Below are 230,686 nucleotides of genomic sequence, written 5' to 3'. Positions count from 1 at the left end.
TATCAATTTATTGCCGAACATATAAAGCCTTTTATAGAAAGATTCTTATAAGAAGTTTATGATATAAAAAAGACTGTTTCTAATACTTTGGAAACAGTCTTTTTTGTTTTGTTGTAATTTTTTATACTCTATACAATTCTTCACAGATCAAAAAAATAATGTCTTATATCTGTTGATTAGATATTAAATTATAAATTTGGTAATCAGTTGTTTAGCTCGGTTGTCTTTATGTGGAAAGATGATGTAAGCATAAAAAAATAAGTAATATTAGTATGAAAAAGACTCTTTTCTTGTTGATATTTCTCTCCGGAGTATATACCAATAGCCTTGTTGCACAGTCAAAAACTGATAGTGAGAAGTTGGACGAATATTTCACGGCTTTAACAGCAATAAAAAACTTTAACGGCAATGTCATTATTGCCAGAAAGGCTAATATCCTTCTGGATAAATCTTATAATATTACTGAGAATGTAAATGGGCTGAAAGTAGATAAGAACAGTAAATTTATTATAGCCTCTGTTTCTAAAATATTTGTGAAATATGCTATACTGAAGCTTGTAGAACTAAATAAATTAAAGTTATCGGATAAGCTTAGTAAGTTTATTCCCGGGTTTGAATATGGAGATAAAATTACCATTGAGCAGCTTATGTATCATCAATCTGGTTTGCCAAGGGAATTACAAGACTATGATAAATATGAAAATATTTCAATGGCACAAACTATAGAGCTTGCCCGAAAAGAAAAATTACAATTTGTACCAGGTACTCAAACTCTTTACTCCAATATAGGCTACTTATTGCTTCATTATATCATTAATAAAGTATCTGGCAATTATTGGGATTTTATGAATAAAGAAGTTTTGCAGAAATATCAAATGGAGCATACCGGAGAATTTAATGCTATAAACAAGGTTGATAATTTTGCGTATGGCTATAATTTGGAGAATGGAAAAATAATCCCCGTTTCTAAAGAAAGTATTAACCGTTTTGAGACAGGTAATTATTTTTCAACTGTTACCGATCTATATAATTTTAGCAAACTGCTGCTTTCAGGTAAATTTCTGAAGAAAGAATTAGCACTGAAAATGTTTGAAAAAGAAAATACTCTGATTCAGGCAGGAGGGAGACCTGGATACAGAGCATATTATTATCAAAATCTATCCTCAGATATAACCTTTATTTTTACATCAAATTATACAGATATCCCTTTTCAGCAAGTCACAACTGATATTGTGAATCTGATGGAAAATAAGCCTTATCAGATTCCTAAAAAGACAGAACGTAAAGCTATTACATTGCCGGATGATGTTTTACAGTGTTATATAGGCAAATATGCTTTAGAGGCAGATCTCTCGCAGATTTTTATTATCTCTGTAGTAAACCATCAGTTAGTAATCACTGATAAGGACAATGAAAAGACAATTTTATATCCTGATACAGAGACTACTTTTTTTGACAATCCCTCGTCACAGGATAGTTATAATTTTTCCTTAGATAGTCAGACTCAGAAATATAATCTTACTATTATTTCTACAGGTGTTAAGTTGAAAACCAAAAGATTGGAATAGATTAAAAGAGAAATGTAGCTTATGTTTTTTCAGACTATACAATTGTTTTAATGATCTCCTTTATTTCACTTATGGCTTGTTAATTATACCTCATAGGTTCCAAAAATCTATAAGGTGTGTAAATTATATTTTGCAAAATTGTTCATACTTCCTGTTTGTAGATAAGGAAAGAGAGTTTTGTTTTTTTATTCGGACTGAAAATTGGGTAATTTCCAAAACATTGATTTACCTTCCAAAATCTTGTTAAGGTTTGGTTATTAAATTCTTTATTGAGCTTTTGCTCTGTTTGAGAGCAATACTTATTCTTCTTTCGTTTCTTTTGCGGTTTATAAAAATAATATAATAAACTGCTTGAATAAACCATCCTGCCAATCTCTATTCTTTTACAATCCTTTTATTTTAGGATAAAACTCCTTATTTTCGTGCTTCATCCGTCAATTATGAAGCGTATTTACTTGTTAATGACATTGGGATTGATGTCAAAAGGGTTTGGACAGGAGACTACAAGAAGTCTTTCCGGAGAAAGCTGGAAGTTCAAAAATGCAAAAGAAGCTAACTGGCTCAGCGCCTCGGTGCCCGGAACTGTGCACACCGATCTTATGGCAAATAACAAAATTCCGGATCCGTATCTGGATGAAAATGAAAAGAATGTACAGTGGGTAGAAACCGAAGATTGGGACTATCAGACGACTTTTAAAATTTCCGATGCTGAACTTAAAAATGATCAGGCAGAATTAATCTTCGATGGCCTGGATACTTTTGCGGAAATCTACCTGAACGGAAAACCACTTCAGCAAACCAATAATATGTTCCGTCAGTGGATTGTTCCTGTAAAAAACATATTGGTGAAGGGGGACAATATTTTACAGATAAAATTTAAATCCAGTGTAAATGTAGGAAATGAACTGGCTAAAAAAGTACCATTTAAACTGCCCGAGAGCCCGAGAAGTATGGTTCGTAAGGCTCAGTATCAATTCGGATGGGACTGGGGACCACGTCTGGTAACAGCAGGTATATGGAAGGATGTAAAGCTTAATTTCTGGAACAATGCCAAAATAAGTAACATCCAGCTGGAACAAAAATCTTTAACCACAGCCAAGGGGCAATTGTCCTTTAATATAGAAGTTGTAGCAGATAAATCCGGAAACTATCAGGTAGCTGTAAACAATTTAGCTTCGAAAGCTTTTACATTACAGAAAGGAATAAATAAAATTTCTATACCCTATGAAGTTAAGAATCCAAAATTATGGCAGCCAAATGGTTGGGGAAAACCAGAGTTGTATGATTTTAAGGTTACACTGACACAGCAATCTAAAAAACTGGATGAAGAAAGCCTGAGGCATGGATTCCGTACAGTGAAACTTGTTCAGGAAAAAGATGCTAAGGGAAAATCCTTCTATTTTTTGGTGAACGGAAAGCCGCTTTATGCTAAAGGAACCAACTGGATTCCGTCGGATAGCTTCCTGCCGAGAATAACCAAACAGAAGTACTATAAACTGATACAGGATGCTAAGGATGCAAACATGAATATGATACGCATCTGGGGTGGAGGAACCTATGAAGATGAAGCGTTCTATAAAGCCTGTGACGAAAACGGAATACTGGTATGGCAGGATTTTATGTTTGCCGGAAGTTTCTATCCTTCGGATGATGCCTTTGTGGAAAATGTAAAAGAGGAAGTGAAGTACCAGGTAAGACGACTGCAAAACCATCCATCGATTGCATTATGGTGCGGGAATAATGAAGTTGATGAAGCTATAGTAAACTGGGGATATCAGAAGCAGTTTAAATACACCAAGGAAGATTCTTTGCAGGTGTGGAAAGATTACCGTAAAGTTTTTCATGAAGCCATTCCACAGACGCTGAAAGAAACATTAACTCCCGATAACAATATCTATTGGCCGAGTTCCCCATCTATAGGCTGGGGACATAAAGAAAGCCTTACTGAGGGAGATTCTCATTACTGGGGTGTATGGTGGGGTGAACAGCCTTTTGAAATGTATGAAGAGAAGGTGCCACGTTTTGCTTCTGAGTATGGTGTACAGGGAATGCCAAGCATGGAGACTGTAAAGTCCATGTTTTCGGGTAAAGCAGATCTCAATTTACAAAATCCGGTAATTAAAGCACATGAAAAACACGCAAGAGGCTGGCAGATTATTGATGGGTATATGACAAGATACTATACATTGCAAACGGATCTTGTAAAATACAACTATCTGTCGCAGCTGCTACAGGCACGTGCTATGCAGGTAGCTATAGAGGCTCACCGTCGTGCTATGCCCTACAATATGGGATCGTTATACTGGCAGATTAATGACTGTTGGCCGGTGGTATCATGGTCGTCAATCGATTATCTTGGAAATTGGAAAGCGGCACATTATCAGGCGAAGAGAAGTTTTGAGCAACAGTTAATTGCTGTAGAGAATAAAGACGGAATACTGAAAACCCGTGTAATTAATGACGGACTTAAAGATTTTAAATCTGTAAGACTATCTGTTTCTATTCAGAAATTAAATGGTGAAGTTGTTGAGCAATTTGATGAAACAGATCAAAAGCTTAATGCAAATTCGATTGTAGAATATAACCCTCTGAAAATTGCAGATATAGTAGCTAAAGAACTTCAGGATCGGGTGGTAATACATTACACGTTGAAAGATGAAAAGAATAATGTATTGGCAGAGAGCAATTTCTACTTGGTATACCCTAAAGATCTGAAACTGACAAAACCTAATTTACTAGTTAAAAAGATTTCGGCCACAGAAATAGAAGTTTCTACAGATATTCTGGCGAAAGATATTTACCTGATGGGAGATACTCAGTTTAGTGATAATTTCTTTGATCTGATGCCAAATACTAAGAAAAGAATTAGCCTTAGTAAGCCATTAGAAAAAATAGACATAATGAGCCTCTGGGATACTAAAAAATAAAGTATAGATTCTGATAAAAAGCCTCACATATCGATACGATATGTGAGGCTTTTTCTTCGGGTGTTGTTCGACCCTTGTTCGAGAGTTGTTCGGGAAAAGTGCCTGTTTTCCGAAGCGCTCCCGAAGGATCCCCGAACAAGCCTCGAAGAAAACTCTGGTAATGCCTATGAAACCTTATGTTTCAGGAGGTTGAAAAATGAAGCGAAAAAATGATTGAAATAGGTAATGTGTTTTTTATAAAAAATCGATACTGTTTTTGGGAATGATACAATTGACTGAAGTACCTTTGCACTTTAAAAATACGTGATGATTAATTTTGTGCTGATTGTGGTTTGTATTGTAGCGGGGATGATTTTTAAAGCCACCAAGTCCATTCATCCCGATGCACATAAAGGAATCAATACCTGGATTCTTTATATTGCCCTGCCGGCAGTTTCTTTTAAATACCTGCCAAAAGTTCAGTGGTCACAGGAAATGTTATTTCCCATTATTTCTACTTTTCTTATCGCTATAGGCAGTTGGTTTTTCATGTTGTTGTACAGTAAGAAAAAAGGCTATTCTGCCAGATCAAGAAGTACACTGGAATTGGCAAGCGGGTATAGCAATACTTCTTTTATTGGTTTTCCATTAATCAGTGCTTTGTACGGTGACGGTTTACTGAGTATCGCCATTATCTGTGACCAGACCATGTTTCTGGCTCTTTCTACATTAGGAATTATAGCAGCCTTAAGAGGGGGAAGTTCATCCGGAACCATCAGTGCTAAATTTATACTCAAACGTTTGTTTACTTTCCCACCATTTTTAGGTTGTATCAGCGCTTTGGTTCTCTCGCAGGTAGTAGACCTTGCACCTGTGGAACCTTTCTTTGATAAACTGGCGGCAACTGTAGGTCCGTTAGCTTTATTTTCAGTAGGTCTGCAGCTGAAGTTTAACGGTTGGAAAAAACTTATTCCACAAATTTCTACCTCAATGTTTTATAAATTGTTATTAGCTCCGGCTGTGGTGCTTGGATTGGCTTTACTTTTCGGAATAAAGGGGAATGTAGCAAAAGTAAGTATTCTGGAATCTGCAATGCCTACACTCATTTCGTCCAGTATTATTGCTGAACAATTTAAGCTGAACACAAAACTCACCAACCTTATTATCGGGATTAGTATTGTAGTCGGTTTCTTCTCTATACTCCTGTGGTTTGGAGCTGTGGAATACCTTTTCTAAGTACGAAGTTAGAAGTTAGAAGTTAGAAGCACGAGGTGCAAATATCACCGGATAAGTAAAAAATAACGAAGTTACATAGTTTAGAACCTGCTGTCACTCTGAGCGTAGTCGAAGAGTCTGGTATTAGAATAAACCTCATAATTTATTAGTACAACTAAGGTTTGAGCTTTATATAAATAACCCTGTCAAGGTTCTAAACCTTGACAGGGTTTCTCCAAAATCTATGAAGTTTGGATATGATTTCTAATTTATTCCATTTTGAAAACTACAGCATGAGGCAATTGTCCGATACCTGTAATTTGTAGATTAATCTTATTTTCTTTTTGCTCAAATTTTACAGCTTTGTTACTTCCCAAAACAGATACTTTTTTAAACTTCTTAGGAAAAGAGAATTGTAAATTCTGAGGTAGCTGCGTATTATTTTCCGAAACAAGATAGAAAGCATAAACAGTATTTCCTTTCTGAGTAAAGCGGAAGTTGCCATCGGCATAAGGTGCAACAGGTTTCGTACCATAAACAGCTTCACCATTAATTTTCATCCAGTCACCAATTTCTTTTAATGTTTTGGTTACTCTTGGATCAAATTCACCATTTCCGTCCGGACCAATTCCTAAAAGGTAATTACCACCTTTGGAAATAATCTCGGCTAATGTATGGATAACTTTGTTGGTAGATTTCATAGGATCATTGGGTACATATCCCCAGTTATCTCCCAAAGGATCACAGGCCTCCCATGGATAGTTCAATGGTTTTTCCGGAATTTCTCTTTCGGGTGTTGTGTAATTTTCGTAGATGCCATGTACCGAACGGTCAACAATAATAAGGTCTTTTTGATATCCACGCAGCATACCTGCAATTTTATCCATATCGATATCCTGACTGCCTTTATAAATTTTGTCACCTTTATACTTCTCAGGATTAGAAGGTCTTACCCAGCCGCCATCCAGCCAGAATAAATCGAGCTTGCCATACTGAGAGGCTAATTCTTCTAACTGATTATACGTATATTTTTTAAAGGCATTCCATCGTTCGGGATTTTTGTCTATACTGTAGTTATTATTCCTGTTAGAAGTAGCGTAGTATGGCCACCAATAGTTTTCTGAATGCCAGTCGGGCTTAGAGAAATAAGCACCAACCCATAATCCTTCTTTTCGGAAAGCATTAAATACTTCTTTGGCAATATTGCTTTTCGGGTTTTTAGAAAATGGAACTTCCGGATTTGTTATTTTAAAGTCAGTTTGCCTGGTGTCGAACATATTGAAGCCATCATGATGCTTGGTGGAAAATACGACATATTGCATACCAGCGTTTTTAGCCATTTTAGCCCATGCTTCCGGATTGAACTTTATTGGGTTAAACTGTTTGCTGAGTCCCCAGTACCATTTTTTGTAATCGTCATAGTTGATATTTTTTGGGCGGGGAATCCAATCTTCTTCTTCAGAGCAAAGATTCCAGGATTCCACAATTCCGGGAATGCTGTAAAGTCCCCAATGAATAATAATGCCGAATTTTTTGTCCTGCCATTGCTTTAGTTTCTGCTGTACTTCCTGCTCCTTGGGCGGGATATAGCCCTGAGCAGAGGCTCCCAGTGAAGAGCACAGGAAAAGGGATAGGAAAATTTTTTTCATGGTTAGTCAAGTCTTTACTTACAAATATATTTTTTTGTTAAAGACAAAACAATTATTCTTGTCATATTCTGTGATTATAATAATGCTGAAAAGCGTTTTATTCAGTGTTTTAGCATATTTACTAAAAAGCTTATATTTACGGACTTTTAGTTAAAAAAATCAATAAATAATATGAAGAAGAAGTTTTTTGGTTTGCTAAGTATTGCGGTTGTTGCCTTTCATGGGGTGTCGGCGCAGGAAATCACTCTGGACAAAATCTATTCCGGATATTACCGTGCAAAAGGTATTACAGGAATAGCGTCACTAAACGACGGAGAGAATTATGCAACAATTGAACCTACAGGAATTGCCAAATATTCTTATAAAACCTCTCAGAAGGAGAAGAATATTGTAGACGGGCGTTTTGAAGGTTATACTTTCTCTAATGATGAATCTAAAATATTATTGCAAAAAAGCAGTGAACCTATTTACAGACATTCATTCCTTGGGAAATTCGATGTTAAAGATCTGAAATCCGATAAGGTTGTAAGCCTTAATAACGGAAACTGGGTACAGGAACCAAAGTTTTCTCCGGACGGAAGTAAAGTAGCTTTTATTGCGGATAATAACCTTTACTATCAGGATCTGAATAGTGGTAAAATTACTCAGATTACTACTGATGGTAAGAAAAATGAAATTATTAACGGATTAGGAGATTGGGTATATGAAGAGGAATTCGGACATCCGGATTACTATCAGTGGAATAAAGCCGGAGATGCTATAATCTTTGTAAGATTCGATGAGCGTAAAGTACCGGAAATTAATATTCCGATTTATTATCAGAATCTGTATCCAAAGATGATGACTTATAAATACCCGAAAGCAGGAGAGGAGAACTCTGCTGTAACGGCTCATTTATATCAGTTATCTGCCGGGAAAACTTCACAGCTGAACTTAGGAAGCTTCGAGAACTATTATATTCCGCAGATATTCCAAACGAATGCTAATGATGAAATCGTTGTAGCAACCTCTAACAGACACCAAAATAAGGTAGATCTGCTGAAAGTAAATACAAAGACAGCTTCTGTAAATAAGTTGTTTACTGAAACTGATGCTGCCTGGATAGAAACAGATAATCTTACTATGGAGTTCCTGGAAGACAATTCATTCCTTTGGGCTTCTGAGAGAGACGGACACAGACATCTTTATTGGTATGATACCAATGGTAAGCTAAAAAAGCAGGTGTCTAAGGGAGATTGGGAAATTATAAACTATTATGGTTATAACCCAAAAACAAAAGAGGCTTACATTCAGACAACTGAAAAAGGAAGTACAAACAAGGTGGTTTCCAAATTGAATATTAATACAGGGAAAACACAATTACTTTCTAATGCTGAAGGTAATAACAGTGCTGCGTTCAGCAAGACATTTAATTATTTCATCAATACTTCTTCTACAGCGAAAGTTCCAACCAGCTATGTACTAAAAGATGCTAACGGGAAAGATGTAAAAGAATTACAAAACAACAACGACTTACTAGGTAAGTTAAAAGCAGATAACTTCCTGAATAAGGAATTTATATCAATACCAAATACAGCAGGAGATCAGATGAATGCTTGGGTAATTAAGCCTAAAGATTTTAACCCTGCTAAAAAATATCCTGTATTTATGTTCCAATATTCAGGACCTGGCTCTCAGCAGGTATCCAACAGTTGGGATGGCGGAAATGGTATCTGGTTCGATATGCTGGCACAAAAAGGCTATATTGTAGTTTGTGTGGATGGTAGAGGAACTGGTTTCCGCGGAACCAAATACAAAAAAGTTACTTATAAAAATCTTGGTAAATACGAAATAGAAGATCAGATTACTGCTGCAAAATGGCTGGGCAATCAGTCTTATGTAGACAAATCCAGAATCGGAATCTTTGGATGGAGCTTTGGAGGCTATATGGCTTCTTTGGCAATGACAAAAGGTGCTGATGTTTTCAAAATGGGAATTGCTGTAGCACCGGTAACCAACTGGAGATTCTATGACAGTGTTTATACCGAGAGATTCTTACAGACACCACAGGAGAATAAAGATGGTTATGACCTGAATTCTCCTACAACATATGCAAAACTATTAAAAGGTAAGTTCTTATTAATTCATGGTACAGCTGATGATAATGTACACTTCCAGAATTCTATGGAGTTTTCTGAGGCATTGATTCAGAATAAGAAGCAATTCGATTTCATGGCTTATCCGGATAAGAACCATGGAATTTACGGAGGTAATACACGTCCGCAATTGTATGAAAAGATGACCAATTATATTCTGGAAAATCTTTAAAAGTACAAAATAGGTATACTGTAAGGTATAGAATATATTCTACATGATCTTACAGTATACTATGATTTGGAAGCAATACATTGCCGGCTGTATACTGTACACTATTCAATGTAAATATTTACTGTAAACTAAAAATTAAAAGAATGAAGAGCAAGCATCCTAAAGGCTTACCCTACTTATTTTTTACCGAAATGTGGGAACGTTTTGGTTATTACCTGATCCTTGGAATTTTCGTATTGTATATGATTGATCCGGAAGGAGCAAAAGGAGGATTGGGATTCCCTGATAAAATGGCTGATGACATTTTCGGGACTTATATTGCATTAACTTATCTTACACCGTTTCTGGGAGGTTTCCTTGCAGACCGTGTTTTAGGATATATTAAATCTATCTATCTCGGCGGGATTTTAATGGCTGCCGGATACATCGGTCTGGGACTTTTCAAAGAACCAGGACTTTTCTATACTTCCCTGGCGTTAATTATTGTCGGGAACGGTTTCTTTAAGCCAACAATTTCTACTGTATTGGGGAACCTTTACAGTGAAGAACCTTACAAAGCCAATAAAGACTCGGGTTATAATATCTTCTATATGGGGATTAATATCGGGGCATTTATCTGTAATATTATTGCTGCCTTTATGCGTAACAAATTCGGATGGGGAGAAGCCTTCATTACGGCTGGTGTAGGAATGTTACTAGGTTTGGTAATCTTTAGTCTGGGCAGAAGACATATCCGCCATGCAACTGAAATGAAGCCTGCAGAAAAAGGAGATACCAAAATATCCGATGTACTGATCAAAGTATTTGTTCCTGCAATTGTTGCCGGAGTTATTGGATGGGTTATTCCGGGGAATATTTTCGGGAGTGATAATACAGATGCCTTTATCTTTGCATGTATCCCCGTAATCTATTTCTATATTTCATTATACCTTAAAGCGAAGTCTGATGAAAAGAGACCAATTGGAGCGTTGTTATTAATATTTATGGTCTCTATGTTCTTCTGGGCAATTTTTAAACAGAATGGAACAGCCCTTACCCGTTGGGCTAATTATTATACTGACAGAACGGTTCCGGCGGCAGTTGAAAAACCATTGGAAAATATCTATCTTGTTGAAACTAAAAGCTATGAGACTAAAGAGGTTACAGCATACGATGATCAGTTCCGTGCACAGAAAGATGCAGACGGTAAGACTGTAAAAGAGCAAGGAAAGGATGTTTATTTCAAAAATATCACTCCAGAAAAACGCGCAGAGCTGGAATCGGGAGAAAATAAGAATGTCTATCTCTACAATACAGAGCTTTTCCAGTCTATTAATCCTTTCTGGGTAATTGTGCTCACACCTGTTGTCGTAGGGTTCTGGACTTTATTACGAAGGAAAAAGAAAGAGCCTTCTACACCAACCAAGATTGTGCTGGGGCTGTTTATAACAGCATTGTCCTGTCTGGTAATGGTAGGAGCAGCCTATATCGCAAGTAATGGTGCCGTGAAAGTTTCTGCTTTATGGCTTGTTGCCAGCTACGGAGTCGTAACGGTAGGAGAATTGTGTCTCTCACCAATGGGATTATCCATAGTATCCAAGCTTTCTCCACCAAGGATTACAGCGTTAATGATGGGAGGATTCTTCCTGGCTAACTCCGTAGGGAATAAGCTTTCCGGTATTTTGGCAAGTACATGGTACAACTACGAGAATAAAGAATACTATTTCTTAGTGAATTTCGGATTGTTAATTTTTGCCTTCTTCATAGGCTTATTAATGCTGAAATTCTTAAATAAAGTAATGAAAGAGAAAGGACTAAACTAAAAGTTGTCCGGATAAAAACCATCCGATATATAGGATGGTTTTTCTTTTTTATAGTTTTTTTCGGAATATAATTAACTGAAAATATGTTACAACAAAGTGTAATATTGAATATTATTCCGGCTTACATACTAAAAAAAACTATATTTGCTCATCTTAACAAAAGTTAACATTAAATAAAATATGGAGACAGTTCAATCTCAGTCGAGACATCCAAAAGGTTTATGGGTATTGTTCGGCACAGAAATGTGGGAGCGTTTTAACTTCTACGGAATGCGTGCTATTCTTACGCTTTTCATGGTTCATGCCCTTATGCTTGGTGAATCGAATGCCTCGATCATTTATGGAGGTTTCTTGGCACTTTGCTATTTAACACCACTTTTAGGTGGATTTATTTCAGATAAGTATTTAGGTAACAGGAATTGTATCATCTTAGGAGGATCTTTAATGGCTATAGGGCAGTTACTCCTGTTCTATAGTGCTTGTATTTTCGATACAGGGCTGGAATCTTCCAAGAGTGTATTCTGGCTAGGATTACTTGTCATTATATTCGGGAACGGATTCTTTAAACCGAATATTTCTTCTATGGTAGGAAGTTTATATCCGCCACAAGAGAAAACTAAACTAGACTCAGCATTTACTATTTTCTACATGGGTATCAACATCGGGGCACTTTTAAGCCAGTATTTTGTACCAATGTTTGCAGATGTTGTTGTAGACGGAAAACAGGATGTATTTGCATTCAAGTGGGGATATTTAATGGCAGGTATTGCTATGGTCTTAGGAACTGTATTGTTCTTCATCCTTAAAAATAAATATGTAGTTACACCAGAAGGTAAGCCAATTGGTGGTGTACCCTCTAAAAATACTGCAGAAGGAGAGGTTATAGAGCAGGCTAAATTTACTGGTTCATCTTTGGCTGTATTCCTTGTACTTTTGGTTGCGTTGTTCTTTGGATTCAGATACCTTTTGGTAGATGAAATTTTCTTTAGCAGCTTCGAGATCGGAACATTAGTAAAAGGTATTATTTATCCTATTATTTATGCATCGGGGATATCGCTTGCTGTTCTTATTTTATTAGATAAAACACTTACAAAAGTAGAAACACAGAGAATCTTAGTAATCTATATTATTTCGTTCTTTATTATTTTCTTCTGGGCTGCATTCGAACAGGCAGGTTCATCACTAACCTTTATAGCTTCTAACCAGACAGACAGAACATTCTTATTCGGATGGCAGATGCCTGCATCTATGGTGCAGATCTTTAACGGAATATTTGTAGTTCTTTTAGCGGTACCTTTCAGTTTATTATGGGATAAGTTAAGAGCTGCAGGTAAAGAGCCGGTTTCTCCATTGAAACAAGCATTTGGACTTGCACTGATTGCATTGTCTTACTTTATTATTGCACACAATGTAAAAGATCTTGGTAGTTCAGGATTACTGGCTATTAAGTGGTTAATATTACTATACTTTATCCAGACTTGCGGTGAGCTTTGCTTATCTCCTATCGGACTTTCATTGGTAGGTAAATTAGCTCCTAAGAGATTTGCTTCATTGTTATACGGGGTATTCTTTATCTCTAACGCTGCTGGTTATGCTTTAGCAGGTATTTTAGGGTCTATCCTTCCTGCTACGGGAGATAAATTCAAAAAAGCCCAGGAATTGGGGGTTAATCTTCAGGATGTTTTAGACAAGAAGGTTACGCTTACAGCAGAGCAGACAGATTTGTTAACGAAGAATCAGATCCCGTTAGAGAATCATACTTTTGCCGGATTTGAGATTCATAACTTATTTGAATTCTTTATGGTATTTGTTGTACTATGTGGTATTGCATCTGTAGTATTAGCTTTAATATCACCTCTTTTAAAGAAAATGATGAATGGTATAAAATAAAATTAGACCTATTCACTAGAAGATAATTATAAAAACCTCTGAGCAATCAGAGGTTTTTTTGTAATTTGGTCGGATTGTTTTTTATTAAAAAACAACTTCACGGAGATTAATTAAATATGTAATGATTAATGAGTTTAACATTAGAACAAATTCAGGATTTTAAAGGAAAATATCCAAGACAGATCTGGAGCCTTTTCTTTTCTGAAATGTGGGAGCGTTTTTGTTTCTACGGAATGAGGGGGATGTTGGTGTTTTTTATGATACACCAGCTAAATTTTGCAGAAGTGCAGGCAAATTTACAATATGGTGCCACGCAGGCATTTGTATATGCGTTTACATTTGTAGGCGGACTTTTTGCGGACAAAATATTAGGTTTCCGTAAATCTTTATTCTGGGGAGGTTCTTTAATGATTGTTGGAAGTATACTTCTGGCAATAGATCCCCACAAATTTTTCTTTTTCGGATTAGCCTTCATCATTATCGGAACTGGTTTTTTCAAACCAAATATTTCTACAATGGTAGGAGAGCTTTATAAAGATGGAGACCACCGTACAGATGCTGGTTTCTCTTTATTTTATGCCGGAATTAATCTGGGCGCTTTTCTGGGAGGTTATGTTTGTGTAGCTATAGGGAAAGGTTATATGCTTTCTTCCGTAATCGAGGAACCGCACCGTTGGAATGTAGCTTTTGGTTTGGCAGCTATAGGAATGTTAGCCAGTCTTATCAATTTTAATTTTACAAAGCGTCGCTTAGGACCAATTGGATTACAACCAGGGCATCCTGATGCTATTGTAAAAACAAAACCGTTGCCTAAATGGGCAGAATATGCTGTATATGGAGGAACATTATTATTCATTCCTCTTATTCAGATTATGGTTTCCAAAACCGAGTATACCGATTATTTTATGTACACAATCGGGCCACTAACTTTAATCTACTTGTTTTATGAGATGACCAAAGTTACGGTTGCTGAAAGAAAGAAATTAATTGCAGCTTTAGTATTTATTATCTTCTCCATTATTTTCTGGGGAATTTATGAGCAGAGCGGAGGCTCTATGAGTATTTTCGCAGCTAAAAACCTGAATGATTCTTTGCTGGGTATTACAGCAGATCCCAACGGAGTAAATAATTCGGGAGGAGCTTTCTTTATTATTTTATTGGCACCTTTATTCGGGTTATTATGGCTGTGGTTAGGTAAAAAAAGAGTTGAACCCAATACGATTATCAAATTTGGACTAGGTTTTATATTTTTAGGATTAGGGTATTATGTATTATTTGCGACAAGATTCTTTTCTGTTAATGGAGTTTCTTCTCTTAATATATTTACTCTGGCATTATTGGTTATTACATTTGGTGAGCTTTGTTTGTCACCAATAGGATTATCGATTATGACAAAATTATCCCCGGCAAGGCTGCAAGGGATTATGATGGGGATGTGGTTCCTGGCTTCTGCATATGGTCAGTATGTTGCGGGACTTATTGGTGCAGGAATGGCTCAGGCTAAAGAAAATGCAGGACCGGCAGAATCATTAATGACTTATACAGAAGGATATAAAATGTTGGGAGTCTATGCATTAATTGCAGGTGTGGTACTGATTTTGATATCGCCATTGGTGAAAAAATTAATGCAGGAAGTGCGTTAATATATTCACAACAATGCCTAAATTTGAATAAGATGAAGAGAATAATTTTATTTTTCAGTATACTTTTTATAAGCTTTGGATATAGTCAGGTTAAATGGATGACGATGACTGATGCTATGGATGCTATGAAGAAAAAGCCTAAGAAGATTTTAATTGACTTTTATGCAGACTGGTGCGGGCCTTGTAAAATGATGGACAATCAGACTTATACAAACCCAATTATTTCTAAATTTATCAATGATAACTTTTATCCGGTAAAATTTAATGCTGAAGGGAAAGAAAAATTGTTTTTTAACGGAAGAGATTTTGACAATCCTAATTTTAAAAAAACACCGGGCAGAGGAGTGCAGCATGAGTTTGCAAGATTCATGAATATATACTCTTACCCATCTACGGTTTTTATGGACGAAGATTATATGCAGATTACAAATCTTATGGGGTTCTTTACCCCGAAAGAAATGGAACCCTATCTGAGCCTTATTTCTACAGAAGCTTATAAAACGATAAAGACAAGAGATGAATGGGATAGATTTCAGTCAAAGTTTAAGTCAAAAATAAAAGAATAAAATAACTCCTATCAGATTTGTAGTATTTTAGATTTTTTATATCTTTGTACCGAAATTATTTCACAGAATTAATAGCTTATTAAGAAAGACGGAGGGAACTGAACCTATGAAGTCTTGACAACCTGCCGAAAGGTAAGGTGTTACATTCAGCCGAAAGGGAAAATAAGTAAAGATATAATGCAATGCCTCATTAGCTTTACTAATGAGGTTTTTTAATCGAAAAATATTAGAATATGATAAAGAAAAACATTTTGACTGAAAAAAAATCCAGAGTTGTACTTACAGCTTCTGTTCTGTTTTTTGTCGGTTTTGGACAGGTATATGGGCAGGAAACAAAAAAGGACAGCCTTAAAGATAAAAATATTGATGAGGTTGTTATTGTAGGTTCACGTTCCGGAGGGCGCTCCAAAGCAGATAGCCCGGTTCCGGTGGATGTTTTCAATCTTAAAGAAACATCTTTAGTATTACCACAAACCAATATTAACCAAATTCTTAATGCTGTAGCACCATCTTTTACATCTACAGTACAAACCAATGCAGATGGTACTGACCATTTGGATCCGGCACAATTAAGAGGCCTGGGACCAGACCAGGTTTTGGTGTTGGTTAATGGTAAAAGACGACATACTTCAGCTTTAATCAATGTAAATGGTTCTCCCGGAAGAGGTACTGTAGGAACAGACCTTAATGCTATCCCTTCTTTTGCTTTAAGCAGAATCGAGGTATTGCGTGATGGTGCTTCTGCACAATACGGATCCGATGCTATTGCCGGGGTTATGAATTTACAGTTAAAAAGAGATACAGGGAAACTTACAGGACAGATTAGTTATGGCGGTTACTTAACAGATGCAGCCAAGAATCATACAGGCAACTGGGATGGTGATCAGATTCAGGTGGATTTAAACTATGGTGCTAAAGTGGGTAAAAAAGGAGGATTTGTTAATGTGACTTTTTCTTCCCAGTATCGTAATCCAACTTTCAGAGCAGGTGCTGAAAGCGGAAATATATACAATGCCTATAATGCTATTGAAAAGAGAGCTGCTGAAGGAGGTGTAAACCTTTCATCATATTTTACACGTATGGATCAGCTTAACAGCCAGCAACAGCAACAATTGATTGGAGTTATAAAACAGTATGCACAAAAAGTAAATTATTTTGATAATGCCTACCAGCAACAAATTCAGAATGCTGGTAATATTTCGACACTTCAGGGGCTTTTAGGAAATAATTATACAGATCAGGAATTAGCCTACAGAGGACAAGACAGACGTGACTTTAATATGTGGGTTGGGCAGTCCAAGCTGAACAACAATCAGATTTTTGTAAATGCTGAAATCCCGTTAAGTGATACCTGGAAAGTATATACATTCGGTGGCTATGGATACAGATACGGAACTTCGGGAGGTTTCTTTAGAAAGCCAAATCAGTCCAGAACATTTACAGGGCTTTATTTAGATGGTTATTTACCTAAGATTAATACAGATATACAGGATGTATCGCTTTCTGCAGGTGTAAAGGGAACATGGGATGGCTGGAATGTAGATTTTAGTAATACTTTTGGGCAAAACTCTTTTGATTATACAATTAGTAATACAGGAAATACCAGTTTAAGATTTAATTCTCCGAGTAAATTTAAAGCAGGGGGACTTAGATTTTTACAAAATACAATAAACCTGGACTTTAGTAAGAAGTTTGATGTTTTTGAGGGATTAAACTTTGCTTTTGGTGGTGAGCAAAGACATGAGAATTTTAAAATAAATGAAGGGGAGCCGGCTTCTTATCTAACCTATGATATTAATGGAAATCCGGTTACAGACTATGTAAATCAACTAAGACCAACAGACTTTTTTGGTAATGCATTGCCTGGAGGATCACAGGTATTTAGCGGATACAGAAGTGTGAATGCAGTAAGTAAAAATCGTAATTCTTATGCTGCCTATGCAGATGCAGAAGTTAACTTTACCAACTGGTTATTGGTAGACGGAGCTGTACGTTATGAAAATTATTCAGATTTTGGGAATACGGTAAATTTCAAGCTAGCTTCACGTATAAAGTTGACGAAGGATCTTAACTTTAGATTTGCTGGATCTACAGGATTCAGAGCGCCATCTATTCACCAGATTTATTATAATACAACATCCAGCTTATATGTTACAATACCTGGAAATCCAATAGGAGAAATTCAGGAAGTAGGAACATTTAGTAATGACTCTCAAATTGCAAGAGGTTTTGGCATACCGAAACTAAAGCAGGAAACCTCTCAATCTGTAAGTGCAGGATTTACCTATAAAATCCCGGCCTTAAACCTGAATATTACAGCTGATGGCTATTGGATTAAAGTAAAGAACAGAATTGTACTTACAGACTTATTTTCTAAGTTTAAAGGAACAAATCTTACTCCTGAACAACAAGAAGTAAACAACACTATGAATGCTTTAGGTGTTGATGGAGCTCAGTTTTTTGCTAATGCTATAGATACTGAGACCCGTGGAGTAGATATTGTAATCAGTCATAACTATAAAACACCTGGATTCTCTTTGAAAAATGATTTTGCGATTAACCTGAATAAAACGAAAAGAGTAGGAGATATTCATTCATCAGATTTATTGCATAATGCAGGTTTGGATAATGTATATTTTTCTGAAAAATCCAGAGTTTACTTGGAGGAGGCTGTACCGAGAGTGAAGGCGAGTCTTGCACATACTTTACAATTTGGTAAGTTAGATGTGTATGTAAGAAACACTTACTATGGTAAAGTTACAGGTGCAGATATAATTGTACAACCAGATACTCACCAGATTATGTCCGACAGAGTAATTACAGATCTTTCTGTAGCTTATGGATTTACAAAAAATATCAGTTTAACACTCGGAGCCAATAATGTATTCGATGTGTATCCTTCCAGAAACCTTCCGGTATCTTCTAATAACGATCAGTTTGTATATACCAGATCTACATCGCAGTTCGGAATGAACGGACGCTATGTCTTTACAAGGCTTAATTTTAATTTCTAATTGATACATTAAAAACCCGCATCAGATTCTGATGCGGGTTTTATTTTCTGTTTATTTAGTTTAGAGCTTTTCTGCTTTCCAGGAAAGTACTTTTACTCCGGGTGAGTAGTGGCTGGCAATAACTTTTTCAGCATTTAAATTAATTGCCTCAAAACCATAATTTAAAGATAAATCTGAATGATTAACAGAATGCAATGGCCATTCTGCGTGATGTATCTCATATCTTAAGGTTTTCTGATCTTTGATAAGATATAAACAATATCTCTCAGTTAACCATAAATCGAAAGCTGTTTTGTTCTCTATTCTTTCACGAGGCTCAAAGTTCGCTATGAGAGAGAATCTCTTTTTTGTATTTCTATTGCTATAACTTTCAGTACTGCGTTTGATCTCAGATTTTTCATAAGGCAATCCTGATAATGTTCTTGCTACAAAAGCAGAAAGTTGTTTTTCGGCTTCAATATTAAGAAAATACACGCCCTGCTTATCGTCATTGTTGATATAAGTACGGACATTTATCTCGTAGAAATCTGAAATAAATCCTACTGAAGGAAGATTTCTCGGACGTATTTTTTCCATTTTAAAGGCCACAACAGAGATGTAATATTTTCCTTCGAAGCTATCAATATTTAAATTTTCAGGGACAAGCTTTCTAAGCAAATTGAAATCTACTTCAAAATGCAGGAATAAAGCATCATTCCACTCCTGATAATATTGCCATTTTCCTTTTGGCAGTTCCCAGGGTCTGTGGCGGGTATCCTTGATTAGATTTTGAGTGTGATTCATTTCAGGGTTTCTTTTAATTAGGATAATCCATGTATGATAATTAGCCTTCCTAAAATATCTACAAAATAAAGCGTTTCAATTTTCTGAAACGCTTTATCTATTTACTTTTTTATTTCAACGCCTATCAATGAGGCTTGTTCTATAACAAAAATTCTGGCAGCTTCTTTTTCGTTTGGAATTTCTCCTTCCAGAATAGCTTCTTTCACTTTTTCTTTCAGAATACCAATTTCCTTACCGGGCTTTAAAGAAAACATTTCCATAATTTCTTCTCCCGAGATAGGAGGCTGGAAATTGCGTACATGATCTTTCTCTTCTACTTCCTTTATTTTTTGTTCTACATACTCGAAATTTTTCTTGAAACGTTTCTGTTTGCTCGAATTTTTAGTCGTAATATCAGCTTTACATAAGGTGAAAAGATCTTCAAGGTCCTTTCCTGCGTCAAAGAGAAGTCTTCTTAATGCACTATCTGATGTATCATCCGTAATAAGGGCAATAGGACGGGAAGATAGCTTTACCATTTTTTGTACATACTTCATTTCAGTGCCTAAAGGAAGTTTCAGTCTTTGGAATAGTGTTTTTACCATTTTAGAGCCCAGAAACTCATGACCGTGGAAAGACCATCCCTGTTCAGGTGTGAATTTCTTGGTAGGCGCTTTTCCTACATCATGGAGCAATGCAGCCCAACGCAGCCATAGATTGTCTGTATTTACAGAAATATTGTCTACAACTTCCAGTGTATGATAGAAATTGTCTTTGTGGGTTTGTCCTTCTTTTTCTTCTATCCCCTTAAGAGCTGTGATTTCAGGAAGAATAATATCGAAAAGTCCTGTTTTCTCCAAAAGACTCAATCCTATAGAGGGCTTTTCGGAAAGCATTATTTTGTTGAACTCTGTCATAATGCGTTCCATAGATACAATTTCTATACGCTTAGCTTCCTGCTTAATAGCCTTTAATGAATTGTCTTCAATTCTGAAATTAAGAGTAGACGCAAATCTTATAGCGCGCATCATACGCAAAGGATCATCAGAATAGGTTTGTGATGGTTCCAAAGGGGTGCGAAGAATTTTATCGCTTAAATCCTGCATTCCGTTGAAAGGATCAATCAGTTCTCCGAAATTTTCCTTCCCCAGAGATATTGCCATTGCATTAATAGTAAAATCCCGACGCTTCTGGTCATCTTCCAATGTGCCGACTTCTACCTCCGGATTGCGGCTGTTTTCATTATAACTCTCTTTACGTGCTCCAACAAATTCCAGATCGAGATTCTGATATTTAATCATAGCTGTACCATAGGTTTTGAAAACAGAAACCTTAGGTTTGGGATTGATATTTTCTGCTACGGTTTCTGCAAGTTTGATTCCGCTGCTCTCCGTTACAAAATCGATATCTGTTGGATCCTTCCGTTGCATAAGCAAATCACGAACATATCCGCCTACTATATAAGCAGATTGCGCATTTTTTTCTGCAGCCTCAGAGACCAGTTTGAATATTTTTAAGTGTTTATTTTGGTTAAGATTGATCTTCAAAATATATCTTTTCGTTATTCTCTAATGATTTTTATTTTACCATCCTGACCGATTTTAATCACGGATGATCCAGGGTATTCAGAAACAACATCGTGAAACTCTTCTACAACATAGTCAACCTTTTTCAGAATATCAGAATCTATGTCTGCAAATTTCAGCGGACTTTTGTTGCCACTAAGATTAGCAGAGGTAGATACTAATGGCTTGTTGAGTTTGGAGATAAGTTTCTTACAAAAATCATTTTTTACCAGACGAATTCCTATACTGCCATCCTCTGCTAAAAGCTCTTTTGGTAGGCCTTTAGGATTGTCATAGATAAAGGTAATAGGTTTTTCGCTAAGATCCATCATTTCCCATGCCAGTTCAGGTACTTCTACCAGTTCCTGAAGGCGGCGTTCATTTTCTACAAGGATGATCATAGATTTATTAGCATCACGGTGCTTTATATCGTAGATTTTTTTTATCGCTTCGATATTAGTAGCATCACAGCCAATTCCCCATATCGTATCGGTAGGGTATACAATAGTGCCTCCGGATTTTAGTATGTTGATTATCTGTTCCATTTATTTTTATAGTAGAGACGGGTTTTTGCCCGCCTCTAATGATATTTAATTATAATTTTTTGCCAACGGGCTTATATAGCATTCAGAGCCTGCTCCAAGTCTCGTAAAAGATCTTCGATATCTTCGATACCAGCGCTCAGACGTACAAGATCATCAGTAATACCTAGTTCTGCACGTTTTTCAGCAGGAATAGACGCGTGTGTCATCATTGCAGGGTGATTTGCTAAAGACTCTACACCTCCAAGAGATTCCGCTAATGTGAAAACACGAAGATTTTCCAGGAACTTAACAGAGTCTTCTTTTTTACCGGACTTGAAGGTAAAAGAAACCATTCCGCCAAAGTCTTTCATTTGTTTTTTAGCTAAATCATGTTGTGAATGACTTTCTAATCCTGGATAAAATACTTGTTCAATAGCTGGGTGTTTTTCAAGGAATTGAGCAACTTTGATTCCGTTTTCAGAATGTCTTTGCATTCTCAATGCTAAAGTTTTAATACCTCTTAGTACTAAGTAAGAATCATGTGGACCTAAAATACCTCCGGATGCAAACTGGATGAAGTGTAGTTTTTCTCCTAATTCTTCCGTTTTAGCAACCAACGCTCCTGCAACAACATCAGAGTGACCTCCAAGATATTTAGTAGCAGAATGCATAATGATATCTGCACCTAAATCTAAAGGCTGCTGAAGGTATGGTGATGCAAAAGTATTGTCTACAGCTAAAAGAATATCTTTCCCCTGGATAAGATCTGCAACCGCTTTAATGTCTACCAACTTCATTAAAGGATTAGTTGGTGTTTCCAACCAGATTAGTTTTGTTTTATCATTGATAAGACCAGCTATTTTTGAAACATCATCAAAATTAACGAACGTAAACTTTAACTGATATTTTTCAAAAAGGCGGGTAAACATTCTGTAAGTACCACCATAAAGATCGTCTACAGCAATAACTTCATCACCAGGATTTAATAACTTCAGTACACAGTCGATAGCAGCAAGACCTGAACCGAAAGCTAAACCTCTGGCTCCGTTTTCTATACTTGCCAGGGCATCTTCTAATGCCTGACGTGTTGGGTTTGCACCACGGGAATATTCATATCCTGCACGTAATTGTCCGGGGCTTTTTTGTGCGAAAGTTGAAGTAAGGAATACCGGTACATTTACAGAACCTGTATGTGGTTCAGCATGTTGGTTTCCATGAATTACTTTAGTATTGAATTTCATTTTTTATTTGTATTTAAAGACCTGCGGCAAAATAGTCTCTTACTACTGTACTTTGGTCAGAATTTCTGATAATTGTTATTTTTCCTTCGTAAGCATACGTTACAACCTCTATTTCCTGAGGTAGTTTTTCAGGAGTTTTAGATGTAAAAGACAGTTTATACTCGTTATTGGCATACTGATCTTCTCCGGTTTCCTTAAGAGTAACAATCTTACCATCTGCTTTTATAAAAGCTTTTTTCAGAGAAAGATCAATATAAACAACATTTAAAGGAGTCCCTTTGATAAAATCTTTCATACTTGGTACCAACTCCATAATAGATTCTCCTTCCATATCATATGGATGTGTACTGCCCTTTAGCATTTCAGCAGGAATCTCATCCGGTTTAAAATCCACGACGTTTAATTGTGCAGCCGGAATAGTTGTTTTATCAGCCTTTACAGTATCTTTTTTTATAGTGATACTATCTTTAGCGTTTATTTCTTTAGTTTCTGTCTTTTTCTGACAGGCAAATAAAGAGAGTATGCTTAGTACTAAAAATGTTTTTTTCATATTAATATTTGGTGTTGGTTTGTGTTTGTTATCCTTTGATTTTTGCAAGAGCAGCAAACTCCTCAGCAAATTCCATTACTTTTTCAGCAACATCTTCTTCGCCGGTAGCTCTTTCATAAGTATGGCCTAATGAAACAAGAATCTGATGGAAAAACATCTTCATCTGGTCAACAGGCATTTCTTTTGTCCATAAGTCTATACGTAGCGCTTCATGTTTCTTTTCATCCCATACAGAGATCATGACAGCTTTAGTTTCCTGGTTGTCGATACCTCCGTCCTGAGCATTCCATGTTAGTTTTTCCGGTACGTGATTTTCGTCTAGTTCTACATTGATAGATATCTGTGTTTGTCTCATAATTTCTACAGTCTGTTTAATCCGATTAGTTTCCGAAATTGAATCTGTTATCTGTTTATATTACTGATAAGGAAAATAAAACCTTACCAAAAGGAAAAACAGATATAAAAGTTTTCGAAAAACTTCTTTACTTTTACATTATATTTTAATGTGCAAAAATAATAAATTCTAAGGACAAAGTGCAGTTAGAAACCAACCGATTAATAATGAGACCATTTGAAGAAACAGATACAGAAGGTCTCTTTCTTTTAGACTCTAATCCCGAAGTGATGAAGTACGTCGGTGGTGTAGTCTCTACAGAAATTGGACATAGCCGTAAAATGATTGAATTTATACAAAAACAGTATAAAGAAAATGGTGTAGGAAGACTTGCGGTAATCGAGAAAAGCAGCAATCTCTTTATTGGATGGAGTGGGCTAAAATATCTGACGAGTGAGATAAACGGTATGAAGAATGTTTATGAACTAGGATATCGTTTTTTGCCGGAATACTGGGGAAAAGGTTATGCCACAGAGACGGCGATAGCAGCCTTGAATTATGCATTTGATAGCATAAAAACAGACATCGTATATGCAATGGCAGTTACCGAAAATACAGGATCTAATCGTGTTCTGCGGAAGTTAGGCTTTGAGGAGCTGGGAACTTTCTTGGACAACGGTGATCTGTGTTACTGGTATAAGCTAGAGAGAGAAAATTACAAACAGAACTAAATAAAATATGCAATCAGAAAAAGTTATAGAACATATTGTAGCATGGCTGAAGAACTATGCGGAAAAAGCAGGCATGAAAGGTTTCGTAGTCGGAGTATCCGGCGGAATTGATTCGGCAGTAGTTTCTACGCTAGCAGCGATGACAGGTATGAAAACTTTGGTTTTAGAAATGCCTATCCGTCAGAAAGAAGATCAGGTGAACCGAGCTCAGGAGCATATTGATTTTCTGAAAAACAAATTTCCTAATGTAGATGGTTTTAGAGTAGATCTTACCCCTACATTCGATACTTTTCAGAGTCAGATAGATGTAAATGATGCAGATTTTCCAAATGAGCAGCTGGCTTTAGCCAATTCCCGTTCCCGTTTGCGTATGATTACTTTATACTATTACGGGCAGATTCATAATCTTTTAGTTACCGGTACAGGAAATAAAATAGAAGATTTTGGTGTAGGCTTTTTCACTAAGTACGGTGATGGCGGGGTGGATATCAGTCCGATTGCAGATCTGGTAAAAACACAGGTATATGAAGTAGCAAGACATCTGGATATTGTAGAAAGTATACAAAAAGCAATTCCTACAGATGGATTATGGGATGAAGAAAGAACTGATGAACAACAAATGGGAGCTTCTTATCCTGAATTGGAATGGGCAATGAGTGTTTATAATACCCATAAAGCTGATGATTTTTCGGGGAGAGAAAAAGAAGTTTTTCAGATTTATGATAAATTGCACAGAGCAACTCTGCATAAAATAAATCCGATACCAGTCTGTGAAATTCCGGAAACATTATTGAATTAATAAATAGAGATTGAGAGTCAGTATTCGGAGAAAACAAATGCTGATAATCAACAACTATAAACTATAAAAGAATGAACTCTAAGTTTTTAAAGATTATGCTTCTTTTCGTTGTTGCTTTTACAGCAGGAATAGGAGTGATGTCTCTGATTAACAAAAATACAGGAAAGAGAATGCCTACTACCGATGAGGTGGTAAATTACGATCCTGCAACTTCTAAAAATACCCAGACAGATATAGCTACACTAACAAATGAGAAGGTTGTAGCAGATTATGTGAAAAAAAATAAAAAACTGCCTGATTACTATATCACTAAAAGAGAAGCCAGAGAAAAAGGCTGGGAACCATCTAAAGGAAATCTTTGTGATGTTTTACCAGGCAAGGCAATTGGTGGGGATTACTTTGGAAACAGAGAGGGAAAGCTGCCCAAAGAAAATGGCAGAAAATACTTTGAAGCCGATGTAAACTACGATTGCGGAAGAAGAGATGCTGAGCGTATGGTATTTAGTAACGACGGATTGGTATTTATAAGTAAAGATCATTATAAAAGTTTTGAACAGAAATAACGAATAGAAACAAATGAAAGAAGTATTCATAGATTTTAGTCAGATAGGTGACTATGAAGAATTTTACGAACAACTAAAGGAAAAACTTCCGTTACCTGATTATTTCGGAGACAATCTGGATGGTCTGTATGATGTATTAACAGGTGATTTGGAAATGCCTTTGCATATAGAGTTCGTTAATCTTAGTGTAGACCAGCTGGAGACTTTTGAAGATTTGTTGGAGACGATGGAAGATGCAGAAGAAAATGTTGAGGGCTTCACTTTCTCCTATTTTCTGGAACAGTTTGAAGATGAAGATTAAATACAGATTCAAAAAAATCTTTAAATAGATAATATAAAATCCCGAAGTCATATAACTTCGGGATTTTTTGAATTTGAACTTATGAATAAAAATTGATTATTTTTTTAATGGCGCTAATAAATCTACACCGTCTACAATTGCCCATGCTCCTGATACAAATTGAGATTTTTGAATCTTAGTATCTGCTGTGAATTTTATTGGGTTTGCAACATCTGTATAAGCGTAACCCCAAACACCTAAATTATCAGAATTTAGATAATTAATAGGAGAGACTTCAATTTTTTTCTTAGCAAACTGATCAGTTTCAGTGGCTTTATCCTGAATTAACACTGCAAAAGCTTGTTGTTTATCCAAATCTTTATAACCTTCAGCATAAACATTAGTGAAGATTCCCGAACCTTGCTTTTTAAATTGTATAGCTGAAATTTCTGCAGATCCTGCAACTTCAGGTTTTGTTCCTGCAGCTCTTATTAAAGTAATACCATTAATTTTTGGTGCAGTATTATCTATATTAGAAGAAGCTTCGATCTCCATACCGAAATTTCCTACTTCTGTTTGATAAGCATACCAATTAGAATTATTCTGGCCTGACCATGCATCCTGCCAGTCGAAAGAATCATCGTAGTTACCGTAAGAGATAAGGTTCTTAGCACTTGCAGTACCTCCAAAGAATTCGAAACCATCATCAGTTCCTTTGTATGCAACAAGATTTTCTAGAACAGTCCCTGCCCCTGTAGAATAGAATGTAAAAGAGTTAGTCTCAGATTTACCATCGCCAATTTTACGACCTCCATATTCAACTCTTACGAAACGCATTACTCCTGAATTATCATTAGCATCATCTCCTCCATAATATTGATTGTTTCCGTCTTCAGAAAGAGCAGTTGCTCCGCCTCCTAAAGCTTTGATAGGAGCATTACCATAGATTGTAATACCACCCCAGTCACCTGGCTTTTTAGTATCGGTTGTAAATACGATAGGCTGGTCTGCTGTACCTTCAGCTTTTATTTTAGCTCCCTTTAGAACTACCAAGCTACTTCCAGCACTGCTTACTGCCGTAAAGTTAGCTCCGGCTTCAATCGTAAGTGTTGCACCATTAGCTATTGTAACAATACCTTCAAGTTTGTAATTGCCCTTTTTTACTAATAAATCTTTTGTAATAGTACCACTAAGTGTACCAGTTCCATTTAGTACATTTCCCGGGATTTCAGTTCCACCTCCTCCATTAGGATTGTTTCCGTTATCCTCATTAATTTCCACTGTACATGAATTAATTGAAAATAAAACGCCTATTGCTAATAGAGATAAAATGTTCTTTTTCATATTGTTAAATCTTTTTTTAGTTATTAAAATGTATATCCGATAGTTAAATTAAATGTTGTTCCTCTTTTGTAATCAGTCATTCTCAATGAAGCTGCATCTACCGGAATCAAACTATCCGGCCCCAAATCTAGTTTATAGGTAGAGTCCAGAATGTTCTGAATTCCTAATTTTAAATTCCAGTTTTTAGTTAATTGAGCTGCATAAATGACGTCTAACTGATGAAATGGTAATTCGTATATATTATCCAACTTCTGGAATCCGACACCATAAATTTTCTTTCCGGATACGTTGTACACTAAAGACACGGTATGAGTTAAATTGCTTCTGTTTTTGAACTCATATTTTAAATCAGCATTTACGGTCCATGGAGCAGCACCTTGTAAAGTTCTGTTTCTATTTGCAATAGCATCAGTTTCTTCAGTTTGATCTGCACCTCTAGTTACTTTGGAATACATAAATGTTGCATTAGCACCAAGGCTCCACTTATTCAGATTTTCGTTTATTCTACTTAAGTTCATTAAACCCTCGATTTCAATCCCCGCCAATGTTGCCTTTTTAGCATTATAAAAAGTTATAGTTTGCCCGTTAGAGTTTCCGGATGTAATGAAAGATCTTTCAATAGCATTATCAATTCTTTTAGCAAAAAGATTTACAGCAAACATTTCTTTTGAGGTAGGGAAAATCTCATATTTTAAGTCCAAATTGTAGTTTTCACTATTCTTTAGATCCTTATTACCAAAAATATTCTCATTATCAGGATTGATATATACAATTGGCATATATTCTATAAGAATAGGACGGGTAATAGTTTTGCTGGCTGCAAATCTTAAATTAGATTTGTCGTTTACAGCCATTTTTACAGCTAAGGATGGGAGAACAAAATATTGGTTTTTCGTTAGATTTCTGAATGGATCAGTTGCTCTGTCTCCGGCTTGCTTGTAACGTGTAATGTTCATGTTGTTCTCAACACGTCCGCCTACTAGTATATCCCATTTCTCGGACGGTTTGAAATTCACATTTAGATAACCAGCATTTACAAACTGATAAATATTACTTTTGAATGCATATGAATAAGCATCTTCTCTGTAGTATAATGCATTGTTTCTGATTGACTGGTTGAAGACTTCCTGTGGTCTGTCTATATTCACACGTACTGTACTCTGTGAAAGGTCGTTTGGATATCCGTAGATAAACCTGTACGAATTACTCCTTCTGTCGAAGAACCCATTATATCCCACAGCAAGGGTCCAAGGAAACTCCTTTTTATCACCTTTTTCACCTAACCCTACTGAGTATTCTGCAAAGGCAGACAAATAATCTTTACCATTTACATCAAGATACTGACGGATAAGATTATTTCCACCATAGTTTAGCATAACTTCATTCGGATTCCCAGTTGGTTTAGAGTTATCAATAATCTTTCTGTCTGGTTGACTAAATGTATTGATTACCCAACTGGCTCCTGCCTTTAGTAAGTGCCTTTCTCCAATTTTCTGAGAAGCGGTTAATTGCAAGTCCAAAAATCTTGAAATATCTTGTTGATTTACTCTGAAAAACTGAGTGTTCTGGACTTCATTATTTCTATAACCTAAATAATCCTGAATAAGATTTGCAGAGTTTTGTAAGAATATCCCGTTAAAGTTAATATTAGTACCTTTATTCTTATAACCAAGTCCTAATAACACAGAAGATTCTAATTCATAGCTATATTCTTTTCTGTTGAGGTCATTGTTTAGAATAATACTTGACCCAAGTGGTATAAACTGGTTTTTAACACCATTTTGATATCTGTATTTGCTTCCATGATTCAAAGAGAATAATAAACCTAAAGTTCCGGATTCTCCCGCTTTAAATTTTTGTGCAGTTGTAAACCCAAAGCTGGTATTAGGCATAGACTTTACATTGTCTACATTCCAGTTGTCTTTAAAAGAATTAATGGACTGGTCTTTGGAGAAACGGTATCCGCTCGGAATATCATTTCTGACTTCTGAAGGGAGGCGTTTGTCATGAGAATTAAGGCCAATATATCCTTTCATGGTATTGGCATTCTCACTTATTTTAAAATCATTTCTGAAAGTGCTTAATGTATTTACTCCGATTCCAAATTCTACTTTTGTAAAAGCTTTCTCAAAACTCAACGTTTCAATTTCAAATGTAGCTCCTGCAAAGTCTGCATAAAGATTAGAGTTGAATGTTTTGTAGATATTAAGCTTACCAACAACATCAGTTGGAAACTGCTTTAATGCAATAATCTTCTGGAAAGGGTTATTAGAAGGAGAACCAAGTCCATTAATCAAAAGATAGTTATAACGTTCTTCCAATCCCCGTACGAAAAGCCCTCTTCCCTCAACGGTATTTATCCCTGTTATTTTGGTTAAGCCCTGTTCTATATTAGAAATTCCTTTTCTGGAAATCTCCTCAGCCCCCATGGCTTGTTTTTGGATAACAGCTTTTTTCTGCTCTTGTAAAATAGCCGTTTCGGTTTTTTTGTTCCTTTGGCCCTGTAATTTTACACCTTCAATATTTTTAGCCTCATTCTTTTTAATGGTATCTTGCGTTGCCTGAGCCATTAAAGATGTGGTAGAAATAAAAGCGAAGAAAACACCAATTGAGAGTTTAGTTATTCTCATTTTACTTTTCATTTATTTTATTGGGGCAAAGAAACCAAGAATTGTTTAAGTTTTTTTTAAGCCATATTTAAGTATTTTTTAAGTTTGTGTTAACAGAATGTTGTTAATATTAAATTATCGTTAATGAGAGGTTGATGTATTAAAATTTGTTAATTTTGGGTTTTAAAAAAGTAAACATGAGCACTAAAAAAATCCTTTTAATAGATGATGAACCGGATATTTTAGAATTATTATCCTATAATCTAACCAAAGAAGGATATTTGGTTGAAACCGCTAAAAACGGAGTAGAAGGAATTGAGAAAGCAAAAGAGCTTATTCCGGATATGATACTTCTGGATGTAATGATGCCTGAGAAAGACGGAATAGAAACTTGCCAGGATCTGCGTAACATTAAAGAGCTAGAAAAAACGCTAATTATTTTCCTTTCTGCGCGTGGTGAAGAATTCTCTCAACTAGCAGGTTTCCAGGCAGGTGCTAATGATTATATTACGAAGGTAATAAAGCCAAAAGTACTTATTTCGAAAGTTAATGCACTGATGGAACTTACAACACGTGTAGCAACACAGGCACAACAATTGAAAATCGGAAGTCTTACGATAGACAAGGATAACTTCAGAGTAACAAAAGGGACTCAACAGTTTTTATTACCAAAGAAAGAGTTCGATTTACTTTATTTACTAGCTTCTAATACTCAGAAAGTCTTTAAAAGAGACGAGATATTAGAAAAAGTTTGGGGTAATGATGTTATTGTTGGAGAAAGAACCATCGACGTACATATTCGTAGACTCAGAGAAAAATTAGGGATAGATACCATTCAGACTCTTAAAGGTATCGGGTATAAATTGGTAGTGTAATTTTTCACTATGAATGTAAGCCCTGTTAAAATTATTTCTGCAATATTTCTTACGCTTTGTATGGCGGCAATAGCCATGATTTATGAGAAATTTCACCACCTTTACGACAGCAGAAATATCACATTATTACTTGTAATAATAGCCTTACTTATAATTACCGGAATCAATTATGTGGTTCTGGTTTTCCTTTTCAGAAATTACGATCAGCGGCAGATACGTAAAATCTCTCAGACATTTCCGGAGTATTTTATTCAGGAAGAAAATCCTACCACCTTTACCGAACTCGGAGAAAAAATTACCGGGATGCGGGAAGAAGCAGATGCCAGAATGGTAACCATGAAGGAAATGGAAAACTACCGTAAAGAATACCTGGGTAATGTTGCCCACGAATTGAAAACACCACTGTTTTCTATCCAGGGATATGTAGAAACATTAATGGATGGCGGAGTGGACGATATGAATATCCGTGATAAATATTTAGAAAGGATTGATAAATCGGTTGAGAGAATACTGAATATTGTTCAGGATCTGGATATGATCAGTCGATTAGAATCAGGGCAGATAAGCCTTTCCTTATCCAAATTTGATATTAATATCCTTGTCCGCGATATCTTCGATCTTCTGGATCTGGAAGCCCACAAAACGGGAGCTAAGTTTTTGCTTACGACTTCACAAAGCGCAGTAATGGTAAATGCAGACCGTAATAAGATCTCTCAGGTACTTATAAACCTTTTGGCCAATGCTATCCATTATGCCAATCGGGAAAAAGCACAGATTGTTGTAAATACAATTATCACAGGTAATGAAGTGCTTGTTGAGGTAAAGGATAACGGAATGGGGATAAAACCTGAAAGCCTTCCCCGTATTTTTGAACGTTTTTACCGTGTAGAATCCAGCCGTAGCCGTAAAGATGGCGGATCAGGACTAGGACTTGCCATTGTAAAGCATATTCTGGAAGCCCATAAGAAGAATATAGATGTTAAAAGTGTCTATTTGGAGGGAACCAGCTTTAGTTTTAGACTCGATTTAGTGAAATAATCGGGCCGGAAAATAGGAAAAATTATTTTTGAAAAAAAGTCTTCTTTTATACAAACGCTGTTTTATATTTGTAGCTGAATTTAGACCTTAATTTAAACAGTAAAGTAAAATAGACAAGTAATCCAAAATGATTTACAAAGTAAGAGTAATTTTAGATGCTAAAGACAGTGTTTTCCGTGATATAGAAATCAAGGACAAACAAACTCTATGGAATTTGCACTTAGGAATTAAAAGTGCTTTCAGCCTGCAGGGAGAAGAGCTTTCTTCTTTTTATTTTTCAGATGAAGAATGGACAGAAGGAAATGCAATCCCATTAGAAGATATGTCAGATGAAGGAGATGGGGAAACCATGTCGGATATTTATTTAAATGAAGCATTTGCCGAGAAAGGAGCAAAAATGCTTTTCAAGTATGGCCTTCTGGACCTATGGGAATTCTTCTGCGAATTGCAGGAGATAATCGAAGAAAAGCCAGCAGTTAACTATCCTATCACAGCTTTTAGATTTGGAAATATGCCATTAAAGGCACCATCTAAATCTGGTAACGGAGGTGGTAAAATGGCAATGCCTATGGCAGATGATGAGTTTGGAGACATCTCTTCTGATTTTAAAGGAGACGATTTCGATGACTTTGACGATGACGAGGAAGAAGAAGAAGGAGGATATGGAGACGATCTTTATGATGAAGAAGATCTCGATAAAATCTAAAAAATATTAAACCGGTTTTTAACCGGTTTTTTTATTATCTTGAAGTTTCAACTAGGCACCTGAATGATGACAAGAATTGTTTTGTTGATATCGGTGCAATTTCATGTAAATACAATTCCTGAAAAACTATGATTGGACAATTATCAACGGATTGGAAGCATACAGCTAATATTTATGAAGTTAATGTAAGGCAATATACAGAAGAAGGAACTTTCAAAGCTTTTGAAAAGGAATTGCCCCGACTAAAGGATATGGGAATAAAAGTATTGTGGTTTATGCCCATTACTCCTATTGCTCAGGAGCAGAAGAAAGGGAGCATGGGGAGCCCATATGCTGCACAGGATTATACATCTGTCAACCCGGAATTCGGAACCTTACAGAATTTTAAAGATCTTGTGAATACCGCGCATGAGCAAGGCTTTAAAGTAATTATAGACTGGGTAGCCAATCATACGGGGTGGGACCATATATGGACCAAAACGCATCCTGAATATTATCTGCATGATGCTGATGGAAGCTTTCACAAAGCTTCAGGTATGGACGATATTATAGAGCTTGATTATACAAATCAGGAAATGCGTCGGGAAATGATTGAAGCAATGAAATTCTGGGTAAGGGAAGCAGATATAGACGGATTCAGATGTGATTTGGCGTCCTGGGTAGAAGCTGATTTCTGGGAGCAGGCACGCCCTGAAACAGAGAAAATAAAACCTTTATTTTTTATTGGTGAATACGACGAACTGGAAAATCCTGAGTACGGAAAGACATTTGATGCCAGTTATTCATGGAAATGGATGCACCTTACGGAAGACTTTTATAAAAACAATCTGCCGCTTTCGAATCTTATAAATCTGTTAAAACAATATTCAAATATTCAGTATTCCAGTATGCGGGCTTGGTTTACATCCAATCACGATGAAAACAGCTGGAATGGTACCGAGTATGAGAAATATGGTGAAATGGCCAAAGCTTTAGCCGTGTTCAGTATTACATGGGACGGAATTCCTTTAATTTATAGTGGTCAGGAATTACCTTTGAGAACTAAAAGACTGGAGTTTTTTGAGAAAGATCCTATTCCTTGGAACGGAACTTATGAAATGGCAGCATTTTATAAAAAACTGCTGACTTTAAAGTCTAATAATCCGGCTTTGAGAGGTGCTGATAGCAATGTTGTAACTATTCTGCTTCAGAATACATCTCCGGGTAAAGTGTTTTCTTATTTGCGTAAAAATGGAGATGATGAGGTTCTGGTAATTCTTAACATGTCCAGAGAAGCGGAGCTTAATTTCAGCCTTACAGATTCGTATGTTTTAGGTATCTTCAGAAGTCTGTTTTCTGATACGGAGCATGATTTTACCAGTCAAACAGCATTTACATTGCAGCCTTTTGAATATATGGTTTTTGAAAAATAATGTATAATAGTATAGAATGATTAAACAAATTTTACTTTTTGGATTTTTATTTTCTTTAAATACAATATGGTCACAAACTAAGTATCAGAAAGATTTTAACGAATTTTGGAATGATATAGATCAGAAATATGCTTATCTGGATGAACAACAAATTAATTGGCAGAAGGTAAAAGAAATTTACAGTCCGAAAGTGGCGGAAATCAATAATACTTATGCATTTGTTCAGTTGCTGGAAAAGATTCTTAATGAACTTCACAATGGTCATTCGTCTCTGAATACTAATCTTGATATTTCAAATAGGCTGGTTCCTTCCGGACAAGATATATACGTTGAAAAAGAACAGGATAAATATATTATTGCTGATGTGAGAAAAGGCTACGGTGCAGAGAAATCCGGATTAAAAGCAGGAATGGAAGTAAGCTTATTTAATGGAAAGAATATAGAAGACCAGCTAAAACAATTCCTTCCCAAGTATACAGATCAGTATACACCCGCAATGTATCAATATGCATTGGATATGCTTTTTGCAGGTACCCATAATGTGAAAAGAGAAATTGCTATAGCTGAGAAGGGTAAATCTGTAAACTTTTATCCTGATAATTTCATTACACTGTCTGGTAATAAACAACTTTTAGAAAGCAAAATATTAAATAAAAAAACAGCATATTTAAAAGTAAACAACTCATTAGGAGATAATAATTTAATATCAACCTTTGATAAAGCGCTCGATTCATTATTGAATTACAAAAACGTAATAATTGATTTAACAGAAACCCCGAGTGGCGGAAATACAACTGTTGCAAGAGCTATTATGGGAAGGTTTACAGATAAGATGCTTCCATATCAGGTGCACGAATTTGATGAGGTAAGATATCAAACTAAAAGACATTGGGTAGAATACGTTGTACCGAGAGGCAAAACTTACAAAGGAAAACTTTATATTTTAGTAGGACACTGGACCGGAAGTATGGGAGAGGGCCTGGCTATTGGCTTTGACGGAATGAAACGAGCTAAAGTAATTGGGACAAAAATGGCAGGATTAATAGGTGCAATATCGGGCTTTCAGATGACTGAAACTAAGATTGGATATCAATTCCCTACAGAAAGGTTGTATCATGTGAATGGAACGCCGAGGGAAGATTTTGTTCCAGGAATACATACTAAAAATATAGAAGAAACTCTTCATAAAGCTTTTGAGATAAAGTAATCTTTATTTTTTGTGTTGCAGATACTTCCGTACAATGTTTAAAATTGCTGTATGATACCGGAAGCTTTCTTTAAATCCTCCGGAATTATAGTCAACATTACTCAGAACAGTAACGCCAACATGGTTTTTCGGGAAGTAATAATTCTCTGTAACAAATCCGGGAACAAATCCGGTTTGGCCAGCCATTAGAAGATTGTCACTGGTATCAATAGTAATTCCCAGTCCATATTCTGTTAATCCAAAAACAGGATGGTTTCTTACCGAATTCTTTTGCTTGGTAAACAATTGTTCCATTGTTTTCTTTTTAAGTAATTTCCCTTCAAAATAAAGCTGATTCCACTTACCCAAGTCTAATGCTGTTGTTATAAAGCTTCCTCCTGCAGGAGCATGAGAATACATGAAGCTATTTGTTTCAATATCTAATTGTCCGTTTTTATTTTCAGTATAAGGAGTTGTTAGTTTCGTGTACTTTTTGATATCCGGATGATAGGTGTCTTTCATTCCGCACTTTTGGAATAACGCAGCTGTGATTTCTGCAAAAGATTTATGATATAGCTTCTCCAGTATCTTAGCCAGAAGATCATAAGTAACAGTAGAGTGGGAGTAGTCGAACTGAGTTCCCGGTACAAATAATGTAGGCTTATCCAAAGCTTCTATACCGCTGGTATGATTTAGAAGCAGTTTTATTGTGATCGTATCTTTCCAGGATTGTGATAATTCTGGCAGATATTTTCGAATGGGAACATCCATAGCCAACAAATTATTTTCATAGGCTTGTAATACTAAAGCAGAAGTAAACTGTTTGCCTATAGATCCACTAATAAACTGGTCATCTGTTTTTAAAGGCGTTTTGTATTTCAGATTAGAATACCCTTTTGTATTTAAATACAGATTTTTTCCGTTTAGAGAAACCAGAATAACACCATTAAAGGGCTTGATAGTTTCAGTGTCAAGCAACGAATCTATTTTGTTTTTTATAATGTTTTGCCCTTGCTGAGCACTGATATAAGAATATGAAAAAATTGAAAGTAATGTAATTAATACTTTTCTGTTTAAATACTTCATCAGAAAAATCTTATTTGTTTTTTGGTGTTTATAAATACTTTGAAACTTTTCGGGTTCCAATTTTCTGAATTCTAATTTCTAAATTTAGAACACTCCTCTTCTGAAGTATCCAATCACGGCCCCCAGATTAAGATTCAGCATGTATCGGATTCGGCTTCCGTATCCTTTGAATGCAGGTTCGAATCCCAGAGAAGACTGAACCGGGAAATAAATTTCCAGAAAATCAGGAATTACTTTTAGTTTGATACCACTATCCCAGATAAACTTCATGTTCTGGCCTTTGTTTTTGTACAAGCCAGCATCTGCATAAACGTTGAACATTTTCCATAAGTGGGCATCCACATTGGTGGAAACAACCCAACTGTTCACAAAGTTTTTAAAATCGGATTTAAATCCGCCTTCTGCAAGAATAAACTGCTGAGAAAGTACCCCGTCCGTAGCTGACTGGCCCAAAAGACCATAGCTAAATGAATAGTTAGAAACTCTGGAAAGACCAAAGTTGAAAAGGTTATTTCGGGTTTTGTTCTCTATAAACAAACCTCCGAAAGCCCTTAGCATTACTTTTTTATCTTTAGCATATTCCCAACGGTAATAATATTCAGCAGATAGCTTCTGGAAGTCTTCCATCCATTGAAGATTAGTCATCAGGTAATTTTCATGAATAGCTTTGTTGTCAGAATATGAATAAGAGATATTCCACAAGTTATACTTATCATAATCATTTTTTGCAATCAGAGCAGGAGAAAGTGTTCTTTCGAAGTAGCTGTAAGAGAACCCTAAGTTTCGGCTTACCTGGCTTCTTGGATCTTTTGCAAAATTGATGCTGGTAAGAAGGTTTACCTTTTTATACGGAAGGTTATAATCGTAATGGAAATAAGAGCCATTAGCTGCAAATAGCCAGCTTCTAAAGAAAGAATCTGCCGGCATAAATTGATAACTAGCTCCCGCAGAACCTGTCAGCTGACTGGTCCCGGTACTGTAATATGGAACAAGCGAGTATACAAATTTACGGTCTATAAGACTTTTGTTTGTAAACTTCATTCCGAGAAGGAATTTGTCATAGTTATTCCATGATAATATCGGAGCAACGTAGACTTCATTATACTCCGGATTAGGAATGTCAGTAAATAACTTGAATCTAATTTTTTTCATATTAGAAAACATTCCTTTTGTATAAAGATAGTTATCTCTGAAGTTGGCTTCAGGGAAGGTGTAATCGTTATTTATAGAAATCTTTTTAGTACTGTCATTTGGTATTCTGTAAACCTGTTTGTCGATACTTTCAGTAGTGTTGAACCAATAGGATTTTATTTTCCCGTTAAAATCTTCAGCTTCTACTTTGAAAGGGATTTTTAGTGGTGTATTCTTAGATACTCTTAACTCCAGCTGATTGTCGTCTGTCTTTTTAAAAGATCTGAGATTAAAGTTTACCCTGTTTTTATGCTGAACAAATTTTTCTAAAAATTCACTCGTATGATTAGTATAAGAATCCAACTGGGTCATGAAGTCCTTACTGTCAATTTTCTTACTACGGTTTTTTGCTAAATACTCCTGAACAAAACTATCGAAGCTTTGCGTCTTATCATTCAGCATACTGAATATAAGCCCGGTTTCGAAGCTGCTTACAGCCGTTATATTAAACTTACTAAGATCTTGTAAATGGGTATTTATGCTTTGGTCCAAATTCTGATTGAGAATATAATCATAAGCAAGCCCATAACGATCTGTCAATTTTATTTTTGAAACTTCGAACCATTTCAGAGGTTTTATTTTCCATAATCTAATCTGATCTGGAAGATTTCCGGCTAGTTTTTTATCACTATAGTTTTTATTCAGGTATTCTATTTCCAGATAGGTTCTTAATCCGTTGTACAACCAGTGATCTGTATTCTTGTCAGCTAAGAAAGATTGATTAACAACATTCTGGGAGATGACACTAAAGTAATTGAAATCGGATTTTTCAGGATCAGAAAATAATTTGAATTTCCATTTGCGGAACTTTATATCATCACTTCCAATAAATCCGTTTCGGTCTCTCGCCCGATCGGAAATAAAAATCTTACCCGGTAAAAAACCGATTTTATCTTTAATGAATTTTAATTGTAAAGGAACCAAAAAAGCAAGGTTTGCCTGCTCTTCCGAGGATATTGTGTAGCCTAAATCCAGTGTGACTTTTTGCTTGTCTACATCAAAATCCATTTTGGTATTTTCTGTATGCGAAACCATAAATTCCGGATCTTCATACAGGGAGCCTTCAAAGGTATAGCTGTCTTTCTGATGCAGGTTGGACTGAATAATATATGGGCCTTTTTCAAAATTAATATTCCAATAGCTGCCGTTATTTTGGTTTTCATCCAAATCCAGATATGATTTTTCTGATAGTTTAGAATCTTCAAAACTATCCGGAACAATGAAGAAATATTTCAGAAGCATCTGGTTGTCTCCATAACCGTAACCTGTAAAATCGGATGCAGGAATATGGATATCATACTCCAGATTTAATGTTATTTTTCCGTTTTGTGGAAGAGGTTGTTTTAATCCAAGATATATATTTTCACCCCTTTCATCAGAATAAGACTTCACATCTTTCGAAAAATCTACTCTCAGATTCTCTATATACCCCAGTTTTTCTTTGTTACTGAAGTATAATGCAGTTTTTCTTTCCTGCAATTTTCGCTTGCCTAATGGTGTTCTTCTGTTTCGGTAGGCGTTTGCCCACGATAATAATTTTATAGAATCTACAGGACGCGAAAGTCTGTTCTGATAGACAATTTTCTGCTGTATGTGTGCAACATATCTGTTTTCGTCCAGCTTTATCTGTAGGCTTATACTATCTTTCTGAGCCTTTACACAGAAAGAAGAGAATAGGAAAAAACAGGCAATAATTTTCGGGACAGGATGTATTCCTGACTGCATACGGATTTCCCGAGTTGAAATATTTTGATAGATGTCCCGAATTTTCATTTTAAGAAAGAAACGCCATTAAGTCCATGTAGTTTTTCTGATTGATATTGTGCCCGCTTACATATTCCCGGAATGAGAAAAAACATCCGAGATCATACAGCATATCTGCCGCCGCTCTCCCCATATCCAAAGGAATTACAGCATCTTCCATTCCGTGGGAAATAAAGAAACGCATTTCTGTAAATGCTTTTTTATCCTTGCTGATATTCTGAAGAATCTTAGTCTCCGGATAAGCACTAAGTATCGCAATTTTATTAAAGAGTTCAGGATACGTTAATGCCATAGAATAGGATAAAATACCACCCTGACTGAATCCCATTAAATGAGTTCTTTCAGTAAGCTGATATTCCTCTTTTATATCTCTTATCAGGTTCAGAATGCTTTTCATAGCATCAGTGGCCTCTTCTATATCGATAAATCTGTCTGCAGAAGAAAAATCTATATCGTACCAAGAATAACCTCCGTAAGGTGAATCCTTAGGGGCTCTTAGGCTAACGATTAACCAGTCTTCCGGCAGAGTAGGTACAAAGCTAAAAAGGTCTTCTTCATTACTTCCATAACCGTGAAGCATAACCAAAAGTTGTGTTTTTGGAGTGATAACTTCAGGTTTTCTCACCAAATAATTTATGTTCATACCACAAATATAATTAAGTTAAGCAATATTTCGATTAAAGATAGGTTAAGATCGTGTTTTTTAGCTAAAAGCTGCATCTGTGCTTTATATACAAGGTATTTTAGTTTATTAAATGATAACTTCAATAACTGCTTCAGTAATTATTTCATTTATATTAAAAAAATGTAAATTTACAGCACGAAAATTTCTAAATATAAAATGGATAAAATCCCAAGTGTAGACCTGCGTGATTTCCTTTCGGATAACCCGGAACGCAAACAGAAATTTGTAAATGAAATCGGAAAAGCTTACGAAGAAATTGGATTTGTTGCCCTTAAAGGACACTTTTTGGACGACAATCTGGTAGACAATCTCTACGGAGAAGTAAGAAATTTCTTCGAACTGCCACTAGAAACTAAACAGAAGTACGAAATCCAGGGAATTGGAGGACAACGTGGTTATGTTGGTTTTGGAAAAGAAACGGCAAAAGGTTTTAAAAAGGGAGACCTTAAAGAATTTTGGCATTTTGGACAATACCTTCAGGAAGGTTCCAAATATGCAACTGAGTACCCAGACAATGTAATTGTAGATGAGCTACCTAAATTCAACGAAGTTGGAAAAGAAACTTATCAAATGTTGGAGAAAACAGGACAGTATGTATTGAGAGCTTTGGCTCTTCACCTTGGACTGGACGAGTTTTATTTTGACAAGTATATTGCAGAAGGTAATTCAATCCTTAGACCAATTCATTATCCGCCAATCACTCACGAACCAGATGATGCGGTACGTGCTGCTGCACATGGAGACATTAACCTTATTACACTTCTTATGGGAGCACAAGGGAAAGGTCTTCAGGTTCAGAATCACAATGGTGATTGGATTGATGCTATTGCTGAACCGGATGAATTAATGATTAATGTTGGAGATATGTTATCCAGACATACCAACAACAAACTGAAATCTACAATTCACAGAGTTGTTAATCCGCCAAGAGAATTATGGAGTACTTCCAGATTTTCTATTCCTTTCTTTATGCACCCGGTGAGCGAAATGCCACTAAATGCATTAGAAAAAACGATTGACGAAAACAATCCTAAATTGTATCCTGATACAACTGCCGGAGAATTCTTACATGAAAGACTTGTAGAGTTAGGATTGATTAAGAAGTAAATTTAATTACTTAATAATAGCAGAGCCTCCCGGAAAAGGGAGGCTTTTGTGTTTTAAAACTGTACCTATTTAAAATGGTAAAACTGGTACTGTGTTTATCGATTGCTCTCTCTTAAATTTGCTTTATCAAATACAAACTGAATTATGAAATTAGCATTTGTAGGTAATAAGTTACAGGAAAAGTTTTCCACGGGAACAACTAATGATGAAGATACAGATTTATTGAATTTTCTGAAAGAAAAAGGACTGGATATTAGTTTAGTCATATGGAATGACAACAATATAAATTGGACAGATTATGATGTAGTTATTATAAAATCCCCATGGGATTATCATGAGCATGTTACTGAATTTTCGGATTGGCTGGATTCTCTTCACAAGTTGCAGATTAAAGTTTTGAACCCTGTAGATACTATTAAATGGAATAGTAATAAACATTATCTTAAAGATATTAATGGCAAAGGACTTCCAGTGATTCGGACGGAGTATATTTCTAAAGGAAACGAATTCCGGGATGAGTTTTTTGAAATGTTTGATACGGATAATCTTGTTGTAAAACCTTGTGTAAGTGCTGGAGCCAAGAATACAATAACAGTAAGTAAAGAGACTATTTCCGATAAAAGAGCTGAAATAAATACTTTGATTTCGGAAGAAGATTATATGGTTCAGCCTTTTGTAAATGAAATAAAAGAAGGAGAGTGGTCATTTCTGTTTTTTAATGGTAAGTACAGTCATTGTGCATTGAAAAAGCCAAAGCAGGGAGATTTCAGAGTGCAGCATTATCACGGTGGAAGCATCAGTTATCCTGAGGCGGATCCGAAACATATAGCTCAGGCAGAAGAGTATCTGAAAGTAGTTCCTCAACAAACACTCTATGCCCGTGTAGATGGAGTACTTATAAATAATACATTTCAGCTAATGGAGTTAGAACTTATAGAACCTTATTTATTCTTAAACTCGGATGCCGCATTATTCGAAAACTATTATCAGGCTTTGTTGCAGCATATTTAATTTGATAAGTAAATAGTAGTAATAAGTGGAAAGGGGTTGCTTTTTTTAGAGGCAGCCTCTTTATTTTTATTTCAGTTTTACTTTTACAACCTCTCCATCAGCCTTTACTTCAACAAAAGTTTCTAAAAATTCATTATAGTCTTTACTGTAAGAACTCGGGGAGTAGTAGTCTATTCTGCCATAATTGTCATAGCCACTTCCTGTATATTTATTATAGTTGTAATTCAGGCTATAATCCATACTTCCGTAAAGATAATATTTCCCGGGCTTCATATTGGGAAATGTGAATTCTCCATCGCTATTGGTAATAGCTTCTATACGATATCTCATCGCATTTCTGTCCATATAAACGTACCTGTTTTTCTTAGGGTTATTCTTGCTTTTATCACTCCAAAGCTTGTAATATTCTTCAAAGTAAGGTGTAACAGGGAACAGAATTACTTTTATTTTATTGGCTTTTACTTTTCCTAATATTTTCATTCCGTATCCATTCTTTTGTCTGGTAAAAGCTTCACCTACAATTGTTCCCTTTCCTAATGCAAGCATACTTTTGGCTTGTAGCGAATCAAATTTCTGAGTAGGCATTGTAATTACTTCGGAAGCTTTTCTCTTGGCAGCTTCTTTGTCTGCTTTTTCAGGTTCTACATATTGAGCCTTGATAATAAGCCCAAAGAATAATAAAGATATTAAAGGAAGTATTTTTTTCATTTTATCATATTTTTTGAGTGTTATGAATGTGAAATTAGAAAAAAGATATAATACCACAAAAACATTTTTATATAAAAAAGCCACCTCAAAAGAGATGGCTCATTGTTATTAATATAATTTATAAATTATACAGTCTTTACAATAAAGTAACTTTTCTTTCCTTTTTGTAATAAAAGGAATTTTCCGTCAATAAGATCTTTTTCTGAAACTTCAAAAGTATCATTCACTTTCTCTTTATTTACAGAAATAGCATTTCCGGTAAGTTCTCTTTTAGCTTCACCTTTAGATTTAAGGAATCCTGACTTATCTGAAATAAGATCTACAATATTGCTTCCGATAACTTCAGATTTTGCAACTTCTTTTTGTGGAACACCATCAAAAATCTGAAGGAATAGTTCTTCATCAAGGCTAACCAAGTCCTCAGCAGTAGAACGTCCAAATAATATTTCAGAAGCTTTAAGAGCTCTTTCATATTCATTGCGGCCATGTACCCATACCGTAACTTCTTCAGCTAATTTCTTCTGAAGTTTACGTTCATGCGGAGCTGTTCTGTGCTCTTCTATTAGTTTTTCTATTTCTTCTTTTTCAAGGAAAGTATAGAACCTGATGAATCTTTCACCATCTTCATCTGTAGCATTTAACCAGAATTGGTAGAATCTGTATGGAGAAGTTCTTTTAGCATCCAACCAGTAATTTTCTCCGCTTTCAGATTTTCCAAACTTGGATCCGTCTGCTTTAGTGATTAATTTAGTGGTAAGTGCAAAAGCTTCACCCTGTGCTTTTCTACGGATAAGCTCAGTTCCTGTGGTGATATTTCCCCACTGGTCAGAACCTCCCATTTGTAGTTTTACACCTTTCTCTTTATATAGATGCAGGTAATCATAACCTTGCAATAACTGATAAGTAAACTCTGTAAAGCTCATTCCATCGGCACCATCTTCTCCCGAAAAACGTTTTTTCACAGAGTCTTTTGCCATCATGTAGTTTACAGTAATGTGCTTTCCGATATTTTTTGCAAAATCAAGGAAAGTAACATTTTTCATCCAGTCGTAGTTGTTTACCAGCTCAGCTCTGTTAGGGCCGTCACCTTCAAAATCTAAAAATCTTGACAGCTGATTTTTTAAACAGTCTACGTAATACAATAGGGTCTCCTCATCTAACAGATTACGTTCTGCGGACTTGCCGGATGGGTCACCTATCATTCCTGTTGCACCGCCTACCAAAGCAATTGGTTTGTGGCCGTGACGTTGAAAATGAGCCAAAATCTTAATCGGAATAAGGCTCCCAATGTGTAACGAATCTGCTGTTGGATCGAAACCGATATAGGCTGTAGTCATCTCTTTGTTGAGTTGATCTTCAGTCCCCGGCGTCATGTCAGCCCATAGCCCGCGCCATTTCAGTTCTTCAATAAAAGCATTCATTATATAAAAATTTTAAGATGCAAAGGTACAAAAATGCTTTTGCACAGGCTTATAAAAATATTTGATTTTTTCAGGAACTTTAGATTGCTGTAGTTTGTATACTAAAGGAAGTAAGTATATTCTAACCAAACCGTGTTTTTCCTGTTATTATCGTACCTCTGATAAGACTCCAATAATCCTTTATCGTTCAGGTGATATGTCGCTTTTCTTACATTATTGTCTCTTGTATATTGACTTTCATATATTACTGGTGATTTTTTCTCAATTCTGTATTTTGTTTCCTGCATTAGTTTTCCGTCCTGATAAACAGTGCTGGTATGGGTAAACGGAAAATCATTGGCATTACCACTGCAATTAGACGTTTGTATAATATTGTCTATATAGAAATTGGTACAAGATTTCTCTATTTTTTCATCAGTAGCAGCATTCATATTATCACTGTTATCGTCTTTCATTATAATATAGCTTTTACGTAATAGCTCATTTTTTTCCAGGTGGTAAATTTCAGTTTCCATGCCTCCACCCAAATCGCTGGAAGTAATCATTCTGTCATTATCATAGCTTATATTTGTAGTATTTACAGGTGTCTGGATGTTTGTAAGAATACCATCTTTATAGGTGAACTTCTGAACAGTTTTTTCATCAGATCTGTATTCTGTAATGGTAATGGGCTGACCTAATTCATTAAGCTCTGTAACCAGATATTTTTGCTTTTTGCCATTATCTCCTGTAATATAGGTGGTAATTGTTTTTACTTTGGATTGGTCCCTATTGAAAAGCATTTTATTTTCAATAAAGCAAATTTTGGGTACAGCGAGATGTTGTAAGTATGACTGCATTACTTCTGCTGATTTTTTTGTGAAATTATTTTTACCCTGTAAAGATTTAACTTCCTCCTTATATTTTTTGCTGTTCGTGATATAGGAAGATTCTTTTTTCTGTCCCAGCTGAGTTGCAACAAATTCTGTCGCCATTTTTTTTCCCTCCCTTGCTACAATATTGTCATTCATCTTTCCACTCCAGTAGGCAACGGCCTGATAAGTATTGCCATCACCCGTAAGATCAATATATTGCCCATTTTCAGCAAGTACATAGGTATAGCTGTATAACTGAATAATTTCCGGAGTGTTTTTACTGAAATTCTTTATCAGTTCATTCTTCTCCTGATCGTCACCTCCTACTGATACCCCCTTCATATTGGGAGCAACATCTATTAATAAAACATAAGCTTTGCCTGCTTTTAGTTTTAAAGTATCGGCTTCAGATTTATCAGAAGCAGTATCAGTAACTCCTGCAATATCCACCATTGTAGCTTTTCCGGAAGATTTTTTAGGTTGTTTTTTTGTGGTTTTTCTCTGTGCGGAAATGCCTATTGTTATAGCGCAGATTAAAAATATACTTAAAGTTTTTTTCATACTATGGTTGTTCTTAATTTGTATTACAGCTGTTTTTTCAGGCTGTTATTCTGTGTTAAATTAAAGAAAAAAAATAAAAGAATCAGATGACTATCGTTATCATCACTTATGGCGATATGGAAAAACGAAAAATACTGACTTTTTTTTCAGCAAACTCTTCAGTATCTTTGTATTGTTTTTTAGAAAAAAGTTTTGAACGAGGAATCCTTAATCCATCTTATCCGGAAAGCACAAAGTAAAGATCAGAAGGCACAAACCCAATTGATCAATATGTTCTGGGTGGATGTTTTTTCTTTTATAATGAAGAAAGTTCAGGATGATATCCTTGCAGATGAAATTACAGTAAATGTATTTTCCAAGGTTTTAACGAAGCTGGATTTATTCGATCCGAGTTTTCAGTTTAAAACGTGGATTCTGACGATTGCCCAGAATACTGTGATCGATTACTGGAGAAAGAAAAGCCGTGAAGCAGAAGATGCAACCGGAGATCTGGAAGAAGTGAAAAATGTTTTTGTAAAATCACCGGAAGAACTATTGATTTCTGAAGAAGAAAATGATGAGATCCTACAAATTGTTGCCTCTATGGATGCAAATTATCAGGATATTATCAGACTTAGATTCTTTGAAGAAAAGAGTATAAAAGAAATTGCTGAAGAGCTGAATCTCTCAGTTGCTAATACTAAAGTCAGAATTATGCGGGCGAAAAAGGTATTGGCAGAATTATTAAAAAATAACGAGTTATACAATGAGTAACGAGACATTAACTAACGATACTACAACTCAAAAACCTAAATGGATTAGGGTAAAGCTACCAACAGGGAAAAATTACCGCGAGTTAAGAACACTTGTAGATAAGTACAAACTAAATACAATTTGTCAGAGTGGAAGTTGCCCTAATATGGGGGAATGTTGGGGAGAAGGAACAGCAACTTTTATGATTCTGGGGAATATCTGTACCAGAAGCTGTGGATTTTGCGGGGTGAAAACCGGAAAGCCGCTAGATGTTAACTGGGATGAACCTGAAAAAGTAGCCCGTTCCATCAAGTTAATGAAAATCAAACATGCTGTATTAACTTCTGTAGACAGAGATGACCTGAAAGATATGGGATCTATCCTGTGGGCAGAAACAGTAAATGCAGTACGAAGAATATCTCCGGGAACAACAATGGAAACATTAATTCCGGATTTCCAGGGAATAACAAAACATATTGACAGGCTTATAGAGGTAGCTCCGGAGGTAATTTCCCATAATATGGAAACCGTGAAAAGGCTTACCCGTGAGGTGCGTATTCAGGCAAAATATGAAAGAAGTCTGGAAGTACTTAGATATATGAAAGAGGCAGGACAGCGTCGTACCAAAACCGGAGTAATGCTGGGATTGGGTGAAGAAAAAGATGAAGTATTCCAGACTATTGAAGATATCAGAAATGCAAATGTTGATGTTATTACACTAGGGCAATACTTACAACCTACTAAGAAACACTTACCGGTAAAAAGATTTATTACACCGGAAGAGTTCGATGAATATGGAGCTTTTGCGAGAAGCCTAGGCTTCAGACATGTGGAAAGCTCTCCATTGGTGCGTTCTTCTTATCATGCAGAAAAACACATCCACTAAAATTTAATTTGTGAAATGATACCCTTCGGAATTCCGAAGGGTATTTTTTTAACCTGTGATTTTATAGGGTATACAAGCTATAACTTATGGTAATAACCTCATTTATAAAATCTTATTGCTATTTTTATTTGGTATACCAAGGTATTATATTTTATATTTTTTTAATATAAGCATGTGCTTTTTTACACTTATATTTATTTAAATAACAGGTGTAAGTTATTTTTATTCAATATGTTTTTGTTATAAATACATTGTTTGTATACATTTGCAGTCTGAATTGACTATTGTGTACAGATAAATGTATATTGTAATTTTCTTTTAGGGAAATTAAGATGGATTGCTGAGCAAAATCTGAGATCATAAGTTAATCTTGCTAAAGTTGTACAAACTCGTTAGGTTAAAAATACTTTATGTTGAAGATAAAAATTTGCTTTCTTGGTCTGTTTCTTACGCTAATAGTGAAAGGCCAGGATGCTGAAGCTTTTAATAAAATATATGTAAAAACATATCTTGAAACTTCTCAGAAAGATTTCAAAAAAGCCTTGGCTGTTTCAGACTCTCTCTTTAATATATCACAAACCCCTTTGTTACAGACAAAGAGCCTTATGCTTTCTGCTACTTTATATCAACAGACTCATGATCTTAAAAGATCCGTAGATTATGCCTTGAAAGCAGAAAAAATTATAGAACAGACAAGTGATGCATCTTGGAATACACGGGTTTTGGGTTTTCTTTCCACTCAGTATCGTCTTTTGGGCCTGTTCAATAAATCCAGAACTTATTCGGAAAAAGCATTGGAGTATGCCGGAAAAATAGAAAATAAAGAAGCAGCTAGTAGTGCCAAAGGTCTTGTGTCGCAGGAATTGGCTTATTATAATATAGCAGTTCAGAAATACCAAAAGGCTATCGAAAATATAGAATCTTCTCAAAAGTATTTTGATAACATCAGTCAGAATAAAGATTTTATGACAGCTGGTAATAAGCAACTTTTAGGCTTGTGTTATTATAATCTAGGGGATACAGGGCGTTCCCTCAAATATTATAATGAAGCCTTAACGTTACTGAAAGACGGACCGGAAAATTATCTTACCGGAATTGTTTATTCCGGAATTGCCGAGGTATATATGAAGACAGATGAATTGGATAAAGCTAAGGAGTATCTGGATAAAGCTGTGAAAATAGCAGATAAATCAGAATATCTGCAGCTGAAAAAAGAAGTTTATAAAAGAACCCAAGAGTATTACAGCAAAGTACAGGATATTGAGAACCTTCGTAAAATAAATGATAAAAAAGATGTTGTAGAAGAGAAAATTTCCAAAAAAACAGATGCTTTTATCAATAATGCTTATGTTCAGTTAGAAAATAATAATATTAAAACAAAAGAAACCGGCTCTCTGAGAAATATTGCTATCCTTATGGTTGGTTTAGGTATTTTGTGCGGGATATTAATTTTTACATTCTACCGGAGGAGACAAAAGCAGCAATTGGTCAGAATGCAGTATATTCTGGATCAGCATAAAAAAAGGCAAAAAGAATCTTATGCATCTTTAAATTCATCTGCACCAGAACATAGCGCTGCAAAAGAAAAAAGCACACAGATGATGCCTCCGGAAACGGAGAGTGCTTTGCTGGAAGCTTTGCACAAGTTTGAAAAACAGCAGCTTTATAAAGATAAAAATGCTTCACTATCCTATGTAGCCTCTTATATGGAAACCAATACAAAATATCTTTCTTATATCATTAAAAAACACAGGCAAAAAGATTTCACAAGCTATATCAATGAACTCAGAGTTGATTATATCATAGAAAAACTAACGACAGATCCCATATACAGACAATACAAGATAAGTGTGCTTGCAGATGAAGCCGGCTTTTCTTCGCACAGTAAGTTTGCAACAATTTTTAAAAATATAACAGATGTATCTCCGTCACATTTTATTAATTACATAAACCAGAAGAAGGTCTGAAGCTTCTGCAAACTTTAGATTTATAAAATGCTAATAATACAAATGATGCTTCGGAAAATTTATACATGTACGACAGTTCTTTTTTTATTGTCATTGCAAGCACAAAATGCTAAAAGCTATGATAAAGTATATTCTAAAATACTGCATGAAACCTATCATAAGAACTTTGATAAAGCTATAATTGCTGGTGACTCACTATATAGAAGTTCAGCTAAACCTGCATTTCAGGTTAAAAGTCTTATGCTATTAGCGCAATTATACCAACGAAAAGGAGAGGTAGAGAAGGCTGTTAGTTATGCGGAGAAGTCGGAAGATATTATAGAGAAGTACCAAATTTATGATTATAGTGCAAGGGTATTTGGCTTCCTGGCGTCACAATACAGAATTATCAGTCTGTATGATAAATCAAAATCTTATACTGAGAAAGCACTTAGTGCTGTAAAGTATATCAAAGATCCTGCTGAATCGGATAATGTAACGGGGTTGATGCTGCAGGAATTGGCCCATTATGATATTAAAACGAAACAATATAAAAAAGCAATTTTTAAATTAGAAAAAGCTCAGGAAAAATTCAGTCTTCTTCGTGAAAAAGATTTCTTTACGGCTACAAATAACCAACTGATGGGTGTCTGCTATATTGGTGCAGGAATGTATGATAAAGCAATTACTTATTATAAAGAAGCTTTGGTATATGCAAACAAAAACATTCCTAAAAGTACTTTGGCAGGAAAAGTGTTTCAGGGCTTAGCACTGGCTTATGTTCGGAATGGAGAGTTGGACGAAGCAAAAGAATATCTGGATAAAGCTGAAGATTATGTGAAAGATTCCAAGTATTTGGGACTTAATCAGGAAATTTACAGTACTTCACAGGAATATTATGCTAAGAAAAATGATGCACAAAATTTTACATTAGCAACGGAAAAAAAGGATTCTTTATCGGAACTGATTTCTTCTCTTAATACGAGTTTTCTGAATCAGCAATTCTCTAAGCTTGAAAAACAGAATACAGAACAGGAGAAAAAAAATTTCACTAAAAGTATATTTATTGCAGTAAGCGGTGTTTTCATTATCGGAAATCTGCTGTTCTTCTTTTTCTACAGCAGAGCAAAGAAGAGACAAATATTAAAAATCAGAAATATTTTAAAAAATCTTAAAGAAAAGAATAATGAACAAGCTGAAATAGAAGTGACAGGGAAATCCGATGATAATACAGATGCTGGTACAACCCTAATGTCTTTAGAAACGGAACAATTGCTTTTGACAAAACTTGAAAATTTTGAAAGAGAACAATTATTTACAGACAAAAAAGTTTCACTATCCTATGTTGCAACTCATATAGGAACCAATACAAAATATTTGTCCTTTGTTATAAAAAAATACAAAGGGAAAGATTTTACTACTTATATCAATGAACTCAGGATCAATTATATCTTGGATAAACTTAATACGGAACCTGTATACAGACAATATAAGATAAGTACACTGGCTGAAGATGCCGGCTTTTCTTCTCACAGTAAGTTTACAACAATTTTTAAGAGTGTTACGGATGTATCTCCGTCACATTTTATTAAATATATTGAGAATAAAGACAATCAGAGTGTAACCGAATAGTTTGATGATTAAAAGCTATGATTTATAAAATTTATTTACTTGTTATATGCTTTTTCGTATTATTAGTGAAAGCTCAGGATTATGAAGCTTATAGCAAAGTTCATGAAAATATACTTCATAAGATAGCTCAGGAAGATTTTGATAAAGCAATTGTAGCTGCAGATTCATTGTATAAGAGTTCTGTTATACCTGCATACAGAGTCCGCAGCTTGTTACTCATAGCAACACTATATCAACAGAAAAATGATATGGATAAAGCAATAAGTTATGCTGAAAAAGCTGATGAAATTATAAAGATTACCGATGATTATGCATGGCAAACCAGAGTAAATGGTTTTCTGGCATCTCAGTACAGGTTTCTGAAACTCTATGATAAATCCAGATATTATTCCCAAAAAGCATTAGCAACAGCAAAGAAAATCAGTAATCGTGTTGATGCTTTTAAGGTTCAGGGACTTATAATGCAGGAACTAGCTCATTTTGATTTTGAACAACATCGTTATAAAGAAGCTATTGATAAATATAAAAAAGCCCAGGGATATTTTGATAAACTTTCCTCAAAAGAGTTTTTTACAGCTTCCAATGATCAATTGATGGGAGTATGTTACATTAATATCGGAGAATACAAAAAAGCCATCGCCTGCTATAATAAAGCATTACTCTTCACAGATAAGGAAATGCCGGGAAGTGCTTTGGCAGGAAGGATCTATCAGGAGCTGGCATTGGCTTATATACGGAATGATGAACCGGATAAAGCTAAAATCTATCTGGACAGGGCTGAAGAATATGCCCGAAAGTCTGTATACATAGATCTGGATAAAGACATTTATCACACGGCACAGGAATATTATACTAAGAAAAAAGATGCAAAAAGAATTTTTGCAGCTACAGGAAAAAAAGATTCTCTTTCTGCAGAAATAGAAGATCAGAATGCGGAGCTTATTAATAATAAATACCTCAACCTGGAGAAAGAAGGTGTGGAGAAAACTAAAAAAGGACTCACTAAAAGTATATTGATATATGTGACTGTTCTTTTTATATTGGGAAATATATTGTTTTTCATTATATACAGATACAGGCAAAAAAAGCGTATCAATAAAATTCAAGATATACTGAATAAGCTTGCTGAAGAAAATAAATTGGTGCAAACCAATCCAAAAAAATCTGATAATAATACAACTTCAGTCATGTCGGAAGAAACAGAAAAGACACTTCTGGAAAAACTAAATATATTTGAACAGGAAGTACGGTTTATAGATAAAAATATGTCTTTGTCCTATATGGTAACATTTATGGATACCAATACTAAATATCTCTCTTATATTATTAAGAAATATAGAGCGAAAGATTTTACTACTTATACCAATGAGCTTAGAATTAATTATATTTTAAAAAAATTAAGTGCCGAACCTATATACAGACAATATAAAATAAGTGCATTAGCTGACGAGGTAGGAATAAGTTCTCATAGCAAATTTACAACTACCTTTAAAAATGTTACAGGTGTTTCGCCTTCGGAGTTTATTAAGTTTATTAGTAAAAATGAAGATCACTGATATTTTTTGTGTTTTAAATCTATCAGATTATATCTCCTAAATACAATTCATACCATAGTACAAGTGCTTTATTCATCTGTTGATTTTTTTTATCCTCATTCTGAATAATATAATAAAAGCGACTACAAAATAGCCCTTAATTATATTTTACAATTTTATATTACTGATTATCAGCTATATAGTAAAAAGTTGTTTTTTAACTTCTATTTGCCATTTTCCGGATTTTGACAACAGTAGTACTTCCGTGGTAGTCTTTATTACTAGTATTTTTGCACGTCTTTATCGATCGCCAAAGACAGGTGATAACAAACATTAGATTTAATTGTACAGGATACTCTAAATAATAAACTTTATCAGAGTGTCTAAATAATATTATGGTCAGTAGACAAAAATTACTGTCCGGTTATTTCTAGCGCTCTTATCCCATAAAGAAGAAGATTACAACACAAACAAATGTATAATGAATGATTTAAAAAAAGAGGAGTATATATCTCCAAAATTTGACATGTTCCTAATAGAAATGGAGCAAGGAATAGCTGCTGGTTCGGCTAAAGTGCTTCCACCAAATTCTGGTGGCCAAGTTCAGGAAGAGTGGACTCAGGGTGATGACGATAACAGATCCATTGAATGGTAGGTATCTGGATTGAAACAAACAAATATGAAATAAATCTATTACCTCAAAAACAATGAAAAACTTAAAAATAACAACTGCGGTTTTTATGTTATCCGGTTCACTTTTGATAACATCGTGCAGAAGCTCTGATAATGCTGTAGATAATTCCGGTGAAAATTTAATTACTAATGGTTCTGCTCTTATAAAGATGAACTTGCTCGGAAGTGAATATGAAACGGAAACTATCTCTACACAGGCATCTGTTAAAAATACAGGTGTATCTTCTGTTGTAAAAGAGCAGGTAAGTACATTTATGGCAGGTGAGCAACCTGTTATTGCTACGCTTACACCTATTACTTCATCAGCAATTGCTCCGCAAGCATCAGTTAATCCTATAGCAGATGTTATTAGGAATCCATTGAAAGGTCCTAATGTAAAATATCGTGTTATTGCATACAGGACAAGTACAGGAGTTAAAGTAGCAAGTAATGTCTATACAATAGACGCTAATGGGGTTTCTACGGCAGATACTGGTGATATGATGCTGGATGGAGATACTGAAGCAACTAACAAATATGATTTTGTGGTGCTGTCGTATAATAATTCTACGGCTCCGGGAGATGTTACAGGAAGCATTTCGACTGCGACACTACCAAGTATTTCGGGAGATAATGATCTAATGTATTTCCGTACTAATAATGTAAGGGTATCCAAAGGAGATAATGTTTTGAATATTATACTGGCACATAAATTCAGTCAGATTACTACGGTTATAGATGCCTCTGCTGTAGCACCAGGAACTCCAATTTCTTCTATAGGAAGCGGAATAGTATTAGATAATCATAGAAGAAATGGTAACAGTATGGCTTTATCTACTGGTGTAGTTAGTTTTGGTGGTACATCTGCAACTAAGTCTGTTAACTTTACTCCTCCTACATCAACTAGTGCAATATGGACAAGTAATCCTACACTAATTGCTAATCCCGGTATTTTGGCAACAGATATGTCTACGTTAATATTTCCTGACTCTGCAGCTGGAACAATTACCGTAGGGGCTAAGACCAAAAGAAATTTTTCTGTTAATAATCTGGTAGTTACTCCAGGAGTGAAATACAATCTTAAGTTGAAGTTTGCGTGTACGATGGATGCAACACCAACCTGGCCTTTTAGTATGTCTGATTCCGGATCAGGAACAAGACTAACAAGAACATTTAATGCACCAGCTGCAGATGCTGGATTTGTATTTGACATCTATGAACTGGATAATTCCTTCAATATGAAGGTTAACGGAGTAGATTTAGCAACTCAGGAAATTCAATTTCAGTCAGGTGTAGATAATTATCCAAGAAATATCTGGTTTAAGTCAGACAAGAAGCAATGGGGGGATACCGGAATTTCTCAGATTTATTCTTTAGGAAGTTCAACAAACACAACGCCGATTATCAGAATTACAATCGGTCCGGATGGTTCAGTTTCTATGATGGGGAGAAGAACAATTTCTTCAGGTCTAGAACCTCTTGAATTATATGGTGGCACCCGTTTCAATACTGTTACATGGAAGACTACAGGTTCAAATACTGTTGAGGCAACTATGCTGGTAACTGGGGCTACTGTAATGAGAGGTTTAGGTGTAGGTAAGAAAATAATAGCTTGTCAATAATAATAAATTCAATCACTTATTACTTTCCATAAAGAAGAAGAAAAACTGTTAATATCCGGTGCTTATTTGTCATCATCCTATTTTTGTTAGTTAACAGTCTGAAGGCAGACATCCGAAGGGATGTCTGTTTTTATTTTCAGTGATTAATAAAAGAATATAAATAGGCTTTATTAAAAGCATATTTTTTAATTTTACTTTACCAAAAAAACAATAATATGAAAATACAAATCTTATCCGTGTCTTTATTGCTCTTGTTGTCAGGGACAATAGCTTGTAAGAAGACACCAGAGAATACTGACGCTAAATACACAAAGAATCTTCAGAAAGAGATTGTTGCCGAAGATCTTACGTATTCCGAAAATGGTAAAACATTTAAATCTTTTCTGGCCTTTGATAAAAGTAAAGCTGGAAAATTACCTGTGGTTTTTATTATACCGGAATGGTGGGGCATGAATGATTATGTGAAAAACCGCGCAAAGCAATTAGCAGATTTAGGATATATAGCGATAGCTGTGGATATGTATGGTGATGGAAAAGTAATAGGTAATCCAGATGATGCCGGAAAGCTGGCGAAACCGTTTTATGGTAATGCAGATCTTGCAAAGCAAAGTTTTGAAGCTGCATTGAAACAGATAGAAAAAAATGAAAAAGCTGATACAGGGAAAATGGCAGCAATAGGTTATTGTTTTGGTGGGGCAATGGCTCTTAATATGGCCAGAATTAACGAACCGCTGAAAGGAGTCATTAGTTTTCATGGAAATCTGATGACTGGTGTAAAACCAACAACTAACAGTATACCTGTGCTCGTACTGAATGGAGAAGATGACACATTTGTTTCTAAAGATGAAATTGCATCTTTTAAAAAACAGATGGATTCTGCTGGGGTTAAGTATGAGTTTGTTAACTATCCTGGCGCAATACATTCTTTTACCAATCCCGATGCTACGGCAGTTGGAAAAAAATATAAACTGAAGGTTGCATATAATGAAGCCGCAGATAAAGCTTCATGGAAAGAAATGATAACCTTTTTTAATAAAATCTTTAAATAAAAATTGAAAACAGCGACGATTATTACTATTGGTGACGAGATTTTGTCTGGAAACACCGTAGATACCAATTCTAACTTTATAGCACAGCAGCTAAAAGATATCGGAATAAAAGTTCAGCAAATCTTCACCATTTCTGATGAAATTTCTGAAATAGAAACTTTTTTAAAAATAGCATTAGAAAACAGTAATCTTGTAATTACAACCGGAGGCTTAGGGCCTACAAAGGATGATAAAACCAAAAAAGCCTATGCCGGATTTTTTCATGATGAATTAATTTTTTCAGAAGAACTCTATGAGAAATTAGGAAAATACTTGGAAAAAAGAGGCCGTCTTGAACTATTAGAACGTAACAGAAATCAGTGCGAGGTATTATCAAAAGCTACAATTTTTGATAACCATTACGGTACAGCACCATGTCAGATGATGGAACAAAACGGTAAATTTACTTTTTGTTTGCCCGGAGTACCCTTCGAAGTAAAACCATTAATAAAGGATCAGATTATACCATTCCTGAAGCAGCAATGGGAGCTTAGTTTTATTCATACCCGTATTGTAAGCGTGGTAGGAGTTCCTGAAAGTTTGTTGTCCGATACTATTGAAGACTGGGAATTGGCGTTACCTGAAAATGTGAGTCTATCTTATCTTCCGGTAGGAACAAGAGTGAAACTTAGATTAACAGGAACCGGAGATAATCAAGCTATACTTGAAGAACAGCTGGAGCAGCTGATACAGCCTTTGAAATCTCTAATTGGAGATCATGTAATTGCCTGGTCCGAAGATGCTATAGAAAATATTCTGGCCTCTATTTTATTCGATAAAGGATTAACAGTTTCTACCGCCGAGAGCTGTACTACCGGACAATTAGCCAGATTACTGACTTCTGTTTCAGGAAGCAGCAGTTATTATAGAGGAGGGGTTATTCCTTATTTTACTGAAATGAAATCACAGTTGTTAAATGTTTCGGAAGATACTATCAAGGAACACACTGTAGTAAGTAAAGAAGTAGCTATAGAAATGGCAAAATCCTGTCAGAAAATTTTTAGTTCTGATATCGCAATATCCTCTACCGGTGTTTCAGGTCCCAATAAAGGGGAAGATGGTAAAGATGTAGGAACTGTATATTATGCAATAGCAAAAGGAGATGAGATAAGGGCTTTTAATTTATTTCTGCCCGGTTTTGAAAGAAATGATTTTGTGAATTTTGTATCTCAAAAAATTATAGAAACGCTTATTGTCTGGTTGGAAGAATAAAGAGTCTTACCATATACTAAAACAAAAAGAGGCATTGAATTAACTAGTGAGGAAATTAAACCAGCTAATAAAATTTAGCTGGTTTAATTTTAATTTCTATTTATAAATCTTCAATATTTGTTTTATTGAGTCTGTTTTTAGATCTTTATATTCAATTGCAGAACTACTTTTGTCAGCATAGAAGTTAGTTGTATTTTTGTTGGCGTTTAGAGATAACATCATTTTTCCGTCCGTAGTTTCGCCAGCAAAAAGAGACCCGTTTCCTCCTGTCTTTTGTACCAATATACCGGTTGAGAAATTGTTAAATCCTTTTTCAGAAGCTAAAAGATGCACCCCCTCTCCAGTACTGTTGTCAAGACCTAATACAGCTATTTTTCTTTTGTTATAGTAAGTAATTCCTCCTCTTTCATCACCATTTTCATCATTAATATATAAACCATACGGTTTTTCATTTTGAGTACGTATTATTTTTTTTCCATTAAACTGTGCAGTTCTAGAGTGTCCCAATAAAACTTGATCATGTCCATTTTCATCTAACACCAAAACTCCTCCCAAAGAGTCTTTTCGAATTCTGGATTTTGTTTTTGAAAAATCAGAAGCTATAATGATACGATCTTTACCCATACCATCTTCTACAATAATGTTTTTAACACGAATAGATGAGAATTTTGCTTCAGGATTAGTGCTAAATGAATAAGCAAAAAAAGAAATTACAATAATGAATAGACTAAAGGATAGTATTTTATTCTGGTTTTTTATTTTCTTGATTTCTCTATGAAGTTTTTCTATAGAATTCTGATTTTTTTGATTTTCCATTTTATTTGTTTTTATATTATTTTATAAAAAAGGTTTGAGGTTTTATCTATTATTAAAGATTAGTGAATTTGGTATAACATCTTTAAATATAATGATTTGTTTTTATTCTGTAAATGTTTTATCGGGTTGAAGGGTGAAGAGGTTAATGAGTGATTATAGTTCCTGATTTCTATACCTGCTATTCGAGTATTAAGATTCTTTAATATTTTTCTAACATTTTATGGCAGGAATATTGCGGTCTGCTTTTAAAATAACTATTATGAAAAATATTATAGCAGGCGCTATCGCCATAGTTGCAGTTCAGTTTTCTTTTGCTCAAACGGTTAAAAACGTTGGGACATTCAGTTCTCTGAAAGTTTACGATAAAATTCCGGTAGTATTAATTCCTTCTACATCCAATAAAGTAGAAGTGAATGGGAAAAAATCTTCAGATGTAGAGGTTGTCAATAAAAATGGAGAGCTAAAAGTAAGAATGACAACAACTAATCTTTTACAGGGAGATGATGTAAAAGTAAGGGTATTCTATGACAGGCTGAACGATATTCAGGCTAGTCAGGGAGCGACAGTAAGTAATGAAGGAGTATTAGAAGGAAATAAAATTGTACTTACAGCCAATGAAGGTTCTTCAATTATTATGGGGCTTAAAGCTAAGACACTGGAAGTGAAATCTAATACAGGCGGGCTTATAACATTATCCGGTCATGCCAATAATCAAAATGCAATTGTGAATACAGGGGCTAAATATTATGGAAAACAGTTGGCAACTACGACTACTAGTGTTACAGTAAATGCAGGAGGTGAGGCAGAGGTTTCGGCAACGGAATCAGTAGATGCTAAAACGCGTGCCGGAGGTAATATTACAGTATATGGAAATCCTGCAGATAAGAAAACTAAAAAAATTGCCGGAGGTAATATTAGTTTCAAATAAATTAAATATAGAATAAGAAAAAAAGCTGCTGTGAAACCTCACAGTAGCTTTTTTATGAATTAAGATATAAACAAAAATAACAGGTTATAATTATGTTAAGAATTGTTTAAAAATTATTAATATCTTTATCTGATTGATTAAATCTGTGTATATGAAAAAAATAACTTTTGCAGCATTAGCATTTTCTCTTTGTTTTACAGGAGTTCAGGTGAATGCTCAACAAAAAAAAGGAAAGACTGTGGCGACTAAAACGCAAAAAGACGAAGGGCTAGATCTTAGCTACAGAGATACATCTGTACGCCCGCAAGATGACTTCTTTAACTATGTAAACGGTGGTTGGCTGAAAACCGCAAAAATCCCTTCTGACAAATCTAGTTGGGGATCTTTTAATCAGTTAAGAGAAGATACAGATAACAACTCTATGAATATTCTGAAAGAGATTCTGAAATCTAAATATCCTGCAGGATCTGAAGGTCAGAAAATTCAGGCACTTTATACAACATATACTGACTGGACTAAAAGAAATGCTTTAGGAATATCTCCAATTAAAGCTGATCTTGATAAAGTAGATGCTATTAAAGATCTAAAAAGTTTCCAGCAATATATCGATCAGGCAACCCTTACAGGTGATAATCCATTCTATGGATGGGGAGCTGGTGCCGATATGAAAAACTCCAAAATGAATGCAGTTTATTTGGGAGGACCAAGATTAGGATTAGGTAAAGATTATTACCAGAAAGAAAATGAAGCGAATACTGCGATTTTAGCAGATTATAAAAACTATATTACAACATTATTAGGTGTAATTGGTTACCAGAATTCAGCATCAGTAGCTCAGAATGTTTTAGATTTTGAAAAGAGAATGGCTAAAACATTATTAACGAATGAGCAGGCAAGAGATGCCAATCTTCGTTATAACCCTAAGACGGTTGCTGAACTTCCTGCTTTGGTTAAAAATGTAGATCTTCCAGACTATTTAAAAACAGTTGGCGTAAATACTGACAAAGTAATTATAGGTGAAATTAACTATTATAAAAACCTGGATTCTTTTATCAATCAGGAAAACCTTCCTTTAATTAAAGATTATCTTAAATACAGAATTATAGCTTCTAATGCTTCTAATCTGGATCAGAAATTGGATGATATTCAGTTTAATTTCTACAGTAAGAGAATGCAGGGCCAGCAAGAACAGAGATCTATGGATAAAAGAGGTTTATCTTTTGTAAATGGTATTGTAGGTGAAGCTTTCGGAAAACTTTATGTAGAGAAATATTTCCCTGCAGAGGCAAAAGCGGAAATGGTTGTGTTAGTAGATTATGTTAAGAAAGCATTTGCAAGCCGTATTAAAAAACTAGACTGGATGTCTTCTGTAACTAAGGAAAAAGCATTGGATAAACTTAATAAGTTTACTGTAAAAGTTGCTTACCCTGATAAATGGAAGGACTATTCTAAATTAACATTGAAGTCTGATGCAGATGGTGGTTCACTATATAGCAATCTTCAGGAGATTTCTAAGTGGCAGTACCAGAAAGGTCTTGAAAAAGTAGGTAAACCTGTAGATAAGACAGAATGGGGAATGACACCACAGACTGTTAATGCATATTATAGTTCTTCAAACAACGAGATCGTATTCCCTGCAGCTATTCTTCAGCCTCCTTTCTTCAACTTTAAAGCAGATGCTGCTGTTAATTTTGGTGGAATCGGAGCTGTAATTGGACACGAAATTTCTCACGGATTCGACGATAGTGGTTCCCGTTTTGATGGTGATGGTAACCTGAACAACTGGTGGACAGACGAAGACAGAAAGAAATTTGAGGCTGCAACTCAAAAATTGGGGGCACAATATGATACTTATGAGCCTGTAAAAGGATCTCACGTAAATGGTAAATTTACAATGGGAGAGAATATTGGTGATTTAGGAGGTGTTAATGTAGCTTATGAAGCTTTACAAATGTATCTGAAAGATAAGGGGAACCCTGGTAAGATCAGTGACCTTACTCAGGATCAAAGATTCTTTATGTCTTGGGCAACTGTATGGAGAACTCTATCTACTGACCAGTACAAAGTGAATCAGGTTAAAACTGATCCGCATTCACCGGGAGAGTACAGAGCTTTTGCACCGTTGGTAAATGTTGATGCATTCTATAATGCCTTTGATATTAAACCAGGAGATAAACTTTATAAAAAACCAGAAGACAGAATTAAAATCTGGTAATTATAAACCATAAAATAATACAAAAACCACCTGAAAGGGTGGTTTTTACTTTTTATAGTAATAAAAATGTTAACTTAGTCAACCATAAAAACTAACTAATTAACCAACATGAGAAACATCAAATTAATAATTGTGATGCAGTTTGCTGTATTAAGCTGTGCATCTCAGTTATTCGGACAATCCTCTAAAGGATATGTACCCAAAGATGGTCAGGAAGACCGTAAATTCTGGGTGAAAACATTAGACAAAATTGCTTATCCCGTAGTTCATAATCTGGCAGAAGGTACTCTTCGGAAAAATATGCCCGTGGAAATACCTCCCGGATTAAAGCCAGACTTTTTTAATAAAGTAACACATCTGGAAGCTGTAGGGCGGACTATGGCAGGTGTAGCACCATGGTTGGCATTACCGGATGACAATACGGAAGAAGCCAAAGTAAGATCCAGACTAAGAACTGAACTATTGAAGGGTCTTAAAAATGCTGTTGATCCTCAGAATCCGGATTATCTTAATTTCAGGACAGAAAAGCAACCGATTGTAGATGCCGCTTATATGGCACATGCCTTTATAAGAGCACCAAAAGCATTGTGGGAACCTCTGGATGAAACGACTAAAAAAAGAGTAATCGAAGAATTTAAAGCACTTCGCACAAGATCCGGAGCTTATAACAATTGGTTATTATTTGCAGGACTAAACGAAGCGTTTTTACTAAGTGTAGGAGAACAGCCAGATCCGGTTCGTATCGAGTTTGCTAAAAGAAAAATATTGGAATGGTATCAGGGAGACGGTTGGTATAGTGACGGACCAAGTATGAGTATAGATTACTATAACTCTTATGTTATCCATCCTATGCTGGTAGATTTCTTCAAAGTTTTACTGGATCGTAAAATGATCCAACAACAAGAATACGATCAGGCTGTAAAAAGAATGGTTCGTTATTCAGAGTTTACAGAAAGATTTATTAGCCCAGAAGGTACTTATCCACCGTTCGGAAGAAGTATCACTTATAGGACAGCTGCATTCCAGGCACTTGGGCAAACAGCGCTGATGCATAAATTACCCGATTATATAGATCCTGCACAGGTAAGATGTGGGCTTAGTGCGGTTATGCACAGAATGTACGATCATGCTAATAACTTTGATAAAGCAGGATGGCTGGTATTAGGGTTTAACGGTCATCAGCCAGGAATAGCGGATTATTATACATCCACCGGGAGTTTATATATGGCAACATTAGGTTTCTTACCACTAGGCTTGCCGGCTACCGATAAATTCTGGACTAATCCTCCCGCTGCGTGGACTGCTAAAAAAGCATGGGCAGGAGAGCCTTTCCCCAAAGACTATCATGTAGAATATTAATATTTTAAAACCACTCTGTGATCAGAGTGGTTTTTTTATAACAGAATATTTATAAATGAATAAAATAAATTATTTTTATAAAAAATAATTTATGAAGGAATTTCTACAGAATACTTATAACCGATTGTTGAAGGATTTTCAGACTATTTTATCTATAGCTTATTTATTCGCAGTTGGTATAGGAATGATTTTCAATTACCGGAAATACAGTCATTTTAATATCAATATATTCGACTACGCCGATATTACAGATTTTCTGATCGCACCATTTGCTGATTACAGAATTTTTCTGTTCACATTTGTATCTGTGCTTATTCTAGGGGCTATTTATAAACTGGATTCTTATATCAAGGAAAAGCACCCCAAAATCTACAATATTTATAGCTTTCAGAACTATACATCTTGGTTTTCATCCATGTATTATAATGGGGTTTCGGTTTTACTGATTATTCCGTTTTATATTTGGCTGGCGGCAGGAGTATATGGAAAATTTTCTCAAAGAAAGATAATAAAAGATCAACCAGTGAGCTTTCTGTATTCTGATAATACGGAAGAACAGGCTAAATTAATAGGGAAGACTAAAACCGTCTTATTTCTGTTGAAAAATGATGAGGTAAAGGTTGTGCAGCTTTCTTCAATTAAAAGCTATAAATTACAGAAAGAGTTGTAACTTTTCAGTGATTTTATCTACTCATTGTGTAAGTTTATAAAGCCTATGTATAGGCTTTTGTTAAAATAATATTATGAAAAAATTGACTACCAGTCTGTTAGTGGCCGTTTCACTTCTTTCAACAGGAGTAGTAATAGCTCAAAAAAAGAATACAAAAACAATTCAAAGTACAAAAAGTTTGACCATGAAAGATGAAGGCCTTCATCTGGAAAATATGGACAGAAAAGTACGTCCACAGGATGATTTCTACAATTACGTAAACGGTAGCTGGATGAAAACAGCAAAAATCCCTTCTGATAAATCAAGTTGGGGAGCGTTTAATGAGCTTGCTGAAGCTACAGACAATCAGTCTCTGACAATCTTGAACAATATTCTGAAAGACTCTTTTTCAAAAGGTAGTGAAGGTCAGAAAATTCAAGATCTTTACGGGACCTTCATGGACATGAATAAGAGAAATGCAGATGGTATTAAGCCTATTCAGGCTGACTTAGCAAAAATTGATGCTATTAAAAACCTTAATGACCTGCAGTCTTATCTAAAAGAATCTACGAGACAAGGGTTTAATCCTTTCTATGAGTGGGGTGTGGATGCTGATTTAAAAGATTCTAAAATGAATGCTGTATATCTTGGAGCAGCAGACTTAGGTTTAGGTAGAGATTATTATCAGAAAGAGAATGCTGAAAATGCTAAAACAGTAGCTGAATATCAGAAATATATTGCTTCAATTTTAGATGTTTTAGGATATAAGAATTCAGCTGAAACTGCTAAAAATATTTTTGCTTACGAGAAAGATATGGCGAAGTCATTGCTTACCGTAGAGCAGATCCGTGATGCCAATCTTCAGTATAATCCTGAGACTATGGATCAGCTGAAAGGTTTGGTAAAGAATGTAGATTTACCAGCTTACCTGACAGCTGTAGGGGTAAATACAAATAAAGTTATCGTAGGTGAATTAAACTACGTTAAAAACTTGGATAAGTTCCTTACAGAGCAAAATATTCCGTTAATTAAAGATTACCTGAAATTCCATCTTATTTCTTCTAATGCAGGACGTTTAGATCAAAAACTGGATGATATTCAGTTTAACTTCTATAGTAAGACTCTAAGAGGACAAAAAGAACAAAGAGCAATGAACAAAAGAGGGCTTTCTCTTATCAATGGAGTTCTTGGAGAAGCTTTCGGTAAACTGTATGTAGAAAAATACTTCCCTCAGCAGTCAAAAACAGAAATGCTAACGCTAATTGATTATCTGAAGAAAAGCTTTGCTAAACATATTAATGAGTTAACATGGATGTCTTCTGAAACTAAAGTAAAAGCTTTAGATAAGCTGAATAAATTCACTGTAAAAGTAGGATATCCGGATAAGTGGAAAGATTACACTAAGCTTGAGCAAACATCAGTGAAAGACGGTGGTTCTTTATATGCTAACCTTCAGAAAGTATCGGAATGGAGCTATCAGAGAGAACTAAATAAAATTGGTAAGCCAGTAGATAAAGCAGAGTGGGGAATGTCTCCACAAACTGTAAATGCATACTACAATCCTACAAACAACGAGATTGTATTCCCTGCAGCAATTCTGCAGCCGCCATTCTTTAACATCAAAGCAGATCCTGCGGTTAATTTCGGTGGAATTGGTGCTGTAATTGGTCACGAGATGTCTCACGGTTTCGATGACAGTGGTGCTACTTTCGATGGTGACGGAAATTTGGTTAACTGGTGGTCTGATGCTGACTTGAAGAATTTTAAGGATGCTACAACAAAACTGGCAAAACAGTTTAGTCAGTACGAACCTGTAAAAGGAACACACATCAATGGTGAATTTACCAATGGAGAAAATATTGGTGACCTTGGTGGTGTAAATGTAGCTTATGATGCATTGCAAATGTACCTGAAAGATAAAGGCAATCCAGGAAAAATCAGTGGATTTACACAAGACCAGAGATTCTTTATGTCATGGGCTACTGTATGGAGAACGTTAATGACTGAGAAGGCTACAATCAATCAGATTAAAACTAATGAGCATGCTCCGGGTGAATTCAGAGCTTTTGGTCCGTTAGTAAATACTGATGCTTTCTATAAAGCTTTTGATGTGAAGCCGGGTGATAAATTGTATAAGAAACCTGAGGATAGGGTTAAAATCTGGTAATCAAATAATAATTTATATAAACGGAAAGTTGCTCTTTTAAAGGGCAGCTTTCTTTTTTAGATGGAATTCATTGTTTAACTTTAAAAATAAAAATGAACATCATAACAGAAAAAAATATCCTTATAGAAAACCCCGAAACTAAGAGCTTTCTGGCAGATGCTTATTACCCGGAAACTGAAGGGAAGTTGCCCTTAATAATCTTTGCACATGGTTATAAAGGCTACAAAGATTGGGGAACCTGGGGGCTAATGGCAGAAGCATTTGCAAAGGCTGGATATTTCTTTGTTAAATTCAACTTTTCACATAATGGAACAACCATAAATGATCCGGAAAATTTTGGTGATCTGGAAGCTTTTGGAAATAATAACTATACAAAAGAGTTATCCGATTATCAGGCGGTTATCGATTATTTTGAAAATCATCCTAAGGTGGATTCCGAAAAGATTGCCATTATGGGGCACAGCAGGGGTGGTGGCGATACTGTTTTGCAGGCGCAAAGGGATCCTAAAGTTAAAGCATTGATTACACTGGCTGGGGTTAATAATTTTGTAACCCGATTCCCGAAAAATGATCGACTGGAACGATACAGAGAAAATGGAGTTTTCTATGTAACTAATGGGAGAACAAAGCAGGAAATGCCGCATTATTGGCAATTTTATGAAAACTTCCGGGAAAATGAATCTGAATTAGATATACAAAAAGCAGCACAGAATCTTCAAAAGCCTTATCTGATTGTTCATGGGACCGAAGATGAAGCAGTAAAGATAAAAGAAGCTGAGCTGTTACATAAGTGGGCAAAGAACTCCGAGCTAAAAGTCATTGAAGGAGCAGATCATGTTTTCGGTGGAAGAGAACCATGGAATAGCGATGCTTTACCAGAGGATTTAGAAAAAGTAGTTAACTACTCGACAGAGTTTCTTAATAATTCTTTATAAAGGATATCAAAGCTTAACCGCTTATTGTAAAAATAAAAAGGATGAAATTATTCATCCTTTTTTATTTATTGAAGTGGCTTTACATACTTAGGTTTAAAATCTTTTTTCATCAGCTGATCAATTGTTTTGGCAAAACTGTTAACAATCTGAGTAAGGTTCTGAGTGTTGATGACATTGATATCATCATTTACCTGATGGTAATGATTTTGATGCTCCATATCTACTGTAGAGAAGGAGTGGGCAACAATACCTTTCTTCACAAAATTCACATTATCGGAACGGAAGAATAGTTTCTCTGATAAATAAGGGTCAGGAGCAACTTCGAAGCCTTTGGGAGCATTGGCGTTAATGATTTCATCCAGGTCAGACTGATCATGTCCTGTCATATACACTTTATTTAATCCAAAAGCAGAAGGTGTTCCCAGCATTTCGAAATTGAATAAAGCTTTTATTTTAGGGATATAAGTTTGGAATTTTTCGTCATTAGCCAGATATTTAGAACCCACTAATCCTATTTCTTCACCATTAAAGGCCATAAAAATAAGCCCTTCCTTGGTTTTTTTTCCTTTGTAATAATCGGATAAACCGATAACTGTACTTACACCGCTGGCATCATCATCTGCACCATTAAAGATTTTATCTTCACCTTCTTTTGCCTCTCCAATGTGGTCAAAATGAGCTCCGAAAGCGATATAGCTGTCCTCAGTTCCTTTTTTTACACCACATACATTGTAATAAGTTTTTCCATCTTTATAAGTAAAAGGCACAAGATAGGAATCACCATAGCAGTAATCCAGCTTGTTTAGTTTGAATTGCTCAGCAATATACTGGGCAGCTTTCAGATTTTCTTCAGTACCAAATTTTCTGCCCTTCATCTCATCAGAGGCTAATGTTGATACAATTTCTTTAATTCTTGCTTCCTTTATTTCCTGAGAGAAATATAAGCCTGAAGCAAGACCAAATGCAAGTATTGCAATATTTTTCATATTAACTGATTTTTAAAATTTTCCAGGCTTCTTCAATATTATTTTTTAATAATAATTCCTGAGCCTTCTCGTGAATCTCTTTCTGATCGCTGAAACTTCCTTCCGGCAAGGATTCGATATTAGCCAGCATTCCAAGGTCATTTCCGGTAAAAACAATACTGTATCTTATTTGTTCGGGTAATTTGTCAAGACCAATTCCTTTAGTTACTAAAGGCTTCGGAACTTCAAAAAGATTGTCCGCTGTATTACGGGAATACCAGTTTCCTCCTAACCGGGCAACCAGGTCCAGTTTTCTCTGGTCCAGATTTCCTTCTTCATTCAGGTATTCTTCACGGATATGAATTTTTATAACTTCACATATCACCAGATTTCCGGCGCCACCTTCTTCCCCTAATGATTTTATTTCATTGATTTTGCATTCGAAATTTACCGGACATTCAGCGATTAATGGAGGTTTTACAAGGTCAGCAGGCTTCATTGTTAATCCTGCTTTTATAAACTCATTTACACCTTCCTCATATTCTGTACTTGCCAAAGAGACCTGTTGTACAATCGGGAAATTTACAATTCCGATTACTACTTCAGGAGTATTATGTACATTATGCAGTGTATGTTTTGTGGTATTATCCCTTACCCTTCGGGAAGGTGAAAAAATAATAATCGGAGGCTTAGTACTGAACATGTTGAAAAAGCTAAATGGACTTAGGTTTACATTACCTTCAGCGTCTACAGTACTTGCAAAGGCAATAGGCCTTGGCGCTATTGCAGTCTGCATTATTGTTTGTAATTGTTGTCCGGGTATATCTTGTGGCAGAATTGACTTCATTAAAATGGTTAAATGGGTTATATAGTTATAAAGGCGATGAAGGTTTATTACTCAGAGATTTTTTCAGATTAGTAATCATGATTCTGATGAAAATTATCTTTTTAAATAACTCTTCATTTTCTGTAATAAATTTTAATCTTAATGCTATTTCTAATTGTGTCTCAAGCTCTGAAAGAGAACCCGATGCAATATTTAAAAACTGTATAAATTCTAAATTAGATTTTCGCCCTGCTCCTTCTGCAATATTAGAAGGAATTGAAACTGCACTTCTTTTTATTTGTGATGTAAGATTATATTTTTCTTCAGCAGGAAAGTTTTGTACTAACTCGTAGATGTCTGTGACAAGATCCATCGATTCTTGCCATACTTTCAGATCTTTATGAGATTTAATATCAGTCATGATCTATAATGAATTCCCATATAGCTTTATAACATCTATAACTAGTGTAACTTTCTCTAAGTTGCTGGGAGTATTTTTGCTTTTACTTCGCCGAAGCCTACACGTTTGCCATCTTTTTCGTTATATGCTCTCATGATAACAGTGTCATTATCTTCGATGAATTTACGCTCTGTACCATCGGAAAGTTTTATTGGATTAGCCCCCCTCCATGTTAGTTCCAGCATAGAACCAAATGATTTAGGGTCTTTTCCGGATATTGTACCACTGGCATACATATCACCAACTTCAATATTACATCCGTTTATAGTATGATGAGCAAGTTGCTGAGCCATATTCCAGTACATATATTTGTAATTACTCTCAGAAATAAGGTTTTCGGCGCCGTTTTCGGGCTGAATATAAACCTCCAGCTGTATATCAAAATTTTTGTTTCCTTCGAACTGAAGATATTCCAATACTTCAGGATCTTGCTTAGGTGACTCTATACGGAATATGTCCAGTGCTTCCAGTGTCACAATCCACGGAGAGATAGAAGATCCGAAATTCTTGCCTAAGAATGGCCCCAGAGGAACGTATTCCCAAGATTGGATATCTCTTGCGCTCCAGTCATTGAAGATTACCATTCCAAAAATAGCATCTTCTGCATCTTTTGTAGAGATAGATTCACCCATCTCGGTGTCTTTATTGGTAATGAAAGCCATTTCCAGTTCGAAATCCAATTGTTTAGACGGACCGAATATTGGTTTATCCTGATCTGCAGGTTTCATTTGCCCTTTTGGTCTGTGGATATCAATTCCGGAAACTACAATTGAAGAAGCTCTTCCGTGATAGCCTACAGGAAGATGTTTCCAGTTTGGAAAAAGCGCATTTTCCGGATCACGGAAAAGTGAACCTACATTGGTTGCATGATCTATGCTGCTGTAGAAATCTGTATAATTAGGGATATGCAGAGGCATCATCATTTGTACTTCTTCGGAATCGAAAAAGCAGCTTTCTATAGCTATTTCATCTTTTGAAAGAGTAGAGCCTTCTGTTAATAATTCCTGTATTCTTTCTCTTACTTTTGTGGTAACAGGTTTACCCAATTCTATAAAAGGATTTAGGGTATAAGCTTCAAAGATATTATCATCCAGACCTTCAATGTTTTCGAAGTAGCCTTCGTCGTAAAGAGTAGCCAGATCAATTACCTGATTGCCAATTCTTGTTGCGCAGGCAATATATTCCTGATTGAATACTGCAACACCGAAAGGGATATTGTATATTGAAAAATCTGTTGATTCGGAATTTTCTACGAATGATTTCATAAATTAAATAGAGTTTTATTTAATAAAAAGGTTCAAAAAAATGTGTACTAAAAATACAACATTTCCTTGAACCTGAGTTTTGTTATTTATCGAAGATTATTTTCTCTTCTGTACTTTTTTAGATTCTTTTGTTTTATCCAGATAATGAATTTCAATCCATTTTTCACGAGTATTGATATTGGTAAAGTAATAGTAGCCTTTACGATGACTTAGTAATAAATTATAAGTTAAAGGATAGCTCATTGCTTTGTCTTCCAGTTTATCAAGTCTTATAGATACAGCATTATGATTTCTTACGATATCACCTGTAAAGATGTTGGAATATTCCTGCTTTGTACTTTTATCTTCAATAATCTCAATCATTGTAACCTGATTGTTCGGCCGGAATTCCAGGATATGCTTTTCAGAATGATCTATAGAATCTTTTACATTAATGAATTTCTTTCCTTCCAGAATAAATTCATCATAATCCTTTCCTGAATTTTCACTGCTTAGCCTGTCCAGTCTTTTGATAATAGCACCATAACTCTGAGCCTGTACTATTGTACCGGCGGTAATAAGAGTTAAAACCAGAAGTATTTTTTTCATCTTATAAATTTAGTGAAACTAAGACAAAAACTAATCCAAAAATTATAAATTTCCTCTTCTTGCCTGTTCTTTTTCTAAAGCTTCAAATAAAGCCTTGAAATTACCAGCCCCGAAACTCTGAGCTCCGTGTCTTTCAATAATTTCAAAAAACAGGGTAGGACGGTCTTCTACAGGTTTTGTAAAGATCTGAAGAAGATAACCTTCTTCATCACAATCGATAAGAATTCCAAGATCCTGAAGTTTTTTGATGTCTTCATCGATGTGGCCAACTCTGTCCGGTACCATATCATAATAAGCTTCCGGAGGTGGAGAAAGGAATTCTACACCACGCTTTTTTAGTTCGCCAACAGTATGGATAATATCTTTTGTAGCCACAGCAATATGCTGAACGCCTTCACCTTCATAGAAATCCAGATATTCTTCTACCTGAGATTTCTTTTTACCTTCTGCAGGTTCATTAATCGGGAATTTTGCATAACCATTACCGTTAGACATTACTTTAGACATTAGCGCTGAATATTCAGTATTGATTTGCTTATCATCAAAAGATAGAATATTTACAAATCCCATTACCTTTTCATACCATTCAACAGTCGGAACCATACGATCCCAGCCTACATTTCCTACACAGTGGTCTACATATAATAAACCTGTTTCAGCAGGGTTGTAATCGCTTTCCCACTTCTCATATCCAGGCATAAATGTTCCGTTGTAATTCTTTCTCTCTACAAACATATGTACTGTTTCGCCATAAGTGTAAATTCCGGACATTCTCACTTCACCATATTCATCGGTTAAAGTAACAGGCTCCAGATACGGTTTTCCACCTCTTTTAGTAGTTTCTTCAAATGCTTTATAAGCATCGTCTACCCAAAGCGCTAAAACCTTTACACCATCACCGTGTTTCTTTACATGTTCTGAAACTGAACTGTCTGATCTAAGTCCTGTAGTAAGAATCAAACGGATTTTTCCCTGCTGAAGTACATAAGAAGCACGGTCTCTAACCCCGGTTTCAGGCCCTGCATATGCAATTGACTGAAATCCGAATGCTGTCTTATAGAAGTGTGCAGCTTGTTTGGCATTACCAACATAAAATTCAATATAGTCTGTACCATTGATTGGCAGGAAGTTTTCTGCCTGTGCAATTTTTTCGGCGAATGTTAATGTAGACATTTTTTTACTTTTAGATTATGAAATGCAAAATACTATTTTTTAGCGAATGCCACTAACAATTGTTAGTTTTTAAATCTTTCGTGAGCTGCTCTTTCCAACATCTCTCTGTCATCCGGATGGGAGATGTCTATAAGCGCTTTAGCTCTCTGTCTCAGGTTTTTACCATACAGATAAGCCGTACCGTATTCAGTCACTACATAATGGATATGTCCCCGGGTTGTTACCACGCCGGCTCCTTCCTTCAGGAATGGAACAATTCTCGGAATACCTTTTTTGGTACGTGAGGTAAGCGCCATAATTGGTTTCCCGCCTTCACTAAGGGCAGCACCTCTCATAAAATCCATTTGTCCGCCAATACCACTATACTGGTAAGTACCAATAGAATCGGCACATACCTGTCCTGTAAGATCAATTTCTATAGCAGAATTTATGGCATGCATTTTATGATTTTTCATAATATTGATCGGGAAGTTGACATGCTGAACGTCTAAGAAAGCAATAGACGGATTATCATCTACAAAATCATAGAGCTTTTTAGTCCCGAAGCAGAAACTGGTAATGCTTACATTATCATGGAAACCTTTGTATTTGTTGTTGACGATATCATCTTTAATAAGGTTAATAACACCATCACTCAGCATTTCTGTATGGATTCCCAAGTCTTTGTGATTTCCCAGACATTTAAGAACAGCATCTGGTATTGTACCAATACCCATTTGTATTGTAGCTCTGTCATCAATTAGTTCAGCAACATGTTTTCCAATCAGTGCCTCTTCTTCTCCAACTTTAGAACCATAATCTATCGTCATTAGCTCTTCCTCATGCCATACCATTTTGTCAATTCTGTTCACATGAACCATCCCGTCACCATGAGTTCTTGGCATTTTAGGATTGACAATAGCAATAACTATTTTAGCCGAGTCTACAGCAGATCGTGCAATATCTACGGAGGTTCCCAATGTACAGTAACCATGTTTATCCGGGGGAGAAACTGTAATAATGGCTACATCCAGTGGTAGTATATTATTCTTGAAAAGAATCGGAATTTCGCTAAGGAAAATAGGAACAAAGTCACCTCTGTCAGAGTTTACAGCCTCCCTTACAGGAGTCGACACAAACAGAGAATTGATATGGAAATTATCTTTATATTCTGGTCTTGCAATGGCCACAGCACCTTGTTGGGTAATGGATACCATTTCTATATCCTTAAAACGGGAAGACTGATTGGCAAGTTCGTTTAATAAATAATTAGGAGTACAGGCACTACCGTGGGAAAATATTCTGTCACCACTTTTAATAACAGATATAGCCTCCTCGGCACTTACATATTGATACATATATTACTATTATAAGTTATTATCTTAATCTAACCATGAAGTTTTATAAGTAGGATCTTCTACTTTCAGAGCCTCTTCGGTTAATTTTAAAGGTCTGAAAGGATCTACCATTACAGCATATTCATGGGTTTCTTTCTGTCCTATGCTTCGCTCCATAGCACCCGGATGAGGTCCGTGTACAATACCTCCGGGATGAAGAGTGAAATCACATAAATCAATATGATTCCGGCTCATAAAGTCACCTTCTGCATAGAAAAGAACTTCATCGGAGTCTATGTTGCTATGGTTATACGGAGCAGGTATAGACAGAGGATGGTAATCGTACATCCTGGCCACAAAAGAACATACTACAAAGTTATGTCCTTCGAAAGTCTGGTGTACTGGCGGTGGTTGATGAATCCGGCCTGTAATAGGCTCGAAATTCTTAATATTAAATTTGAAAGGATAGAAATAACCATCCCATCCAACAACATCGAAAGGATGTGTTGCATATACAAAATCAGTAATCTGATTTTCCTTTTTTACTTTTATAACAAAGTCACCTTTTTCATCTATCGGGTCAACATGGACAGGAGCCTCTATATCCCTCTCACAAAAAGGAGAATGTTCCAGTAGCTGCCCGAATTCATTTCTGTACCTTCTTGGGGTATAAATAGGTGAATGACTTTCTATAAAGAACAGGATATTGTCTTCATCTTTAAACTCTATCTGATAGATGGTGCCACGAGGAATAATAAGATAATCTCCATATCCGAATTCAAGATTCCCTACAAATGTTTTCAGAACACCAGAACCTCTTTGTACGAATAATAACTCGTCGCATTCGGCATTTTTATAAAAATACTCTGTTACCGATTTCCGCGGCTTAGCAATACCCATTTTAAGATCATTATTCAGCATAAGTACCTTTCGGCTATCCAAAAAGTCATCCTCAGCCTGCACTTTCATCCCCTGAATTCGTCTTGGGATTATGTTTTTCTCTACTGCGATTTTAGGAGTAACATCTTTTACACCTTTTATTTCTTTAATCTGGGTAGGTCTGTGTGTATGATACAGCAAAGAAGAAATTCCGTGGAATCCTTCTGTACCAAACAGTTGTTCGTAATAAAAATTACCCTCTTCAGATTTGAAGATGGTATGTCTTTTCTGTGGAATTTTTCCGTTGTGATGGTATCTCATAAATCAGGTTGTGACTTTCTCAAATTTACTCAAATTATCACACGTGAAGAAAAAATAGGTAAAGAATATGGAATGATATACCTCATAATATTGTTTATTTGTTAAAGAAAATCTGTTAAGATTAAGATAGGTATCTTTTTGCTGTATCGTTGGTGTGAGTAATTTTTAGATTATAACTTTATCGAAGAGGAAATCCGTAGTGGATTGATTTCAAACAGAATTATTAAGTTTGATAAAAACTTAAAGAACAAGTATAAAATAACACGTTTAATAAATGAAAAAAATGGACGAATTAAAAATAAATGCAATTATTCAGGAGCTGTCAAATTCTCTACAAACGAGAAACTATGATAATTTTGTCAGCTATTTCACAGATAACGCAACTTTTGAAATACCATTTACCGTTAATGGCGGAACTTTAATAAATGGGAAAGAAAATATAAAAAAACACTTTGATAATGTACAGCAAAATCCACTTACCAAGTTGATAGAAATAGAAAGTGTTTATACAAAGATATACCATTGTACAGATAGCCAGGCAGTCACTGTTGAGTATTTTACAAAGGGTAAATCATTGAGCACGAATGAACCTTTCGAGATACAATCTTCCATTGCACTTATTAGATTTGATGAAACGGGTATTGTTTCTTACAAAGACTTCCCAAATACTTTGGGTATTGCTCAAAAAGCCGGCGTTCTCTCTCAATTAGCAGCGACTTGGCTGAAATGAGATAACAGAATAATCTTATAATAATTGCTTCAACTACGTCACAATAGCCAGATGCAAATCTTTAGGCATAATTTTGCATAAGTAGTTTAAAAAAAATAAATAAGTTACCAAAATTTGGTAACTTTGATTTATTGAATCTTAAATCAAATAAAAATGGGACGAAATACATCTGTTTCTTTAGGAAATTATTTTGAGGATTTTGTTGATGCAAAAGTTACTCAGGGAAGATATAAAAACGCAAGTGAAGTGATTCGTGCCGGATTAAGGCTTTTGGAAGAGGAAGAAAATAAAATTCAGTTTCTAAAAAATTCAGTTCAGGAAGGAATTGATAGTGGAATTGCAAAAGATTTTAACCCGGAAAAGCATCTTGAATTGTTAAAGGTCAAAATGAAGAATAATGGCTAAATATTTCTTTACAATTAAAGCGGTTGAAGATCTTACTAAAATTTATGAATATACTTATGAATTCTGGTCGGAAAATCAAGCTGATAAATATTATGAAGAATTAATTGAATTTTGCCGAATAATTGCTGAAAATCCAAATATTGGAAAATTATACCCGGAAATAGGCACGGGGTTTTATGGGTTTTTAGCGAACAAACATATAATATTTTACAGAATTCTAAAACAAAATGAAATAGAAGTTGAGAGAATTCTCGGCGCAGAAATGGACCTGAAAAAAAGATTAAAAGAATAAAAAACGCCCCGATTCAATAGAATCGGGGCGTTGTTATATATGATAATTTGTACTTATTTTGTTAAGTCCAGACCTCCGAAGTTACCGGAGCTCATCATTATGTACACTCCGTCAGTTTTGTCGAGTGTACTCCAATAAGAATGAAGATCTTCGGCATTGGTGAATACTTTTAAATCGGTATTTTTAAAAGAATCTTTAATCATATCCGGAGAAATAGGCTCCATTCTTTTTATTTTCAATGCATCTTCTGAATAGAATACAACAGCTTCTTCAACACCATTCATGGAACCGTCATATTGTTCCAGAAAAACAGGATTAAGACTGCTGTAAGTATGCAGTTCCAGAAAAGCATGTTTTTTTTGTTTAGGGAATTGCTCTATAAATGCTTTCACAGATGCTTTTACCTTAGAAGGTGCATGGGCAAAATCTTTATAAAGAATACCTTTGTCCGCCCTTTCTACTTTTTCCAATCTTTTAGATGCTCCCTTAAAGCTCATAATCGCATCATAGAACTCTTCTTCCATAATGCCTAATTGCTGGCATATAAGACGTGCTCCTTCCATATTTAGCAGATTATGCTGCCCGAAAACAGATAAAGGAATATGACCAATACTGGTGATAAGATTTACTACTCCGTTTACAATCTCATATTCTGGTGTTTTGTAAGGCAATTTGCGGAAATAATTCTCTGCAGCGTCTACTACCTTTACAACCTCTTCATCTTCCTCGTTATACACCAAAACACCTCCCGGAGTTATGGTCGCAACAAATCTTCGGAACTGTTCTATATAATCATCAAATGTTTTAAATACATTGATGTGATCCCATGCAATACCACTCATTAGTGCTATGTTAGGCTGATATAATAAGAATTTTGAACGGGGATCTAAAGTAGAAGAAAGATATTCATCTCCTTCTAAAATCATAAAGTCATTGTCTTTAGTAAGTTTTACCATTACATCAAAACCTTCCAGCTGTGCACCAACCATGTAGTCTACATCTTTCTGGTGAAAGTGTAATACATGAAGGATCATAGAAGTAATGGTTGTTTTACCATGAGAGCCACCAATTACGACACGTGTCTTATTTTTGGACTGCTCGTACAGAAATTCAGGATATGAATAGATTTTTAAGCCTAGTTCCTTTGCTCTTGCCAATTCCGGATTATCTGCATGTGCATGCATCCCCAGAATTACAGCATCGGTATCGGCTGATAGTTTTTCCGGAAACCAGCCCATTTCATTTGGCAAAATTCCTCGTTTGTCAAGACGGGTTTTCGATGGTTCGAAGATCGCATCATCGGAACCTGTCACATGGTAACCTTTTTCTTTTAGGGCGATAGCAAGGTTGTGCATAGCACTGCCTCCTATAGCAATGAAATGGATGTTCATAAATTTATTGTGGTTTTATTCACCTTCATTTTTGTTTTGCAGCTTTTCGGCATTCTTTTTAGCAACAATTTCCTGATCGTATTCATGGAGAACATTATGTTCCGGAGTTTGCTCGATAGCATGCATGATTTTGCTCAGAATATCAGCAGCACTGTCATTATCGTAATCTATATCCAGTGCAGGTTTAAATTGTAAGGTTGGTTCTATACCTGTTACTTTTATTTTTAATCCTTTTTTATCAAAAGCCCTGCGGAAACCATTAATTTTAATCGGAATAACAATAGGTCTTTGATTTTTAATCAGCTTTGCAGTACCTTTTCTTCCCTGTGCAAATGCAGAAGTAGTCCCTTGTGGGAAGGTAACAACCCAGCCATTATCCAGAGCTTTCATGATGTTTTCTACCTCACTAAGATCTACCATTCTGTTCACTGCTTTACCTTCAGCTCTCCAGGTTCTTTTAACGGTTACTGCACCTGCAAGTTTGAAGATTCTTGCTAATATACCATTGTTCATAGTTTCTTCAGCAGCTACATAATAGAAGTCAATCTTAGGGTTTAGAAGGTAAACCGGATTTTTGATGGTATTGATATAGCCGTTGTTCACGCTGCAAAAAACGTGGTACATTGCTGCTACATCGGCGAAATAAGTTTGGTGATTCGATACAAATAATACATTTGTTTTAGGTAAGTCTACCAGATTTTCAGAACCACTTATTTTTAATTTGTTGAAGCCGTTAAAACGACGGTATGAGATCATACCGAGTACGAAGATGATGAATCTTTTTAGAAAATAGACGTTGCCAAAAGCATCGGTAAATATATTTTTCTTTGCCATTTTTATGCAAATCATACAAAAACCCGGAATGGTTAGTCGGGTTTCATAGTAAAGTGCAAAATTAAACTTTTTTCATTAAGTCTCTAAATTCTGACAAAATCATTGATGTTGCACCCCAGATAATATAGCCATTGTAGTCAATTACAGGGACTTCTGTTCCTCTTGTAGAGGACAGTACTTTCATTTCCGGTTTGTCCGGTAAATTGAAAAGTGAGCTTACTGGCATTTCTATAAGTTCTTGTGCTTCAGATTCCTGTAGGAGGAATTTTGGCTTTTTGGCTACCCATGATACATAAGCATGGACATAAAAATTACTTGGCGGAACATAAATAGGAGTAAGGGTTTTAATAATTGTCATGCTTTCCATAACAATACCAAGTTCCTCGAAAGTCTCTCGTTTGGCTGTAGTCTCAAAGTTGCCATCGGATTCTTCATATTTTCCACCAGGCAGACTTATCTGTCCGCTATGGCGGTCATGCTGGTTAACACTTCTTACCATTAAAGGGAAGTACCATTGGTTTTCTTTCGGATACAAAAGAATATTTACAGCAGCCAGTTTAGGATCTAGCGCCATAATTTGGTCTGTTGAAAGTAAAGGACGATAAGGAGGTGAATATAGCTGATGAGACACTGTCCCGTCTAATTCTGTTTTTGCAAATCTTTCTATAATATTCGACAATCTTTTCATCCTGTATCTTCTGTTGCATAAAGTTAAATAAAAATAGCGTAACGGGAAAACTTTTCTGGATTCCAGAAACAGAAACAATATAGTTTCGTTATTACTTATTGAATATTACTCATTGCCTATTAGTACTATAATAACGGAGCAAGTAATCTGCATACGGAGGCAAGTCCTCTTTTGAAAACAGAAGTTTTGTTCCACATTTCAATTGTCATAAGAGATGAAACTTTTTTGTCTTCCTCAAACTGTTGATTAAGCCTTTTCAGTACCTCATGATCGTGTACTACAGCATTAATCTCAAAGTTGATCAGGAAACTTCTGTTGTCCAGATTTACAGTTCCTATATAAGCAAGAGCATCATCTATATTTACAGTTTTAGCGTGGAGAAAGCCTTTTTCGTACAGATAGAGTTTTATGCCCCGTTTTAACAGAGGTTTCATAAACGAGAGCGATGCGTTTTGTACAATAAAAGAATCGCCTTCTTTTGGAATCATCATTTCTACTTCAACTCCTTTGGATACAGCAATGGATAAGGCCGTTTTAAAAGAATCGGTAGGAATAAAATAAGGTGTGCAGATCTGTACTTTTTTTTTGGCAAGTGTAATCCCTAATATTAAAGATTCCATTGCCGATTGTATTTCATCACCAGGTGCTGTTACTGCAAAACTTACAATGCTGCTGCCTTGTGTATGTGCATACCAATCACAATAATACCTTGGGTCTTCCAGTGCATATGGAGCTCCATCGGTCATCATCCAGCTAAGCCAGAAACGCAGCTGCAGAATATTTACCGATGCTCCTTTTATCATAACAGAAGCATCGCGCCAGTAAAGCTTGTCTGTATCGGGATGGTTTATGTATTTATCACTGATATTGATTCCGCCTACAAATGCAATGCTGGCATCTACAATTAGTATTTTTCGGTGATTACGGAAGTTAGAGTTTGCCAGTGAGGTAAAATGTACCGGCAGGAACACCTGAAATTCGATACCCGTATTCTCGAAGCGCTTGTAATGTTTTGCAAGGGTTGGGGAGCCAAAGTCATCAATAATCATCCTTATTGTTACACCTTGCTGAGCCTTCTGAATAAGCAATTCTATAATCTCATTACCTATTTTGTCTTCTTCAAAAATGTAGTACTCCAGATGAATATGATCCTTTGCACTACGTATTGCTTCTATAAATTTTGGAAATTTCTCTTCACCATTTATCAGCAGTTCTGTTTCATTATAGAAGCTGGGTGGCGAAATTCTGGTTTTGTTCAGAAACTGATATACCTGGGAGAGATCGCCTATTTCATTTTCAATATCCAGCATATTTTGCTGTATAGAATCGTTCAGATTTTCCCATTGATCCAGAATATATTGCCTTTGTTTTTTATCTATTTTTTTAAAATATTTTTCCCGCTGAAAATCTCTGCCGAAAAAAAAGTAAAGGATAATGCCTATAACCGGTACAAAAACAATGATCATGATCCATGCCAGAGTTTTTGGCGGATTTCTGTTTTCTATAAGTATAGTAACAATAATAACGATGTTGGCTATTGTAAGTGGTATCCAGTACCATTTTTCAATAAAAAGCCAGGCTGTATGCAAATGTTCGGTAAACATAAAAACAGAAGTTGCTGAATTTTGTTAGTTGAATTTACTAAAATTAATCCACAGAAAATATTATATTTGTTGGAAACACTGAAAAAACATAAATATGCTTGAATTTTTAAACGGATTGGCACCTTTGGAGAAAGGTTTTTGGTACGTGGCACTTATTAGTAGTGCAATATTTGCCATACAATCAATTATGACTTTTGTTGGCGGACATGATGCCGACGGAATTAATGCTGATTTCAGTGGAGATCTGGATCATGTAGATGCGCCGTTTCAGTTTTTCTCATTTCGTAATCTTATCAACTTTATGCTGGGATTCGGCTGGACAGGAGCCGTTTTTTACAATACAATAGGAAATGGATTTGTATTGATAATTTTGGCAACACTTATTGGTTGTCTTTTTGTATATCTTTTCTTTCTGATGATTCAGCAGATTATGAAGCTTTCAGAAGATAATACCTTCAATATCGAAAATCTGGTAAATGCCAGTGGACAGGTTTATATTCCTATTCCTGAAAATATGAATGGAAAAGGAAAGGTGCAGATTAGTGTAAAAGGCGCTCACCACGAACTGGATGCTATGACAGAGGGAAGCGATAGATTGGCTTCAGGCACTTCCGTTATCGTTGAAAAAATTAAAGACAAAATATTAATCGTTAAGAAATTAAATTAAAAGTATGTTGGGAGAATTTACATTGGTTATTGTAGCAGTAGTTGTACTCTTTGTTACATTTATTGCGCTTATTTCACGCTATAAGCGTTGTCCTTCGGACAAAATTTTAGTCATTTACGGAAGAACAGGAGGCAAATCTGCAAGATGTATTCATGGAGGTGGTGCATTTATCTGGCCGGTAATTCAGGATTTTGCATACCTGGATCTAAAGCCTATGTCTATTGAAGCTAATTTAACGAACGCCCTTTCCCGTCAGAATATCCGTGTGGATGTTCCTTGTCGTTTTACAATAGCAATCAGTACAGAACCTGATAGTATGGGTAATGCTGCTGAAAGATTGTTAGGGCTTTCGCCTGAGCAAATTCAGGAATTGTCTAAAGATATTCTTTTTGGTCAGCTTCGTTTGGTTATCGCAATGATGACAATTGAGGAAATTAACTCGGACAGAGATAAGTTATTAGAGAATATTTCGAATAACGTAGATACCGAATTAAAGAAAATTGGTCTGAAATTAATCAACGTAAACATTACGGATATTAAAGACGAATCGGGTTATATCGAGGCTCTTGGTAAAGAAGCTGCAGCAAAAGCAATAAATGAGGCTAAAGTAAGTGTTGCTGAGCAGGAAAAAATGGGGGAAACTGGTAAAGCAGATGCAGACCGTCAGAAAGATATTCAGATTGCTGAATTCAACAGAGATCGTGATGTGAAAATTGCGATTACAAGTAAAGATAAAGAAGTAAGTATTGCAGCAGCAGATAAGGACCAGGCGATTGGTAAGGCTGAAGCAGAAAGAGATGCGAGGATTGCGACTTCAATGGCTAATTCCCTGGCTGTAAGAGGAGAAAACGAAGCTAAAATTACCATCGCAAATTCCGATGCGGAAAGAAGAGAAAGAGAAGCAGAAGCTTTAAAACTGGCTACAGCTGCAGAAAAAGTACAAGCGGCAAAAGCTTTGGAAGAATCTTATGTTGCAGAACAGAAAGCAGAAGCTGCGCGTGCAGAAAGAGAGCGTTCTACACAGAATGCTAATATTGTTGTACCTGCTGAAATTGCTAAACAAAAAGCGATTATTGAGGCAGAAGCTCAGGCAGAAAAAATCAGACTTCAGGCAAAAGGGGAGGCTGATGCTATTTTTGCAAAAATGGATGCTGAGGCAAAAGGTTTATTTGAAATCTTAACCAAGCAGGCTGAAGGTTACGATCAGGTTGTTAAAGCAGCAGGTGGTGATACAAATAGTGCATTCCAGTTACTGATCTTGGAGAAATTACCTGAATTGGTTAAAACGCAGGTTGAAGCCGTTAAAGGTATTAAAATTGATAAAGTTACTGTATGGGATGGTAATGGCAACAATGAAAACGGAAATACCTCTACAGCAAACTTTGTATCGGGTATGATGAAATCAGTACCACCGTTGAATGATCTTTTCAATATGGCTGGACTAAACCTTCCAAGCTACCTGAAGGGTAAACCTGAAGAGAAAGAAATCGTTAAGATTATTGAACAAAAAACTCAGGAGAAAAAGAATTTCGATGATATGAGGGATAAGCCTCAGGATAAAAAAGACGAAGGTCAGAATCCTGAACAGAAATAGAAAAGTGATTATTAATCATATTGAGGCCGGAAATTATTCCGGCCTTTTTAATTTATAGTAGCAGAAAAATGATGATTTTTATTTCTGAAACTTTATCTCTAGCCTATCAATCCTCCTTTTATTCTGCTGTTGTAGTAATGATGGATATAAATTCATTAATATGTTTACCATCATGATTATTAAACAAAATAAATAATTGTGATTATAAAATTTAGCAATAGCAAAAAAAGAAGCAAATACAAAAGCAATTAAATGTTCAATTTCAGACTTAGTCATTTCATTACGTATTGTTTTTAATTCAGTAAGATTAATACTTCGATCAAATTTAAGTTTTGGATTGAAAAACTTAAAGAATGTATTTTTCACAATCCATTTGATAACTCCAATTCCTATAGCTTTATTCAGCTTTTCACTTTTAATGAAATTAAAATTTACAAGTTCTTGATTGTAGGAAACTATTTTTCTTAATAAAGCATTAATAATCATCCCTACAATCCAGGAAATAAATGTGATGGAAATGCTAAACATTAAATAAGCTAATATTATTTTCATAAAATTATTCAAAGCTTAGAGTTACCAGAACAGGCATATGGTCTGAAGCATCGTTTTTAATAACCTTTACATCTTTTACTTTCCACTTGCTATTTTTATTTAGGAAAATATAATCTAGTCTGTATTTAGGCTTATGATAAGGGAAAGTAAGCTGTGGATTACGATGTAATACGGCAGCATCATTCATCTTTGCTGTAATCGCTTTATAAGGCTTGCTATCCGGAGTGATATTGAAATCACCGAGTATAACCGCCGGAATACCTTTAGTTGTGGCAATAGAAGCAACTTGTTTAGCTTGCGCTATACGGTTTTCTTCAAATTCATGGCATAAATGAGTGCCTCCAAAAATAATTTTTTGACCATTTGGGAAGGTATGTTGTATAGTAATTAAGGCTCTTTCTTCTCCTCCTTTAGGAATTGGAAGCTTATAAACAGTGGGTTTGTCCGAGAATCGGGATAGAATGCCTTCACCATAACCTCCATTATCGTAATCCATTGCTTTTCCAAAGTGCCCGTACATTCCTGTTAGTTTTGCCAATTCCTGTACCAGATCTTTGCGTACGCCGTTATTGAATGCTGCAGTTCTTACAGTCATGCTGTCCACTTCCTGCATGGCAACAAAATCGGGTTTGTATTCGTTAATAACGGCTGCAATAGCTTCGAGATTACTTTTTCCTCTTTCATAGTTTTTTTCACCATGGTAGATGTTGTAGGTAAGTACCTTGATTTCCTGAGCCTGCAGCAGCCCAAAGCAAAATAATAGCAGAAAGGAGCCTGTAATGGCTCTTCTGATTGATTGTGTCATGTTTATTAAGTTTTTAGTATGCCGAAGATAGGAAATTGCTGAAAATAAAGAGCATAAAAAAAGCTCCGGAATTCCGGAGCTCTGTATTTTTTTAATTAGAGTCACTCATTAACTCTTTCTTTTTCGAATTGTATAAGGCGTATTCCAAATATTTAAAGGAATCGCGAGGGATAACAGTAACCCATTTTTTATAGCGTAAAAACCACTTGTTCTGTATGCTCATTACACCTTTGGTAAGATAAGCCTCTACAAAAGGATGCACATGTAAGTACAATCTTCCTTTTTCATTAGTCAGGAAGCTGCGGATTGCTTCTTCCATCTTTTCTACAGTAACAATAGGGGCTACAATTTCGCCATCTTTGTTAGGGTTTTCCTCTTTAGTTTCGATCTGTTTTTCAGGGCGGACACGCTGTCTCGTAATTTGTATCAGTCCAAATTTACTTGGTGGAAGAATTTTGTGTCTGGCTTTGTCCCGCTTCATTTCTTCCTTCAGATGTTCAAAGAGTTCTTTCCTGTGCTCAGGATCCGTCATGTCAATAAAATCTATAACGATAATACCACCCATATCCCGTAGCCTAAGCTGTCGGGCAATTTCTGTAGCTGCCATTTTGTTCACGTTTAATGCGTGAAGCTTATTGGTTTGGCTTGCAGAAATATTGTTTCCTGAATTAACATCTATAACGTGTAAAGCTTCAGTATGTTCAACAACCAGGTAAGCACCTTTTGAGCTTGGGATGTTTACATGTTTGCCAAAAGACTGTTTTAGCTGCTTTTCTACATTGTAGTATTCCAGGAGTGGGATGTGAGAATCATAAAGCTGAACAATATTCTTACTTTCCGGAGCTATAACTTCCAGATAGTTTTTCATATCGTTCACCATTTGCTCATCATCGCATATGATATTTACAAAGTCCTGATTAAAGTTGTCCCGAAGTATAGCTGAAGCTTTGTCTTCTTCGCTCAGAACTTTAGACGGAACTTTATTTTTCTGAATGTTTTTGAAACAGCTTTCCCATTTGGTAATCAGCTGGTTCATATCATTATGTAGTTCTGCTACTTTTTTTCCTTCAGCAACGGTACGGATTATAACTCCGAAACCTTCAGGTCTTATACTTTCTATAAGCATCTTCAGACGTTCTTTTTCCTGATTGTTTTTAATCTTTTTGGAAATAGAAACTTTATTGTCGAATGGAATTAGTACCAGAAAACGTCCGGTTAAGGAAATCTGTGTAGAAATCCGCGGACCTTTGGTAGAAATTGGCTCTTTAGTAATTTGTAAAAGTACACTGTCTCCGGCTGCTAAAACCTTGTCTATAGTACCGTCTTTAGGGATTTCCTTTTGTACGGTGAAGTTTTTCAGACTGGAGTTCTGTTGTTTCTTAGAAATAGTATCTTTTACAAATTTCTGATAGGAAAGAATCTGTGGTCCCAGGTCTAAATAATGCAAAAAAGCATCCTTTTCGTAACCTATACTTACGAAAGCTGCATTTAAATTGGGAGCGAGTTTTTTTATTTTACCCAGAAAAAGATCACCTACTACAAACTGATTGTTCTGTTCTTCCTGATGTAGTTCGAACAAACGACCATCTTCCAGCAGGGCTATTTTAGAGGTGTCATCTTCATGTGAAATAATCAGTTCTTTCTTCATAAAATATGGTTATGACTAACCGTTTATAAAATAAAAATATAGCTAGTGAAGATAATAAATAAAACACTAACTATATTATATTTTATTAAAAAACTAAAAAAGATTATTTTTTCTTTTTGTGTCTATTTAATCTTCTTCTTTTTTTTCTCTTGTGAGTCGCTACCTTGTGTCTCTTTCTTTTTTTTCCGCTAGGCATAGTTTAAAAATTTTTATTAATAACAATTATTTATTTTCTACTTTCACTTTGGTTTTTACTTTCTCAGCAAACATTTTTGAAGGTTTGAAAGAAGGAATGTTGTGTGCCGGGATTTCGATAGCTGTATTCTTTGAAATGTTTCTACCAGTCTTTGCAGCACGGGTTTTAATAACAAAAGATCCAAAACCTCTTAAATAAACGTTATCGTTGTTATAAAGAGAAGTTTTGATTTCCTGCATAAACGCTTCAATAACTTTCTGCGTATCATTCTTTTCTACCCCTAGTTTATTGGAGATGGTGTTCACCAATTCAGCTTTTGTCATTTTCGAATTTTGTTTTTATTTTTGGACTGCAAAGATAAAATATTTTTTTGAAAAATAATATAGAAAAAGCTTATTTCCTGAAACTTACCCGAAAAATTCTTTCCTGGTATGATCTCCACAGCCGTAATTTGCCGTGGCGGGAAACCCAAAAACCATATAATATATGGATATCAGAAATCATTCTTCAGCAGACGAGAGTAGAGCAGGGATGGAATCATTATGTCAATTTTATAAAAAGGTTTCCGACTGTAAAAGAACTACATGAGGCCGAAAATGACGAAGTCTTGTTGTATTGGAAAGGCTTGGGATATTATTCCCGAGCACTCAATTTGCATAAAGCTTCTCATCAGATTATAGAAGAATATAATGGAGAGTTTCCTGATACATTTGCTGGTCTTCAGAATTTGAAAGGAGTTGGAAAATATACAGCAGCTGCTATTGCCAGCATTAGTTACGGAGAAAGAGTACCAGCTATAGATGGTAACTTTTATCGTGTTTTCTCCAGAATATTAGCCGATGATTTCGATATAGCCTCACCTAAGGCATATTCTTATTTCTATGATCTGATCTTACCTTTTGTAGATAAAGATCGTCCGGGTGATTTTAATCAGGCCGTTATGGATATTGGTTCTCAGGTTTGTAAACCAAAGAATCCCGATTGTGTAAATTGTCCGGTAAATGAAGAATGCTTGGCTTATGCCACAAATCGAATACAGGAGTTACCCGTTAAATCGAAAAAAATAAAAGTAGAGACACTGGATCTGCATTATTATTTCGTGAAATATGGAGACCATTTTCTGATCAGGCAACGGGATGAAAGTTTTATATGGAAGAAACTCTATGAATTTCCAGATGAAATTCCGGATGAATTAAAAGATTGTATTGTTTTTGAAAAAACAGTTCAGCATAAACTTACTCATAAAACACTGAATATTACTTTCAGCAGGGTGGAGCCAGAGGATGAAATGATTTTTGAGAAACTTAGTTCTAATGGTAATTATATAATTGTTGATATAGAGGAGTCTCATAAAAAATCTTTTCCTAAACCATTAGAGAAGATTATTCAGGAATGGGATTAGTTTTTTTACAACGATAATTATAAAATAGCTATTTTTGCCGGATGCTTAAAAAAATAAGTTCTTTTTGCAATTTTATTTATCATTAAAAGATTGCATAAGAGACTTATGAGAAAAAATATTAAAACAAAATTTTAGAATAATAGAAAATGAAACTTCTTTCAGTAGGTACTGTAGCTTTTGATGCTATCGAAACACCATTTGGTAAAACAGATAAAATATTAGGCGGGGCAGCAACTTATATAGGATTGGCGGCTTCTGTTCTTGACACTGATGTACATTTGGTTTCAGTTGTAGGTGGCGACTTTCCTGATGAATATCTGAACATGATGAAGGGGAAAAATATCAATGTAGATGGCGTTGAAGTTGTTGAAGGTGGTAAAACTTTTTTCTGGGCAGGTAAATATCATAATGATCTGAATACCCGTGATACCTTGGCTACTGAGCTAAATGTATTGGAAAATTTCGATCCAAAGATTCCTGAAGGAGGAGCCGATGCGGAGATATTAATGCTTGGAAACCTGCACCCTGCAGTTCAGCTGGCAGTTTTAGAAAGAATGAAAGAGCGTCCGAAGTTAGTTGTTTTAGACACAATGAATTTCTGGATGGATCTTACATGGGATTTGCTAATGGATGTTATTGCTAAAACAGATGTTATTACTATCAATGACGAAGAAGCAAGACAGTTGTCCGGAGAATATTCTTTGGTAAAAGCGGCTAAGAAAATTCATGCTTTAGGTCCTAAATATGTAATCATTAAGAAAGGAGAACACGGAGCACTTCTTTTCGAAGACGGAAAAGTATTTGCTATTCCTGCTTTATTATTAGAAGATGTTTTCGATCCTACAGGAGCCGGAGATACTTTTGCCGGAGGATTTGTAGCACACCTTGCTAAATGTGAGAAGTTTGATTTCGAAAGCATGAAAACAGCTCTTATTGTGGGAAGTGCTTTAGCTTCATTTACAGTAGAAGAATTCGGAACAGAAAAAATACAGACTGTAACCCCTGCAATGCTTAAAGAAAGAATTAAGCAATTTAAAGAACTAACAACGTTTGAAGAACTGGTTTAATCACCGGTTTTTCAGGTTTTATTAAATACTTACATCAGATACATGAAAACTAAATCTTTAATCTCCCTGCTAACTATAGCTGCAGCGCATTTAGGCTTTGCACAAAGCATTGTTATTAATAATGATGCAATGCCTGTTGCAAAATTTTCAAAAGAATATGAAGCGGGACTGAAGAATCAGGGAATAGATCAAACAATTGATTCCTATATTAATTTTAAACTGATTCAGGATTTCTCTAGATCGCTAAAGGCAGATACAACGCAGAACTTCAGGGCTCAGATTGGTACGCGTCTTAACGAGTTAAAGAAAGAAAGTTATTACCCAAAGGAATTAGAAACTAAGTTCCTGAACGATTATATGGCTGCCAGCCAAAAAGAAAAGCAAATTCAGGTTTTCTTTGCTAAAAAAGAAGAGGGTGTAAAGAAAGATTTTCAAAAGATTTATAATGATGTAAGGTTAGGAAAAATGACCATGGATCAGGCGATCCAGACGGAAGCAAAAGGAGATGCTAAGCCTTTGTATATTAAAGCTGGTGTATTGAGCGCTGAACTGGAAGCTGATGTACAAAAACTTTCTATAGGAGGTTATTCAAAATTAATTGATACTCCGGATAATGTAATGTTCGTAAAGGTTGTAGGAGAAAGACCTTCTTTAGGATACCTTATATTTGGAACATTATCATATCCTAATGATGCAAATTCAGAAAAAGCAAAAACCGAAATTTATAAAGCTTTAGCTTCCGGTAAAAAGTTTAATGAGGTTACTGCGGAATTCGGAAGTAATGATAATGAGAAAAAGAATGGTGGTGTTGTAATGGGTTCTCCTGTTTTACCGGAGGAAGCTTATACACAGCTAAAGACTCTTAAAGAGGGTGATTATACAAAAACACCTATTCTTATTGAAAATAAATGGTTTATATTCAATATTTATTCAAAGAGACCTTATCAGATAACTCCGGATACAAAAGAGTTCTTCTTCACGGATATGATGAATTCTCAGTACGGAAATGCTTTTTATGATGCATTTATCGATAAGCTGAAAAAATCTCCGGGCTATAAGGAATCTGGAGCTGCAGGTAAAGCAAAAGCTTCTTATGCAGAATTTAAAAAACTGGTTAATGATAAAGAAGCATTGTATACTTACAATGGTCAACAGTTTACTGTAGGGGATTTTAAAACCCAGATCAAAGACCATACTGCTGATGTCGAAAAAATGGACGATAAGAAGTGGGGACAATTGGTAGATATGATGGGGAGGAATTTCCTAATGAGAGCTTATACCGTTGAATTTGAAAACAGACCTGAAGTTAAAAATCAGCTTGAGGATATTAAAAAGAATCTGTATTCCAATTATTTCTATGCAGAGTATCTGAAAAAAGAAATTTCACTTCATCCAGAATGGACTGCAGATTATTATAACAAGCATAAAGATCAGTTTAAAAAAGAAGCTGCTGCTAAAGGAAGGGTTGTTATACCAGGTAATGAAGCGGACGTTGATAAATTTGTAAAAGCTATAAAGAATCCTGCTGACTGGGAAAAACTACAGGCAGAATACAAAGGGAAGACAAATGATAAAAAACAACCTTTGGCTAACTTCAATGAGGGTGAGATGGTAGAGTCTGCGGAGGTTTTCAAAAAATATAATGTGCCTTTCAAAACAGGTGTTTATACTGCTAAAATAGGAGGAAGAACTCTGGTTATTGCTAATGATGAAATTCTTCCGGCAGGATTTATGACTCAGAAAGAGGCTGAAGAATCAGGTGAGCTTGAAGAACTGGTTACATCTGAGCAGATTAAAAAGATTCTTGCAGATTTAAAATCTAAAGCAAAGATTACAATTGAACCTGGATTTGTATCTGCACTACAAAAGAATTTTAAGAAATAATTATAATAAAAAATAAGGTTTAATTCGGGCAGAATTCTAATTTTGCACCATTATAAAAAATAGATATGACAAAAAACTTTCGTTTTTTCTTTATCCTTAGTTTCCTTGTAACCACTTTTGCAGGTTCACTACTAAAAGCTCAGTTAAAACAGGGACAATTAGTCGATGGTATTGCTGCGGTAATTGGTAATGAGATTGTTTTGGAATCTGATATTGAAGAATACATCAACATGTCCAAGCAACAAGGGTCGCCGGTAGGGGATAAATGTGAAATTATAGAGAGTATTATTCACAATAAACTTTTGCTTTTTCATGCAAAAAAAGATACCCTTATTCAGAACAGAAGTAAAGAATTAAAAGCTGATGCGGATAACAGATTCCAGCAGATGCTTTCCGGTTTCCCTTCTGAAAAAGATATGCTTGCTGCTTATAAATATCGTACAGCATACGAATTTAAAGCAGCTATTGAGAAGATCTCTTCTGAGCAGTATTACCAAGGTGAAAAATATAAATTAATCACAAAAGGTGTGGATATTACACCAAGTGAAGTTTCTGCTTTTTATGATACTTATAAAACTCAGTTACCTCAGGTAAATGATGAAGTTAAGTTAAGCAGAATTATCATGTATCCTAAATTGACAGATGCTCACAAACAGGAGATTATTGATAAGCTAAAGAAAATAAAAGCAGCCATCCAGGGTGGTGAATCTTTCGAAAATCAAGCAAGAATTTATTCTGAAGATCCAGGTTCAGCTTCTAATGGAGGTCTTATTAATAATGTTGCAAAAGGAATGATGGTAAAGCCATTTGAAGCTGCTGCACTAAACCTTCAGGAAGGAGAAATTTCTGATCCTGTAGAAACTGAATATGGTTACCATATTATTCAGCTGATTAAGAAGTCCGGTAAAATATATGATGTAAGACATATTCTTATTGCCAGTACTCCAAATGTAGAAGAAATAAAAGCGGCTAAAAATGAATTGCAGAAAGTTAAGGCACAAATTGTTGATGGTACCATTTCATTTAAAGATGCTGCTTTAAAATATTCTGATGATAAATCTACCAAATTTAATGCTGGTGTAATGACAGGTCAGGATGGTTCTGATAATCTTGAGAAAACAAAAATGGATCCTGTAGATGCTTATCAGATTGCTGGTCTTAATAAAGGTGATATTACTGAGCCTTATGAAATCGAAGAGGGGCAAAGTAAGAAAAAAGCAATTGAGCTGATTCAGATCAACGATATTGTACCTGCTCACACTCTGGATATTACAACAGACTATGAACGTATAAAGTCTATAGCCCTGAACCAGAAAAAAGGAAATATTGTAGACCAGTGGATTAAGTCTAAATTACCAGATACATTTATTTCCATCAATAACAGATATAAAGACTGTAAATTTAAAACAGACTGGAAGAGAGAATCTTTAATGAAATAAAGAGATCAATAAACTAAAATAAAAATCCCTGTAATTCACTACAGGGATTTTTATTTGCATAAATTTCAACAATAAATGTAGGAAGTAAGTAGTCTCTATTTGCTGATTAAATAATCGATTTTCGTATATTGAAAATCGATTCTCACTATTAAATATTATGAACAGAATTAAAGAACTTTTTGATATTAAATATCCTATTATACAAGGCGGAATGATCTGGCATAGCGGCTGGAGATTGGCTTCGGCTGTTTCAAACTGCGGTGGATTGGGTTTGCTTGGTGCGGGAAGTATGTACCCGGATATTCTGAAAGAGAATATTATTAAATGTAAAGCAGCGACAGATAAGCCATTTGGAGTGAATATACCTATGCTCTATCCTAATATGGATGAGATCATTAATATTATTCTGGAAGAAAAAATTAAAATAGTCTTTACATCTGCAGGAAATCCTAAAACCTATACAGAGGTTCTTAAAAAAGAAGGTATAAAAGTGGCACATGTGGTTAGTAGTGTCAAATTTGCATTAAAGTGCCAGGAGGCAGGTGTAGATGCTGTAGTTGCGGAAGGATTTGAGGCTGGTGGGCATAATGGAAGGGAAGAGACGACAACACTCTCACTTATTCCTAATGTCAGAAGACAAGTCGATTTACCTTTAATCGCAGCAGGAGGCATTGCATTGGGGTCTCAGGTTAAGGCGGCTATGTTATTAGGAGCTGAAGGTGTACAGATAGGCTCACGGTTTGCCGCTACAAAGGAAGCTTCCTCACATGACAATTTTAAACAGAAGATTGTGGAGACACAGGAAGGAGGAACGCATTTGACATTAAAAGAACTGGCTCCGGTTAGGCTTATTAAAAATAAGTTTTACAATGATATTGAAAAATTATATGAATCGGGTAGAGATCAGGAGGCTCTTAGGTCTGTTTTAGGGCGCGCAAGAGCCAAAAAAGGAATGTTTGAAGGAGATATGGAAGAAGGGGAATTAGAAATAGGCCAGTCTTCTGCTCTAATCGATAGTATCTTATCAGTAGAAGAAGTGTTTGAAAAACTACTAAAAGAGTTTAGAGAAAGTAGTTGCCCTGAATTATAAAATAATATTGATAATATCTTTTTTTAGATAACTAAAATTATAAAAAGTATCCGATTTAGATAGTTTTTTTTGATTAAGAATTATTGTTCCCTCAATTTATAAGATTGAGGGAAGTTTATTTTATAAAAACAATAGTTGTTATGAATTTAATCTATTGCAATTCCTTACTAAAGCTTCTGTGTTATTTGTTGTGATTATACGTTATGGTATTCATAATAATATAGTTTAAATTTTATTTATTTTGTTTTAGTCTTCTGACAGGGATGAATCGAGGTTGCTATAATGAGACTGTTTAAATTTGTTTAATAATACTACGAAAATTAAATAAAGTTTGGTATGTATTTTGAAAATATGGGTCAACTACTTCAGGAAATAAGAATGTATATTTTTTATTATGTTCTGAATATAAGTTCTTTTTTTATAATTGTTATAAATGAGTAATTTTGCACCCCGAAAATCTAAACTATAAGTTTTCTGTTTTGCAATTACTTGCATTTTAAAAAAGACTGTTTTTTTGAAAAATAATTCCTGATATGCCACACTGATAGGACATTTGTGGTGTATTAGAATAAATACGAATGAAGTTATAAGACATAAATGATAGAAAAAATGAAAGAAAAAATACAAAAAAGTGAATACGTTTCTCCTGATATAAAAGTATTTTTTGTTGAAATGGAACAAGGAATTGCAGCAGGTTCTGCCAAGGTTGTCCCGCCTAATAATGGTGGTGTAGTTCAGGATGAATGGATTCAGGGCGATGATGACAACAGAACTATTGAATGGTAATATTCTGACGACAGCAAAGAAAAAAATGATAGGGAAATGATGAAAAAAAATACAATATTTAGAAGTAGAATGGCATTGCTTTTCTTAGTAATGATAATGGTTTTTTCGTGTAGAAGTAATGATGATATTGTTAGCAGTGGTGATAAACAGGCTACTTTAAAAATTAATTTACAAGGAATAGATTCAGGTATACAAAATCTTTTAGGTAATGGTGCAATGAAGATAGCATCTGTAGGAAATAAAAGTTTTGCAGCATCAACGGAGCAACGTTCTGAAGTTACTTTTAATAAAGATTTTAAACTTATTGCAACGCTTGCACCGGTAGCTTCCTCAATAAGAAATACCGCTCAGGCGACAATTAGTCCCATAGCTGCAGTTGCACCTGCGGGGCCTCAGGAATTAAAAATAGGGACTAAATACAGAGTTATTGTTTATTCGGCAGATGGTACGTGGTTAGGAGTTCGTAATTATATATATGGACAGGATCTACCGGAAGAAGGAAATCATTTTCCTGTAAATGCAGGTGAGACTTTAACTTTTGTTTGCCTTTCAGCTAACAGTGATACGATTAGTCCTGGCTTTACTCCTGCAGGAGGTAGCTATGCTTATAATGATATTCAGGTAAGTAATGCCGATTATGATTTATTGCTTTTCAAAAAGACTATAACAATCGCAGAAGGAACAAACTATTTAGATGTTGTTTTTAAACACGCATTTAGCGAAATTACAACAACTATTAATACTGCAGCTATAGGTAATATTGAAGCTATCAGCGACGGAGCTATAACTTCGAACTATGCTTCCGCGAATGTTAAAATATCAGATTACTTTAATACTGATAATACAGTTAATGCGAATAATATTATATGGAATGGGGCTGCCGGTTCAGCATCTGTTAACTTTACAGGAACTGTTCCAGGCACGGTAGTTAAGGCTACAACTATTCTCCGTAGTCCTGTAACAACAAGTGGAGAAATGATTATTCCTTCTATTACTATTGCAGGGGTTACAAAAACTAATTTTAAAATTAGTGGGCCAAAAGGCTTAAATATAACTCCCGGTGTTCGTTATAACCTTATCCTTACTCTGGCTCCGACGTCCGGACACGATGTAGGTGGAGATATTATCTGGGCTCCGGCTAACCTTATTTATAACAATGGAAACTATGGATTTGCTGCTAATCAATCTGAATTTGGAGACCACTGGTATTTTAATGCAGTTAAACCTTTGGAAACAGCTAAAGATGTTACAGAGTCATATAAATTGCCGGCTGATGTAACCGGGACTAGTGTGTATCGTATTGAAGAAGATCCTTGTACTAAAGTCACTGCTTATGGAGGTGGATGGAGATTGCCAACTCAAAAAGAAGTTGTTGATTCAGCAGGTAAAAATGTATACACTTTCCCGGGATATTATAATGGTGTGAAAGGAATTTTTATCGGAACAGATACACAGCCGGCTCCTGCTGATTATGACAAATATCTGTTCTTACCTTTGGCAGGTTTCGGTAATACATATAATGCTGTTAAAGCTTCTGTAGAAGCAAGATATTGGACAAGTACTGAATTGTCGGCCGAAAATTTTTATGATTTTAGTTTCAATAGTGGAGGTGTAACAATAGGAACAGGGCAGTATTATAAATACGGTGAAAGTATCCGTTGTGTGAAAAGAAAATAATATGTTGATGATGTTGTTGATGATGGCAATGCAGATGATATTGATGCAGATGTAGATGCAGGTGGTGATGAAGTTAAGCTCCTTTGGTCTTTTTTGACTAAAGGAGTTTTTTTATTTAGTGAAAATGAAAAGTAAATTCCTGATAAGTTTTGTTTAAATTTTATTTATAAAATTAATGTTTATTATTTATTTAATATAAAATTATATTTATAAATATTAATTAATGATTATAAAATATGTTTGAATTAATATTTATATAATGTCTTATTTTTTGATTATTTGAAAATATGATATAAATTTGTTATAGATTTTCATCTTTTAATAAGATTTGATTGTTAAGAGTTTATATTCTTGTGGTGAAGGTTATGTTGTTTTGTTGAATAATTCTTAGTGAATTGCTTTTTGTTAGAAATCTTATTGTAAAGATTAAAGACTGTAATGACAACAAATGAATAATAATATAAACAAAGTATTAATGATGAGTAATTTTCAAAAAGAAGAGTATGTTTCACCTGAGATCGAAACATCTCTTGTAGAGGTAGAACAAGGAATAGCTGCTAGTTCAGCTATTGTATTGCCCCCTGATTCAGGAGGAGTAATTCAGGAAAATTGGAATGATGATTCTAATGATGATCGAGGAGTAGAGTGGTAGTCGTTTAGTTATGTCTTGATATGGAATAAAATTACAGATTTTACAAACAAACAATTTTACAAACAAATGAATAATAAAAAAATAACTATTGCTACACTGGCTTTATCACTTTCTATGATGATAATGTCGTGTAGAAGTACAGATAATGCTGTAGATGGAAAGAGCTCTTCTGGAAATTCTTCTTTTTTAGAAGGGACTGCTGCGTTAAAAGTAGGTATAATAGGGGAGGAGTTTGAAACTGGTTCAGACAATTCCTCACCTATGGCTTCTGTAAAAGGGAGTGCTGTTTCAGGAGCTTTAAAAGAACAGACTAAAACAGTTATGGTAGATGATAAGGCTTTGGTGGCTACTTTGACACCTGTAACTCCTTCTCTGTCTACTATAGCTAATGCTTCTTCAGGTTCGATAGCGGCTGCGACACCAATAACGGGGTCGAACATTAAATACAGAATGATTGTATATAACGCTGCTGATGGTTCCAGAATAGGGAGTAAAACTTATACGATAAATGCAGGAGTATCTGTTCCTGATGATGGTAATGATTTGTATTTAGATCATACTGCGGGAAATTATAGCTTTGTAATATTGTCTTATGGCACAAATGTTTTACCGGCTGATGTTCCGGGGAGTCTTGGTACAGCTTCATTGACGGGAATAACTGGTGATTCCGATTTAATGTATTTTAGAAAAGATAACTTAACATTGGTAAGGGGGTCTAACCCTTTGAATGCTGTTCTGCAGCATATGTTTAGCCAGGTTACGGTTAAGTTAGATGCGACGAATGTTTCTCCTGGAAATGGGATTCAGTCTATTACGCCAGCAACAATTAGCAGACATCGTACTGCCAATAATAGTATTAATTTATCTGATGGTACAATTACTTATTCTGCAACGGATATAGGTTCAAGAACTTTGGATTTTACAGGGAATCTAACAACAAGTGCGGTTTGGACAGCTAAGCCTGCGTTAATTGTGAATCCTGGAACGGGTGGAGCTGAAGCTCCTGTGTTGACTTTGACTAATATGACAGTAGGGTCAAAAGTTAAAACCCAAACTATTAATGGTCTGCTGGTAAGGCCTGGAGCTAAGTATAATCTTAATATAACTTTTAAATGTACTTCAGATGCTTTGCCTACATATAATTTTACAATGCAGAATGCTGGTGGTGGTACGCTTAATGGTACTACGATAACTCAGCGTTTTACACCGGATGCCCCAGCTGCAGATGCCGGGTTTACATTTGAAGTTTATAAACTGGATAATTCCTTTAACCTGAGTATTAATGGTCAGAATATTTCTAATAGTGAAGTTCAGTTTGAATATATCTCGCAAGGACAAACTTATCCACAGAATATAAGGTTTAAATCTGACAGGGCATTATGGGGAATATCACCAGGGGTTAGTCAGATTTATAATATGGATGGAACAACTACCGTTCCTAAAACCAGTATTGCGCAAATTATTATTGCAACAGACGGTACAGTGACAATGATGGGGCGTCGGAGTTTGATATTGCCTTTGGAGCCGATTGAAATGTATGATCCAAATACCGGAACACCTTCCGGAACTGGTGCGGCTAGAGCAATATCTATTGCGCAGACGGCAATAATGGTACCGTTCAATAAGGTTACCTGGAATTCCACTTCTACTAATGTTGTAATTGCGAGTATGATAATTCAGAATGCAACTGCGCTTGAGGCTTTTGGTCATGGAAGTAAGATTGTGCCATGTCAATAGGATAAAAGATCATTTTTATAAATATTATAACGGCGGCCAGAATTTCTGGTCGCCGTTTTTAATGTACTGATTAAAATATATTTTTCTTATTAGATATATAGATTCTAAATAATATGATTTTTGTTTTGTTTAGAATAATTCACTTTTATAAGCTAAATAAAAAGTGTAAATTGCATACCTGTTTTTATTTTTATATAAAATATTGATTATCAATTAGTTGCGTTTTAAATTTATTTATGATAACCTAATATTGTTTCAATTGTTTTATTGTAAAGTATTTTTGGTGATTTATTTTACCTTGAAAATCTAAAAATAGAAACCAGATGATGATAATTTACAAACAATAAAGACGAAATGATGAAAAATGATCAAAAACAGGAGTATTCTGCTCCTGTAGTGGAAGTTTTATTTCTTGAAATGGAGCAGGGAGTTGCTGCCGGATCGGCAAAAGTACTTCCTCCTAATAGCGGCGGAGCAGTCCAGGAAGAATGGATACAAGGTGATGATGACAACCGTACTATTGAATGGTAATATCTCTATAAACTAACACAAAAAACAAATAAATGAATTTTAAATTACAGGCTGCGGGCTACTCGCTGCTGGCATTATCCTTTGCTGTAACTTCATGTCGAAGTACCGATAACAGTATTGATGAGAGTGGAATAAATAAATCTGCTTTCAATGTAAAAATCAATTTAAAAGGGATTGAAAATGTTGAAGAGTTACCGGTAATGCAGGCTTCTGCAAATCATAGAGGAATAAATCCGGGAATTGTTCAAAAAGCAATTGTTCCTTTCGACGGAGATACTTTTGTAACTGCAACTCTGACATCTAAATCTTCTATACAGACTCAGGCTGCAACTAAATCCAGAGCAGCAACTGTTGTGCCTAAAGATTTAGCAGATGGGGTAAAGTACAGAGTTATTGTGTATGATAAAAATGGAGCGTATAAAGATTACAAAGAATTTACCTACAAGAAAAATGAGACTGACGGTTTTATTTTAGACGGCGATCAGAATTATACATTTGTTGCATATTCTCTGAATACTAATGCTGGCACACCTAATACAGTAGTGGACAAATCACCATTGAATACAGCTAAAATAGCCGGAATTAGTGGGGACCTAATGTATTTCAAAAAAAATATGACTGTAACAGGTAACAAAGATAATACACTTGATGTTGTATTGAGACATCAGTTCAGTAAGATTACTACTAAACTAGATGCAAGACAGGTGGGAAATATCTCCGTTGTTAATAATGCTGTTCTTACTCCGGCATTTACTTCTGCCGATTTGAACTTTGCAACAGATGCTATAACTTATAATAATTCAATTACAGGCGGGCAAGCGGTTGATTTTCCTGCCCCTCAGAACCAGCCAACAGTAACCAGTAATGAAACTCAGGTTATTGCAAAGACTAATACAACAACTCCGGAAGGTATATTAAATATAGGAACGGTAACACTTGATGGTGTATCCAAAAGTCTAAAGGTTGACAAAGTGAATATTACCCCTGGAGTAAAGTATAATCTAAATCTTAGATTTGGACCTTGCAGACAGGATATCAATCCTAAAGAATTTGCTGTAAAGGATGGAGTTGCTCAGGATTTTTTTCTTTCCCGGCTACAGACTTTGGTTTTGTATTCGATATTTACTCATTGGATAACTCGTTTAATCTTACTATTAATAATGTTCAACTTGCTGTTAATGAAATTCAGTTTCAGGTAGGTAGTACTGCCTATCCTCAGAATATTAAATTTCAAGATGGTGCAGCGTGGCAAAGTGGTAGTGTCCCAGCTATTTATAATATGACAGGTACCAAAGATACCCCTTTGATAAGAGTAGTGATTGGTAAAGACGGTTCCGTCTCTATGTTTGGTAGTAAAGTAAGCAATGGGCCTCTGTTTCCTCTCGTATTAAATGGAAATAGTTTTAATAAAATTACATGGAATACAACAGGATCAAATACTGTTAGAGCTACCCAGCGGATTGAAGGTGCAACCAATATGTCCGGACAGGGAACCGGAAAAAGAATCATTACCTGTACTCCTTAAAACAGAAATAGTATTTTAAATCATAAAAAAACTCCCGGCTTTTATAAGTCAGGAGTTTTTTATTTATTGTTGTATTGATCAATTATTTTACATTGTCCAGAGACTGTTGCATGTCTTCGTAACCACCACCATTGTAAACATTATCAAGTCCCTGAGCTTTGAAGAATTCAGTAGCCTGTCCGGAACGGTTACCAGAGCGACAGAAGAAAATTACATTACCTTCAAGACCTTTTATTTCATCCTGTCTTTCTTCGATTTCTCCTAATGGAATATTGGTAGCCTCGTCAATAGCACCATTCATTTCAAGCTCCATAGGTTCGCGTACATCGATAAGATGATAGTTTCCTGCTTTTAATACGTCTTCAATCATGTTATAAGATTTTTATTGATTAATATTTTGAGTTGTAAAAGAACGCAGGCTTTTCATTTTTACCTGTTCGTTGCTTAATTTTTTATCTGTATTCTTTTTATACATAGAGCTTTCCCAGTCTCCGTACATAGCGTTTGGAAGGATAATGAATTTGCTTCCGAATAATTCAGGATGCTCCAAAACTTTTTCGGATGAAGTTTTACCTTCGTTATTATAATAATACATATCCGAAAAATCGCTTAAGTTATCTCCGAAGAATAAAACAATATTGTATTTTTCAGAAAGCTTTTGTCGTCTGCTTTCCTTGCTTGACTTATCTGTTTTTAAGATAAGGTGATCGTTATCCGCATATGGGAAATTTTTCTTCTGAAGGTTTTCAAGAGTCGGAACTCTTTCTGTTTCACTTCTGTTGGAAACATAGAAAATCTCTACACCATTATTTTTTGTAAAGTTCAGGAAATTTAAAGCTCCTGCAATCGGTTCTGCTTGAGCAAGTCTTGTCCATTTGTTCCAGTCTTCCTGACTGAAGTTCTTTTTGTTTTCAATCTGATAAGCCTGATAAGGAGAGTTGTCCAGTACAGTCTCATCTATATCCAGAACAATAGCTCTTGGCTTTTCCGATGCCTCTTGTGTAATGATTTGTGCTAAGCGAATTTGTGCTAGCTGATAAGCCTGAATAGTTAAGGCTTTATATTCTCCGGCATTTTGCATCCATGCAGTAGCATTAACTAAATCTTTTGTGTCGTGATCTGCTTTTTGAGCAGAGCAGGAAATAAAAGATAAAATTAAACCTCCTGTAAGCAATATTTTCTTCATAATCTAAAATTTCTTTTTCAAAGCTTTGCAAAATTACGAAAACGTAAAATGACAGAAGTATAATTTTCTCAGTATTTTTGCACCTATGAATCTGGCTGAAAAAAATACAGCAATTATAAAACAGAAAGCAAAAGACTTTGGCTTTCTGGCTTGTGGTATTTCCCAAGCTGAGTTTTTGGAAGATGAAGCGCGTTCTCTTGAAAACTGGCTTACAAGAAACCTAAATGGTGAAATGCGTTATATGGAAAATTATTTCGATAAACGTCTGGATCCTCGTTTGCTGGTGGAAGGAAGCAAATCTGTAATTTCGTTTTCATACAATTACTTTCCCCGTAAAGTACTGAATACTGATGATAGCTTTAAAATATCAAAATATGCTTATGGTAAAGATTATCATGAAGTAATTAAAGAAATTCTTGGAGAGTTTGTTGCTGAATTGCAGGAAGAAATAGGAGAGTTTGGATTCAGAGTTTTTGTAGATTCAGCTCCGGTACTGGAAAGAGCCTGGGCAAAAAAATCCGGAATTGGATGGGTCGGAAAAAATGCAAATCTTATTACAAAAGGAGAGGGATCCTTTTATTTTCTGGCAGAGATTATCTGTGAGTTGGAGTTAGTTCCGGATACTCCGGTAACAGATCACTGCGGCAAATGTCGAAAGTGTATTGAAGCCTGTCCTACAGATGCTATATTGGATAATCAGATCATAGATGGTAGCAAATGTATTTCTTATGCAACCATAGAATTGAAGGACGAGATTCCTGAGCATTTTCATGGGAAAATGCAGAACTGGATGTTCGGGTGCGATATCTGCCAGGATGTCTGCCCCTGGAACAGATTCTCAAAACCACATCAACAGCCTCTTTTTGACCCCAATGAATCGCTGCAGAACTTTTCCAAAAAAGAGTGGAAAGAACTTACACAGGAAATTTTTTCTGAAATTTTCAGGAAATCTCCTGTGAAGCGAACAAAATACGCAGGCCTAAAAAGAAACATTGACTTTCTGTCGGATAAAAATCCTTAGAAAATCAATGCTTTTTCTGTTGAACTCTTTTAGGTGCAGTTTTTACTCTGAATTTGAATCTTTTTACTGATTTACCTTTCTTAATCATATTCAGTTGTGGATTTTGGTTTTCCTAATTTACAAAAATTAAATTAAGATTCCATACATTGTAAACAATATTTAACAAAAAATCCGGTGCAAATTTTTGCACCGGATTTTCTTTATTCTTTAAAGGATGGTTTATTTAAAATCGGTATCCTTAGCTGTATTGAATGTATAAGATTTGATATTGGTTACTAAATCTTGTCCCATCATACTTTGAGAAAGAGTATGAGGTAATTTTACACCATTTACATCTTTATAGTTGCTATAAACAGTTGGAATTGTCATTTCCTGCCCGTTCATTTTCTGTGTTTTGGTTTCTCCGGTTTTTAACCCGCTGTTTACACTGTAATAGTAAATATTATTACCATCTTTAATGACATAAGAATCTTCTCCACCAATTTTTTCTATACCAGATACTTTTAGCTCCGGTTTTTTAGCGAAATCCAACTCTTCAAATAATGAAGGGTTTTTTAACAAGGCAGTTTTTATATCTTCAGGGAGAGGCGTCTTATTTCCCATCATCATCATATAACCATCTTTTCCATCAAATGCCATTTTCTGAACAGTGTTTCCCATAGCGCTTACCTCTTGCAATAGTTTACCACCAAGAGCTTTCTGGCTTTTAATAATAAGCTCCATTCCCTGCATAGTAGCAGAACCTTCAGAAGAGATAGATGTTAGTTTTGATATAGCAGCTTTACCACCTACGGCATTGATATATTTATCAGCAATGCTGGCTACAGATACATTGGTATCTACTTTTTTAGCAGCTGGTTTCTCTGTTTTATTAGCATCTTTATCATAATAATTTACAGGATAGCCTAGTTTTTCTAACCCTTCGGAAATATCAGCTGCTTTCCCGGCGATGAAGATTCTACTTTGATTAGGTAAAATATTAGCCTTTGCAGCATTCTGAGCATCAGATATTGTTACATTGTCAATAGATTTAAGATAATTGGTATAAAAATCTTTTGGCAAATTTTGTATAGCTGAGTTGACTGCAAAATTAGCAATTGTCTCAGGCCTTTCCATAGAACGAATAAAATCTCCCTTTAACTTTGCCTTTGCATTGGCCAATTCTTCCGCTTTAATAGTTGTAATACTATTCAACTCATTAATGAATTCCTTTACTGCTTTATCCGTTACATCATTCCTTACACTTGCACCAGCTGAAAAAGAAGGAGAATATTTAGAAGTATTGAATGACGAATATGCTCCATAAGTAAATCCGTTTTTTTCCCGAAGATTCATGAAAAGACGAGCTTCTCCACCACCGCCAAGAATATAATTGGCGAGTGTAGCTGCAAAATATTGTGGATCCTTCATTTTTAATGTTGTAATGTTCTCTACTGAAACAACAGATTGTACAGCACTTGGAACATTAATGACATCAACTTCTGTTTTTGCGACGTTACTTGCCGGATCTACATTTGGTATTGTAAAACTAGATTTCTTCCAGGTTCCAAAACTCTTTTCAATAAGTTTCTTAGCTTCACCAAATTTAATATCTCCAACTACAACCAGATAAGCATTGTTTGGAGCAAAATATTTATTGTAAGCATCCTGAACATCTTTTAGTTGTATAGCTTTTATAGTTTCTTCGGTATCAAATTCTCCTCTTGCAGTGTTTTTTCCATATGTGATTGCATTGGAAACTTTGGAAGAAAGAAACTGGGCATTTTTTTCGTTATTTTTCAGACTCTCAAGAGATCTTTCTTTTGATTTCTGAATTTCTTCTTCTGAGAATTTAGGATTAATTGCAGCATCTGCCATTAGGCCCAAAACTTCAGGAAAATATTTAGATAAAGAATTGGCAAAAGCACTCCCAGAACCAAAATTTACTGTAGCCCCAAGGAAATCAACTCGTTTGTTAAAGTCGTCTTTAGACATTGTTGTTGTGCCATTACCTAGCTGACTTGCCATAATGCTATTAACTCCGGCTACTTTTCCCTCGTATACAGGAGGTCTGTCCATCCTAAGGGTAACATTTACCTTTGGAAGCTTATGATTCTCTACTATAAGAACAGTAAGACCATTGCTTAGTTTAAACGATTGTGGAGAAGTTATATTAATACTTGGCGTAGGCCCTGGTTTAGGCATAGCGTTAAGATCTATATTCTGTGCTGTCATCATTCCTGAAATTAGAAAGCTTGCAGCGATATATGTAATATGTCTTTTCATGTGTTTATTTTTTTTCAGGAATGTAATTAATGATAACTCTTTGGTTAGGATTCAGATATTTTTTTGCAGCATTTTGCAGATCTTCTCTTGTGATAGATCTGTAAATATCTATTTCTTTGTTAATGAGGTTAGTATTACCTAACAATACATGGTTTGTAGCTAAAGAACCTGCAATACCCTGAATACTTGAGTTTTGATTTACAAATTGGGTTTCAAATCTATTCTGAAGTTTTTGATAATCTTCCTGGGAAATTAACGTTGTCTGCAATTTTTTAATTTCTGCATCTATTTCTGTTTGTAGTACTTGTTTCGGTGTTTGTCCCATTGGGATTGCAAAGAAAGAAAATACTCCGGCATCTTCAAGTCCGTCTGAAATTGATGCAATTTCAAGTGCTTTTTTTTCCTGATCTACTAATTTTTTATAAAGAACAGATGATTTACCGCCGCTTAAATAAGCTGAAAGCATATTGAGTACATATGCATCCCTTTCTTTATTTGATAATGTTCTGTAAGCAAAAACATATGCGGGAAGTTGGATATTTGCGTCAGTTGTTGTAACCTCTTTTTCTTTAATAATTGGCTCGTCTTTCGGGAAGTTCTTAGGGGTAACTGTTCCTTTTGGAATGCTACCATAATATTCCTGTATCCATTTTTTAGTCTGCGCCGGTTTAATATCTCCGGCAACAACTAAAGTAGCGTTGTTTGGGACGTAGTATTTTTTATAGAATGCCTGAAATTCATCTAGTTTAGCAGAATTTAAATCTTCCATAGAACCAATAACAGATCCTCCATATGGGTGTTTATCAAAAAGGTGAGGATATATAGATGTACGATAAATAATACCTCCATATGGAGCATTATCTATTCTCATTCTTTTCTCTTCTTTCACAACTTCTCTTTGCGTGTCTACACCAATCTGATTAATTATTGCACTACGCATTCTTTCCGCTTCCATCCAAAGTCCTAACTGTTCATTATTAGAAGGAAATGTCTCATAATAATAGGTTCTGTCCTGTGTAGTATTGGCATTGTTGGTACCACCATTGGAGGATACAATTTTGAACCAATCTCCTCTTTTAATGTTTGGAGTTCCTTCAAAAAGAAGATGCTCAAAAAAGTGAGCAAATCCCGTTCTTCCTTTTACTTCATCTTTAGAACCAACATGGTACATTACTCCGGTAGTAACAACTGGTGCTGAGTTATCCTGATGCAAAATTACGTGCAAACCATTTGGGAGATCATACTCCTCAAATTTAATTTCCTGAGCATTCATCAGCACTCCTAGGAAGGCTAATGAAGCAAATGATAATATTCCTTTTTTCATATTTAATTAGATAATTGTTTACAATTAGTAGTTGAAAATTCTTTTTTGTTACATTTTAATATAAAAAAATACTGTTGACAAACTGTTGTCACAAACCCGAATTACCTTTGAATCAGAAATAAAATTTAATCTCAAACAATATGGAAACTACACAAATTTCAAAACAAGAAACATTTATGGGTAAAGAAGATTTGCTTAACCACTGGTTAGGACACAGAAATCTTACAAGAAGAGTGATTGAAAAATTTCCGGAAAAAGAATTATTTGAATTCTCGGTAGAAGGTATGCGCCCTTTTTCGGATATGGTAAAAGAACTTCTTTCTATTGCAAGTCCCGGATTACATGGAATAGTTAATAGATCCGAAGAAGCATATAACCATGATTTGAATTTGAATACAAAAGCAGAGTTATTAGCAAAATGGGATGAAGAGACTCCGGTAATTATTGATCTATATAATAAAATTCCGGAAAAAGATTTTCCCAAAAATCATAATCTTTTCGGACAATATAATTTTCCGATAAAAGATAACATTTTGTATTTTATAGACAATGAAATTCATCACAGGGCTCAGGGATATGTTTATTTAAGAGCACTAGGAATTGAACCTCCTTTTTTCTGGGAAAGATAAATACACCAATATAAAATTAAACTCCGGCTATTGACCGGAGTTTTTTATTCTTTCTAATTGGGTTTCCAGTAAGTCTTGCACATCATTTTTTAGAGATTCAGGCTTTATAATGGTAAGGCGGTCCCCAAACATGAGTAACCATCGAGGAAATCCATTATCTATATCCCTTATTGAGAATACCATTTCGGTCTCTTCTCCCAAATCTTTCTCGGAAATGAAGCCATAATAATGGCGATCCCATTTCATATAACCGGCAAAAGAATTGTGTACCCTTATAATGGCTTCGGTACCTTTATGTTCATTTTTTTTCTCCGGTAAAAGTTGTTTCAGATGTGGGTGTTTTTTAGAAAAACCTATTTCCATAATCTGAATTCCCGATATTCTATCAGTACGAAACTGTCTGTAATCATTGCGGAGGAGACAATAAGCCTGTATATACCAATGTCCTTGTTCATAAAATAATCCAACAGGTTCTATTATCCTTTCCTGGCATTTGCTATCCTGCACACCCTTGTAATCTATTCTTACCTGTTTTTGCTGTGCAATAGCATTAAACAGCGTTTCCATAGTATGGTCAGGAGCTTTTTGTACTGATGTACTATGTTGGGGTTTGTGAATAATAATCTGATTCTCCAAAGTAGAAAGTAAATCCTTTTCAGACATTCTTAGAACAGATTTTATTTTATAGGTTGCCGAAAGAAAGTTTTGCTTTAAACCCTCATCAATAAATCTGTCCATTAATTTTTCCGCCGCAATAAAACTTAGTGCTTCCTCCTGAGAAAACATCACCGGAGGAAGTTTGTATCCTTCCATTAGTTCATATCCGGTTCCGGCTTCGCTGTAAATAGGGATTCCTGCCTGTTCAAGGCTTTTTATATCTCTGTAAATTGTTCTTAGGCTTACCTCAAAACGATCTGCAAGATCCTGTGCACGTACCGTACGTCTGGATTGCAGATGAATGAAAATAGCCATAATACGGTCGAATCTTTTAACAATATCTGATGACATAATTGTTTTTTAGTGAATAAGGCCTGCTATAATATTTATAGTTAGCGCTACAACAAAAGTATTGAGAGCAAAGGAAAGTAAACCATGAAACAATGCTACACGACGGATTTCTTTAGATGAAATTTCCACATCGGAAACCTGAAATGTACACCCCATAACAAAGGAAAAGTAAGCAAAGTCCAGATAATCAGGTTTCTCATCTCCAGGATAGTCTAAACCTTTTCCTCCTTTTGTCTTGTAATACAAATGTGCATAATGAAAAATGTATAATGTGTGTACCAGTGCCCATGAAGAAATCATGCTGCCTACAGCAATAAGAACCATAAACCATTGGCTGATATTTTTATCATTAAATCCCATTACCATAAGAAGTACGGTGAATAAACATGCGAATGAGGCCAGAATAACAAATAGAAATACAAATGCTTTGCTTCCGTCTTCTATACTGGCTTTTCTTATTATTTCGGTAACATTCATTGTAAATATTGTGATCCAGCATATTGAAATGTAAGTAATAGCAAATCCCAACCATGTAATCAGTATTCGCGGAAGTACAGGAAGTTCTGATGGTACAATGACAAAAATAAGACCTGAAATAATAATGGAAAGCATCACACGATGGATTGGACGCAGTTTTTTTATGATGTTTAGGATTGAGTTCATGACTGGTTATCAGGTTATTTATTTAAATCAGTTCGCCAACGTGCTTTTTAATATTCAAGGCCATTTTTTCAATTGGTAAATCATCTGCATCTGTACCAAAAGGATCTTCAATAGCTTCAGCAATAAGTTCCAGAGAAGCCAGAATATAGAAAATAAAAGGAACAACTAAAGTTACAAAATAGCCCATAGAGAATACAAAACCGAAAGGAAGTGTAATAACGTAGAGAACAATGAATTTTTTAATAAAAGAGCTATAAGAATAGGGGATGGGCGTGTTTTTTATACGTTCGCATGCACCACATATATTGGTGAGATCTGTGATATCCTGATTGATATTGATAAATTGAGCATCGGTTATAATCTTGTCTTTATATAGCTGATTAACGTTATTGTATATGAGGCTGGCTACCTGATTGGGTCCATGTTTGGAGTCAAAGTTAAGCTCCGGATGTTGTATATCGTCCAGCATGAAGGTAGAATAATCAGAACGTAAAAAAGAGAATAAAGCTTGTGGGTAAAGCGCAATAGCTTTTCTGTAAAAATTTCTGTTCTTTGTGTCTTCCTTTGGTAAATAAGCATTAAGCTTTATAGCCAGGTTTCTGGAAGTATTGGTTAAAGCTCCCCATTGTTTTCGTGCCTCCCACCAACGATCGTAGGCCGAATTGGTACGGAATACTAGTAACAGGGATAAAACAAACCCCAGAAGACTGTGGACAGTGGTAATATTCTTTACCCAGCTTTTATCAGAAAGCTTTAGACTTTCAAGTTCCCAATATGCAATTCCCCACGAAATAACCCCCATGAATATAATATAGGGAAAAAGTTTTCTGAAGGTATCGGTTTTATGGATGAATACTACAGCCTTAAACCATTCTTTTGTATTATAAATAGTCATATACAAAAATAGAATTTTTCCGATTCTTTTCCGATTTTTTAAATTGTATTCTTACTATGAACAAATCTTAATAGACTTAATCTATATCAATTCAGTAGATATTCTTTTGAAAGGTCGTAAATTTGCGCCTTCAAAAAACGAACAGAAATATTAAGGTGATGAAAAAGGGATTATTGGCACTTGCTTTTGGTGGTTTATCCATCGGAATGACGGAATTTACAATGATGGGTATTTTACCGGATATTGCCGGAGATATAGGAGTGAATATACCTGTAGCGGCACATCTTATTGCATTATATGCATTGGGTGTTTTTGTTGGAGCACCTATTCTGGTTTTGTTCACTAGTAAATATCCGCCGAAAAAAGTACTTATTTTACTGATGTTGATGTTTTTTGTGTTCAATGGTCTTTTTGCGATTGCTCCAAATCACTGGAGTATGCAGCTTACCCGTTTTATGTCCGGATTACCACACGGAGCTTTCTTTGGTGTAGGGTCTGTGGTTGCTGCTAAAATGGCACCTAAAGGCAAAGAAGCCCAGTATATTTCCATTATGTTTACAGGGATGACAATAGCTAACCTGTTGGGAGTTCCGTTAGGAACATTCCTCGGGCATCATTATTCATGGAGAATTACATACGGAATTATCTGTTTCTTGGGGTTAGGAACGGCTTTATCAATTTTCTTTTGGCTGCCTAATATTGCTTCAAGTAATTCTGAGAATATTTTCTCACAGCTTTCTTATTTTAAAAGACCAGAAGCCTGGTTGCTAATTGTTTTAATTTCTGTAGGAACAGGCGGTCTCTTTGCATGGATTAGCTATATAGCACCATTAGTGACAAACGTTTCGGGAATAGCTGCAGGGAAAGTCCCTTTTATTATGATTTTGGTAGGACTGGGGATGTGTTTTGGTAATTTATTGGGTGGAAAGCTTGCAGATTCTATTTCACCAACCAAAGCAGCGATGATTTGTTTCTCTTCTATGGCTGTTTGTCTTGTAGTGGTATACTTTACCTCTCCAATAGAATGGACGGCTTATCCTATGGCCTTTATTACAGGATTAATATCGTTTACTATAGGAGCACCTATACAGATTATGTTAATACGTACTGCTGAAGGAGCAGAAACTCTAGCAGCAGCAGCGGGGCAGGCTAGTTTTAATATGGGAAATACTTTAGGAGCTTATTTGGGTGGAATTCCAATTACTCTGGGCTTTGCATATAATACTCCGGTGCTTGTAGGTTCAGGAATGGCTATAATGGGAGTAATGCTTACATATGCATTTTACAAAACAATTGTTCTGAAGAAATATAAGCATCTTACCCGTTAGTGGAAGTTATAAAAACAAAAAGCGCGAAGAAAATTTTTCTTCGCGCTTTTTGTTTTTATAACTTCAATATAATTAAAGCTGAATTTTCTGTCCCTGTTCCGGGAATATTAACTGAACTTTCAATGGATTATTTTCCGTAAGTTCCTTCTTGATAATCTCAATCCGGTTACCTCCGGGTTTTAAATGAGTGATAATAATCTTTAAATCTTTCAGGTCTTTTTGCTGAGCTGTCTTAGCCAGAACAGAAAGCTCTTCATTTAAAAGCTTTGGTGTAAGATGACCAAAAAGTGCATTTTCAGCCCTCTCATTTTCAAAAGAAACTTCGATAAGTATGGCTTTTAATTTTTTGCTTTTTACCAATGGAGCAACATTTTGCCAAAGATTTTGTAATGCATTGCTTTTTTCCACTCTGTCAGCTCCTGTATCTCCCAAATAAAGAATACTTTCTTGTTGTGAACCAGAAACAAGAATCGCGGAACTCTTATAAGGATTTACATGGCTTAGCGGAAAAATACGGCCGGTTAAATTAGTCCCGTCAATAGAAAATGGAGCATTTGTGTCCATTTTTCTATAAGTATACTTGCCCAGAGTAGGCTTATCACCTTCATTTGCGAAATTGATCCAGGCATCATTTGTAAAATACCTGTTTTTTAGTATTTCGGCAGTTTCAGGGATAGAATAGATATTTTTCTTACTGTCATCCGGAGAATTAATGACCATACCGGATAAATGATCCAGATGTCCATGGGAAATAAAATATCCCTTAATGTAATCTTTAAGTACAATCTCATTACTTACAGAAAATACACCTTTCTCTATAGCCTTATCTATACCTGCTCTTACCGTTCCGGCATCCATGCACAAAAATGAATTTTTCCCGGTTTCACCAATGAGGTAAGAACTTAAATTATTTTCTTCACCACCACCATGTACACCTAATGGAATAAGATCAAATGACTGGGCGTTTGAAAATATCTGTGAACAGAAATACAGGCTAAGTAATACTCTTTTCATGGGTTTATTTTACAGAATTTTGTTCTTTTTTTATCATTCTCTGGAAATAGATGTAGCCTAATAGCAGGCATGCAAATACACTAAAAAAGGTAATAGATGTATTTTTTAACTGTTGTGGAGTACTCCTGGCAGTTTCGAAAATGTAAATAATTACAGGCCAAAGGAAAAAAGAAACAAATCTTAGTAAGGGCTTTTGTCTTATCCATTGATATGTATTCAGAAATATGGGAATAATAGAGATACACATAATAGCAATCCCCTTATAAATAGCACTCTGATACTGATCAAACAGATTACCATAAAGCTCTTTTTCATTTCCAATATTGGCATAAAGTAGTATCCCGGCCAGAATAAAGCTACCTATACAGATGGATATATATAATACTATTATTTTCTTTACCATGTTTATAATTTCCGGACAAAGATAATCATCTTTTGTGGTTCATCGAAGAATAACCTGCTGAAGGTTGTTTTAGATGATTTTATGTCACGTATTATGGAAAAATATAATGTAAATAAAAATTTCCATAGAAAGTTTCCATCGAATAAAGAAAAAAAACATCTTTATCGAATATAAAAAGTGCTACATTTGATATAGTTAACCAACAAATACAAAATATATGAAGAGAATCATTTTGCCTTTGGCTGTTTTCGCTCTTGTAGTTTCATGTAACAAAAAAACAGAAACAAAAACTACAACATCAACAGATTCACTAACTACCAAAACGGAATCTGGTACTACAACTTCAACTACAACTACAGAAGTTAAGGCAGAAGTTCCGAAATTTTCTAATGAAGACGTGAACAAAGGATTAGCAGAATATCAGCAATTACTTACTGATTATAAAACAGCTATCGCAAATAAAGATCAAGCTAAACTAACAGAATTAGCAACCAAGTTCCAGACATGGAGCCAGGGTGCTGCTGCTTGGGCTTCAAAATTAAAGCCGGAGGAGCAAAAACAATTTAGTGATTATCTGATGAAAGCTAGCAAAGAGTGGACAGATGCTGCTCAGAGCGCTGCTAAATAGAAGGTAATCTAAGCTTCACAAAACGTTAAACTTAATAAAAAAGCTTCTCACCAAAATGAGAAGCTTTTATTTTGTTCAGAATATTTTCTTATTGAGCTTTTGTAAATTCTACATTAGCGATAAGCTTAACTTCGTCAGAAACAACTAAGCCACCAGCTTCAGTAGTCTGGCTCCAAGAAAGTCCAAAATCTTTTCTGTTGATTTTTCCTGAAATTTCGAAACCTGCTCTTACAAATCCGAAAGGATCGTTGATTACACCGCCAAAGTCAGCATCTAATACAACTGGCTTGCTGATACCCTTAATTTCTAAATCTCCGGCGATTTTACCGTTTTCTATACCAGAAGTACTCGTAAATTTAATTTCCGGATATTGATTAGCAGAAAAGAAATCATCGCTTTTTAGGTGATTGTCTCTGTCTTTGTTTTTTGTATTGATAGAGTTTACATCTGCAGAGAAATTAATCTTTGCATGGCTAAAATCATCATTTTCAGCTTCAATAGCTGCATCGAAAATCTGTAATTCGCCACTCACAGTAGAGATTACCATGTGTTTTACTTTAAATTGTACTTCAGAATGTGAAGGGTCTAAGTTCCATTTAGTTGCCATAATTTCTTAAATTTTAATGATTAAATATTTTGTTAAAGTTTGTTTTATCCTATCTGAAAGGAAAGCATTCCTATCGAACCATAAATTAACTGATCGTTAAATAATTTTATACTATCATTATTATCTCTTAATGCATAAGCATAGAGAGAAGGAATATAATGTTCAGGGGTAGGAACAGAAAGTTGATTTGCAGAGCTGATACCTTGAAATTTCAATAATTCTTCCTGTTTGTCCTGCAATAAATAATTTTTGAAAGTGTCATTGGCTTCTATAGCCCAATCGTAGCCAGTTTCCGGCTGACGCCAGTTCATCATACGAAGATTGTGAACAATATTACCACTACCTACAATTAATACTCCTTTATGCCGTAGATATTGTAATTCCTTTGCCAGTTCATAATGTTCTTTGGGTGATTTATGAACGTCTATACTGAATTCAATAACCGGAATATCAGCATCCGGATAAAGGAATTTTATAACACTCCATGCACCGTGATCTAGTCCCCACATTTTGTCTAGCTCCACAGGTGTAATATCTATTACTTCCGATAATTCTGTGGCAAGTTCCGGACTTCCGGGAGCAGGATATTGTACTGCGAAAAGTTCGGGTGGAAAGCCATAAAAATCGTGTATAGTCTTTGGATGAGGAACAGCTGTTACCTTGGTACCGGATGTTTCCCAGTGAGCAGAAATACATATAACAGCGGCTGGTTTTGGAATTGACTGACCAATTTTTCGCCAACCATTAACAAAATCATTTTCTTCAATGGCATTCATAGGACTGCCGTGTCCCAGAAATAGGACCGGCATTTTTTCGGTATTGGGAAGTCCATTGGTGAATGATTTTAAATGATTAAGTTCCATTGTATTTGTCTCATTTGATAAAGCAAAAATACAACGGAACTGATAGCGTGTTCATTGATGTATGATAACTTTTACGCTATAGGTAATCCATTAGTAGCTTTTTGCTCTGGCTGTAATAATGTAATAACCTGATTGGAGCCTACAATGCCCAGTACAAGGCATTCACTGAAAAAATTGGCTATTTGTTTTTTCGGAAAGTTTACAACAGCAATAATCTGTTGTCCTACTAATATATCCGTATTATAAAGATCAGTGATCTGGGCAGAAGACTTTTTTATTCCCAAATCTCCAAAATCTATTTCCAGCTGATAAGCTGGCTTTCTGGCCTTTTCAAAAACTGCTGCAGAAATAATAGTCCCTACGCGCATGTCAATCTTCTCAAAATCTGACCAGGTAATCTCAGGTTTAATATCCATTATTTATTGTTTGTATTTAATGTTTCGTCTGTAAAATGTTCTCTGTGTTTGGGTTTGTTAAACATATTCTGATTGTAATTAGCAGATGTATTTCTGGGAATAGAAAGACTTTCCCAATCCTGATTGCATATCATTTTTCCGATAAAAACAATTTGGCCAACATGGTAAGGGTAGTGGGCAAGCTGTCTGTTGATAGCTTCTAAAACTGTATGACCCTGATTTCGGATATAGATGATTTTTTCTAAATCCTCATCAGTAAGTGATTCCAGAGTTGTTTGGAAAACATTCCAGCCTTTATCCCAAAAGTCTAGTAACTCGGTTTTAGACTGAAAATCATTTTCAAATTCAGCATCGCGGTTTCTCCATTCTTTTTCACCGTCTGTATTAAATATATCTGTCCATCTGGAAAGCATATTTCCGGCTAAATGTTTCGCAATGACAGCAATGCTGTTGCTTTCTTCGTTGTATTGCCAGAATAATTGTTCTTCGGTAAGTTGTGCGAAAGTTTTTTCTGCCAGAGCTTTGTAATAAGAAAATTGTTTCTTTACACTTTGTAAATAACTATCATTGCTCATCTTAGTAAGAATTAATCTATTAAAGATAAGAAATAACTTTTATTCAACAATGGTGCGGAAGGTTAAGTTTACCCTTTCTTTAAAGAATTTTTTAGTTGGTGGAAGCCGATGCAGCCAGAAATCCTGAGTTTCATTTTTCATTACGAGCAGGCTGCCGTGTTCCAGTATAAGCTCTACTTTTTCTTGTGTTTTTTTATGTTTGAAAGCAAACTTTCTTTCTGCACCAAAGCTCATAGAACCAATGGCACCATGCTTTTTCAGATCCTTTTCGGCATCACTGTGCCAGGCCATACCCTCATCCCCGGAATGGTAGAGATTTAACAGACAAGAATTATAAGTTTCGCCGGTAGTTTGCTCAGCAATTTTTTTTAATACCAAAAGATTTTCGGTCCATGGAAGTGCCGTTTTGGTAGCGTTGGAGTAGGTATATTCAAAAGGTATGTCTCCGTACCAGGCTACTTTTCGTTTGGTCAGAATTTTTTTTCCGAAGATTATGGCCTCATCATTTCGCCATTCGATTTCAGATAATAATAACTGATAATAATAATCGGCTTCTTCTAAAGAGAATATTTTTCCGTAATAATTAACTGTTCCGTCTTTTGGGAGTAGGTTTGCTGTGCTGTCTATTTCGCGTTCAAATAATTCCATTTTTCCATTTGCTGTATTGTTCTTTCATACAATGTCCACATGGACGATATGCCTTTTCTAGGGCATCTTGTTCAGAAATAAAGAAAACCCTGTTTTCCCTTTTCATTCGTTTTCCGGATGTACAGGATAATGTACCATATATTTTGAGTTTCCTGTTTCCACCCAACAAAATATCTTTTCTTCGGATTTTATTTCTCAGCTCCAAATCAGAAATATCAATATGTTTTATCATACTAATTTAAGGCATCGTGAAATATAATACCTAATGTATACCTGTTGCCATTCTTTACTTCACTTACACCATGTTTCATATTAACCCTGTAATAGCCTTTAGCGCCTTTTTCAGGTTTAAAGTTAGTTGTAAATATCAGTAAATCGCCTTTATTAGGCTTTAACACTATTGCCTTAGACTGGGCTCTGGGAATTTGCTGGGTGAGAACGAATTCTCCGCCAGTAAAATCTTCTTCAGGTTGAGTTAACATTAAGACAACCTGTATAGGGAAATACACATCGCCATAAAGATCCTGATGTAATGTATTAAAGCCACCCTTCCCATATTTTAAGATTAAGGCTGTTGCTTTTTTCTGCTCGTTTGCATGACATTCGGATAATAATTCTTCATGAACCAGTGGAAACTGTTTGTCTATTTGCAAAGCTCTAAACCATGTATTCGCAATTGGTGCCAAATATGGATAGATATTGGTTCTTATATTCTGAATAATGTTGGGTAAAGGATAGTCGTAGTATTTGTATTCACCTAATCCAAACCTATGGCGTTCCATAATTACTCTTTTTCTGTAGGCTCCGGCTTTTTCGTAACCTGCTTTTAGTTCTTCACAAGACTTGTTATCGATAAGACCTGGGATAATTGCGTAACCATTCTGGTGCATGTCTTCTGTTACTTTCTCCCAATCAATATTCTCGATTTTTTGAATAAGTGTCGTCATAATTTCTAACTAAAGATCAGCATTTACTCTTGCCTGTTCCCATCCGATAATAGCGGTTTTACGCGTAGGTCCCCACATGTAGCCTCCAATTTTTCCGGTAGATTGAATTACTCTGTGACAAGGAATAAGAAATGCTACAGGATTACTCCCTATGGCTGTTCCTACTGCTCTGGAAGCTTTTGGATTATTGATTTGCTCTGCCAGATAACCATAAGTAGTAAGCTCACCTAAAGGTATTTTAAGGAGAGCTTCCCATACTTTTAACTGGAAATCTGTTCCTTTCAGATGTAACTTTATTTTATTTATGTGTTGCCAGTCCTTGCTGAAAATAGATAATGCATTTTCTTGAAAAGCATCGCTTTGTTCTCGTAATATTGCATTTGGAAATTGCTTTTTAAGCTGCTGGATGGCATCATCCTTATTTTCATAAAAAGTCATTGCACAGATTCCTTTCGTAGTAGAGGCTATAAAAACAGAACCGAAAGTACTATTGTAAAAGCTATAATTAATATGTAAACTTTCGCCACCGTTTTTATACTCGAAAGGTGTCATACCTTCTATATTGATGAACAGATCGTGTAATCTTCCTGTTCCGGAAAGACCTGTTTCATAGGCTGCTTCAGCTAGTGTAGCATTTTGTTTTAGTAAATCTTTAGCATACTGAAGGCTTATGTATTGGAGGAACTTCTTAGGGGAAGTACCAGCCCAGTCACTAAATATCCGTTGGAAATGATAGGGACTTACATGTACATTATCTGCAATATCCTCCAGACTTGGTTGTTCTTTGAAGTGTTGCTGAATGTATTCTATAGCTTCGGCAACACGTTGAAAGTTAATGTCGGTTTGTGGTTTCATCTCTGTTATATTTGAAACAAATTTCCGATAAGTGGTACTATAATAAAACCCGAATCTTGCTTAGTTTTGTAATAATGGAAGATATCTTTCTCTGATGATATTAAAATGGTGGATCTGATGTCCCACCATGGTGAAACCCATTGCCAATACAGACATCTCTGTATTATAATTATTACCCGAATGTTGTATTGTTTCATCATCAAAACCTTCAAACATTGCTTTGCTGGCTATACGAACACTTTTTAGTTCTTTCAAAAGACTTTCTAAGGTACGGTGATTTACTTTTGCATTGTCAGCAAAGAGATTTTCATCAAATCCCTGCGGAGTTACACCATCTTGTCGGGCAAAACGTGTTGTTCTTTCTGTAAAGACTCTTTCAGTATCTATGATATGTTGTATAATCTGTTTGATTGTCCATTTTTCGGGAGCATAAACACTATCTCCCAGTTGAAGTAACTGATCGATGTTTATCTGATCAATCTGCTGAATACTCTCGTCAAAAGCTTTCAGAATTTCAATGTCATCTACCAGATTGATATAACGGTCGTAGTAGCCTGGCATTTTTGTGATATCGGATTTTTTCATATATCAGGATTTTAATATAATATTAGGAGATTTAGTTGTATTGTACAATTTGGAAGAAAATAGATATTAGAAGTTAGAACATTCACTATTCACTATTTACCATTTACCATTTACCTATTGACGATTCAATGATTAACGATTCAACTACTGTACCGCTTTCATAATATCCGAATTAATCTGTTTCATTCTGGCAGATGCATAAGCTGAGTCATAAGGCTGCATCGCATCGAATAAATACTCATAGAAAGGAGTGATTTCCTGTACTTGGTCCACTTTTTCCTGTTTGTATTCTGCTTTAGTATTTTGAAGTTGTACAAGGTAAGCTCTGAATTCTGAATCAACTGGTTTTAGTGCATTCAGAAGATATTTTAAACCTTTTTCTTTTTGACCATTTCTCGAATAGGCATTCGCTATACTTTTAGCAACCATAGAATAATAATAAGGCTGTGAAGCCATATCCTTTTTCATCGTTTTTTGATGTTTTTTATCCAGGCTTTTGTAGTAATTATAATCCTGTAATGTATTGCTTTGTACTTTAGCAGCCAGTGCCAGTGCTTTTTTCTCGTTGCCGGCTAGCAGATAACTATAAACCATATCATCTACAGAACGTGGATCATTATATTTCTCGAACGGAATTTCTGATGAGGCTAAATCCAGGAGTTCTAAAGCTCTTTTTTTATCTCCTTTTTCAACCAATGCTTGTGCTGCACGGGAAGCTGTTAGTCGATAGCTCATAATATTGCTCATTGCAATTTCATCGTAATGGTTATAGAGATTTTTGAAATTTCCCCATTTGAAGTTTTTTACTGTTCTGTAAAGTTCTTCTGCATCTACGCGTCCAATATCACCGCGAGGAGTATCCTCCTGGATTGTTTTTATAGGAACGAGACGATAGGAGAAGCCATCAAACTGCAGATAATCTCTTAAAAAGAACATGTCTGCGGGATCTGACATACCTGTTGCTGAGAAATTAATAGGTCTTTTCCAGTCGAAATTTGCTAATAAATCCATCAGAAAAAGATTGTATTTGTACATGGTATTATCCGTGTAGTTTACGACCAGGTTCTTTTCAGTGAATGCAGCGTTTTCGGGTTTTATAATTCCGGCTTCTACTGCGTTTTTGGTATTTACGGGAAGGGTAAAAGTGTGAACAGGAAGGAAGTTCAGTTTTGCATATTTATCACCTGCAAAGATCATTTGAAGAATCTGATCTTTATCTTCAGATTTCATTTTCAGAAAGGCTATAGCCTCCTGAAAGGTCATAGAATCTTGGGTTATGTATTTTCTGAAAGAAGCTAGCGCTTTTGAATTCTCTCCCTGGGCATCAAGATTATCGAATATACTTTTCCATTCCTCTTTACTCATGAGATATACCTGTTCATTGGTTCCTTCCTGATATTCTTCCGGCGTTAAACGTAGAGGGAGTTTTTCGGAATTGTTTATTTTTCTCATCGTCTGATTAATAAACCATGATTTTGATACTAATGCCTGATGCACAATTCTTACATCATCGCGGAAGTTCTCGGTCTGTTGTAATCCAAATGTTGGATAAGTGTCATTATCAGCATAAGTAATCATTACGCTGTCTTTTGGTAAGGATTTCAGGATAGAGTAGGCGCTGTCATAAGCTGCTGTTTTCTGGCTCCTGTCATGTGGACGATAATTCTGAAAGCCCATCATAAGAGGAATCCCTAATAAAAGAGCTCCGACTGCCCAGTTGAGATTTGTTTTTTTAATTTTATACTGTACCAGATAAAAAAGAGCTGTAGCACCTAATCCGATCCAGATAGCAAAGGCATAAAAAGAACCAACAACAGCGTAATCGCGTTCACGTGGCTCGAAAGGTTTCACACCTGTGTAATAAATGATTCCGAAACTGGTTAGTATAAATAAAGATAATAGGGCATAAAATCTTCCGAAATCTTTATTTAACTGAAAGAAAAAACCTATTAAGCCTAAAATTAGGGGCAAGAAGAAAAACTTTACTGTTGATTCATTTCTGAACTGAGATGAAAGATGTTCCTGATCACCATACAAAGCATTATCCACAGTAGAGAATCCGCTGATCCAGTTTCCACGGTTATCCTGAAACTCCCCCTGAAGGTCATTTTGTCTGCCAACGAAATTCCACAGCAAATATCTTACAAAGTAATAACCATTCTGAAAGGATATAAAATAGTTTAGGTTTTGTCCAAAACCAGGTTTTTTGACGTGGATAAGATTGTATTTTTTTGCATTTATATAATCCTGATACGTAATACTTCCTTCATCATATTTCTTCTTCATGGCTTCAAATGCTGTGTAGGCATCTTTGTCATTGGCGATATCTTCATTATCATAATTAAAGCTAAATTCCGGAGCTCCATACATAGACATGTAATTTGGAATAACCGTTTTATCATTACTGAACATTCTCGGCAGAAAGCTTATCTGATTTTTATTATAGACAAGATCATCACGAGTGTCGATTAAATCGTATCTGCCTGTTTGTTCATTCTTTACATAGACATTACCTGTTTTTACTGTTTTATAACTTCCGTCATCATTTTTCTCAATACCATCGGGATCTAAATAAGCAGTATAATTTTCTCCATAGGTAGTAGGCCAATCTCCATACTGAACACGGTTGTAGTAATCTAAAAGTCCAATTGCACTATCAGGATTATTAAGATTGATTGCCGGATTGGCATTGGCTCGAACCGGCAAAACCATCCAACAGAAAAAGCCTATGATAAGAAATACCGAGCTTAATGTGATGGTTTGTAATAAATCGCTGGATTTCTTTCGAGCAAATTTTAAGATGTAGTATGATGCAGCAACTAATGCCAAAAACGAAAAAATAGTTCCTGAATGAAATGGTAATCCAAATCCATTGACAAAAGTAATTTCACTTCTGGAGAAGATCGTCATTAATGTAGGGAAAACAACCTTGAATACCATTGCCAGAACGACTAAAGTAATAAGGTTAGCTAATAAAAAACTTTTCCATGTGAATTTATATTTTTTGCTATAATAAATCAGACATACAGCAGGAACGGCAAGCATACACATCATATGAACACCTAATGAAAGTCCTGTGATAAAGAAAATCAGGATAATCCAGCGTTGATTATCTTTCTGATCAAAGTCTTCTTCCCATTTGCAGATAAGCCACAAAATAAGAGCAATAAACATACTAGCCATAGCATATACTTCGCCTTCTACAGCTGAAAACCAAAAGGTATCGCTGAATGTAAAAGCTAAAGCTCCGACAATCCCTGAGAATAAAACAGCAAAAGTCTGATTAGCGTTTAGTTCTTTTTGAGAACTCTGGAAAAAGTTTTTGGCGAAATGGGTAACTGTCCAGAATAAAAATAGAATAGTAAAGGCACTGCATAGTGCTGAGATTCCGTTAATAATCAAAGCATAATTTTGTCCGTTACCGAATGCAAATGCAGAAAGTGTTGCACCTATAAGTTGAAATAAGGCGGCGCCGGGAGCATGTGTTACTTGTAACTTTATGGCAGAGGCAATATATTCACCACAATCCCAAAAGCTAAGTTTGCGCTCCATTGTAGAGAAATAGGTAATTAGCGCAATTCCGAATATCAGCCAGCCTAATGAATTATTCCATTTTCTGAATGTCCATTTTTTCATGAAAAAGTGAATTAATAGTTTTGGCGCTAAAATAACTCAATATTTCTTATGAAAAATCAAAAATATTAGGATCTTTTTAAATTTTACTGATAATACTCTTCGACAGGCTCAGAGTGACATTACTCTTCCAAAATATTTTTTTTAAAGGTGTCAGGCTGAGCTGAGTTTATAGTGAGCATGACGAACTATCGAAGTCTAATATTATTTTGGATTAAAATTTAAACATGTTTATAATTATTTGCAGGGAATTTTGCTTGTTGTAGCAGTTGTAATAAAAACCTCACAGGTAATCCTGTGAGGCCTCATGTTTATTTAATCACAATTTCCGTTAATATCGCATGAAGCGCCTTGCTCCGATACATTGATAAACGGTGTTGTTTTTTGTTTTTCTTTCCAGTCGTCATAAGAAGCTTTCAATGTATTAAGGAAAGCATCCGAAGGTTGTGCTCCCGATACTGCATACTTACGATTGAAAACAAAGAATGGTACTCCTGTAACGCCTAGTTCGTAGGCTTCCTGAATATCTTGTTTTACTTTATAGGCATAATCGTCATTATTGATAGCATCATTAAAGTCTTCCTCAGTAAGTCCTATTCTCAGCGCTTCAGCTTTTAATACATCGGTGTTACCGAGGTCTTGTCCTTTTTCAAAATAGTCTGAAAAGAATGCTTCTTTTGCTTTATCACCCAATCCTTTTTCCTTCGCTTTATGAAGTACTCTGTGCGCCTGAAATGTATTAAAAGTAACTGCTTTACTAAAATCGAAATCCAAGCCTGATTCCTTAGCTGTATTAGCAATCTGCTGCTGCATTGCATGGATAGCTTCTACAGGCCTGTTATACTTTTTAGCAAGACCTTCTTCCAGATCATATCTTTCATCAGGCTGTACAAACTCTGGATCCAATTGGTAACTTTTCCATTCCAGTACAACATCGTCAGCATGCTCAAATTGTGCTAAAGCCTGTTCGTAATGTTTTTTTCCGATAAAGCAGAAAGGACATACAACATCACTCCAAACCTCAATATGTAATTTATTATCTGTGCTCATATTTATTTTTATACAAAGATACTATCGAAAGAGGGGCAATGTCAACTATAATATTAATCTATGAAATCAATAATTGGAAGTTCTTGTTTTTACTTTAGTCTTCTTGATCCAATAAGATATATAGAATGATCCCAATACGGTAGGAGCCAGCCATCCAATGATATTTCCGTAATGAAGCCCTGCTACAATAAATGCTGTTACAGATGCTATAAGTGCTCCGGACATTTTCCCGATATGATGGTGTATCCATTTGTTCCGGACATTCTTCAGATTTTTATAGAATGAAATATCTCTGCTGCTCATTAGGATACCAAGGCCGCCGAAGATAAGATATAGTATAGAGAACTGTTGGTTTACTGACCAGTTGATAACAGCCATAATAACCATAAGAATTCCGCTAAGAAGCATTATATATGATATTGCATAGTCTTTAACGGATGCAGATTCTTTTGATCTGGATTTGAAACTTAATGCTGCATTTCCGGCAAGAATCATATAAATAGTAAATATTCCGATAAGGAATAAAAAGAGATTTTTGTGATGAGGCATTTGAGCAACGATAAGGGATAGTAAAGAGCTGACAAGCATTCCTGCGGAAAATACCTTTCCAAAGAGTTTGTGATTGGATGAACCTTTTTTTACAATAATAGTTGCAAATCCTGCTATAAGCCCGATACCGCCGAAAAATGCATGAATGTAGATAAGTGTTTTAATAAATGTTTCCATAGCTTTTATTTTATGAAACAAAATTCAGGAAATGCCCTGAGCTCATCAAAAACAATCAGCCGAGTGGAAGAATTAACTTACTGAAAGGAATAAAAATAAATTTAAGCCGTATTTAAAGAAGGTGCAGACTGGCAATAAGAATACGAATACCTACAAGAGCCAGTGAAATAGCCAGAGCTTTTATAATGAATTTCCCTTTTACCTTTCTGGAAAAATATGCACCCAAGAAGGCTCCGGGAATAACGCCCAAAATAAGAGCAGCTACCATCTTCAGAATCTTTGGGTCATTGTAGCTACCTTCGAAATAATGTACTATAACGCTTACAGTGGACATAATCGCCAGAATAAAATGCGATGTTGCTGTAGCTATATGTACCGGGAACTGTAACCATTCCACCATTGCTGGTACATGAATAATACCACCGCCAATCCCTAGAAGAGGGGAGAAGAAGCCTACAAATATACTAAGGGCTATACCATATTTCATATTGTAGATATATTCATAAGTTTCACCATACTTATCTGTAATTTTCTGATGAATTCTACCTGTAACTTTCTTTTCACTACTGTTCTTTTTCTCTTTTCCCCCTCTCAGAAAAAGAAATATGGAAAGAATAATTAATACAATACCAAAAATATTATCAAACTGATGTTTTGGGATGTGTTTGGTGGTCAGAACTCCTAGTATAGATCCCGGAATAGTAGCAATTGCGAAAATAATTCCTGCCTTATAATCTATTCTTTTAGTCCGCATATAAGCCATAGAGCCTACAGAGGCATTGGCTGCAACTACCGCCATAGATATTGCTGTAATACTTTCCGGTGACAGGTCCGGATAAAAGAGAATAAGGATAGGAACGAGAATAAAGCCGCCACCGGCTCCGATTAATGTTCCTAAAGTTCCGATACCAAATCCTAATAGCATTAAAAGTACAAAGCTTTCTGTCATGTAAATGTCTCCTGTAAGTAGTTTAGTGTAATGGCCGCTAAAATACAGAAATTTTTATTCTCCCAAAATTAAGATTAGAATTTCTCCTATATAATAGAGATCTAATTGCTTATATGGTCACCAAAAAAAATAATATTCTTATGTGTGTCATAAAAAAATGACAGATATCTGTCATTTTTTTGTTTTAGAGTACAATATAATTTTGCAACACAAATTAAAACACTTACAAACATAATTATGATGATTTTTAACAAAATAAAAACCTTTCTCGGGTTAAAACTTGAGTGATAATACTTATCACTATTAAGACTAATTAGGGTATATACGATTATTTAATCCCCTTGGATAGTCTTTGCTTTCATTATCAATTCTCCCGAATTTATTTTGACAGTGACATTGTCTCTGTTTCTGACATTCTGCTTCATAGCTACTGCTATATATTACTGATGTGTATTCACTTTTGGTGAGAATTGTTATTCCCAAATAATAATAAAACAAATAGAACATAAACAAAATGATTACAAAAAATGAATTAAAAGGAAATATCCTTGAAATGGATTATTTACCACCCAGAATTGAGGTCGAGTTTTTGAAAATAGAACAAGGAATTGCTGCTGGCTCTGCTTATACTATTCCTCCAAACATTAATGGTCAGGTAAAAGATGAATGGGAAATTAAAGATGATGAAATACATGATGTTGAATGGTTATAGAAATATTAAGGTATAAATCTCTTTTAACTAAGTAATATAAAAATGAAAAAAAATATAAATACAAGAAAATCTAATATTTTATTCATAGTACTATGTTTATGGATAACATCATGTAGAGGCACAGATAATGCAATTACTGATGAAAATAATAATAATGGAACTCCTTTCAATGTAATTGTAAATTTGACGGGGACAGCGATTGAAGAGAGCTCTGTGGCAAAAACAGCAACTACAGGAGGTTCAGAAGTAACCGCTACAAGAGTGCAACAGTTTGTAGTTCCTTTTGATGGAATGACTAACGCAACAGTAACGCTTACTCCGGAGCGCCCTGTATTTGGAACGCAGGCATCTGTAAACCCTGTAGCAGGTATTCCTTTGATAACAGAACTTGGTAATAATGTAATATATAAAGTTGTAGTATACAAAACTGATGGAAGTTTTGTTGATGAAAAGACATTTACTTATAAAGTCAACAATACAAATGATCAGCAAGGTTTTATGTTAGACGGAGATAAAACCTATACTTTTGTTGCCTATTCTGTTAATAGTACTACTACAGTGCCTTCTGTAGCTAGTGGTACAAGAACATTGGCTACGGACAAGTTAAGCGGAATCAACGGTGATCTTATGTATTTCAGTAAAAACATGATGGTATCTGGTAACGGAAAAAATTATATTGATGTTGTACTAAAGCATAAGTTTACCAATATTACTACAGTTATAGACGCTACAGGTGTAGGGAATGTTTCTTTAGTAAATAATGCCAGAATTAGTCCTGTAGGGACTTCTGCAGATATGAATCTGTCGGATGGAAGTCTTACCTATAATGCTTCAGGTTCTAGTGTACCGGTTCTTAACTTTAAAACATTAGGTAGTCAAAAAGTAACTAGTGATTCCAATATTCTAATCTCTAATAACGTAGCAAATACCAATCCTGCAAAACTGGATATTGGTACACTAATTGTAGGTGGCACACCTCAGGATAATTTTAGTATAAATAATATCGATATCACTCCTGGTAATAAATATAACTTAGTTGTAAAGCTTGGACCTTGTAGAAAAGAGTTGTACAGAACAGATATTAATACTGCTAATGGAAACTCTAAAACGCTGACATTGCCAGCATCAGATTTGGGGATAATATTCGATATTTATAAACTAGATGACTCATTTAATCTTACCATTAATGGTATTAAAATAGCTGAAAATGAAATCTATTTTGCAGGAAGCCGGGGGATTTATTTTGCAGATGGTTCCAAATATGAAAGTGGAGGAATTGATAAGGTTTGGTTTATGAATGGAAATGCTTCAGCACCAGTAGTAAGAGTAGTTGTAAACAAGGACGGAAAAGTTTCAATGTATGGAGCTAAAGCTTCACAAGGACGTTTGTATCCATTAGTACTGGTGCCTGGAAATAGTTTTAATACTGTAAAATGGAATACATCAGGTAATAATGTTATTGTATCTCAGTTTGCAGGGGTTGGTTCTACTTTAATCAATGGTGATGCAATAGGTATACAAAGTATACCATGTACTCCATAATTTAGTGCTTTACATGGTTTTTTTATAACTATATATTTATAGGCATTAGAAACCTTACAGAGAAGTTATTGAACAAATATTCATTGTGTAAGAGCCAAATAATTTTAAAGCATTTAAGAGAAAAGACTGTCCCAAAAGACAGTCTTTTTGTTTTTAATTATGTTATTTATGCTGTATTAAAAAAATACGGTTTTTGTTATAAAAACAACAAAATATCTGAATTAATATTTTATTTTTATCAAATGTTAATATGATAGAATTATGCGTAAAATTTTAATATGGTCGCTTAAATTGATGGGTAGTATCATTAGTATAGTGATTTTATATCTCTTATTAGGCTATTTAATTCCTTATATTCCTGTGAAGGCTGAGAAAACAGATGACCCAAAGCTAATAGAAGCTTATATTATGACCAATGGAGTTCACACGGATCTGGTTGTTCCTGTAAAGAATGAATTAATGGATTGGAGTCAAAAGATTCTTTTCTCACAGACTAAAGGTAAGAATACTGATTTTAATTATATAGCTTTTGGATGGGGAGATAAGGGTTTTTATCTGGATACTCCGACATGGGCAGATCTGAAATTTTCTACAGCTTTTAAAGCTGCTTTCTGGATGGGACAATCTGCAATGCATGCGACCTATTACAGAGGAATGAAAGAAGGAGAGGACTGTAAAAAGATTATGCTTACTGTGGCACAATACAAGAGACTTGTAGAATATATTGATAGTAAATTTGATAAAGATCAGCAAGGAAATTATATGTTTATACCTACTAATGCTGTATATGGCAATGATGATGCTTTTTATGATGCAAAAGGTAGTTACAATTTCCTGTATACCTGTAATACATGGGCAAACGACGGACTGAAAACTGCCGGACAAAAAGCAGCACTATGGACACCAAGTGATTTCGGAATTTTCCAGCATTATAAGTAACGTAAACCTAAAGTCTGATTTATTCTATACATAGAGCAAAAAATATTATACAAAGACAGGATAAAGCGTTACAATGCTCATCGTTTCTTGTGACTTTGTGTTAAGTTGAATCCCGAGTTAAATAACTATTTAGTATAAAAAAGTATGAGTTACGACATTCAATTATTCAGAACTGAAACCAAAGAAAGGGAGCAATTGTCAAAAGATGAGAACTTTTTCGACCATGAAGAAAATCTGGAACCTTTTACAGAAGAGCAATTCAATAAGCTAAAGAAAAGACTTGAAGGTTATGGATATGAATTGATTAAAGAGAGTGAGCATGGTTTGGAATATAAAAATAAAGAACATGGGGTAGATGTATTGCTTACTGACAGAGGGCTATACTTTATTGCAACATGGAGTCAGGACGCTATTTTTGAAGCTGGAATGACAGCCTCAGAATTTACAGACACAGAAGAATTCGTGAAATATGATCCGCAAAATGGCGGATGGGAGGAGTTTTAGAGAAAATAGCACGGTCTTCCCCGTGCTATATTTGATGGAAAGAGGTACTGTTTTTATATAGAATACTTGTGTATTAAACGTTCTCTTTCTTATTTTTACTTCTAACTTCGTACTTATTAATGTCTTTCGCGTAATACCGCTTCAATGTCTTCTAGTGAAAAACCTTTTGCTTTTAAAAGAATAAGATAGTGGTAAAGTAGGTCCGCTGATTCATTTTTAAATAAATCGTCATTATTGTCTTTAGCTTCAATTACTACCTCCACGGCTTCTTCACCAACTTTTTGAGCTACTTTATTAATACCTCTTTTGTATAGTTGATTGGTATAGGAGCTTTCGACATTGTTATCGATTCTGTCAGAGATTACCTGTTGCAATTCATACACAAAACCTTTTTTGGACTGATCACCAAAGCAAGAGGTACTGCCAGTATGGCAAGTAGGACCATTGGGTTTTACTTTAATCAGTAAAGTATCCTGATCGCAATCTAATAAGATTTCTTTTACTTCCAGAAAATTCCCGGAAGTTTCTCCTTTTGTCCATAACCTGTTTTTTGAGCGGGAAAAGAAGGTAACTTTTCCTTCTTCTTTGGTTTTGCTATAGGCTTCAGGATTCATATAACCCAGCATAAGAACCTGCTCAGTCAAATAGTTCTGGATAATAACCGGAACTAAACCATCTTTGTTTTTATTAAAATCTATTTCCATCTTACCGGAATATTTTGTTGAGTTAGATATTGTTTAAGTTGTGGAATTGGTACTTCACCAAAGTGAAATATACTCGCTGCTAAAGCACCACTGGCTTTGGTTTGCTCAAAAACTTCTTTAAAGTCTTCCATTTTACCGGCTCCTCCGGATGCAATTATAGGGATATTGACTAGCTGGGCAATTTGCTGTGTAATATCCAATGCAAATCCTGCCTTTGTACCGTCAGCATTCATAGACGTTAGCAGGATTTCTCCGGCACCCAGTGTTTCAGCTTCTTTTGCCCAGATTAAGGTTTCAAGCTCCGTTTCTATTTTTCCACCGCTTACAAATACTTTTTCTGTACCATTCATACTTTTGGTATCTATGGCGACAACAACACACTGACTGCCAAAACGAGCTGCGAGATCACTGATCAGCTGCGGATCTTTAACTGCTGAAGAGTTTACAGAAATTTTATCAGCACCTGCTTTTATAATAGTTGCCGCATCTTCTACGGAGTTGATTCCACCGCCTACAGTAAACGGAATATTAATTTCCTGCGCAATCCTTTCGACTAAATCAGCCAATGTTTTACGTTTTTCCTGCGTAGCAGAAATGTCCAGAAATACCAGTTCATCTGCTCCTTCTTCTACATATTTCTGAGCCAATACTACCGGATCACCGGCATCGCGTAATCCCTCGAAGTTAATGCCCTTTACGGTTCTTCCGTCTTTTATATCCAGGCAGGGTATGATTCTCTTTTTTAGCATGTCTTTGGTTCGCTCTTTACGTTATTACTTTTTCTCAGATTATTAAATATTTCTCATCCTTTATTATGGGGTACTTTTCAAATGAAGATCCTGGATCTTGGCTCTTACTTTTTGCATAAAACCAGCTCCGGGATCATACTTTTCAGTAAAATAATTAAGATTCTTCTCTTTCCATAGAGATGAACTCCGGAATGTACCATATTCGGAATGACCAATAAGATACTGTATAGAATACTTTTTGGTAAGGTAGCGGATCAGTTTTGCATTGGCTTCTACCTGTGCTTCTGTCAGAGGCTGTTTACTACCTCCGATATTCTCAACACCTATAGCACAATAATTAAGTCCTATCGTATGTCTTGCAAACTGATTAGGTGGCATTAACTGATAAATGCTGCCATCACGATCAATAATGAATTGTGAAGAGACATTCAGTGCACTTTCACGAGACAGATTTTTACGCCCGTTGAGGTAAGTATTATTAAAATACCGGATATTATGCTCCAACGTACCAACTTCTGTATAATGAAGTACAATCATTAAAGGATTTATTGTTGGTGCTTTCTGTACAATGCCATAATGGGTGCGCATATAGTCGAGACTAAGATCAATACGCACCTGATTGAATTCTATTGGTCTCTGAATAATATTAATGGCATCCGTTTGAGCTTTTAGCTTTGCTGAAAATAACAGCAGTATACCTATCAGTTTTAAATATTTCATCCGTTTCATTAAAATTTGCAATACTTCATTTATGAAATTAATTCACGAAGCTCTTTTAGTTTTATTCTTCCCTCATAAATGGCTTTCCCGAGAATAGCACCCTCACAACCTATTTCTTTAAGAAGATACAGATCCTCTATATTGGAAACTCCACCGGAAGCAATAAGTTTTACATCAGTGTCTGCTAGTATTTCTTTATACAACTTATTAGAGGTTCCCTCCAGCATACCATCTTTTGCAATATCTGTACATATAACGTAAGAAATACCTTTTTGCTTATAATCCCAGATAAAATCTATAACATCCAGTTCCGAAGATTCCAGCCAGCCATGGGTAGCAATTTTTCGATTTTTACAATCGGCCCCCAAAATTATTTTCTCTGACCCATAAACCTCAATCCATTTAGTAAATATTTCAGGCTCCTGTACAGCTATACTTCCACCGGTAATTTGTTTAGCACCACATTCAAAGGCAATATCAATATCTTTTTGAGACTTGATACCACCACCAAAATCAATCTGTAATGAAGTCTTTGATGCTAATTCTTCCAGTGTTCTGTAGTTGATAATCTGTTTAGATTTTGCACCATCCAGATCCACAAGATGCAGATACCGGATTCCATAGTCTTCAAACTCTTTGGCTACTTCCAGAGGATTTTCATTATAAATTTTCTTGGTGTCATAATCTCCTTGTGACAGGCGTACACATTTTCCTTCAATAATATCTATAGCCGGGATTATTCGCATTTTATTTTTTTAAATCTTTTAATATTTCCTGAATGGCCCGGTCAAGTTGTGGATCATTCCCCTGTAGTCGGTCCATAAAGGTGTTTTTAATATAAATGTCTGGTTTTACACCAGTCTTTTCCAGATTCTGTCCGTCCAGTGTATAAGTTCCCCAGGAAGGTAGTCTGTAAGAAGATCCATCTACAAGACCTTTTCCTGAAGTAAAGATGATCCAGCGGTAAGTATCCTGTCCTATAATTTTTCCAAGTTTCAAGGCTTTAAACCCGGCTGCTGTCATCTCTGCATCACTTAAAGAACTTTCATTAATTAGTAATACTATAGGCTTTCCGGAAGGAGCAAAGTTTGGCTGTGTTGTCATTTTTCCTTCACGGTATTTCCACTGCAGATAAGGTTTCTGTGATAAGAAGTTTAGTACTTTATCATGAACGTTTCCACCTGTGTTATATCGCAAATCGAGAATGACAGCATCTTTTCTGTTCTCCTGTTCTACCATATCCAGTAGGAAGCGATCCAGCTCATCTGTAGACATATTTTTCATATACGAATAAGCAATACGATTGTTACTAAGCTGGTTAACACGCTGACGGTTGGTGAAAATCCAGTCATCATAAAGCAATCCTTTTAACTCCATATTCGAAATAGGATGTACTTTTGTTGTGATGTTTTTTCCACCACGGTTGAAAGTAAGAACTAATTCATCCAATTTTTTAGGAGTAGCAAAATAAGATTCACGGTTTTCACGGGTATCGATATTTTTGCCATTTACAGTTACTAACTGATCTCCCGGCTTAATGTCCACTCCGGACAGGAATGCAGGTGATTTCCGTACAATACTTTCTACTGTATAAGGCTGGTCTTTCTTAAAGATAATTCCTGTTTCGTTTGTAAAGTAATTCAGCTGTTTGGTTTCTTCTTTTCCGACTGAAGAGAATCCGGTGTGTGAAGAATTAAGCTCCCCCAGAAGGTCATTCAGTAAAATTCTCAGATCATTTCTGTTGTTTACATACGGAACGTACTTGGCATATTGTTCCTTTTTAGCTTTCCAGTTAATGCCGTGGAATTTCTCGTCATAAAAGTTTTCCTCAACACCTGTCCAGGTTTCATCATACATCTGAGTAAATTCCGAAGCCAGATCTTTATTAAAAGTATACTGGATGTTTACTTTTTCAGGTTTTAAAGCCGCTAAAGACATTTTATAAATATTACCTTCTATTAATGCAAAAAGATTTTTATTATTCTTTGTGATATAATAAGCTGCTTTATCAAATACCTTCTCGGATTTCGCAGGTTCAAAATCAGTGAAAATCTTTTTATAAAGTTGCCTTTTTCCGTTGTCCTGATTGGAATTATACAACAGAATTTCTTTTTTATCATCAGCGAAAACTGTTGGATCTTCTTGATAACCATATCTGTCAGTTACCAGTTCAATTCTTTCCAGAGCATATTCGGGGTTAACTTTTAATTCCTTAATTACAGGTTCTTTCTCTTCTTTTTTGTCAGTAACTTCTTCTTTTTTAGTTTCTTTAGCCTTTTTATCCTTACTGTTTTTTGTGTCCTTTGCAGTGTCTGCAGGTTTAGATTCCTTTGCTTCCTCTGTAAAAAGTTTATCAAACTTTTCAGATTTATAAGGCTCGTCGAACCAATCCAGAGCCATACGGTAAATATTGGATTTCTGCATACCTAGAGGGTAGGATGGGTTGGTTCTGTCACTTGCAAAGTAGATATACTTCCCATTTGGTGACCAATAAGGATCTTCCTCAGAAACTCCGGTATTGGTAAGATTTATGGTCTGACCTTTCTTAATGTTGTAGACAAAGATGTCCAGTTCAAAATTTCTTTTTGCAGAGAATAATACATATTCATTATTCGGTGAAAAAGAAGGTCTTGAATTTTGGAATGCCCAAATCTCATCTTTTACAATAGTATTGGAATTAAAGGTTTTTAAATCCAATAATCTGACTTCATCACGGCCGCTTAAATAAACAGCTTTTGAAAGATCATTATTAAGTGTGATACTGCGGTTATTGCGGGCATCGTGAGTTAATTGCTTTAGTTGTCCTTTTCCGTCTGCAGAAATTGTAAACCAGTTCTGATAGCCTTTATCGGTCTGACTGAAAAGTAATGTGCGGTTATCTTTTAACCATTTTACTTCCATTACACGCTCTTTGCCGTCAGAAACTTGCTGTGTGAATTTTCCTTCAACATCTGAAACAAACAGTACACCGCGGCTTACAAAAGCCATTTTTTTACCGTCAGGTGACACATCGTAATAGGAAATAGTATTGTCTACACTAAAGTTCTGCTCTTTTTCCAATGTTTTATTTGTATTCAGACTAGCATTCAAAAGTTTTGTGTTTTTTGAAGCTACATCATATATGTAAAGCTGATAGTCTTTTTCGAAGATTACCTTAGATCCGTTTGCTGCAACAAAAGGTTTTTTAATAGACGCGTCAAATTGTGTTAACGCTACTTTTTTACCATTCTCTATCTTATAAAGATTGTATTCGTTATTATTCTCATCAGAGATAAAATAAATAATACCGTTTTTATCTACACTTGGATTGAAATCTTTTCCTTCGTAATTGGTGTATTGTTTAAAAGTACTGGCTTTTGGATTATAACCCAGAATATCAGGGTTATTTTCTCCTTTGTAACGCTTACGGTATGTCTGATTCGCACTTTCCATAGAGCTAGTGAAAAGATATTCCCCCGCAGGAGTTTCTGCAAGACCATTGGTATTATTAAAATAATTGTTGAAAAGCTTTTGCGGAGTTTTCCCTTCTATAGTTGTTTTGAAACTGCCGAAATTATTATTTCTGCTTGAAGTAAAGTAAATAGTTTTGCTGTCCCATCCCCAGTTTTCTACTTCATCTTTTCCTGTGTGAAAGGTTAATTGCTTTATAGTTCCACCTTCTGCAGGCATTAGATAGACATCATAATTTCCGTACTGATTGGAGCTGAATGCAAGCCATTTTCCGTCAGGAGAAATACGTGGATTTATCTCTTCTCCTTCTAAAGCAGTAATTCTGGAGGCATTTCCACCATTGGAGTCTACTTTCCAGATATCTCCGTCATAGGAAAAATAAGCAGTTTTTCCATCTGGACTTAGTGAAGGACCCGATAGAAAATAAGACTTTTCCTGCGCCGAAACCTGAAGAATTGCAAAGGCGGCTAATAGTGAAACATAAAGTTTTTTCATATACAGTTAATTTTTTTATAAACTTAGAAAATTCTTTAGGATTTCTTCACCTGTTGATGCAGATTTTTCAGGGTGGAACTGCGTTGCATAGAAATTTTCTTTCTGAAATGATGCGGAAAAGGGCAGAATATAGTTTGTAACAGCGGCTGTATCTTCTGAGAGCTCACAATAATAACTGTGCACATAGTAGACATCCTCATTTTCTCCAATATTATTAAAAATAACACTATTTAGATTGGCAAGTGTATTCCAGCCCATGTGTGGAACTATATCTTCGGCCGGAAATTTTCGCACTCCGGCATCAAATATACCCAAACAATCTACATTGCCTTCTTCAGAATATCTGCAAAGCAATTGCTGACCAAGACATATTCCTAAAACAGGCTGTTTCAGGTTAATAATAATTTTGTCCAGTCCTCTTTCCTGTAGATATTTCATAGCGGAGCTAGCTTCTCCCACCCCGGGGAATATTACTTTATCTGCATTTTTTAAAAGTTCCGGATCATCTGTAATCGCTGCGTAATAACCCAATCGGGTTACAGCGTTGTAAACAGATTTTACATTACCGGCATTATATTTAACAATAGCAATCATGATTTTAATTTAAAAGTAGGAGTAAGTAAGAATTTAGAATTACGAATGTCGATTGATGAGCCTTGTCAAGGTTTTAAACCTTGACAAGGCTTACTTCGTATTTCTAATTTTATAACATTCCTTTGGTAGAGGGAAGTATCATTTTCTCCGGATCACGCTTTACAGCAGATTTTATAGCTTTAGCAAAAGCCTTGAAAATAGCTTCTATCTTGTGGTGTTCGTTTTGCCCTTCCGCTTTAATGTTTAGGTTAGCTCTAGCTCCGTCGGTAAAAGATTTGAAGAAGTGGTAAAACATTTCTGTAGGCATTTCTCCTATTTTTTCTCTTTTAAAATCAGCATCCCACACCAGCCAGTTTCTTCCTCCGAAATCTATAGCTACCTGTGCCAGACAATCGTCCATAGGTAAGGTGAAACCATAGCGTTCAATACCTAATTTATTACTCAAAGCTGTGGAAAATACTTCCCCTAATGCAATAGCGGTATCTTCTATAGTATGGTGCTCATCTACTTCCAGATCACCACTCACCTTTATATCTAAATCCATTTGTCCGTGGCGGGCAATCTGATCCAGCATATGGTCAAAGAATCCAAGTCCTGTTTGTATATTCGATTTTCCGGTACCATCCAGATTCAGTTTAATTTTAATTTTTGTTTCATTGGTATTTCTTTCAACCGAGGCTGTACGGGATTCTAGCTTCAGGAATTCGTAGATCGCTTTCCATGAAGTTGTTTTTAGAGCAATATATTGTTCAAGGCTTTCTTCTTTTGATATTTCTTCAGCTCCAAGATTTTCATCATTAGCAATAAAAATTCCTTTTGAATCTAAGTTTTTGGCCAGCTTTACATCTGTGATTCTATCCCCGATTACATATGAGTTTTGTAAATCGTATTCAGGATTATTGATATAACGGGTAAGTAATCCTGTATTAGGTTTTCGGGTAAGAGCGTTTTCAGAAGGGAAGGTTTTATCAATAAGAATCTCTGAAAAATAAATGTCTTCATTTTCAAGAGCTTTGATAATAAACTGATGTACCGGCCAGAAGTTTTCTTCGGGGTGAACATCGGTACCTAATCCGTCCTGGTTAGTTACCATTACCAATTCATAATCGAGTTCCTTTGCAATTTTTGAAAGATATTGAAATACTTCAGGGTAGAACTCTAGTTTGGTAAAGCTGTCTACCTGATAATCTTCTGGTTCTAACACTAAAGTTCCGTCACGGTCTATAAATAGGACTTTTTTCATTTTTCTAAGGCTATAAGTTATTAAGTTGTAAGGTTTTTAGTTATAAGTTCTCAAGGCCGTAATCAGCTGGTTATTTTCTTCTGTTGTTCCTATGGTAATTCTTATGCAACTAGCTATTACACTATTTCGGTTTCTGGTAATAATTTTTTGCTGAACTAAATTATTGTAAATTCCATCAGCATCATTCACTTCAACTAAAATAAAATTAGCATCAGACGGATAGATTTTTTTGATAACCGACAATTGAAGAAATTCTTTTTCCAGGCGTTCTTTTTCTCCGAGAATGGTCTTTATTTCGGATTGGTATTTTTGATTATCTAACAAGGCTATTAAAGCGGCTTCCTGATTAAGCTGGCTTACATTATAGGGTGGTTTGGTTTTATTGAATAAAGCAATAATCTCTGGAGAACTATAAGCAATGCCAACACGTACAGCTGCCAGCCCACGAGCTTTGCTGAAAGTCTGACTAATGATAAGATTTGGATATTGGTTTAGTTGTTCGGTCCAGCTCTTTTGAGCGCTAAAATCAATGTAAGCTTCATCCACGAATACAATTCCGTTGAAATTTTCCAGAATAAAATCTACATTTTCTATGCTGTTACCTGTAGGATTGTTAGGAGAACATATAAAAATAAGTTTCAGATTCTCATCTGTCAGAAAGGGGAGAATAGATTCTTTATCAATTTGAAAATCGCTGTTAAGAGGCAGTTGCAAAAGTTCAGTATCATTAATATTTGCTGAAACTTCATACATCCCATAAGTAGGTGTGAATACTAAAGCTTTGTCACGGCCTGGTGTACAGAAAATTCTGAACACCAGATCTATGACTTCATCACTACCGTTACCCAAAAATATTTGTGATACAGGAATGCTTTTTAAGGCACTTAACTTTTCTTTTACTTCCTTCTGATAAGGGTCGGGGTAGCGATTGAGAGTACCGAAAGGGTTTTCGTTAGCATCCAGAAATACACCAGTATCTCCTTTGTATTCATCTCTGGCAGAAGAATAAGGTTTTAGTTTCAGGATGTTGGGACGAACCAGGTTTTCTAAATTAAAATTTTTCATCTTTTATAAGTGTGTTGTTTTGGGAATTAAGCGATTTCAGACGAACAGAAACAGCATTTTTATGAGCAAAAAGCTCTTCTGCTTCGGCCATCTTTTCAATGCCTGGTCCGATATTTTGAATCCCTTTTTCGGTAACTTTTTGAAATGTAATTTTTTTGACAAAACTATCAAGTGATACACCACTATAATTTCGGGCATATCCGTTGGTGGGTAGAGTATGGTTGGTTCCTGATGCATAATCGCCGGCACTTTCGCATGAGAAGTTGCCCAGAAATACAGATCCTGCAGAGGTAATTTTATCAGTATAATTTTCAGTATTTTCAATAGCCAGAATTAAGTGTTCCGGTGCATAGAGGTTTGAAAATGCAATACATTCTTCAATACTACCCAAAACGATACCTCGACTCTGCAGAAGAGCCTGAGATGCTATCGACTTTCGTGGCAATTGAGTAAGCTGACACTCTATCTGCGTCAGCGTTTGCTGAAGAATATTTTCATTGGTTGTCAGTAATATTACTTGTGAATCGGCGCCGTGTTCTGCTTGTGAAAGTAAATCTGCAGCCACAAATTCAGGGTTAGCAGTAGTATCTGCTATTACCAGAACTTCGCTCGGACCAGCAGGCATATCTATTGCAACGCCAAAGTTTTGGGCAACTTGTTTTGCTGCAGTTACATATTGGTTTCCGGGGCCAAATATTTTATCTGCTTTTTCAATGGTTTCGGTTCCAAAAGTCATTGCGCCTATAGCCTGTATACCACCAGCCTTATAAATATTTTTTATCCCGATAAGATTAGCTGTATAAAGTATAGCCGGATTAATATTGCCATTTTCATCAGGAGGAGTGCATAATGTAATGTTTTTACACCCTGCCAGCTGAGCTGGTATTCCCAACATAAGAACCGTTGAAAATAGGGGAGCGCTTCCTCCAGGAATATAGATGCCTACATTTTCAATTGGTCTTGCCTCCCGCCAGCAATTTACCCCTTCAGCAGTTTCTATAATATTTTTACTTTCTTTTTGTGAAGCGTGAAATTTCTCAATATTTGAGGCTGCCATTTGAATTGCTTGTCTAAGTTCTTCAGAAACTGAGGCTATAGCAGTATTTATTTCATCAGATGAAACTTTGATATCAGTCAAATTTGCTTTATCGAATTTTTTAGTGTAATTGATTAATGCCTTGTCCTTTTCATTTTTGATATCTTCAAAAACAGTCAGTACAATATTTTGTAAGTCTTCAGCCTTTTGTACAGGACGCTGAATAAGATTATTCCATTCGGAAAGCTGTGGATTTATGTAGGTTTGCATGATACGGTATAAGTTATAAGGGGGGGAGTTCTAAGATTCAGTTTTATAAAATCAATGTGTCAATAGGTGAATTAGTGAATTTTATACTTCGTATTTTGTACTTCTAATTTCGTACTTCATCAGAGTATCATCTTTTCAATTTCCAAAACCAGAATGCCTTCTGCGCCAAGGTCTTTTAACTGTTCTATAATTTCCCAGAATGTATCTTCTTTAATTACAGAGTGTACCGAAGACCAGCCCGCTGTAGCCAATGGGAGTACGGTAGGTGCTTTCATTCCTGGTAAAACATCTATAATTTCCTGTAGTTTATCATTGGGAGCATTCAGTAGAATATATTTGTTTTCTGCAGAGTTCTGAACCGCTTTTATTCTGAATAATAAACGATCGAGAATTTTTTGCTGTGCTTCCGGAAGATTTTTTCCTGCCACCAGAACAGCCTCACTTTTCATTACCGTTTCTACTTGCTTTAGTCCGTTCGTCAGTAGGGTAGAACCTGTACTTACAATATCGAATATTGCATTGGCCAGCCCTATGCTTGGTGCTATTTCTACACTGCCGCCAATTTCTTCAATCTGTACACTAATGCTCTGATCTTGAAAGAATTTAGTCAGAATTTTAGGATATGAAGTAGCGATTTTTTTACTCTCGAAATAGTTAATTCCGCTGTATTCTTCATCTTTAGGAATGGCCAGACAAAGATTGCAGGCAGCAAAACCCAGCCTGGAAATAATAGCTATATTTTTATCTTTTTCCAGTACTTCGTTTTCACCAAGTATGCCTATGTCTACAACGCCCTGTTCTACATATTGAGGGATATCATCGTCACGAAGAAATAAGATTTCGATTGGGAAATTTTTTGCTGTGGCCTTTAGGATTCTGCTTCCGTTGGAAATATTGATGCCACATTCTTCAAGCAGTTTAAGTGAAGTTTCGCTAAGTCGTCCTTTTTTCTGGATTGCAATTTTCAGATTCATGTCTAATTTTTGATGTTTGGATCCGAGCAGCAATGCAGAAAAATAAAAACCCGTCATGACTACTCAGACGGGTTTTTTATATTTTAGGTGTACACACAACTAATCAACTCGCCTTGCAAGAATGATGATGGTGATGATGTACAGCGTTAAATTTCATTTTTTGTTTTTCTACTATGCAAATCTATAACTTATTTTTGAACTGCAAAATATTTTAGATAATTTTTTTTAATTAGTGCTTTGCACCAGTCAAACTATCGCCATCGGAGCTTTTTAGGCGAAAGAATATAAGGCTGGCTAATGCTGTCAAAATACCCATGGTAAGGAAAGTGTAGCGGAATACAGTTATGGAATTTGTATGATCTACCCAAGGCAGATCACCATATTTATTCAGAAGGTAAGCTCCCACAGATATTCCCAGACTCATAGACAATTGTTGCATTACCATAAGAAGACTATTACCATTACTGGCATTTTTATTATCCAGATCTGATAGAGAGAGTGTGTTCATGGTGGCCAGCTGAATAGAGTTTACGGCTCCGTATATAACCAAGAGCGGAATCAATAGCGGCAAGGGGGTATTCTGATCTGGTACAGCAAATAATGAAATAATAATAGCAATGAGAATTGTATTGATAATCAATGTTTTTTTATAACCTAATTTTTTAACGATAGGAACAACCCACGGTTTTACCATAATAGTTGTAATGGCAGATGGTATCAGCATCATCCCCGATATAATGGCTGTATGTTTAAAGCCAACCTGAAATAAAAGAGGTAAAAGAAGTGGCATTCCGCCAATGCCTAGTCGGGTAAGAAGGTTTCCAAAAACACCAATTCTTAATGTTCTAATTTTGATAAGGTTAAGGTCTATGAGAGGATTATCCACTCTTTTAAAATGGCGGTAATATAAATTCATTAAAAGAATACCTGCAAGAAATACCAAAATAAGCCACCAGCCATTGATCACTTTTTCGGAGCCAAGCTCTATAGCAATTGTTAAGAGTAGAAGAGAGCCACTAAACAGGAGCATTCCGGTAAGATCGAATTTTTTGCCTTTGTTTACATAATCCGGCATGTACTTACGGGCGAAAAGTATTCCGGCAATTCCAATAGGGATATTAATCAGAAAATTCCAGTGCCAGCTGGCAACATCCACAAGCCATCCGCCAAGTGTAGGACCTATAATGGGACCCACAAGTCCGGGAATTGTAATAAAATTAATAACCCCCAATAGTTTGTCCTTGGAATAAGTATATAAGATTGCCAGACGGGAAACCGGAACCATCATGGAGCCTCCAATAGCCTGAATAATTCGGGAAAGTATAAGGAGTCCTAAATTAGTAGAAAGAGCACAGAATAAAGAGCCTACGGTAAATATTCCGACAGCCCATATAAATATCTTTTTAGAACCAAATCTATCCGATAGCCAACCGCTAAGAGGTATTAGCAAAGCAAGAATTAAAACATAAGAAATGATAATAGACTGCATCGTCAGCGGAGAACGGTTCATGTCTTGTGCAATGGATGGTAACGCTGTATTAAGAATCGTTCCGTCCAGTGACTGCATGAAAATTGCCAGAGCGGCGATCCATGGTAAAAATTTATAAGTATTATTTAAATCTTTATTTGGGGCATTCATTGTGTTTTAGATTATTCTTGTGTTGTTTTGTTAAACGTCTCTTTCTCTCAAATTTAATAATAAAAAAAGAGCTTTAATTAAAGCTCTTTAAATACTACTGTACTGTTATGTCCTCCGAAACCAAATGCATTACTCATCGCTGTTTTCACTTCTTTGTGTAATGATTTGTTAAACACAATCTGTATTTCTTCCGGAATTTCAGGATCCGGTTCTGTCATATTGATTGTAGGCGGAACAATATTATCATTAATTGCTTTAATAGAAATAATTGCTTCAATAGCTCCGGCAGCACCCAGCAAGTGTCCTGTCATGGATTTTGTAGAGCTTACGTGAAGATTTTTTGATTCTCCAAATACGGTTTTTACAGCATTCACTTCTGCAATATCACCAATTGGAGTAGATGTTGCGTGAAGATTCAGGTAGTCAAGTTCTTCAGGTTTTACTCCTGCTTCTTCCAATGCCAGCTGCATAGATTTAGAAGCTCCCAAACCTTGTGGATGTGGGGAAGTAATATGATAAGCATCTGCAGTCATCGCAGCGCCTACTACTTCAGCATATATTTTTGCACCTCTGGCTTTTGCATGCTCATATTCTTCTAATACCAAAGCGGCACCACCTTCTCCCATTACAAAACCATCACGGTGTTTATCAAAAGGTCTGCTGGCCGTTTGTGGATCATCATTTCGGGCTGTCATGGCTTTTAGTGCTGCAAAACCTCCAAAAGATGCTGGTGTAATTCCTGCTTCTGATCCTCCGGTGATGAAAGCTTTTGCTTTACCAATACGGATGTAGTTAAAAGCATCCATAATAGCACTGTTTCCTGTAGCACATGCAGACACAGGAGTGTAGTTGATTCCTTGTAATCCAAATTTCATAGAAATAAGCCCTGAAGCCATATTCACCAATAATTTTGGAATAAAGAAAGGATTGAAACGTGGGTTTTTGTCCCCGTCTATATAATTTTCAACTTCATTTTCGAATGTCTGCATTCCGCCCTGTCCGGTTCCCCAAATGACACCGAAATCAAACGGATCCATTTTGGTTAAGTCGAAATTGGCATCTTCCATTGCCTGAGCGGCACTGTATAACGCATATTGTGTAAAGAGATCACTGCGTTTGATCTCATTTTTATCTAGATATTTTAGCGGGTCAAAATCTTTTACTTCGCATGCTACCTGAGTTCTGAAACGGGTAGAATCAAAATGTGTTACTTTATTTCCTGCACTTTTTCCGGCGGTAATATTACTCCAGAATTCTTCAACGTTATTTCCTAAAGGATTTATAGTTCCTAATCCTGTAACAACAACTCTTTTCATTGTAAACTTTATATAATAAATCTGGCTTCTAAAAAAACGAAATGCAAATATACGGCAAGAAGCATAAATTATGCTATAGATAATATATATTGCGATAAAAAAGCTTTACAAAATATTATTTTAAAGATGTTGCAGGTAAAGGAACAAATTCTGTTTCTCCCGGAACTTTTGGGAATTTCTGATCTTTCCAGTCATGTTTTGCTTGTTCAATCACTTGTTTATCAGAGTTTACGAAGTTCCAGTGGATATATCTTTCTTCCGGAAAAGGTTCTCCTCCGAAAATATAAACGGTGGTATTAGCATCCATTTCGAATTCACATAATTTTGCATCTTTTGCAATTAAAATGAATTTAGGCTCGTAAGTATTGCCTTCACTTTTGATATTGCCTTCCAGAATATACAATGCGCTCTCGCCATAAAGATCATTTCCTATACTTATTTTAGCCGGTTTATCTCCTGTTTTAATTTCGATGAAATATAACTTGCTGTGTACAGGTACAGGTGATGTTTTACCAAAAGCTTCGCCAGCGATTAGTTTGTAGTGTACACCATCTGTTTCCCATGCTGGTATATCAGCAGCTTCCGTATGATGGAAACTTGGTTCACTACCCTCAAGATGTTTTGGAAGAGCAACCCAGATTTGTAAACCATGTAACCTTTTATCAGTATGGCGAAGATATTCAGGGGTTCTTTCTGAGTGTGTAACACCTTTTCCTGCCGTCATCCAGTTAACGGCACCAGGCTGAATTTCTATTGCAGAACCTATGCTGTCGCGATGGAAAATAGAACCTTCAAATAAGTAAGTTAGTGTAGAAAGTCCAATATGCGGATGTGGTGGTACATCCAGATTCTGATAATCTTTTAAGTCTACCGGTCCCATATGGTCGATAAAAACAAATGGCCCTACAGATCTTTTTTCAATAAAAGGGAGCAATCTCCCTACCATAAAATTACCAATATCTGCTGCCCTTTCCGGGATGATGATTCCTATATTTGACATATTTGCTTGTTTTAATTTTTATAAAGAAGTTACATTATCAGCTACAATTCTTTTCCATTCCGGATGTCTTTTGATGTAAGCGACAACCAAAGGGCAAAGCGGATTAAGCTTTTTACCGCTTTCCTCTATTGCTGCTAAAGTTTTCTCGATTACAGCTGTAGACGCACCCATTCCTTGTAATGCAGGTTCTACTTCGGTATGAAGAAGGGTAATAGTACTGCTGCTTTCTCTGTAAGTAATAAAGGCTTTACTGCCGTCTATTTCAATTTCATATTGTTGAGGTGCTTTTACCAACGGGATGTTTTCAAATTCTGGTTTCATATTATTTGTTTTAAAGATGTTTAATGATATTAATTTAATAATGTATTTTAACCGCAAAAGGAACAAAAGCTTTTCTGAAAATATTAAGCTTCAAAAGTATCCGGTACTTTTTTAGAGCCTGTTTAAGCCTAATATTTGTTTAAATTAAAATTTAAACAAAAGAATAAGATTTTGTTTCTTTTGGGGTTTATAAAATATTAGTCTTGTAAAGTTCCGAATTTTCCTCTGTTAAAATCATCAAAAGCTTGAATAATTTCTTCACGGGTATTCATTACAAATGGACCATGGGCAAAAATAGGCTCATTGATAGGCTCTCCGCTCATAATAAGGACAATTGCATTTTCTGTTGCTTCAACAGTAAATTCTTCACCATTGTTTTCAAAAAGTACAAAATTATCGGTTGGTACATCAACTCCATTTACTTTTACACTACCCTCAATAACCAATGCTGCGGTGTTGTAATTTGCAGGAAAACTGAAGTTTGCTTTTCCGCCTTTATTTAGCTTCGCATTCATTAGATTTATCGGAGTAAATGTAAAAGCAGGGCCTTTGTGTTCATTATAGCTTCCGGCGATAATCTCAATACTTCCGGAATTATCAGGAAGATCAACTTTTGTCATATCGGTATTAGTGATTGCCTGATATTTTGGAGCTGATGTTTTATCTTTTGCAGGAAGATTTACCCACAATTGTACCATCTGGAACTCACCACCAGTACGGTTGAAGTTTTCTTCATGGTATTCTTTGTGTAATATACCAGAGGCAGCAGTCATCCATTGTACATCGCCTTCACCAATTACTCCGCCGCCGCCACTGCTGTCATGGTGAGCAACACGGCCTTTGTAGGCTATGGTAACGGTTTCAAAACCTTTGTGTGGATGTACTCCAACACCTTTTAAATGTTCACTAGGCGGGAATACAAATTTAGAGTTGTAATCCAGCATAATAAACGGGCTCATACGCTGCATGCTAAGTCCTGATACACCAGGGATAAAGTTATGTACACGGAATCCGTCTCCTACGAAATGTGTTCCTTGTGGTGCTATTACTGCTTCTATTTTTTTAGTGTTCATAATGTTTGATTTATAAGTTGTGATTGTGAATTAATTTTGTCAACTGCTGATTTAGTTGCTGCGATACAAAGGATGGCTGGCAAACATATTATCTGTAAAAGAATAGTTTTGCTGTTTTTGTATTTTTAACTCTTCTGCAATCTCATTGCTTTTCTCAATAATATCTGCAGCAGATGAAAAAGAAAATACAAGTACATCACTTTGCTGAAAGCCTGTTATTTTTTGTAGTTTAGTAACTGAATCTTTGTCAAAATTGTTTTCCAAAGCAATGAGATTGAAATCAATGCTCTGAATTTTTTCAATAGCAGTTTCTATATTGTCTACTAATGTGATTTTCCAGTTATTGAACTGGCTGAAATCGATTTGTTGGTTTGTCACCAAAAGCATTTCTAAAGTTTTCATAATAACTCTCATTTTGTAATACAAAGATATAATGACAGAAAAGTGAATGAATTGATGTAGGATAAGATGTGCAGGTTTTCTAAGAGAAGGGAACGATAGCTATTTTCTATTAAATAAAAACTACAGTATATTTACCTTATGAAGAAGTGTGCTAGGCTAAGCTTATTTTTGTTGATTATGATAGCTGCTGTTTCTGTAAAGGGACAACAGAAGTATTGTGATTCTCTGCGAGGGGAAATACCACGTTTTTGTAAACTAATGGAAGATGAAGCGATTGAAGAATTTCCAAAAGATTATACCAGAATAGGAAAGTGTATAGAGGTAGATCCAACAATACCAGTATTGCTTAATTTCAATATGATGAGATTGAAGGTGCTAGAACTTCAGGAAAAAGAAGATCGTTTATTTACTTATGGCGACTGGATTGTAATTATTGAGAAATATAAAAAGCTTCCAGAGTATTATGATGTAAAAGGACTAATGGAATTGCTTGATCATAAAATAAATACCGCCGATTGGAATAAAATAGAAAAGATGATCCGAAAGTATGTACCGCCAGTTTATTTGAAAAAACTAAATTTGGATGAGGTGAAGAAAAAGTTGTTTTCTCCGGAAAATAAAGAAAAACGCTTTTCAGATGTTTTGGGGCGGTTAAAATAATAATTATTAATAAATTTTCATTCCCTTTATGTTGTAAAGGGAATGAAAACCATAAGCATTCTATTCTTTAGTAAAGAGAATATCCAAGCCATTTTATAACAATCGGAATTGTTTTTTATCCGGATAAAATTCCATTTTAATACCTGCCTGTGAAAACTCAAATTTGTTTTTATCCGTAGGGGTTAGTGTAAATTCAGATTGTCCTGTTGCCTGAGCTTTCAAAGAAGTATTATCTGTTGTAATCGTTATTTTTAAAGGAAAAGAAGGAGATGCATATGTTCCGATATATTTTGCAAAATCATTTACATCTGCTTGATAGGTCTTAAATTCGGGAATATCATAAGGCTTATTATAAACAGCACTTAAAAGAGCTTTGGCAATTAGATTATTTCCATATCCATCGGATACATTGGAATCCAATGCAAAGCTTACATTTCCTACGTTATAGTGTGCAAAAAGTGAAGAAAAATCATCAATGCCTCCTGCATGTCCAAATCCTTTTAAATCATTGAACTGAGCAGTAAACAGACCGTATCCATATCCATCTCTTATAGTAATCATTTTTTCCAGACTTTCTTTATTTAATAATTTTCCGTTGAATAACGCATTACTAAATTTAACTATGTCAGTAGGGTTAGAAACGATGGCACCTGCACCAATTGGTATAGACATATCTGTTTCGGCTGATTTTTTATTGCCAGGAGAATAGGAATATGCTTCATTGTTTTGGGAGTTTATCTTCTTTCCTACATAGGTACTGTTTAAACCTAAAGGCTTCGTGATTTTTTCTTTTAATAGTTCAGCATAGGATTTTTTGTTTACTTTTTCTAGGATATAGGTAAGAAGAATATATCCTGAGTTGCTATAGGAATACTTACTGTCTGGTTGAAAATCGCTACCTGCTTTAGTGATGATATCTACCAATTTAGCTTCACTCTGTGGCTCCTGATAATAGTCCATGTAAGAATTGTCGTTGGTAATATTATGGATGCCACTACGGTGTTGTAAGAGTTGTGAAATTGTTATCTGGTCTGCATTTTTGATCTGCGGAAAAAATATGCTGAGTTTATCATCTGGTTTTAATTTTCCTTCTTCAAAACTTTTTAAGATTAGAACAGCTGTGAACGTTTTAGAAATAGACCCGATACGGTATTTTGTCTTATCGGAATTCAGAATTTTATTTTCTATATCAGAATAACCAACCGAACGTGTGTAAATAAGCTTGTTGTCTTGTGTAATAGCTACAGAGCCGGAGAATTTATTGTTCTTCTCTAATGTGCTGAAATAAGTGTCCAGTTTTTCCTTATTAAAACTTTGTGATAATAAAACTGATGAAACACTTAGTAATACGGAAGTGAATAACGTTTTGTACATAATGTTTGGTGTTTATTATGGATATTGCTTTTTAAGAAGTTTTAAAAATTTAAATAAACCATCCTGAGCTTGCTCGCTGGCATTATTAATTAAAATAATATAGGCTTTAGGTTCTGATTGATTGATAAGTGTATACGAAAGGAAAGTTCCGTCCGTTCCTCGATGCTCAGAATATTTTATATTATTTAGAATACTATTTCCCCAGCCAATACTATAATGGTCGGATGAATTGAATAAATACTGATAGGTTTTTGCTTTCAAAAAGTTATCCTTTTCTGCCAGGCCTTGTAAATTGAGTTGAATGTATTTTGAATAATTGATAATATTCATGCTGATATCTCCTGCCGGTTCAGCCAGGCTCAGGTCATATTTAGTTTCTGGCGCTACACTCACCAGCTGCGCATCTTCCCAATGTCCCCATGGTTGATTGATGTCGGTTCTGTTTGGCCAGCCTAGTGTATATTGTAGTTTTAATTTATCCTTTAAAACATCCTGAACCAATTGTTCCCATGTTTTTCCACTTACTTTTTCCAGCATAAATGCTGCTACACTATAACCGGCATTGGAATAATTGTAGGGTTTATCGTTTTGTACCGGGGAAAGCGTTAGGACATATTGAGCGAATGCCTGTCTTTTTTCAGATTTGTTGCCATTAAATACAGGAAGCTTCTGATATTCAGCACCGGATGTGAATGGTTGAATTCCGGCTTTGTGCTTCAGAAGTTGGCTAAGTGTAATATTCAGGTATTTAGGATTACTTTTATCTTTTAATTCAGGAAACAGATCGAAAAACTTTGTATCCCATTTGATTTTATTCTGTTCTGTTAAATAACCGGCAATGAAGCCTGTAATTGCCTTTGTATTGGAGCCTAAATGAAAAAAATCACTAATGTTAGCATTTGGTTTTTCATTAATCTGTTCAATTCGGTGGTGGCCAATTGTTTTTTGTACCTGTATTTTATCTGGTGTTACAACTGCATAAGCCATTTCCGGAATATAATGAACTTTCATAATGCTGTCGGCAGATTTTTCTAAGCCCTTTTGTGCAGAAAGATTTAATAATAGTAACAGAAATAAAAAGGATAATAGTTTTTTCATTGCGGAATCCTTATGGTTATTAGTGTTGGATTCTTATTCTGCTTTTTGAGCTAAAAGTGAATATACCATAGGAATATTATTCCCCAGATGTTTTATCCTGAATTTTTTGGGTTCAAATTCTTCTGTATGTCTGAAGCAGTTGTAAGGTGAATAATCAAATTCATTAAATGCTGTAATTTGCATTTTCTGATTGATTAGACTTGTGAAAACTTCGGATAAACCATGATTCCATGAAACCGTATGAAGGACCATGTCTGCTTCTTTTTCGGCATAGGTACCTGTATTGGTTTCCACTATAGCATCACTTTTAAAATAATTGTAACCAATACCTTTAAAGTCATCATCAAACATCCATACAACCGGATGAAATTCGGCAAAAATAAATTGACCGCCGGGTTTTAGAAAATGATTAATAACAGCAGCCCATTTATCCAAATCAGGTAGCCAGCCTATAGTCCCATAACTGGTAAATACAATATCAAATTTTTCATTTAAAACATTTGGAAGATTGTATACATCACTGCATACAAATTTGGTGTCAGTTCCTGCCTGTAGAGCTAATTCTTTTGCTTTTTCAATTGCCTTGTCAGATAGATCAATTCCTGTGACTTCTGCACCCATACGTGAAAGAGAAATGCTGTCCTGTCCAAAGTGACACTGCAGGTGCAGAACTTTTTTACCAGAGAGATTCCCAAGCAGATCCAGTTCTATACTATTGAGTGAAGTATTTCCTTTCAGGAAACCTTCTACATCATAAAATTCAGAATCGAAATGGGTATCGACTCTATTGTTCCAGGATTCTTTATTAACTTCTATATATTGTTCCTCAGGATTCATTTATTACTTTCTTTTGCGGTTAACTAACTTAACCACTAAAGTAATAAAAATAACAAGTCCTACAAATCCTAAAGCTAGCTGCCACCAGTATTCCAGTAATGCGTATTTTAGGATAACAGTAAATACCACAAAAAAGAGGATGAATGTAGCAATTTCGTTAGCCTGTCTTAGCGCAAGGTTTTTGGAAGGTAAAGTTGCCTTATTAAGATTTTTCAGCTGAATTACCTTTTTCCAACACCAGTAATGGTAAATTGCCAGACCTACTAATGCTGTAAGTTTTAAATGAAACCATGGCATTTTGAATAAAGCCGGATTCATACAAATCATCGTAATACCAAAGACAAGCATCAATGTACCTCCAGGTACTGTAATAATATTCCATAACCTACTGGCCATAAAGGAATATTGTTCACGAAGGACATCTCTTTTAGGATTATCGAATGCGTCGGTATCTTTATAATAGACAAATAATCGTACGGTATAGAAAAGCCCCGCGAAATAACTTACCATGAAGATAATGTGTAATGCTTTGATAATGAGGTAGGCCATTTTAGAATAATAAATTAATGGTTATAAATGATACAAGCACTTAGCTGAACTCAATAAAGATGCGTTCGCCAACACTAAGCCCAAGCAGGCTGGAGGCTCCGTTTATGCTGCTACCTTTATAAATAGCAACTTCCAAAAGGTCACTTTCATTAAATATAGCAGAAACACTTCCGTGATACTGAGGTTCGTTTTTCCAGTCATCTACCACATCGGTGTAATGGTTGTTTACTTTTGACATGACAAAGTTCCTGAACTTTAATTCAAAGCTATCATAAGACTTTAAAGTATTGTTGAAGAAATTCTTGCTGATGTTGGAAATGGCATTTCCAAAATTATCAATATACATAATTTCTCCTACGATAATACCTTCAGCTTCATTCAGAATCGCTCTTGGGAAAGAGTTTTCTTTTATTTTATTTGTTTTTTTACCAACAACTTCGGGTATTCCGCCTTTAGCCAAATGTGCAGCAACAGGAACGAAAATATCTGTTGAGGTAAAACTTACCTGATCGTCGAAACGGTTTCCTAATTTGATTTCATAGATATCATCCGGATTAATGTCGAAGAACATCAAACTCAACAAACCATTATCTGCACAAATAAAATAATGATCATCTACTTTGGCGATAATATTCTTCCGGTCTTTATGGTAAAAAGAATCCACACTAATAATGTGTATTGTCCCTTTAGGATAATATCTGTAAGAACTTCGGATGATGTAAGCCGTCTGCTGAAGGTTATATGCCTGTATCTGATGAGTAATGTCGACTATGTTTATAGTCGCCAGTTCATTGTATATACTACCCTTAATAGCAGCAACCCGGTAATCGAGTGTTCCGTAATCAGAAGTTAGTGTAATAATCGGCATATACTGCAAAGATAGAAAATACAGAGCAGTCCTGATAAATTAACAATTCTTTTATCTGTATTTTTTTCGGAATCGTTATATTTGTTTAGTTACACACGTAAAAACAAGTATTGGATGTATGAATTAAATTATGAACTGAAGGATATAGATACCAAGCAGTTTTATGGGGTGCAGAATCAGTTTTTCAATCTGATTAAGTCCTCATTCCCAACATTGAAAATTACTGGAAGAGACAATTTTATCTTTGCTATGGGCAATAACGAAGCTTTAAAAGTTTTGCAGGAAAAATTAGACGACATTGTTTCTTTTATCTCAAATAATAACAGTATAGAACTAAAAGATGTTGAAAGCATTCTGAAAATAAAGGATGAAAACGAAAAACAATTAGTTTTCGACAGCGATATCTTATTAAAAGGTGTTGGCGGAAAGATTATAAAGGCTAAAACAACCAACCTTAAAAAGCTGGTTAAAGTTTCTGAGAAAAAGGACATGGTCTTTGCTATAGGACCAGCCGGAACTGGTAAGACTTATACAAGTGTTGCTTTGGCGGTAAGAGCTCTCAGAGATAAAGAAGTTAAGCGTATTATCTTAACCCGTCCGGCAGTAGAAGCAGGTGAAAGCCTGGGATTTCTTCCCGGGGATATGAAAGAGAAGCTTGATCCGTATATGCAGCCTTTATATGATGCTTTAAGGGATATGATTCCTTTTGAAAAGCTGGAAGGTTATATCGAGAAAAAGGTAATAGAAATTGCTCCTTTAGCTTTTATGCGTGGACGAACACTGGATGATGCTTTTGTAATTTTAGATGAAGCGCAGAACACAACACATTCTCAGATGAAAATGTTCCTTACCCGTATGGGGATGAATGCTAAATTTATTATTACAGGAGACCCTAGCCAGATAGACTTACCTAAAAATCAGCAATCCGGATTAAAAGAAGCGATGTTTATCCTTAAAAACATCGAAGAAATAGGCTTTATACATCTTACTGATGAAGATGTGGTAAGACACCCTGTAGTGAGAAAAATTATTCAGGCTTATAGTAGTGAAGAAGGTAGAATGCAGGAAAAATAAAATTTTAACATATTTTAGCATAGTATTTGTAATTGATAACCTACAGTTATAAAATTAATATTATGAAAAAATCATTATTGTTAGGTGCTTTTGCACTTTTAGGGTTTGCTGCAAGTGCACAAACTACCGGACAATTAAAAATTGGTGCTAATATTGGTATCCCTGTAGGTGATGCATCCGATTTTTCAAGTTTTACTTTAGGATTAGATGCAGCTTATCAGTGGAGACTGGCAGAAAATTTTGATTTGGGTATTGCAACAGGTTATCAGCATTTTTTTGTAAAATCTGATTGGAAAGATGCAGGAGGAGCTGATGCAGGTTATATTCCTTTGGCAGCATCTGCACAATATTCTGTAAGTCCTAATTTCTTTATTGGTGCTGATCTAGGATATGGCTTCCTTACTGGAAAATATGCATCAGGTGGTGGTTTTTACTATCAGCCAAAAGTGGGATATCAACAGTCGAACTGGGAACTTTATTTAGGATATAAAGGAGTTAGTAAAGATAGTAATACTTTAGGCTCTGTTAATTTAGGATTTAACTTTAAACTGAAGTAAATTATATTTTTATATAGATATCAATCCTCCGCTGAAAAACGGAGGATTTTCTATATGATAAATGTCATATGTTAATATTATTATGTATTTTAATGTTTTTTAATATATTTGAATTAATCAAATTATATTAAAATATGAAAAAAATTCTATTATCTGCTATTTTGCTTTCCAGCATTATAGCTTGCCGTGAGGAGTCTTTGTCTAACCGAGACGCTCAATTACAGGCTCAGCAAAATTTACTTGATGTAAAATCTGTTTATAAACAGGAATTCTCGATAGCATTGGCTAAAGCATTAGCCTCTAATGCTGATTTAAGAGACTTTATTAAAAAAGAAGCACTTAAAAAATTTGACAATGACTATGATGTACTCTATCAAATGATTAAGGATCAAATGATTGGAGGTAAAGCCTTTAAGGATATTATTGCAGAGCAATATGATAAAAAAGAAAATCTGGAAGCTTTAGAAAGGCTGTATCCCACACTTACTATTTTTGTTCCTGAATTGCCAATGGATAGTTTTTCGGCAGAAAAATGGAATTCCAGAACTGAGATTCCACAAGTCGCCTATACTTTGGATACAACTAATGATACTCCAATAATAAATGAAAAAGGAGAGGAATATTTTTTAGAGGCAAAGTATATTCCTTCATTCCCTGTTGTAGTCGTAAAAGAAAATGAGAGAGTGAGAGTTAGTACTGGTAACTCCGTTAGAAATAATACTGTGGCTTCTATGGGAGCTAATCCATCAGTAACTAAACAAGATGATGTATTAAAAGGAAGTTCTTGTAGTTTTGAATTTTTAGATGATGCTTTTAATGGGGGGAAATCAAATCAGATTCAAAAATTAGCTTCTGTAAAAACAATGTCTACAACTGCTAATGCCTCTTTAGTTGATTCTAAAGTACAACAGGCATATGAAATATACAAAAATACAGATGGTTGGCAGAGGGATTATATTTACTATGATATTACACCTGGTCAACAAAGGGGTCAGTTTAAGTATGATTTTCAGGAGCATTTAACCTCATTTAGAATGAATGATGCAAATGGCTTGACAATTATTTCAGACCAAACGGGAGACCCTACTAACAATAATATTTATCAATCTGAACCAAGCAAATTTCAAGGATGGAATAAAAATTTTGCTAGGAGTCCATGGACTGGTGGCGCTTTTGAATTTAAAGTTCATATATTAATTAATGCAAGTAATGGAATTGGAAGTAGTATTGATAAATATTTTTCAGTAAGTCCCGAGAATTTATATGATGCTCAATATGGATTAATTTCTAAATGGAGTGTGTTTGGTGCTAAGGTATGGGAGCTAAAATCTTTGACGCCAAAGATCGTTCCACTTAATATCCCTATTTTTAATTGGGATTTAAACCAATATGCTTCATCTATTAAAATTTCTATAGAAGAAGTAGATCTTACAGAGGAGGAAACCAGAACGGATACAAGAAGTGTTAAATTTGCCACTAATTTTAGTATAGATCCTACAGATGGTTTTTTGAAAAAAATAGGGTTGAAATTTGGATCCAGTCTTGAAAGAAATGAATCTTCTACTGTTACTTATAAAGTTACTAAGGGCAGTGATCAGTTAGGGGATGTTATTGTAAATTTTGCAGATAATGCAATTACTGGCTTTAATGGATCCACATTTACTAAGAGGGAATATAACTCAGGCCTTTATACTATTGTTGTAGAGCCTCGTAGAGTACAATAAATTTAAATTAACCCTCCGCTGAAAAGCGGAGGATTTTTGTTTTAGCAAAGAAGGATTCTAAATTACAAAGTATCATAAAAGGATTAATTATATTTTATATCTTCGCGCAGTGAAATAATAATTTAAACAACTATGAAGAAAAATTTATTGATTGGTGCATTTGCACTGTTAGGATTTGCAGCAAGCGCACAAACAGAAAAGGGGAGTTGGGTTGTAGGAGGATCTACATCTATTGGTTTTAACAATGTGTCAACTAAAGTGAAAAGCGATAATACAACTTTTGATGGACCAAAAGTTAATACATTTACAATTGCGCCTTCTGCTGGTTATTTTGTAATTGATAAGCTATCTGTTGGACTTGATCTTGCGTATACAAATGCTACAACAAAGTATGATGGTGCAAAAACTACGAGTAATACATTTGCTATTTTACCGACAGCTACTTATTATTTTACAGATAATACTGTAATTAAACCTTATTTGGGAGCTGGTATTGGTTATGCATCTAATACTGAAAAGGAAGAATACAGAGGGAAATCTAACAAGTATACAGCAGACGGATTTGCATGGAAAGTAAAAGGAGGTTTTGCATACTTCTTTACGCCAAGTATTGCAGCTGATTTAGGATTATCTTATTCTCAGTTTTCAAATAAAGATAATGGTGTAAGAACAAATGTAAATACTTTCGGAGTAGGAGTTGGTTTATCCGTATTCTTTAAATAGGAAATATATTACAATAAATATTAAAAAGCCTGCAGATGCAGGCTTTTCTATTTATTTTAGTTTCTCCTCAATAAACCTTGCGGTATGTGAGGTTTTGTTTTTTATCAGTTCTTCAGGAGTTCCTGCAAATACAATTTCACCACCATATTTACCTGCTTCCGGACCAATATCGATAATATAGTCTGCACATTTAATAATATCCGGCTGATGCTCGATAACAATAACAGAATGGCCAAGATTAACCAGCGCCTGTAACGAAATCATTAACTTGTTGATATCATGGAAATGGAGACCTGTAGAAGGCTCATCGAATATAAATAAAGTCTTGTCGTGACTTGTACCTTTTACAAGAAAAGATGCCAATTTTACCCTTTGTGCCTCACCTCCGGAAAGAGTAGAAGAGGACTGTCCTAACTGAAGATAGCCTAATCCTACATCCTGAAGTGGTTTTAGTTTCTGAACAATTTTATCTTGATGATTGTCTCTGAAGAAATCTAAAGCTTCGTTTACCGTAAGATTAAGAATGTCCGAGATATTCTTTTCGTCGAATTTTACATCCAGAATTTCATCTTTAAAACGAGCTCCATGGCAGGTTTCACATTGTAATTCTATATCTGCCATAAACTGCATGGAAACAGTAATTACACCTTCGCCTTTACATTCATCACAACGGCCGCCATCCACATTGAAAGAAAAATGTTTCGCTTTCAGTCCCATATGCTTGGACATTTTCTGTTTAGCAAAAAGATCACGTATGTCATCGTAAGCTTTCAGATAAGTCACAGGATTGGAACGGGATGATTTTCCGATTGGATTCTGATCAATCATTTCGATATTCTGAATCAGCTTTTTCGGGAATGTTATCGAATCAAAATCCGCTTTTTTACCTCCTAATTCCAGTTCTATCTGAACGGCTTGTGCCAGAACATCTTTCATTAATGTAGATTTTCCGCTTCCGGAAACACCTGTTACTACAACTAAGCTTTCTAATGGGATATCTACATCAACATTTTTAAGATTATTTTCTCTGGCTCCTTTTATATGGATAAATTCTTTCGGTTTTCTTCTGTGTTTAGGTACAGCGATTTCTTCAACACCGTTTAGGTAATCAGAAGTTAGTGTATTCGCTTTTTTTATTTCCTCAAAGACACCACTGAATACAACCTCACCGCCCAGGTAACCAGCTTCCGGACCTATATCTATAATATGATCAGCAGCGCGCATCACATCTTCATCATGTTCTACCACAATAACGGTATTCCCTAAATCACGAAGATTTTTTAATACTTCTATAAGATTTTCGGTATCACGGGAATGAAGCCCGATACTAGGCTCATCCAGAATATAAATAGACCCGACTAAGCTGCTTCCTAAAGAAGTTGCCAGATTAATACGCTGACTTTCTCCTCCGGACAGAGTATTCGAATTACGGTTAAGGGTAAGATAGCCCAAACCTACTTTTACTAAAAATTCTAAACGTGAAACAATTTCGTATACCAATCTTTTGGCAATAGCGGCATCGTGCTCGTTTAGATTCAGGCTTTGGATAAGTGGTAATAGTTCATCTAATGGTAATTCAACCATAGATTGGATATTATGACCATCAATTTTTACCCAGGAACTCTCTTCTCTTAGACGCAATCCTTCACATGTCGGACATGTTGTTTTACCTCTGTAGCGGGAAAGCATAACACGGTACTGGATTTTGTAAAGATTTTCTTCAAGCATTTTGAAGAAATTGTCTACACCAGGGAAGTTTGCCGATTTATCACCGCGCCATAAAAATTGACGCTGCTCTTTGGTAAGCTGAAAATACGGTTTGTGTATTGGGAAGTCCTTGGCTACCTTTTTTATAAAAGCAGCTTTCCATTCTTTCATGGTTTCACCACGCCAAGGCGCAACGGCATCCTCATAAACTGACAGGTTTTTATTTGGAACCACAAGATCTTCATCTATGCCTATTATTTTTCCATAACCTTCACAGGTAGGACATGCACCATAAGGATTGTTAAAGCTGAAAAAATGAATATTGGGTTCATTAAAAACAATGTCGTCCAGTTCGAATTTATTCGAAAATTCCCTGATTTTTTCGTTGTCAGCATTTTTGATAGAACAATAGCCTTTACCTTCATAAAAAGCCATTTGTATAGAATCTGCCAAACGTTGCAGGAAGGTATCGTCATCTTCATATTTAAAGCGGTCGATAACCATGAATATCTCAGTTCCTGCTTCAGGCACGAATCCAAAGCTTTCTAAATCTTCAATGCTGGCAATATTTCCGCCGATTTCAAGTCTTGTAAAACCTTGTAATTTTAGAGTCTTAAGCTGTTCTGCAAAATTTTCGGATTCATAATGCCATGGTGCACGTAAAATAAGTGTAGGTGCTTTTTTCTGAGCTTTAATAAAATCTATGACATCGGTAACGCTGTCTTTCCTTACCTCTTCTCCGGATACAGGAGAGTAGGTGCGTCCAACACGAGCGAATAATAATTTAAGATAATCGTATATCTCAGTAGTTGTTCCTACTGTAGAACGCGGGTTAGAGGATATTACCTTTTGCTGTATAGCAATTGAAGGAGCAAGCCCTTTAATATCATCTATCTTTGGTTTTTCCAGCTTCCCGAGAAACTGTCGGGCATAGGAACTTAAACTTTCTACATAACGTCTTTGGCCTTCAGCATAGATTGTGTCGAAGGCTAAGGAAGATTTACCACTACCGGAAACTCCCGTGATAACGGTAAGCTTATTTTTCGGAATGGAAACATCAATATGTTTTAGATTATTGAGATGAGCGTTTTTAACAAAAATCTCTTTTTTAATATCTATATTGTCCTGGTGTGCCATAATAATTATAAGGTTGCAAAATTACAAAAATTAAAGCCTAATAGGAAGTAGATATTGGAATTGTAAATCATAAAAGATGCTAAATTATATGATAAAGGGATATCCAATATAAAACGGGAAGTTCTATACAAATAAGTGGGTTAAAAAGCGGGTAAACCAATGACAATCTACTAAAAACTAACCGGACTAGCACCTATCATAAAATCCGGATCCGCATATTTAGATAAGGGTCCAGTACATTTGCCGACTTAAAAATTACTGTTATAATGAAGAAACTATTACTAAGTGCTATTGTGTTGATTCCTGCTGTTGGTATTATGGCCCAGGAAAAAGCGATTGATGAGGTAGTGATAGACGGAAAATTCTTGTCGCTCCCGTATAAAAAAGTAAGTGAAAATATTGAGATTATCACCAAAGAACAGATTGAGAAAGCTCCTGCGCAATCTATTGAGGATCTGTTAGCTTACTATACAGGGGTAGATGTCAGAAGGCGAGGTATGGCAGATACTCAGGCAGATGTTGGTATCAGAGGTAGTTCTTTCGAGCAAGTGCTTATGCTGGTTAATGGTATCCGGATGAGTGATGCCCAAACAGGGCATAATATGATGAATGTACCGTTTAGCTTAGCATCTGTTGAAAGAATAGAAATTATAAAGGGACCTGCTGCCCGTAGATTTGGGCAAAATGCCTATGCAGGTGTCATTAATATTATTACAAAAGCTTCCGGTAAGGACGAGTATAGAGTTTCTGCAACAGGAGGTGATTATAAAACATGGTCACTTGGAGCTGCTGCCGATTTTGGTAATGAGAAGTTTGGGAACTTTCTGCAGGTAAATAACACGGAATCGGCAGGGTATCGTTATAATACCGATTATAAAATTAAAAATTTCTGGTATCAGAACCAGATGAAAATAAAAGACGGAAGCATTAAATTTCAGGCTGGTTTTGTAGAAAAAAAGTTTGGAGCCAATGGCTTTTATTCATCGCCGGCAGCCAAAGATCAGTATGAAGAAACGCAAACATCTCTGGTAAGTGCAATTTATAATCAGAAATTCGGAAATTGGGGTGTAAATGCCAATCTATATTGGCGTAGGGCACAGGATATGTATCTTTTTGTAAGAAATAAGCCTGAAATCTACCGCAATATGCATATTGGCAATAACTATGGCGGGGAACTGAATCTAAGTTATAAATCATCATTAGGGGTTACCGGTATTGGTGCGGAAATGCATCAGGAAGATTTGAGAAGCAACAACTTGGGTGCTCGTGGACGTTTTGTTACTCAGGTACTTGCGGAACATCATTTTTCTCTTATCAATAACCGATTGAGTATAATTCCGGGGGCAAGCTGGGTAAATTATACAGGTACTGGGAATTTCTTTTATCCGGGAGTAGATGTAGGTTTTGATATAGATAAACAAAACAAGGTATATGGTAATGTAGCCAAAGTACATCGTGTACCAACCTATACTGATTTGTATTATCAAAGTAAAACAGAGCAAGGAAATGCTGATCTGAAACCTGAAAATGCACTTTCGTACGAAATTGGTTATCGTTTCAACAAGCAAAAGTTTTTATTCAAAACCAGTGTATTCGGTAGAGATTCTAAAAATGCGATCGACTGGACCAGAGCAAATGCTAACAGTATTTGGGTTGCAGAGAATATTTCCGATGTAAAAACTAAAGGGCTAGAGGTGGAGGCTTCACAGGGTTTCAATAGTTTCGTGAAAAATGTATCTATAGGTTATACTTATCTGGACAGCAAGGCTAAAAATAATGATAAGGGCGAGAACTCGCGTTATGCTTTGGAAAATCTGAAGCATCAGTTTAATGCAAAGCTTACACTGACATACTGGAAGTTTACAAATGAGCTTATTTATCAATACAATCAGCGTGTAACATTAGGAAGTTATAATCTTTTGGATGAGAAGCTTACATTTAGTACCAAAGATGTGGATGTTTTTCTGTTAATTAACAATATTACCAATACAAAATATACCGGTGCAAGCTTGGTACCAATGCCAGGAAGATGGTTTCAGCTAGGCTTTAATTTTAAAGGTAAATTCTAGGTTCTTTTTTATTACTTTTGCCGAATGGAATATTTCATGTACAGAGTATTCCGTTTGATAAAATAAATTAGAGTAAAAAGGTCATTAATTCCGGTTATACGAATGAAAAAACATTTTGTGTTTATACTGCTTACTTTGGCAGTTATAGGGAAAGCTCAGAATAAAGAGCATATTTCTTCTTTCAATATGTTATCAATTACTTATAAGTTTTCAAAAAAATGGATGGCTTATACAGAATTTCAGACCAGATCAATTGAGGATTATACCAATATCGATTATTACGAAACTAAAGGTGGTGTAGGGTATAATATCAACCGCGATAATCAGGCTTTTGTCGGAATAGGACGTTACGGAACTTATAAAGAACAGAAGATTTCTCAGGAGGAACTAAGATTATGGTTACAGTATACTTATAGTCATAATATCGGCCGTGTAAATATTGACCATAGAGGGCGCGCTGAACAGCGATTTTTCCACATGTCGCAAACCGGAGAAAATACAACTGATAACAGATTCAGATATCGTCTGAGTGCTACGATGCCAATTAACAATCCAAAGATGCAGGCCAATACTTTTTTTGTTAACGCATTTGAAGAGCTATTTGTTGGTCCAAAATCTGATTTTCTGAAAAGAAACAGACTGTTTACAGGATTTGGATATAAATTCAATAAATCGGTGAGTACTTCAATGGGGTATATGTGGCAGAGAGAATTTTCACCGAACGGAAACAAAAATTTACATTTTCTTTACATGGCGCTTAATTTCACTATTGATCACAGCGATGATGATCATGCCAGAGTAATCATTCCTGTAGCGGATTAGAGAATGTGCAAAAAAATACAATAAAAAAGGAAACTAAATCATCATTTAGTTTCCTTTTTGTATGGAGAATCATTATCTTTGTCTGCGTTATAAAATTATTTTATGAAATTTATTGTTGCCAGCGGCGAGTTACAAAAAGCCTTGCAGACGGTAAGCGGAGTAATTTCTGGTTCCCAGTCAAGACCGATTTTAGAGAATTTTCTTTTTGAACTGGAAAATGACAATCTAAAAATTACCGCTTCCGACGGAGAAACAACTTTAATAACTTCTATTCCTGTAAAGTCTGAAGACAACGGGAGAATGGCTGTTCCGGCTAAAATGTTTCTGGATGTAATTAAATCATTCGGAGACCAGCCTCTTACTTTTGTAGAAAAAGAGTCTGAAAACGGAATTGGCAGTCTTCTTGAGATTTTGGATGAGAAGGATAATTACTTCGTAGCATTAGACAATGCTGAGGATTATCCTGAGTTACCAGAATTTGATGCTTCTAAAAGTGTGAAAATTCAGGCAGGAATATTGTCAGAAGCATTGGTTAACACTCTGTTTGCAACAAGTAACGACTCACTAAGACCTGTAATGACAGGTGTTTTGTTCCAGTTTAATGAGAACGAAGTTAACTTTGTGTCTACCGACTCTCACCGTTTGGTAGTATACAACAGAAAAGATGTAATGAATGTTGATAATATTGAATTCATTATGCCGAAGAAACCTTTGGCTATAATCAAGAACATCCTGTCTAATACAGACGATGAAGTTCTTATTGAATTCAATGAAAATATGGCTAAGTTCAGCTTCCAGGATAATATCTGGATCTGCCGTCTTATCGATGGTAAATACCCTAACTATACAGCTGTTATCCCGAAAGAGAATCCAAATGTATTAACGATTAACAGAAACTTATTACTAAGTTCTATCAGAAGAGCATCTATCTTCTCCAATAAATCGACTAATCAGGTAAGATTCAAACTTTCTGGAAATTTACTTCACCTTCACGCAGAGGATACTGAATATGCAAACAAAGCAGATATGCAGATTCCATGCGAGTACAACGGAGAAGATATTAATATCGGATTCAGCTCTAAGTTTTTAACAGAAATGCTTTCTGTTTTAGGATCAGATGATATTACGATGAAGATGTCACAGCCAAACCGTCCGGGAATTATAGAACCGGTAGACGGTCTTGAAGAAAATGAGAGCATCCTTATGCTTTCGATGCCTGTAATTGGCCTATAATTTTATTTTAATATAGACAAAAAGCTTCATCTTTATTTGATTGGATATAAAATATCGGATCAGATGCAGGATGAAGCTTTTTCTTTTATTAAATTTGCAGTTCAAAATTTTGTAATAAAAGCTGTGTGCAATACAGCAGCTAAATAATAAGAAAATAATACATGAAAATTTCTGATAAGTGGCTTAGAACTCACTTTGAAACAGATTTGTCAGCTGAAAAGCTTGGAATAATTCTTACAGATTTAGGTCTGGAAGTAGAAGGAATAGATCCTTATGAATCTGTGAAAGGTAGTCTTAATGGAGTAGTGGTTGGAAAAGTGCTTACTTGTGAGCAGCATCCTAATGCAGATAAACTGAAAGTAACTACTGTAGACATTAATACCGGAACACCTTTACATATCGTTTGTGGTGCACCCAATGTTGCTGCAGAACAAAAAGTGGCTGTGGCTACAATAGGTACTACAATTCATCTGAATAACGGAGATTCCTTTAAAATTGCTAAATCCAAACTTAGAGGAGAGGTATCTGAAGGAATGCTTTGTGCTGAAGACGAATTAGGTCTTGGAGAAAGCCATGCCGGAATTATGGTATTGCCGGAAGATTATGAAATTGGAAAGCCATTATCCGATTATATTAAGGTAGAGCAGGATGAAGTTTATGAAATCGGACTTACACCAAACAGAACAGATGCAATGTCGCATTATGGTGTTGCAAGAGATCTTCAGGCTTATTTATCTTTGAATAAACTAAAATCTACTTTCAACAAGCTCCAGGCTCCTGTAATTAATGGCGAGGGAAGCCATGATTTCAAACTTGAAGTTGAAGATACAGAATTAACACCTCGTTATTTAGGTGCTGTTATCGAAGATATTAAAGTCGAAGAATCTCCGGAGTGGTTAAAAAACCGTCTGAAAGCTATAGGTCTTGGACCTATTAATAATGTTGTAGATATTACCAACTATATTTTACATTCTTACGGACAGCCTCTACATGCTTTTGATGCTGCAAAAATCAATGGACATGTGGTAAAAGTAGGAGTGGCTGCTGAAGGAACGAAATTCAAAACTCTGGATGGTACGGAGCGTAGCCTGAATGGTACCGAAATTATGATCAAAGACGGAAATAATACACCAATGTGTATTGCCGGTGTTTTTGGTGGTGAAAATTCAGGAGTTTCAGAAGGAACAACTTCTGTGTTCTTAGAAAGCGCATATTTTAACCCTGTAGCGGTACGTAAAGCTGCTAAAGCACATGGACTGAATACGGATGCTTCTTTCCGTTTCGAAAGAGGTGTAGATCCTAATATTACTAAAGATGCTTTATTGAAAGCAGTAGAGATGATTCAGGAAATTGCTGGTGGAAAACTAAAAGGAGAGATCCTTGAATCTTTCCCTAAGAAAGTTGATTATTTCCCTGTTATCCTTAGATATTCCAAAGTAGACCAGATTCTGGGGATTAAGATCCACAGAGAAACAATAAAAGAAATCCTAAAATCTCTTGATATATTAGTTCTGAATGAGATTAAAGACGGATTGGAAATTTCTGTTCCGCCATACAGAGCAGATGTAACCAGAGAAATTGATGTTATAGAAGAAATCCTTCGTGTTTACGGATATAACAAAGTAAGCTCTCAGGAGAAAATAGCATTTACACCGGTTCGTTTAACATTAGATGATCAGGATTCTCTGGAAAACTTCTTGGCAAGAATGCTACAGTCTAATGGCTTTAACGAGGTAATGAATAACTCTCTGACTTCTCTTAAAGAAGAGAAAGCAGATGCTGTTACCTTACTAAACCCGTTGAGTAATGAACTTAGCACAATGCGTCAGTCTTTATTAGAAGGATTATTGCAGAATGCTGATTACAATATCAAACGTAAAAACCAGGATATTAAATTCTTCGAGCTTGGAAAAATCTACTTCAAAAAAGAGAAATTTGAAGAGCGCAAGCAATTGGCAATTCTTGTTTCTGGTAATAATAATCCTGAAAACTGGATTCTGAGTAAGTCTCCAACTGACTTTTTCATCCTGAAAGGTTATGTTCAGTTATTGCTGGATAAATTAGGGCTAAATACTACTGAAAAAGCTTTAGAAGATGCACGTTTCTCAGATGCTTTAGAAATTGTTGCTGAAGGAAAAACTATTGCCAGAATAGGTGTTGTAAGCAAGGCTTTATTAAAAGATGCAGATCTTTCTCAACCTGCTTATTATGCAGAAATAGAATTAGAAGCTTGTCAGGCTCTAAGAAGCACGGCTAACTTCAAATTTGTAGATATTCCGAAGTTTAATAAGATAAGGAGAGATTTAGCGTTATTAGTAGATAAAACTGTTTCTTATAACGATCTGCTTCAGGCATCTAATGATATTTCTTCTAATCTTAAGAAGATTCAGTTATTCGATGTATACGAAGGTAAAAATCTTCCGGAAGGTAAAAAGTCTTATGCTCTAAGCTTTGAATTATTAAATACAGAGAAGACGTTAGAAGAAGCTGAGATTACAAATATTATGAATAAGCTGATCAAGAAGTATCAGAAAGAATTTAATGCTGAATTACGTTCTTAAATTCATTTATTTAAAAAAATAGTATTTTTACAATCTGCTAAAGGATTATAATTATGAAATCTGGACTGGTACAGTGGTCTTTTCAAGAGATTAAAGACTACTGTATTATATACAGACTAAAAGATAAAAATTTACATATGAAAAAGCTTTTTTATATAGCCTCAATAGGAATTTTAGCTGCAGTATCATCCTGTACTTCCACTGCAAATTTGGGAAATGTTTCTAAGATCGGAACACAGCAGCCTACATTATCCAATACCCGTTGGGAGGTTATGGATAATCTTCAGACCAATGCAAAGCCTTATATAAGCTTTGATCCTGAAAAAGGAATGAGCGGAAATGCAGGTTGTAATAAAATCTTTAGCCAGGATATTATAATCCAGTCTAAACAAGGAGATTTCTCTATAAAACAAATTGGTTCTACCAGAATGGCTTGTCCTAGTATGGATATGAAGATAGAGAGTAATTTTATTAAAATACTGGAGTCTGCCGATAAGTATGTTGTTGTAAAAAATACTCTGGAGCTTTATAAAGGAAATATGCTCTTAATGAAATTTCAGAAAGCAAACTAAAATAAAAAATCCGCTCGTAAGAGCGGATTTATTTTTTTAGATTTTACAATTAAGCTTCGTCTTCGTCGTCATACTTTTCCAACTCAGCATCACACCATTTGAAGGCTTCTTCTACAACTTTAGTAGCTTCTTCTGCTACTTGCTCTTCATCATCACCTTCTAAATCGTCTAACCATTCTACTTCTTCCTCCTCAACATTTAGGATAAAACGTGGATACTCAGTATGAACTACAAAAAGATCCTCTGGAAAGTCTGAATTGTCGGCTAATAAAAACTTAGGTAATTTCATTTCTTTAATATTTGATAATTCAAAGATAGGGAAAATTTTTTCGGCTTTCCTCGTTTACTTTGCAAATTGTTTGGAAATTTTTTCGGCCTTCTTGCTCTCGCTATAATCGTAGAAGCCTTCTCCGGATTTTACACCTAACTTTTTAGCTGTTACCATATTAACTAAAAGTGGACAAGGTGCGTATTTAGGATTTTTGAAGCCATCGTATAAGACATTCATAATGGAAAGACATACATCCAGTCCGATAAAGTCTGCCAATTGTAATGGTCCCATCGGATGAGCCATTCCAAGCTTCATTACAGTATCTATTTCTTCTACTCCGGCAACACCTTCGTATAACGAATAAATGGCTTCATTAATCATTGGCATTAATATTCTGTTCGCTACGAAACCAGGATAATCATTTACCTCTACAGGTACTTTGCCCAGTGTTTTGCTCATTTCATAGATTGCACTGAAAGTTTCCTTGGAAGTAGAGTAACCTTTTATAATTTCTACAAGCTTCATAATAGGAACCGGATTCATAAAATGCATACCAATCACTTTTTCAGGTCTTGAGGTTACTGAAGCAATTTTCGTAATGGAAATAGAGGATGTATTGGTTGCTAAAATACAATCAGCCGGAGCTGCTGCATCCATTTGCTGGAATATTTTAAGCTTTAAGTCTATATTTTCTGTAGCAGCTTCTACAATAAGATCGGCATCTTTAACGGCATCTTCCAGAGCTGTAAAAGTAGAGATATTTGCTAATGTATTGGCTTTCTCTTCTTCTGTAAGATTTCCTTTAGCAATAATTCTGTCCAGATTGGTGGTAATAGTTTTAATACCTCTGTCCAGCGCTTCTTGCGAAACATCTACTAAATTTACTTTAAATCCGGTCTGGGCAAAAGTATGAGCAATTCCGTTACCCATAGTTCCCGCACCAATTACTACAATATTCTTGTTCATAATTTTTTATTTTTTGATTAAAGAATTTACGAACCTTTCGGTTTTATTATTAGGGTTTATTTTTTTTATTTAAAGTATCCCAGACAATTTTCGAGATCTGGGCAATCATTCCGCAATTGACTTCTTCACTTTCCATAGAGTCCTTCACAAATACTGCAATTGCATAATGTTTACCATTGGCTAAAGTTATAATTCCTGAATCGTTCTCAGCAATAGTTAATCCGTTTTTCATTTTACCGGAAGAACCTGTTTTTCTGGCCATCTTCACTTTTGGAAGCAATCCCGGAAGTTTTGCCATCCCGGTATTGGTTCTAGTCATAATGTCCATTAAAAAAATTGTGGATCTTTTTGATAAAAACATTCCTTTATAGAATGCTTTCAGGGTTTTTACCATGGATGCTGTCGTCGTGTAATTTGCATAAAGAGCTTTTACATCATTTTTATGCATTTCTTCTTCATTGTATTTTATCTGGAAATTCTTCACTCCATTCACATCCATCAGTTTTTGTACTGTTTTGGTTCCTCCAATTAACCTTAGAAGGATATCACAGCCATTGTTGTCGCTTTGGGCTACGGTATATGTGATAATTTCACTTAAAGGAACTTCTACGTTTCCATTCGGATATTTCTCACGAAGTGGTGACCATGTATTTTCTAATAGATCTGATTTTTTAATCAGTATTTTCTGATCCAAGGTAAGATTTCCTTTGTCCACTTGATTAAGAACCGCTAATGCAATATGGAATTTAAAAACACTCAGCATCGGCATTTTCAAATTACCATTGGTGTTACTAAACTGAAATTCATTTTCTATTCCCAAAACAGACACGGCTACTGTGGCTTTCTTGTCTTTGGTAACAGCATTTATATCATTTAGTATGGACGTATGCTGAGCAAGTACAAACTGACCTGTCAAAAGAAACAAAAGTATAATTTTTTTCATTTCAACTAATTTATGTCTTTGAATTTAATCATAAAATATAGTAACACTCATATAAGAATTTACCGGTATACCTTTTATTAAAGCTGGTTTCCAGTTGAGGTTCTTTACATAGGTTTCTACACTTTTGTTAAATGATTTTTCGAATATATTATTTTTAGTATTAACAAGAGATGATTCTGTATTAAAATCTTTTGCAGTACCATCTTTCATGATTACAAAATGTATTGTTGTATTAGAATGGCTTTCATCACCTTTTCTTTTAACATAGCTCTTAGGATATTTGAAACTTGTAAAATAATCTTTTTGAAGTCTGTCAAACTGTTCACTATCATCATTTGTTTTGGTTGTTCTTGAAGTCAGATCACACACCTCAAATGAAAAAATTGAATCCTTGTTTTTTAATACAAATTGTTTTACCCCCAATACTTTTAATGAGTCAAAAAAAGGCTTCCCATATTTGTTTTCCAGTAATCGATTCATCTCTTTGGGATAACATCTTTCAAATTGTGTGTTTTCGTCTACAATACATGACTCTGTAGCAGACTCATATTTGATTTGATTTTCCCTCAGCAAATCCGAAAATTCCTTTTCGGCATTAATACCAAAGCCAAAACCCATGAAGTTTGTATAGGTATAGTTTTGATATTTGAAATTATTTTTTGCAAGTTTCGTTTCATAATTACAATCAACCTCATATTGATTAGTCTTCTGTTTAATACAAGAAAGGCTTATAAATAATATACAAAACAATAAAAATGATTTCAAAGCCATACCGAAATTATTTATAAACCTTATAGAATTTTGAAATCTATAAGGTTTAAATATTATTTAATCAGTTCCATTATTTTCAATGCTACTTTTAACGCCTCGGTTCCGTCATTTAAGCTTACTTCAATAGGTGTATTTTCTTCTATAGCCTGAGCGAAGCTTTCCAGTTCATCCAGAATAGCATTGTTCGGCTGAATATTTGGATATTCAAATACAATCTGGTTCTTTTCACCTTCAGCATTCTCAATAATCATATCGAAATCGGACGGAGTTTCCGGAGCTGCCTGCATACGGATAACCTCTGCTTTTTTCTCCAAGAAATCTATGGAAATATAGGCATCTTTCTGGAAGAATCTGCTTTTACGCATTGCCTTCATAGAAATACGACTAGTTGTAAGATTTGCTACACAACCGTTTTCAAATTCTATACGGGCATTGGTAATATCCGGAGTCTTGCTCACAACAGATACACCACTTGCATGGAGGTGTTTTACAGGTGACTTCACAATACTCAGTAATATATCCAGATCGTGGATCATTAAATCCAATACTACAGATACATCTGTACCACGAGGGTTAAACTCGGCTAAACGGTGGATTTCAATAAATTGAGGATTGCTCAGGTAACTCTTTGTAGCGATATAAGCAGGATTATAACGTTCAACGTGGCCTACTTGTACTTTTATATTTTTTTCCTCGCAAAGACGGATCAACTCTTCTGCCTGTTCCAAAGTTTGGGTAACCGGTTTTTCAATAAAGAAATGAATTCCTTTTTCTATTGCTTTTTTTGCGTATTCGTAATGGAAGAGGGTAGGTGTTACAATATCCAGAACCTGAATTTCACTTAACAGCTGGTCCAGATCGTTGTAGTATTTATAACCAAATTCCTGCTCTAATTTCTTTCCGTTTTCAGCATCACTGTCGTAAAAGCCCACCAATTCATATTTTTCAGATTGATTCAGAAGTTTCAAATGAATTTTTCCTAAGTGGCCGGCACCTACTAATCCCGCTTTTAACATGTAATTTTAAATTTTCGTAAAGATAATAAACACCTAGGAATTATGAGTTATAAGTTGTAAGGTATTGATGTGTAAAGTCGTATTCCATCTATATTATATAAGCGTGATAATATCAGGTGTAAACTATCAACCAATAAACGTAAACTAATAAGTATTTTCCCTATTTTTGCCGTATGAGAGACAGTTTTGTGCATAAGGGGAAAAGAAGACACCTGGTGAATTATTTGATGTCGAAAGGAATTTCGGACCAAAATGTTCTTCAGGCAATAAACAAAATACCCCGTCATCTCTTTTTGGAAAGTATTTTTGAAGATTATGCTTATGAAGACAGAGCTTTCCCTATTGCAGCAGACCAGACTATATCTCATCCGTCAACTGTAGCAGAACAGACACAGCTTTTAAGAGTAAAGGAGCAGGAAAAAGTTTTGGAAATAGGCACTGGTAGTGGTTATCAGACTGCAGTTCTGATTGAAATGAAAGCCTTTGTATATACTATTGAAAGGCAAAAAGACCTATATGATTTTTCAGAAAGAAAGTTACGGGAAATAGGACTCAGACCCAAGTTCCAAAGCTTTGGTGATGGCTTTGCAGGCTTGCCTACCTTTGCACCATTTGATAAGATTTTAGTGACCTGTGGAGCAGCGGTTTTGCCTATTGAGCTATTAAAACAGCTGAAAGTTGGTGGATTAATGGTTATTCCTTTAGGAGAAGGAGATGAGCAGATTCTCACACGTTTCAGAAAAGTAGGAGAAACTTCTTTTGAGAAAGAAGAATTCGGGCTTTATAAGTTCGTTCCGATGCTGAACAATACGAATAAATAGAAGTTAGAAGTTAGAATTGCGAAATGTAAAATAAACAATTCAACGATTTAACTTGAATTAGAGATACGAAGTTAGAAATACGAAGAGGTATACTAAAAGAGTCTTTAGCTTCGTATTTCTAACTTTTAATTTTATTTAATACTTACAGGTTTACCTTCTTCGTCTACGGAAACTAAAGTGAATTCTCCGGATACAGCCAGATCACGGCCTTCCTGATACATTTTTTCTGTGAAGATATCCACATGTACTTTTACACTGGTATTTCCTACATGTTTTATAGAACCGATAAGTTCTACAAGAGTACCTGAAGGAATTGGCTTTTTAAAGTCAATTTTATCACTACTTACTGTTACAATTCTTTTTCTGCTAAAACGTGTAGCAGTCATAAATGCAACTTCATCCATCATCTCCATAACTGTCCCCCCGAACATCGTATTGTGGTGATTAGTAATCTTTGGAAACACTACTTTAAAGACATGCGTTTCCGAATTCTGAATTTTTTCTTCTAAATTCATAATTAAATTTTAAATTAAATTATATAAGTTGAACAGGAAAATAAACCTAAAAGAAAAAATTTAGGAGCATTTTTCTACTTCAAACCGCGAAAGTATTTACCGAATTTTCAGGGATCTGACTCATGTCGAAGGACATACACAGTTGCGCGACAGTTCGTGAATTACACACGATTCACCTTTTCGAAAATTCGAATGCAAAAATAAGGATATTAAAATAAAAACGGAAGTATTTTACGAATATATAATTTTAGTGCTCTTCCTTAGGTTTGCCAGCGATAGATCCTTCAGTAACAACTTTATCGGCCTTACCAAAACTAAAGTCATCTCCTTTCAGCCAGAAATAGTTGCCATCTGCATCCTGATATTTTTCGCCACTTGCACTAATTACTCTTTCCATATCGTAGATTCTTCCACTGATATCGTTGCGCAAAAGAATTTTTGCAGGTTTACTGTCATCTTGCTTGGAGATGATACGGAAGTGGTATTGTCCATCTGAAGAAATGTATAATGAACCGTCGTTGTCTATATCTATTTTTGTGTTTACTGCAGTACTATCCTTTTTTTCCACAGCTACAGAATCATTTTTTGTAAGTGTTTCAGCTTCGGATTTTTCTTTTTTACTGTTACAGGCAGCGACAATAATAGCTAGAGCGGCAATTCCAAAAAATACTTTCTTCATTTGTAAAAAATTTCAATAAAAGTACTGAATTTTTATCTTTTTTGCAAGAAAAAAATGGCCTTTCTGTAGACGGTTTGATGTAGAAAGCTCCTGTGTAAAGGTGTTCTGGTATATTCTTTTTTGAAGTAAACTTTATATAAATAAGCCCACTTTTTAGAGATAATTATTTCTTTACATGGTTGGGAATGTAAGTTTGGTGAAAGATATACCGGGATTATTTGTTTCATATTTTTCATTTTGAATATATTTAGGTTTTTAAACCAAGTTGAAAGCAACTTTAAATTTTGAATATTCAATGACTTTTAAAGAACAAATCCAACAGGGCATTCCTGCGATTTTACCAAATCCGAAAGCATACGATACTACAGTAAGTCATGCACCTAAGCGTAAAGAAATATTATCTGAAGATGAAAAGAAACTGGCACTGAAAAATGCATTGCGTTATTTCGATGCTCAGTATCATGCTGCATTAATTCCGGAATTTAAAGAAGAACTGGAGAAATACGGACGTATTTATATGCACCGTCTTCGCCCGGATTACGAAATGTTTGCACGTCCGATAGAAGATTATCCGGGAAATTCGCAGCAGGCAAAGGCAATTCAGTTAATGATCCAGAATAATCTTGATAAAGCTGTTGCACAGCATCCACATGAGTTGATTACTTATGGAGGAAATGGCGCTGTATTCCAGAACTGGGCACAATATCTGTTAACGATGAAGTATCTGTCCGAAATGACAGATGAGCAAACATTGGTCATGTATTCGGGACACCCGATGGGATTATTCCCTTCTCATAAAAATGCTCCAAGAGTTGTGGTAACAAACGGAATGATGATTCCTAACTATTCTAAACCGGATGACTGGGAGAAATTTAATGCATTAGGAGTTACACAATATGGACAAATGACAGCGGGAAGCTATATGTATATAGGTCCGCAGGGAATTGTACATGGTACAACAATTACAGTACTGAATGGTTCCAGAAAAATAGATGATCAGGGAACTGCCGGTAAGCTATTTGTAACTGCAGGGCTTGGCGGGATGAGCGGAGCTCAGCCTAAAGCCGGAAATATTGCCGGAGTGGTATCGGTTACGGCAGAAGTGAATCCGGCTGCAACCTATAAAAGACATGAGCAGGGCTGGGTAGACGAAGTAATTTCAGATCTGGATGAACTGGTAGTAAGAGTTAAGAAAGCTAAAGAAAATAAAGAAATTGTTTCTATTGCCTATGATGGTAATATCGTAGATGTCTGGGAGAAGTTTGATCAGGAAGATGTTTATGTTGACTTGGGATCGGATCAGACATCTCTTCATAATCCATGGGCAGGAGGATATTACCCTGCAGGAATTTCGTTTGAGGATGCCAACAGAATGATGGCTGAAGAGCCAGAACTGTTCAAAGAAAAGGTACAGGAAACATTGCGCCGTCACGCAGCAGCAGTCAATAAACATACAGCAAAAGGAACTTATTTCTTTGATTATGGCAATGCTTTCCTTTTGGAAGCTTCTCGTGCAGGTGCGGATGTTATGGCAGAAAACGGAATCGATTTTAAATATCCATCCTATGTACAGGATATTATGGGACCTATGTGTTTCGACTATGGGTTCGGGCCGTTCCGTTGGGTTTGTACCTCCGGAAAACCAGAAGATCTTCAGAAAACAGATAATATAGCATGTAAAGTACTGGAGGAGATTATGAAAAATTCTCCAAAAGAAATTCAGCAGCAGATGCAGGATAATATTACATGGATAAAAGGAGCTCAGGAGAATAAATTAGTAGTAGGCTCACAGGCACGTATCCTTTATGCAGATGCTGAAGGGCGTACTAAAATTGCCAAGGCATTTAATGATGCAATTGCAAATGGCGAAATAGGACCTGTTGTTTTAGGAAGAGATCATCATGATGTATCCGGAACAGATTCACCTTTCCGTGAAACTTCGAATATTTATGATGGTTCCCGATTTACCGCTGATATGGCTATTCATAATGTAATTGGAGATAGTTTCCGTGGTGCTACATGGGTTTCCATTCATAATGGAGGTGGAGTAGGCTGGGGAGAAGTAATCAATGGTGGTTTCGGAATGTTATTGGATGGAACTTCCGAGGCAGAGCAACGACTAAAATCTATGCTGCATTGGGATGTAAATAATGGTATTGCCAGAAGATCGTGGGCCAGAAATGAGGAGGCAATATTTGCCATTAAACGAGCTATGGAAGAAGAGCCTTTGCTAAAAGTGACATTGCCTAATATTGTAGATGAATCTTTATTGTAATAGATATTTGATATAAACAAGAAGCTCCTGATTTCAGGAGCTTCTTGTTTATATTGTTTAGTCTTTAATGAGAAGACATTTTAGAAAACAGATTAATGATAACAACACCGGCAATTATAAAGATAAAGCCTATAATAGCGGGAAGATCCGGAATTTGCTTGTAAACCAAAGCTCCAACAGCTGCAATAAGAACAATTCCTACGGCCGACCATAATGCATAGGCAATTCCCACAGGTATTTGCTTTAATGAAAGACTCAGAAAGTAAAATGCACCGGCATAACCTAAAATGGTAATAATACTGGGAATAAGTTTGGTAAATTGTTCAGAACTTTTGAGGGTAGAAGTAGCAACTGCTTCAAATATAATAGCGATAAAAAGATAAATATAATGCTTCATTGTATTTTGAATTTACACCAAAAATAAAAGTTTCCCTAGGGAAACTTTTATTTTTGGTTGCGAAAAGATGTTTATTTTTTCTTTTCCATAATTTCCGGAGCGCTGTATAGCTCAGGACTAGCTTCGTAAATTTTGTATTTAGCCTCATATCCTTCAGGGATATAAAGAACGATAGGCATTCTTCCGTTGTATCTTGTAAGATATCCTCCGGACATTACAAACTCCATTTTTGGTTTTGCTCCCGGGCAAGCCATTAATGTAGATGGTGTGCTACCGTTGGTTGTAAAAGTAAGGTAATCGTATCCCCATCCTTTCAGTTCGCTGCTTTTAAACTCTCCGCTTAGGAAGGTTTTGTTGCAGCCATCTGTTTCCATGGTTTTTCCAACAAAAATTTCAATCTTCTTATTTCCATCGTTTTGAGAATGTGGAACCTCAATAACAACTTGCTTTTGTCCTTTTTCCGGTTTTGGGAATGGTGCTAAATCAACTTTATAAGTTGTTTGTGCCATTAACGAAACTGACATTAAACTTAGTCCTAAAAAAGCGCTCGCAAAAATTGTTTTTTTCATCATCGTAAAATTTGGGATTATTTTAATTGTATTGGTATAGACAATTTGCGTACCAAAAATTATAATATTTCTTTTTTTATAAAGAGTTAATATTAAAAATTTATTCTGAATAAACCCCTAAATAAGGGTTTTTGTACTTGTTTAAATCAGGATTTATTATTAAATATTTTTAACTAAATCCCACATAAACAATGGATAAGGTGTATTGTTGGGGTTCGGTTTTATGTATTGTAATCTCTGAATGAGATAATATAAAATAAATATTAAAAAATAATTATTATTAAGACTTTTTCAAATTTTATTATGGATATTCTTCGATAATTTAGTCCGTCGGGCTCTCTATAAACTGGCTTATTACAGACTAGGCTCAGAATGACATTGAATATTCTAAATGTTTTTAATTCAAAGTTATCTGGCTGAGCTTGTTGAAGCCTTATTGAATCTAAATTGACTCTTAACTTTAATTTAAAAATAATGGAGAGATATAAAATAAAAAGACCAGAATGAAATTCTGGTCTTTGCTATAATAATCAAAATTAACTTACTTTTTTTATTGCTTCATTTTCGGCATTTTTAGCTGCCATCTCAGCAGCTTTTCTCTGTCTGCGTTTTAGCTCCGCACGTTGGTAGTCCTTTACTGTCTTACCAGTGCCGTCATGTCGCCATCCCGGAGAATAGAAAATATACCTGAATCTATCCATCATACTAAGATTAGGCTGAGCCAGGTCACGGGCCAGTTTTTTCCATTCATAAAATACTACATTAATAGGTCCGCGGTCTTTTGCCTTAGGATAGATTCCATATTTTACTGGAAGCTCAGGATCTTCTTTTTCAAATGTTCCGAATAATTTATCCCATACAATAAGCATCATACCCATGTTTTTATCCAGATAGCGGATGTTGCAAGCGTGGTGTACACGGTGGTGAGAAGGAGTTACCAGAATATATTCTAATATACCCATGTTTTTAATTGTTTTGGTATGTACCCATGTTCCGTATACCTGTACTATAGCATATACCACCATAATATGCCAAGGATTGAATCCTAAGAAGGCTAGAGGTGAAAAGAACATATAGCGGTACAACGGTTCGAAAACCGAAGATCTGAATCCGGTGGATATATTGAATAATTCCGAATTGTGATGGGTAATGTGTACAGCCCAGAATACACGGGACTTGTGGTCTACAAGATGCAGGACGTAATAAGCGAAATCCTGCAACAGGAATACTGCAATCCAGTACCAGGCGTTTTCTTCCCATGTGAAAAGACGATAATGATAGAAGAAAAACATTACTCCCATAGCAAAGGCTTTCATTAGAATATCCAGCCCATAGTTTAAAAGAGCTAAATAAACATTGGTAATAGTGTCTTTTGTTTCATAGAGTTTTTCTTTATTGAAATGGCTATAGGTCATTTCCCCTAATATCACAGCCAAGTGTATAGGAGCTGCCCAGGTATAAACTACACCTTGTCCGTTTTCAGTAAATAAATTATTCCAATCTATCATTCGGCAAATTTACTCAATAAAATTGGAGGTTTTGGCTTAAAATAAGCTTAATATTATAAATCATAATGATAGATAAAATAAGAATTAGCCATAAAAAAACTGTTGCTTAGTATTTATAAGCAACAGTTTCTATGTTTAATAATAAATAATCCTTATTACTGTTTATTTGTTGTTTCAGAGTTTGGTTGTTTAACCAAAACCTCTTTTTTTCTGAAAAAGAAATAATTAGTACTTTGCTGATTGTATACCTCGGTAGTACTTGTTATAAGTGTATATCCCTGGTCGGATAAGAAGTTTATAGCACTGACTATGGAATTAAAATTTTTCTTTTTCTTGTTCTCATCCAATACTGGGGAGCTTTTATAAGAAGAAAGCCAGTCTGACGATTGTCCGTAATTAATTTCTATTTGAATATTAGAAGATATTAACCTCGGAGAAAAGCGTACAGCTATGTATTCAGATTTCAAATCACTAATTTTAATATCATCCACTGTCTGAGCATTTACCAGAGATGTTAGTGCTACGAGAATGATAAAGATTACTTTTTTCATAAATCAGTTACATGTATTACTTCTCCATAGAAACGGAATCATCTCCACGTCCATCGGCTACAGCATGGTAGTTTCCATTAGGATCTACTACGATCATTTCTACACGTCCAATTTTATCACGTCTTTCGAATTTGTAATTTTTCTTTTCCAGCTCTTTAATGGTATATTCTGGAAAGCCTTTTTCCACAGCTACTGTTTCCGGTAACCACTGGTGGTGGAATTTAGGTGCATTAACAGCAATGTTTGTATTGGCTCCAAAGTCAATAACATCTACAATAGCCTGAAATACAGAAGTAGGAATTGTTGTACCACCTGGTGTCCCGACTACAATATATGGTTTCTTATCTTTTAGTACAATGGTAGGAACCATAGAGCTTAGCATTCTTTTGTTAGGTGCAATCGCATTGGCCTCACCACCTACAGCTCCGTACATATTCGGAACCCCTGGTTTTACAGAGAAGTCATCCATCTCATTATTTAAAAAGAAGCCTGCACCGCTTACAACAGTTTTGCTTCCATAGTAACCATTCAGGGTTGTAGTCACAGAAACCGCATTTCCTTCTTTATCCAGAATACTGATGTGTGTGGTTTGTGTACTTTCTTTTCCGGGATTGATGATTTTACCCACATCTTTGCTTGGTGTAGCAAGATTGGGATTATAGTTGGCAAATCTTTTCTTCAGGTAATCCGTACTGATCAGCATCGCAGTTTTATCCTGAATAAAATCGGGATCTCCCATGTATTCTGCTCTGTCTGCATAAGCACGTCTTTCAGCTTCTACCATTAGCTGCACTGCTTCCGGAGAATTTATTTGCTTATCCTTTAATCCTACAAAATCTGTCATAGTGAGCATTTGCGCCAGCAAAATTCCGCCACTGGAAGGCAAAGGCATTGTAACAACTTCATTTCCTTTATAATCGAAGGTAATAGGTGTTCTGGATTTTACTTTATAATTTTTCAGGTCATTATGAGTAATGATTCCGTTACCTCTTTTCATTTCAGCAACAATAAGATCGGCTGTTTTTCCTTCATAAAAGCCTTTTAATCCTTCTTTCTGGATTCTTCTTAAGGTTTCTGCCAGATCTTTTTGTACAAGGATATCTCCTTCTTTCCAATCGGTATCCTTTACAAAAACAGTAGCATTTTTGTTATTATTCAGGAAGTTTTTCTTTGTAGAGTTTAACAGGTTGGCTTCAGCTTGGGTAACAGCAAATCCTTTTTCAGCAAGATCAATAGCAGGCTGAATCAGCTTTTCCATAGGAAGCTTTGCATATTTATGCATTTCGTATAATCCCGCTACAGAGCCCGGAACGCCAACAGCAAGCCATCCATATTGGCTAAGATCTGTATTGGCATTTCCTTTTTTATCGATATACATATCCTTATGGGCTTTTGCCGGTGCCGTTTCACGGTAGTCTAACGACAGTTTTTTTCCGTCTGCAGTTGTGGCAACCATAAATCCGCCGCCACCAATATTTCCTGCCTGAGGATATACTACCGCGAGAGCATATTGAGCTGCAATTGAAGCATCAAATGCATTTCCGCCTTCATTCATTACCAATGTACCTGCTTCGCTGGCAAGCGGATGTGCTGATACAACGACGCCTTTATTTTTTACTTTCACTTCTTTTACCACTCTTACGTCAGTGTACTGAGCAAATAAAAGGGTAGAAGTAGTTGAAATAATCCCAATAGTAAAGAGTAATTTTCTCATAAGATCAATTTGTGTCTACAAAAATAAATAAACCTGTCAGATTCTTTATTATGTTTTAGATAATAATTAAATTTGCTTCTTTAAAATATTGAAACAATAATTATGGAGTCACACACGGAAAGAATTTTGATTACTGGCGCATTAGGCCAGATAGGTACTGAATTATGCATTCGCTTAGCAGCAATATACGGAAGAGAAAACATATTCGGGCTTGGGCTGGAAGATGAAAGTAAAGCCGTCGATTCTGCTGCAGGTACTTATGTCAAAATGGATGTGACTGATTCTGCATCTATCGAAAAATTTGTAACAGAAAACAAAATAACAACTGTATATCATTTAGCATCTCTTTTATCCGGAACTTCAGAGAAGAACCCGCCACTAGCATGGAGAATTAACGTAGATCCGTTAATTCACTTTCTGGAAATGGCAAAAGATAAGAAAATTAATAAACTTTTCTGGCCGAGTAGTATTGCTGTATTCGGACGTGAAATTCCTAAAACAGATGTAGGACAGGAAGTACCATTAAATCCTTCTACGGTATATGGAATTTCTAAACTCGCAGGAGAGAAATGGTGTGAATATTACCACAATAAATATGGTGTAGATGTTAGAAGTATCCGTTATCCCGGACTTATTTCATGGAAAGCGCCTGCAGGTGGCGGAACAACGGATTACGCTGTTGAAATTTTCTATAAGGCTATTGAAGATGGTAAATACACCAGCTTTATAAAAGAAGATACAGCAATGCCAATGCTGTACATGGACGATGCAATCAATGCAACATTACAGCTAATGGATGCTCCTGCTGAGCAATTGTCAGTAAGAACATCTTATAACCTTGGAGGTATGTCTTTTACTCCGGCAGAATTGGCGGTTGAAATTAAAAATGAAATGCCTACATTTGAAATAAGCTACGAACCTGATTTCCGTCAAGCCATCGCAGACAGCTGGCCTGCAAGTATAGATGATGCTGTAGCTAAGAAGGACTGGGGGCTGAAATATGATTTCGATATTACCTCTATGACCAAAGACATGTTAGAGAATTTAAAAAAGAAGTTGGCTAAAGCCTAAATGATATTATTAACATTCAATCTTCGAAGTTTTCAAGTCCCTACTGAAAAGCAGGGACTTTTTTCAATGAAAGAACTGGATGAGATTAGTGTTAAGGGAACGCAGAGCCTTCTGCGTATTTTAGAAAATGCCGAAATACAGGCCACTTTCTTTATTGAAAGTCATTTTGCAGAGCGCAACCCGGAGCTTATAAAAAGCATCGTTGCTAAAAGCTTTGGAATAGCCCATTGGTATACCGAAGACAATATAGATCAGCTGGCAGAATCTAAAAAGATATTAGAGGAAGTATCCGGGAAGAAGATATTCGGAATCCGATATGCTCCCCATTGTGATGTTTCTGCTGATGATCTTAAAAATCTGGATTATGTGTATGATGCCAGTTTCGAGCCTCGGGATATATCTCAATATCTGAAAAAGATAACCCGGAAAACAACTCAGTATGTAAAGGACGATATTATGTATCTTCCGGTTTCACAATCTCCAATGACAAGATTACCATTCAGTGATTTTTCTTTTCAATTTTTGCCACTAAGGTATTATGAGGGAATGGTGCTGGAAACAGTGAATCAGGATGAATACACTTTATTGTACTATTATCCATGGCAGTTTATGAATGTTAAATCACCTGATTACGGATTGCCCTTCTACCGAAAATATAATTTGGGGGATAAAATGTATCATAAGTTCTCTGAATTTCTGAAATGGATTAATGAGAACGATTTTGCTACAGCAACCCTGAGGGAGTATTTTTTCTAAAATTTTTATAAAAAAAATCACACTATAAAAATAGTGTGACTGTATATTGCTGAAGTATCTTAGCTTAATTCAAATACTGTGATTTCTGGTTTTACGCCGACTCTTCCCGGATAACCAATAACACCAAATCCACGGTTAACATAAAGGTATTTGCCCATCGATTCATATAAGTCTGCCCATTTCGGATATTTATATTGTACTGGAGACCATTTAATGTTCTTTAAGTCTAATCCAAACTGCATACCGTGCGTATGTCCGGATAAAGTTAAATGAATATTGGACGGGTGTTTTTTTACAATCTCATCAAAGTGAGTAGGATCGTGAGACATCAGGATCTTTGCAGCATCTGCAGGAACCCCCTGTGTTGCTTTATCCAAATCTCCATATTGCGGGAATGGAGGAAGTCCCCAGTTTTCAACACCTACGATATAAAGTTTTTCTCCGTTTTTCTCAATAATTCTAAACTCGTTACGAAGCATATCGAAACCAGCCTGTTTTTCAAGTTCTATAAGTTTTGGAATATTCTGATCGTGTTCTGCCTGACTTTTCCATGTTCCATAACCACCATAATCATGATTACCAAGAACTGCCAGTTTTCCGTCTTTAGATTTTATAGTGGAGAACAGTTTTACAAAAGGGACAAACTCTTCAGCATAAGCATTTACCATATCTCCTGTAAACAAGATAAGGTCAGCATTCTGCTCATTAATCATATCTATTGCATGCTGCAATTTAGCAGGATCGGAGAAACTTCCGCTGTGTACATCAGAAATTTGAAGGACTTTATAGCCTTTAAAGCTTTTAGGCAGGTTAGGAATTTTTACCTTAATGTTTCTTACAAAATATCTGTATTTACCCCATATCATTCCGTCGAAGAATGAATAGGAGAGTGCTGCTCCCAATCCCAATGCTGTCAGGCTTAAGAATTTTCGTCTTTCAGGAAAAGTTTTTGCAGGTTTTGTAAAACGCTGTAAGGTGTATTCTGCAATGCGAAAAATATCGCCTAGAAGCAGAATAACAGCAATTAATACTTTCGGTACCAGAAACATGGTAAACAGAGCAGCTAGCCAATGTACTTTGGTCTGGTCTCTGGATCCCTTTTCGAAAGTAAGCATAAGGGTAATAATAATACCGTATAGCAGTATTGTTATTACCCAGTATGTTAATCTTATTTTTTTATTCTTAGTTATGTTTTTTATGGCCTGATATACATATAATTCTAATATCAGGATTATTCCGAAAACATAAGGGAAGATTTTTTGAATCATTCGTTTTTATAGATGAGGCAATTGATGTTCATGCCGGCACCTACTGAAGCCATGGCAACATAACCACCCTTCTTGAAAGAATGCCCCTGCATTTTGTCTTTTTTAATCAGATCATACATCGTAGGCACAGTTGCTACTGAAGAGTTACCAAATTCCTGAATGGTCATCGGAGCAATCTCTTCTCTGTATTCTTTACCGTAAAGTTTGAATAGTCTGTGGATAATAGCGTGATCCATTTTAGCATTCGCCTGGTGGATAAGGATTTTGTCGATATCATCAATGTCTAATCCAGCCTGACTGATGGTGTCTTTTATAGCATCCGGAACATTTTTCAGAGCATATTCGTAAATTTTACGACCACGCATACGGATGAATAGTCTTTCCGGTCCTACTTCCGGATTAAGAGAACAACCATTGCTAAGGTAATCCAGTTCTGCATCGTTATCACAAATCGTACTGGAAGTGATAAATCCTTCTTCGGTATTTTCTTTAGCCTGCAGAATAACAGCTCCCGCTCCATCAGCAAAGATTAATCTGTCTCTGTCATATATATCTACTACACGGCTTAAGGTTTCTGTACCCACAACCAGAATAGTTTTTGCTCTTTTAGCCTGAATAAGATCGTTGGCAAGGATCATTCCTTCTACCCATCCCGGGCAGCCAAAGATCATATCATAATTAATACATTTGCGGTTTTTAATCCCCAGTTTACTTTTTATTCTCGCAGAAACTGAAGGCATAAAGTTAGCCAGTCCGTTCTGTGTAACTTCACCAAAGTTACTCGCCGCAATAACATAATCTATAGTTTCCGGATCTATTCCTGCTTCTTCAATAGCTTGTTGGGCTGCTTTAGTACCAATATCACTGTTTAAAAGGTCATCTGTAACATAACGGCGTCTTTCAATCTCCGTAATCTCAACAAACTTTTTTACAATCTCCTCATTAGATTTTTCAATCTTATTACCATTTTCATCATAGAAAACAGCGTCATTAAAGTATGATCCGTCAATTACTCTTTCAGGAAGGTAGTGACCGGAACCGGTGATTACACTTTTAAGCATCAGTTTTTAATATATAAAAAGTAAATTATTAATAGTTGGCAAAGGTAAGAATTAAATATATATAATAGTGAAAACAAAATTATTATTAACTTTGCAGAGCTTATTTTTGACGTATGAAGAAGCTTGGTGCATCGGCGAAAGGCCTTATTTTTTCAGTGTTGGCTGCGGTCGTGGCTTTTGCTGTTTACTATATCTATTTAAAAAAAGAAAACCATTACCTGGTAGACAATCCCACTCCTGATACTTTTTACTTTAAAGTGAATAACGGAGAAGAGAATATTATTGCTTCCGGACAGTATGTGACAGTAGACCTTAATAAAGGCCAGAATAACATAAAAGTGTTTGATAAGAACAAGAAAATGCTTTATGATTCTGCTTTTACTGTAAACAAGCTGCGTGGTTTACTGAACATTGCTCACAAGGACTATTATGTAAACAGACAGTACTATGGATACAATCTGAACAAAGATTCGCTTCGTGCAAAGCATAATATTGTTGTAGATGGAGAAACTCTTTTTACCGATGCTAAGAAGATAAACAAACTGTATACTGAAGATTTCTATTACAACATCAATGAAGAATATGATAAAGTGATTAAGTATATTCAGAAAGTAGAATCCAGAACAAAAATATTCAGAAAGCAGGACTTCTTAAACTACTACAAAGATTATTATAACGAATAAAAACAATATTTTGGAACATAATACAATAACCCCATATAATTCAGAACAAAGTAAGAAAAATCAGGTAGAGGAAATGTTTGATAACATTGCCCCTAAATATGATTTGCTTAACCACGTTTTGTCCATGAAAATAGATGTTACATGGAGAAACAAGCTGGTAAAGTGGCTTAAAATTGACAGTCCAAACAGAATTCTGGATGTAGCAACAGGTACAGGAGATCTGGCACTGACTATACAAAAAGGAACAGGTGCTGATGTTGTTGGATATGACCTGTCTCAGCAAATGCTGAATGTAGGGGTGGAGAAAGTGAAAAAAGCAGGCCTTCAGGACAAAATCCAGATGATAAAAGGAGATGCAGAGCATATGCCCTTCAAGGATAATGAGTTCGATGCAATTACAGCTGCATTTGGCGTAAGAAACTTCGAAAATCTTGAAAAAGGACTTGCTGAAATGAAAAGAGTTGTAAAAACAAACGGAAACGTATTTATTTTGGAATTTTCCAAAGTTGAAGGTTTCTTAGGGCCGTTTTACATGTTTTATTTCAAAAATATTCTACCCAATATAGGAAAGCTTATTTCTAAAGACAGCCGCGCATATACTTATCTGCCGGATTCTGTAAATGCATTCCCTTATGGTGAGAAGATGAAAAATATATTGCTGAATTTAGGATTTTCTAAAGTTGAATATAAAAAACTGACTTTCGGAATCGCAACTATTTATAAAGCAACAAAGTAAAAAATAAACAGATCAGCTTTGTCTATTGGGGCGATAGGCTGATAAAATAAAATTGAAGCAAACATTAACAAATGTTAAATTAATTTGTTACTTTTGCTTTTAGGTTAGAATTATAAACTTCGAAAATGCTGAAGGATTTAGAAAGCAATTTTGTATCACTGGAGAAAAAGATTCTTAGGTTAACAGCTAATTATAAGAATCTTTCAGAAAAATATGCAGAGCTTTCGGATAAATATGAAAAGCTGAGGACGAAATATGAAGATGAAAGCAGCAAAAATGAAGAATTACAGGAAGAACAGAGAAGAATAAAATTAATGTCTGCTATATCAGGTAATCCGGAACATAACCGATTGATGAAAAACCACATCAACAGGTTGGTAAAAGAGATAGATTCCTGTATAGCACAACTTCAAAACACAGGCATATAATGGATTTTAGAAGAATAACCATCAATATAGCCGGAAGAAACTATCCGTTGAACGTTCCCGCAGCTGAGGAAGAAACACTGCGTAAGGTTGGGAAACAGATAGAGGATATGATAAAGGAATTTGAAGCGAATTTCGCCGTTAATGATAAACAGGATGCTTTAGCAATGTGTGCCTTAAGACTGGGTACCAATGCGGAGATTAATAAACTTAACGACGAAAAGAATATAAGCATTTCGAATGAAAAGTTAATTCATTTGAATAATTTATTGCAAAACGAATTAGAGGAATTATAATATTCGTCTTTTAACGACTGCCTACATTAGTTCTAACACAAGCAGGTAAACTCAACGCAAACAATTTGCCGAGCGAATGTTTACTGAATGGCGTGCCGGATTTATCCGGATTACAGACAGTAAAAATCAGCTCAAATCGTGTAGATTCGGAGTTTACTCTAATCAATAGAGCTGATGTGGGCTTTTTTTATGGTGTAAAAACAGAAACAAAAAAGGAAATAAAAAAAGAAAATTAAACTATATATATGACAACCACTATCATCATTGTCGGCATTTTATGCCTCGTTATAGGAGCACTGGTTGGCTTTTTACTATCAAAAAGTTCGCTAAACTCCAAAGCCCGATTTATTATTGAAGACGCCAAAAAAAGTGCAGAAAACCTTGTAGAAAAGGCAAATGTACAAGCAGAAAGTATAAAGAAGGAAAAAAATGTACAGGCTAAAGAAAAGTTTCTTGAACTAAAAGCCGAGCATGACAACAATATTCAGCAGCGTGAAAAGAAAATGCAGGAAGCTGAAAAAAGAACAAAAGACAAAGAAAATAAGCTTAATGATGAGCTTTCTAAAGTCGGGAAATTAGAGAAAGATCTTACCCGTCAGAATCAGGATCTTGAAAAGAAAATTGAGCAAATGGAGATTCGCCAGCAGGAACTGGCTACTGCTACTGCTCAGAAAGTTGAATTATTACAAAAGATTTCAGGGTATTCTGCTGATGAGGCTAAGGCTGAATTGGTAGAGGCAATGAAAGGAGAAGCTAAATCCAAAGCACAGGCTTTTGTTACCAATGTAATGGATGAAGCAAAACTGAATGCAAAAAACGAAGCTCGTAAGATTGTTATTCAGACTATTCAGAGAATCGGTACAGAGCAGGCGATTGAGAACTCTGTGTCTGTATTCAACATCGAATCTGATGAAATTAAAGGTAGAATTATTGGCCGTGAAGGACGTAACATCAGAGCTTTGGAAGCTGCTACAGGGGTAGAGATTATTGTAGACGATACTCCGGAAGCTATTTTGCTTTCATGTTTTGACCCGGTAAGAAGAGAAATCGCAAGATTATCTTTACACCGCTTAGTAACCGACGGACGTATTCACCCTGCAAGAATTGAAGAAGTTGTAAACAAAACAACGAAACAAATCGAGGAGGAGATTATTGAAGTAGGTAAGAGAACAATCTTAGATTTAGGAATCCACGGTCTCCACCCGGAATTAGTGAAAATTGTAGGTAGAATGAAGTACCGTTCTTCATACGGACAAAACTTGTTACAACACTCCAGAGAAGTAGCAAATATTGCTGCTACAATGGCTGCAGAATTAGGACTAAATGTTAAACTGGCTAAGAGAGCAGGTTTATTACACGATATAGGTAAAGTTCCTGAGCAGGAATCTGAGCTTCCACACGCACTTTTAGGAATGCAGTGGGCAGAGAAGTTTGGTGAAAATCCTGAGGTTATTAATGCAATCGGAGCTCACCACGATGAAATCGAGATGACTTCTTTATTATCTCCGATTATTCAGGTTGCCGATGCTATTTCAGGAGCAAGACCTGGTGCAAGAAGACAGGTACTGGAATCTTATATGCAGAGACTTAAAGACCTTGAAGCTGCAGCATTAAGCTTTGACGGAGTATCCAGTGCATTTGCAATTCAGGCTGGTAGAGAACTTCGTGTAATGGTAGAGAGTGGTAAAGTGAACGATGATGTAGCAGCACAGCTTTCCTATGATATTTCCGAGAAAATTCAGAATGAATTGACATATCCGGGACAGGTAAAAGTAACGGTAATCCGTGAAACAAGAGCTGTAAATATCGCAAGATAACAGACTGAGTTATTCAGTGAAATAATAAATATAAAGCACCGCAACAGCGGTGCTTTTTTGTGTTTAAATGATTATATTCGCTAAAAAGAGTATATATGACCAGAATTTGTTTCACAGCTGATAGTTTTGATATTAACGGAAATTCCATAGCTCTTCCGCTGCCTATAAATGAACTGGAAAATATCCTGGGCAAAGCCCGCGTTTTTGCCGGAGAGTATAATACCGTTTATACCTGGTCGGAATTGGGGCTAAAAGCGTACTCTAAGGAAGGAAATTTGGCCGAGACTGTTGATGTAGTCTTCGAGGCAGAAGATTATGAGCATTCACCGGAAAAAGTTTTTACAGGAGAACTTTTACTAAATGGAATGGATATAAAAGAATATTATATCAATAATAAAGATAAGCGTATAAAATTGTGGGATGATGATCCAAACGGAGCATTTGTTTTTAATAACCATAGTTTATGGCTGGATATAGAAGACGGAGTATTTAATACAGTATCTATAGAAGCCTATACAAAAGGAGAGACAAAGACTTTGGAATCACTGCCACTGGATGCAGGATTCGAAGATTTAGCTGTACTATGGAATAAATGGATTGCTGCCATCAAAGAATATGTAGATGAAGACAATGCTTATTATAATCTTACTCATGGTATTACCGCCGGACAAATGCATGAAACAGAAGTGCAATTGGAGGTACCGTTACCTGGAGTTCTGTTAAATTTCTATAAAGTGCATAATGTAAGATGGAATGCTGTAACTTCGGCTTTTAGCTTTAGTGTAAATGGTTGGAGCTATGACTTGTTACCATTCGAAAAAATTATAGATGAATGGGAAGAAATACAGGACTTAAATGATGATGAAGTATTAGGTGCGGAAATGAAGGAAGGATATTCTGATAAAGTCAAAGCTGTTAACTATGCAAATCCAAAATGGATTCCTTTTGCGGAGGGACGAAATGGTGATTACCTGCTAATTGATACAGATCCAAGTGAGAAAGGTAATTTCGGACAGATTATCGAGTTACAGAATGAAGGCTGGACAAGAAATGTAGTAGCTTCTTCACTAGAAGAGGTGATAACGCAAGAAATAGAGATTATTAAAAGCGAAGGTAATAACAGGTTCGGATTTATTCAGGAAAATGGTAAGTTTTAATTTTCAGATATAAATAGATAATCGGTATAAAATTCAAATAAAGATGAAATACAAGAGCTATTATTTAATGTTATTGGGTTTATTGCTTCCTTTGGCTTTTAGCGGCCAGCAAAAGGATTTAACAAAAGCTCCGTTTGAGTGTGATCTGCTAAAAGCTTATGCAGAGCCTATAAAGGGTCTTAAATTTGAAAGATGCGAGGAGCCTAAGGAACTTTCTCAGCTTATGACAACTGCTTACTATAGCGTAGCGGGTAAAGATCATGTAAGGATTGAAAAACTTTTGCGAGAAAAATACAAAATGCCGAAACTAGTTCCTTTTATGGGGCATTATGAGACCGAACATGGAGGCAGTGGTATAATAAGAAAACAAGAAGGCGAGAACGGATCTCTATATGAACTTGATGTGAAAATGTCGGGTAAGATGAAGTCCGGAACGGATCCGAAAACTGGTCGGTATACTGTAGACAGCAACAGCAATTTAGCGGAGTATACAGTTACCGTTTCTATATGGGAATTATAGGTGTTGTAGAGTAGATTGATCATCGAAAATTATTGTGAAAAATAATCTGCTCCTGTTAATGTAGCTACAAAAGCATCAAAAGAATTATGGATCTGATATAAGAGCCTGTTTAAATTTTATTGTTAATACTCTTCGACAGGCTCAGAGTGACATTGCCTGTCCAAAATAGCTTCCTTTTAGGAGTGTCAGGCTGAGCCTGTCGAAGTCTAATATTTTTTTAATCAGAATTTAAACAGACTCTAAAAAGCTATGTCAGGTTTTAAACCTTGGCAAGGCTGCGATTTTTTTACTTTTACTCCGTTTTTGTTTAAATTCATTATCTTTAGTCTGGAAAACTAAAATTATGAATGATAACTTTACAATTTCTTTTAGGAAAATAGTCTTTTTCCTGTTTCTTACATTCAGTTTGAATATAGCTTTTGGGCAACAAAAACAATATAAGGTAGTGGCTTATATTTCTTCGGATAGTACTTCTTTAATGCAGTATGACCTGAAGAAAGTTACCCACCTTATTTACGGATTTGCCCATTTGGATAATGAAGGAAAGATTAGTATCAACAAGAAAAAAGACACTGTGATGCTAAAAACCTTTGCCGAATTAAAGAAAAAGCATCCCAAACTAAAAACAATGATCGCTTTAGGAGGTTGGACAGGATGTTTTACCTGTTCTGCAACATTCTCGGATAAGAACAAAAGGATAGAATTTGCAAAATCAACAAAGGCATTTATCGATCACTTTAAACTGGACGGAATCGATTTAGACTGGGAATATCCCGCAATAAAAGGACCACCTGAGCATTTATACCAGGATCAGGATAAGCCAAATTTTACGGATCTTGTTATACAGTTGCGTAAAGAATTGGGAAAGACTAAACTGATTACATTTGCAGCCGGAGGATTTGGTGATTTCTTTGAGAAATCTATTGAATGGCAGAAAGTAAATCCATATCTAGATTTCGTAAATCTTATGAGCTACGATCTTGTGCATGGTTATTCTACTGAAACAGGGCATCAGTCTGCATTATATTCTAACAGATCTCAGGACGAGTCTATAGACAGAGCTGTAGATTTTTTCAGGAAATATAAATTTCCTTTAAGTAAAGTTGTTGTTGGTGTGCCTTTTTACACCCGTTATTTTCAGGTTGAAGATACCAGTGATAATGGCTTGTTTAAAGCGGCTAAGTTTGTAAGTGGCAAAGATTATAAAAATAATAAAGATACTATGGAATCCGATGGCTTTGTGGCTTATTGGGATTCGACAGCATCAGTGCCTTACTGGTTCAATGCAGAGAAAAAGCTTTTTGCTACCGGTGATAACAAGAAATCGATTAAGATAAAAACCGATTATATCAAAAAGCAACGTCTGGGTGGTATTATGTTCTGGGAACTTGCCAGTGATGCGCCAAAAGATGGATTATTAGACGCTATTGAATTTTAATAAAAAAGCCCTCAGCTAAAAAGTGAGGGCTTTTTATTTTTTGTTAATTGTATAACCTATTCAGATTTGTTAAACATATATCTGGATATTTTCCATTCTCCATTTTCCTTTTTTAGTAAGAAAAACTCTCTGTTTTCTTCAGGTATAGATTGATCGGTTGCATTTATAATGACATTTCCCTTTGAAGATGTTCTGGCAAATGCTACATCTCCATTTACAAGAACCTCTTCAATATTAAACTTTACATTTAACCGTATGGTTTTAAAAATATTGCTGTATGATTCTTTCAATTGCTCCGTTCCTGTAGCGGTAGGAAGGGTAGTAGGCATAAATACTCCGTCCTGTGTATATATTTGTAATACCTTACTTACATCGGCTGTATTTAAAGCATCTCCATAACTATTTAAAACGTTCTCAATTGATGCTTTTTCTGCTGAATTTTCCATTTTGATTTGATTTTGATTGGTGCTCTGCATTTCTGTTTTATTTTGACATGACTGGGCTGATAATAACAGAATTGCTATTACTAAGATTCTCATATTGCATGTATTGATTATGAATTGGTTACTATTTGTCTGGCTTCATCCAATGTAACGGTTTTTCCAAGTGCTCCAAATTCATGAAGATCTCCAAATACTTCAATGCGAATGGCCTGATCAATCCCTCCGATATGGAACGGAACAAATCCGCTTGCTGTAATAAGTTCTTCTACAACTTTATTAGTCTTAATATTGTCAGAAGCATAAAAAAGAACTTTTCTTTCAGGTGTATTGAATGCTGCATTTGTTAATGTTGCAGCTGCTAGTGTGCCAAATGCTTTTACCAGAATACTATTGGGTGGTAATAGCGCCGAAAGATTTTTTCCGGCAGATTCGTTTTCACTGATAATCTTTTTGAATCCACCATTCTCATCAGGAGCAATAGGATTAGAAACATCAATAATAATTTTTCCCTGAAGCTCCTGAGCATAGGTTTTCAGAAACTCTTTAATTTTATCATAATAAATTGTGGGAATAATAACATCAGCTTCTTTAACAGCCTCTGCTATTTCCATTGGAGTTGTTGAAGCTCCCAAATGAGATGAAAGTTCTTGTGCCTGGCCAAGTTCTCTGGATGCCAGAATTACAGGATAGTTACCTTTTGTTAGATCAGAAGCAATAGCTTTTCCGATGTTACCTAAGCCGATAATGGCTACTTTTGTTGTAGTGTTCATTGTGTTTATATTTAAAAATTGTATGTCGAAACTGACAATACAAAGCTATGATGAATGAACGGTGAATGTCTATAATCTAAATTAAGAAATAGTCTTAATCTAGATTAAGGGTAGCTTTATTTTCGTACTCTTTCATTTCTTATTTTACTTAGAAATTCAGGAGTAATTCCTAAATAAGAAGCGATTTGAGTATTGGGTACTCTGTTGGAAAGATGAGGATATTGTTTTAGAAAATTCTCATAACGTTCGTAGGCTGTTGCACTGAAAGTGAGAAGTAATCTGTTTTGAAGCTCAATATATTTATTCTCAATAATAACACGGAAATTACGGTCGAACTTAGGGAAATTTGTATATAAGTACCATAAATCTCCTTTAGAAATTTGTAAGATTACCGAAGGTTCCATCGCTTCGATAAAAAGCCTGGAGGGTTTTTCATTATGCAGGCTGTCAATATCAGCAACCCAGTCATCTTCTGCTGCAAAAGTCAGATTGTATTCCGTTCCGGAATGATCTACTCCGTACATCTTGAAACAGCCTTCTACAATGTACGTGAAATATTTACAGGTATCTCCTTCCTGCAGAATAAACTGTCTGCGTTTTATTCTTTTCTCAATCAGACGACTTGTTAGTGCCTCTGATTCTTTTTCATTCAACGGTAAATATTTTCCAAAATGCTGGATAATGCTTTTCATATAGCCTATAATTCATTTAGTAATTTCTCAGAGCTCCATACTGTGGCAAACTCATCATTCAAATTAGCAAGTGCTGTTAAATGTATTATTTCCGAGTCATATCTTTCACCATTGATTCCTGTTCTGTCAAAGGCAGCTGTGGCATCAGAAATTATATAAGTTTCATAGCCATAATTTCCTGCCATTCTTGTAGTGGTCGATACGCAATGATTGGTCGTTATGCCCGTAATGACCAGAGTATTTATTCCTTCCCTGTCTAGTCTCTCTTTCAGATCAGTTCCTATAAAAGCACTGTTTACATTTTTTGTAATAATGGGTTCATTATCCAGCGGAAGAACATATTCATTAAATTCAAATCCTGAATTGGTTTCATGTAATTTTGAATCTGGATTAGTGGAACTGTGCCGGATATGAAATATAGGCAGGCTCAGTTCTCTCCATTTATTTAAAATTGTACCACTTATTTCTTCGGCGTTTTTGTTATTTCTGTTACCGCCCCAATAGTCTTCATCCAGAAAACCTTTCTGGATATCGATTAAAATAGGAGAAGGTTTCTTTTCACGTAATTTCATTTTGTATTTTTAAACAACTTTGTGAAAAAAATATTTTTCGATTCGGGTGATTCCGGAACTTTGTTTTTCAAATCTTTATTGAAAGCTAAAGCTATAGTTACAAATTCGTCATTATATATTCTGGTATCAATTCCAATTTTATTTAGAAGTTCATTGGCATCAGTTCGTATTGATACCCAATTTTCATGATGGTCTATAAATTTCCAATCCCAAATTTCATTAGGAATGGAATCCACTTTTGTTTTGAAAATACGCAGGTCTTCTTTGTACTTTAGATCAATTAAATTATTTCTGAAGACTGTTTCAAAAAGAACATAGGTAAATGCGTAATCAAGTTCCTCATATAATTCGGTAAGAGGATCTATTAAGATGGGAGCCATTTCATCCAGTTGTTCAACATTATATGTAAAAAGAATAATAGCATTTATAATATTAGTATAATAGAATTTTACATGATTATCGTATTCTGCTAACTCCTCAGGAGAAAAACCTGGAATATCTGATTTTTTATCCATAATTTTCTAAAATAAACTCTGCATAAAACTTTTAGCTTCAATATATTCAATGTGACAACTTTGTGGGATTTCTGTTCCGGTTTCATCAAAGAAATGTATAATGAGAAACTGCATCAGATTTTGTGGATGCTCCTGTCGCTTTTTAAAACTGTATTTTTTCTTCTGATCCAGTGGTTGTGTTTTTAGTATCTGCTCAGTGACCTGATAAGTACTGTGTTCCATATCGGTATCTATATTTTTCCATTCAGCACTGAATTGTACAGTATTTTTAGGAAAGACAACAAATTCCAGACTATGTTTCTCAGGATCAAAAGAGACTGCTGATGCATCGTGTTCATTCCATTGAAATCCTTTCATTAAAGCTAGTCCTTCATTATTCAACAATCCTTTTTCAGTAGTCTTTTTTCCTGGCTGAGATTCCGGATCATGCTTCATAATGTCATGTAGTAGCTTGGCAACACGGCGGTGAATGTTTTTGTCCTGTATATTTTTCAGTTCATTTTCCAGAGCCGTCCGCAAAAGTTTTCCCATGCGGGAACATCTTCCGAATTCCGACGCATTCTGGGTAACTTTACTGTATTTGGGATCATTTTTAAGATCACCTTTTTTAAAACCTCCTGCCCGGCGGATTACGAGTTTACCATTCATCTGGTAGAAAGAGTAGCCTTCTTTCATGGCTTCACGGATAAGGTCTCTGTTAATTTCCATATCTGCTGTTTTTACAAATGTATATATTTTTTCAGTATAGATATAGTATAGAGATACTTACGAATTAAATTTGTTGAATTCCAACTGCCAAAACTTTTCCTTAAATTTGTATTCCTAAAAATTGTAGACACGGAATGGATTATCTGAAAGGACTTAATGAATCACAATACGAAGCGGTAACAACTATCCAGGGACCATTGATGGTATTAGCGGGAGCGGGTTCCGGAAAAACCAGAGTACTAACCATGCGTATTGCTCATCTTATACAAAATGGGGTAGATCCTTTCAATATTCTGGCACTAACCTTTACCAATAAAGCAGCACGAGAGATGAAAGAGCGTATTGCAAGGGTAGTGGGAGATAGCGATGCTAAAAGTATATGGATGGGAACATTTCACTCCATATTTGCCAGAATACTCCGTATGGAAGCCCATTACCTTGGATTTCCATCTAATTTTACAATTTATGATAGTCAGGATGCACTGAATGTTATAAAAAAAGTGCTGAAAGAGATGTCTATCGATTCAGATTTGTATAAACCGAAAAAAGTACTGAACAGAATTTCTCAGTATAAAAACAATCTGATTACAGTAAATGCCTATTTCAACAATCCGGAGCTGATGGAAGCTGATGAAATGGCTAATATGAAGTTGTTGGGTGAGATATACCGTAAGTATGTTGAAACTTGCTACAAATCGGGAGCGATGGATTTTGATGACCTGTTGTTACGTACCAACGAGCTTCTAACCAGATTCCCGGAAGTACTGGCAAAATATCAGGACAGATTCCGTTACATTTTGGTAGATGAGTATCAGGATACCAACCACTCCCAGTATCTTATTGTAAAAGCACTGGCTTCTAAATTCGAGAACTTGTGCGTGGTAGGAGACGATGCACAGTCAATCTATGCCTTCCGTGGTGCGAATATCTACAACATTCTGAACTTTAAAAAAGATTATCCGGATGCGGTTACTGTTTCCCTGGAACAGAATTACCGTTCTACTCAGAATATTGTAAATGCTGCAAACGATGTTATTGCTAAAAATCAGCAGCAGTTTAAGAAAAATGTTTTCAGTGAAAACGAACCGGGAGATAAGATACAGGTTTACCGAAGTCTTTCTGATGCTGATGAAGCCAACTTCGTTGCATCGCAAATTCTGGAAAACAGTATGCGAAATCAGCGTAAATACAGTGATTTTGCAATTCTATACAGAACCAACTCTCAGACCCGTGCATTTGAAGATGCATTGAGAAGAAAGAATATTCCATATAAAGTATATGGTGGACTTTCATTCTACCAGAGAAAAGAGATCAAAGATTTAATTGCTTATTTAAGACTTCTGGTTAATGAAAACGATCAGGAAGCTTTGCTTCGTATTATCAACTATCCAACAAGAGGTATCGGGGAAACGACGCAGAATAAACTGATTGTTACTGCCGATCAACTGAATGTTTCAATGGCTGAATTGTTGAATAACCTTCAGATGTATGGGCCACAGACAGGATTTAATGCAGGTACACTCAACAAGCTTTCAGAATTCTGGAATATGATCAAAGCCTTTCAGGTGATGATGAAGACAGAAACCGTTTATCAAGTGGCTATGGATGTTGCACAGAAGAGTGGACTACTAAAGCTGCTAAAGGATGACCAAACTCCGGAAGGTGTTTCCCGTATGGAAAACATTCAGGAACTAATGAACTCATTACAAGGGTTTATTGAAGAGCAACAACAGTTAGAAGACGGTGATCCCGGCCTTTCTAATTTCCTTGAAAATATTGCACTTTCTACAGATACTCAGGATAAGGACGATGACAACAATAAAGTATCTTTAATGACCATTCACTTGTCAAAAGGTCTGGAATTCCCTGTAGTGCATATTGTAGGTCTGGAAGAGAATCTATTCCCGTCGTTTATGAGTGCTAATACCCGTGAGGAGCTGGAAGAAGAGAGACGTTTGTTTTATGTAGCGCTTACAAGAGCTGAAAAACAGGCTATATTCTCGTATGCTGTTTCCCGTTTTCAGTGGGGTAAAATTACGGATTCCGAGCCAAGCCGTTTCTTAAGTGAAGTCGATACAATGTATCTGGATTTTCTGAATCCGGCAACTGATACCCGGTTCAGAAATTCTTCAGGACTTACCTCTAGTCTTTTTGATGACGCACCGCCTCCACGCTTGGTAAAAAAAGATGCACCTAAGAAGCTGGCACCAACTCCGGCTTTAACGCCTAAAAACCTTAAACCTGTAGCTTCTGCAAAAATTAACAATCCATCTGGTGGAACCACAGATCATATTGAAGTAGGAGATATGGTACGACATGATCGTTTTGGAGTGGGCGAAGTTGTCTTTCTGGACGGAACGGATCCGCAGAATATAAAAGCAAAAGTATTGTTCCAGCATGAAGGCGAGAAAAACCTGATTCTGAAATTCGCGAAGCTGACGAAAATTTCCTAAGGGAATTTAGAGATAAAAAAAAGCCTGTCAAATCAAATTTGACAGGCTTTTTTGTCTATAATAATATTTATTATTCCGCTTTACTTGGCTGTTCTTCTTTTGCAAAAGACTTATTCCATGTAAATAAAATAAGAGCAAAAAGAGCAAAACATATTAGTGTTACGACATTAGTACTCACCAATAGTGTATGTATCGTTGCCGGAATAAGTATAGCTTTACTCTTTGATACTGAAAATGTAAGTATTACTGAGAAAACAATACAAAATGCCAGAAACACTCCGAAACCACCATATTGTTTAAAATCACTAAAGATTAATAAATGCCAGACTGCCCAAAAAACTCCGGAAATAATTCCTTTTATAACCAAGTTGATCTTTCCAAGGCTTTCTGTTAAATAACCTCGCCATGTATATTCTTCCATGATGTTATAAACCAGCATGAAGGCACAGAAGATAAAAGCCCAAAGGTGCTTATTTATTTCATTGTCATTATTCATGCCGTGTATCGAGTATCCGATAAATAGAATAACAGGAAATAGAAGCGCTTTTATTTTATTGGTTCCCAGAAATGTAATTTCTTGTTTTATACCACTGAATCTGTAAAATAGAAAGGAGATGATTGTCACTGCAATTCCATGATTGTAATTCCATGTAAAATGCAGATCTGAAAACTGACTTAATAATAGTGTTAAGAGATTAGGTAGCTTTCTGGAAAAATAAGTGACAGAGAGAATTAATACATAAAAAAGCAAAATTCTTAACCAGTTTACTTTTTTAACTTCATAGATAAATTTCATTCTTATATTTAGTAATGTTATTGTAGGAGTTGTTATATTATTTTGCACCAGGAATAACGATCAGACTTTCGTTACCAGTGCTGTTTACTGCCTGAACGGCAAAGAAACAATTATCTTTAGAATATGGCAATTTTATAAATGTTTCTTTTGTGAAAAATTTCTTTTGCCATACCGGAGAATCCGTTTCGCGCATTAAAACATAATATCCGGTTACTTCACCCGATTTAGGTTTCTCCCAGGAAAGTAAAGTATAATTGGTCAATTCTTTTACTTCCATTTTCACATTCTCTGGTTTTGACGGTGACTTTGCCAGATTGGCCAATACAGAAACATTTACTCCTACATTCTTTTTGAAGTAATCGAAATCGATAAACTCAGGTAAATCTCCATATTGTTTTCCATTTTCTTTGCGTATATCCTGATGCTGATGGTCGAAATTTTCATTATACTCAGTAAGCCTTACAGCGGAATAGCCTCTTTCTACAAAAGGAGAATGGTCACCTCCTCTTAGAAATCTGTCATTTCTGTAAATAAGTTTCACCTGTAGATTATCTACATAGCGTTCACCAGTTTCTTTTATATATCTTGCCAATTGTCGGGCATCGCCATCATTTTCCAAACCAAGGCTTCTGATTTTCTGGGCTTTTTTATCCAGCTCATATTGAGGTAGGCCCTCAGAAAAAACTCTCAACTGGTGTGCATTAATCAGATTGGTTTCACTGGTCAGGTTATTAGAAATCATATCATTATTCAAAAGAGCTTCCAGTTGCCAGTTCTCATTTTTAACCTTTTCGGCCATCATTTTAGATCCCAATAAACCTTGTTCCTCTCCTGAAAAAGCGACAAATATTATAGTTGCCGGAAACTTGGATTTACTCAGGATTCTTGCACTTTCTATTACTGCTGCTGTACCGCTGCCATCATCATTAGCTCCCGGAGCATTGTCTTTTGCATTCATTACATCGCTTACACGTGAATCCAGATGTCCGCTAATCATAAAAATCCGCTTATCATTGGGATCTGTTCCGCTAAGAATGGCAACAGGATTTCCTAAATCTGTTGGTTTATCAATCCTTTTACCATCTGGTTGTATTATCTGATTTTGTAGAAATACTTCCATTCTGCCATCTGTATTCTTGGCATAATCTTTAAACTTTCTCAGAACCCAGGTTCTGGCAGCACCGATTCCTCTTTTGGGATCCGTTACAGAACTCATGGTATGACGGGTTCCGAAGCCTACCAGTTTGTTGATATGAGACTTTAGAGAATCTGTACTTACCTGTGAGACATAATTGGCAATTTCGGCATCTTTAGAGATAACCTGTTGGGCAGAAAATACAGCCGGAACAAGAAGAATGGAGAGTATTAGTTTTTTCATGATCAGATATTAGCAAGTTGAATAGTACCAGGTAGAAGTATAGAATATATACTTCATAAAGAAACTTTACAAAGAAAAATAAATTTTCACATATAAACTATATGTTCTGCAAGGATATTAATGGGAATTACTAAATGTCTTAAAAAGATAATAATTCGCATTTCTAACAAAATATAAAGTCAACTATATAGTTGACTTTATATTTTTATTATATTTGTTATAAATAATACTGAGAATGGATTTTATTAAAACACTAGGATATAAGGCATTCGACAGCAGACTTAAGAGAATTAGTGATCGGATGTCACATGATGTAAGGAAGCTATACAAAGAAATTGACATAGATATAGAGCCCAACTGGTACCTTATTTTTATGTTACTACAGAATAAAGGAGAAATCTCAATAGCAGACATTGCAGAATCTTTGGGCTATTCGCATCCATCAGTAGTCGTTATTGTAAAAAAAATGTCGGAAAAGGACTATTTACATATCCAGAAAGATAAAGAAGATAAACGAAAACAATTGGTATCCCTATCACCCAAAGCAACTGAAATATTACCAGAATTAGAACTAATCTGGCAGAGTTGTGAAAGCGCCATCTTAAAACTTCTTTCAGATGACCTGAGTATTTTCTCTTATCTGGATGATATAGATGCGGAGCTAAAAACTAACTCCTTTTATAACAGATTTAAGCAAGAATATCAAAAATCAATAAACACATGAGAACATTTATTTTTTTAGTCACATTATTGTGCGCTAATATAATGCTGGTTTCTGCAACACCAACCAAAATCATGATAAGAGCAAAAGCCAGGGATGCAAAATTTATCGGAAGTTCGCTTGGAGGGGCTTATATTATTGTAAGGGATAAGACAAGCCAGAAAATACTTGCCGAAGGAAAGACTACAGGCGGGACGGGAAATACGGATTTAATTATGAAAAATGCCAAAGGAAGAGGAACTTCTATTACCGATACCCAGACCGCAGGATTTACAGCAAACATCGATATTAGCGAACCTACTTTTGTAACAATAGAAGTACTTTCTCCATTTAACAACAAACAGGCTCAGGCGAAGGTAAGTACCGAATTATGGGTCATTCCAGGGAAAGATATTTTAGGTGACGGAATTATACTGGAAATTCCGGGATATATTATCGACATACTAAAGCCCAGAACTCACCAGTATATATCGCTGAAAACAATAAAAGATAAACCTTTTCAGTTTCAGGCCAATATTGTAATGATGTGTGGATGTGTTATTGATAAAGGCGGCGTCTGGGATTCTGAAGAGATTGAAGTAAAAGGAATCCTAAAAAAAGACGGGAAGTATGTGAAGGATATCAAAATGTCATGGGTATCAACAAACCTTTTTGAAGGAGAAGATATGGTTAATGCTCCCGGAAATTATGAACTGACGCTGTACGCTTACCATGAAAAGACGGGTAATACCGGAGTAGATAAGGTGAATTATGTGGTTTATGAGTAAATATTTATATACAAGGGCTTAAAGATAAAAGCTTTGAGCCCCTGTATTAATTATACTAATCAGTTTTCAGAACAATGATACCATGCTGAGGTATTTTAAAAGTTTGCTGTTCACCATATTTTCCCAGATTTTTGTGAAGCCATAAATCTCTGATTTTCGTATTTTGATTTAATCCCAGTTTGGAAGCCGCTAGGGTATAACTAATTTCCTGGTCGCCACGATTCATAATCGCTATTGCTTTTTGGCCTTTAGTCAACATCTTCTGCCAAACTTCTATATTTCCATCAGAGATAGTATTTTGAGCCTGTTTGAAAGCTGTGTCCTGATTCAGTGCAATAATTTCCTTATTGGTGAGAATTTCGATAGTAGCTTTGGACATCGACCGAAGATCATTTCCTGCAAGCAACGGCGAATTCAATAAAGCCCACATGGAGAAATGTGTTTTGTCTTCATCATAGCTCATCCCTCGTCCTACCTGAAGCATATCCATATCATTGTAATGCCCTGCAGAGGCATAAGGATAAAGATTTTTATTAAGGTCTATAATATGCAGAATGGAGGAGAATTTTGCACTAATATCTCCTGAAACCCTCCAAGAATCAGCAATTTTAATAGCCCATTCTCCCGGGAACTGCCAACGGCAAACATTGAAAACGATATTAGGATCAATAGACTTTACTTTATTAATGATCTTGGTATATTCCTCTTGTTCGTTTAATTTCATTTGCTCGCCACCACACCAGTCGACTTTTATAAAATCATATTTCCAGTTTTTGAAAAACAAATCAGCATCCTGATCCAGATGGCCATATAAACCTACACCAAAACCTTGTTTGTCATTATCCCAGATGGAGCCACAGGTATTCTTTCCTGCATCTGAGTAAATTCCGGCTTTCAGTCCTTTACTATGAATATACGCAGCAAGACTCTTCATACCGGACGGAAATTTTTTATTGTCAGTAATCAGGTTTCCTTTTTCATCTCTGCCGCCGAAATATCCATCGTCTACATTAATATACCGATAGCCTGCCGTATATAATCCTGAAGAAACTAAAGCATCAGCTTGTTCTTTAATCAGTTGCTCATTAATATTTATACGGAAATTATTCCAGCTGCTCCATCCCATAATAGGAGGTTTGGCTTTTTGAGAAAACAGCATTGTTCCTGTGACTAACGCTAAAGCGCAGACTGTTTTTCTGATTTGTGTATTCATGTTGATTAGTTTTGGTTATTTAGTTTTATCTTTCAAAGCATAAGACGCCTTCAGGAGCTCCATTATGAAGAACAATATTGTCTTTATAATGTATATAATTACAGCCATCATTATATTCTATAATTTGCTGTCTGTTTAAGTTTTCCCGGTAAATTTTATATGAGTACATAGCGCTTAGATTTGGATGAACTTCAATCTGTGTAGGATTACCATTTCTTATTGATTTAACATTTGCTTCTTTAATAAGAGCTTTAAGTTCAGTTAAAGTTTTAGTATCCCATTTTAAAAATGCCAAAGCTTTTTTAATTTCAGATGAGTTTTCATTCTCTCCAGAATATTGTTTAATGTATTCGAGATTTTCTCTTCTGTCCAGAATTTCATCATTAAGATAACCTTCTTTTATTTTGTCTATGGATATTTTGATGTATGACGATGGAAGAAATAAAGGATTTTCACTATAGGAAACAGTTACAATATATTTATTGAAGTTAAGTTTTTCATAGTAGCTTCGGAGCTTCATAATTTGTGATTTATGATTTTCGAAGTTAGTGATGAGGTAATCTTTACCTCCTTTTTGTAAATTGTAAAGAACTATAAGAATATAATCTTTTCCACTATCATCTGCATCACGTAATATTTCTCTATATTTTGGTCTTTCCTCTTCTGGAACTAAATGTTCTAATGTCGAGTAGAGAGAATCTTTGTTGATTTTAGGATTAAATACAGATTTCTGTTGTGCCTGTAAGCTGTGACTTTTTATAAGCAGAATAAAGAATAGTAGAAATAATTTTTTCATAAATTGATGTTTCGTAATAGGTGTATCAAAGATAAGAACTTTAGATACTTTAAAAGATTAAATAAAAAATCCTTGTCGGATTTTAAATTACGACAAGGATTATAAATATAAAAAAGTGAATTTTTTACTTCACCAGTTCTTCAAAGAGTTTATCAAAAGTTTTGTCCAGATCTTTACTTTTTCCGGGATGTGGACGCGAGGTTTGGACAACAGCACTTCTTACAGCTGTAAGCCAGCGGAAGCGTTCTGGTATCTCCAGTAAGGCAATAGGACCTCCATTTTTATCTCCTTTAGCGATGTTCTGAAAACTGATCAGATTCTGAGTAATATCTTCGTAATCCAGTTTGCTGTGCATTAAAGCAAACTTGTCCGGGCAGAGATGAAACTCCACACGAATGTATTTTTCTTTCTTGGAAAACATGACCAGTCCGATGTTGAAAAACTCCTCTCTCTCAACCTTTGGAACTAAGCGTATTACTGCGTATTCGTATATTTTATCCTCTTGCATTTTTAGCTTCGTTTACAAAGATTTCAGAATTTTCTAATCGGGTTTTCAGAAACTGGAAGTAAACTTCTCTTATCTCTTCCGGAGTTTCGTCGGCATCATTCCAGTGTAACCAGTCTTCAGGAATCAGGTTTACAATTTCCCTGAAAATATCATCATTCAGTTTTTCCTTAGCAAACCGATTAGCCTCATCCAGCATAGATGCCTGTGGAAGTAAAACATGATCTTTTACGTATTTAAAAGGTGTTTTGGCTGCAGCATCAAAATTTTGCCAGGAATGGTGGAAATAAAAAGAAGCACCATTGTCGATTATCCATAGCTCCTTATGCCACATCAATAGATTTGTATTTTTAAATGTACGGTCTATATTGGTGATAAATGCATCCAACCAAACGATTTTGGAGGCCAGAAGCGGATCTATTTTTATAGTAGAATCATAAGCAATAGCACCTGAAAGGAAATGCAGACCAAGATTAAGGCCTTCACTGGCTTTCAGTAAATCCTGAATTTCTTCATCGCCTTCACTTCTTCCGAAATCAGCATCCAGATTTACAAATACAAGCTCCGGAATCTTTAATCCCAGTACTTCTGTTATTTTTCCACCCAGTAATTCGGAAATCAGCATCTTTACTCCATGGCCGGCGCCACGGAATTTCAGTACATATTTAAAATCATCATCGGCCTCTGCCAGTGCAGGAAGAGAGCCGCCTTCCCGTAATGGCAGAATATAGCGCATTACGGTAACAGTCCTTATGTCTAACATGATACAAAAATAGTTCTTTTTAGTTTACAGTTGTCAGATTAGAGACTTGAGTAATGAGTAATAAGCAATGAATCATGTGACAGATAATAAAAAATATTGCGATATCAATCGCTTCATATTCAGAAAACAGGATCTAATGTATTATAGCAAACTAATAACTCTTAACCGAAGACTAACAACTATTTCTTATCTTTGTTTTATGGATGCAACACAAGACAAAAGGCTCTTTCTTATTGATGCCTACGCAATGATTTTCCGTGGATATTATGCTTTAATCAGAAGTCCGAGATTAACAAGTAAGGGGATGAATACCTCTGCGATCTTTGGATTTACCAATTCATTAATAGAGCTTATAAAAAGAGAAAAGCCAACACATCTTGCTGTTGTATTTGATGTAGGCGGTAAAACCCTGCGTCATGATGACTTTGAAGAATACAAAGCCAATCGTTCCGAAACACCGGAAGCTATTAAAATAGCAGTTCCGTACATCCATCAGATTCTGGAAGCGATGCACATTCCTATTCTCGGAGTAGAAGGTTATGAGGCCGACGATGTTATAGGTACTCTTTCTTACAAGGCCGAGAGTGAAGGCTATAATGTATACATGGTAACACCGGATAAGGATTTTGCCCAGCTCGTAACAGACCGTGTGAAAATATACAAACCTGGAATGAAGGGTGGAGACATCGAAATTTTGGGTGTAGAAGAAGTAAAAGCGAAGTATGATATTCAGGATCCAAAGCAGGTAATTGATTTTCTGGCAATGATGGGGGATAGTGTAGATAATATCCCGGGATTGGAAGGCGTTGGTGAAAAAACAGCTAAGAAGTTCCTGCAGGATTATGGAAGTATAGAAAATCTTTTGGCGAATACAGCTGATTTGAAAGGAAAGCTGAAAGAAAAAGTAGAAGCAAGTGCGGAAAGAGGTATACTTTCCAAAAAGCTTGCAACTATTATGATCGATGCACCAATAGATTTCCATCAGGAGCAATACGATCTGGAAGCACCGGATTTTGAAAAAGTAAAAGAAATATTCGAGGAACTGGAGTTCCGTAGATTATACGAAAATATGTACCGTGCTTTCGCTCCGAAAGGAGAACAAGTACAGGCAGTGGCTGAAGAGACCGTGAAGAAAGTTTCACCACAGGCAGAGCAGCTTAATTTATTCTCAAGTTTTGACGAGCTGGATGCAGCAACCTCTTCCAAAAAAGACATTAAATCCAACGATCATTTATATCAGTATATAGATTCGCCAAAAGCGCTTTCGGTATTGGTAAGAAATCTTTTGGAAAAACCTGTATTAGCCTTCGATACAGAAACTACTTCTTTAAATGAGTTAGAAGCACAGCTAATTGGGGTTTCATTCTCTTATAAAAAAGGCTTGGCTTATTATATTCCGATGCCGGAGGATAAGCAGGAAGCACAAGTTCTTCTGGATATTATGCGTCCGGTTTTCGAGAAAGAAGACCAGATAAAGATTGCGCATAATCTGAAGTTCGACTATAAAGTTCTTCACCAGCAAGGTGTTGAGGTAAAGGGAAAACTTTTCGATACAATGATTGCTCACTACCTGCTAAGTCCGGACGGGCGTCATGGAATGGACTATCTGTCCGAAATGTATCTGGATTATATACCGGTTTCTATTGAAACCTTAATTGGGAAAAAAGGTAAAAAACAAGGTACATTAAGAGATGTGAGCGTAACTGAACAAACAGCTTATGCGGCAGAAGATGCTGATGTAACCTTCCAGTTATATGAGTTGTTTGCTCCACAGTTGAAATCCGAAAACCTGGAAAAACTTTTTACTGAGGTAGAAATGCCGTTGGTAAACGTTTTAGCACGCATGGAGCTTGCAGGGGTTTCGTTGGATAAAGATTGGCTGGCACAGGAAAGTGTAGATTTGGAAAGCGACCTTAAGAAATTAGAACAGGAAATATTTGAACTTTCCGGTGAGGAGTTTAATATGAACTCTCCACGTCAGTTAGGAGAAATTCTATTTGAAAAAATGCAACTTGATCCAAAGGCAAAGAAAACCAAAACCGGACAATATGCAACTTCTGAAGATATCCTGCAAAAACTGGCTTCTAAGCACGAAATCATTAAGCATATATTAGAATACCGTCAGTTGCAAAAGCTGAAATCTACCTATGTAGATGCTTTACCTACACAGATTGATGCCTTTGACAACAGAGTACACACTAACTTCTCACAGACTACTGCTGCTACAGGACGTTTAGCAAGTGTTAATCCAAACTTACAGAATATTCCGATCCGTACACTTCGTGGCCAGCAAATTCGTGGTGCTTTCGTTGCCGGAGAAGGGAAGAAGCTGATCTCTGCCGATTACTCTCAGATAGAATTGAGATTAATTGCTGAAATAAGTGGTGAAAACAATATGTTGGAAGCCTTTAATCAGGGAGCGGATATCCATGCTTCTACGGCAGCTAAACTATTTAAAATCCCAATTGAAGAAGTATCTAAAATACAAAGAAGTCAGGCTAAAACCGTAAACTTTGGAATTATATATGGACAGGGAGCTTTTGCTTTAGCAGAACAAACCGGACTTTCCCGTTCAGAAGCAAAAGCGATGATCGATGCTTATTATGAGACTTATCCGAGACTTCGTGAGTATATGGACGAGCAGGTGAAGAAAGCACGTGATTTGGGTTATGTAGAAACCATTTTAGGCAGAAAACGCCACCTTACCGATATCAACTCCAATAATTTTGTTGTACGTGGCCATGCAGAGCGTAATGCTGTAAATGCTCCGATACAGGGAAGTGCTGCTGATATTATAAAACTGGCAATGATCAGAATCGATCAACAGTTGGACGAAAAGAAAATGAATACCAAAATGCTGCTTCAGGTACATGACGAATTGGTGTTTGAATCTCCGGTAAATGAGATTGAAAAGGCATCAAAGCTCATCAAAACTGAAATGGAAAGTGCATATCCTACAAAAGTACCGTTGGTGGTAGAAGTTGGAGTGGGAGATAACTGGTTGGAAGCACATTAAGAGATTGGATAATTTTAATAGTAGTTGTTTGTGCGTTTTTTAATAGTAATCCCAACACATAATGAAGAAGAGAACGTTTTACGGTGCTTGGATTCACTTCGAAAGCAATCTTTTCAGGACTTTTCGTGCATTGTTGTGAATGATGGTTCTACAGATAATACCAAGGTCCTTGTTGAAGATTTTATAGAAAATATGAGGCTTAGTGGAGTAGAGTCTTCTACATTTACGCTTCGTAATCTGCCTAAATCTGAGCATCAGCCCGGAGCGAAAGTAGTAAGAACCTTTAATAAAGGGTTGGAAGGTATCTCTCTGGACAATTATGACATTGTTTGCAAGTTCGATGCTGATATTATATTTCCGGACAATTATCTTGAGCATGTACAACAAGCATTTCAAGATAATTCACAATATGGATTAGTAGGAGGACTATTGTATATTGAGCGGGATGGAGAATGGGTATATGAAGGGAACTCTAATAAAAGTCACGTAAGAGGTCCAATGAAGGCTTATAGAAAAGAATGTTTTCTTGAAACCGGAGGGTTAAGAGAAACTTTAGGCTGGGATAATATTGATTCTGTTTTATTAGAGAGCTTAGGTTGGAAAGAAGTGGTTTTACCAGAATTGCATGTGAAATTACTCAAAGTAAAAGGAAAAGATTATTCTGTAAAGCAATCCGATTATTATGGCAGATACTTCTATTTTTTAGGATTGAAAAGAGTATTGGCCTACATTGCAGCTTCTAAAGAAGCCATGAAAAATAAATCAGTTTCATTTTTTTTCCAGATTATCAAGTCTTACGAAGATTGTCGACATAAAAAGTTTGAATTAAAGATCTCCAAAGCTGAGCAAGAAATAATTAATGCTCAGCGTTGGAAAGCTTTTAAGAAAAAATGGTTTAAGATATAATATACTTAATTTGCTGCAGTTAGTTCTATAACGCTACTTTTCAGACTGCCATTCAAAAACCACGGAAGTCCAATTTTCATTAAATAATCTCCTGAGAAAGACTTTCCATTCTGTGGAAGCTGTGGCTTACTTTCATTTTCAAGATTTAATTCTTTTAATACATAATTTTTATTAGGATCAAGTCCCTGGAATTGTATTGGGGTGAAGTAATCACCTAATTGAGTATGCAGGTTGTATGTATAGAGTACTGCTTTATTTTTGGCTTTATCAGTGAGCATCCATGCTGCATAATGATTGTTATAAGGAGCTATTAATCGGTACATCTCACCGGTATTAATTATATCCTGCAGACTTTTATAATTTTTCAGAGCATTTTGGGACAGCTTTAATTCTTCTGCATTCATCTCTTCAATTCTTATATCAAATCCCAATTTGCCACTCATAGCAACATCCAGTTTGAATTTTAATGGCTGTTTTCCCCAACTCGTTACGTGGGCGCATTGGATTCCCATTGGAAAGAAATAAGAATACCCATACTGGATAAAGATCCGTTGTAAAGGATCGGTATTATCACTTGGCCAGAATTCATTTGTGTATTTTAACCCGCCATATTCTGCACGGCCGCCGCCGCCACTACACCACATTAGCTCTGTATCCGGGTATTTCTGACGGATGCGTTCCAAAACTTTATAAAGTCCCAAGGTATAATCTATATACAGGTTGTTTTGTTTATCCTTTAGATAATCCGAAAAAGCATTGGTCATATAGCGGTTACAGTCCCATTTGATATAAGCAATATCAGGGTTCTCCTGGAGAATATTATCTACTACTTTAAAAACATGTTCCTGTACTTTAGGATTAGATAAGTCCAATACTAGCTGGGTTCTTCTTAGATTTTCGTCTCTGTTTGGAAGTTTCAGAATCCAGTCGGGATGTTTTTCATAAAGCTCACTTCTGGGGTTCACCATTTCCGGTTCTACCCATATCCCAAATTTCACATTGTGCTTTTTAGCCTCTTTTACAAGGAATGGAAGGCCATTCGGAAGTTTTTTCTCGTTTACTTCCCAATCGCCAAGTCCGGCATCATCATTGTTTCTCGGATATTTATTTCCAAACCAGCCATCATCCAAAAGAAAGACGTCTACTCCCAGATTTTGTGCATCTCCCAGAAGGCTGGTTAGCTTTTGTTCGTCGAATTTAAAATAAGTAGCTTCCCAGTTATTCAGTAAGGTCGATTTATTCTCTTTACCTTTATAAATTCCGTAATTGGTAGCCCATTGATGAAGATTTCGGGAAGCCTGCCCTTTTCCGGAATAGGAATAAGTATAGATAAAAGATGGTGTTGTAAAAGTGGTATTTGGCATCAGGGTATAGTCAGAAGCATAATTATTAATACCTGGTAAAACCTGAAGCAGATTACCAAAGTCTTCACTATACTTGATGTTTTCGAAACCCAGTCTGAAATTACCACTCCAGGCAAGAGTTCCTGCCAGAACTTTTCCGTTCTCTTCACCAGCTGGCTGATCTACGGAAAGCATAAAAGAAGGTAAATCGAAATTGGTTGCCCTTGTTCCCAGCTTAGATTCTATATGATGAATTCCTTCGGACAAAAGGTTCTCTTCCATGCGCATTTCATTGGCCCAGTCACCGAAAAAATGTGTCAGGTAGTAATTTTTTGAAGATAACTGAAGAAAAGCTGAGGTAAAGTGCTTCAGTGTAACAGCCTTTTTCTCGTGGTGTTTAATTTCTGTCCACTGTTCAATAACATTTTCATTTTTATAGGCTTTAAAATTTAGCGTAACATAAAACGGATACTGAGGATCTTTAAGCTGAATTTGTGTCGTCTGAATATTACCTTCGGTTTTTGTATTGTGATTAATGTACTGAAGTTCCAGTGATGGATTATTGTCTGCATGAAGTACACCAATCGAAGGTTCACGAACCGGCCCTGAACCCTGAGTAATAATAGCCGGTAGGTTGTTTGGCTTTTTTAGGGTATAATCGGAAGTGTTGGCGAGTGCCTGACCGAAATAAAGCTGCGTAAGTTGCTTTTTTACATTTGTTGTGTAAACTAATGCTGTATTCTGTGTAGAAATTACAATCGTAGGTGTTTTGTCCTGAGCCTGCAACCTTCCTAAACAGAGGAATATGCAGCTAATAATGAATGAACAGAGTGTTCTCATGTGATTTTATATTTATGAAGTCTATGGTTATTTTAAATAAAGATAAATAAAAATATATGTACAGGCGTTTAGATTTTAAAAAATAGATAAGTATATCTCAGGAAATGATAAATATCCTGAAAAAAATAATGCTATTAAATAAAGCAATTTCTTAATTTTGTCTATTAAACTAATACATATTGAAGAACATTGCCTATATTGAACTGGATACCCACGCCGAACTCGCCATTAATTTTATAGAGCTTACAAGAGATTCCCAATATTTACATGTAGAATATTTCTTTTCCCGAAAAATACTGGACAGGATAAATGAAAAGGGAAGCCATGTGATCCATGCAGAAGCAACAACACTCTTAAAAGAATTAGACGGGCGGAAATTTGATGCAGTAATTATAGGAACAGCACATCGTTATTTCAATGTTTTTGAAGAGGTTGCAAGAAATTATCCAACTTTCATTATAGCGCATAATCTCAACTTTATTAAAGCTCCCAAATCCGATATTTTCAGAAGTATCTTCAAACAGGACCGCTCTTTCAGAATAAAATTATGGCTGAAAGAAGGTTTGATGAAAAAGGATAAACTTTACAGTGAAGCTAAATCGTTATTTATTTTGGATGAAAATATTGACGAGTTACAATATCCTTATGAATTAAAATGGTTACCGCTGTTGTATACAAAGGATTTAGATCAAAAGGTGCTTCCTAACCGGGTTGTTATTCCTGGAAATGTAGATCAGAGAAGACGTAATTACAAAAGAATTTTCAATAAAATAAAATACTTCCGCGGAAACTTTACGTTTAGCTTTTTAGGAAGGGCAGAAGGAAAAGAGCTGGATAAACTAAAAAGAGTATCGCAAAGCCTGCCGGATCATATTAACATTGAATATTATGATTCCAGAGTTTCCAATGAAGAGTTTGAGCAAAAGATGCAGGCTGCAGAAGTATTGTGGTGTCCAATACAAAAAGAAACCAAATTCTTTAGCATTCCGGAAATCTATGGAAAGACAAAGATGTCCGGAAATATAGGTGATGCAATTAAGTATGCAAAACCTGCTATTTTCCCTAAAAGCTATTCTGCCAGCTATTCCTTTATTTTTAAAGAAAAAAGAGATATCGAGAAACAAATCTCCGAAATTAAGAACAAACACTACGACTTCGATAGTTTTGAAATAAACCTTGTCCGCAGGAAGCTGGAATATTTGCTGAGCAATCTTTGATTTTTTCCAAAACTTTTATCAAGAATTTGAAAATAAAAACGAATTCTGCTATATTTGTTAAATATTTCTTAAAATGAGTTTGTACAGCCGACTAGCAGAAAATTTGATGTATCTCTCGCCTTCGTATTACAAACAAAGGTTTTTTAAGAAACTGAATAACATCAGTCTCCAGAATGTTTTGGAAAGAGGCGTAGAGCCGGAGCTGATATGGATAAAAGAATTTCTTCCGAAAGATGCTGTTTTCTTTGATGTGGGAGCCAATGTAGGTACTTATATTTATACTCTGGAAGGGTATTTGAAACCAGAGAATATTTACGCTTTCGAACCCAATCCTCTACTTTTTAAACGCCTGAAAAGACTTTTCCCAAAAGTAAATATTTCATCATACGCGCTTTCTAATAAAAATACAAAAGCACAGTTCAAAATACCTGTAATAAAAGGGCATAGTAATGCTGCGCGCGGAACATTACAAACTGAATTGAAAGAAAATGGTGAGGAAAAAACGATTACCACAACGGTTATGGTAAAGAGATTGGATGATTGGGCTGAGAAAAATGTAATTGATCGTATAGATTTTATAAAAATAGATGTTGAAGGAAACGAAACCTATACTGTTGCCGGAATGATAGACACAATCCTTCGTCTGAAGCCGGTACTGATGATAGAAATCGAACAAAGACATCATAAAAGACCCATCTGGGATTATATTCGTTATTTTGAACGTTACGGATACAATGCCCACTATCTTGATCGTACCAGTTTTGAACTGGTACCTTTAACTGAGAATATATGTATGCAGCAAAGTGAATATAATGAAAAGGACAAGCAGCGGTATATTAACAATATAATTTTCCTGCCTAGATAATGAGTGTTGTAGCAAGACAGAGTTTTAAGTACTCTATAGTTGGATATTTAGGTTTTCTATTGGGAACCCTTTCTGCTGTTTTCGTTTTTCCACTTGATATGGATTATTACGGAAAACTTAGGTATATTTTATCGGCCGCAGAAATAGTACTCCCATTCATTGTATTTGGTTTATCCTATGCCAATGTAAAATTCTTTTTACATACCAAGAAGGAAGGAAAGCAGCAAAACTTACTGAGTCTATCCCTTTTGATGGTACTTTTTAACTTTGTATTGTTTACTTTGTTTTTATTTCTGGTCAATATGATCAGACCGGATTTGAAAAACTGGGAACTGTTTGAAAATTTCTGGAGATATAAAGCTATTATTATCCCGATGATTCTGATCCTGGCGGTTAGCCAGATATATAATAAGTATATATCGAATTATAAAAGAATTGTTGTACCCAATATTTTTGAGAATATTTTTCCTAAAATAGCTAATCTTGGGGCTTTTGTTTTGTTTTTCTTCATGGGAGTACCAGAGAAACCCTCAATGATTTTCTTTTTAGGTATGTTTGTTCTGGCACTTTTGGGCTATCATATATACCTGAATAAACTGGAAAAATTCAAGCCGGATTTCTCAATAGATTATATTAAAAAAGATAATTTCTGGAAGGAAGTACTCAACTATGGATTTTATGGATTCCTTGGTAATATAGGAAACTATCTTTCCCTGCGTATTTCCAGTGTTATGATATCCAGTTATATGGATTTTAAAGATAACGGAGTATACGGGATCATTATAGCCGTTACTTCTGTTCTTACGATTCCACAGATGGGGCTGTATAATATTTCAGCACCTATGATCAATAAACATTTGGAAAATAATGAAATGGAAGAGCTGAATGTATTTCATCAGAAAACATCCTTGTCTTTATTGTTTTTGGGATTAGTATTATTTTCCTGTGTGTTGGTTGGCTATCCTTATCTTACACATTTAATTAAAAATGGTTTTGAACTGCGGGCTGCAGAGCCTGTTTTATGGATTACCGGGATAGGATTAATGTTTGATCTTGCAACAGGTTTTAACGGACAGATTATATCCATGTCCAGATACTACCGTTACAATATTGTAGTAACGTTATTTTTGGCGGTAATCAATATAGGTCTTAATTTTTATTTTCTTAAATACACCAATATGGGGCTTTCGGGAGTAGCATTGGCTACTACCATTTCTCTTGCCTTATATAATGTTGCTAAAATTGTTTTCAATTTCTGGAAGTTCAAAGTACATCCTTTTTCTATAGAAATGTTGTATGCCGTGGTGTTGTGCTTCCTGGTGGTTTCCATGGTGATTCTATTGCCAAATACAGGATCCAATCTGTTGAATCTTTTCTATAAACCTGCAGTAGTACTTATATTAATAGCTATTGCCAACCATTACATGAAGATTGTTTCATTGGATAAATATTTAAACCGAGATTTCTTTAAGAGTATTTCAAAATTTTAAGTAAATTGCGTTAAACTAAAAACGATAACGCATGATTCTTAAAAAAACGACAATTATGGCTTTTGCCATAATAGCATTTGGCCTTGGCGCACAGTCACGAAAGGCACAGATGGGCAAGTTGGTAACTGAAAATTTTAAATTTGCAGACCAGCAGTTCAAATACCTTATGAAAGGGCTTCCCGACGACAAAGTTCCACAGACTTACGACGCTAAAAGCGGTAAAGTGGTGAACTATGAAAGAACCTGGTGGTGTACGGGGTTTTATCCGGGATCTTTGCTTTATGTATATGAGGAGACCAAGGATCCTGTAATGCTGAAAGAAGCAGAAAGAGTTCTGAAAATTATTGAGCCCAATCAGACTTTTACAGGAAACCACGATCTGGGCTTTATGATGTATTGTAGCTTTGGTAATGCATACAGAATTACCAAAAATCCTGAATACAAAAAAATTATCTTTAATTCTGCAGAGGCACTATCTACCCGATACAGACCTTCTATCCATGCAATCCAGTCCTGGAATAAAAATGCAAGATTCGACTGTCCGGTTATTATCGATAACATGATGAATCTTGAAATGTTGAACTGGGTAAGCCAAAACGGAGGTGATAAAAAATACCAGGAGATAGCGGTTACACACTCCAATACGACAATGAAGAATCACTATCGTCCGGACTATAGTTCATATCATGTATTGGACTATGATCTGAATACAGGAGAGGTTATAAAGAAAAAAACGTGGCAGGGGTATTCTGACGAGTCAGCATGGTCTCGTGGGCAATCTTGGGGATTATATGGTTATACGATGATGTATCGTTTTACTAAAGATCCAAAGTATTTGGATTTTGCGAACAAAATAGCCAATTTCATTCTGACAAACCCAAATTTACCAAAAGATAAAATTCCATATTGGGATTTTAATGCGCCGGATATCCCGAATGCACCACGCGATGCTTCTGCAGCAGCTCTTATGGCATCTGCTTTCCTGGAACTGGGGCAGTATACAAAAGGAAAAGAACGTCAAAAATATCTTGATAATGCCGAGCAGATATTAATTAACCTTTCCAGTCCAGCTTACAGAGCTAAACTTGGCGAAAACGGAGGTTTCCTGCTTATGCATAGCACTGGGGCATTACCATTGAAATCGGAGATAGATGTTCCTTTGGTATATGCAGATTATTACTTCCTTGAAGCTTTGAAGCGTTATAAAGACTGGTATTTGTAGAACTTTGCAGAATATAAAATGAAATCATTTACATTATTGACAATAGGCTTTGCGGGGGTACTGACTTTTGCGCAGACCAAGCCACTACTAAAGTTACAATTAGCCAATGGACTTGCAGTTGAAAGAAAACAACAGTCGGTTGAAGTTTCTGCAGCTACAGTAGCAGAAATAAAGAATAAAACATTTGTTGTTAAAAGCAATCAGACAGAAATTCCATATCAGTGGCTTTCAGACGGGAAGCTCTTATTACAGGCAGACTTTAAGCCTAATGAAAAAAAACAGATAAGCTTCACAGAAGGGACTCCGTCTCAAAATGAAGCTAAAGTTTACGGGCGCTATGTTCCGGAAAGATATGACGATTTTGCATGGGAAAATGATAAAATTGCTTTTCGTATGTACGGTAAGTCTTTAGAAAAAGTCCCTAATCAGAATGCATGGGGGATGGATGCCTGGTCTAAACGTACCAATAGATTGATATTAGATGAATGGTATAAACTAAACAATTATCATAAAGATAATGGTGACGGATTAGACTTTTTCCATGTTGGAAGCTCTCTCGGAGCGGGAGATATATTGCCATTTATCGGGGATAAATTTACTTATTTAGGAAATTATCAGAGTTATAAGATAACGGAGAAAGGACCGCTTAGATTTACTTTTCAGTTAGAATATCCGGAAGTAAGTGTGGATGGATATAAAATTGCAGCAGTAAAAAAGGTAAGTCTTGATGCCGGATCTCAACTTAATAAAGTTGAGGTTACATATACATTTAGTGGACAGTCCACACTTCCTGTGTTTGCAGGTCTTGTACACTGGGATGGGAAAGGTGAAAAGACGGTTGACGATACCAAACATATTGCTGCTTACTGGCCGGAAGAATCTAAAGATGGTATTGTCGGAACAGCAGTAATCTTCCCGGGTTCTAAAGTAAAGATTCAGAATACCCTGAAGCATTTAGGGGAAAAGGCTATACTAAAGAATAATCAGATGTTCACATTTTACAGTGGCGCTGTATGGAGTAAGGCAGGGTCGATTACCAATAATGAAAGTTGGGTGAAATACTTGGAGCAGTTTGCTAATAAATCTATAAATCCTGTAAAGGTTACTAAAATGTAAAAATCGAAAGGTCAGAAGAATTCTTCTGACCTTTTATCTTACAGATTTTTTCATTATTTTAAAATAAAAAAATGCAACAATGAGAATAACAAAAATTTTTAAAGTTTTATTATTTCTCTTCTCTGTTTCTTTATTCTCACAAAATAAAATTTCAGAAGAGACAGGAGAAATTCCTAAAGTAAAAAAAGGAGATTTACGAATCACAAATCCAGTTGCCCCAAAAGGCTATAAACTGAAATTAATGGGTAGTGATGCGTTTCCTGTAATAGATATAAAAGGTAATATTATCCAGCCACTTGTCCCGACAGAAGTCAACTTGTATTATGTACTAAGTAATGAAAAAGATACTTTACAGCAATTTGATATAAACAGGCAAGTAGTAATCCCAGGAAGGTATAATGATAATGGGAAAAATCATAAACCTTTTGTAATTCCTTCTTTACGGGAATGGTACGGAAGAAATGGAGATTTTAAACTAAGCAGTACTGCAAAGATAATTGTAGATACAAGAGATAAAGAAAAATTAAAGAATCTGGCCAGTCTGTTACAAAAGGAAATAAAGGACTTTTCAGGACTGGAACCAAAGATAGCTTATGGCAAAAATGAAGGAACCGGAAATATTTATTTAAGCCTTCAGCACCAAGATCAATCCCTTGGTGAAGAAGGTTATTATTGTAATATTGAAAATAATTTTGAAATTTTTGCTTTACAATATCAGGGGCTTTTCTGGGGAACAAGGACATTTCTTCAGTTATTGGAGCAGCAGCCTAAAGAAAGAATTTTCCCTAAAGGTGAGATCAGGGATTATCCAAAATATAAAGTCAGAGGTTTTGTTTTAGATGCGGGTAGAAAGTTTTTCAGCCTTGATTTTTTAAATAAATATGTAAAATTGATGAGTTATTATAAAATGAATGATTTTCATATTCATTTAAATGATAATGGTTTTAAAATATACTTTGATAATAATTGGGATAAGACATATTCAGGATTCCGTTTAGAAAATGCAACTTATCCTGAGCTAGCAACTAAAAATGAATTTTATACTAAGAATGAATTCAGAGAATTTCAGAAAATGGCTCAGAATTATGCAGTACGAATTATCCCTGAAATAGATGTTCCTGCTCACTCTCTGGCTATTACCAAAGCTGTTCCGGATATTGGCAGTAATAAATATGGTAGAGATCATCTGGATATCAACCTTCCAAAAACTTATGAAGTTGTAGAAAACATATTCAAAGAATATTTAGAAGGGACAGATCCAGTATTTGTAGGAAAAGAAGTGCATATTGGAACAGATGAGTATGACAAAACAGAAGCAGAGGCATTTAGAAAATTTACCGATCACTTTATGGGCTATGTTCAGAGTTTTGGAAAAGACGTAAGACTCTGGGGTGCGCTTACTCACGCTAAAGGAAAAACCCCTGTGAGAAGTAAGAATATAATAATGAATACCTGGTATAACGGTTATGCAGATCCGATAGAAATGAAAAAATTGGGATACAAGCAGATTAGCACGCCAGATGGAATTCTATATATTGTACCAAAAGCAGGTTATTATTATGACTATTTGAATATTGAAAATATTTATAAAAAATGGGAACCCAGAATGATAGGCAATATCACTTTTCCATTAGGTGACCCTACAATTATTGGCGGGTCTTTTGCGGTATGGAATGATATTGCTGGAAATGGTATTACAGATAAAGATGTTCATGACAGAGTCTTCCCTGCCATGCAGGTATTAGCAGAAAAAATGTGGAGAGGTACTGTTAGTGCTCCAGACTTTAATTATTTTTCACAAAATGCCGGGCTGATTAGCGAAGGCCCTTTTCTTAATATCAGGGGTAAATATGATAAGAAAGGAATAAGCTTTCCGCTTATGGTAAAACAGCAAAATGTAAGGATGCATTGTGCAGAATGGGTAAAAGCTGGGAAAGAGGAATATTTAGACTTTAAAGGAGCAGATAGTTATGCTGAATTTTCTTTACCAGAAATAGGGTATAACTATACTGTTAGCTTTGATATTAAACCTGTGGTTGAAAATAATCAAAAAATGCCTGTTTTTACTTCTTCTGATGCAATGTTATATCTGAAGAATGGAAAATTAAGATTCTCAAGAGACGGCTATGATGATAGTTTTGATTACAAATTTCCGAGAGGAAGTTGGACAAAAGCTACTATTACAGGAAACAATGAGGGTGTGAAATTATTTATCAACGGAGTACTACAACAGGACCTTACTAATGAATGGAGAACTTATAATGATAAGGACAAAACAAAGAGAAGAAAGATGTACACACTGTTTTTTCCATTACAAAAAATTGGTGGATTTGAAGGAAGTCTTAAAAATATTGTAATTAATAATAAATTACTTTCAGATCAGGAAATAAAAATGAAGTAAAGCCGAGTACAAAATACGAAAGGTCAGAAGAATTCTTCTGACCTTTCTTTCACCAAATAAATAAAACATTATATTATAAACTAACTGATTTTGGTTAAACAAAAAAGTAGCTTATAGATATAGTATGTTGTTACCAGCCCTTTATGGCTCCGCCTTTAAATGCTTTTTCAGCGGCTTGTTCTACAGCTTTAGACTGATATGCTTTTACAAAGTTTTTTACTTTCTCAGAGTTTTTATTATCCTCTCTTGCAACGATTACATTCATATAGGCAGATTTTTTATCTTCCTTTAGCAATCCGTTTTTATCCGGATCTAGCCCTGCCTGTGCTGCAAAATTATTATTGACTACGGCTATTGTTACATCCTTATCATCCAATACTCTTGGTAGCTGTGGTGCTTCTATCTCTACAATTTTTAACTGTTTTGGGTTTTCAGTAATATCGGTTACTTTTGGCAGTAGCCCAACGTTGTCTTTCAGTTTTAGTAATCCGTTTTTTTGTAGTAGTAATAACGAACGACCTCCATTAGTTGGATCATTTGGGATAACAACAGTACTACCGTTTTGCAGCTCAGCGATGTTTTTTATTTTTTTAGAATACGCTACAATAGGAAATACAAAGGTTTTCCCTACAACAGCCAATTTATAACCTCGTTGTTTAGACTGCTCAGTTAGATATGGAACGTGCTGAAACGCATTGGCATCAAGATCACCGTTATTTAAAGCTTCGTTCGGAAGTACATATTCTGTGAAAGAAACCAACTCTACATCCAGATTGTATTTTTCCTTTGCCTCTTTTTTTGCAGCTTCAGCCAGATCCCTTTCTGGACCAGAAGCAATGCCTATCTTAATATAATTAGGATTATCTTTTTTAGCGTTTGTACAGGAATATAAAAATAATAAAGCTATAGTAATTAAACTTAGAAGTGTAAATCTTTTCATTCTCTTGATTTTATCTATGATTGAATTTTTTAGAAAGCTTGTCACCTGTAAACTGGATAATGAATACCAAGGCTATAAGTAATAATAATACTGTGTTCATGATAGTTGCATTATAGCCTATATAACCATACTGATATCCAACTTGCCCCAGTCCTCCGGCTCCTACAGCTCCTCCCATTGCAGAGTAGCCTACCAATGTTATCAGTGTAATTGTAGCATTGTTAATTAACGAAGGCAGTGCCTCTGGAAGTAAAACCTTGCTGATAATTTGCTGTGGACTTGCCCCAAGAGCTCTTGCCGTTTCAATAAGGCCATTTGGAACTTCCAAAAGACTGTTCTCTACCAGTCTTGCAATAAACGGAGCACAACCAATACTTAGAGGAACCAATGCAGCCCAAATTCCAATAGAAGTTCCTACCAGTACTCTTGTAAAAGGAATCATCCAAACAATAAGTATGATAAAGGGAATAGACCGGAATACATTAACCAGAACAGAGAGAAAACGATTATAAAAATTATTTTCAAGCAGCTGACCTTTTCTGGTAAGAAACAATACGATTCCTAACGGTAATCCCAGCAGAAAACCGAAAAATCCTGAGACAAGTGTCATGAATATTGTTTCCCAAAGCCCTTTTAAGAGTAATGAGAGCGTAATCTGATCAAGCATATCCCTTTATGGTATTTTGAATATTATTCTGATTGAAATACTGGATAGCTTTTGTATTTTCCTCATTATTGCCCTGAAGGTGTAATAACATTTTCCCGAAATTTGCTTTGCCCATATATTCAACATCTGCGGTGATAAGTTTATACGGAATCTTGTAATCGCTATAAACGACTGACAATAATTCTTCGAACGGTATATTGCCGTTCAACTCAATTTCTATTAACGGGAACAATCCCGCTGCAGCTTCTTCCTGTAATCTTTTACTTATTGATTGCGGTATATCCATTGTTTTAAATGTTATAAATTGTTTTATGATAGGGTGTTCTTTATCAGATATTATTTCATCCAGAGTACCTTTGGTAACTAATTTTCCTTTGTCTATTACAGCAACATGATTGCATATTGATTTTATAACTTCCATTTCATGAGTAATCAATAAAATAGTAATCCCCAGACGTTTATTAATATCCTGTAGTAGTTGCAGAATAGACTGTGTAGTTGCAGGGTCAAGGGAACTTGTAGCTTCATCGCATAACAGTAGGAAAGGATCATTTGCTAGCGCTCTTGCAATGGCCACACGTTGCTTTTGCCCACCGGAAAGACTTTTTGGATAATCATTTGCTTTATCTTCAAGACCTACTATTCTTAGAAGTTCATTTACCTTCTTATTAATTTCTGTTTTGCTTACATGATCCAGTTCAAGTGGTAGTGCAACATTATCAAAAACTGTTCTGGAGGAGAGAAGATTGAAATGCTGAAAGATCATTCCTATCTTTTTTCTCTGTTCTGCCAGTTGTTTGGAGCTTAGTTTTAATAAATTGATTCCGTTTACAATAACCTCTCCTTCATCTGGTTTTTCCAGGAGATTTATACAACGTATAAGTGTACTTTTTCCTGCTCCTGAAAAGCCTATAATTCCTGTTATATCTCCTTGTCCAACTTCCAGACTTATATTATCCAGGGCTTTAAACTGCTTTTTTTTCTGTACAAATGTTTTGGATATATTTTTAATTGTAATCACTGATTTCAGTTTTAATTGCTTCTATTTAATAAAAAAAATCCGCCGAAAGCATCGGTGGATTCTTTATATATCTGTTTTTCTGACATCTTTAATCACCCGATACGATAGAGAATGGCATAGCCATTTGGTAACACATTATCATGGTTACTTTTTTACTTTTACAATTGCTCTTTCTGATGATAATTCTGTCCATTTTTATTTTGTTATAGATTTGTTTTCAGAATAATTTCTGATGCAAATATAAATATCTTTTTTTAATATCCTAGTAACTTGATAGAATTTATTATTTTAATTTTTATTCATGTTTCTGAAACTAACAGAACAAAATTATTCAATGACAGGGGTGAACAATATTTAGTTGCTGACTTAAATAATTAATAAATGTTTTTTTGTTGTATAATAATTGATTAGAATTTGCATTTTTTTATCTCAAGCGTTAAACTTTGTTAATCAGTGTTGGTTATTTATAAATCTAAGTGTACATTTGCGGCTTTAAAATGAGAAACTTTTTAGTGTTTTTACTGACGGGGCTATTTTTACTCTTTGTAGTGGAGAGTAGGCTTCACGTAAGAACATTTCAAAATTGCAAACTAGCACATTCTCATCACCACCTTCCTAAAAAGGCAAACCACCTGAATCAGACTTACGAAAAATTTTCAATTCAGCAGTCTTCTGATGACACAGGGAATAATAGTCCTTTTGAACTTAGCGAAAATGATTTTCAGTTCTCAGCTGATTTCCAGACTGTCATAGTACTGGCCAGTGTATTTAGTTTTGCATGTCTTTTAGGACTACTGCGCTACGAACGGCGAAATCTTACTGCATACAACTTTGTTGTAAACTTTTCTACAATTAAAAAATTCATTCTGATTCGTTCTATCAGAATTTAAACATTCTTTTTCCGGTTGGTTTCTGTTCTTTATTAGAGTCAGAAAGCATTTTGTAGTGTGTTTTTGGTAATGAACACTTTATAACATCCGCTATTACCATTTTATTTCCGTTTAAAACATTAACGATTTATAAGCTCTGAAAATTATGATGAAAAGAGTTACCTCAGGCATTGCATTAAGCATACTCCTGTTGGCCATTGGCTGTAATAAGAAAAAAGAAGAAAAAGAAGAAACTGTTATTTACCCTGTAACTTCTCCTATAGTGAAGGATACAGTAATTAACAAAGAATATGTTGCTCAGATTCAGTCAGTGAAAAATATTGAAGTCCGGGCTCAGGAAAAAGGATTTCTTGAGAAAATCTATGTAGATGAAGGACAATACGTGCATGCAGGACAAACTCTGTTCAGAATTATGCCTCAGCTTTATCATGCTGAATTATTGAAAGCGAAAGCTGAAGCACAGCAGGCGACAATTGAGTTACAGAATGCAAGCACACTGGCTAATAACAATATCGTTTCCAAAAATGAAAGAGCAATGGCCAAGGCCAAACTGGACGCTGCCAATGCTGAAGTGAAGCTGGCTCAGATTCACTTGTCATTTACAGATATTAAAGCACCGTTTTCTGGTATTATAAACAGACTTCCTCTGAAATTAGGAAGCCTTATCAATGAAGGAGATCTTTTAACTTCTTTATCCGACAATACCAGTATCTATACTTATTTTAATGTATCAGAACCTGAATACCTGAGTTATCAGACACATGTTGGTGACAGAGGAAGCCAGTTGGTAAATCTGATTATGGCAAATGGTGAGATTTTCCCTGAAAAAGGTGAGATTCAGACGATAGAAGGGGAATTTAATAATGAGACCGGAAATATTGCTTTCCGTGCAAAATTCCTTAATCCGAATAAGCTTTTGAGAAATGGTGAAACAGGAAAAGTCCAGATGACGATGCCTGTTCATAATGCTTTGATTATCCCTCAGAAATCTACGTATGAAATTCAGGATCAGAAATATGTTTTTGTGATTGATAAAAATGGCGTAGCCAAGTCAAGAAATATAAAAGTATTGTATGAACTCCCTGACCTGTACATCGTAGGGTCCGGAATTTCTTCTGGAGATAAAATCTTGTTAGAAGGTGTTCAGAAAGTAAAAGACGATCAAAAACTGAAAGTGAAATTCCAGGATCCGGTGAAAGTAATTAAATCATTGAAATTAAAAGCAGAGTAGGAGCTCTAAAATGAAGTAGTATGTTTAAGAAATTCATTCGCAGACCTGTTCTGTCTATTGTAATCTCATTGATTATTGTATTTTTAGGGATACTGTCACTTGTGAAACTTCCGGTGACACAGTTCCCATCTATTTCTCCACCCAAAGTAAATATTACTGCGGAATATCCAGGAGCAAACAACGAACTATTAATTAAATCTGTAATTATTCCGTTAGAAAGAGGACTTAACGGAGTTCCGGGGATGAAGTATATGTCATCCAATGCTGGTAATGATGGTGAAGCTGCTATTCAGATCGTGTTCGATTTGGGTACGGATCCCAATGTTGCCGCTGTAAATGTACAGAACCGTGTATCTTCTGTGGTAAACAAACTTCCGCCATTAGTAGTGCGTGAAGGGGTAAAGATTACCCGTGAGGAGCCTAACATGTTGATGTATATTAACCTGTATAGTGATGATCCGAAAGCAGATCAGAAATTCCTTTTCAACTATGCAGATATCAATGTAATGTCTGAGCTAAGAAGGATTGGCGGAGTAGGGTTTGCAGACATCTTAGGAACTCGTGAATATGCAATGCGTATTTGGTTAAAGCCGGACAGACTAACAGCTTACAATATTTCTGCTGACGAAGTAATGGAATCGTTAAATGAGCAGAGCTTAGAGGCTTCTCCCGGTAAAACAGGGGAAAGTTCCGGAAAACGAGCGCAGTCATTTGAATATGTACTGAAATATCCGGGACGTTTTAATAATGAAAAAGATTATGGGAATATCATATTAAAAGCAAAACCAAATGGAGAGTCTGTGAGATTAAAAGATGTTGCAGATATCGAGTTCGGAAGTTCCATGTATGATATTTATTCTACACTAAACGGAAAACCATCTGCTGCAATTACGGTTAAGCAGTCGTACGGATCCAATGCAAGTGATGTTATTAAGAACGTAAAAGCCTTAATGGCAGATCTTGAGAAAAATACTTTCCCCAAGGGAATGCATTATGAGATTAGTTATGACGTTTCCAGATTCCTGGATGCTTCTATGGAAAAAGTTATACATACTTTATTCGAAGCATTTATACTGGTTGCAATTGTTGTATTCCTTTTCCTTGGAGACTGGCGTTCAACACTGATTCCGGCACTTGCGGTTCCGGTTTCACTTGTCGGAACATTTGCCGTAATGTCGGCCTTTGGTATTACACTAAACATGATTTCCCTTTTTGCCCTTGTAATGGCCATCGGGGTTGTTGTGGATGATGCTATTGTAGTTATAGAAGCCGTTCATGCCAAAATGGAAGAAAAGAACCTCTCTCCATTGAAAGCGACTGAAGAAGCGATGCACGAAATAAGCGGGGCTATTATAGCTATTACGCTGGTTATGGCATCGGTGTTTATTCCGATTGCATTTATGTCCGGACCTGTAGGTGTATTCTACCGTCAGTTCTCTATTACTATGGCATCTTCTATTATCCTTTCAGGGATTGTCGCTTTAACGCTTACCCCGGCATTATGTGCACTTATTCTGAAAAATAATCACGGAAAAGCAAAGAAGAAAACTCCTGTTACAATCTTCCTGGATAAATTCAACAATATATTTACAAGGGGAGCAGGGAAATATGAAAAGACACTTAATAAGACGGTTACTAAAAAAATGATTACGTTGCCGCTTTTATTAGCTTTCTGTGCATGTACTTATTTCTTGAGTAACTCACTTCCGTCTGGTTTTATTCCGAGTGAAGACCAGGGGATGATTTATGCCATTATACAGACACCGCCTGGATCTACATTGGAGAGAACCAATCAGGTGGCAAGGCAGCTTTTGAAAGAGTCGGAAGATATTGATGGTGTACAGTCTGTTTCTTCGCTTGCCGGTTATGAGATCCTGACAGAAGGAACGGGATCCAATTCAGGAACTTGTCTTATCAACCTGAAAAGTTGGGACGAACGTACAGAATCCGCCGCAGAGATTATTGAGAAGCTTGAAGAAAAGGCTAAAAATATTCCGGGTGCCAATATTGAGTTCTTCCAACCACCTTCAGTACCGGGATATGGTGCAGCTGGAGGTTTTGAACTCCGTTTACTGGATAAAGCCGGAAGTGGTGACTATCATAAAATGGAGCAGGTAAGTAATGACTTTGTAAAGGAACTGAAAAAGCGTCCGGAACTTGGTTCTGCATTTACATTTTATTCGGCAAGTTTCCCGCAGTATATGCTAAGGGTAGACAACGATCTTGCTGAACAAAAAGGTGTGACTATTGAAAAAGCAATGGATAACCTTTCTACCTTAATTGGTTCCAATTATGAAACAAGTTTTATACGTTTCGACAGACCTTACAAAGTTATTGTTCAGGCAGGGCCACAATATCGAGCGTTGCCAAGTGATCTGCTAAAGCTATATGTGAAAAACGATAAAGATCAGATGGTTCCTTATTCAGATTTTATGAAACTGGAAAAAGTATATGGGCTCTCTGAAATGACAAGACATAACATGTACAACTCGGCACAGGTCAGCGGAACGCCGGCACCTGGGTACAGCAGCGGACAGGCTATTAAAGCTATACAGGAAGTTGCTGATAAAACATTACCTAGAGGCTTTGGTATTGACTGGGCGGGTATTTCCAAGGATGAAGTAAGCAGAGGTAATGAAGCTGTATTTGTATTCCTGGTATGTCTGGGTTTTGTATATCTTATCCTTTCTGCACAATATGAAAGCTTTATTCTTCCTTTACCGGTTATTCTTTCATTGCCAGTAGGTATTTTCGGAGCTTTTCTGTGCTTAAAACTTATGGGATTGGAGAATAATATATATGCACAGGTAGCGATGGTTATGCTTATTGGTCTTTTAGGGAAAAATGCCGTACTGATTGTAGAATTTGCTGTACAAAAAAGAGCTGAGGAAGGGATTCCTGTGGCACAGGCGGCAATTCAGGGAGCTGCTATTCGTTTCCGTCCAATTTTGATGACTTCATTTGCATTTATTGCCGGATTGATACCGTTGGTAATAGCAACAGGGCCAGGAGCAGTAGGAAACCGTACTATTGGTACAGCTGCAGCCGGAGGAATGCTAATCGGAACAATCTTCGGATTGATGATTATTCCTGGTCTGTATTATATCTTCGGTACGATTGCAGATAAATCGAAACTGGCAAAATATGAAGAAGAAAATCCATTAACCGAACAAACAGAACCTTATCAACACGATGGAAAATTTGAAGACTAAAAGTATTATTAGTGCCATTGCTGTATCGTTGGTTTTAGCAAGCTGTAAAGCGCCAATGGTAACAGTAGTAAATGATGAGGTGAAAAATAACCTGCCTCAGAATTTCAATCAACAAGAAACAGAAGACTCTGGTAACAATAGCGGTACGACTCCGTGGAGACAGTTCTTTACTGATCCTAATCTGGTAAGCCTTATTGAAACTGCATTAAAGAATAACCAGGATTTATTAATTACATTTCAGCAGATAGAAATTGCTAAAAGCGGTGTATTGGCTAAAAAAGGAATGCTAAATCCGACAGTTTCTGCGGGTGTAAATGCAGGCCTGAAAAAAGCAGGACGTTATACGAGTGAAGGCGCAGGTGATGCTACAACAGAAATAGAACCGGGAAGAAAAATGCCGGATCCATTGGGGAATTTTGCAGGTGGTATTACAGCGAGTTGGGAAGTCGATATCTGGAAGAAGCTAAGAACAGAAAAAGAATCTGCAATTGCGCATTACCTTTCTACGGTGGAAGGAAAAAACTTTGTTCTTTCCAGTCTTATAGAAGAAGTAGCAGACAGCTATTACGAATTATTGGCGCTGGACAATCAGTTAGATATTACCAGAGAATATATTAAGCTTCAGGAGCGGGCTTTGGAGATCTCAAAAATTCAGAAACAGGCCTCCGCAACAACCGAATTGGCTGTAAAGAAGTTTGAAGCTGAGTTAGCAAAATCCAGAGCTTCAGAGTATACGATTCGTCAGGATATAACAGAGAAAGAAAATGAGATAAATGCACTTTTAGGAAGGTATCCGCAGGCTATTGTGAGAACGAAAGAGAGCTTTATGTCAACCATTCCTCAGACTGTATATACCGGAATTCCTTCGCAGTTACTGGCAAACCGTCCGGATATTAAGCAAGCTGAATTAGAATTAAAAGCTGCGAAACTTGATGTGCAGGCTGCCAGAAAAGAGTTTTATCCTTCACTGAATATTTCAGCAGCATTAGGTTTGGAGGCATTTAAGCCTTCTTATCTTGTAAAAATGCCGGAATCTATTGCTTACAATCTGGTAGGAGAGCTGGCAGGACCGCTTATCAATAAAAGTGCTATTAAGGCAAATTTCCAGGCGGCGGATGCAAGACAAATTCAGGCATTGTACGAATATGATAAAACTATTCTGAATGCCTATTTAGACGTTGCTAATCTAATGTCTAAGGTTAAGAATATTGATGAGTTTTATAAGCTTAAATCTCAGGAAAACCATGCATTAGAAGAAGCTACGGGCATTGCAAACCAGTTATTTAAAAACTCGCGTGCGGATTATTTGGAGGTTTTACTAAATCAGAGAGACGCACTGGATGCCAAATTGGAACTAATTGATGCAAAACAACAGCAGCTAAGCACAGTTGTAGATATCTACAAAAGCTTAGGTGGAGGTTGGAAGTAATAATTCAATAAATTATATAAATATCTAGAGGCAATTCAAAAGAATTGCCTCTTTTTATATAAGTGAATTTTCTTTTATTTAAAGAAAATAGTGGATACCCTAAAGCATCCACTGTTTTTGAATAAGTCTTTGTTTGTAATACTTTTCCGTATAGATTAAAGCCAACTAGCAGCCCATCCTTCACCGAAGCATCTAGTTTCTTCTGAATAATAGCAAACTTTTCCTGTTGCAGCTTCACATTGTTCTTGTGAACCATAAAGATGAATGTAAAGTGGTGATCTAGGTCCAGGACAACCTTCCTTGACTCCCCCTTTTACAGATTTTAAATACTCTCTTGAAATTTTTTTTAAATTTTTCATAACATAAAATTTTTGGATTTTTCTTACTCTTTTATAAGCTTTTCAGATTCCGCTTTTATTTTATCTCAAGTTAGTGAATTTTGTAAAATAGCTTAATATTATTTTTAAAATATTTAGCATCAGTCAATTAAGCTTTGACAGCTTCAAGAGAATAAACGAAATAAGAATGAGAGTTTATGGGAGTTTAAGGAAAATTTCTATGTTTTTAAATTTTAAAATATTACTTTGTTATAAAAAGGATTGATAAAATAATATAATTGCAAAATGTTATTCAAAAATCCTTGGATCATCACTTATAAGGCCGTCTACACCCATTTTTTGCAGTTCCTGTAATCTTTCTTTTGAATTTACAGTCCATGGAATTACTTTCATTCCTAAGGCATGACATTCCTTTACAAGCTCAGGAGTTACAAGGCTTTGGTCCGGGCTATAAATAGTAGGAGTAAAGCTTAGAAACTTCATATCTCCTTTTACACCATTAAGGTGGTTAGGATATTGTTTGAACTTTTCTACAGGAATATTCTGAAAGTTAGCCCGCTGTTGAGCAATTTTTTTGTCATCTACTTTTTCTACAAGCAGAGCCGTCATTATTTTAGGATACTTTTTATGGATAATCTCTAAAGTTCTGGGATCAAAAGACTGAATGATAACTCTGTCTTGAATGCCTTTTTCCAAGATAATTTTCATCATAAGATCTGTAAATTCCTTTGGTTCGGGATGGAATATATTATCAGAGAACGGACGTGTTTTAGTTTCTATATTATAAAAGGGGAGTGGCCTTTTTAATTCACGAGCGTAGCTTTCACAAGAATCTATTACTGCAGAAAATAAAGGCTTCTGTACTTTCATTTTCTTCTGATCCGGATAGCGTTCAAGTTTTTTCATACCTACATCATAAGTCTGAATCTTTGCATAGGGCATATCATAGATTTTATAATAAAAACCAGAGTCTCTTGGGATGTATTCACCATTAGGTTTTGTAACAAGTTCCGGAGAAAGGAAAGAGTCATGAGAAAGGATAACTTTTTTATCTTTAGTAATCGCTAAATCCATTTCCAGCGTTGTAATCCCCATTTTTAGAGCATTTTTCATGGCGGGTATCGTATTTTCAGGATATAGCGATTTTCCGCCTCTGTGAGCCTGTTTATCAAAAGATTGCGCATAATTTAGCTGTGCAGCCATACAGAGAATTCCTGCAAAAAATAAGCTTTTCATAAATTAAAATTAAATATTTCGAAATTATGAAATCACTGATTATTACCTGATTACGGGTGTGTTAAGTTTTCAATATATTTATATGAAATGCTTTTCATGGTAAAAAAGGGAGGAAAAAAAATGAAAAAACGTATCTTTGCGTTTTGAAACTTATGGAAAAAATAAAGGTTCACGACAAAACATTCGTACCCTATCTGAAGGACGAAGAATTACAAGAAATTGTTAAAGATGTAGCTCTTAAAATTTACGAAGATTATAAAGACGAAGTACCAGTCTTTGTTGGAGTACTTAACGGAGTATTCATGTTTTTCTCTGATTTAATGAAACATTATCCGGGAAATTGTGAGATTGCATTTCTTCAGGTAAGCTCTTATGCCGGGACACAATCTACAGGTATTGTATACAAGAAAATGGATCTGACAAAAGATATTAAAGATCGTCATATCATCCTTGTTGAAGATATCGTAGATACAGGAAATACTATTGAAGCCCTGTTCGAGTACTTTAAAAATACACAAAGACCAAAGTCTGTAAAGCTGGCAAGCCTTCTTTTAAAGCCAGAAGTTTATACCAAACAATTTAAAATTGATTACATCGGGAAAGAGATTCCTAACAAGTTTGTATTAGGTTACGGACTGGATTATGATGAACTTGGAAGAAACCTGAAGGATCTTTACCATTTGGAGGATGGGAAAATTAATGATAAGTAATAAAGAATCTAAATAAAAAAGTAAAATGATTAATCTTGTATTATTTGGCCCTCCAGGGAGTGGAAAAGGTACACAAGCTCAGAACTTAATAAAAAAATACAACCTGAAACAGGTTTCCACAGGAGATTTATTCCGTTTCAATATGAAAAACGATACGGAACTTGGAAAACTGGCAAAGTCATATATTGACAAAGGCGAATTAGTGCCGGATCAGGTTACCATTGATATGCTTATTGATGAGCTGAAGAAGCCTACAGATGCTGCAGGATTTATCTTCGATGGTTTTCCAAGAACTGCTGCACAGACTGAGGCTCTGGAACAAATTGTAGAAGAAGAATTAAATCACCCTATCGACATTTGTCTTTCTTTAATAGTAGATGATGAGATCCTGGTAGAAAGATTACTAAAGAGAGGTGAAACAAGCGGAAGAACGGATGATAGCAATGAAGATATTATTCGAAACCGTATCAAAGAATATTATACTAAAACTGCAGAAGTTGCAGAATTGTATAAAAAGCAAGGTAAATATATCGAGGTAAATGGTGTAGGAGAAATTGAAGAAATTTCGAATAAGCTCTTTGCTGAGGTAGATAAAATAAAATAGCTATCAGTTGCTGGTTTACGGTTGATGAAGATCAACTGTAAACTATATAACTGTAAACCAAGAACTAAATATATGTCCAATTTTGTAGATTACGTAAAAATTCATTGTCAATCAGGTCACGGAGGTGCAGGTTCTGCCCATCTCCGCAGAGAAAAATATATCCCGAAAGGAGGTCCTGACGGGGGAGACGGAGGACGTGGAGGTCACGTAATTATGAAAGGAAATGCCAATGAATGGACATTATTACCCCTTCGTTATACACGACATGTAAAAGCACAGCGTGGTGAAAACGGTGGAAAAAGTCAGCTTACAGGTGCCGATGGAGAAGATATTTATATTGAAGTTCCTATCGGTACAATTGCAAAGAATGAAGAGGGCGAGGTGATTGGTGAAATCCTTGAAGACGAACAGGAAATTGTTCTGATGAAGGGTGGAAAAGGTGGATTAGGAAATGAACATTTCAAATCTGCAACCAACCAAACACCTAGATATGCACAGCCAGGGCTTCCGGGAGAGGAGGGCTTTATCGTATTTGAACTAAAAGTATTGGCAGACGTAGGATTAGTAGGCTTTCCAAATGCCGGAAAATCTACTCTTTTATCTTCTGTATCTGCGGCAAAACCAAAGATTGCTAACTATGCCTTTACTACATTGACACCCAATTTGGGTATTGTTAATTACCGAAATTATAAATCTTTTGTAATGGCAGATATCCCAGGTATTATAGAGGGAGCTGCAGAAGGAAAAGGTTTAGGACATCGTTTTTTAAGACATATAGAGAGAAACTCTATTCTTTTATTCCTTATCCCTGCTGATTCAGAAGATCATTTTCAGGAATTTAAGATCCTTGAAAATGAATTGAAAGAATACAATCCAGAGCTTTTGGATAAAGATTTTTTAATCTCTATTTCCAAATCAGACTTACTGGATGAAGAATTAAAAACAGAAATTGCAGCTGAATTTCCGGAAAATCGTCAACCATTATTTTTCTCAGGAGTTACCGGGGAAGGGTTAATGGAGTTGAAGGATGCCATTTGGAAAATGCTGCACGGATAATCGTTGTCTATTTCCGTTTACATTAAAGATTTAAAATTATATATTTGACTTTCGACGATTTAAAATTAATAGAACCTATTTCCAAAGCATTGCAGGAAGAAGGTTACAAGACTCCGACCTCTATTCAGGAGCAGGCAATACCGAAAATTCTTGCCGGAAAAGATCTATTAGGATGTGCACAAACCGGTACCGGAAAAACGGCCGCTTTTGCTATTCCTATCTTACAGCTTCTTACAGAAAGAAGCGAAAATAAACACCGTAAAGGTGTTATAAAAGCATTGATATTAACGCCAACAAGAGAGCTGGCAATACAAATAGAAGAAAACTTCGAAGCTTACGGAAGACACTTGCCATTGAAAACAATGGTGATTTTCGGTGGAGTAAAGCAAGGTGCTCAGGAAGAAAAGCTAAAAAGAGGAGTAGATATACTCGTAGCAACTCCGGGGCGTTTGTTAGACTTTATAAGCCAGGGAATTATTACGCTGAAGAATCTGGATATTTTTGTTCTGGATGAAGCGGACAGGATGCTCGATATGGGTTTTGTTCATGATGTAAAGCGTATCTTAAAACATTTGCCAGAGAAAAGACAAAATCTTTTCCTTTCTGCAACAATGCCCAAAGAAATACAAAAACTAGCTTCCGAAATATTGGTAAATCCTGTAAAAGTTGAAGTAGCACCTGTTTCTTCTACAGCGGATACTATTGATCAATCTGTTTTCTTTGTAGATAAGGATGATAAAATTAATCTTCTTATTCATCTTTTACAGGATCAAAGTTTATCTCCTGTTATTGTCTTCTCTCGTACGAAGCATGGAGCTGATAAAATTGCAAAAAAACTTAATCAGTCTAAAATATCAGCTGAAGCCATTCATGGGAACAAATCCCAGAATGCAAGACAAAACGCTTTGAGTAATTTCAAGAGCGGAAAAACCAGAATTCTGGTAGCTACAGATATTGCGGCAAGAGGAATTGATATTGATAACCTGAAATATGTTGTAAACTTCGAACTTTCAGATGTAGCGGAAACTTATGTTCACCGTATTGGAAGAACGGGTAGAGCAGGAGCTTCAGGAACTTCATTCTCATTTGTTGACGGATTAGATTTAGTGAATCTAAGAAATACAGAAAAATTAATCGGAAAGAAAATTTTTGTAAACAAAGAACATCCTTTTCATACCGATGATTTGGTAGAGCAAAAAAGAGATTCCAATAATAAACCGGTTTTTGGTGGTGCAAGACCTTCAAATGCTGGAAATAACAATAACAGCAATAAAAGAAATGTAAAGACTTCTAAAAAGCCTTTCTTTAGAGGGAAAAAGAAATAGTTTCTTTAAATAAAATAATAAAAAAGCTCTGTAATTTACAGAGCTTTTTATTTATAATTGCTTCTGGCAATATTAATTCGTTTCTATTAATTTATTTAATTCTTCTTCGGAAGATAAACCGGTTGAAGATGCTAATATTTTGAGATTATTATTTACTAATACTGTATAAGGAATAGCATTGTTTAGTTTAAGAATTATTTGAAAAGATTCGTAAGCTGGAGAGCTGCTATTTACGATCAGTTGTTTCCATTCCATTTTTTCATCTTTTAATGCTTTTTTCCATGCATTCTCATCATTGTCTATTGAGATCGATACAAACTCGGTAGAAGCATCAGTCTTACTGTGTACTTTTTTTAACAAAGGAATTTCTGCTTTGCATGGTCCGCACCAGCTTGCCCAGAATATAATAAGATGCTTTTTATACTTGGTATCTATAACTTTTAATTGATTACCATTCTCATCCTCTAATAGTGGTAACATAATACCCTTTTTATTAAAACGTTTCTGGTTATAACTTTCAAGCTTTTTATAAGTACTACTTTGGGTAATGTCACCTTTGAAAGATTCCATAAAACTTTTAATTTCATCAGCATTATAATTATTCTTATTCTGAACCAGTTTATATAGCAGATGATAAGAATATGGATATTGTTTTATCTTTTCTTTAATAATATTAGTTTTGTTAGATTTTACATTATCAAAAAAATCACCATCTGTATTATAATATACTTCAGTTTGTCTGCCTGTAATAATTGGGGGACCTTCAACTAACTTTACTTTCTCAGTAAGCATAAGCTCTTTTGGTGTAAAATCTTTGATATTTCCTTTTATTGATATCACAGAATCGGAAAGAAAGGTTGAAGTATTCCAGCCGGAACCTCTGTATTTTGCATGTGTAGGAAAGCTGAAAAGCC

209 protein-coding genes, 1 pseudogene and 1 riboswitch (2 of these 211 running past the window's edge) are annotated in these 230,686 nt (G+C 35.6%); of the genes and pseudogenes, 101 read left to right on the top strand and 109 right to left on the bottom strand.

All coding sequences use genetic code 11. The annotated features are described in order from the left end of the window. From AYC65_RS11260 to AYC65_RS11245, 4 genes are all read left to right on the top strand, one after another. Positions 1-51: the final stretch of an SGNH/GDSL hydrolase family protein gene (locus tag AYC65_RS11260; RefSeq protein ID WP_034871073.1), read on the top strand. The gene continues 570 nt to the left of window position 1, outside the view; 51 of the gene's 621 nt are visible here — the last part of the coding sequence; the start codon falls outside the window, past its left edge; it ends in the stop codon at positions 49-51. A 221-nt stretch (positions 52-272) separates the two neighbouring features. After that, positions 273-1,568 (top strand): serine hydrolase domain-containing protein, encoded by a 1,296-nt coding sequence (locus tag AYC65_RS11255; protein ID WP_034871072.1) that lies wholly within the window; start codon positions 273-275, stop codon positions 1,566-1,568. 440 nt (positions 1,569-2,008) lie between these two features. Continuing rightward, positions 2,009-4,495, top strand: a complete 2,487-nt coding sequence (locus AYC65_RS11250; RefSeq protein ID WP_234300309.1) for a beta-mannosidase — start codon at positions 2,009-2,011, stop codon at positions 4,493-4,495. Between the two features lie 306 nt (positions 4,496-4,801). After that, on the top strand, positions 4,802-5,710 hold the full coding sequence (locus AYC65_RS11245; RefSeq protein WP_034871070.1) for an AEC family transporter: 909 nt from the start codon (positions 4,802-4,804) through the stop codon (positions 5,708-5,710). Between the two features lie 248 nt (positions 5,711-5,958). On the opposite strand, the gene AYC65_RS11240 is transcribed toward AYC65_RS11245, so the two are convergent. Continuing rightward, a complete protein-coding gene (locus tag AYC65_RS11240; RefSeq protein WP_034871069.1) occupies positions 5,959-7,338 on the bottom strand; it encodes an alpha-L-fucosidase in 1,380 nt (459 codons plus the stop codon). 171 nt (positions 7,339-7,509) lie between these two features. On the opposite strand from AYC65_RS11240, the gene AYC65_RS11235 reads away from it, so the two are divergent. The 6 genes from AYC65_RS11235 to AYC65_RS11210 all read left to right on the top strand — a co-directional run bounded on the left by AYC65_RS11235 (position 7,510) and on the right by AYC65_RS11210 (position 18,560). Next, positions 7,510-9,645, top strand: a complete 2,136-nt coding sequence (locus AYC65_RS11235; protein WP_034871068.1) for a S9 family peptidase — start codon at positions 7,510-7,512, stop codon at positions 9,643-9,645. A 143-nt stretch (positions 9,646-9,788) separates the two neighbouring features. After that, positions 9,789-11,447 carry a peptide MFS transporter gene (locus AYC65_RS11230; protein WP_078674592.1) on the top strand — a complete coding sequence of 553 codons (1,659 nt, stop codon included), beginning with the start codon at positions 9,789-9,791 and terminating at the stop codon, positions 11,445-11,447. 180 nt (positions 11,448-11,627) lie between these two features. Beyond that, positions 11,628-13,337 (top strand): peptide MFS transporter, encoded by a 1,710-nt coding sequence (locus tag AYC65_RS11225; RefSeq protein WP_034871066.1) that lies wholly within the window; start codon positions 11,628-11,630, stop codon positions 13,335-13,337. 128 nt (positions 13,338-13,465) lie between these two features. Beyond that, positions 13,466-14,980 carry a peptide MFS transporter gene (locus AYC65_RS11220; protein ID WP_034871065.1) on the top strand — a complete coding sequence of 505 codons (1,515 nt, stop codon included), beginning with the start codon at positions 13,466-13,468 and terminating at the stop codon, positions 14,978-14,980. A gap of 32 nt (positions 14,981-15,012) precedes the next feature. Next, positions 15,013-15,546 (top strand): thioredoxin family protein, encoded by a 534-nt coding sequence (locus AYC65_RS11215; RefSeq protein WP_034871064.1) that lies wholly within the window; start codon positions 15,013-15,015, stop codon positions 15,544-15,546. A gap of 73 nt (positions 15,547-15,619) precedes the next feature. Next, positions 15,620-15,715: riboswitch (SAM riboswitch) on the top strand. Positions 15,716-15,779: 64 nt separating this feature from the next. Next, on the top strand, positions 15,780-18,560 hold the full coding sequence (locus AYC65_RS11210) for a TonB-dependent receptor plug domain-containing protein (protein ID WP_078674589.1): 2,781 nt from the start codon (positions 15,780-15,782) through the stop codon (positions 18,558-18,560). Positions 18,561-18,620: 60 nt separating this feature from the next. On the opposite strand, the gene AYC65_RS11205 is transcribed toward AYC65_RS11210, so the two are convergent. The 6 genes from AYC65_RS11205 to gldC all read right to left on the bottom strand — a co-directional run bounded on the left by AYC65_RS11205 (position 18,621) and on the right by gldC (position 23,557). Next, a complete protein-coding gene (locus tag AYC65_RS11205; protein WP_034871063.1) occupies positions 18,621-19,343 on the bottom strand; it encodes a YqjF family protein in 723 nt (240 codons plus the stop codon). Positions 19,344-19,444: 101 nt separating this feature from the next. Then, on the bottom strand, positions 19,445-20,869 hold the full coding sequence (locus tag AYC65_RS11200; RefSeq protein WP_078674590.1) for a CCA tRNA nucleotidyltransferase: 1,425 nt from the start codon (positions 20,867-20,869) through the stop codon (positions 19,445-19,447). Positions 20,870-20,883: 14 nt separating this feature from the next. Then, a complete protein-coding gene (locus tag AYC65_RS11195) occupies positions 20,884-21,432 on the bottom strand; it encodes an L-threonylcarbamoyladenylate synthase (RefSeq protein WP_034871061.1) in 549 nt (182 codons plus the stop codon). Between the two features lie 71 nt (positions 21,433-21,503). Next, positions 21,504-22,652 carry a cystathionine gamma-synthase gene (locus tag AYC65_RS11190; protein ID WP_034871060.1) on the bottom strand — a complete coding sequence of 383 codons (1,149 nt, stop codon included), beginning with the start codon at positions 22,650-22,652 and terminating at the stop codon, positions 21,504-21,506. A 13-nt stretch (positions 22,653-22,665) separates the two neighbouring features. Further along, entirely contained in the window at positions 22,666-23,202 is a 537-nt protein-coding gene (locus tag AYC65_RS11185; protein ID WP_034871157.1) for a hypothetical protein, read from the bottom strand. Positions 23,203-23,230: 28 nt separating this feature from the next. Further along, positions 23,231-23,557 (bottom strand): gliding motility protein GldC, encoded by a 327-nt coding sequence (gene gldC, locus AYC65_RS11180; protein ID WP_034871059.1) that lies wholly within the window; start codon positions 23,555-23,557, stop codon positions 23,231-23,233. Positions 23,558-23,763: 206 nt separating this feature from the next. Here gldC and AYC65_RS11175 point away from each other — a divergent pair, with 206 nt between their 5' ends. The 4 genes from AYC65_RS11175 (at position 23,764) to AYC65_RS11160 (ending at position 25,930) form a co-directional block, all read left to right on the top strand. Beyond that, positions 23,764-24,267, top strand: coding sequence for a GNAT family N-acetyltransferase (locus AYC65_RS11175; protein ID WP_034871058.1), 504 nt, complete (start codon positions 23,764-23,766; stop codon positions 24,265-24,267). A gap of 7 nt (positions 24,268-24,274) precedes the next feature. Then, positions 24,275-25,066: an NAD(+) synthase gene (gene nadE, locus AYC65_RS11170; RefSeq protein WP_034871057.1), complete on the top strand. Its 792-nt coding sequence runs from the start codon at positions 24,275-24,277 to the stop codon at positions 25,064-25,066. A gap of 71 nt (positions 25,067-25,137) precedes the next feature. Continuing rightward, positions 25,138-25,629 carry a ribonuclease domain-containing protein gene (locus tag AYC65_RS11165; protein WP_034871056.1) on the top strand — a complete coding sequence of 164 codons (492 nt, stop codon included), beginning with the start codon at positions 25,138-25,140 and terminating at the stop codon, positions 25,627-25,629. A gap of 13 nt (positions 25,630-25,642) precedes the next feature. Further along, complete coding sequence (locus AYC65_RS11160) at positions 25,643-25,930, top strand: barstar family protein (protein WP_034871055.1); 288 nt, start codon at positions 25,643-25,645, stop codon at positions 25,928-25,930. A 96-nt stretch (positions 25,931-26,026) separates the two neighbouring features. Here AYC65_RS11160 and AYC65_RS11155 read toward each other — a convergent pair whose 3' ends face one another. Next, a complete protein-coding gene (locus AYC65_RS11155; protein WP_034871054.1) occupies positions 26,027-27,253 on the bottom strand; it encodes a hypothetical protein in 1,227 nt (408 codons plus the stop codon). Between the two features lie 23 nt (positions 27,254-27,276). Further along, the gene (locus AYC65_RS11150; RefSeq protein ID WP_034871156.1) at positions 27,277-29,883 is read right to left on the bottom strand and encodes a TonB-dependent receptor plug domain-containing protein; all 2,607 of its coding nucleotides are present in this window, start codon (positions 29,881-29,883) and stop codon (positions 27,277-27,279) included. Between the two features lie 176 nt (positions 29,884-30,059). On the opposite strand from AYC65_RS11150, the gene AYC65_RS11145 reads away from it, so the two are divergent. From AYC65_RS11145 to AYC65_RS11125, 5 genes are all read left to right on the top strand, one after another. Beyond that, positions 30,060-30,737 (top strand): response regulator transcription factor, encoded by a 678-nt coding sequence (locus AYC65_RS11145; RefSeq protein ID WP_009085400.1) that lies wholly within the window; start codon positions 30,060-30,062, stop codon positions 30,735-30,737. Positions 30,738-30,746: 9 nt separating this feature from the next. After that, complete coding sequence (locus AYC65_RS11140; RefSeq protein WP_034871053.1) at positions 30,747-31,775, top strand: sensor histidine kinase; 1,029 nt, start codon at positions 30,747-30,749, stop codon at positions 31,773-31,775. A 127-nt stretch (positions 31,776-31,902) separates the two neighbouring features. Next, positions 31,903-32,481, top strand: a complete 579-nt coding sequence (locus AYC65_RS11135; RefSeq protein WP_034871052.1) for an IS1096 element passenger TnpR family protein — start codon at positions 31,903-31,905, stop codon at positions 32,479-32,481. 128 nt (positions 32,482-32,609) lie between these two features. Next, a complete protein-coding gene (locus AYC65_RS11130; RefSeq protein ID WP_034871051.1) occupies positions 32,610-33,893 on the top strand; it encodes an alpha-amylase family glycosyl hydrolase in 1,284 nt (427 codons plus the stop codon). Positions 33,894-33,909: 16 nt separating this feature from the next. Then, the gene (locus AYC65_RS11125) at positions 33,910-35,100 is read left to right on the top strand and encodes a S41 family peptidase (RefSeq protein WP_034871050.1); all 1,191 of its coding nucleotides are present in this window, start codon (positions 33,910-33,912) and stop codon (positions 35,098-35,100) included. A 3-nt stretch (positions 35,101-35,103) separates the two neighbouring features. On the opposite strand, the gene AYC65_RS11120 is transcribed toward AYC65_RS11125, so the two are convergent. From AYC65_RS11120 to AYC65_RS11110, 3 genes are all read right to left on the bottom strand, one after another. Further along, positions 35,104-36,165 (bottom strand): serine hydrolase domain-containing protein, encoded by a 1,062-nt coding sequence (locus AYC65_RS11120; protein ID WP_034871155.1) that lies wholly within the window; start codon positions 36,163-36,165, stop codon positions 35,104-35,106. A gap of 84 nt (positions 36,166-36,249) precedes the next feature. After that, on the bottom strand, positions 36,250-39,129 hold the full coding sequence (locus AYC65_RS11115; protein WP_052114769.1) for a gluzincin family metallopeptidase: 2,880 nt from the start codon (positions 39,127-39,129) through the stop codon (positions 36,250-36,252). A 1-nt stretch (position 39,130) separates the two neighbouring features. Continuing rightward, entirely contained in the window at positions 39,131-39,763 is a 633-nt protein-coding gene (locus AYC65_RS11110) for an alpha/beta hydrolase (RefSeq protein WP_021346471.1), read from the bottom strand. A 198-nt stretch (positions 39,764-39,961) separates the two neighbouring features. On the opposite strand from AYC65_RS11110, the gene AYC65_RS11105 reads away from it, so the two are divergent. Beyond that, complete coding sequence (locus AYC65_RS11105; RefSeq protein WP_034871049.1) at positions 39,962-40,912, top strand: isopenicillin N synthase family dioxygenase; 951 nt, start codon at positions 39,962-39,964, stop codon at positions 40,910-40,912. Positions 40,913-41,056: 144 nt separating this feature from the next. After that, on the top strand, positions 41,057-41,923 hold the full coding sequence (locus AYC65_RS11100) for an ATP-grasp domain-containing protein (protein WP_034871048.1): 867 nt from the start codon (positions 41,057-41,059) through the stop codon (positions 41,921-41,923). Between the two features lie 66 nt (positions 41,924-41,989). On the opposite strand, the gene AYC65_RS11095 is transcribed toward AYC65_RS11100, so the two are convergent. The 3 genes from AYC65_RS11095 to AYC65_RS11085 all read right to left on the bottom strand — a co-directional run bounded on the left by AYC65_RS11095 (position 41,990) and on the right by AYC65_RS11085 (position 45,467). Beyond that, a complete protein-coding gene (locus tag AYC65_RS11095) occupies positions 41,990-42,631 on the bottom strand; it encodes a peptidase associated/transthyretin-like domain-containing protein (RefSeq protein ID WP_034871153.1) in 642 nt (213 codons plus the stop codon). A gap of 125 nt (positions 42,632-42,756) precedes the next feature. Beyond that, positions 42,757-44,052 (bottom strand): tyrosine--tRNA ligase, encoded by a 1,296-nt coding sequence (gene tyrS / locus AYC65_RS11090; RefSeq protein WP_034871047.1) that lies wholly within the window; start codon positions 44,050-44,052, stop codon positions 42,757-42,759. Positions 44,053-44,153: 101 nt separating this feature from the next. Beyond that, on the bottom strand, positions 44,154-45,467 hold the full coding sequence (locus AYC65_RS11085) for a hypothetical protein (protein WP_034871046.1): 1,314 nt from the start codon (positions 45,465-45,467) through the stop codon (positions 44,154-44,156). Between the two features lie 192 nt (positions 45,468-45,659). Between AYC65_RS11085 and AYC65_RS11080 the strand changes: the two genes are divergently transcribed. The 9 genes from AYC65_RS11080 (at position 45,660) to AYC65_RS11045 (ending at position 56,792) form a co-directional block, all read left to right on the top strand. Beyond that, a complete protein-coding gene (locus AYC65_RS11080) occupies positions 45,660-46,220 on the top strand; it encodes an RNA polymerase sigma factor (RefSeq protein ID WP_034871045.1) in 561 nt (186 codons plus the stop codon). Beyond that, positions 46,213-47,085 carry a lipoyl synthase gene (gene lipA, locus AYC65_RS11075; RefSeq protein WP_009085387.1) on the top strand — a complete coding sequence of 291 codons (873 nt, stop codon included), beginning with the start codon at positions 46,213-46,215 and terminating at the stop codon, positions 47,083-47,085. Before AYC65_RS11080 ends, lipA begins: the two co-directional genes overlap by 8 nt. 410 nt (positions 47,086-47,495) lie before the next feature. Beyond that, on the top strand, positions 47,496-49,052 hold the full coding sequence (locus AYC65_RS11070; protein WP_034871044.1) for an AraC family transcriptional regulator: 1,557 nt from the start codon (positions 47,496-47,498) through the stop codon (positions 49,050-49,052). Positions 49,053-49,079: 27 nt separating this feature from the next. Next, the gene (locus AYC65_RS11065; protein WP_234300307.1) at positions 49,080-50,663 is read left to right on the top strand and encodes a tetratricopeptide repeat protein; all 1,584 of its coding nucleotides are present in this window, start codon (positions 49,080-49,082) and stop codon (positions 50,661-50,663) included. Between the two features lie 17 nt (positions 50,664-50,680). Continuing rightward, positions 50,681-52,219, top strand: a complete 1,539-nt coding sequence (locus tag AYC65_RS11060) for a helix-turn-helix domain-containing protein (protein ID WP_034871043.1) — start codon at positions 50,681-50,683, stop codon at positions 52,217-52,219. 505 nt (positions 52,220-52,724) lie between these two features. Then, positions 52,725-52,853: a hypothetical protein gene (locus tag AYC65_RS21185; RefSeq protein WP_257788239.1), complete on the top strand. Its 129-nt coding sequence runs from the start codon at positions 52,725-52,727 to the stop codon at positions 52,851-52,853. A gap of 52 nt (positions 52,854-52,905) precedes the next feature. Then, the gene (locus AYC65_RS11055; RefSeq protein ID WP_034871042.1) at positions 52,906-54,492 is read left to right on the top strand and encodes a hypothetical protein; all 1,587 of its coding nucleotides are present in this window, start codon (positions 52,906-52,908) and stop codon (positions 54,490-54,492) included. A gap of 215 nt (positions 54,493-54,707) precedes the next feature. After that, complete coding sequence (locus tag AYC65_RS11050; protein WP_034871041.1) at positions 54,708-55,541, top strand: dienelactone hydrolase family protein; 834 nt, start codon at positions 54,708-54,710, stop codon at positions 55,539-55,541. A 3-nt stretch (positions 55,542-55,544) separates the two neighbouring features. Further along, positions 55,545-56,792 (top strand): CinA family nicotinamide mononucleotide deamidase-related protein, encoded by a 1,248-nt coding sequence (locus tag AYC65_RS11045; RefSeq protein ID WP_034871040.1) that lies wholly within the window; start codon positions 55,545-55,547, stop codon positions 56,790-56,792. A gap of 96 nt (positions 56,793-56,888) precedes the next feature. On the opposite strand, the gene AYC65_RS11040 is transcribed toward AYC65_RS11045, so the two are convergent. Next, the gene (locus AYC65_RS11040; RefSeq protein WP_034871039.1) at positions 56,889-57,608 is read right to left on the bottom strand and encodes a hypothetical protein; all 720 of its coding nucleotides are present in this window, start codon (positions 57,606-57,608) and stop codon (positions 56,889-56,891) included. A gap of 259 nt (positions 57,609-57,867) precedes the next feature. Here AYC65_RS11040 and AYC65_RS11035 point away from each other — a divergent pair, with 259 nt between their 5' ends. From AYC65_RS11035 to AYC65_RS11010, 6 genes are all read left to right on the top strand, one after another. After that, positions 57,868-58,536: a head GIN domain-containing protein gene (locus tag AYC65_RS11035; protein ID WP_034871151.1), complete on the top strand. Its 669-nt coding sequence runs from the start codon at positions 57,868-57,870 to the stop codon at positions 58,534-58,536. A 151-nt stretch (positions 58,537-58,687) separates the two neighbouring features. Next, positions 58,688-60,751, top strand: a complete 2,064-nt coding sequence (locus tag AYC65_RS11030) for a M13 family metallopeptidase (protein WP_034871038.1) — start codon at positions 58,688-58,690, stop codon at positions 60,749-60,751. Positions 60,752-60,859: 108 nt separating this feature from the next. Beyond that, positions 60,860-62,110, top strand: a complete 1,251-nt coding sequence (locus AYC65_RS11025; RefSeq protein ID WP_034871037.1) for a DUF2264 domain-containing protein — start codon at positions 60,860-60,862, stop codon at positions 62,108-62,110. A gap of 91 nt (positions 62,111-62,201) precedes the next feature. Then, positions 62,202-62,780: a hypothetical protein gene (locus AYC65_RS11020; protein ID WP_034871036.1), complete on the top strand. Its 579-nt coding sequence runs from the start codon at positions 62,202-62,204 to the stop codon at positions 62,778-62,780. A 73-nt stretch (positions 62,781-62,853) separates the two neighbouring features. Then, positions 62,854-64,926 carry a M13 family metallopeptidase gene (locus AYC65_RS11015; RefSeq protein ID WP_034871035.1) on the top strand — a complete coding sequence of 691 codons (2,073 nt, stop codon included), beginning with the start codon at positions 62,854-62,856 and terminating at the stop codon, positions 64,924-64,926. A gap of 92 nt (positions 64,927-65,018) precedes the next feature. After that, a complete protein-coding gene (locus AYC65_RS11010) occupies positions 65,019-65,861 on the top strand; it encodes an alpha/beta hydrolase family protein (RefSeq protein ID WP_034871034.1) in 843 nt (280 codons plus the stop codon). Between the two features lie 65 nt (positions 65,862-65,926). Here the strand turns inward: AYC65_RS11010 and AYC65_RS11005 are convergent, their stop codons facing one another. The 8 genes from AYC65_RS11005 to AYC65_RS10970 form a co-directional block, all read right to left on the bottom strand. Further along, on the bottom strand, positions 65,927-66,847 hold the full coding sequence (locus tag AYC65_RS11005) for a M28 family peptidase (protein WP_034871033.1): 921 nt from the start codon (positions 66,845-66,847) through the stop codon (positions 65,927-65,929). Position 66,848: 1 nt separating this feature from the next. Beyond that, positions 66,849-67,673 carry a flavin reductase family protein gene (locus tag AYC65_RS11000; protein WP_034871032.1) on the bottom strand — a complete coding sequence of 275 codons (825 nt, stop codon included), beginning with the start codon at positions 67,671-67,673 and terminating at the stop codon, positions 66,849-66,851. Between the two features lie 25 nt (positions 67,674-67,698). Beyond that, positions 67,699-68,073: a four helix bundle protein gene (locus AYC65_RS10995; protein ID WP_034871031.1), complete on the bottom strand. Its 375-nt coding sequence runs from the start codon at positions 68,071-68,073 to the stop codon at positions 67,699-67,701. Between the two features lie 56 nt (positions 68,074-68,129). After that, positions 68,130-69,377: a fumarylacetoacetase gene (gene fahA / locus AYC65_RS10990; protein WP_034871030.1), complete on the bottom strand. Its 1,248-nt coding sequence runs from the start codon at positions 69,375-69,377 to the stop codon at positions 68,130-68,132. A 96-nt stretch (positions 69,378-69,473) separates the two neighbouring features. After that, the gene (locus AYC65_RS10985) at positions 69,474-69,965 is read right to left on the bottom strand and encodes a hypothetical protein (RefSeq protein WP_034871029.1); all 492 of its coding nucleotides are present in this window, start codon (positions 69,963-69,965) and stop codon (positions 69,474-69,476) included. 42 nt (positions 69,966-70,007) lie between these two features. Next, positions 70,008-71,138 carry a 4-hydroxyphenylpyruvate dioxygenase gene (hppD, locus tag AYC65_RS10980; RefSeq protein WP_034871028.1) on the bottom strand — a complete coding sequence of 377 codons (1,131 nt, stop codon included), beginning with the start codon at positions 71,136-71,138 and terminating at the stop codon, positions 70,008-70,010. A 62-nt stretch (positions 71,139-71,200) separates the two neighbouring features. After that, on the bottom strand, positions 71,201-72,475 hold the full coding sequence (locus AYC65_RS10975; RefSeq protein WP_034871027.1) for an acetyl-CoA hydrolase/transferase family protein: 1,275 nt from the start codon (positions 72,473-72,475) through the stop codon (positions 71,201-71,203). A 24-nt stretch (positions 72,476-72,499) separates the two neighbouring features. Beyond that, positions 72,500-73,654 carry a homogentisate 1,2-dioxygenase gene (locus tag AYC65_RS10970; RefSeq protein ID WP_034871026.1) on the bottom strand — a complete coding sequence of 385 codons (1,155 nt, stop codon included), beginning with the start codon at positions 73,652-73,654 and terminating at the stop codon, positions 72,500-72,502. Positions 73,655-73,937: 283 nt separating this feature from the next. Between AYC65_RS10970 and AYC65_RS10965 the strand changes: the two genes are divergently transcribed. From AYC65_RS10965 to AYC65_RS10955, 3 genes are all read left to right on the top strand, one after another. Further along, positions 73,938-74,384, top strand: a complete 447-nt coding sequence (locus AYC65_RS10965; RefSeq protein ID WP_131828165.1) for a nuclear transport factor 2 family protein — start codon at positions 73,938-73,940, stop codon at positions 74,382-74,384. Positions 74,385-74,537: 153 nt separating this feature from the next. Further along, positions 74,538-74,789 carry a type II toxin-antitoxin system ParD family antitoxin gene (locus AYC65_RS10960; RefSeq protein WP_034871024.1) on the top strand — a complete coding sequence of 84 codons (252 nt, stop codon included), beginning with the start codon at positions 74,538-74,540 and terminating at the stop codon, positions 74,787-74,789. Further along, a complete protein-coding gene (locus AYC65_RS10955; RefSeq protein WP_034871023.1) occupies positions 74,782-75,081 on the top strand; it encodes a type II toxin-antitoxin system RelE/ParE family toxin in 300 nt (99 codons plus the stop codon). The genes AYC65_RS10960 and AYC65_RS10955 overlap by 8 nt, the downstream gene beginning before the upstream one ends. 53 nt (positions 75,082-75,134) lie before the next feature. On the opposite strand, the gene AYC65_RS10950 is transcribed toward AYC65_RS10955, so the two are convergent. From AYC65_RS10950 to cls, 4 genes are all read right to left on the bottom strand, one after another. After that, positions 75,135-76,472, bottom strand: a complete 1,338-nt coding sequence (locus tag AYC65_RS10950; RefSeq protein WP_034871022.1) for a UDP-N-acetylmuramate--L-alanine ligase — start codon at positions 76,470-76,472, stop codon at positions 75,135-75,137. 15 nt (positions 76,473-76,487) lie between these two features. Beyond that, positions 76,488-77,306, bottom strand: coding sequence for a lysophospholipid acyltransferase family protein (locus AYC65_RS10945; RefSeq protein WP_034871021.1), 819 nt, complete (start codon positions 77,304-77,306; stop codon positions 76,488-76,490). A 61-nt stretch (positions 77,307-77,367) separates the two neighbouring features. Continuing rightward, positions 77,368-77,994 carry an NUDIX hydrolase gene (locus tag AYC65_RS10940; RefSeq protein WP_034871020.1) on the bottom strand — a complete coding sequence of 209 codons (627 nt, stop codon included), beginning with the start codon at positions 77,992-77,994 and terminating at the stop codon, positions 77,368-77,370. Positions 77,995-78,119: 125 nt separating this feature from the next. Continuing rightward, complete coding sequence (gene cls / locus AYC65_RS10935) at positions 78,120-79,598, bottom strand: cardiolipin synthase (protein ID WP_034871019.1); 1,479 nt, start codon at positions 79,596-79,598, stop codon at positions 78,120-78,122. Between the two features lie 94 nt (positions 79,599-79,692). Between cls and AYC65_RS10930 the strand changes: the two genes are divergently transcribed. Both AYC65_RS10930 and AYC65_RS10925 read left to right on the top strand, forming a co-directional pair. Continuing rightward, positions 79,693-80,265, top strand: a complete 573-nt coding sequence (locus tag AYC65_RS10930) for an NfeD family protein (RefSeq protein WP_034871018.1) — start codon at positions 79,693-79,695, stop codon at positions 80,263-80,265. Between the two features lie 4 nt (positions 80,266-80,269). Then, entirely contained in the window at positions 80,270-81,859 is a 1,590-nt protein-coding gene (locus tag AYC65_RS10925; RefSeq protein ID WP_034871017.1) for a flotillin family protein, read from the top strand. A 78-nt stretch (positions 81,860-81,937) separates the two neighbouring features. Here the strand turns inward: AYC65_RS10925 and AYC65_RS10920 are convergent, their stop codons facing one another. The 4 genes from AYC65_RS10920 to AYC65_RS10905 form a co-directional block, all read right to left on the bottom strand. After that, positions 81,938-82,411 (bottom strand): glycosyl-4,4'-diaponeurosporenoate acyltransferase CrtO family protein, encoded by a 474-nt coding sequence (locus AYC65_RS10920; RefSeq protein WP_034871016.1) that lies wholly within the window; start codon positions 82,409-82,411, stop codon positions 81,938-81,940. A gap of 4 nt (positions 82,412-82,415) precedes the next feature. Then, positions 82,416-83,216: an endonuclease/exonuclease/phosphatase family protein gene (locus tag AYC65_RS10915; protein WP_034871150.1), complete on the bottom strand. Its 801-nt coding sequence runs from the start codon at positions 83,214-83,216 to the stop codon at positions 82,416-82,418. Between the two features lie 91 nt (positions 83,217-83,307). Continuing rightward, positions 83,308-84,864 (bottom strand): Rne/Rng family ribonuclease, encoded by a 1,557-nt coding sequence (locus AYC65_RS10910; RefSeq protein ID WP_034871015.1) that lies wholly within the window; start codon positions 84,862-84,864, stop codon positions 83,308-83,310. A 222-nt stretch (positions 84,865-85,086) separates the two neighbouring features. Continuing rightward, the gene (locus AYC65_RS10905; RefSeq protein WP_009085358.1) at positions 85,087-85,383 is read right to left on the bottom strand and encodes an HU family DNA-binding protein; all 297 of its coding nucleotides are present in this window, start codon (positions 85,381-85,383) and stop codon (positions 85,087-85,089) included. A 47-nt stretch (positions 85,384-85,430) separates the two neighbouring features. Here AYC65_RS10905 and mutY point away from each other — a divergent pair, with 47 nt between their 5' ends. The 11 genes and pseudogenes from mutY (at position 85,431) to AYC65_RS10845 (ending at position 98,850) form a co-directional block, all read left to right on the top strand. Next, on the top strand, positions 85,431-86,462 hold the full coding sequence (mutY, locus tag AYC65_RS10900; RefSeq protein WP_034871014.1) for an A/G-specific adenine glycosylase: 1,032 nt from the start codon (positions 85,431-85,433) through the stop codon (positions 86,460-86,462). A 146-nt stretch (positions 86,463-86,608) separates the two neighbouring features. Then, positions 86,609-87,529, top strand: a complete 921-nt coding sequence (locus AYC65_RS10895; protein WP_034871013.1) for a PfkB family carbohydrate kinase — start codon at positions 86,609-86,611, stop codon at positions 87,527-87,529. 42 nt (positions 87,530-87,571) lie between these two features. Beyond that, positions 87,572-89,413, top strand: coding sequence for a peptidylprolyl isomerase (locus tag AYC65_RS10890; RefSeq protein ID WP_034871012.1), 1,842 nt, complete (start codon positions 87,572-87,574; stop codon positions 89,411-89,413). A 65-nt stretch (positions 89,414-89,478) separates the two neighbouring features. Continuing rightward, positions 89,479-90,852: a peptidylprolyl isomerase gene (locus tag AYC65_RS10885; RefSeq protein WP_034871011.1), complete on the top strand. Its 1,374-nt coding sequence runs from the start codon at positions 89,479-89,481 to the stop codon at positions 90,850-90,852. Between the two features lie 157 nt (positions 90,853-91,009). Next, the gene (locus AYC65_RS10880; RefSeq protein WP_172953176.1) at positions 91,010-91,942 is read left to right on the top strand and encodes an NAD(P)H-dependent flavin oxidoreductase; all 933 of its coding nucleotides are present in this window, start codon (positions 91,010-91,012) and stop codon (positions 91,940-91,942) included. 609 nt (positions 91,943-92,551) lie between these two features. Beyond that, on the top strand, positions 92,552-92,728 hold the full coding sequence (locus AYC65_RS10870) for a hypothetical protein (RefSeq protein ID WP_375600689.1): 177 nt from the start codon (positions 92,552-92,554) through the stop codon (positions 92,726-92,728). Positions 92,729-92,764: 36 nt separating this feature from the next. Continuing rightward, a complete protein-coding gene (locus tag AYC65_RS21075) occupies positions 92,765-94,405 on the top strand; it encodes a fibrobacter succinogenes major paralogous domain-containing protein (protein ID WP_234300306.1) in 1,641 nt (546 codons plus the stop codon). 478 nt (positions 94,406-94,883) lie between these two features. Beyond that, positions 94,884-95,057: a hypothetical protein gene (locus tag AYC65_RS10855; RefSeq protein WP_234300304.1), complete on the top strand. Its 174-nt coding sequence runs from the start codon at positions 94,884-94,886 to the stop codon at positions 95,055-95,057. 66 nt (positions 95,058-95,123) lie between these two features. After that, positions 95,124-96,794, top strand: a complete 1,671-nt coding sequence (locus tag AYC65_RS10850) for a fimbrillin family protein (RefSeq protein WP_034871007.1) — start codon at positions 95,124-95,126, stop codon at positions 96,792-96,794. A 354-nt stretch (positions 96,795-97,148) separates the two neighbouring features. Next, on the top strand, positions 97,149-97,325 hold the full coding sequence (locus AYC65_RS20935) for a hypothetical protein (protein WP_165689183.1): 177 nt from the start codon (positions 97,149-97,151) through the stop codon (positions 97,323-97,325). Positions 97,326-97,357: 32 nt separating this feature from the next. Then, positions 97,358-98,850 (top strand): annotated as a pseudogene (locus AYC65_RS10845) (hypothetical protein). Positions 98,851-98,932: 82 nt separating this feature from the next. Here the strand turns inward: AYC65_RS10845 and AYC65_RS10840 are convergent. Both AYC65_RS10840 and AYC65_RS10835 read right to left on the bottom strand, forming a co-directional pair. Beyond that, a complete protein-coding gene (locus AYC65_RS10840) occupies positions 98,933-99,220 on the bottom strand; it encodes a rhodanese-like domain-containing protein (RefSeq protein WP_034871006.1) in 288 nt (95 codons plus the stop codon). Between the two features lie 12 nt (positions 99,221-99,232). Next, positions 99,233-100,036 (bottom strand): 5'-nucleotidase, lipoprotein e(P4) family, encoded by an 804-nt coding sequence (locus AYC65_RS10835; protein WP_034871005.1) that lies wholly within the window; start codon positions 100,034-100,036, stop codon positions 99,233-99,235. 85 nt (positions 100,037-100,121) lie between these two features. Between AYC65_RS10835 and queG the strand changes: the two genes are divergently transcribed. Continuing rightward, positions 100,122-101,057 carry a tRNA epoxyqueuosine(34) reductase QueG gene (queG, locus tag AYC65_RS10830; protein WP_034871004.1) on the top strand — a complete coding sequence of 312 codons (936 nt, stop codon included), beginning with the start codon at positions 100,122-100,124 and terminating at the stop codon, positions 101,055-101,057. 219 nt (positions 101,058-101,276) lie between these two features. Here queG and AYC65_RS10825 read toward each other — a convergent pair whose 3' ends face one another. Together AYC65_RS10825 and AYC65_RS10820 are read right to left on the bottom strand one after the other, a co-directional pair. Continuing rightward, complete coding sequence (locus AYC65_RS10825) at positions 101,277-103,322, bottom strand: M16 family metallopeptidase (RefSeq protein WP_034871003.1); 2,046 nt, start codon at positions 103,320-103,322, stop codon at positions 101,277-101,279. Positions 103,323-103,326: 4 nt separating this feature from the next. After that, positions 103,327-104,646: a M16 family metallopeptidase gene (locus AYC65_RS10820; RefSeq protein WP_034871002.1), complete on the bottom strand. Its 1,320-nt coding sequence runs from the start codon at positions 104,644-104,646 to the stop codon at positions 103,327-103,329. 140 nt (positions 104,647-104,786) lie between these two features. Here AYC65_RS10820 and AYC65_RS10815 point away from each other — a divergent pair, with 140 nt between their 5' ends. Next, a complete protein-coding gene (locus AYC65_RS10815) occupies positions 104,787-105,275 on the top strand; it encodes a DinB family protein (protein WP_034871001.1) in 489 nt (162 codons plus the stop codon). A gap of 27 nt (positions 105,276-105,302) precedes the next feature. Here the strand turns inward: AYC65_RS10815 and AYC65_RS10810 are convergent, their stop codons facing one another. The 3 genes from AYC65_RS10810 to AYC65_RS10800 are packed head-to-tail and all read right to left on the bottom strand — an operon-like array spanning position 105,303 to position 107,841. Next, positions 105,303-106,283 (bottom strand): helix-turn-helix transcriptional regulator, encoded by a 981-nt coding sequence (locus AYC65_RS10810; RefSeq protein ID WP_034871000.1) that lies wholly within the window; start codon positions 106,281-106,283, stop codon positions 105,303-105,305. A 9-nt stretch (positions 106,284-106,292) separates the two neighbouring features. Then, entirely contained in the window at positions 106,293-106,946 is a 654-nt protein-coding gene (locus AYC65_RS10805; RefSeq protein ID WP_068801180.1) for a DUF1345 domain-containing protein, read from the bottom strand. A 22-nt stretch (positions 106,947-106,968) separates the two neighbouring features. Further along, complete coding sequence (locus AYC65_RS10800) at positions 106,969-107,841, bottom strand: bestrophin family protein (protein ID WP_034870998.1); 873 nt, start codon at positions 107,839-107,841, stop codon at positions 106,969-106,971. A 158-nt stretch (positions 107,842-107,999) separates the two neighbouring features. On the opposite strand from AYC65_RS10800, the gene AYC65_RS10795 reads away from it, so the two are divergent. Beyond that, a complete protein-coding gene (locus tag AYC65_RS10795; RefSeq protein WP_034870997.1) occupies positions 108,000-109,169 on the top strand; it encodes an MFS transporter in 1,170 nt (389 codons plus the stop codon). A 72-nt stretch (positions 109,170-109,241) separates the two neighbouring features. On the opposite strand, the gene AYC65_RS10790 is transcribed toward AYC65_RS10795, so the two are convergent. Both AYC65_RS10790 and AYC65_RS10785 read right to left on the bottom strand, forming a co-directional pair. After that, positions 109,242-110,183 carry an MBL fold metallo-hydrolase gene (locus AYC65_RS10790; protein ID WP_034869246.1) on the bottom strand — a complete coding sequence of 314 codons (942 nt, stop codon included), beginning with the start codon at positions 110,181-110,183 and terminating at the stop codon, positions 109,242-109,244. Between the two features lie 4 nt (positions 110,184-110,187). Beyond that, entirely contained in the window at positions 110,188-110,586 is a 399-nt protein-coding gene (locus tag AYC65_RS10785; protein ID WP_034869245.1) for a hypothetical protein, read from the bottom strand. A 217-nt stretch (positions 110,587-110,803) separates the two neighbouring features. On the opposite strand from AYC65_RS10785, the gene AYC65_RS10780 reads away from it, so the two are divergent. Then, complete coding sequence (locus tag AYC65_RS10780; RefSeq protein WP_034869244.1) at positions 110,804-111,214, top strand: hypothetical protein; 411 nt, start codon at positions 110,804-110,806, stop codon at positions 111,212-111,214. 88 nt (positions 111,215-111,302) lie between these two features. Here the strand turns inward: AYC65_RS10780 and AYC65_RS10775 are convergent, their stop codons facing one another. The 13 genes from AYC65_RS10775 to AYC65_RS10715 all read right to left on the bottom strand — a co-directional run bounded on the left by AYC65_RS10775 (position 111,303) and on the right by AYC65_RS10715 (position 123,068). Beyond that, positions 111,303-111,821, bottom strand: coding sequence for a YceI family protein (locus tag AYC65_RS10775; RefSeq protein WP_034869242.1), 519 nt, complete (start codon positions 111,819-111,821; stop codon positions 111,303-111,305). A 44-nt stretch (positions 111,822-111,865) separates the two neighbouring features. Then, a complete protein-coding gene (ygiD, locus tag AYC65_RS10770; protein ID WP_034869240.1) occupies positions 111,866-112,684 on the bottom strand; it encodes a 4,5-DOPA-extradiol-dioxygenase in 819 nt (272 codons plus the stop codon). A gap of 71 nt (positions 112,685-112,755) precedes the next feature. Further along, complete coding sequence (locus tag AYC65_RS10765; protein WP_034869238.1) at positions 112,756-113,100, bottom strand: tRNA-binding protein; 345 nt, start codon at positions 113,098-113,100, stop codon at positions 112,756-112,758. After that, a complete protein-coding gene (locus AYC65_RS10760; protein WP_034869237.1) occupies positions 113,100-113,675 on the bottom strand; it encodes a DUF1572 family protein in 576 nt (191 codons plus the stop codon). The genes AYC65_RS10765 and AYC65_RS10760 overlap by 1 nt, the downstream gene beginning before the upstream one ends. Before the next feature lie 39 nt (positions 113,676-113,714). After that, positions 113,715-114,323 carry an alpha-ketoglutarate-dependent dioxygenase AlkB family protein gene (locus AYC65_RS10755; RefSeq protein ID WP_034869235.1) on the bottom strand — a complete coding sequence of 203 codons (609 nt, stop codon included), beginning with the start codon at positions 114,321-114,323 and terminating at the stop codon, positions 113,715-113,717. Then, the gene (locus AYC65_RS10750) at positions 114,310-114,555 is read right to left on the bottom strand and encodes an Ada metal-binding domain-containing protein (RefSeq protein ID WP_034869234.1); all 246 of its coding nucleotides are present in this window, start codon (positions 114,553-114,555) and stop codon (positions 114,310-114,312) included. The genes AYC65_RS10755 and AYC65_RS10750 overlap by 14 nt, the downstream gene beginning before the upstream one ends. Before the next feature lies 1 nt (position 114,556). Beyond that, on the bottom strand, positions 114,557-115,270 hold the full coding sequence (locus AYC65_RS10745) for a 2OG-Fe(II) oxygenase (protein WP_078674522.1): 714 nt from the start codon (positions 115,268-115,270) through the stop codon (positions 114,557-114,559). Between the two features lie 9 nt (positions 115,271-115,279). Then, the gene (locus tag AYC65_RS10740; RefSeq protein ID WP_034869233.1) at positions 115,280-116,125 is read right to left on the bottom strand and encodes a methylated-DNA--[protein]-cysteine S-methyltransferase; all 846 of its coding nucleotides are present in this window, start codon (positions 116,123-116,125) and stop codon (positions 115,280-115,282) included. Positions 116,126-116,185: 60 nt separating this feature from the next. Then, on the bottom strand, positions 116,186-116,710 hold the full coding sequence (locus tag AYC65_RS10735; RefSeq protein ID WP_034869232.1) for a DinB family protein: 525 nt from the start codon (positions 116,708-116,710) through the stop codon (positions 116,186-116,188). Positions 116,711-116,854: 144 nt separating this feature from the next. Further along, positions 116,855-120,346: a glycosyltransferase family 117 protein gene (locus AYC65_RS10730; protein ID WP_034869231.1), complete on the bottom strand. Its 3,492-nt coding sequence runs from the start codon at positions 120,344-120,346 to the stop codon at positions 116,855-116,857. Between the two features lie 312 nt (positions 120,347-120,658). Further along, a complete protein-coding gene (locus AYC65_RS10725; protein ID WP_034869230.1) occupies positions 120,659-121,393 on the bottom strand; it encodes a DsbA family oxidoreductase in 735 nt (244 codons plus the stop codon). A 66-nt stretch (positions 121,394-121,459) separates the two neighbouring features. Then, positions 121,460-122,119 carry a hypothetical protein gene (locus AYC65_RS10720; RefSeq protein ID WP_034869228.1) on the bottom strand — a complete coding sequence of 220 codons (660 nt, stop codon included), beginning with the start codon at positions 122,117-122,119 and terminating at the stop codon, positions 121,460-121,462. Between the two features lie 112 nt (positions 122,120-122,231). After that, on the bottom strand, positions 122,232-123,068 hold the full coding sequence (locus AYC65_RS10715; RefSeq protein WP_034869227.1) for a sulfite exporter TauE/SafE family protein: 837 nt from the start codon (positions 123,066-123,068) through the stop codon (positions 122,232-122,234). Positions 123,069-123,582: 514 nt separating this feature from the next. Between AYC65_RS10715 and AYC65_RS10710 the strand changes: the two genes are divergently transcribed. The 4 genes from AYC65_RS10710 (at position 123,583) to AYC65_RS10695 (ending at position 126,765) form a co-directional block, all read left to right on the top strand. Further along, complete coding sequence (locus tag AYC65_RS10710; RefSeq protein ID WP_034869226.1) at positions 123,583-123,780, top strand: hypothetical protein; 198 nt, start codon at positions 123,583-123,585, stop codon at positions 123,778-123,780. 42 nt (positions 123,781-123,822) lie between these two features. Further along, on the top strand, positions 123,823-125,322 hold the full coding sequence (locus tag AYC65_RS10705; RefSeq protein ID WP_034869225.1) for a hypothetical protein: 1,500 nt from the start codon (positions 123,823-123,825) through the stop codon (positions 125,320-125,322). A gap of 261 nt (positions 125,323-125,583) precedes the next feature. Next, a complete protein-coding gene (locus AYC65_RS10700; protein ID WP_034869224.1) occupies positions 125,584-126,261 on the top strand; it encodes a TIGR02117 family protein in 678 nt (225 codons plus the stop codon). 144 nt (positions 126,262-126,405) lie between these two features. After that, positions 126,406-126,765 (top strand): hypothetical protein, encoded by a 360-nt coding sequence (locus AYC65_RS10695; RefSeq protein ID WP_034869223.1) that lies wholly within the window; start codon positions 126,406-126,408, stop codon positions 126,763-126,765. Between the two features lie 116 nt (positions 126,766-126,881). Here the strand turns inward: AYC65_RS10695 and hisIE are convergent, their stop codons facing one another. From hisIE to AYC65_RS10615, 16 genes are all read right to left on the bottom strand, one after another. Next, a complete protein-coding gene (gene hisIE, locus AYC65_RS10690; protein WP_034869222.1) occupies positions 126,882-127,469 on the bottom strand; it encodes a bifunctional phosphoribosyl-AMP cyclohydrolase/phosphoribosyl-ATP diphosphatase HisIE in 588 nt (195 codons plus the stop codon). Next, positions 127,460-128,218, bottom strand: a complete 759-nt coding sequence (hisF, locus tag AYC65_RS10685; RefSeq protein ID WP_034869220.1) for an imidazole glycerol phosphate synthase subunit HisF — start codon at positions 128,216-128,218, stop codon at positions 127,460-127,462. Before hisF ends, hisIE begins: the two co-directional genes overlap by 10 nt. A gap of 63 nt (positions 128,219-128,281) precedes the next feature. Further along, the gene (locus tag AYC65_RS10680; RefSeq protein WP_034869218.1) at positions 128,282-128,938 is read right to left on the bottom strand and encodes a peptidoglycan recognition protein family protein; all 657 of its coding nucleotides are present in this window, start codon (positions 128,936-128,938) and stop codon (positions 128,282-128,284) included. Between the two features lie 29 nt (positions 128,939-128,967). Continuing rightward, the gene (hisA, locus tag AYC65_RS10675) at positions 128,968-129,684 is read right to left on the bottom strand and encodes a 1-(5-phosphoribosyl)-5-[(5-phosphoribosylamino)methylideneamino]imidazole-4-carboxamide isomerase (protein ID WP_034869217.1); all 717 of its coding nucleotides are present in this window, start codon (positions 129,682-129,684) and stop codon (positions 128,968-128,970) included. Position 129,685: 1 nt separating this feature from the next. Continuing rightward, a complete protein-coding gene (locus tag AYC65_RS10670; RefSeq protein WP_034869216.1) occupies positions 129,686-132,883 on the bottom strand; it encodes a S41 family peptidase in 3,198 nt (1,065 codons plus the stop codon). A gap of 15 nt (positions 132,884-132,898) precedes the next feature. Continuing rightward, on the bottom strand, positions 132,899-133,477 hold the full coding sequence (hisH, locus tag AYC65_RS10665; RefSeq protein WP_034869215.1) for an imidazole glycerol phosphate synthase subunit HisH: 579 nt from the start codon (positions 133,475-133,477) through the stop codon (positions 132,899-132,901). A gap of 109 nt (positions 133,478-133,586) precedes the next feature. Continuing rightward, positions 133,587-134,720: a bifunctional histidinol-phosphatase/imidazoleglycerol-phosphate dehydratase HisB gene (gene hisB / locus AYC65_RS10660; RefSeq protein WP_034869214.1), complete on the bottom strand. Its 1,134-nt coding sequence runs from the start codon at positions 134,718-134,720 to the stop codon at positions 133,587-133,589. Between the two features lie 36 nt (positions 134,721-134,756). Beyond that, a complete protein-coding gene (hisC, locus tag AYC65_RS10655; RefSeq protein ID WP_034869212.1) occupies positions 134,757-135,785 on the bottom strand; it encodes a histidinol-phosphate transaminase in 1,029 nt (342 codons plus the stop codon). Continuing rightward, positions 135,772-137,091 (bottom strand): histidinol dehydrogenase, encoded by a 1,320-nt coding sequence (gene hisD / locus AYC65_RS10650; protein ID WP_034869210.1) that lies wholly within the window; start codon positions 137,089-137,091, stop codon positions 135,772-135,774. The genes hisC and hisD overlap by 14 nt, the downstream gene beginning before the upstream one ends. 119 nt (positions 137,092-137,210) lie before the next feature. Beyond that, complete coding sequence (gene hisG / locus AYC65_RS10645; RefSeq protein ID WP_034869207.1) at positions 137,211-138,065, bottom strand: ATP phosphoribosyltransferase; 855 nt, start codon at positions 138,063-138,065, stop codon at positions 137,211-137,213. 229 nt (positions 138,066-138,294) lie between these two features. Beyond that, positions 138,295-139,704 (bottom strand): DHA2 family efflux MFS transporter permease subunit, encoded by a 1,410-nt coding sequence (locus AYC65_RS10640; protein WP_034869205.1) that lies wholly within the window; start codon positions 139,702-139,704, stop codon positions 138,295-138,297. 77 nt (positions 139,705-139,781) lie between these two features. Continuing rightward, complete coding sequence (gene fabF / locus AYC65_RS10635) at positions 139,782-141,020, bottom strand: beta-ketoacyl-ACP synthase II (protein WP_034869203.1); 1,239 nt, start codon at positions 141,018-141,020, stop codon at positions 139,782-139,784. Positions 141,021-141,135: 115 nt separating this feature from the next. Then, positions 141,136-142,020 carry a pirin family protein gene (locus AYC65_RS10630; RefSeq protein WP_034869201.1) on the bottom strand — a complete coding sequence of 295 codons (885 nt, stop codon included), beginning with the start codon at positions 142,018-142,020 and terminating at the stop codon, positions 141,136-141,138. Positions 142,021-142,038: 18 nt separating this feature from the next. Beyond that, positions 142,039-142,341, bottom strand: coding sequence for a GNAT family N-acetyltransferase (locus tag AYC65_RS10625; RefSeq protein ID WP_024566986.1), 303 nt, complete (start codon positions 142,339-142,341; stop codon positions 142,039-142,041). 197 nt (positions 142,342-142,538) lie between these two features. Further along, entirely contained in the window at positions 142,539-143,414 is an 876-nt protein-coding gene (locus tag AYC65_RS10620; protein WP_034869198.1) for a pirin family protein, read from the bottom strand. A 51-nt stretch (positions 143,415-143,465) separates the two neighbouring features. Then, on the bottom strand, positions 143,466-143,816 hold the full coding sequence (locus tag AYC65_RS10615; RefSeq protein WP_034869195.1) for a hypothetical protein: 351 nt from the start codon (positions 143,814-143,816) through the stop codon (positions 143,466-143,468). Between the two features lie 138 nt (positions 143,817-143,954). On the opposite strand from AYC65_RS10615, the gene AYC65_RS10610 reads away from it, so the two are divergent. Next, positions 143,955-144,476 carry a hypothetical protein gene (locus AYC65_RS10610; protein WP_034869193.1) on the top strand — a complete coding sequence of 174 codons (522 nt, stop codon included), beginning with the start codon at positions 143,955-143,957 and terminating at the stop codon, positions 144,474-144,476. A gap of 93 nt (positions 144,477-144,569) precedes the next feature. Here the strand turns inward: AYC65_RS10610 and AYC65_RS10605 are convergent, their stop codons facing one another. Genes AYC65_RS10605 through AYC65_RS10585 form a run of 5 tightly spaced genes read right to left on the bottom strand, consistent with a single transcriptional unit; the run spans position 144,570 to position 149,202 of the window. Beyond that, entirely contained in the window at positions 144,570-145,850 is a 1,281-nt protein-coding gene (locus tag AYC65_RS10605) for a serine hydrolase domain-containing protein (protein WP_034869191.1), read from the bottom strand. A gap of 15 nt (positions 145,851-145,865) precedes the next feature. Continuing rightward, positions 145,866-146,948: a serine hydrolase domain-containing protein gene (locus tag AYC65_RS10600; protein ID WP_034869189.1), complete on the bottom strand. Its 1,083-nt coding sequence runs from the start codon at positions 146,946-146,948 to the stop codon at positions 145,866-145,868. Between the two features lie 33 nt (positions 146,949-146,981). Continuing rightward, positions 146,982-147,785 (bottom strand): class I SAM-dependent methyltransferase, encoded by an 804-nt coding sequence (locus AYC65_RS10595; RefSeq protein ID WP_034869187.1) that lies wholly within the window; start codon positions 147,783-147,785, stop codon positions 146,982-146,984. 3 nt (positions 147,786-147,788) lie between these two features. Continuing rightward, on the bottom strand, positions 147,789-148,334 hold the full coding sequence (locus tag AYC65_RS10590) for a CopD family protein (protein WP_034869186.1): 546 nt from the start codon (positions 148,332-148,334) through the stop codon (positions 147,789-147,791). A gap of 40 nt (positions 148,335-148,374) precedes the next feature. Next, positions 148,375-149,202: an SAM hydrolase/SAM-dependent halogenase family protein gene (locus AYC65_RS10585; protein WP_034869184.1), complete on the bottom strand. Its 828-nt coding sequence runs from the start codon at positions 149,200-149,202 to the stop codon at positions 148,375-148,377. Positions 149,203-149,316: 114 nt separating this feature from the next. Here AYC65_RS10585 and AYC65_RS10580 point away from each other — a divergent pair, with 114 nt between their 5' ends. From AYC65_RS10580 to AYC65_RS10565, 4 genes are all read left to right on the top strand, one after another. Continuing rightward, positions 149,317-150,276, top strand: coding sequence for a PhoH family protein (locus AYC65_RS10580; RefSeq protein ID WP_034869183.1), 960 nt, complete (start codon positions 149,317-149,319; stop codon positions 150,274-150,276). Positions 150,277-150,338: 62 nt separating this feature from the next. Beyond that, a complete protein-coding gene (locus AYC65_RS10575) occupies positions 150,339-150,833 on the top strand; it encodes a hypothetical protein (protein WP_034869181.1) in 495 nt (164 codons plus the stop codon). Between the two features lie 134 nt (positions 150,834-150,967). After that, entirely contained in the window at positions 150,968-152,557 is a 1,590-nt protein-coding gene (locus AYC65_RS10570) for a hypothetical protein (protein WP_034869180.1), read from the top strand. Positions 152,558-152,689: 132 nt separating this feature from the next. Beyond that, entirely contained in the window at positions 152,690-153,280 is a 591-nt protein-coding gene (locus AYC65_RS10565) for an OmpW family outer membrane protein (RefSeq protein ID WP_034869178.1), read from the top strand. Positions 153,281-153,331: 51 nt separating this feature from the next. Here AYC65_RS10565 and uvrA read toward each other — a convergent pair whose 3' ends face one another. Continuing rightward, positions 153,332-156,124, bottom strand: a complete 2,793-nt coding sequence (uvrA, locus tag AYC65_RS10560; protein ID WP_034869177.1) for an excinuclease ABC subunit UvrA — start codon at positions 156,122-156,124, stop codon at positions 153,332-153,334. A 266-nt stretch (positions 156,125-156,390) separates the two neighbouring features. On the opposite strand from uvrA, the gene AYC65_RS10555 reads away from it, so the two are divergent. The 5 genes from AYC65_RS10555 to AYC65_RS10535 all read left to right on the top strand — a co-directional run bounded on the left by AYC65_RS10555 (position 156,391) and on the right by AYC65_RS10535 (position 163,381). Continuing rightward, positions 156,391-158,193, top strand: a complete 1,803-nt coding sequence (locus AYC65_RS10555) for a TonB-dependent receptor plug domain-containing protein (RefSeq protein ID WP_034869175.1) — start codon at positions 156,391-156,393, stop codon at positions 158,191-158,193. 102 nt (positions 158,194-158,295) lie between these two features. After that, positions 158,296-159,015, top strand: a complete 720-nt coding sequence (locus AYC65_RS10550; RefSeq protein ID WP_034869174.1) for a DUF2490 domain-containing protein — start codon at positions 158,296-158,298, stop codon at positions 159,013-159,015. A 102-nt stretch (positions 159,016-159,117) separates the two neighbouring features. Further along, a complete protein-coding gene (gene dnaN, locus AYC65_RS10545; RefSeq protein WP_034869173.1) occupies positions 159,118-160,248 on the top strand; it encodes a DNA polymerase III subunit beta in 1,131 nt (376 codons plus the stop codon). Between the two features lie 161 nt (positions 160,249-160,409). After that, positions 160,410-162,809 (top strand): phenylalanine--tRNA ligase subunit beta, encoded by a 2,400-nt coding sequence (pheT, locus tag AYC65_RS10540; protein ID WP_034869169.1) that lies wholly within the window; start codon positions 160,410-160,412, stop codon positions 162,807-162,809. Between the two features lie 137 nt (positions 162,810-162,946). Next, positions 162,947-163,381 (top strand): META domain-containing protein, encoded by a 435-nt coding sequence (locus AYC65_RS10535; protein WP_034869259.1) that lies wholly within the window; start codon positions 162,947-162,949, stop codon positions 163,379-163,381. Positions 163,382-163,430: 49 nt separating this feature from the next. On the opposite strand, the gene AYC65_RS10530 is transcribed toward AYC65_RS10535, so the two are convergent. From AYC65_RS10530 to AYC65_RS10510, 5 genes are read right to left on the bottom strand one after another with little or no spacing between them, the layout of a single operon-like run. After that, positions 163,431-163,670 carry a hypothetical protein gene (locus tag AYC65_RS10530; RefSeq protein ID WP_009085191.1) on the bottom strand — a complete coding sequence of 80 codons (240 nt, stop codon included), beginning with the start codon at positions 163,668-163,670 and terminating at the stop codon, positions 163,431-163,433. A 54-nt stretch (positions 163,671-163,724) separates the two neighbouring features. After that, a complete protein-coding gene (locus tag AYC65_RS10525; RefSeq protein ID WP_021346558.1) occupies positions 163,725-164,618 on the bottom strand; it encodes a 3-hydroxybutyryl-CoA dehydrogenase in 894 nt (297 codons plus the stop codon). A 49-nt stretch (positions 164,619-164,667) separates the two neighbouring features. Continuing rightward, positions 164,668-165,561 (bottom strand): CME family extended-spectrum class A beta-lactamase, encoded by an 894-nt coding sequence (blaCME, locus tag AYC65_RS10520; RefSeq protein ID WP_034869167.1) that lies wholly within the window; start codon positions 165,559-165,561, stop codon positions 164,668-164,670. Positions 165,562-165,585: 24 nt separating this feature from the next. Next, positions 165,586-166,332 carry an energy transducer TonB gene (locus AYC65_RS10515; protein WP_034869165.1) on the bottom strand — a complete coding sequence of 249 codons (747 nt, stop codon included), beginning with the start codon at positions 166,330-166,332 and terminating at the stop codon, positions 165,586-165,588. 53 nt (positions 166,333-166,385) lie between these two features. Beyond that, positions 166,386-167,348, bottom strand: a complete 963-nt coding sequence (locus AYC65_RS10510; protein ID WP_034869164.1) for a Gfo/Idh/MocA family protein — start codon at positions 167,346-167,348, stop codon at positions 166,386-166,388. Between the two features lie 173 nt (positions 167,349-167,521). Between AYC65_RS10510 and AYC65_RS10505 the strand changes: the two genes are divergently transcribed. Continuing rightward, positions 167,522-168,169 carry a protein-L-isoaspartate(D-aspartate) O-methyltransferase gene (locus AYC65_RS10505; RefSeq protein WP_034869162.1) on the top strand — a complete coding sequence of 216 codons (648 nt, stop codon included), beginning with the start codon at positions 167,522-167,524 and terminating at the stop codon, positions 168,167-168,169. Positions 168,170-168,300: 131 nt separating this feature from the next. On the opposite strand, the gene AYC65_RS10500 is transcribed toward AYC65_RS10505, so the two are convergent. Together AYC65_RS10500 and AYC65_RS10495 are read right to left on the bottom strand one after the other, a co-directional pair. After that, positions 168,301-168,684, bottom strand: a complete 384-nt coding sequence (locus AYC65_RS10500) for an acyl-CoA thioesterase (protein WP_034869160.1) — start codon at positions 168,682-168,684, stop codon at positions 168,301-168,303. A 247-nt stretch (positions 168,685-168,931) separates the two neighbouring features. Further along, positions 168,932-169,363, bottom strand: a complete 432-nt coding sequence (locus tag AYC65_RS10495) for an MliC family protein (protein ID WP_034869157.1) — start codon at positions 169,361-169,363, stop codon at positions 168,932-168,934. 295 nt (positions 169,364-169,658) lie between these two features. Between AYC65_RS10495 and AYC65_RS10485 the strand changes: the two genes are divergently transcribed. Then, positions 169,659-171,638: a urocanate hydratase gene (locus AYC65_RS10485; RefSeq protein ID WP_034869154.1), complete on the top strand. Its 1,980-nt coding sequence runs from the start codon at positions 169,659-169,661 to the stop codon at positions 171,636-171,638. A gap of 64 nt (positions 171,639-171,702) precedes the next feature. On the opposite strand, the gene AYC65_RS10480 is transcribed toward AYC65_RS10485, so the two are convergent. From AYC65_RS10480 to ggt, 5 genes are all read right to left on the bottom strand, one after another. Further along, a complete protein-coding gene (locus AYC65_RS10480; RefSeq protein ID WP_034869152.1) occupies positions 171,703-172,035 on the bottom strand; it encodes a DMT family transporter in 333 nt (110 codons plus the stop codon). A gap of 71 nt (positions 172,036-172,106) precedes the next feature. Beyond that, positions 172,107-172,604 carry an ecotin gene (locus tag AYC65_RS10475; protein ID WP_009085173.1) on the bottom strand — a complete coding sequence of 166 codons (498 nt, stop codon included), beginning with the start codon at positions 172,602-172,604 and terminating at the stop codon, positions 172,107-172,109. 536 nt (positions 172,605-173,140) lie between these two features. Continuing rightward, positions 173,141-174,112: a sterol desaturase family protein gene (locus AYC65_RS10470; protein WP_034869151.1), complete on the bottom strand. Its 972-nt coding sequence runs from the start codon at positions 174,110-174,112 to the stop codon at positions 173,141-173,143. 155 nt (positions 174,113-174,267) lie between these two features. After that, a complete protein-coding gene (locus AYC65_RS10465; RefSeq protein ID WP_034869149.1) occupies positions 174,268-174,663 on the bottom strand; it encodes a hypothetical protein in 396 nt (131 codons plus the stop codon). 16 nt (positions 174,664-174,679) lie between these two features. After that, positions 174,680-176,377, bottom strand: a complete 1,698-nt coding sequence (gene ggt / locus AYC65_RS10460) for a gamma-glutamyltransferase (protein WP_034869147.1) — start codon at positions 176,375-176,377, stop codon at positions 174,680-174,682. A gap of 102 nt (positions 176,378-176,479) precedes the next feature. Between ggt and AYC65_RS10455 the strand changes: the two genes are divergently transcribed. Then, positions 176,480-177,448, top strand: a complete 969-nt coding sequence (locus tag AYC65_RS10455; RefSeq protein WP_034869145.1) for an NAD-dependent epimerase/dehydratase family protein — start codon at positions 176,480-176,482, stop codon at positions 177,446-177,448. Beyond that, positions 177,449-178,204: a polysaccharide deacetylase family protein gene (locus AYC65_RS10450; RefSeq protein WP_034869143.1), complete on the top strand. Its 756-nt coding sequence runs from the start codon at positions 177,449-177,451 to the stop codon at positions 178,202-178,204. Between the two features lie 59 nt (positions 178,205-178,263). On the opposite strand, the gene AYC65_RS10445 is transcribed toward AYC65_RS10450, so the two are convergent. Both AYC65_RS10445 and AYC65_RS10440 read right to left on the bottom strand, forming a co-directional pair. Beyond that, positions 178,264-179,472, bottom strand: a complete 1,209-nt coding sequence (locus AYC65_RS10445) for a metallophosphoesterase (protein WP_034869140.1) — start codon at positions 179,470-179,472, stop codon at positions 178,264-178,266. Continuing rightward, the gene (locus AYC65_RS10440) at positions 179,469-180,533 is read right to left on the bottom strand and encodes a 3-oxoacyl-ACP synthase III family protein (RefSeq protein ID WP_034869138.1); all 1,065 of its coding nucleotides are present in this window, start codon (positions 180,531-180,533) and stop codon (positions 179,469-179,471) included. The genes AYC65_RS10445 and AYC65_RS10440 overlap by 4 nt, the downstream gene beginning before the upstream one ends. A gap of 113 nt (positions 180,534-180,646) precedes the next feature. Here AYC65_RS10440 and AYC65_RS10435 point away from each other — a divergent pair, with 113 nt between their 5' ends. The 8 genes from AYC65_RS10435 (at position 180,647) to AYC65_RS10400 (ending at position 187,605) form a co-directional block, all read left to right on the top strand. Beyond that, complete coding sequence (locus tag AYC65_RS10435; protein WP_034869136.1) at positions 180,647-181,216, top strand: hypothetical protein; 570 nt, start codon at positions 180,647-180,649, stop codon at positions 181,214-181,216. Between the two features lie 10 nt (positions 181,217-181,226). Continuing rightward, a complete protein-coding gene (gene ubiE, locus AYC65_RS10430; RefSeq protein ID WP_034869134.1) occupies positions 181,227-181,952 on the top strand; it encodes a bifunctional demethylmenaquinone methyltransferase/2-methoxy-6-polyprenyl-1,4-benzoquinol methylase UbiE in 726 nt (241 codons plus the stop codon). Between the two features lie 125 nt (positions 181,953-182,077). Continuing rightward, complete coding sequence (locus tag AYC65_RS10425) at positions 182,078-182,380, top strand: hypothetical protein (protein WP_034869133.1); 303 nt, start codon at positions 182,078-182,080, stop codon at positions 182,378-182,380. Continuing rightward, positions 182,380-182,673, top strand: coding sequence for a cell division protein ZapA (locus AYC65_RS10420; RefSeq protein ID WP_009085149.1), 294 nt, complete (start codon positions 182,380-182,382; stop codon positions 182,671-182,673). Before AYC65_RS10425 ends, AYC65_RS10420 begins: the two co-directional genes overlap by 1 nt. Before the next feature lie 245 nt (positions 182,674-182,918). Then, positions 182,919-184,490 carry a ribonuclease Y gene (gene rny / locus AYC65_RS10415; protein WP_034869131.1) on the top strand — a complete coding sequence of 524 codons (1,572 nt, stop codon included), beginning with the start codon at positions 182,919-182,921 and terminating at the stop codon, positions 184,488-184,490. A gap of 95 nt (positions 184,491-184,585) precedes the next feature. Further along, complete coding sequence (locus AYC65_RS10410; RefSeq protein ID WP_034869129.1) at positions 184,586-185,647, top strand: SMI1/KNR4 family protein; 1,062 nt, start codon at positions 184,586-184,588, stop codon at positions 185,645-185,647. A 43-nt stretch (positions 185,648-185,690) separates the two neighbouring features. Next, positions 185,691-186,167 carry a hypothetical protein gene (locus AYC65_RS10405; RefSeq protein ID WP_034869127.1) on the top strand — a complete coding sequence of 159 codons (477 nt, stop codon included), beginning with the start codon at positions 185,691-185,693 and terminating at the stop codon, positions 186,165-186,167. Between the two features lie 343 nt (positions 186,168-186,510). Continuing rightward, positions 186,511-187,605, top strand: a complete 1,095-nt coding sequence (locus AYC65_RS10400) for a glycoside hydrolase family 18 protein (RefSeq protein WP_034869125.1) — start codon at positions 186,511-186,513, stop codon at positions 187,603-187,605. A gap of 56 nt (positions 187,606-187,661) precedes the next feature. Here the strand turns inward: AYC65_RS10400 and AYC65_RS10395 are convergent, their stop codons facing one another. From AYC65_RS10395 to AYC65_RS10370, 6 genes are all read right to left on the bottom strand, one after another. After that, positions 187,662-188,051, bottom strand: coding sequence for a YybH family protein (locus AYC65_RS10395; protein ID WP_034869257.1), 390 nt, complete (start codon positions 188,049-188,051; stop codon positions 187,662-187,664). Positions 188,052-188,158: 107 nt separating this feature from the next. Further along, a complete protein-coding gene (locus AYC65_RS10390; protein WP_034869123.1) occupies positions 188,159-188,818 on the bottom strand; it encodes an NADPH-dependent F420 reductase in 660 nt (219 codons plus the stop codon). A 116-nt stretch (positions 188,819-188,934) separates the two neighbouring features. Then, the gene (locus tag AYC65_RS10385; RefSeq protein ID WP_034869122.1) at positions 188,935-189,510 is read right to left on the bottom strand and encodes a Crp/Fnr family transcriptional regulator; all 576 of its coding nucleotides are present in this window, start codon (positions 189,508-189,510) and stop codon (positions 188,935-188,937) included. A gap of 5 nt (positions 189,511-189,515) precedes the next feature. Beyond that, on the bottom strand, positions 189,516-190,082 hold the full coding sequence (locus AYC65_RS10380; RefSeq protein ID WP_034869121.1) for a cysteine hydrolase family protein: 567 nt from the start codon (positions 190,080-190,082) through the stop codon (positions 189,516-189,518). After that, a complete protein-coding gene (locus AYC65_RS10375; protein WP_052114658.1) occupies positions 190,079-190,597 on the bottom strand; it encodes a hypothetical protein in 519 nt (172 codons plus the stop codon). The genes AYC65_RS10380 and AYC65_RS10375 overlap by 4 nt, the downstream gene beginning before the upstream one ends. Positions 190,598-190,603: 6 nt before the next feature. After that, positions 190,604-191,305, bottom strand: a complete 702-nt coding sequence (locus AYC65_RS10370) for a hypothetical protein (protein WP_034869118.1) — start codon at positions 191,303-191,305, stop codon at positions 190,604-190,606. A 134-nt stretch (positions 191,306-191,439) separates the two neighbouring features. Between AYC65_RS10370 and AYC65_RS10365 the strand changes: the two genes are divergently transcribed. Beyond that, positions 191,440-193,758, top strand: coding sequence for an ATP-dependent helicase (locus tag AYC65_RS10365; RefSeq protein WP_034869115.1), 2,319 nt, complete (start codon positions 191,440-191,442; stop codon positions 193,756-193,758). A 70-nt stretch (positions 193,759-193,828) separates the two neighbouring features. Here AYC65_RS10365 and AYC65_RS10360 read toward each other — a convergent pair whose 3' ends face one another. Further along, positions 193,829-194,554, bottom strand: a complete 726-nt coding sequence (locus AYC65_RS10360) for a CPBP family intramembrane glutamic endopeptidase (RefSeq protein ID WP_234300302.1) — start codon at positions 194,552-194,554, stop codon at positions 193,829-193,831. A gap of 37 nt (positions 194,555-194,591) precedes the next feature. Next, complete coding sequence (locus AYC65_RS10355; RefSeq protein WP_034869112.1) at positions 194,592-195,932, bottom strand: M28 family metallopeptidase; 1,341 nt, start codon at positions 195,930-195,932, stop codon at positions 194,592-194,594. A gap of 235 nt (positions 195,933-196,167) precedes the next feature. Between AYC65_RS10355 and AYC65_RS10350 the strand changes: the two genes are divergently transcribed. Continuing rightward, the gene (locus AYC65_RS10350; protein WP_034869109.1) at positions 196,168-196,656 is read left to right on the top strand and encodes a MarR family winged helix-turn-helix transcriptional regulator; all 489 of its coding nucleotides are present in this window, start codon (positions 196,168-196,170) and stop codon (positions 196,654-196,656) included. Then, positions 196,653-197,420, top strand: a complete 768-nt coding sequence (locus AYC65_RS10345; RefSeq protein WP_034869108.1) for a hypothetical protein — start codon at positions 196,653-196,655, stop codon at positions 197,418-197,420. The genes AYC65_RS10350 and AYC65_RS10345 overlap by 4 nt, the downstream gene beginning before the upstream one ends. Positions 197,421-197,475: 55 nt before the next feature. Here AYC65_RS10345 and AYC65_RS10340 read toward each other — a convergent pair whose 3' ends face one another. From AYC65_RS10340 to AYC65_RS10325, 4 genes are all read right to left on the bottom strand, one after another. Continuing rightward, positions 197,476-198,633, bottom strand: a complete 1,158-nt coding sequence (locus AYC65_RS10340) for a glycoside hydrolase family 27 protein (RefSeq protein ID WP_034869105.1) — start codon at positions 198,631-198,633, stop codon at positions 197,476-197,478. A gap of 25 nt (positions 198,634-198,658) precedes the next feature. Next, a complete protein-coding gene (locus AYC65_RS10335) occupies positions 198,659-199,429 on the bottom strand; it encodes a hypothetical protein (RefSeq protein ID WP_034869102.1) in 771 nt (256 codons plus the stop codon). A 124-nt stretch (positions 199,430-199,553) separates the two neighbouring features. Further along, positions 199,554-199,937: a DUF3037 domain-containing protein gene (locus tag AYC65_RS10330; protein ID WP_034869100.1), complete on the bottom strand. Its 384-nt coding sequence runs from the start codon at positions 199,935-199,937 to the stop codon at positions 199,554-199,556. Further along, entirely contained in the window at positions 199,924-200,697 is a 774-nt protein-coding gene (locus AYC65_RS10325; protein ID WP_034869098.1) for a HipA family kinase, read from the bottom strand. The genes AYC65_RS10330 and AYC65_RS10325 overlap by 14 nt, the downstream gene beginning before the upstream one ends. 199 nt (positions 200,698-200,896) lie before the next feature. Here AYC65_RS10325 and polA point away from each other — a divergent pair, with 199 nt between their 5' ends. Together polA and AYC65_RS10315 are read left to right on the top strand one after the other, a co-directional pair. Then, positions 200,897-203,713 carry a DNA polymerase I gene (gene polA / locus AYC65_RS10320; RefSeq protein WP_034869096.1) on the top strand — a complete coding sequence of 939 codons (2,817 nt, stop codon included), beginning with the start codon at positions 200,897-200,899 and terminating at the stop codon, positions 203,711-203,713. Between the two features lie 30 nt (positions 203,714-203,743). After that, complete coding sequence (locus AYC65_RS10315) at positions 203,744-204,619, top strand: glycosyltransferase family 2 protein (RefSeq protein WP_034869094.1); 876 nt, start codon at positions 203,744-203,746, stop codon at positions 204,617-204,619. Positions 204,620-204,624: 5 nt separating this feature from the next. Here the strand turns inward: AYC65_RS10315 and AYC65_RS10310 are convergent, their stop codons facing one another. Beyond that, positions 204,625-206,802: an alpha-galactosidase gene (locus tag AYC65_RS10310; protein ID WP_052114657.1), complete on the bottom strand. Its 2,178-nt coding sequence runs from the start codon at positions 206,800-206,802 to the stop codon at positions 204,625-204,627. 179 nt (positions 206,803-206,981) lie between these two features. Between AYC65_RS10310 and AYC65_RS10305 the strand changes: the two genes are divergently transcribed. The 6 genes from AYC65_RS10305 to AYC65_RS10280 all read left to right on the top strand — a co-directional run bounded on the left by AYC65_RS10305 (position 206,982) and on the right by AYC65_RS10280 (position 215,113). Beyond that, positions 206,982-208,019 carry a hypothetical protein gene (locus tag AYC65_RS10305; RefSeq protein ID WP_034869093.1) on the top strand — a complete coding sequence of 346 codons (1,038 nt, stop codon included), beginning with the start codon at positions 206,982-206,984 and terminating at the stop codon, positions 208,017-208,019. A 73-nt stretch (positions 208,020-208,092) separates the two neighbouring features. Then, positions 208,093-208,884, top strand: a complete 792-nt coding sequence (locus AYC65_RS10300; RefSeq protein WP_034869092.1) for an FkbM family methyltransferase — start codon at positions 208,093-208,095, stop codon at positions 208,882-208,884. Next, positions 208,884-210,374 (top strand): lipopolysaccharide biosynthesis protein, encoded by a 1,491-nt coding sequence (locus AYC65_RS10295; protein WP_034869090.1) that lies wholly within the window; start codon positions 208,884-208,886, stop codon positions 210,372-210,374. Before AYC65_RS10300 ends, AYC65_RS10295 begins: the two co-directional genes overlap by 1 nt. A gap of 31 nt (positions 210,375-210,405) precedes the next feature. Further along, positions 210,406-211,596: a glycoside hydrolase family 88 protein gene (locus tag AYC65_RS10290; RefSeq protein ID WP_034869089.1), complete on the top strand. Its 1,191-nt coding sequence runs from the start codon at positions 210,406-210,408 to the stop codon at positions 211,594-211,596. Between the two features lie 18 nt (positions 211,597-211,614). After that, positions 211,615-212,712 carry a DUF4861 family protein gene (locus AYC65_RS10285; protein ID WP_034869088.1) on the top strand — a complete coding sequence of 366 codons (1,098 nt, stop codon included), beginning with the start codon at positions 211,615-211,617 and terminating at the stop codon, positions 212,710-212,712. A 79-nt stretch (positions 212,713-212,791) separates the two neighbouring features. Continuing rightward, entirely contained in the window at positions 212,792-215,113 is a 2,322-nt protein-coding gene (locus AYC65_RS10280) for a family 20 glycosylhydrolase (protein WP_052114656.1), read from the top strand. 130 nt (positions 215,114-215,243) lie between these two features. On the opposite strand, the gene metQ is transcribed toward AYC65_RS10280, so the two are convergent. From metQ to AYC65_RS10265, 3 genes are read right to left on the bottom strand one after another with little or no spacing between them, the layout of a single operon-like run. After that, positions 215,244-216,053 carry a methionine ABC transporter substrate-binding lipoprotein MetQ gene (metQ, locus tag AYC65_RS10275; RefSeq protein ID WP_034869086.1) on the bottom strand — a complete coding sequence of 270 codons (810 nt, stop codon included), beginning with the start codon at positions 216,051-216,053 and terminating at the stop codon, positions 215,244-215,246. Positions 216,054-216,063: 10 nt separating this feature from the next. After that, positions 216,064-216,720, bottom strand: coding sequence for a methionine ABC transporter permease MetI (metI, locus tag AYC65_RS10270; RefSeq protein ID WP_034869083.1), 657 nt, complete (start codon positions 216,718-216,720; stop codon positions 216,064-216,066). Further along, the gene (locus AYC65_RS10265; RefSeq protein WP_034869081.1) at positions 216,713-217,741 is read right to left on the bottom strand and encodes a methionine ABC transporter ATP-binding protein; all 1,029 of its coding nucleotides are present in this window, start codon (positions 217,739-217,741) and stop codon (positions 216,713-216,715) included. The genes metI and AYC65_RS10265 overlap by 8 nt, the downstream gene beginning before the upstream one ends. 497 nt (positions 217,742-218,238) lie before the next feature. On the opposite strand from AYC65_RS10265, the gene AYC65_RS10260 reads away from it, so the two are divergent. The 4 genes from AYC65_RS10260 (at position 218,239) to AYC65_RS10245 (ending at position 224,503) form a co-directional block, all read left to right on the top strand. Continuing rightward, positions 218,239-218,631, top strand: a complete 393-nt coding sequence (locus AYC65_RS10260) for a hypothetical protein (protein WP_034869079.1) — start codon at positions 218,239-218,241, stop codon at positions 218,629-218,631. A 148-nt stretch (positions 218,632-218,779) separates the two neighbouring features. After that, the gene (locus AYC65_RS10255) at positions 218,780-219,862 is read left to right on the top strand and encodes an efflux RND transporter periplasmic adaptor subunit (RefSeq protein WP_034869077.1); all 1,083 of its coding nucleotides are present in this window, start codon (positions 218,780-218,782) and stop codon (positions 219,860-219,862) included. A gap of 20 nt (positions 219,863-219,882) precedes the next feature. Beyond that, positions 219,883-223,074, top strand: coding sequence for an efflux RND transporter permease subunit (locus AYC65_RS10250; protein WP_034869075.1), 3,192 nt, complete (start codon positions 219,883-219,885; stop codon positions 223,072-223,074). Further along, the gene (locus AYC65_RS10245) at positions 223,055-224,503 is read left to right on the top strand and encodes a TolC family protein (protein WP_034869072.1); all 1,449 of its coding nucleotides are present in this window, start codon (positions 223,055-223,057) and stop codon (positions 224,501-224,503) included. The genes AYC65_RS10250 and AYC65_RS10245 overlap by 20 nt, the downstream gene beginning before the upstream one ends. 155 nt (positions 224,504-224,658) lie before the next feature. On the opposite strand, the gene AYC65_RS20755 is transcribed toward AYC65_RS10245, so the two are convergent. Both AYC65_RS20755 and AYC65_RS10235 read right to left on the bottom strand, forming a co-directional pair. Beyond that, positions 224,659-224,862, bottom strand: a complete 204-nt coding sequence (locus tag AYC65_RS20755) for a bacteriocin-like protein (protein ID WP_131828160.1) — start codon at positions 224,860-224,862, stop codon at positions 224,659-224,661. Between the two features lie 267 nt (positions 224,863-225,129). Beyond that, positions 225,130-226,077, bottom strand: a complete 948-nt coding sequence (locus tag AYC65_RS10235) for a glycerophosphodiester phosphodiesterase family protein (protein ID WP_034869069.1) — start codon at positions 226,075-226,077, stop codon at positions 225,130-225,132. A gap of 152 nt (positions 226,078-226,229) precedes the next feature. Here AYC65_RS10235 and hpt point away from each other — a divergent pair, with 152 nt between their 5' ends. The 4 genes from hpt to AYC65_RS10215 all read left to right on the top strand — a co-directional run bounded on the left by hpt (position 226,230) and on the right by AYC65_RS10215 (position 229,772). After that, a complete protein-coding gene (gene hpt / locus AYC65_RS10230; protein WP_009085071.1) occupies positions 226,230-226,787 on the top strand; it encodes a hypoxanthine phosphoribosyltransferase in 558 nt (185 codons plus the stop codon). Between the two features lie 25 nt (positions 226,788-226,812). Continuing rightward, complete coding sequence (locus AYC65_RS10225) at positions 226,813-227,391, top strand: adenylate kinase (protein ID WP_009085069.1); 579 nt, start codon at positions 226,813-226,815, stop codon at positions 227,389-227,391. A gap of 72 nt (positions 227,392-227,463) precedes the next feature. Then, positions 227,464-228,447, top strand: coding sequence for a GTPase ObgE (gene obgE, locus AYC65_RS10220; RefSeq protein WP_034869067.1), 984 nt, complete (start codon positions 227,464-227,466; stop codon positions 228,445-228,447). Between the two features lie 44 nt (positions 228,448-228,491). Next, the gene (locus AYC65_RS10215) at positions 228,492-229,772 is read left to right on the top strand and encodes a DEAD/DEAH box helicase (RefSeq protein ID WP_034869066.1); all 1,281 of its coding nucleotides are present in this window, start codon (positions 228,492-228,494) and stop codon (positions 229,770-229,772) included. 72 nt (positions 229,773-229,844) lie between these two features. Here the strand turns inward: AYC65_RS10215 and AYC65_RS10210 are convergent, their stop codons facing one another. Beyond that, positions 229,845-230,686, bottom strand: the 3' portion of a protein-coding gene (locus AYC65_RS10210) for a TlpA disulfide reductase family protein (RefSeq protein WP_059333887.1). It continues 256 nt past the right edge of the window; the window shows 842 of its 1,098 coding nt (coding positions 257-1,098); its start codon lies off the right edge, out of view — the gene reads right to left on this strand; its stop codon occupies positions 229,845-229,847.

It is taken from the genome of Elizabethkingia bruuniana (genome assembly GCF_002024805.1).
Lineage (GTDB): Bacteria > Bacteroidota > Bacteroidia > Flavobacteriales > Weeksellaceae > Elizabethkingia > Elizabethkingia bruuniana.
Note: the sequence above shows the minus strand (reverse complement) of the source record. Positions and strands in the feature narration are given on the sequence as shown.

Bases quoted from the DNA above. Each gene is read 5' to 3' on its own strand.
- ygiD (WP_034869240.1), bottom strand. From the start codon at position 112,684: ATGGAACTTAATCATTTAAAATCATTCACCAATGGACTTCCCAATACC.
- AYC65_RS10535 (WP_034869259.1), top strand. From the start codon at position 162,947: ATGAAAAAGCTTTTTTATATAGCCTCAATAGGAATTTTAGCTGCAGTA.
- AYC65_RS10630 (WP_034869201.1), bottom strand. From the start codon at position 142,020: ATGTCAAATATAGGAATCATCATCCCGGAAAGGGCAGCAGATATTGGT.
- fahA (WP_034871030.1), bottom strand. From the start codon at position 69,377: ATGAAATCATTCGTAGAAAATTCCGAATCAACAGATTTTTCAATATAC.
- AYC65_RS11030 (WP_034871038.1), top strand. From the start codon at position 58,688: ATGAAAAAAATAACTTTTGCAGCATTAGCATTTTCTCTTTGTTTTACA.
- AYC65_RS10620 (WP_034869198.1), bottom strand. From the start codon at position 143,414: ATGAACACTAAAAAAATAGAAGCAGTAATAGCACCACAAGGAACACAT.
- AYC65_RS11130 (WP_034871051.1), top strand. From the start codon at position 32,610: ATGATTGGACAATTATCAACGGATTGGAAGCATACAGCTAATATTTAT.
- AYC65_RS11145 (WP_009085400.1), top strand. From the start codon at position 30,060: ATGAGCACTAAAAAAATCCTTTTAATAGATGATGAACCGGATATTTTA.
- AYC65_RS10910 (WP_034871015.1), bottom strand. From the start codon at position 84,864: ATGAAGAAAGAACTGATTATTTCACATGAAGATGACACCTCTAAAATA.
- AYC65_RS10380 (WP_034869121.1), bottom strand. From the start codon at position 190,082: ATGAAATTACGTGAAAAGAAACCTTCTCCTATTTTAATCGATATCCAG.
- AYC65_RS10295 (WP_034869090.1), top strand. From the start codon at position 208,884: ATGAGTGTTGTAGCAAGACAGAGTTTTAAGTACTCTATAGTTGGATAT.
- AYC65_RS10850 (WP_034871007.1), top strand. From the start codon at position 95,124: ATGAATAATAAAAAAATAACTATTGCTACACTGGCTTTATCACTTTCT.
- AYC65_RS10855 (WP_234300304.1), top strand. From the start codon at position 94,884: ATGAGTAATTTTCAAAAAGAAGAGTATGTTTCACCTGAGATCGAAACA.
- AYC65_RS10300 (WP_034869092.1), top strand. From the start codon at position 208,093: ATGAGTTTGTACAGCCGACTAGCAGAAAATTTGATGTATCTCTCGCCT.
- AYC65_RS10815 (WP_034871001.1), top strand. From the start codon at position 104,787: ATGGAAACTACACAAATTTCAAAACAAGAAACATTTATGGGTAAAGAA.
- hisF (WP_034869220.1), bottom strand. From the start codon at position 128,218: ATGCTAAAAAAGAGAATCATACCCTGCCTGGATATAAAAGACGGAAGA.
- AYC65_RS10805 (WP_068801180.1), bottom strand. From the start codon at position 106,946: ATGAACTCAATCCTAAACATCATAAAAAAACTGCGTCCAATCCATCGT.
- AYC65_RS11020 (WP_034871036.1), top strand. From the start codon at position 62,202: ATGAAGGAATTTCTACAGAATACTTATAACCGATTGTTGAAGGATTTT.
- fabF (WP_034869203.1), bottom strand. From the start codon at position 141,020: ATGAAAAGAGTTGTTGTTACAGGATTAGGAACTATAAATCCTTTAGGA.
- AYC65_RS11110 (WP_021346471.1), bottom strand. From the start codon at position 39,763: ATGAACATAAATTATTTGGTGAGAAAACCTGAAGTTATCACTCCAAAA.
- AYC65_RS10345 (WP_034869108.1), top strand. From the start codon at position 196,653: ATGAGAACATTTATTTTTTTAGTCACATTATTGTGCGCTAATATAATG.
- hisC (WP_034869212.1), bottom strand. From the start codon at position 135,785: ATGAAAAATTTTAATTTAGAAAACCTGGTTCGTCCCAACATCCTGAAA.
- AYC65_RS10245 (WP_034869072.1), top strand. From the start codon at position 223,055: ATGGAAAATTTGAAGACTAAAAGTATTATTAGTGCCATTGCTGTATCG.
- AYC65_RS11155 (WP_034871054.1), bottom strand. From the start codon at position 27,253: ATGAAAAAGAACATTTTATCTCTATTAGCAATAGGCGTTTTATTTTCA.
- AYC65_RS10870 (WP_375600689.1), top strand. From the start codon at position 92,552: ATGAAAGAAAAAATACAAAAAAGTGAATACGTTTCTCCTGATATAAAA.
- AYC65_RS10530 (WP_009085191.1), bottom strand. From the start codon at position 163,670: ATGAAATTACCTAAGTTTTTATTAGCCGACAATTCAGACTTTCCAGAG.
- AYC65_RS10440 (WP_034869138.1), bottom strand. From the start codon at position 180,533: ATGCTTAAAAGTGTAATCACCGGTTCCGGTCACTACCTTCCTGAAAGA.
- AYC65_RS10505 (WP_034869162.1), top strand. From the start codon at position 167,522: ATGAGAGACAGTTTTGTGCATAAGGGGAAAAGAAGACACCTGGTGAAT.
- AYC65_RS10450 (WP_034869143.1), top strand. From the start codon at position 177,449: ATGATATTATTAACATTCAATCTTCGAAGTTTTCAAGTCCCTACTGAA.
- AYC65_RS10905 (WP_009085358.1), bottom strand. From the start codon at position 85,383: ATGACAAAAGCTGAATTGGTGAACACCATCTCCAATAAACTAGGGGTA.
- AYC65_RS10375 (WP_052114658.1), bottom strand. From the start codon at position 190,597: ATGGATAAAAAATCAGATATTCCAGGTTTTTCTCCTGAGGAGTTAGCA.
- pheT (WP_034869169.1), top strand. From the start codon at position 160,410: ATGAAAATTTCTGATAAGTGGCTTAGAACTCACTTTGAAACAGATTTG.
- AYC65_RS11235 (WP_034871068.1), top strand. From the start codon at position 7,510: ATGAAGAAGAAGTTTTTTGGTTTGCTAAGTATTGCGGTTGTTGCCTTT.
- gldC (WP_034871059.1), bottom strand. From the start codon at position 23,557: ATGAGACAAACACAGATATCTATCAATGTAGAACTAGACGAAAATCAC.
- AYC65_RS10285 (WP_034869088.1), top strand. From the start codon at position 211,615: ATGAAATCATTTACATTATTGACAATAGGCTTTGCGGGGGTACTGACT.
- AYC65_RS10610 (WP_034869193.1), top strand. From the start codon at position 143,955: ATGAAGAAGTGTGCTAGGCTAAGCTTATTTTTGTTGATTATGATAGCT.
- AYC65_RS11050 (WP_034871041.1), top strand. From the start codon at position 54,708: ATGAAAATACAAATCTTATCCGTGTCTTTATTGCTCTTGTTGTCAGGG.
- AYC65_RS10405 (WP_034869127.1), top strand. From the start codon at position 185,691: ATGAAATACAAGAGCTATTATTTAATGTTATTGGGTTTATTGCTTCCT.
- AYC65_RS10960 (WP_034871024.1), top strand. From the start codon at position 74,538: ATGGGACGAAATACATCTGTTTCTTTAGGAAATTATTTTGAGGATTTT.
- AYC65_RS11070 (WP_034871044.1), top strand. From the start codon at position 47,496: ATGTTGAAGATAAAAATTTGCTTTCTTGGTCTGTTTCTTACGCTAATA.
- AYC65_RS10470 (WP_034869151.1), bottom strand. From the start codon at position 174,112: ATGATAGATTGGAATAATTTATTTACTGAAAACGGACAAGGTGTAGTT.
- dnaN (WP_034869173.1), top strand. From the start codon at position 159,118: ATGAAATTTATTGTTGCCAGCGGCGAGTTACAAAAAGCCTTGCAGACG.
- AYC65_RS10725 (WP_034869230.1), bottom strand. From the start codon at position 121,393: ATGAGCACAGATAATAAATTACATATTGAGGTTTGGAGTGATGTTGTA.
- AYC65_RS11140 (WP_034871053.1), top strand. From the start codon at position 30,747: ATGAATGTAAGCCCTGTTAAAATTATTTCTGCAATATTTCTTACGCTT.
- AYC65_RS10465 (WP_034869149.1), bottom strand. From the start codon at position 174,663: ATGAAAAAAGTAATCTTTATCATTCTCGTAGCACTAACATCTCTGGTA.
- AYC65_RS10500 (WP_034869160.1), bottom strand. From the start codon at position 168,684: ATGAATTTAGAAGAAAAAATTCAGAATTCGGAAACGCATGTCTTTAAA.
- AYC65_RS10335 (WP_034869102.1), bottom strand. From the start codon at position 199,429: ATGAAAAAATTATTTCTACTATTCTTTATTCTGCTTATAAAAAGTCAC.
- AYC65_RS11215 (WP_034871064.1), top strand. From the start codon at position 15,013: ATGAAGAGAATAATTTTATTTTTCAGTATACTTTTTATAAGCTTTGGA.
- AYC65_RS11000 (WP_034871032.1), bottom strand. From the start codon at position 67,673: ATGAAGTCAATTCTGCCACAAGATATACCCGGACAACAATTACAAACA.
- AYC65_RS10565 (WP_034869178.1), top strand. From the start codon at position 152,690: ATGAAGAAAAATTTATTGATTGGTGCATTTGCACTGTTAGGATTTGCA.
- AYC65_RS10775 (WP_034869242.1), bottom strand. From the start codon at position 111,821: ATGGCAACTAAATGGAACTTAGACCCTTCACATTCTGAAGTACAATTT.
- AYC65_RS10550 (WP_034869174.1), top strand. From the start codon at position 158,296: ATGAAAAAACATTTTGTGTTTATACTGCTTACTTTGGCAGTTATAGGG.
- hisB (WP_034869214.1), bottom strand. From the start codon at position 134,720: ATGAAAAAAGTCCTATTTATAGACCGTGACGGAACTTTAGTGTTAGAA.
- AYC65_RS11165 (WP_034871056.1), top strand. From the start codon at position 25,138: ATGAACTCTAAGTTTTTAAAGATTATGCTTCTTTTCGTTGTTGCTTTT.
- AYC65_RS10695 (WP_034869223.1), top strand. From the start codon at position 126,406: ATGAGTTACGACATTCAATTATTCAGAACTGAAACCAAAGAAAGGGAG.
- AYC65_RS10955 (WP_034871023.1), top strand. From the start codon at position 74,782: ATGGCTAAATATTTCTTTACAATTAAAGCGGTTGAAGATCTTACTAAA.
- AYC65_RS10940 (WP_034871020.1), bottom strand. From the start codon at position 77,994: ATGAAAAGATTGTCGAATATTATAGAAAGATTTGCAAAAACAGAATTA.
- AYC65_RS10840 (WP_034871006.1), bottom strand. From the start codon at position 99,220: ATGATTGAAGACGTATTAAAAGCAGGAAACTATCATCTTATCGATGTA.
- AYC65_RS10255 (WP_034869077.1), top strand. From the start codon at position 218,780: ATGAAAAGAGTTACCTCAGGCATTGCATTAAGCATACTCCTGTTGGCC.
- AYC65_RS10925 (WP_034871017.1), top strand. From the start codon at position 80,270: ATGTTGGGAGAATTTACATTGGTTATTGTAGCAGTAGTTGTACTCTTT.
- AYC65_RS10950 (WP_034871022.1), bottom strand. From the start codon at position 76,472: ATGAACATCCATTTCATTGCTATAGGAGGCAGTGCTATGCACAACCTT.
- AYC65_RS10680 (WP_034869218.1), bottom strand. From the start codon at position 128,938: ATGAAATATTTAAAACTGATAGGTATACTGCTGTTATTTTCAGCAAAG.
- AYC65_RS10760 (WP_034869237.1), bottom strand. From the start codon at position 113,675: ATGAGCAATGATAGTTATTTACAAAGTGTAAAGAAACAATTTTCTTAT.
- AYC65_RS11005 (WP_034871033.1), bottom strand. From the start codon at position 66,847: ATGAAAAATATTGCAATACTTGCATTTGGTCTTGCTTCAGGCTTATAT.
- AYC65_RS10810 (WP_034871000.1), bottom strand. From the start codon at position 106,283: ATGTCATCAGATATTGTTAAAAGATTCGACCGTATTATGGCTATTTTC.
- AYC65_RS10400 (WP_034869125.1), top strand. From the start codon at position 186,511: ATGAATGATAACTTTACAATTTCTTTTAGGAAAATAGTCTTTTTCCTG.
- AYC65_RS10705 (WP_034869225.1), top strand. From the start codon at position 123,823: ATGAAAAAAAATATAAATACAAGAAAATCTAATATTTTATTCATAGTA.
- AYC65_RS10895 (WP_034871013.1), top strand. From the start codon at position 86,609: ATGAAACTTCTTTCAGTAGGTACTGTAGCTTTTGATGCTATCGAAACA.
- AYC65_RS10510 (WP_034869164.1), bottom strand. From the start codon at position 167,348: ATGTTAAAAGCGGGATTAGTAGGTGCCGGCCACTTAGGAAAAATTCAT.
- AYC65_RS11150 (WP_034871156.1), bottom strand. From the start codon at position 29,883: ATGAGAATAACTAAACTCTCAATTGGTGTTTTCTTCGCTTTTATTTCT.
- AYC65_RS20755 (WP_131828160.1), bottom strand. From the start codon at position 224,862: ATGAAAAATTTAAAAAAAATTTCAAGAGAGTATTTAAAATCTGTAAAA.
- AYC65_RS10455 (WP_034869145.1), top strand. From the start codon at position 176,480: ATGGAGTCACACACGGAAAGAATTTTGATTACTGGCGCATTAGGCCAG.
- AYC65_RS11115 (WP_052114769.1), bottom strand. From the start codon at position 39,129: ATGAAAATTCGGGACATCTATCAAAATATTTCAACTCGGGAAATCCGT.
- lipA (WP_009085387.1), top strand. From the start codon at position 46,213: ATGAGTAACGAGACATTAACTAACGATACTACAACTCAAAAACCTAAA.
- AYC65_RS11010 (WP_034871034.1), top strand. From the start codon at position 65,019: ATGAACATCATAACAGAAAAAAATATCCTTATAGAAAACCCCGAAACT.
- AYC65_RS10785 (WP_034869245.1), bottom strand. From the start codon at position 110,586: ATGGTAAAGAAAATAATAGTATTATATATATCCATCTGTATAGGTAGC.
- AYC65_RS10670 (WP_034869216.1), bottom strand. From the start codon at position 132,883: ATGAAAAAACTTTATGTTTCACTATTAGCCGCCTTTGCAATTCTTCAG.
- AYC65_RS10575 (WP_034869181.1), top strand. From the start codon at position 150,339: ATGAAAAAATCATTATTGTTAGGTGCTTTTGCACTTTTAGGGTTTGCT.
- AYC65_RS10710 (WP_034869226.1), top strand. From the start codon at position 123,583: ATGATTACAAAAAATGAATTAAAAGGAAATATCCTTGAAATGGATTAT.
- AYC65_RS11120 (WP_034871155.1), bottom strand. From the start codon at position 36,165: ATGAAGTATTTAAACAGAAAAGTATTAATTACATTACTTTCAATTTTT.
- AYC65_RS10880 (WP_172953176.1), top strand. From the start codon at position 91,010: ATGAACAGAATTAAAGAACTTTTTGATATTAAATATCCTATTATACAA.
- AYC65_RS10580 (WP_034869183.1), top strand. From the start codon at position 149,317: ATGTATGAATTAAATTATGAACTGAAGGATATAGATACCAAGCAGTTT.
- AYC65_RS10640 (WP_034869205.1), bottom strand. From the start codon at position 139,704: ATGAATGCCCCAAATAAAGATTTAAATAATACTTATAAATTTTTACCA.
- AYC65_RS10475 (WP_009085173.1), bottom strand. From the start codon at position 172,604: ATGAAAAAAACAATTTTTGCGAGCGCTTTTTTAGGACTAAGTTTAATG.
- AYC65_RS10480 (WP_034869152.1), bottom strand. From the start codon at position 172,035: ATGAAGCATTATATTTATCTTTTTATCGCTATTATATTTGAAGCAGTT.
- AYC65_RS10800 (WP_034870998.1), bottom strand. From the start codon at position 107,841: ATGACTATTTATAATACAAAAGAATGGTTTAAGGCTGTAGTATTCATC.
- AYC65_RS10755 (WP_034869235.1), bottom strand. From the start codon at position 114,323: ATGGAATTATTTGAACGCGAAATAGACAGCACAGCAAACCTACTCCCA.
- hisD (WP_034869210.1), bottom strand. From the start codon at position 137,091: ATGCAAACCTACATAAATCCACAGCTTTCCGAATGGAATAATCTTATT.
- AYC65_RS11185 (WP_034871157.1), bottom strand. From the start codon at position 23,202: ATGAAAAAAACATTTTTAGTACTAAGCATACTCTCTTTATTTGCCTGT.
- AYC65_RS10975 (WP_034871027.1), bottom strand. From the start codon at position 72,475: ATGTATCAATATGTAAGTGCCGAGGAGGCTATATCTGTTATTAAAAGT.
- AYC65_RS11125 (WP_034871050.1), top strand. From the start codon at position 33,910: ATGATTAAACAAATTTTACTTTTTGGATTTTTATTTTCTTTAAATACA.
- AYC65_RS11250 (WP_234300309.1), top strand. From the start codon at position 2,009: ATGAAGCGTATTTACTTGTTAATGACATTGGGATTGATGTCAAAAGGG.
- AYC65_RS11175 (WP_034871058.1), top strand. From the start codon at position 23,764: ATGAGACCATTTGAAGAAACAGATACAGAAGGTCTCTTTCTTTTAGAC.
- AYC65_RS10885 (WP_034871011.1), top strand. From the start codon at position 89,479: ATGACAAAAAACTTTCGTTTTTTCTTTATCCTTAGTTTCCTTGTAACC.
- AYC65_RS10360 (WP_234300302.1), bottom strand. From the start codon at position 194,554: ATGAAATTTATCTATGAAGTTAAAAAAGTAAACTGGTTAAGAATTTTG.
- AYC65_RS10915 (WP_034871150.1), bottom strand. From the start codon at position 83,216: ATGACACAATCAATCAGAAGAGCCATTACAGGCTCCTTTCTGCTATTA.
- AYC65_RS10310 (WP_052114657.1), bottom strand. From the start codon at position 206,802: ATGAGAACACTCTGTTCATTCATTATTAGCTGCATATTCCTCTGTTTA.
- AYC65_RS21075 (WP_234300306.1), top strand. From the start codon at position 92,765: ATGATGAAAAAAAATACAATATTTAGAAGTAGAATGGCATTGCTTTTC.
- AYC65_RS10970 (WP_034871026.1), bottom strand. From the start codon at position 73,654: ATGAGATACCATCACAACGGAAAAATTCCACAGAAAAGACATACCATC.
- AYC65_RS10515 (WP_034869165.1), bottom strand. From the start codon at position 166,332: ATGGCTTTGAAATCATTTTTATTGTTTTGTATATTATTTATAAGCCTT.
- AYC65_RS11015 (WP_034871035.1), top strand. From the start codon at position 62,854: ATGAAAAAATTGACTACCAGTCTGTTAGTGGCCGTTTCACTTCTTTCA.
- AYC65_RS11060 (WP_034871043.1), top strand. From the start codon at position 50,681: ATGATTTATAAAATTTATTTACTTGTTATATGCTTTTTCGTATTATTA.
- tyrS (WP_034871047.1), bottom strand. From the start codon at position 44,052: ATGAATGCTTTTATTGAAGAACTGAAATGGCGCGGGCTATGGGCTGAC.
- uvrA (WP_034869177.1), bottom strand. From the start codon at position 156,124: ATGGCACACCAGGACAATATAGATATTAAAAAAGAGATTTTTGTTAAA.
- AYC65_RS10260 (WP_034869079.1), top strand. From the start codon at position 218,239: ATGAGAAACTTTTTAGTGTTTTTACTGACGGGGCTATTTTTACTCTTT.
- AYC65_RS10410 (WP_034869129.1), top strand. From the start codon at position 184,586: ATGACCAGAATTTGTTTCACAGCTGATAGTTTTGATATTAACGGAAAT.
- AYC65_RS10825 (WP_034871003.1), bottom strand. From the start codon at position 103,322: ATGAAAAGACATATTACATATATCGCTGCAAGCTTTCTAATTTCAGGA.
- AYC65_RS11220 (WP_034871065.1), top strand. From the start codon at position 13,466: ATGAGTTTAACATTAGAACAAATTCAGGATTTTAAAGGAAAATATCCA.
- AYC65_RS10735 (WP_034869232.1), bottom strand. From the start codon at position 116,710: ATGAAAAAATCCGATATCACAAAAATGCCAGGCTACTACGACCGTTAT.
- AYC65_RS10235 (WP_034869069.1), bottom strand. From the start codon at position 226,077: ATGAAAAGCTTATTTTTTGCAGGAATTCTCTGTATGGCTGCACAGCTA.
- hisG (WP_034869207.1), bottom strand. From the start codon at position 138,065: ATGAATCTGAAAATTGCAATCCAGAAAAAAGGACGACTTAGCGAAACT.
- AYC65_RS10555 (WP_034869175.1), top strand. From the start codon at position 156,391: ATGAAGAAACTATTACTAAGTGCTATTGTGTTGATTCCTGCTGTTGGT.
- AYC65_RS11240 (WP_034871069.1), bottom strand. From the start codon at position 7,338: ATGAAAAAAATTTTCCTATCCCTTTTCCTGTGCTCTTCACTGGGAGCC.
- AYC65_RS10495 (WP_034869157.1), bottom strand. From the start codon at position 169,363: ATGAAGAAAGTATTTTTTGGAATTGCCGCTCTAGCTATTATTGTCGCT.
- AYC65_RS10350 (WP_034869109.1), top strand. From the start codon at position 196,168: ATGGATTTTATTAAAACACTAGGATATAAGGCATTCGACAGCAGACTT.
- AYC65_RS11255 (WP_034871072.1), top strand. From the start codon at position 273: ATGAAAAAGACTCTTTTCTTGTTGATATTTCTCTCCGGAGTATATACC.
- AYC65_RS11135 (WP_034871052.1), top strand. From the start codon at position 31,903: ATGATTTACAAAGTAAGAGTAATTTTAGATGCTAAAGACAGTGTTTTC.
- AYC65_RS11040 (WP_034871039.1), bottom strand. From the start codon at position 57,608: ATGGAAAATCAAAAAAATCAGAATTCTATAGAAAAACTTCATAGAGAA.
- AYC65_RS10820 (WP_034871002.1), bottom strand. From the start codon at position 104,646: ATGAAAAAAGGAATATTATCATTTGCTTCATTAGCCTTCCTAGGAGTG.
- AYC65_RS10700 (WP_034869224.1), top strand. From the start codon at position 125,584: ATGCGTAAAATTTTAATATGGTCGCTTAAATTGATGGGTAGTATCATT.
- AYC65_RS10730 (WP_034869231.1), bottom strand. From the start codon at position 120,346: ATGAAAAAATGGACATTCAGAAAATGGAATAATTCATTAGGCTGGCTG.
- AYC65_RS11245 (WP_034871070.1), top strand. From the start codon at position 4,802: ATGATTAATTTTGTGCTGATTGTGGTTTGTATTGTAGCGGGGATGATT.
- AYC65_RS10780 (WP_034869244.1), top strand. From the start codon at position 110,804: ATGAAGAGAATCATTTTGCCTTTGGCTGTTTTCGCTCTTGTAGTTTCA.
- AYC65_RS20935 (WP_165689183.1), top strand. From the start codon at position 97,149: ATGATGAAAAATGATCAAAAACAGGAGTATTCTGCTCCTGTAGTGGAA.
- AYC65_RS11055 (WP_034871042.1), top strand. From the start codon at position 52,906: ATGAAAAACTTAAAAATAACAACTGCGGTTTTTATGTTATCCGGTTCA.
- AYC65_RS10740 (WP_034869233.1), bottom strand. From the start codon at position 116,125: ATGAAACCACAAACCGACATTAACTTTCAACGTGTTGCCGAAGCTATA.
- AYC65_RS11065 (WP_234300307.1), top strand. From the start codon at position 49,080: ATGCTAATAATACAAATGATGCTTCGGAAAATTTATACATGTACGACA.
- AYC65_RS10750 (WP_034869234.1), bottom strand. From the start codon at position 114,555: ATGATAAAACATATTGATATTTCTGATTTGGAGCTGAGAAATAAAATC.
- AYC65_RS10250 (WP_034869075.1), top strand. From the start codon at position 219,883: ATGTTTAAGAAATTCATTCGCAGACCTGTTCTGTCTATTGTAATCTCA.
- polA (WP_034869096.1), top strand. From the start codon at position 200,897: ATGGATGCAACACAAGACAAAAGGCTCTTTCTTATTGATGCCTACGCA.
- AYC65_RS10365 (WP_034869115.1), top strand. From the start codon at position 191,440: ATGGATTATCTGAAAGGACTTAATGAATCACAATACGAAGCGGTAACA.
- AYC65_RS10225 (WP_009085069.1), top strand. From the start codon at position 226,813: ATGATTAATCTTGTATTATTTGGCCCTCCAGGGAGTGGAAAAGGTACA.
- AYC65_RS11095 (WP_034871153.1), bottom strand. From the start codon at position 42,631: ATGAAAAAAATACTTCCTTTAATATCTTTATTATTCTTTGGGCTTATT.
- AYC65_RS11210 (WP_078674589.1), top strand. From the start codon at position 15,780: ATGATAAAGAAAAACATTTTGACTGAAAAAAAATCCAGAGTTGTACTT.
- AYC65_RS10485 (WP_034869154.1), top strand. From the start codon at position 169,659: ATGACTTTTAAAGAACAAATCCAACAGGGCATTCCTGCGATTTTACCA.
- AYC65_RS10425 (WP_034869133.1), top strand. From the start codon at position 182,078: ATGCTGAAGGATTTAGAAAGCAATTTTGTATCACTGGAGAAAAAGATT.
- AYC65_RS11190 (WP_034871060.1), bottom strand. From the start codon at position 22,652: ATGAAATTCAATACTAAAGTAATTCATGGAAACCAACATGCTGAACCA.
- cls (WP_034871019.1), bottom strand. From the start codon at position 79,598: ATGTTTACCGAACATTTGCATACAGCCTGGCTTTTTATTGAAAAATGG.
- AYC65_RS10995 (WP_034871031.1), bottom strand. From the start codon at position 68,073: ATGACTGATATTAAATCTCATAAAGATCTGAAAGTATGGCAAGAATCG.
- AYC65_RS10835 (WP_034871005.1), bottom strand. From the start codon at position 100,036: ATGAAGAAAATATTGCTTACAGGAGGTTTAATTTTATCTTTTATTTCC.
- AYC65_RS10370 (WP_034869118.1), bottom strand. From the start codon at position 191,305: ATGGAAATTAACAGAGACCTTATCCGTGAAGCCATGAAAGAAGGCTAC.
- AYC65_RS11105 (WP_034871049.1), top strand. From the start codon at position 39,962: ATGGATAAAATCCCAAGTGTAGACCTGCGTGATTTCCTTTCGGATAAC.
- AYC65_RS10340 (WP_034869105.1), bottom strand. From the start codon at position 198,633: ATGAATACACAAATCAGAAAAACAGTCTGCGCTTTAGCGTTAGTCACA.
- AYC65_RS10595 (WP_034869187.1), bottom strand. From the start codon at position 147,785: ATGAATCCTGAGGAACAATATATAGAAGTTAATAAAGAATCCTGGAAC.
- ggt (WP_034869147.1), bottom strand. From the start codon at position 176,377: ATGAGAAAATTACTCTTTACTATTGGGATTATTTCAACTACTTCTACC.
- AYC65_RS10525 (WP_021346558.1), bottom strand. From the start codon at position 164,618: ATGAACAAGAATATTGTAGTAATTGGTGCGGGAACTATGGGTAACGGA.
- AYC65_RS10890 (WP_034871012.1), top strand. From the start codon at position 87,572: ATGAAAACTAAATCTTTAATCTCCCTGCTAACTATAGCTGCAGCGCAT.
- AYC65_RS10790 (WP_034869246.1), bottom strand. From the start codon at position 110,183: ATGAAAAGAGTATTACTTAGCCTGTATTTCTGTTCACAGATATTTTCA.
- AYC65_RS11035 (WP_034871151.1), top strand. From the start codon at position 57,868: ATGAAAAATATTATAGCAGGCGCTATCGCCATAGTTGCAGTTCAGTTT.
- AYC65_RS10625 (WP_024566986.1), bottom strand. From the start codon at position 142,341: ATGAAACCAGAATTTGAAAACATCCCGTTGGTAAAAGCACCTCAACAA.
- AYC65_RS10930 (WP_034871018.1), top strand. From the start codon at position 79,693: ATGCTTGAATTTTTAAACGGATTGGCACCTTTGGAGAAAGGTTTTTGG.
- AYC65_RS11100 (WP_034871048.1), top strand. From the start codon at position 41,057: ATGAAATTAGCATTTGTAGGTAATAAGTTACAGGAAAAGTTTTCCACG.
- AYC65_RS21185 (WP_257788239.1), top strand. From the start codon at position 52,725: ATGTTCCTAATAGAAATGGAGCAAGGAATAGCTGCTGGTTCGGCTAAA.
- rny (WP_034869131.1), top strand. From the start codon at position 182,919: ATGACAACCACTATCATCATTGTCGGCATTTTATGCCTCGTTATAGGA.
- AYC65_RS10570 (WP_034869180.1), top strand. From the start codon at position 150,968: ATGAAAAAAATTCTATTATCTGCTATTTTGCTTTCCAGCATTATAGCT.
- AYC65_RS10745 (WP_078674522.1), bottom strand. From the start codon at position 115,270: ATGACGACACTTATTCAAAAAATCGAGAATATTGATTGGGAGAAAGTA.
- AYC65_RS10330 (WP_034869100.1), bottom strand. From the start codon at position 199,937: ATGCAAGAGGATAAAATATACGAATACGCAGTAATACGCTTAGTTCCA.
- hisA (WP_034869217.1), bottom strand. From the start codon at position 129,684: ATGCGAATAATCCCGGCTATAGATATTATTGAAGGAAAATGTGTACGC.
- AYC65_RS11205 (WP_034871063.1), bottom strand. From the start codon at position 19,343: ATGAATCACACTCAAAATCTAATCAAGGATACCCGCCACAGACCCTGG.
- AYC65_RS10445 (WP_034869140.1), bottom strand. From the start codon at position 179,472: ATGATTCAAAAAATCTTCCCTTATGTTTTCGGAATAATCCTGATATTA.
- AYC65_RS11195 (WP_034871061.1), bottom strand. From the start codon at position 21,432: ATGGAACAGATAATCAACATACTAAAATCCGGAGGCACTATTGTATAC.
- AYC65_RS11085 (WP_034871046.1), bottom strand. From the start codon at position 45,467: ATGAAAAAAACTTTAAGTATATTTTTAATCTGCGCTATAACAATAGGC.
- AYC65_RS10290 (WP_034869089.1), top strand. From the start codon at position 210,406: ATGATTCTTAAAAAAACGACAATTATGGCTTTTGCCATAATAGCATTT.
- AYC65_RS10435 (WP_034869136.1), top strand. From the start codon at position 180,647: ATGAAGAAGCTTGGTGCATCGGCGAAAGGCCTTATTTTTTCAGTGTTG.
- AYC65_RS11160 (WP_034871055.1), top strand. From the start codon at position 25,643: ATGAAAGAAGTATTCATAGATTTTAGTCAGATAGGTGACTATGAAGAA.
- AYC65_RS10765 (WP_034869238.1), bottom strand. From the start codon at position 113,100: ATGGATATTAAACCTGAGATTACCTGGTCAGATTTTGAGAAGATTGAC.
- AYC65_RS10420 (WP_009085149.1), top strand. From the start codon at position 182,380: ATGGATTTTAGAAGAATAACCATCAATATAGCCGGAAGAAACTATCCG.
- obgE (WP_034869067.1), top strand. From the start codon at position 227,464: ATGTCCAATTTTGTAGATTACGTAAAAATTCATTGTCAATCAGGTCAC.
- AYC65_RS10395 (WP_034869257.1), bottom strand. From the start codon at position 188,051: ATGGAAAATTCAGCAGAAAAAGCATCAATTGAGAACGTTTTAAATAGT.
- AYC65_RS10605 (WP_034869191.1), bottom strand. From the start codon at position 145,850: ATGTACAAAACGTTATTCACTTCCGTATTACTAAGTGTTTCATCAGTT.
- AYC65_RS10355 (WP_034869112.1), bottom strand. From the start codon at position 195,932: ATGAAAAAACTAATACTCTCCATTCTTCTTGTTCCGGCTGTATTTTCT.
- AYC65_RS10965 (WP_131828165.1), top strand. From the start codon at position 73,938: ATGGACGAATTAAAAATAAATGCAATTATTCAGGAGCTGTCAAATTCT.
- AYC65_RS10390 (WP_034869123.1), bottom strand. From the start codon at position 188,818: ATGAACACTACAACAAAAGTAGCCATTATCGGCTTAGGTAACATCGGA.
- hisIE (WP_034869222.1), bottom strand. From the start codon at position 127,469: ATGGAAATAGATTTTAATAAAAACAAAGATGGTTTAGTTCCGGTTATT.
- AYC65_RS10590 (WP_034869186.1), bottom strand. From the start codon at position 148,334: ATGGCCTACCTCATTATCAAAGCATTACACATTATCTTCATGGTAAGT.
- AYC65_RS10720 (WP_034869228.1), bottom strand. From the start codon at position 122,119: ATGGAAACATTTATTAAAACACTTATCTACATTCATGCATTTTTCGGC.
- AYC65_RS11225 (WP_034871066.1), top strand. From the start codon at position 11,628: ATGGAGACAGTTCAATCTCAGTCGAGACATCCAAAAGGTTTATGGGTA.
- AYC65_RS10385 (WP_034869122.1), bottom strand. From the start codon at position 189,510: ATGAAAAGCATTATCCAGCATTTTGGAAAATATTTACCGTTGAATGAA.
- AYC65_RS10585 (WP_034869184.1), bottom strand. From the start codon at position 149,202: ATGCCGATTATTACACTAACTTCTGATTACGGAACACTCGATTACCGG.
- metI (WP_034869083.1), bottom strand. From the start codon at position 216,720: ATGCTTGATCAGATTACGCTCTCATTACTCTTAAAAGGGCTTTGGGAA.
- hpt (WP_009085071.1), top strand. From the start codon at position 226,230: ATGGAAAAAATAAAGGTTCACGACAAAACATTCGTACCCTATCTGAAG.
- AYC65_RS10715 (WP_034869227.1), bottom strand. From the start codon at position 123,068: ATGACAGAAAGCTTTGTACTTTTAATGCTATTAGGATTTGGTATCGGA.
- AYC65_RS11025 (WP_034871037.1), top strand. From the start codon at position 60,860: ATGAGAAACATCAAATTAATAATTGTGATGCAGTTTGCTGTATTAAGC.
- nadE (WP_034871057.1), top strand. From the start codon at position 24,275: ATGCAATCAGAAAAAGTTATAGAACATATTGTAGCATGGCTGAAGAAC.
- AYC65_RS10615 (WP_034869195.1), bottom strand. From the start codon at position 143,816: ATGAAAACTTTAGAAATGCTTTTGGTGACAAACCAACAAATCGATTTC.
- queG (WP_034871004.1), top strand. From the start codon at position 100,122: ATGAATCTGGCTGAAAAAAATACAGCAATTATAAAACAGAAAGCAAAA.
- AYC65_RS10985 (WP_034871029.1), bottom strand. From the start codon at position 69,965: ATGAAAAAAATACTTCTGGTTTTAACTCTTATTACCGCCGGTACAATA.
- AYC65_RS10920 (WP_034871016.1), bottom strand. From the start codon at position 82,411: ATGAAAATAATATTAGCTTATTTAATGTTTAGCATTTCCATCACATTT.
- metQ (WP_034869086.1), bottom strand. From the start codon at position 216,053: ATGAAAAGATTTACACTTCTAAGTTTAATTACTATAGCTTTATTATTT.
- hppD (WP_034871028.1), bottom strand. From the start codon at position 71,138: ATGTCTACATTAACATTCGCCGAAAAAATTGCACAGGCAGAAAACTTC.
- AYC65_RS11230 (WP_078674592.1), top strand. From the start codon at position 9,789: ATGAAGAGCAAGCATCCTAAAGGCTTACCCTACTTATTTTTTACCGAA.
- hisH (WP_034869215.1), bottom strand. From the start codon at position 133,477: ATGATTGCTATTGTTAAATATAATGCCGGTAATGTAAAATCTGTTTAC.
- AYC65_RS10795 (WP_034870997.1), top strand. From the start codon at position 108,000: ATGAAAAAGGGATTATTGGCACTTGCTTTTGGTGGTTTATCCATCGGA.
- AYC65_RS10280 (WP_052114656.1), top strand. From the start codon at position 212,792: ATGAGAATAACAAAAATTTTTAAAGTTTTATTATTTCTCTTCTCTGTT.
- AYC65_RS10945 (WP_034871021.1), bottom strand. From the start codon at position 77,306: ATGGCAAAGAAAAATATATTTACCGATGCTTTTGGCAACGTCTATTTT.
- AYC65_RS10325 (WP_034869098.1), bottom strand. From the start codon at position 200,697: ATGTTAGACATAAGGACTGTTACCGTAATGCGCTATATTCTGCCATTA.
- AYC65_RS10600 (WP_034869189.1), bottom strand. From the start codon at position 146,948: ATGAAAAAACTATTATCCTTTTTATTTCTGTTACTATTATTAAATCTT.
- blaCME (WP_034869167.1), bottom strand. From the start codon at position 165,561: ATGAAAAAAATTATACTTTTGTTTCTTTTGACAGGTCAGTTTGTACTT.